The organism is Vibrio echinoideorum (assembly GCF_024347455.1).
GTDB classification, from domain to species: domain Bacteria; phylum Pseudomonadota; class Gammaproteobacteria; order Enterobacterales; family Vibrionaceae; genus Vibrio; species Vibrio echinoideorum.
This window is the reverse complement of sequence record NZ_AP025483.1, coordinates 2592926-2823611: the sequence shown is the minus strand read 5'-3', so window position 1 is coordinate 2823611 and position 230686 is coordinate 2592926. Positions and strand designations below refer to the sequence as shown.

The following is a 230686-nucleotide window of genomic DNA, read 5'->3' as shown; positions in this document are numbered from 1 at the left end:
GACTCGTATCATGAAGATGGCGACTGATGATCACCAACCACCTATGGTTCGTGGCCGTCGTGTGAAATTGAAATACGCGCACGCTGGTGGCTACAACCCACCGATTATCGTTATCCACGGTAACCAAGTTCGCAACTTGCCAGATTCATACAAACGATTCTTGATGAACTACTATCGTCGTTCACTAGAGATTATGGGTACACCTATTCGCATTCAATTCCAGAACAGCGAGAACCCATTTGAAGCGAAGACAACCAAGCTGACAATTTCTCAAGAACGTAAACGTAAGCGTATGATGACCATGGTTAAAGGTCGTAAGTAAACCTTTCCAATTGATTTGATACCCGAGCCTGTCTCGGGTATTTTTTTAAGTAAAATTTGAGTTGATCCATAAAAATTGGCTCTATATCTATTATGGGTTAACGAATAAAACTCGATTCCAAAAGAAGAACGATATGACCACTAGCGATTCAATGACACCAGCGACATCCATGAAACCAACAATAGTCATCACACCAACCATCACTCAATTTTGCCATCAAACTTGGCAACTCAACGCTAAGGTGATGTATGTCGAAAATGACACGACTAAAACTTACCTGATCACTGATACGACCCCTTTCCATCCTGTGAGCCATATGTGGCCAGATCACCCTGCGGATAAAGGTTTTGTGAGTGTGGGGGATGCGCAATATCCCGTTGAAGACTGCCTTGTTGGTTCAATAGAACAATCCACTGGAAAACTTTGTATCGCAGCAGATATTCCTGTTAAGCGTGATACGGAAGGGTGGGTGTTTGTGGTTGTTCACCAACTGCCTGCATCAGCTTCTATGATTAACATTAACGATAAAGTCGAGTTGTCGGTTGATAAAGAATACCAAGCAAGCCTGAGTCGTGGGCATAGTGCAGGACACATCGCTTTCTTAGCTTTAAATAAAGTATTGGCTGAGAGTTATTGGCGCAAAGATGCGGATAGAAAAGATCCGCTCGGCAGTTATGACTTCAATAGCTACGCACAAGTGACTAGCTTTGTGACTCCAGATCTGTGTACCGATAAGTATCGTTTAGGCAAAACCCTGAAGAAGCGCGGCTTGAACGTAGCAGATATGCTAACCAATCTTGATGGTATTGAAGCCGACATCAACCAGATGATTACAGGTTGGTTCGCAGATTCGACGCCAGTAGCAATGAGACTGGAAGGTGAGGCATTAACAGACTCTCGCTATTGGGAGTGGCAGTTGGATAGCGACACTTTAGTGTCTATTCCTTGTGGTGGTACTCACATCGAGAATACGTCAGAGCTTAAGGTATTATCGGTTAAGTTAACCCAGTTAGATGACCAGCATATTGAAATGCTGACGCATGTAATTCGATAATTTAGGTTACAGATCGAAATTACTTATTCTGTTTATTCTGGTTAATCATGTCACTTTCAATATAAATGACCATTTAAAATTGAAATGCAGCACATGTAACTTATGCTTTCGGTGTGTGGTGATATAAATATTCTTTTTGGGGTAGATCGCTGATCAAAATAGATAAAGCAAAAGATCAACCTATGATCTTCGATTGTGTGTTGTGGTTATTTAGTGTGTTATTATTAACCAATAGTAAGCTTGCATAAGAACAAGCTGCACTCAAATACACAATTGAAAGCTTTAGTGAATGGAACAAAATTTTTTATTAGAAGGTCATCGAGCAGTCAACAGTTTGCTTCGAAAGCTAGCTCTTGGAATGGATCGTAAAGATTTAAACCAGAAGATTATTCAGCTTACAGAGCAGCTTTTTGGGCAGCGTATGGCATCAATATTACTGCTCAACTCAGAGTCGAATACGTTGCACCTCGAATGTGCGCCTAACTTGCCAGATTTTTATAATCAGCAGATAGAAGGCGTTGAGATTGGTGTGGGTATTGGTTCTTGTGGAGAGGCAGCAGCGCTTAAGAAAGCTGTGATGATCTCTGATGTTAATACACATCCAAATTGGGCTCCTTTCTTAGCCTTGACTAATCAAGCCAACTTACATGCTTGTTGGTCGGTGCCAATTATTTCTTCGCATGGTCATGTGTTGGGTACATTCGCTATTTATAGTCGATGTATTTCTGAACCTCATGAATTTGAATTAGAGATCTTAGAGTTACTTGCTTCTTTGTATTCGGTAGCACTCGAGAAATACGAGCTAGAGAATCAACTCAACTTTTTTGCTAGTCATGACTCTCTGACACATTGTTTGAATCGTCGAGCATTATTAAGTGAAGCTAAGAATATTTTAGTTAAACGATGTTTTGCGGACAAAGTGATGGCATGTCTGTTTGTCGACGTCGATAAGTTCAAGTCGATCAATGATACGTTCGGCCACAGTTTTGGTGATGATATTTTGTTGACCGTTGCAAGAGTTCTCGACGAGGCAACCACGGCATGTGCCAAGATTGGCCGCTACGGTGGCGATGAGTTTGTGGTGTTTTCTTGCTTTGATACAGAAGAAAAAGTGTCAGACTTTTATCACAACTTAGAACAATCGTTGGATCAAGCTCTCTACATCAATGGCGTTCAGTTTTCAGTCAGTGTTGGGCTTGCTTGTGAAAGAGAGCCTCAAGGACTTGGTCCGTTGATTGCTTCAGCTGATAAAAGCATGTATCAAATCAAGCAAGCCAAGGCGCAGAAATAGTAGATTGATTGTCAGAACTGAAAAGTAACAGTTAGGATTTCCTATGAGTGAAAATATCTGCCCTAAATGCCAGTCAGAGCTTAGCTGGGATGGTAAATACCATTGTGAAAGTTGCCAAGCTCATTTTGAAAAAATTGGTTTTTGTCCTGAATGCAGTAGCCAATTAGAGAAGCTTCAAGCTTGTGGTGCAGCGAACTATTTTTGTAATGCTGATTGTAATGAACTTAAATCTAAGTCGAGAGTAAAGTTCGAATTTCAACAAGCCTATTAATCTGTAGCGGTATGGCTGGACGACAATTTGTGATGTTTATTAGAGGCTCAATATGAAGATATTGGGTCTTTTTTGGATCTGACGAATACGTTTGTGTCATCTTGGTTCATTCTTATCATTGCTGCACCAGCATGAAACATCGTGACCTTGTTGCTATGCACTGCATTGGTGTTAACTTGATTAAAGTATTAATAAATACAATTACTTAAAACTTTGTTAATAATATTTTAAGTTTGGCACTCTTCTTGTAACTCTGTAATTGAATAACAAAAATACAATTATGGAGTAACAATCATGAACAAGGTGTTCAATTTATCGCTAGCTGCACTGTGTACAACACTTTCATTTTCTTCTGCAACAGTGCTTGCGGCTGACGATACTATTAAGGTCGGCGTTCTACATTCATTGTCAGGCACCATGGCGATCAGTGAAACAACCCTAAAAGATACCGTTCTTATGCTCATCGACGAGCAGAACAAAAAAGGCGGCTTGCTTGGTAAGAAGTTGGAACCTGTGGTTGTTGACCCTGCTTCCAACTGGCCTTTGTTTGCAGAAAAAGCGCGTGAGCTTATCGAGAAAGAAAAAGTGGATGTGGTGTTCGGAGGTTGGACATCGGTCTCACGTAAATCCATGTTGCCTGTTTTTGAAGAGCTAAACAGCATCCTTTTCTATCCAGTACAGTATGAAGGTGAAGAGTCTTCTAAAAACGTTTTCTACACTGGCGCTGCGCCAAACCAGCAAGCGATTCCTGCCGTTGATTACTTAATGGATGAACTGGAAGTGGAACGCTGGGTTCTCGCGGGTACAGATTACGTTTATCCACGTACGACGAATAAGATCTTAGAGTCATACCTGAAAGGTAAAGGTGTCGCAGAAGAAGACATCATGATCAACTACACGCCGTTTGGTCACTCTGATTGGCAATCTATTGTTTCAGACATCAAGAAGTTTGGTGAAGCAGGCAAGAAAACCGCCGTTGTCTCTACTGTAAATGGCGATGCAAACGTTCCTTTCTATAAAGAGCTTGGTGCTCAAGGTGTTTCATCTGAAGACATTCCAGTGATTGCATTCTCGGTTGGCGAAGAAGAACTATCGGGTATGGATACTGAACCTCTTGTGGGTCACTTAGCGGCATGGAACTATTTCATGAGCGTTGATACTGAAGTCAATGAAGAGTTCGTTGAAACATGGCAGTCATTCATTAAGAGTGACAAACGCGTAACGAATGACCCGATGGAAGCACACTATATTGGTTTCAACATGTGGGTTCAAGCCGTAACAAATGCGGGTACAACCGACGCTGAAGCGGTGCAAGATGCTTTGATTGGTGTGTCTGTTCCTAACCTATCTGGTGGCTACTCAACCATGCTACCAAACCACCACATAACTAAACCGGTACTGATTGGTGAGATTCAAGATGATGGTCAGTTTGACATCGTGTGGGAAACCACAGGCCTAGTTGCGGGTGATGCTTGGTCTAACTACTTACCGGAATCAGCAAAACTATTCTCTAGTTGGTCTAAGCCATTCTCATGTGGTGCGTTCAACGTTGAAACTAAAAAGTGTTCTGGTGGTAACTAGAGTTATTCGCTCTTAGCTGGTTATTAGTTACTAGTTATCAGCTACTGGGTATTAGTTATTACCAGTCACTACTAACTATGAACATTGAGCCTTCTCTTTAGGAAAGAGCGCTTCTGCTTAGGGGTGTAACGAAAGAGAAGGCTCAAGTTAGTTTCAAGTCACAACAACTATCCACACATCCACCAAGTAAAAAATAACAATATCTAACTTGTTGGTTAAGGAAGCAGGGATGAAGAACGTATTAAACGTATTTAAGGCGCTGTTGCTCATGGCGGTCAGTGCTCAGTTGGCTTTTGCTGGAATAACAGATGAAGCTAGCTTTACCAAGGCGCTAGTTGGTAAAAAAACATCGGATAAAGAGCTAGCCATTGATTGGATCATTGAGACACAAACGGAAGACGTGTCGAAGGCTATTTTAGATGGATGGTTAAACGGAAGTCTCTATTACTTCAATGATAAAAAAACCGAACATTATAAACAGCTCTACCTCATTCAAAACACCAAAACAGCCATTTCAGCTCAGTCTGTATGGGATGATTCAACGCTTAATATCGACAATGCCAAGCTGTTTAAAAAGGTTCGCGTAAACAACAAACTTCGCGGGATCTTACGTGGCGAAATTGCCTCAATTGGATTAAATAGCAGTAACTCAGATGTGCGTTATCAAGCGGTTTTGGACCTACTGGGGACTAAAGACGCTGCAATTATCGGTCGCTTAGCTGAACTTAGAAAAAGTGAGACTGATGACAAGGTGACTGAGTTAATCGACTTATCGTTAGCTGTTTTTACGTCGCTTGATAACCGTGCAACAACTGAAGCTCGAGTAACGTCGATTGAACGAGTGGGTGACTTCAAACATTCAGTGGTTCTGAAAACACTCAATCAACTGCTTAACACTGAACAAGAGCCAAGCATCACCGCAGCAGCAGAACGTGCCATGGACGATTATCAACAAAGCCAAGCTCTGTACTCAGGTGTTGAAACCGTATTCTTTGGCTTGAGTTTAGGTTCGGTATTGGTACTAGCGGGTATTGGCTTAGCGATCACCTTCGGTGTGATGGGCGTTATCAACATGGCTCATGGTGAGCTGATCATGATTGGCGCTTACACCACCTATGTATTGCAACTTCTGATGCCGAATCACATTGGTTTAGCGCTGATACTTTCTATTCCTGCAGCATTCATCGTTTCTGGCTTAGTGGGTATTGCGATTGAGCGAAGCGTGATTCGTCACCTTTATGGGCGTCCATTAGAAACCTTGCTCGCCACCTTTGGTATCAGCTTGATCTTGCAGCAAGCCGTTCGCTCGATTTTCTCTCCATTGAACCGCTCAGTAAGCACGCCTGAATGGATGTCTGGCGCACTTCAATTAAACCCAATGCTATCTCTGACTTATAACCGACTTTATATCATCCTGTTCTGTGGTTTGGTGTTTATGGGGTTATTGATGGTTCTGAAAAAGACACCGTTAGGCCTTCAGGTTCGTGCCGTTTCTCAAAACCGTGGTATGGCTCGTGCGATGGGGATTCGATCGGAACGTGTTGATGCGATGACCTTCGGTTTAGGCTCTGGCGTCGCAGGTGTTGCGGGTGTAGCGCTTTCTCAACTGACTAACGTTGGCCCAAATATGGGGCAGGCGTACATCATTGATTCTTTCATGGTGGTGGTGTTTGGCGGGGTTGGCAACTTATGGGGCACACTAGTCGCAGGGCTCAGCCTTGGCTTATTTAATAAGATTTTAGAACCATGGGCTGGTGCGGTTCTCGCCAAGATCCTAGTACTGGTTTTCATCATTCTGTTTATTCAAAAACGTCCACGCGGACTGTTCCCGCAACGTGGCCGTGCGGCTGAAGGTTAAGGACAACATCATGCAGTCTAAATCATTTGTACTTTCGGCGATGCGCGGTGACAAAGGTGGCCAACTGACCATCCTTGCCATTCTTGCGGCCGTGATTCTTATTCCACTGGCTAACACCATGTTGCCAAGTGGACACCCGCTTCATGTTGAGACTTTTACAATCTCATTAATGGGCAAATACCTGAGTTATGCAATGTTGGCGTTGGCACTCGATCTTGTGTGGGGTTACCTCGGGATCTTGAGCTTAGGCCATGGTGCTTTCTTTGCGCTTGGTGGCTATGCCATGGGTATGTATCTGATGCGTCAGATTGGTGACCGTGGGGTATATGGTGATCCAGTCCTACCAGATTTCATGGTGTTTCTCGATTGGTCGGTGTTGCCATGGTTCTGGCAGGGCTTCGATCAGTTCTGGTTTGCTTGTCTGATGGTGGTGTTGGTGCCGGGCGCGTTGGCTTACCTGTTTGGTTATCTTGCTTTCCGCTCTCGTGTGTCCGGTGTTTATCTTTCTATCATGACTCAAGCGTTAACGTACGCATTGATGTTGGCATTCTTTCGTAACGAGATGGGCTTTGGTGGCAACAACGGACTGACGGACTTCAAAGACATCATTGGCCTGAGCTTGCAGAGTGATGCCGTCAAGATTGGCCTGTTTGTCGCGACTGGCATCTCGCTCATTCTAAGTTACATCGCGTGTCGCATGGTGGTGACAAGCCGCTTAGGTCGTGTGGCACTGGCGATTCGTGATACCGAGTCTCGCACTCGGTTTATGGGCTACGACGTTGATGGCATCAAGTTATGGGTATTTGTTTTGTCTGCGATTATCGCGGGTATTGCCGGAGCGTTATATGTTCCTCAAGTCGGCATCATTAACCCTGGTGAGTTTGCACCGCTTAACTCGATTGAGATAGTGGTTTGGGTTGCTTTGGGCGGTCGTGCCACTCTGTTTGGCGCTATCGTTGGGGCGCTGATCATCAACTACGCCAAGAGTTGGTTTACGGTTGAATTCCCTGAGGTGTGGCTTTTCGCCCTAGGTGGTCTATTCGTTCTCTCGACCATGTACTTCCCACAAGGTGTGATTGGCTTTGTTAGCGAGAAATGGCAACAACTGCGTAAGGCGTTAGGTTCACGAGGCAAGGGACAAGGAAAATCAGATAAGGATGATCAGTCAGAAAACAAGGAGGTGATCGCATGACCACATTTAATAACGTTAAGGAATCGGTTCAAGCCTTCACTCGCCGAGACGAAGTCTTTAATTACCTCAAGCCTGATGTTCATCCCGCCATCGATACCCGTCATAACGTGTTGTTGTACGTGGAAGGCGTTAACAAAAGCTTCGATGGTTTCCAAGCGATAAACGACCTCAATCTTTATATCAAAGAAGGCGAACTGCGCTGCATCATCGGTCCCAATGGCGCGGGTAAAACCACCATGATGGACATCATCACGGGTAAAACAAAGCCAGATACTGGTGATGTGTGGTTAGGCTCGAACATTAACTTATTGAAGATGAATGAAGCGGAAATTGCCAATGCTGGAGTTGGACGTAAGTTTCAAAAGCCGACTGTGATTGAATGTTTAACCGTGTGGCAAAACCTTGAATTAGCCATGGCGGACGATCGCTCGGTTTGGTCTACTTTTACTGCTGTGATGTCTGGTGAGCAGAAGGACAAGCTCACCTCGGTACTTGAACTGATTCACCTAAAAGACGAAGCCGCCAACTTGGCTGGAAATCTCTCTCACGGACAAAAGCAGTGGTTAGAGATCGGCATGTTATTGATGCAAAACCCCAAGCTGTTACTGGTGGATGAGCCCGTTGCAGGTATGACTCACCAAGAGATGGATCGTACATCGGAGTTACTTAACTCACTGGCAGGCAAACACTCTGTAGTCGTTGTTGAACACGATATGGATTTCGTTCGTTCAATCGCTAGCCATGTCACCGTACTTCATCAAGGTCACGTGTTGGCCGAAGGCACCATGGATCAAGTGCAAGCTCACCCTGAAGTTAAACAAGTTTATCTCGGAGAATAGGATGCTAGAGGTTAAATCAGTTAATCAATATTACGGTGAGAGCCATACATTGTGGGATTTAGACATGCAGATCCCAGAAGGCAAATGCACGGTATTGATGGGACGCAATGGCGTTGGTAAAACGACTCTTCTGCAATGCATCATGGGGCTAGTTAAAGTCAAAAGTGGTGACATTTCGTTATCGGGTGAATCGCTTTTGAAAACCGATGCCGAAGATCGTGCTCGCCAAGGAATCGGTTATGTGCCGCAAGGCCGTCAGATCTTTCCGATGCTTACTGTGCAAGAAAATCTAGAAGTAGGTTTGCCGATTCGCGACAAGGGTGACCGTAAGATCCCAGAGTTCATATTCGATATCTTTCCAGTGTTAAAAGAGATGCTGCATCGACGTGGTGGCGACTTATCTGGTGGTCAGCAACAACAGCTCGCGATTGGTCGTGCGTTGGTGGTTAACCCTAAGCTATTGATCTTGGATGAACCGACAGAAGGTATTCAACCTAATATAGTGCAAGAGATTGGCGACATCATTCGCATGCTCAATGAGAAGATGGGACTTACGGTTCTGTTGGTTGAACAGAAGCTGCCGTTTGCTCGCAAGGTTGGTGATCGCTTCTGCATTCTTGACCGCGGACGTCAGGTCGCGGAAGGAGAAATGAAAGGGCTCAATGAATCCTTGATCAAGGAGTACCTGACCGTATGAGTGCTTTATTTTCTTTGAGCGAAGAAAGGGACGCTTCTTTAGCCGAGGCTTTGTCTCTGAATGAAACCATTGAACAAGATATTCGAGACGGTTGGCAGGCGAGCTTAAACCTCACCTTTGTCGACCGTGGTGATAAAATCGTTTTAAAGAATCGTCAGCAGTCTGGTCCGCTTGCGGTGCAACGCCCCTTGTATCCTGATGGGGAAACGTGTCACACCTATTTACTCCATCCCCCCGGCGGAGTAGTAGGTGGTGACACTCTCAACATTGAAGCGACCATAGAAAGTGGCGCTCATACGCTGATTACGACACCCGGTGCCACTAAGTTTTATCGTTCTAATAATAAGTACGCCAAGCAGAAGCAGACACTGCGAGTGAAGAAAGATGCACGCTTAGAATGGATGCCGCAAGAGAACATTTTTTTCCCTAATGCACACGTACGTTTAGACACTGAAATTCGGCTAGAAAAGGGTGCACAGTTTTGGGGTTGGGAGATGCACTGTTTTGGGCGACCTGCACAGAATGAGGGATTTGAGCATGGTCACCTTGTTGGGAAAACGGAAATCTATCTTGATAATCAAAGGCTTCTCACCGAAGGTTTTAATTTTCATGGTGGCGATAAGCTCATGATAAATATGGGCTTACTCGATTTTTCAATGATGGGTACCTTTTATATTACGTCAAATGAGAAGCAAGATTTAGAGTTGGTACAGAGCTTGCTCTTATCTATTACACAGCAAGCTTCACAGCAATCAGTTACATCGAAAATGCCGAATGAGCCCACATTAATAATGGGTGCGACGCAAATAGAGGGATTGATTGTGGTGCGAGCCTTGGGGTATTGGAGTGAAGACATCCTCCAAGCCTTTGGTCAGGTATGGCAAGCAACTCGCTCTCATTTGTGTGGTACGACTCCTGATTTACCAAGGATTTGGGCGACTTAGCGATTAGCCCTTTTTGTACCGAGGGCGACTTCCGGCCCTCGGTACATTTTTTAAAGCTTGCTGTGTTTGAATCCCACTTACTGCTCATGCGTTTTTGAGCACTAAGAAAACAACACTAACAGCGGGCGGCTAAATGGAATTAACACCAAGAGAAAAAGATAAGCTACTTATCTTCTGCGCAGGAATGCTGGCACAGCAGCGCAAACAAAAAGGCTTAAAACTCAACTACCCAGAATCTATTGCGCTGATCAGCAGTGCCATTCTTGAAGGTGCCCGCGAGGGTAAAACCGTTTCGGAATTGATGGATTTTGGACGCACATTGCTTACCGTCGATGACGTTATGGAGGGGATCCCTTCCATGATCCCTGATGTACAAGTCGAAGCCACTTTTCCTGATGGCACCAAGCTGGTGACCGTTCATGAACCTATCGTGTAGGGAGAAGTAATATGGCTGGTTCCACAAAACAATACTCAGGATTCGTTCCCGGAAAAGTAGAAACCGCTCCCGGTGACATCATTCTCAATGAAGGCCGTGAGACGACGTCCGTTAAGGTGCAAAACATTGGCGATCGTCCTGTTCAAATTGGCTCTCATTACCACTTCTATGAAGCAAACCCTTCGCTGATCTTTGACCGAGAAGCCACTAAAGGCTTTCGACTCAATATCCCTGCGGGCACTGCAACCCGCTTTGAGCCGGGTCAGTCGCGCAGCGTCGAGTTAGTGCGTTACGCCGGTAAGTTAGAGATCTATGGCTTCCAAGGAAAGGTGATGGGCAAGCTCTAAACGCTCCCACGGAATAATGAAAACAACAAAGGATTGATCATGGCGACGATATCCAGACAGGCTTACGCCGAAATGTTCGGGCCAACAGTTGGAGACCGAGTGCGTCTTGCTGACACCGATTTATGGCTAGAAGTTGAAAAGGATTACACCGTATACGGCGACGAAGTGAAGTTCGGCGGCGGTAAAGTTATCCGTGATGGACAAGGGCAAAGCCAACGTCCAAGTGCCGAAACTCCAGATTTGGTGATCACTAATGCGATTGTGTTGGATTACTGGGGCATCGTAAAAGCCGATGTCGCAATCAAAGATGGCCGAGTTCTGGCATTAGGCAAAGCGGGCAACCCAGATGTTCAACCGGGTGTTGATATTGTGATTGGCCCGGGCACCGAAATTTTAGCGGGTGAAGGTTCAATCTTGACGGCTGGTGGTATTGATTCACACATTCATTTTATCTGCCCACAACAAATTGAAGAGGCGTTGGTATCCGGCGTTACTACCATGATCGGCGGTGGTACAGGGCCAAACACAGGGACCAACGCAACCACATGTACGCCGGGCCCTTGGAACATGCATCGCATGCTGGAATCGCTCGATCAGTTCCCAATGAATTTTGGTTTGTTAGGTAAAGGCAATGCAAGTCAGCCTGAAGCACTGCGCGAGCAAGTTGCAGCGGGCGCAGTCGGTTTGAAGTTGCACGAAGACTGGGGAACCACACCTGCGTCAATCGATACCTGCTTGAGCGTTGCTGACGAGATGGACGTACAAGTTGCGATTCATACCGATACCTTGAATGAATCTGGCTTTGTTGAATCGACACTTGGCGCAATCGGCGACCGCGTGATTCATACCTATCACACCGAAGGTGCGGGCGGTGGTCATGCTCCTGATATTATTCGTGCTGCAGGTGAGCCGAACGTTCTACCTTCTTCAACTAACCCAACACGACCTTACACCATAAACACCGTCGATGAGCATTTGGACATGTTGATGGTATGTCACCATCTTTCCCCGTCTATTGCTGAAGATGTGGCGTTCGCCGAGTCGCGTATTCGTCGTGAAACCATTGCCGCTGAAGACATTCTTCATGATTTAGGCGCGTTCTCTATGATCGCTTCGGATTCTCAAGCGATGGGGCGAGTGGGTGAAGTAATAACTCGAACTTGGCAAACCGCGCACAAGATGAAAGTACAGCGTGGCAGCCTAAAAGAAGATTCAGACTACAGCGATAACTTCCGTCTAAGACGTTATGTCGCTAAGTACACCATCAATCCAGCGATCACTCATGGCATGTCGCATGAAATCGGTTCTATCGAAGCCGGGAAATTAGCAGACTTAGTGTTGTGGAAGCCCGCTTTCTTTGGTGTGAAACCCAGTGTGATTTTGAAAGGCGGCATGATCGCCATGGCGCCGATGGGTGACCCAAACGCTTCAATCCCAACCCCTCAACCAGTTCACTACCGCTCTATGTTTGGTAGCTACGGAAAGGCATGTCAAAACACATCAATGCTGTTTGTCTCTAAGGAAGCCAAAGCGCAGAATATTGATAAACAGTTGGGTCTGCAGAGCTTGATTGGCGTAGTAAGTAACTGCCGAAACATCAGCAAAGCCGACATGAAACTCAATGATTGGATGCCGAAGATTGAGGTGGATTCTCAGACGTATCAAGTGCGCGCCGATGGGGAGCTGCTGACATGTGAGCCTGCTGAAGAACTGCCAATGGCTCAGCGGTACTTTTTGTTTTAATAGATCGGCTGAAGGCTCTTGTTTTAAGGCTTAGCTGAGGGCTCTCATTTTAACTCTGAGCTGAAGACTCCTGTTTTAGCTCTGAGCTAAGGGATCTTTGACTGAACACTCTTATTTTGGGGACCCTATTTTGAACGTTATAAATCTCACAAGGAGATTGAGGTAATAGCATGATTGAACTTACTCAAATTCAAGCCGAGTTGAACACGGCTCCAGATGGCTTTCTAAGCCTACCGATCGATAGCCGCATCAAAAGCCGTCTTAAGGTGATGCTAGATGACGGGCGCAATGCAGGGCTGTTTCTACCACGAGGTCATATCTTGCGTGGCGGTGAACAACTCTCAAGTGAATGTGGCTTGGTCGTGGAAGTGAAAGCGGCACCTGAAACCGTTTCGACTGTTTACTGTGAAGACCTGCTCCTGTTAACACGAGTGGCTTACCACCTTGGTAACCGTCATGTTCCGCTGCAAGTGGAAGCGGGTTGGGTTCGTTATCAACACGACCATGTTTTGGATGAAATGGTTGAAGGCTTAGGCGCTAAAGTGACTACCGAGAAACAACCGTTTGAACCAGAAGGCGGCGCTTATGGCGGTCGCTCAGGTGGTCATCATCACCATCATTAATCGAGTCATTGATGACTCACTAAACGATTTATATAACAACAAATATTAATAACTATAAACGCAAGGAACTCGCGATGAACTTTAAAACAGCTGCAGGCTTATGCACTTTCACAATAACTTCTCTAACAACATCAACGATGGCTTTGGCTCACCCAGGACATGGAGCAAATTCGGTTCATGAGTCCCACTCGTTTATGTCTGGCTTAACTCACCCGGTGACAGGCATGGATCATCTGATCATGCTGATCGCTTTCGGTCTATTAATTGGCGCACTTTCGTTTTCAATCAAGATAAAAGCCGCTCTGATTGGCGGTGGATTGGCGTCGTTGGTAGTAGGGCTTATCGCTGGCCAAGCCTTAGGTTTCTCTGTGATTGTTGAGCCTGCCATTATCGCTTCTCTGTTCGTCGTCAGCCTATGTTTATGGCACGTGTTCTCACCATCAACCAAGCGTGTAAACAGCGTATTAGTCGCTTCAATTGCTATGTTGTTTTTCCATGGTTACGCACACGGCGTTGAAGCTGCGAGCAACCTGACTCAGTTCGCAACCGGTATGAGCATCAGTGCTTTGGCATTAATGGTTATCGGTACGTTTGTTGGCCGCGCGGTTTACTCTAAATGGATGTCGGTTGGTGTGGCTTCAGTAAGCACACTATTGCTGTTAGGCGCGTAAGCTCTCGAGTTTTTCGATTCTAGAAGACAGAGAGCAGAGTATGAACACAACAGAAAATGTCGCTATTTATCGTCTGTTTCAGTTGATCAGTCCATCGTTGCCGATTGGTGGTTTCACTTATTCGCAAGGTCTCGAGTTAGCGGTTGAAGCGGGGTGGGTGACCAATCGCGATAGTATGGAACAGTGGCTTAATACCATCGTCAGCTCCAGTGTGGCGACCTTGGAATTACCCATCTTAGAGCGCCTTTATCACTCTCTAGAAAAGGGTGAACTTGATGAGGTTGAGCACTGGTGTAACTACTTGTACTCAAGCCGTGAAACCAGTGAATTACGAGCGGAAGAAAAGCAGCGTGGGCATGCATTGAACACCTTATTGAAGCGCTTAGATATCGATATTTCGCTGGTGGATTCTGTTGATAGTCACCCAAATCAATTGTTGGGTATGTGTATGGCTGCGCAACATTGGGATATTGATTTAGAAAGCCTCAAGCAAGGTTACTTATGGAGCTGGCTTGAAAATATCGTTACTGCAGGCGTGAAACTGGTGCCTTTAGGGCAAACCGATGGGCAGTTGGCATTGATGAATATCACTAACACCTTTCCTGAGGTGATCGAAAAGGCACGCTCGATAGAAGATTGGATGATAGGCAGCTTTTCGCCATCAATGGCATTAGCAAGTTCACTGCACGAAACACAATACACACGACTATTTCGTTCGTAGCGGTTAGCACTAGCGATGTAGCAAAAAGAATATAAGGAAGTAGACAATGGAAAGTTATAAGCAACCCCTTCGAATTGGTATTGGTGGCCCGGTAGGGTCTGGTAAAACAGCATTGTTAGAGGTGCTATGTAAGGCGATTCGCGACAAGCTAAACATTGCTGTGGTAACCAACGATATCTACACCCAAGAAGATGCCAAGATACTCACACGAGCAGAAGCACTCGAACCTGACCGCATCATTGGTGTAGAAACCGGTGGCTGTCCGCACACGGCGATCCGTGAAGATGCGTCGATGAACTTAGCTGCCGTAGAGGAGCTTGCTAAGTTACACAAGAACCTTGATGTGGTGTTCGTTGAAAGTGGTGGCGATAACCTGAGTGCCACGTTCAGTCCTGAATTAGCCGACCTTACTATCTATGTAATCGATGTGGCGGAAGGGGAGAAGATCCCACGTAAAGGTGGGCCGGGTATTACACGTTCTGATCTGTTAGTTATCAACAAGATCGATTTAGCGCCGTATGTTGGTGCGTCACTTGAGGTGATGGAGCAAGACACGCAGCGCATGCGTCCAACCAAGCCTTACGTGTTCACCAACCTAAAAGAGAGTCAAGGTTTGGACTTCATCATCAACTTTATTGTGACGGAAGGAATGCTGACTATGAAGGAGCCTTCTACGACTGAGTCGTGAATTATGAATAGGGAGTAGAGTTTAAATCCGTTCGTTTTCTTTCTAATCTATTAGACACAAAAAAGCCCTGTCGATTATTCGATAGGGCTTTCTGGTTTTAAATGATTTCTAACGCTCTAGTCGAAGCTAAAGCTCGCTCTTAGCGACTCTTGTTGTCACTTGCGATTCAATCACACCATCTTCAACTTGGGTGGTGATCACTTCGCCCACCTCAACATCGTTGATTGATGACACAGTCTTGCTCGATGCGGAATGAGTAATGCTGTAGCCACGCTTTAGAGTTGCCAGCGGGCTCACTGTTTCTAACTTCTCGGCGGCCATGGCTAGCTGGTGGCGAGTGGTTAGCAGTGTTTTATCCATCGCATCTAATAGCTTTTGCTCTGAACGTTGTAGATGCAGTTTTTGTTCACCAAGACGCTTCACTGGTGAGTTCAACTGAAGCTGGTGCTGTTTACGTTCAACACGCTGTGCATGCTGCTTTAAGTATTGAGTCATACCACGACGCAAACGCATGTCTAGGTCATCAAGCTGCTGACTCTGCTTTTGCAGTTGGTAGCTCGGGTGTTGTTTCTCTAAGCGGTATTTCAACGTTTGAGTTGATTGCGCTTGTTTGATTAACACATGACGAATCGCACTCACTAAGCGAGCGCGTTTAGACGTGAAAGCTTGTTCTTTATGGCTGTTATCACGGCTAACCAGTTCAGCTGCCGCTGATGGCGTTGGCGCGCGCATGTCTGCCACGAAATCGGCGATAGTGACATCCACTTCGTGGCCAACAGCACTGATAATCGGGATTTGACTTGCTGCAATCGTGCGAGCAACGATCTCGTTATTGAAGCACCATAGATCTTCTAACGAACCTCCACCACGACCAACGATCAATACGTCACATTCATTGCGTTCGTTGGCACGTCCAATTGCTTGAGCGATCTGAATCGCCGCTTCTTCGCCTTGAACCATAGTTGGGTAAACGACGACAGGCAGTGAAGGATCTCGTCTTTTCAGTACATCGAGAATATCGAAGAGGGCAGCGCCTGTTTTAGAGGTGATGACACCAACGCATTTAGGATGTTCTGGCAGAACTTGCTTACTGGACTGAGCAAACAGTCCTTCTGCGGCGAGGTACATCTTCAGCTTTTCGAACTCTTGCTGAAGCTTACCGTCACCTTCTGGCTGCATGCTTTCAATGATTAATTGATAGTCACCACGAGGCTCGTAAAGAGACAGTCGCGCTTTGACTAAAACTTGATTGCCGTTCTGAGGTTTAAAAGTGACGCGACGATTATTGCCTCGAAACATTGCGCATTTAACTTGAGCGCGCGAGTCTTTAAGCGTGAGGTACCAGTGACCTGAGACAGGAGCCGAGAAGTTTGAGATTTCACCAACAAGCCAGACTATCCCCATTTCATTTTCTAATAGGAGACGAACCTCTGAGTTGAGGCGAGAAACAGTAAAGATGTTTGGATTGGTCATAAAAGCGCTATCTTTCCTTGAAGGAAGGTCTTTCTTGGAATCTCACAGGGCGTGAGTATGGAAGATAGCGGCAATATAATACATAGCAAGGGGGTAAATGCAAATTAAAAATACAAAAATGTGTAGCCAAGCGATTTCGTTGGCCGTATAATCCGTCCGCAATATCTAATCCAAATGCAGTTTAATTTTCCTTAATTGGCTGCCCTCATTAGGCGAAACGATGAGATTGGATTGTTTCTTTTTACTCCTATTATTGTGAGATATTGCAAATGCTAAGAATTGCCAAAGAAGCGCTGACATTCGACGACGTACTGCTAGTGCCAGCACACTCCACCGTTCTCCCTAATACAGCTGATCTTCGCACTCAGTTGACGAAGAATATTTCCCTAAACATCCCAATGATCTCTGCATCGATGGATACTGTGACAGAAGCTCGCCTAGCGATTGCACTGGCACAAGAAGGCGGAATAGGCTTCATTCATAAGAACATGTCTATTGAACAGCAAGCTGAAATGGTTCGCCAGGTTAAAATTTACGAAGCAGGTGTGGTTTCTCACCCAGTGACGGTAAACCCTGACGCGACAATCGCTGATGTTGTAGCCCTTACTGAAAAACACGGCTTTGCCGGTTTCCCTGTTATTACTGAAACAAACGAACTTGTTGGTATTATTACTGGCCGTGACGTTCGCTTTGTTACTGACCTTTCTAAGAAAGTTGATGTAGTAATGACGCCTAAATCTCGCCTTGCTTCTGTTAAAGAAGGTGCAACTCGTGAAGAAGTTCAAGAGAAAATGCACGAAGCGCGTGTTGAAAAAGTTCTTGTTGTAAATGATGACTTCCAACTAACTGGAATGATCACTGCAAAAGATTTCCACAAAGCAGAACGTAAACCAAATGCTTGTAAAGATGAGCGCGGCAGCCTACGTGTAGGTGCAGCTGTTGGTGCTGGTGCTGGTAACGAAGAGCGCGTTGCTGCGCTTGTTGAAGCTGGCGTAGACGTTCTACTTATCGACTCTTCACACGGTCACTCAGAAGGCGTACTTAACCGTATCCGTGATACGCGCGCTGCATACCCTGATCTACAAATTATCGGTGGTAACGTAGCAACTGGCGCTGGCGCTCGTGCTCTTATCGAAGCAGGTGTTAGTGCGGTTAAAGTAGGTATCGGCCCGGGTTCAATCTGTACTACTCGTATCGTTACTGGTGTTGGTGTTCCTCAAGTAACAGCAATCGCAGACGCAGCTGAAGTGGCTAACGAATACGGTATTCCAGTAATCGCAGATGGCGGCATTCGCTTCTCTGGCGATATCTGTAAAGCTATCGTTGCTGGCGCATCTTGTGTGATGGTTGGTTCAATGTTCGCTGGTACTGAAGAAGCACCGGGTGAAGTTATCCTTTACAACGGCCGTTCTTACAAGTCTTACCGTGGTATGGGTTCTCTTGGCGCTATGTCTCAAGGTTCTTCTGACCGTTACTTCCAATCTGACAACGCTGCAGACAAGCTTGTTCCAGAAGGTATTGAAGGTCGTATCGCATACAAAGGTCGTCTAAAAGAGATCGTTCACCAACAGATGGGCGGTCTACGCTCAAGCATGGGCCTAACGGGTTCTGCAACTGTTGAAGATATGCGTACTAAAGCTGAGTTTGTTCGTATCTCTGGTGCGGGCATGAAAGAATCTCACGTACACGATGTTCAAATCACTAAAGAAGCACCTAACTACCGTTTAGGTTAATAATACGTCCAAACGTTTGAATAATGTGCTGATTTAGTCGGCACATTCTTATACCAATCGTAGTAAATAACTGGTCATCCTAGCTTGTTAAAAACCTCGATAACTTCGTTAGAATTTTTGATTGTAGAATAACTACTTATCAGAAAATTCTGCCTTGTTCTCAAGCTTTTTTCCTGCGCTATTCCTGAACACTTACTTACTGTGATTGGTATTATATCTACCGCCTGTTTTGTTTAGATAGTAATTCTCACAAAACATCGCCTTACAGATAACCTACGAAAACGTTTGCTTTATTTCTTGAAGAGTTAATCAGAGGTGAGTAAACTCGCCTCCGTTTTATCACATAGCCAATAAGACTGCTTACAATGACTAAAAATATTCATGACCAACGTATTCTAATTCTGGACTTCGGTTCTCAATACACACAGCTAGTAGCTCGTCGTATTCGTGAGATCGGTGTTTACTGTGAACTTTGGAGCTGGGACGTAGAAGAAGCGGATATTCGTGAATTCAATCCAGACGGTATCATCCTATCTGGTGGCCCTGAAAGTGTTACGGAAGAGAATTCTCCACGTGCACCTCAGTACGTATTTGATTCAGGTGTTCCTGTCTTCGGTATCTGCTACGGCATGCAAACGATGGCTGAGCAACTTGGCGGTAAAGTAGCAACGTCTACTGAGCGCGAGTTCGGCTATGCTGCTGTACAAGTGACTGGCGAATCTGCACTTTTCGCTGACCTTGAGACAACTCAAGATGTTTGGATGAGCCACGGCGACAAAGTGGTTGAAATCCCCGCTGATTTCACAAAAATCGCAGAGACAGACACTTGCCCATACGCAGCAATGGCAAACGAAGATAAGAAATACTACGGTGTTCAATTCCACCCAGAAGTAACACACACAAAGAACGGCCTGAAAATGCTTGAGAACTTCGTTCTGAACGCATGTGGCTGTGAAGGTCTGTGGACTTCAGCTTCAATCATTGAAGATGCTGTTGCACGTATTAAAGAACAAGTAGGTGACGATGAAGTTATCCTTGGCCTTTCTGGTGGTGTTGACTCATCAGTAGTTGCAATGCTTGCTCACCGCGCTATCGGCGACAAACTAACATGTGTATTTGTTGATAACGGTCTTCTTCGTTTAAATGAAGGCGAGCAGGTTATGGATATGTTTGGTGACCAATTCGGGCTTAAGATCATTAAGGTCGATGCTGAAGAACGTTTCCTTAACGCTCTGGAAGGCGAAGCTGAACCAGAAGCTAAGCGTAAGATCATTGGTCACGTATTCGTAGATATCTTCGATGAAGAATCTAAGAAACTGAAAAATGCAAAATGGCTTGCTCAGGGTACTATCTACCCAGACGTAATCGAGTCTGCTGCATCTAAGACTGGCAAAGCACACGTAATCAAATCTCACCACAACGTTGGTGGCCTTCCTGATGATATGGAAATGGGCCTTGTTGAGCCTCTACGTGAGCTGTTTAAAGATGAAGTACGTAAGATCGGCCTAGAGCTTGGTCTTCCATACAACATGCTTTACCGTCACCCATTCCCGGGTCCTGGTCTAGGTGTTCGTGTACTTGGCGAAGTTAAGAAAGAGTACTGTGATTTACTTCGTCGTGCTGATGCTATCTTCATTGAAGAGCTTCATGCTGCTGACCTTTACCACAAAGTATCTCAAGCATTCACGGTATTCCTGCCAGTACGTTCAGTTGGCGTAATGGGCGATGGCCGTAAGTACGATTGGGTTGTATCTCTACGTGCTGTAGAAACTATCGACTTCATGACTGCTCACTGGGCACACCTACCATACGACTTCCTAGGTAAGGTTTCTAACCGTATTATCAACGAAGTTAACGGCATTTCGCGTGTTGTTTACGATATTTCTGGTAAGCCACCAGCAACTATCGAGTGGGAATAATCTCTTAGAGATTTAACCAGCGTTGATTTAGCTATTATTCGACTTAGCTATTATTTGACTTAATTATTAAAAGCCTCGAACTCAGTTCGGGGCTTTTTTCTTTCTGATTCAGGGTATTAAAGAGCCATATCTAACCTCTAGAAACCAAATGAGTTGGAAATTAGATATCAGCTCAAGAAAGTATGAGACGCATTGTTACGTTTAACTATACATAAAACTATCACTCGCACTTTTTATAAATTCACACCGCTACAGCTAGGCCATTTTACATGTGAAGCATACTCTTTGATGGACTTATTAAGGACAGATAAGAGAATCCATCATGCTAAAAATCAAATATTTGGCGACAGTGCTCGGCTGCACATTGGCAGCGCAAAGTCATGCGTCTTTGAACATCCAACCTGATCCGCAAAACCCGAATGGCTACCTTGTTGAAAAGTCGGCATTACAAGCTGCTGAACAAGCGAAAACATCCGATCCTATGTATGCTATCTGGTCACAAGCATTACAGACTCGTCCCAATAGTATTGTAGAAGCGATAGAACCGGGTTTAGCCTCGAATCCTGAAAACGTGAAACGAGTCGAGCGTGTATTCCCTCAATCTGAATGGGACTTCCTCACTCAAATGGCTACGCCAGAATACACATACACCCGTTTCTTACGTGCGATTGGTAAATTCCCAGCCTTTTGTGGAGAGTACACCGATGGCCGCGACTCAGACGCTATCTGTAAGAAATCCATTGTCACGGCATTTGCTCACTTCTCACAAGAGACGGGCGGGCACATAGCGATAGATAACACCTCTGATAACCCATTAGCTCTAAAAGAATGGCAGCAAGCACTGGTACATGTTCGTGAAATGGGTTGGTCTGAAGGTCAAGAAGGTTACACCACGGGTTGTGGTCAGAACGATTGGCAGAATGCCCGTTGGCCATGTGCTGCGGGGCAGGGTTACTTCGGACGTGGTGCTAAACAGCTTTCTTACCATTTTAACTACGGTGCGTTCTCAGAAGTGATGTTCGATGGTGATGCAACGGTGCTATTGAATAATCCAGGCTTGGTTGCTGATTCATGGTTGAACTTGGCTTCTGCTATCTGGTTCTTCCTTACGCCTCAAGCACCTAAACCAGCAATGCTGCACGTGATCGACCGTACTTGGACACCCTCTCAGCGCGAATTGGATGCGGGAATTGGCTATGGATTTGGTACCACGATCAACGTGATTAATGGCGGTATCGAGTGTGGTGAGCAAAATAAAGACAAAGGCCAACCTGTTAACCGTATTCGTTATTGGGAAGGGTTAGCGGCGCACTATGAAATTCCTGTAGAAGCGGATGAAGCCAATACTTGTTGGCAGCAAACGCCTTACGGAAGCTTGAATCTCAACGGCGCGACCGATGTGTTGTACACCAACTGGGATGGGAACTGGAAATACTACGCAGACCGCCCAGAAGGCTACTCATTTGAATGTGAGTTGGTTGGATTCCAAACGGCATATTCAGCGCTGGTGGCTGGCGATTACGAGAAGTGTGTGACCAACTTTTATGGTTCTCATGCGAGCTGGCCTGAAGTGAAAGTGGTCGACAAGCTTGATCCGGTAGACCCTGGTACTGATCCCGGTGGTAACGGTTGGAGTGCGACGAAGGTTTATAACGCGGGTGACCAAGTGACTCACAACGGTGCAACCTACGAAGCGAAATGGTGGACACAAGGGGATGACCCTGCCAATGGCGGCCCTTGGAAATTAGTAGCGGGTGAGCCAACACCACCAGTAGTGACAGATCCGCCGCCAGTTGACCCTGTGCCTGTCGATCCTGCTCCGGTAGACCCAACACCTGTTGACCCACCAATCACAGAACCGCCTGTCATCGTTGACCCATCGGTGTTTATCACATGGCAAGCGGGCGTTAGCCAAGTGAGTAACGGTGATAAAGTGACGCATAACGGCAAGTGTTTCGTGGCTAAAAACGGCCCAGGTGTATGGGAAAGCCCTGTTCAGTCGAATTGGTTCTGGGATGAAATTAGCTGTAATTGATCGTCTGAATACTGAAAAGCGATCTAACCGACGAGTTCAGTAGTACGATCATAATGATATAAATAATCAAAAGCCGAAAGTTTCTACTTTCGGCTTTTTTTCGTTTCGAACTTGGCTATCTAAGGAGGGCTATTGGTCTATTTGGCTATGTTGAAGCGTATTTAAAGACTAATTATCCAGTTAGAGGATAAAGTTCTGTACAAATGAGTGGTGTGAATTTATATTCAATTTTAATTTATATTTATTCTTTTAATTTTAGGGTTAAGGTGTACCTATGGAACAGACAGATATCACGTCACTCATCCCCATTGTGATTACTTTGGTGTTGTCGTTGGCGACAAGGAATGTGGTGATTGGCCTTTTTGCTGGCGTATTGAGTGGTGTAGCAATGCTCACTGGTATGTTTAGCGAACTTAATCCTCTTGATACGTTTGGTACCATGGTGAAAGGTTACTTAGTCCCTCAACTTACCGACAGCTATAACGCAGGTGTGATCATGCTGTTGGTGTTCATCGGTGGCTTTGTTGCTCTGATGGAGAAGTCGGGTGGTGGTGTTGCGTTTGCAAAACGTGTTACTCAATGGGTAAGCAACAAATGCCAAGCTCAAATCTCAGCATGGTTGGGTGGAATCGTTATATTTTTCTCAGACTTAGGTACTCCGTTAATTGTTGGCCCTGTTTTTCGTCCCCTTTTCGATAAACTGAAACTCTCAAGACAGAAGCTAGCATTCATCATCGACTCAACCTCGTCGCCCGTTGCTATTCTTATCCCTTTCATTGGATGGGGCGTTTACATCATGAGTCTGATTCAAAAAGAATTCACGGCGTTGAATGTCAACATGTCTGATTGGGATGCCTTCATCGGTGCGATTCCTTTTCAGTTCTACGCATTCCTAGCGATTTTCATCGTCCCGTTAGTGTCCGTTAAAGGTTTAGACTTTGGGCCAATGGCAAAAGCCGAGCGTGATTGCCAAGCGGGAATCGATACTGGCGTGAATAGCGACTCACTGAATCCGTTCTCGCATAAAAATGCAAAGGCCTCTTTTGTTTGGGCTCCATTGTTAGTGATGCTGGTGGTGTTGTGTGCCATGTTAGTTCCACAAGGCTTCCCGTTTCAAAAGGTTGCAGGTTCATCATTCAGAGCGGCTTTATCATCGGCTTATTTCTTTGCGGCGATTACCTTGATCTCGCTAATGGCTTACTACGGTGTAAGAAAGCTGTCTGATGGTGTTTCAGTGTATTTAAAAGGTATGGGAAACATGATGCCCGTAGCGATCATCTTAGTATTGGCGTGGGCGTTAAGCACAGTCGGTAAAGAGCTAGGTGCAGCGGCCTATATCGCCGAGCAAGCACAGAGCGGCTTTCCATACTGGTTAGTACCAGCGGTCGCTTTTTTGTTGTCGGCGATTATTTCATTCGCAACGGGATCGTCGTGGGGAACCTTCGCGATTATGATGCCATTGGTCATTCCAACTGCGATTGCGATCGATGCGCCTTTATTAGTCGCGATCGGTGCTGTGTTATCGGGAGGGTTATTTGGTGATCACTGCTCGCCGATCTCTGAAACAACCATTCTTTCCTCAACAGGTGCAGGGTGTGATCAATTTGAACACTTTAAGACTCAGCTTCCTTATGCGTTAATGAATGGCTCTATCGCGTTGGTGAGCTTTGTTGTGGCTGGCTTTACGGGAAGTGCATGGGTTGTGCTAGGGGCTCTTGTTGCTCAGCTTGTCCTTGTGACTTTGTTAGCCAAGCGCGATGCGAGTAAAAACGCTTCTTCAGAAGTTCAACCTCAAGTGTCTGAATCTAAAACACAACAAGCGTAATTTAAGATTACAGAAGAGGGCGAGAATTAATGAATAGATACGGGATGCGAGTAAACGAGTAAAGAAAAGCTCGCCCTATTATTACTCGTGTTTGCTATTTAGTTTCTCGCTTACTCAATCTGAATGCGCTCTTCTCATCTCGTTTACTCGTATCTACGTAAACCACCGTCATTCCCTACAGAGAGGAACGAACGCGATAGGGAATCTCTAGCGTTTATCGTCGGTACTTATGTCTAAGGGCGAGATTCCAGATATCTCGTCCCTCGATTCTGGAATGACGATTCAATGAGTTGATATGGATGAGAGTAAGCGAGTAACGAAAAGCTCGCTCTCTATTGTTTTTCATTTTATACCTCTCATCTCACTTACTTCAATCTAAACACGCTCTTCGCATCTCGTTAGCCGCATCTTTCTCACAGTGAGCAACGAGCGTGATAGGGAATCTGTTTATTGATAGTCTCGGTGAATTAAACAGGCTGGTTATGAAACTAATTTTCCATAAGATCATTTGTACAATCTTAGTTTGCGATAACTGGATTACCTAGTTGTACGGTTTATATATTAAAATTTTCTGATAATTTTTATCGTTTTTTTTTAATTAACCACTTTAATAAGGTAAATTCGCAATGTCCACCAAACTAGCTAACCCAGCGCCACTAGGCTTAATGGGTTTCGGTATGACCACTATTCTTCTTAATATCCACAACGCAGGTTTCTTCCCAATCGATTCTATGATTCTTGCAATGGGTATTTTTTACGGTGGTTTGAGCCAAGTTATCGTGGGCACTATGTGTTTCAAACGTGGTGACACGTTCGGTACGACAGCATTTACTTCATACGGCCTATTTTGGTTATCTCTAGTTGGTTTGATCGTGATGCCTTACATGGGCCTTCCGGCAAGCCCTGCAGCATTTATGGGTTGGTACCTACTATTGTGGGGCATCTTCACAGGCTTCATGTTCATCGGTTCTCTATGTTACCCAGTTGCGAAGCAAGTAGTATTCGGTTCACTAACGATCCTGTTCTTCCTACTCGCCGCTCGTGATTTCACTGGCAGTGAACTTATCGGTACTATCGCTGGTTTTGAAGGTATCTTCTGTGGCGCATCGGCTATGTACTTTGCAATGGCACAAGTAATCAACAACGAATACGGTCGCACAGTACTACCAATCGGTGAGAAGAAAGCGCCTCAAATGGCGACTCAAGAGATCGCAGCATAACGCTCTAGCTTGGGAACAGTTAGTTCGTTACATGTTATAAATAAAAAGAAAGGGGTTAGCCGAAATGGCTAACCCCTTTTTTATGCGTTATATATCGCGTTAGTTAAAGCAATTTACTTGTTAAAATAATCTTGCTTGCTAAAGCAATCTTAAGATGATGGTTGCTCTACAGGTTTACCGTCCGCAGCTTCTGCTTCTGGAGATTTACCTGTCTTACGTTTGTACTTCTCTTCCCAGTAAGTAGCACCTTTAATGCCAAGTTTTATAGGGTTAAATGTGTACTCAGTTACGCCTTGTTTCTGTTGTTCTTCGTAGTCGGCTAGAGCTTTAAGCGCAGGCTTAGACATGAAGAAGATAATCAGAATACCAACAATGTTTAACCATGCCATCAAGCCAACACCAACATCACCCATTGCCCATGCAAGGTTTGCGGTTTTGACTGTGCCATAGAAAACAGCAGTAATAAGAACAAGCTTAAGTACGAACATCATGCCAGGGATCTTGATGGTACGACGTAGGTAAGCAATATTCGTTTCTGCGATGTAGTAGTAAGCAAGAATCGTTGTAAATGCGAAGAAGAACAGAGCAAATGCGATGAATGGCTTACCAATGCCTGGTAGTGCACTTTCAATAGCAAGCTGTGTAAATACAGGACCATTCGCACCAATGTTTGCTGCTAGGTTCTGAACAAGGAACACACCTTCTGCGCCGCCGTGAACGTTGTAAGCACCAGTGATGATGATCATGAACGCTGTAGCAGAACATACTAGAAGAGTATCGATGTAGATAGAGAACGCTTGTACCAAACCTTGCTGAGCTGGGTGATCGACATTTGCCGCTGCTGCCGCGTGAGGACCAGTACCTTGACCCGCTTCGTTTGAGTAAACACCACGCTTAACACCCCAACCAATTGCAGCACCAAAGCCCGCCATAGGTGTGAATGCATCGCCAAGAATCATTCCGAAAACAGCTGGCACTTGGCCGATGTTTAGCAAGATGATAACGAACGCGATAATGATGTAAGCCAATGCCATGAATGGAACAACAATTTGTGTGAAGTTCGCAATACGTTTAACACCACCAAAGATGATGAAAGCAAGGATGATAGCAACAACAGTACCAGTGAAAATTTTAGCGAAACTGAATGTACCGATAGCTGTTTCAATCATGTCGCCTGAACCAAATGCAGCTTCTACAGCATTACCAATACTGTTTGACTGAACACCTGGAAGCAAAATACCACATGCAAAAATAGTTGAGATAGCGAAGATCCATGCGTACCACTTCTGGCCCATCGCTTTTTCAATGTAGTAAGCAGGACCACCACGGAACTGGCCTTCGTCTTCTTCTTTGTAGATTTGCGCTAGCGTAGATTCTGCGTAAGCAGTCGCGGCGCCAAAGAAGGCTACAACCCACATCCAGAATACTGCACCTGGGCCACCGAAACCGATAGCGGCAGCAACACCGGCAATGTTACCTGTACCTACTCGCCCAGACAGCGAAACGGCTAGAGCCTGGAAAGACGAGATGCCTTTTTCTGAGCTTTTACCCGATAGTAACAAGCGCCACATTTCAAAGAAGTGACGGATTTGAACAAATCGAGTCATGATGGAGTAGAACAGACCTGCACCTAAACATAGGTAGATAAGTACTGGGCTCCAGATTATTCCATTCAAAAAATCAACGAATGACTGCATGAGTATTTTCCCTGTTAGTTTTACTTATGATTGTTTTTCGAACAACACAATACTTCACTTGTAACCCAAGTGTTAAATTATTTAACTGCGCATTAGGATTACTGTGACATAAAGCAAGTTACAGAGGGGGTTTGTTAACGCTTAGTTCTAATTCGGTAATTGTCTCATTTGGATTTATATGCAACTAGTACTATTTGGTTGTACTTCATCAAGTGAATAAATAGTGATTAAGACAAAGGTTCGAAACTTGCAATGTGCGACAGAAGGGAGAATAGAATAAAAATGAGCGGAAACGCCGTTCAGCACTAACGACTGATAAGCCATGAGAGCGCTGAGTAAGCAAGGATATATCACCAATATAGTGAAAGCAGGCAGGTTTAAGGTGTTATATTGTGTGAAATGTCAGTAGTGGTTTTAAAGATTTTTGCAAGGATTTCCGTAATCATAAGCTACGAATTAATCATCTGTTTTAAACGACCGTAAATCCTTTTTCAACCAATTCTTGAGCAAAGTAAGACTGAGTATTGGGCTCGCCGTGGATTAAATGCACCTCTTTTGGCGGAACGGCTATTCCTTCTATAAATCGATTGAGGTCCTCTTTATCTGCATGAGCAGAATAGCCAGACATGCCATGAATTTGAGCATTGACCTCAACGTCTTTGTTATCAATAGAAACCTGCATTTCGCCTTGTTGCAGCTCTCGTCCGAGCGTTCCGTGTGCTTGATAGCCCGCTAAAATCACATCGGTGCGTTTATCTGGAAGCAAGGCGGATAAGTAGTTCATTATCCTGCCACCCTGACACATACCAGATGCTGCGACCACAATTGCGGGTTCACCTGTCGACTTAAGGCGATTAACGATTTTCTTGTGCATTCTATGTCCATCAACGGTAATGCATTGCTCAAAAGCGAGTGGGTGGCGTTTCAGCTCTAGGCGCTGCTTGGCTTCTTGCCCCCATAAGTCTTTAAAGCGTCGGTAGGATCGCGTCACCTTTTCTGCCATAGGTGAATCGAGGATGATAGGAATATCGCTGCTGAGTTGATGCTCAAAGATCAGGTGTTCGATATCAAACAACAGCTCCTGCGTTCTACCGATACTAAAAGCCGGAATTAAAATAACGCCACCATCAAGCAGCGAACGATCAATGATCTCTTTGAGGCGCTCAGATCGAGTAGCAATATCGTCGTGCGTGCTAGTGCCGTAAGTCGATTCGATAAATAGGTAATCGGCTTGTTGTGGTGGCTTTGGATCGGGCAGCAGTGGCGTGTTACTTGGGCCCAAGTCGCCAGAAAAGATCACCATCTCTTGGTTGGGTAACTTAATCTCTATATAGGCCGAACCTAAGATATGCCCAGCAGGTTGAAAGCGAGCATACAGAGTATTTGGCCTATGATGAACCTTTTCGTTGTTTTGCTGTTTAGAGGCAATTGGAAACCACTCTCCATAAGGCTTGGGAGCAATCAACGAATGAATTTTTTTAAGGATGAGTTTGGATTGTTTATGGCTGAGCCCTTGCAGTTTTAAGCCGTCTTCAATCATTAAAGGAGCGAGTTCAGCCGTCGCCTGAGTGCAATAAATCGGTTGGTTAAAGCCACTGGCGAGTAACCAAGGTAATCGACCAATATGATCAATGTGAGTATGGGTCAGCAGCAGAGCGTTAAGGTGGGAAGTTTCAAATTCAATATTAAGAGGACGTGCGTCCGAACCTTGAAAAAGGCCACAATCGATGAGCACCGCTTGGCCTGAATCTCTTAGCTCGTGACAAGATCCGGTGACAGTATGTTTACCGCCATGGTGAATCACTTCCATCGTTTACTCCCATTGCTCTATAAAGCCATTAACGCCGGTTTTTATTTTGCGGATAAGCGCCGGCATGTAAAACAAGAACAATGAGAGTTGCGATCGTTGAGTGTCTTTTTAAGTAACTGAGCGATGACTCAGTGGGTTCGCTGCGAGTTAGTTCGTAGAAGAACCGTCTGAATCCAGCTCTGGATTTTGTTGAGCCTCTATACGAGCCACTTCGTTATCAAGCTCTGCTATTTTTTCTGCCATGATTGCGTGACAGCGATTGGCCAGCTCTCTCGCATCGCTGATCTTGTATCCAGACACATCGATAGGTTCAAGCATCTCAGTGATCACAATGCCATTATTAACTCGGTTGAGGTCAATCTTATTGTGCGTGGTGCTGGTACACATTGGGGTAATAGGTACGCCGGCTTCAATCGCCATCCGGAAAGCCCCTGTTTTGAATGGCAATAGTCCACGCCCTTTACTGCGTGTTCCTTCAGGGTAAACCCAAACAGACAGAGCTCGCTGATGAATGGCTTCCGCCACTTGCTTGATGGTATCGCGCGCTTTGGACTTGTCTTCGCGGTTAATCATGATGTTACCGGTGATCCAATACAGCAGACCAAAGAAAGGCACATACAACAAATCGCGCTTGCCCAATGAAACAGTGCGAGGTCTTAGCATTCCTGGGTCGGTCACAAAGTCTAATATGCTTTGGTGGTTAGAGATGTAGACGCTTTTTTCTGACGTTGGCGCATTGTCTAGGCCGCGCTGCACCAGTTTTACACCGACGATCTTTTGTAGCTGGTTGAACCAACGGCAGAAAACGTACACATGCTTGGGGTTCTTGGGGCTAAACAAGCAGTAAACAAAAGCACATAGAGTGGTGAAAATAATAAACACCGTAGCCAAAATTATACGAAGAACAGCAAGCACAATTCACTCCTTACTCACCGCAAGATTGCAGTGATTAAATAGTTTTAGATGCTTGAAGTTTTCACTCTATTTAACCGAATTGCAACAATTAACTGTTATAGGGGGCTGTTTTTAGATCTTTATATAAAACAAGGACTAACAATGGGTGTTTGAGACGATCATCGAGCTTACACGTGTTCACCAGTAGCGAGGCATGTTCACCAATACTGTTTATTTGGGTCCGATTTTTCTACCCATTCAGGATCTTGACGCGATTCTAAATAGAGTTGTAGGCCGTTATAAGACATGAAAGCTGCAGGGCCACCAAGATGTTCGAAATAATCAAAATAATCATCTTCGAGTGAACAAAGGTGAGCTAAATCTTTAACGTTATTCATCATTGCCCATTGAATGGCAAATACAGGCGCTATTGAACCTGAAATGCTGACCTCTTCGACATTTGGGTTGAACAGTGAGTTGGCTTGCTCCAGCTGTATCTCTTCTTGTTCAGACTCTTGCTGTAACACCTCTTCGATGATCTCTGAGCGTTTGGTATTAGAGACATTCTTGTTCAGCTTGGCGATTCGAAGCGCGTAGCTAAAACGGTCTGTTGAAACGATGTCGACAAGTTGCGATAGCAGCTCTTTGTCTACGCCCGCAGCCTTGGTGAAATAATCGATACACGAATTGATTGAAGCATAACGAGTACCGTCAAATTCAAAGCCACTGGTTTCGTCGTAGGCCTCGATTACAATGTCATCAACCGACAAAGGCCAACCTTTGTAGTCGATTCGCTGTTTGGCGATTTGATACATATTCCAAGCACTGCGCCCAAACCCGCCAAGCGTCGAGCCAGAGAAATCTGAATCAATAAGCTCTTGTTCCGTCCAATTTTCACCAATCCCTAAGTGCTTTGCGTACTTATCGATGAGTGCGTGTTTTATCTGATCGCGCACAGCCCAAATCGAAGTCAGATCTTTTGCATACCTAACACTCGCGCACTCTTTACAAGCTGGCAGTGCAATCGGTGAATAGTCTATCTTGGCAATAGCTTGTGCAGTCTTAGGGAATTCAACAACATCATTGGAAGGTTCACCACAAAACCAACAGGTGTGGCGCAGGTTGAATGGGATGTCTATGTGTGAGTATGTGGTCATTAGTCTTTTATCGGCTGGGTGCTTGGGTTTGTTTGGTTATCAAAACAATTATCCCTGTTCAGGCTTGTCCTTGCACGCTGTTATTGGGTCTTCTGACTATATTTAACGAATGACAATAATAGAATCAACGCAATTCGGAGGCTGTATATGCTGTTTATTCTCGCTTTGCTCTGCATTTTTCTGGTGGGATATCTTGCCCAAGCTACCGGCCTTTGTATGGTTCGGGGCGTTAAAGAGGCGGCAAGCGGATCACCAATGTTGATTGTCGCGATTGTGTTTAGTGGCTCATTGGCTTGGGTGTTTATGGCATTAGGATCGGCAGTGGAAGGGCGAGCGTTATCTTCTGCGTTTTGGCCGAGTCTGTTTTCCCTGTTTGGTGGTTTTCTATTTGGTATTGGAGCGGCAATTAATAGTGGTTGTGGCGTCTCTACGGTGAGCCGCTTAGCTCGTGGTGAAGTCGTGATGCTGGCGACGATAATCGGGTGGTTCATCGCATGGTTGTTGTTTGCTCCAGTGTTGCCTACGGAGTTAAAAGGGTCTCGGTTGGTATTATCTGATTTTTCCCGATATGCATTCCTTGGGATCATTTCGTTCATTATTGTGGTGAGTTGCTACTTCATGAATGCGATAAATCGCAAGTTATGGTTCTCAATGTTAGGGATTGGGTTAATGGCGGGCTTTGTTTTCTTGTATGAACCGCATTGGACGCCAAGTGGGTTGTTGAAATCTATGGGGACTTCTCTTTGGCACGGCAAAGCCGAAGATTGGCCAAGCAGTGAGCGCTTTATATTGATGATCTCTCTGTTAGTTGGAATGGTTAGCGCCGCGTTATTTACTGGGTCGTTTTCATTGAGGTTGAGCTCTATACGTCGATTGGGCAAACATTTGGTTGCTGGTGTACTTATGGGATTTGGAGCAGTAATGGCTGGTGGCGGGAACGATACTCAGCTGTTAGTGGCGATGCCTGTACTGTCGTTGGCGGGTGTTTTTTCTGTGTTGAGTATCATTGTGGGCATATACACCGGAGTTAAGTTGATTCAAAGCCGATAGTTAGAGACAGTACGTAAATAACATGAGCACGTAATTTGAGAACACAATGAAATACATCGGAATTGATGGCTGCAAGGCGGGTTGGATCGCTTGGATTGTCTCTGATAACGCGGTGCCAGCGTATAAAGTGGTAAACACGCTCGATGAGTTGGTTGATGATCTTACGGAAGCAACGACGTTAATTGATATGCCTATCGGCTTTAGTGATTCACAGACTCCGGATAGGTTATGCGATAAAGCGGCAAGGCGTTTTCTAACCAGCAAGCGTGGGTCTTCAGTGTTTCCGGTGCCGTGTCGTGAGGCGGTTTACCAAACTGATTATATTGCAGCGTGTAATGTGAATGTGGAACAGCTTAGCAAGAAGTTCTCGAAACAGACTTGGGGGATTGTTCCTAAAATCCGAGAGTTGGATAAACTTATCGATGATCACCCCAACTTATTGATCAGAGAGTCTCACCCTGAAGTGGTGTTCGCAGCTTTGAAAGGTGAACCGCTGACGTTTTCCAAACGAACACTAGAAGGCAAAGAGGAACGGCTTTCTATTATTCAGCAACTCGCCCCTCAATGGTGTGACGGCTTGTCGTTGGCCATTTCAAATACCAAGCGTAAAGACGTCGCGATAGACGATATTTACGATGCGTTCGTACTTATGTTGGTTGCCTATTACGCTCCGCAATTATCGACCTTACCTGAGCCTTCTGATGTTGGTGGAGAAGCGGATGTCGACCAGAACGGACGAGTTCGAGAGATTGTTTATTGGAACAAAACGCGCTAACAAAGCGTGCGCTCAACTTGGCTTAATATGTTACTTTCCAACTTCTGCTACTTTTCACTCTTACTATTTTTGAGTCTTTGATATGAAACGTTTTATTGTCGGCTGTCTGGCCACTTTGCTCAGTGCAGTGAGTTATGCTCAAGTTGCCCCTATATCTCAATGGCAATGCGACATGATGAAAAAGAACAATGTTTTGAGTAATGGTGCGCCTGTTGGTTGTGAGCGACTATCCAAAGTGGATTTCGATTTCATTAATTTCAAAGGGGAAATGCAACAGGGCAATATGATCGTGCTTGATGTTATTGCGCCTGCTGTTGAACAAATCTTTTCAGAGCTTAAACAGCGCAGTTTCCCTCTTCATTCTGCTCGCTTAATGCGTGAATTCAGAGGTGACGATAACGCCTCAATGGACGCGAACAACAGCAGTGCGTTTAACGCTCGTCCTATTACTGGCGGAGGGGGGGTGGTCGAAACATGCCTATGGTGTGGCGATAGACATCAACCCAGTTCAAAATCCTTTCTTAGAGTTCGATAGCCACGGACAAATCACGGTAAAGCCATCACAATCTGCAACCCGCTATGTGAACCGTACTCGCTTTCGTGCTCGTGACGAAATTGAACGCCGAGGCATGGCAGAAGATGTGGTTGAGCTTTTCGCCCATCACGGGTTTATGATCTGGGGAGGGGATTGGAACAGCCCAATCGATACTCAGCATTTTGAGGTTGGCTCAAAAAAATTCGTTAACCAACTGCTTTCTAAACCGCAATCTGAAGCTAAAGTGCTATTTGAGCGTTACATCGAATCTTATCGCCAATGTTTTAATAAGAATAAAAGTTATTCAAAAAATAAAGGTGAGAACGCAGAAAAAGCTCGAGCTATCTGTGCAAAGAAAACAGTCGGGACTTTTTAGTGCTATGTTTATCTAGAACCGTTTGTGTTTTAGCAAGTTAAGCCTGCTTAAGGTGTGTTTCGAATAGCTAAGGTCAACGTATGTCGTTGGCCTTTTTTATATTCATTTCTCCAATGTAACATCAAGCATTGAAAAGGTTATTGGGTATCCATTAGTCAATAATCGACAAGGTAATGCTTTGCAAAGTCATCGGTTTGTTATTGAAAAACTCATAGCGTTAACGTTATGTGAGAACCTGTACTGGTAGGGGAACTCTTCGCCGAAACGCCAGTATTATTAGTGAACTGATCACAACGGACCAACTAATGAAAAAGATACCTTTGGCTCTAACTCTTCTAAGTACGCTACTTTTTTTACAATATGCTTTGGCTACTGATACTTCACCTACCACGCAAAATCCTACTTACGAACTCGATGGTAAGGCGGTATTAGGCCGTACTGAGAACGTGTACCTATCTAGCGTTCAAGGGTTAAAAGACGTTCCTTTCATTGGTAAAATCGATACTGGTGCAGAAACCACTTCTATGCATGCTGAAGATATTCATGTGAAGAGCACGAATGCTGATTACAAGAATCTTAAAGACAAAGAGTTGATGGCGGCGTTAACCGAAGACCTGTTGAATAATTCCGATGTTGATTACGATGATTGGAATGGCAGTACCTTTGCGAAATATGAAGCTGTGGTGTCTTTTAAAGTTCAAAACCCGCGCACGGGAGATATGGTATTAATCGAAGCGCCTTTAGAGCGTGTCAGCATGATACGTAGCCGCACCAGCAGCACGCCTTTACTTCGTCCTACCGTAAAAATGTCACTCACCATTGCGGATCAAGAATTAAAAACAGACGTTAACCTTACCGACAGAAGCCATTTTTCAGCACCAGTGCTGATTGGCAAAACTTTTCTTGCTGATAACGCTTTAGTGTTTGCGGGCTATGACTACTTGCAAGAGCAGGAAAACGCGACAGTAGTAGGTCGAAAAGAGGTAGTGTCTATCTCGGGAATGGCGATGAATGCGACCTTCTCTTTAAAGAATCGTTACAGCATTTTGCATTCAAAAAATATCGATGTAGACAAGAAAAACAGCGAAGTCACGTTTGATATGGTCGACAACGACGGCAAGCAAAAAGAAATGACGCTGCCATTAGTTCGTATGTTGAGTGTGGGCGGTAAGAAGAGACCTTTAGTGTATGTGCCCGTCCAACTCGATGAAAACACAACACGAGATGTTCTAGTTTACTTACGTGACCGTTCTAGCAGTGAGTCACAGTTGAGATTTGGAACGAGCACCGCTAGCGAACTTTTCATGATTGATACCAACGCTGAAAATATTCTCTCTAAAGGTTCTGAGAGTTTCAGCGAGGTTGCAAAAAAGAGTGAGCCGTTGATTATCTCACCGGAGGAAGGTATCACCTTAGATGGTTTCCCTATGAAGGCTGTTGCTTCATTCACCGTAAATACGCCTTTGCTAAAGGTTGATAGTTTTGAAATGACAGGTAAGGGCAAAGATACGTCCGTTGAATTTTTCCTTATTGATGCGAATGGTGAACAACAGAAAGTCATTAAGAAAGTAATTAAAAAGCTTCGAGTCGGTGATGATGTTCGCCCAGTTGTTAGTGGTGAGTTTTTAGGCGCTGGTAAAGTTCGCCAACAAGAGTTTGCTATCGACGTGTTGAACACTAATGAAAAAGAGGCTTACTTCGTCTTAGGTAAGAAGATGGCGAAAGATGGGGTATATGTGAATACTCGTTCTGACTATCTTTTGAAATCGGAGCCTTTGTTTAAAGTTGGGCACATTGAAGTGGTTGAAGTGAGTGGCATGACATTCCCTGCGAAATTGGATACAGGTGCAGATGTGAGCTCAATGAATGCAGTCAATATCAAGCGATTTAAGAAAGATGGCCAAGACATGGTGAGTTTTACCTACCAAAACAACCAAGGCGATAAGCAAGAGTTCACCAAGCCAGTGATTGATGTCATGCGCATTAAAGCCAAGAAAGGCGAGAAGGTGAACATTCGCCCTGTCGTCGAAATGAAGGTTAAGTTAGGTGACTTAGAGAAAGAGGTAAGGGTAAACCTTCAAGATCGCTCTCGCTTTGAATACAGCATGATCCTAGGTAAGAACTTCTTAAAGCACGGCGCAGTAGTGAGCAGCGATGAAGATTACTTGTTGGGTGATATGGATTAACCTCTAAATCGATCTCGTTTAGGTTTGCAATAGAACTATTTTAAATGACCACATACTTCTACGTTGGAGTGTGTGGTTTTTTATTAATTCTATATTTGTTTTAATATAAATGGATTGGGTCGATTTATGATTTTAAGTACCTAATGTTTAGGCAAAAAAAAGGGCCAACTCTTTCGAGTTGGCCCTTTCCAAACGTTTGGTGGAGCTGGCGGGAGTTGAACCCGCGTCCAAAAATCATTCATCATTGGTACTACATGCTTAGTCGATCTTTAATTTCACCAGCAACCTGCGAACCGACACGCTAGTTAAAGGCTAACCTGAATTGTTATTCGCGCTTTTCCTCTCAGGTGGGAGAATCCGCGCTAGCTAGTTTGGGTTTGATCTCTTATTGGTCCCCGTCTTACGAGCGGAAGCTAGGGTAAGAGAGCTCTGAGCAGGTTATTAAGCTGCTAGTGCGTAGTTTTCGTCGTTTGCGACTATTTTTTTGCGGCTTTTAACGTGGCCAACCGCCCCACGGCATGCACCTCAGACTTCAAAATTCCTGTCGAATCCTAAATCAGCCCCAAGTGTTATTTGCATAGTACCAGAAAAGCTTAGCCTGTCTAGCACTGTGCGTTTAAGTGCTTAAAATTAACGCAAATTACTCTTCATAATTCGTGCTTTATCTCTCGCCCAATCTTTTTCTTTCATATCAGTACGTTTATCGTGCAGCTTTTTACCTTTCGCTACGCCTACTTTTACTTTCGCCCAAGAGCGAGACCAGTAAAGCGCGGTTGCGACAAGTGTCATGCCTTCACGGTTAATACGACCGATAAGGTTATCGAGCTCTTTTCTCGACATTAATAGTTTACGGATACGTGTTGGGTTCGCCACGATATGAGTACTCGCTTGAGTTAGCGGAGTAATCGTCATACCACTGATGAATGCTTCGCCATCTCTGATGTATACGTAGCTTTCTGCGATATTGGTTTTGCCTTCACGTAGGGATTTTACTTCCCAGCCTTGTAGCTCAAGCCCCGCTTCTATCTCATCATCGATGAAATATTCGTGGCGAGCTTTCTTATTAAGCGCAATGGTATTACTACCGGCTTTTGATTTTGATTTATTCTTTGCCATAATGGCCTCATTATACGGAATGCGCCCTAGATGGGGAATCCTTTTTATTTGCGCTCTGGCCCAATACAATTAAAATTGCAGTTTGTGTTAATGTAACGCTGTCTTTAACAGGAGTCTATATGCCAAAGGTTACTCGTTCAGCATTAGTGTCTTTTAGTGCCGACCAGATGTTCAGCTTGGTCAATGATGTTGCTCGTTATCCTGAGTTTTTGCCAGGATGTTCTGGTTCTCGTGTGATCGAATCTTCAGATTCTGCGATGGTGGCTTCGGTTGATGTCTCTAAAGCTGGTATCAGCAAAACATTTACTACGTCAAATCGAATGGCAGATGGTGCTGAGATCTTAATGGAGCTGGTGGACGGCCCGTTCAAAAAGCTGCAGGGCGGTTGGTATTTCACTCCACTAGACGACCAAGCTTGTAAGGTCGAGCTTAAGTTAGAGTTTGAATTTTCTAGTCGAATGATAGAAATGGCATTTGGTAAGATTTTCAATGAGCTGACGAGCAATATGGTCAGTGCTTTTACTCAACGAGCTAAACAGGTTTACTAAGCCATGACTATTGAATCCGATATGATCCACGTAGAAGTTGTGTTTGCGCTTCCACATGAGCAGCGTGTATTTACCTTGGTGGTGAATAAGAACGCGACCGTTGAAGAGATTATTGCACAGTCTGGTGTTTTAGAATTGTATCCAGAGATCGACTTAGCGAAAAATAAAGTGGGTGTATTCAGCCGCAACGTTAAGTTGGATGCAACCGTTCGAGATAAAGATCGTATCGAAATCTATCGAGCGCTGCTGGCCGATCCAAAAGAGATTCGACGTAAGCGTGCAGAGCAAGCAAAAGCGGCGGCTGCTAAATCGTAATACCAAACAAATTTGAATGATAAAGAAGCTCGCATTGGCGAGCTTTTTTGTACCTGCAGGTTAGTTCGATGAAAATTAATTTGTTAACGGATATGAAAAAGCCTGCTCATGTGAGCCGGCTTTTGCGATTCTTGTTTTGTCGACTGATAGTTTCGTCGACTGATAACTTTATCGGCTGATAGCTTTGTTGGTTGAAAGCTAGCGAAGGCTTTCGAAGAACTCATCACTGGCTTCAAAGTCACCATTGATCGTTACTAAGGTGCCAGTCGCATCAAAGTTAACAACAAGATTTTTTTGAATCGAGTCTTCATGGCCTTTTGTGTGGAGGTAAATGTAGTACCACGTATCTGGGTAGCCATTTTCGATAAGCATAGGTGAGCCCATAACGTAACGAACTTGTGTTTTTGTCATGCCAAACTTCAGCTGGTCGACAGCTTCTTGTTCAACATAGTTACCCTGATTGATGTCAATTCGATAAACCAACTTCTCTAGTAGAGAGCAACCGGTCAACATTGTTAGTGCAAGTGGAACTGCAACTAACCACTTTTTAATTCGCATAGTCTGAGATCTTTCTTCGCTAAAATACTGCCTGATAATAAACAAGCTCCAGCAAGAAGTAAAAAGCTCCTTGCGCTTTGAGCTTGTTATGACTGGCAATTTTGAATTAAGTTGCAAAATTGCCAAGAATTTTCGGTAATTTATCAGAAATTTGCTGAATGTTTAACTTAAGCTGCGATTAATAATTCTTTTGCGTTGGCTAATGTCGACTCTGTAATCTGGCTACCACCGAGTAGGCGAGCAAGCTCTGAAACGCGTTGTTGTTCATCAAGCGTGTGCATTTGCGTTTCTGTTTTACCTGATTTCGTGTTCTTCGCAACAAACAGCTGTTGGTGACCGCAACCGGCAACTTGAGGTAAGTGAGTCACACACATCACTTGGGTAGATTCTCCCAGCGTACGCAGCATTTTTCCGACCACGGCAGCGGTTGGCCCACTGATACCTACATCGACTTCATCGAAAATTAGGCTTGGTGTATCTACTTTTTGCGCAGTGATCACCTGAATCGCTAATGAAATACGTGAAAGTTCACCACCGGAGGCTACTTTAGCAATTGGCTGCATCGGTTGGCCCGGGTTAGTTGAAACAATGAAGGTCACGTTATCCATACCCAATGGCGATGGGTGCGTGTTGGTGTTGTTTACTTCAATGGCAAACTGCGCTTTTTCCATACTGAGTTCGTGCATGCTCTGAGTAATCAGCTTATTGAGCTCTTTCGCGTAACGAGTTCGTGACTTATGAAGTTTATCTGACTTAGTCACGAACGACTGATATTGATTCTCGACGTCGTTTTCTAACTCATCCAATTTTTCATCGGAGCAATCAAGCGCTTCGACTTGCTGTAATAAATCTTGGTGGTGTTTATACAGATCTTCTGGCAACACGTGATGTTTACGAGACATCGACATCACTTTTGAGAAGCGTTCTTCAACGTAAACCATGCGGCCTGGATCGACATCAATGCTGTCTAGATAGGTTCTTAGTTCATTGTTGGTCTCTTCAATCTGAATGATGGCTTCAGAGAGTAGGTTCGGCAGATCAACTAACCGTTCATCAAGCTCTGCTAATTGAATTAGGGAGTGATTGGCCGATTGCAGAATACTAAGCGCATTAACTTCTTCGCCTTCAAAAATAAGCTCGATAGCCTGCTGGCAGGTTGAGGCCAATTCTCCGCTATTGGAGAGGCGCTTATGCTCTTGTTCGAGGTCTTCATATTCTTCCTCTCCAATAGACAGCTCATTTAACTCTTTGATTTGATATTCAAGGAGTTGTTTTTGAGCCTGGTTTTGCTGGCTATTTTCACGTAACTCTTTTAAGTGATTATCTGCTTGTCGCCATGCTTGGTAAGCATTACGTGTTGATTTCAAAAGGTTCAAATGACCAGCGTATTGATCAAGCATCACCATTTGATAGTCGCTTTTCATTAACTGATGGTGCGCGTGTTGACCATGAATGTTGATCAACAACTGACCTAGCGATTTCAATTGTGAAAGAGGAACGGGGCTACCGTTGATGAATGCACGAGAGCGACCTTCTTTAGAGATAGTTCTACGTAGGATGCATTCACCGCCATCAAGCAGTTCATTGTCTTCTAACCAGCGGGTTGCATGCAGATTGTTCTCAAGTAAAAAAGCCGCACTGACTTCGGTTTTATCTTCACCTTGTCTTACCATTCCTGCATCGGATCTTCCTCCAAGACATAAGCCTAAAGCATCGATAGCGATAGATTTACCTGCACCAGTTTCACCGGTGATTGTTGTCATGCCTTTAGAGAGTTCTAGCTGTAAAGACTTAACAATAGCGAAATTATTAACACTTAAATGAGCCAGCATTTCATTTACCTGTATAACTGAACAACACTGTATATAAGTTCAGTATATACTGTTTCTTTATACAGTAAAGTCGACAGGTGAAAATTTTTTGTGACAGCTCTCAGAATTGATGCTGTTCGTAGGGCTCTGAAACTACTATAGATTCCCAACTCAGTCGCTCCTCCCTCTTGAGAGTGACGGTACGGAGTGTATCCGGAATATAAGGGCCGACGAGGTTTCTACGGGCAATAAAAAAGGCTGACGAACGTCGTCAACCTTTCAAAATGGTTTGTTGTTGGCTTTGAACAGACTATTTTCTTAGAACTGTTTATTCGTTAGAACAGCTTACTCGACCAGCCTAACTTGTTACGTAAGACATGATAGTAGTTGTAGTCTTTAGGGTGGATAAGCTTGAGCACATTCGGGCTTTGATAAATATGGATCTCATCGCCAGGGGAAACGGGCAATGAGATTTGGCCATCACAGCTCACTTCCTGAGTTCCGCGATTATCCGGTGATACGATCAGCTTGATGCGACGCTTTCCATCAACCACTAGTGGGCGGCTTGAAAGGGTATGCGGAAACATTGGCACTAATGATATTGCATTGAGGCTTGATGACAAAATAGGGCCACCACCAGAAAGTGAATAGGCGGTTGAACCTGTCGGGGTTGAAACGATCAAACCATCAGAACGTTGTGAGAAGGCAAAGCTGTCATCGATATACACTTCAAACTCGATCATGCGTGCGACTTGGCCGGGGTGAAGTACGGCTTCGTTAAGTGCCGCATTGTGGCTTTTTATTTGGCCATGACGGTGAATTTCAGTTTCAAGTAAGAATCGCTCTTCTTCCATGAACTCTCCCTTTAGCACATCAGTAAGCGCGCTCTGGAAGTTTTCAGGGTTGAGATCGGTAAGAAAGCCAAGGTTACCTCGGTTAACACCAATGACTGAAATATCGAAACGTGACAAGATTCTAGCGGCACCGAGCATATTTCCGTCACCACCCACTACAATCGCGAGATCGGCACGTTTACCCAATTCAATCAGGCTAGAAAAATGTTCTTGTGGGATATCGTCTAAAATAGTGGCGAGTCTGTCATCAACAAACACTTGATAACCCTCAGTACTTAACCACTGATAGATCTCTCTATGAGTCTGAATTGCTTGCTGATCTCGAGGTTTACCAATAATGGCGATGACTTCAAATGGCTTTTTCATACGGTTTCCAAACGAATTAGGCTTGAATCAAAATTCTTCATCCCCATAATAAAGGCAAGTTGAACGTCTATGCGAGTGTTTTATATCAATTTGAGGCGCAAATACGCCAGTCACTTGCATTGAAAACGAATTCTGGAGATATCATGAGCAACGAAGAAAACAAAGTAACCGAAGAAGAGCTAGATCAGATCATTGCTGAAGCTGAGAAAGTTGAAGAAGCTGAACTGAATGAAGACGCGGCTGATGAGCAGGAATCAAAAATTGCTCAACTAGAAGCTGCACTGCTTTCTAGCGAGTCTAAAGTGAAAGAGCAGCAAGATTCTGTTCTTCGCGCAAAGGCTGAAGTTGAGAATATGCGTCGTCGTACTGAACAAGAAGTGGATAAAGCACGTAAATACGCGCTAAACAAATTCGCTGAAGGCCTACTACCTGTTATCGATAACCTAGAGCGTGCAGTACAAGCTGCGGATGCTGAGAACGAAGCGGTTAAGCCGATTCTTGAAGGTGTTGAGCTAACTCACAAAACTTTCGTAGACACAGTGGCTAAATTTGGTCTTACAGAGATCAACCCTGAAGGTGAAGTATTCAATCCTGAATACCACCAAGCCATGTCTATCCAAGAAAGCCCAGACCACGAGTCAAACACGGTGATGTTTGTTATGCAGAAAGGCTACGAGCTTAACGGCCGTGTTATTCGCCCTGCAATGGTAATGGTTGCTAAGTAATTGAGTTGCCGTTTGCTGAGCAGTTGATTATTGCAATTGTGAAGTAAGAAAATAGCGGCGGCAAAATAATTCACTGGTTAACGTGAAATGAAAAGAGAGGCATATGCCTCTCTTTTTTTATGCCTGTAACTTGAGAGTCCACGTAAATAGTCATCAAAATCGCATTAAGAATGTCGTTCTTTTTATTTTATCCAGATCAACGATTTAGAGTTTTATATTATGAAACTGGTTGTTAATTAAGAAATGTTTTGATGTCACACTTGTAATGTTTTTGTAAATAAATGCTTTTAATTGTTATCTTTGTATGTAAAATCCACTGCGATATGGCGATTTTAGTCGCATATATAACTATAAAAGTACAATTTTTAAACACAACAAACTGGAGAAGAACGATGGATAAATCGCTCTCAAGTAAGATTTTTGTAGGCTTGTTTGCCGGCCTTATTATTGGTACTGCTATTCAGTACCTATTCAGTGGCATTGCTATTTTTGATACGTATCTACTCGGCGCTGCTGAAGGTGCTGGTGGTATGTTCGTATCACTTATCAAGTTGCTTGTAGTACCTCTTGTATACGTATCTATTGTTTGCGGTATCGTTGAGCTAAAAGATATTCGTTCATTTGGTCGTCTTGGTGGTAAAACCTTTGGTCTTTACATTATTAACACCATCATCGCGATTTCTGCTGCTCTAACGATTGGTCTTATTTTCCAACCGGGTGCTGGTGCGAATCTAGCGGGTACAGTTTCTGAGACAATTGCGCTTACAACAACTGAAACGCCAGATATCTTCTCTCTTGTTGTTAACATCGTTCCTAGCAACCCTGTAGAAGCATTTGCAAGTGGCGACATGCTACAAATCATCTTCATGGCTATTCTGACTGGTCTTGCTATCCAAGCTCTTGATTCTCGTGGTGGCCCGGCTATCAAGACATTCAAGATGGCTAACGAAATCATGATGAAGCTTATCGGCCTAGTAATGAGCCTTGCGCCATACGGTGTATTTGCTCTGATGATTCAACTAGGTGCAACACTTGATGCAAACACGCTAATGTCAGTTGCTGGCTATGTAGCGCTTGTTGTGGCAATGCTTGTGTTCTGGATTTTCTTCTTCTACCCAATGATGGTTGGTTCATTCACTGGTATTTCTCCAAAGCAGTTCCTACGTGCAACTCGTGAGCAAATCCTTTTCTCACTATCGACTGCAAGTTCGAACGCTACAATTCCAGTAACAATGCGTACTTTAACTGACAAACTGAACGTATCTAAGTCAGTGGCAGGTTTCGGTGTACCACTAGGTGCAACAATGAACATGTCTGGTGTATCTATCTACATCGCACTAGCAACTATGTTCGTCGCAAACGCATTTGGTCAGCCAATCAATACTGCTGACATCTTTACTCTAGGTCTAACTATCTTGCTACTGTCTATCGGTGCTGGTGGTGTTCCTGGTGGCGGTGTTGTTATGGTCGGTGTTCTATTACACCAACTAGGTTTGCCACCAGAAGGTCTAGCGATTGTTGCTGCTGTTGACCGTATCTGTGACATGTTCTGTACTTCTTCTAACGTTGTTGGTGATACTGCGGTTAACACTATCGTAGCGAAATCTGAAAACGAAATCGGCGTTGAAGCTAGCGAAGAAGCTGAACTAAAGAAAGCAGAAGCATAGTTCTTAATTAAGATTCGATAATTAGAAGCCTCGCTCAATTAGAGCGGGGCTTTTTTGTGTCTGTTGGTCTGTACTTTGGTGTTATTGGGTGAGTTGTTCAAAAGAGGAGGGAGTTGGTGTTAAGTCTCATTGTTTATCTTTATTTGAACCGGAACGACCATCAGTTTTCAATATTTAACTTCGATCACAAATAATAATACAATATTATTTTATTCTTTTTGGGAACCTACATTCTGACAATATAAAGGAAACCAAATAATGAAGTTGTCTTACCTTAGCTTACTGACGGCTGCTCTTTTCGCTACTCCAACTCTCGCTTCAAATCTCGATATCGGCCAACAGTTTAATCTTGACCCGGCAAAAGCCCCTGCGCAAAACTTCGACTTATCTAAGTGGAAAATTAACTTGCCTGAGTTGACTACTGAAGGGTCTAGAAAAGGTAAAACGCTAGAGATAGGTAAGAAGGAATTGTCGAATGTAGACACCCCTTACGTTCACCCTGAATGGTTCTATACAGATAAAGAATCTGGAGCGATGGTCTTCGTGGCTCCTAATACAGCACCAACAACGCCGAACAGCAAAAACACGCGTAGTGAGCTAAGAGCGATGCTATCTGACAGCTACTCTGCACCGAGTAATAACTTTGCTATTTCAAGCCATAAAAATGCTGAAGAGTTTGGTTCTATCGGCGGGCAAATGACAGCAACGCTTTCTGTTGATCAGGTGAGCACCAGTGGTAACTATAAAAAGACAGGCGCATTCTCAGTCGTTATTGGTCAAATCCATGGCTCAGACAATGAACCTCTGAAAATTGTTTACCGTAAATTACCAGAGCACGAACATGGATCGTTAACGTGGAACTATGAACTTAATCCGCCTAAAGAACTGAAAAATGCGAAAGACGAAAACGGTAAGAAACTTCGTAAAGACATCCGCCATGACGTATTTGGTCAATACAATTTGAAAAAGGGCAGTTCTGATCCTAGTGATGGCATTAAATTGGGTGAAGTGTTTTCATATGATGTAAATATTAAAGATAACATCATGCACTTAACGTTTACTAAGAATCCAAACTCAGCGGATCCCGTTGTGAAGACCTATGATGTTGATTTGGCGAAAGGTAAATATCAGGGGCACGACGTTGATCTTGGCTATGGTCAAGATTGGATGTACTTCAAAGCGGGTGCATACAACCAATGCAACACTAAGAAGTCGAGCTCGGCATGTGAATGGCGTGGTATGGAAGCGGGTGACTACACACAAGTAAGCTTCTATCAGTTAATTCTCAATCAATAATATTGCGAACCAATAATAGTACTGAATCATTAGCTTTTTACTAATCTCTATTTGAAAAAGACCTTCCATGCGAAGGTCTTTTTTTCGTTAAATGGAATATGGCAGAGATTTCATTTGTGAAGTTGAGCTCGTGAATGTGCCAACTTTCGACCTTAAATGATAAGGGGTAAGCCACTTTTTATCATTAAGTAGAAAGATAGAAGGAAAATTAGATTTATTTTACCTATTTCCCTTGAAAACCAGTTTGCAGCCCTTATCTATGGTGCATACGAAAGCAAAATACATTTGCACTTTAATTTTGTGTATTAGGGTTGAATCCCTGATTACCACCCCCCACATAGTGGGTATAGCAAAAAACTAAATAGAATTTATTCGGAGAAAGCCTGATGGGTCGAATCATTGGTATTGATTTAGGTACTACTAACTCTTGTGTTGCTGTTCTTGACGGTGACAAACCACGCGTACTAGAAAATGCTGAAGGCGAACGCACAACAGCATCGGTAATCGCATACACTGAAGGCGAGACGCTAGTTGGACAACCTGCGAAACGTCAAGCGGTGACTAACCCTCAAAACACGCTGTACGCAATTAAGCGTTTAATCGGTCGTCGTTTTGAAGATGAAGAAGTTCAGCGCGATATCGAAATCATGCCTTTTAACATTGTTAAAGCTGATAACGGTGATGCATGGGTTGAAGCGCAAGGCCAAAAAATGGCTGCTCCTCAAGTATCTGCTGAAGTTCTTAAGAAAATGAAGAAAACAGCTGAAGACTTCCTAGGCGAAGAAGTAACTGGCGCAGTTGTTACTGTTCCTGCTTACTTCAACGATGCTCAACGTCAAGCAACGAAAGATGCTGGCCGTATCGCTGGTCTAGATGTTAAACGTATCATCAACGAACCAACTGCTGCTGCTCTGGCTTACGGCCTAGACAAGCAAGGTGGTGATCGCACTATCGCTGTATACGACCTTGGTGGTGGTACATTCGATATCTCTATCATCGAGATCGATGAAGTAGAAGGCGAGAAGACTTTCGAAGTTCTTTCAACTAACGGTGACACTCACCTTGGTGGTGAAGATTTCGATAACCGCATGATCAACTACCTAGTAGATGAGTTCAAGAAAGAGCAAGGTATCAACCTTAAATCTGATCCACTAGCAATGCAGCGTGTTAAAGAAGCAGCAGAAAAAGCGAAAATCGAGCTTTCTTCTACTACTCAAACTGACGTAAACCTACCTTACGTTACTGCTGATGCGACTGGTCCTAAGCACATGAACATCAAAGTGACTCGTGCGAAGCTTGAGTCTCTAGTTGAAGACCTAGTTCAACGTTCTCTTGAGCCACTAAAAGTTGCTCTAGCAGATGCTGACCTATCTGTAGGCGAAATCACTGACGTTATCCTAGTTGGTGGTCAAACTCGTATGCCTATGGTTCAAGCTAAAGTAACTGAATTCTTCGGTAAAGAGCCACGTAAAGACGTGAACCCTGACGAAGCTGTTGCAATGGGTGCTGCTGTTCAAGGTGGTGTACTAGCTGGTGAAGTTAAAGACGTTCTTCTTCTAGACGTTACTCCTCTATCTTTCGGTATCGAAACGATGGGCGGCGTAATGACTAAGCTTATCGAGAAAAACACAACTATTCCTACTAAAGCGGATCAAGTGTTCTCTACAGCTGAAGACAACCAAAGCGCAGTAACTATCCACGTTCTTCAAGGTGAACGTAAGCAAGCGACTTACAACAAGTCTCTTGGTCAGTTCAACCTAGAAGGTATCCAACCAGCACCACGTGGCATGCCACAAGTTGAAGTAACATTCGACCTAGATGCTGATGGTATCCTGAACGTATCTGCTAAAGATAAAGCAACGGGTAAAGAGCAGAAGATCACAATCCAAGCATCAGGCGGTTTGTCTGAGGATGAGATCGAAGCAATGGTACAAGAAGCAGAAGCTAACAAAGAAGCGGACAAAAAGTTCGAAGAGCTAGTAACTGCACGTAACCAAGCTGACCAAATGATTCACGGCACTAAGAAGCAAGTAGAAGAAGCTGGTGAAGCTCTACCTGCAGAAGATAAAGCGAAAATCGAAGCAGCTATCGAAGCTCTAGAATCAGTTAAGTCTGGTGACGACAAAGAAGCTATCGACGCTAAAGTTCAAGAACTTATGCAAGCAGCTCAAAAGCTAATGGAAATTGCTCAACAGAAAGCTCAAGCTGAACAAGCTGGTGCTGACGCTGGTGAACAACCTAAGCAAGACGACGATGTTGTTGATGCTGAGTTTGAAGAAGTTAAAGAAGACAAAAAATAATTTCGTTGCAGAGTAGCCTGATTTCGTTGTCGGAAGCGCTCACCTACTAACGTAGGCTCCGCGCTTCCTCCTAGAACTCAAGCTATTTGCTTAGGAATTTGTCTCAAAGACTTATTATTGCGGGCGTCAGAGGTAACTCTCACGCCCGTAAATTTGTATTTAGACTTGTCGATCTAGATAATAGCTTTATTCGGCGTTTCAGCCGGCAGAACTTTTATCTAGATTGATACACAGACTGCTGAAGTGATCATTCGGTAGTAGCAATTATTTTGGTGACCTAGAACATGTCAAAACGTGATTTTTACGAAGTATTAGGCGTAAGCCGCGATGCATCAGAGCGCGATATTAAAAAAGCGTACAAACGCTTAGCGATGAAATTCCACCCGGACCGTAATCAGGGTGACGACACCGCAGCAGATAAGTTTAAAGAAGTAAAAGTAGCGTATGAGATCCTGACCGATTCTCAAAAGAAAGCAGCTTACGACCAATACGGCCACGCAGCTTTTGAACAAGGCGGAATGGGTGGCGGCGGCGGTTTCGGCGGCGGTGGTCAAGGTGATTTCGGCGATATCTTCGGCGATGTATTTGGCGACATTTTCGGCGGTGGTCGTCGTGGTGGCGGTCAAGCGCGTGCACAGCGTGGTTCTGATTTACGTTACAACATGGAGCTTTCTTTAGAAGAAGCCGTTCGTGGTGTTTCTAAAGAGATCGAAGTACCAACACTTGTTGAATGTGATACGTGTGACGGCAGCGGTGCTAAAGCGGGTTCTTCTGCACAAACATGTGGCACTTGTCATGGCCACGGCCAAGTTCAAATGCGTCAAGGCTTCTTTGCGGTTCAACAGACTTGTCCTACTTGTAATGGTAAAGGCAAGATCATCAAAGACCCATGTAACTCATGTCATGGTCAAGGTCGCAAACAGAAAACTAAAACACTTAACGTTAAGATCCCTGCTGGTGTTGATACTGGCGATCGTATTCGTCTATCTGGCGAAGGCGAAGCGGGAGAGCATGGCGCACCAGCTGGCGACTTGTACGTACAAGTTCATGTAAAAGAGCACAACATCTTTGAGCGTGACGGCAACAACCTTTACTGTGAAGTGCCAGTAAGCTTCACAATGGCTGCATTAGGCGGTGAAGTTGAAGTTCCTACATTGGATGGCCGTGTAAACCTTAAAGTGCCAGAAGAGACACAAACGGGCCGTATGTTCCGTATGCGTGGCAAAGGCGTGAAAGGCGTTCGTGGCGGCGGTGTTGGTGATTTAATCGTCAAGCTAGTGGTTGAAACACCTGTTAAGCTAAGCTCCCGTCAAAAACAACTTCTTCGTGATTTCGAAGAAACATGTTGTGGCGAAGCGGCGAGCAAACATAAGCCAAAATCTGAAGGTTTCTTCAGCGGCGTTAAAAACTTCTTCGATGACCTAACTAAGTAATTAGATAGTGATTTGAAAATTTTAAAGCCTGCCAGAGTGCAGGCTTTTTTGTACCTGTAGATCAGAGAAAAGAAGCTCAGATAAGAAAGAATCGATATTTCTCAGATAAATTCTAGAGCCCTTTGGTGGTTGTTCTTGTTACTTCCAACATGTTTCTGGCTCCGAAACACCTGAGTGGTGCAATTCCAACTTATCGGTAGTTGAATCTAAGCACTCATCATTCACTTGTTGAGAAAGCGGTTCAGCTTGAATTGAATAGGTGGTGCTACTGGCTGAAATCGCTAACGTGTATCGGTTGGTGTCGGTATCGCAAAATAAACATGTCCCTGCTGAAATAATAGTCTCCGCTGCCGACACGTAACTTCCCGTGTATAGTGTTTCCATCTCCAGTTGAATCTTGGTCATGTCGGCCATCGCTGTGACTCGATGCGCTTTAATTAAATGGCTTGTATAACTTGGGTAGGCAATTGCGCCGAGTATTCCCACAATGGCAACTGCGAGCAATAATTCGATCAATGTCATCCCTTTCATACTTAAGTTGTTGCTGTTGCATATATTTCTTCGAATCATCGCGAGTAGTTTCCTTTCATATCTCTGCCTATTTTTCTCCGGTGGTAGCATCGGCGCAAGATTAAATACGGTTACGCATCAGATTACATAGGAATTTGGGAAATGACTCGAGGGTTTACTTTATTAGAGCTGTTAATCACGGTATCGGTGTTGTCGATACTGATAGCGACGGCTGCTCCGAGTTTTAGTTCTGTCAGTCAAACCGTCAAGATGCAACGGTTGGCAGGGGAGTTGAACGGTTTTCTAATTCAGGCTAAGTCAGAGTCAGTAAAAAGGAATCAAGATCTTTGGGTTCATTTCTCGATGGAAAAGAATGCAGTGCAATCAACAGGAGATTGGACTGTTTGGTTAAAACCTACCGAAGACTTGTCAGGAGAAACCTTACTGCAGTTGTCGGGCGAACCCTTTCGCGACCTTTCTTTTTCTCATAACTACACCGGAGACAGAATCACTTTTGAGAGCGTTCGTGGAAGGCCTTCTCGCGGGACTCTCTATCTGGCTCCTAATGTGGATTCAACCGATCGGGTTCTGATCAAATTATCCAGCCCGCCGGGGCGAATTAAGGTGTGTGGTGAGTTGAGTGCACAGTATGGCTATGATGCCTGTTAAACCAAGATTGACAGCTCTTTGGAAGCAACAAGGCACATCACTGATTGAATTAATGGTGGCCTCTGTGATTGGCGTGTTCGCTATTTCGATTATCGGCAGCGTCTTCATTACGGGGCAGAGAATTGCTAAAGATAAAGGCATTGAGTTATTACTGCTGCAAAATCTAACCAGTACGATGCAGGTCATGAAAGAAGATATCCAACGAGCGGGCTACGATGGCTCTAATGGTTACTCAATCAAGTTATCTGGAGCGAGCAATACCATCCAAGTGAGTGGCGGTGTTGCCGTTGGGTTTGTCTACTTCAGAGAGGGCTCAAACGGAAACAAAGATATTCGAAATATCGTTTATCAGAAAGATGGAACCAAGCTGAAAATATGTGAGAAGGGCACCACTATATCTGAGGCGATTCCTACTTTTAATCAGGTTACTGGATGTTACTCACTTTTCGATGACAGCCTGATCGAGGTAGATGCATTCAGTGTTGATGCTCAGTTATTAGAGCAGAACTCGATTAAAACCACGCTTACCGATATCAGCATTACGGCTTCAATTCCAACCGCAGGTGTTACCAAATCGGTTTCGGTTTCCGTTAAACAAAGGAACTGGCAATGATGGTGTCTAGAAAGCAACGCGGTGTGGTGACCTTGTTGGTCACATCGGTGCTTTTAGTTGGTGCTTTAGTGGTGACGTTAGGCACGTATCGCAGTGTGTTTCATCAAATTAAAGTCGCGCAAAATGAAGTGCAAGGAAGGCAAAATCATTGGCGTTCGGAAGGTGGCTTAGAATGTACTTACTCGTATCTGCTTGAGTTAGATAAAACTATTGCGGATATAAAGGATACGAGTACTCGACCTGCAGATTTTTCTGATTGGTGTTCTCCTTACGCAACTCAACCACAAATCGATATATCCAATAGTGCGGTTTCTAGTGCCTATATTGTGGCGTCATCAGTGAATTCACAGTCACTCTATAAGACAATAAAAGAAAGCTCTCTGCTAGGCCGTGGAGCGATTCAATCTACCGGCCCCATTGAAATCATTGGTACGCTGAGCCTAAAACCGACAGTAAAAGAAGACCCTATTAGTGATAACGAGTATGAGTGTGTCAGTGTGTCTTTTGCTGATCTGTTCACTTATCAATATGACGCTACACATGGTGACTCAGGGCAAGCTTTAGGCTTAGAGGTACTCGACCCTAGTGCTAGTGGTCCATTTTCTGGTTTCGATGGTGTTTGCCATAGTGATTATAAAACGCAGATCCCTAAAGCCAGTTCGGGAAGTAGTTATTCAATCTATGCTCCCGATTATTATCAAGGAACGAATCCGCTTCCTTTCAAAAAAGATTTTAATCCTGATCCTAATATGAACCCGTTCTACACCTTTTTTGGTATCGCTAAAACGGACCAGAGTATTGTCGAGCTATCACAAGACGCAGAGATGTTTAAGCATATACAACTGTTGGATGCGACAGAGTGTGGCTCTGAAATAATGAGCCACTTTACGTCAGGGCAGACAAAAGGATTGTGGATTGAAGGTAATTGTCATATCAATGCTGCTGTTGCTGCCGCAAACAATCAATCACAGCTTCTGGTAGTGCAAGATGGTGTGCTTGCTTTGAATGGCGCCATGACTTACAACGGGGTGATTTATCATTTAGTCGACTATCAAAAGAGCTATGTTAAAGATCGCGTCGATGATTTTTGGAAAGATCTTGCTACACCGAATGTTTTTGCTCCGTTTATAAAAGATATCAACAACATCAGTGTTGAAAAGAAGAGTGTGGGGATTCAATTTGCTTCTGGTTTACCTTCAGGTGGGCTTATCTTCGATTCACCTCTCGGTGTAACGACCATTGTTGGTGATATGGATTTAGATTTTCGTGCAGAATCTAATCCGAATGACCTGCCTTCGTTCTATCAATGGAAGCGAGGATCATGGAATGACTTCTAAACAACAAGGTTTCAGTTTGATCGAGGTTCTTATCTCTTTCTTACTCATCGGTGTTGCTTCGTTAGGGTTGGTTAAGCTGCAGGTCTACGCGGAACAAAAATCGGACTTTGCTCTTCATAGTGTTGAGGCTCTGCATTTTGCTGAGAGGCAGATGGAATATTATCGGACTCGTGTCTCGGAGGTGAGTGGGGCGGTTGGATTAATCCCTTTTGCAGATCTCAATCAAGCGAGTTACTGTCTCAATGCTGCAAGTTCGGATCCACTGTCCGGTTTACCAAGCTCTGCCTATACGATGAAATGTGAAGTGACAAATGCTGATGGTGCTTTGTCTAGTGCGTTAAAAAGCATTACTGTTTCCGTTGCATGGCAAGATCGTATGAACCGTTCGCAAAGCATTTACCTCGAGACTATGCTCTCCAAATACAGTGAATTTGATTGATCTATCAAGCAAACGTTTGTTACATGCCAAGGCCTACGTCACTCCTTTTACTGACATTTTTCACTTCTCGGACATTGTTTACGTGCTAGTTAAAATCCTGTATATGGAATGGTGTGTTTTGTGTTTTTATATTGTTGCTGTTGTATGGTATTTTTGCAAAATATGTCTCCATTTTTGGAAAAGACGGTGGAATCTTGTGCTTTTTGATAGGGACTTTAATAGAATATGTGCTGTACCAATAGGCCATGGTCAAAACTTATATTAGGCTTAAACAAACAACATCACATATGGAGTTACCATGAGTAACCAAGCCGTAAAAAAAGCACCGTCGACTGAGAAAATCAGTGGAATGGATCGCTTTCTAAACTTCATTGAACGCGCCGGCAACAAAATTCCAGATCCAGCAATTCTGTTCTTCTGGGCTCTAGTTATTGTATGGGTAGCATCTGCACTTTTGTCGAATCTTTCATTCGACCTAATCAACCCTCAAACGGGTGCTGCTCTAGAAGTTAACAACCTACTAACTGGTGAAGCACTTGCTAGCTTCCTAGCGAATATGGTTACCACATTCACAGGCTTCGCACCTCTAGGCATCGTACTTGTTGCTATGCTAGGTGTTGGCGTTGCAGATTCTTCAGGCTTCATTACGACTGGCCTTAAGAAGATGCTTAACTTCACGCCAGCTAAGCTATTAACGCCAATGCTGATCCTTGTTGCTATCGTGTCTCACACAGCGGCAGATGCAGGTTACGTTCTAGTAATCCCTCTTGGCGGTATCATCTTCCACGCAGCGGGTCGTCACCCTCTAGCGGGTATTGCAGCAGCGTTTGCTGGTGTATCAGGTGGTTTCTCAGCGAACTTCATTCCTTCAGGTATTGACCCGCTACTAGCAGGCTTCACTCAAACAGCGGCAAACGTTCTTGACCCTGCATACGTGGTTAACCCTCTAGCAAACATTTTCTTTACTGGCTTGTCTTCAGTTCTCATTGTTGGTATCGGTTGGTACGTGACAGAGAAGATCATTGAACCTCGTCTTGCAAAAACACCAGTAGATGAAGATGCTGAACAAGCACCGGATCTAGGTACGTTCACAGCGATTGAATCTAAAGCATTCAAATTCGCGGGTTGGGCAATGGTGGCAGGTATTGGTTTGCTTATCGCAGCTTTGGTTCCTGAAAACTCAGCACTTCGTTCGCCTGAAGGTGAGCTAACGGCGTTCTCAGCACCAGTAATGAAGTCTATCGTTCCTCTGATCTTCATTCTGTTCATTATTCCAGGCATCGTCTACGGCCGTGTAGCGGGTACTTTTAAGAACAGCAATGATGTTATCAAAGCAATGTCAGAGACGATGGCAACGATGGGCGCATACATTGTAATGTCGTTCTTCTGTGCTCAATTCCTATCTGCATTCGCTCAATCGAATATTGGCACAATGCTAGCGCTTTACGGTGCTGAAGGCCTGAAAGCAATGGATCTTCCGGGTGAAGCTACCGTTGTAGGTATGATTCTACTAACGGCATCAGTTAACCTTCTTGTCGGCTCAGCTTCTGCAAAATGGGCACTGATTGGCCCTATCCTAGTTCCAATGTTAATGGTTGTAGGTATCTCTCCTGAGCTATCTCAAGCGGCTTACCGTGTAGGCGATTCTGTGTCTAACATCATCTCTCCATTAATGGTGTTCTTCCCACTGGTTGTTGTTTACTGTCAACGCTACGTTAAGTCGACAGGTATCGGTACTCTAGCTTCTCTAATGATGCCATTCTCGATTGCTATGCTAATCGGTTGGTCTATCTTCTTGCTAGCTTACTGGGCTCTTGGTATCCCACTAGGTATCCAAGCTCCTTACACTTACACAATGTAAGATAAGTAAAGCTAAGTAAGAAAAGCAAAAGTCAGTAAGACAAAATCATCGAAGCCCGCACCGAAATGTGCGGGCTTTTTTTCGCTATCTTTTTCCTACTTTTTATATCCAAGACTTTTTATATTCAAAACTTTCTATATCCAAAACTTTTTATATTCAAAATAAAGGCACTCAGCTTATACTCCGGATCACGGCTAATTGTTGGCCGGTAAAATTAGGAAATCCAAACCACATGAAGATTCTGCTTTTAGTAGGGTTAATTGTTTTAAATGGTCTGTTTGCCATGTCAGAGATTGCATTGGTAGCAGCAAAAAATAGTCGGCTGAAACGCTTAGCCGAAAAGCATCGCTCCGCTCAGATTGCTCTTGAGCTCAAAGAAAATCCAACCCGCTTCCTTTCAACCATTCAAATCGGTATCACAGTAATCGGCCTACTCAGCGGTATTGTCGGTGAGGCTACGTTATCAGCTCCACTCGCGGTTCAACTTGAACTGTGGGGATTCGATCCAACACAAGCGAATATCCTGTCTACCGCCGTTGTGGTTGTGGGTATTACTTACTTCGCCATTGTTGTAGGCGAGTTGGTGCCAAAACGTTTCGCTCAGTCTCAAGCGGAGAACATTGCTGTGTTGGTGGCCCTGCCTATTTTTTGGTTATCTAGAATTGCGACGCCGTTTGTATTTGCGTTGTCTGCGTCAACTGAAGGCATCTTAAAGTTGATGGGGCGCAGTGGCGAAGAGGATAGTGTTACTGAAGACGATATCCATGCACTTGTAAAAGAGGGCTCAGAGTCTGGAGTGATTGAGCGCGGCGAGCAAGAGATGATTCGTAATATCTTGCAGCTTGATGATCGCCTGGTGAGTTCTTTGATGACCCCTCGCCGAGATGTCGATTTTCTCGATATCGACCAACCGGTTGAGCAGCTGCTAAAGAAATTGCGTTCATCAAAGCACAGTGTGTTTCCATTGTGCCAAGATCACCTCAATAAAGTGGTCGGTACGGTGTCGTCCAAAGCCTTGCTGAATCAGGCGGGCAATTTAAGTATTCAAGTCATCATGGGGCTGTCTAAGTCGCCGATCTATGTTCCTGAATCGATGAAGGCATTGCGCTTACTGAGCTACTTTAAAGAGTCAGGTACGGAGATGGCATTCATTGTTGATGAATATGGGGATGTGCAAGGTCTTGTAACGCACTATGACATTCTGGAAGCGATTGCAGGGGAGCTATCCAATAACCCTCAAGATTTGTGGACAGAGGAAGTTGAAGATGGCTTGCTAGTGGATGGGTTAATCCCTATCAGCGAACTGAAGAATCGTTTAGAGCTATCAGATTTAGGAGGTGAGAAGGAAGGTTTCCAAACTTTGACCGGTTTAGTTACATGGTTGATTGGTCGCTTACCTGATATTGGCGAAGTCGTTCAATATCAACAATGGCAGTTCGAAATTATCTCTGTAGAAAATAATCGAATTGTGAGTGTTAAAGCGACAAAAATAGTCAATGAGCTAGGCGATGCTGTTAGTTAGATAAGCCGCTAGATATTTAACGAACAAGCCCGCGCTTGTTGTTCGTTATCTCTTTATTGTTCATAATCACCAAGATTAGGTATGCTTCGTCGCATACCTATTTTTTGTTTTTACCTTTTACTTTTTTCGGAGTCCTCCTTTGTCAGACCATCAATTTAGCCCTCAAGATGAAATCTTCATGCGACGCGCCATCGAGGTTGCTAAGCAAGCAGAGAAAGAGGGAGAGGTTCCCGTTGGTGCCGTGTTGGTGAAAGAGGGGGAGATTATTTCTGAAGGTTGGAACCGTTCAATTGGCAGCCACGATGCCACAGCGCATGCGGAAATAGAAACCTTGCGTAAAGCTGGCCAAGCTTTGGAAAATTATCGTTTACTGGATACGACGTTGTACGTCACTTTAGAACCATGCCCTATGTGTGCTGGTGCGTTGTTGCACAGCCGAGTAAAGCGCATTGTGTTTGGAGCACCTGACTTAAAAGCGGGCGCAGCGGGTACTGTACTTAACTTATTTGAAAGCCAAGCCTCTTACCATTATGCCGACGTTGAACGTGGCTTATTGGAGCAGGAATGTCGCGAACAGTTACAGGCATTTTTTAAACGTCGTAGAAAAGAGATAAAAGAAAAGCGAAAGCTTGAACGTTTGCAACAAGAACAGCTTTTAGAAGAAGAGCAACAGGCTGGAAAGCGGAAGTAAACCTAAACTTAAATGAGACAAGAAGCTTTCGGCACCCTCAATAACAAGAGTACCGCGGAAAAACTTACTTGGTCATTATATTTACTCAGTAAGCATTTGCATGAAAGCACGGTTGCGCCAAATGATCTTTTTCTTATTGTTTGAAAGCATGCGCTTACGACGGTTTGCAGCAACGGTCTTATCAAGGCGCTTCGATTTCAGTTTTTTATTCATCATTTCAACGATTTCCTATTTGTCGTCTGGCTATGTAATTATGACTTCAGTTTTAATTATAGTGGTTATTTGTTTATGAGCTTTGTCGCGAACCTGGCGTTCCGTTTGCTGTCATATTGTTTTTCGCAGTCATCATGATAATAGCCAACATCGTAAGTAAGAAACGCCGCCCCAAGACCAGTAGTTGAATACAACAAAGCATAATGTATCTGTGGTGTGTCGTTATAAAGTTCGATTGTTACTGCAATATGACACTTGAAGTTTAACGGTCACGTTATCAACTTAATTGCTGAATCTAGCCACGAACCTCTTAGCAAAAAAAAAGAGCAATGCTATGTGGCATTGCTCTTTTTCATTTATTTGGAGGACTCAGAGTCATTCACAGCGGATTCGGCCGCACTGATTGTTGATTCTGCGCCTGAGATCTCTAAAGGTGGGATAACCACTAAACCTTCAAGGTTGGCTTCTTCCTCTTTATCACGCTTATTAACATGACCAATAATACTCTGGTAATAGCGGCGAATGTTCTCAACGTAATTCCTTGCTTCATCACCACGCGCATACCCGTAACGAGTTTTACTGTAGTATTTCTTCTGCTTTAGGAGAGGAAGTCGATCTTTCACATCACCCCAAGCGTCAGGATCACCACCTTGTGCTTTAGTTAAGCGACGTGCGTCCATCATGTGGCCATAACCTACGTTATATGAAGCGAGAGCAAACCAGATCTTTTCATGTTGGGTAATTGAGTCAGGAACTCGATTCACGATACGACGTAAATATTCCACGCCACCTTGTACCGACTGTTTCGGGTCGAGACGATTGGTCACACCAACACTCTTTGCGGTTGGCAGCGTCAACATCATCATGCCTCGAACACCGGTTGGTGAGCGAGCAACGGGGTTCCAGTGGGATTCTTGGTAAGCCAAAGCAGCGATTAAGCGCCAATCAAACTCTTGCGAGTATTGTTGAAATAGCGGGGACCATTTTGGTAGTTTGCTATCTAGTGCACGGATGAATGCACGAGTATCGACATAATCAAAAGTGCCAATGTGGCCGATGTATTTCTCTTCTAACGATGCTAGCTCACCAGACTGTTTCAGGTTACCGAAAAATTCGATCAGTAACGCATAAAGGCTTTCATCCTCTGATCTCTCTAAGTACCAAGAGATAGGTTGGTCTTCTGTTAGTTCGAAAGCAAGTGCGACATCAGGGTATAAACGTTGTGCCAAAGAAAGCTCAATTGAGTCTGCAACGGTAAACAGCCGTTCTCCCGTGGATACTTCTTTTAGCAGATCATTGATGTCGGCATTACCTACCGCATCGTAGATAAAGTCATTGTGAGTGCTCTGTAGTTGTTTGAGTGTTGGCTCAAAATGTGAGTCCTTCACTACAACCAAAGACGGCGTCAACGTTTCACTTGATGGAGACTCTTTTGATTCAGTTTGAGCTTTCACAAACTCTTCCTGACGTTCATTCTCAAACGCGATCAGCTGTTCTAGATTTCTTGGACGCCATTGTCCCTTTTTATACACCACTTGCTGGCTTACATAGTAATAAGCAGGCGCCGCGCGATAAGCTCGTGTTAGGTTGCTGTTTTGCGTTAATCCAGTCGCGATCAGATCGATCTCGCCTTTCTTTAACGCAGGGAATAGGCCGGATAAGCGGTAAGCTGGTTTGATCTCAAGCTTTACACCAAGCTCTTCTGCAAACTCACGAGCTAACTCGTAATCCAAACCAGCAGGGCCATCAGGACCAATATAATAAGAGAGTTGGTTATTCAAGGTACCGACACGAAGAACGCCGCGATCTCGTATCTGCTCAAGAACACTTTTAGGTTCAGATTCAATCTGGCACCCAGTTAGCCCAAACAGAGCGATAGCGAGCAGAAGAAATTTAGACGAAAAGATGAGCGTAAATTTAGGCATCAAAATGAAATCTCAAAAAGTGGAAGCCCCTTTATACCAAACCCCGCATGGCTGGCAAAGCAGGTTTAATTAAACAGTTGTAAAAGTGGTGATTAATGCAGCAAAACTAACATTTACACAGAAAGATAAAAAAAATAACGCAAACGGTTGCTTTTGGTGTTACGTCACAAAAAGAAATGCTTTATAATGCGCTCGCATTGAAGAGGTGGAATCGGCATAGGTTTGGCAACCTTCGGGAATAGCTTCGAAGAAAACAGTTAGGTTGTTCCTATAACCCACTGAATTTATTCCAATACTACCTTAATCAACTGCATAAGAGACCTAAGCACATGAGAATTTTGCGTGGCTCCCCAGCTCTATCTGAGTTTCGTGTTAACAAGCTTTTAGAGCTTTGTCGTGAATTAAGCTTACCTGTAACAGGTATTTACGCTGAGTTTGCCCACTTTGCTGATTTAACGGCAGAGCTAGATGAGTCTGAAGTTGAGAAGCTAGAAAAGCTACTGACTTACGGTCCAACGATTGAAGAGCATGAGCCTGAAGGTTTATTGCTGCTTGCAACGCCACGCCCAGGCACTATCTCGCCTTGGTCTTCAAAATCAACTGATATCGCACACAACTGTGGACTGGCTAAAGTGTCACGTCTAGAGCGCGGTACTGCTTTCTACATTGAAACCTCTTCTGAACTTTCTGAGCTTCAACTTGTTGAGCTGAAAGCGATTCTGCACGACCGTATGATGGAAGTTGTTTTCACTGACTTTGAATCAGCGGCGGCATTATTCACAGTTGCTGAGCCTATTCCTTATGCGGAAGTTGACCTTCTTACTGGCGGGCGTAAAGCGCTTGAAGAAGCAAACGTTATCCTAGGTCTTGCGCTTGCAGAAGATGAGATTGATTACCTTCTTGAAAGTTTCACTGAGAAGCTTGGCCGCAATCCGACTGACATCGAGCTAATGATGTTTGCACAAGCAAACTCAGAGCACTGCCGTCACAAGATCTTTAACGCTGATTGGACTATCGATGGCGTTAAGCAAGAAAAATCATTGTTCAAGATGATTAAGAACACCTTTGAAACGACACCAGAACACGTTCTGTCTGCTTATAAAGATAACGCAGCGGTAATGACAGGTTCTGAAGTCGGTCGTTTCTTCCCAGATCCAGAAACTCGCCAATACAACTACCACCAAGAGAAAACACACATCTTGATGAAAGTTGAAACGCATAACCACCCAACGGCAATCTCTCCGTGGCCGGGCGCATCAACAGGTTCAGGCGGCGAAATCCGTGATGAAGGCGCAACTGGTATTGGTGGTAAGCCAAAAGCTGGTTTGGTTGCTTTCTCTGTATCTAACTTAAAAATTCCTAACTTCGTACAACCTTGGGAAACTGATTTTGGTAAGCCAAGCCGTATCGTAACTGCGTTGGATATCATGTTAGAAGGCCCATTAGGTGGCGCAGCATTCAACAACGAATTTGGTCGTCCAAACCTATTAGGTTACTTCCGTACTTACGAAGAAAAAGTTAACTCTCATAACGGTGAAGAAGTACGTGGTTACCACAAGCCAATCATGCTGGCCGGTGGCCTTGGTAACATCCGTGATGATCATGTTCAGAAGAAAGAGATCCCAGTAGGTGCGAGCCTAATCGTATTGGGTGGCCCTGCAATGAACATCGGCCTTGGTGGCGGTGCGGCATCTTCAATGGATTCTGGTTCTTCTTCTGAAGACTTAGATTTTGCTTCTGTACAACGTGAAAACCCAGAGATGGAACGTCGTTGTCAGGAAGTTATCGACCGTTGTTGGCAGCTTGGTGATGCGAACCCAATCGCATTTATCCACGATGTGGGCGCGGGCGGCATCTCGAATGCACTTCCTGAGCTAGTCGATGACGGCGAACGTGGCGGTATCTTCAACCTACGTGATGTACCAAACGATGAACCAGGCATGAGCCCGCTTGAAATCTGGTGTAACGAATCTCAAGAACGTTATGTAATGGCGGTTGCAGATAAAGACTTAGCAACGTTCGAAGCGATTTGTAAGCGTGAACGCGCTCCATTCGCGATTGTTGGTAAAGCAACAGAAGAACGTGACCTTAAATTAGAAGATTCACACTTCGACAATACGCCGATCGACATGCCAATGGACATCTTATTAGGCAAAACACCTAAGATGCACCGTGACGCGAAAACGTTAAAAGCAAACAATCCTGCGATTGACCGTTCTGGTATCGAACTAAACGAAGCGGTTGATCGTGTTCTACGCCTACCAACGGTTGCAGAGAAAACATTCCTTATTACTATCGGTGACCGCTCGGTAACAGGCCTTGTGGCTCGTGACCAAATGGTCGGCCCTTGGCAAGTACCAGTAGCGAACTGCGCGGTAACTGCAGCAAGCTACGACACTTACCACGGGGAAGCGATGTCTCTTGGTGAGCGCACTCCGGTTGCACTTCTAGACTTCGGAGCATCTGCTCGTCTAGCGGTTGGTGAAGCCATTACTAACATTGCAGCGACTAACATCGGTGATATCAAACATATTAAACTGTCGGCTAACTGGATGTCTCCAGCGGGTCACCCTGGTGAAGACGCAGGTCTTTACGAAGCGGTTAAAGCGGTGGGTGAAGAGCTATGTCCGGCACTGGGTCTAACTATCCCAGTGGGTAAAGACTCAATGTCGATGAAGACTAAGTGGGAAGAGAACGGCGAGCAGAAAGAAGTCACGTCTCCGCTATCTCTTGTTATCACTGCGTTTGCACGTGTTGAAGATGTTCGTAAGACGATTACTCCTCAATTACGCACCCCTGATAACCTTGAAGGACTAGGCAACACGTCACTGGTTCTTATCGACTTAGGTAACGGCAAAAACCGCATGGGTGCAACAGCACTTGCACAGGTTTACAAGCAGCTTGGTGATAAGCCAGCAGATGTAGACAACGCAGCGCAACTAAAAGGCTTCTACGAAGGCGTTCAAACGCTTGTAGCAAACGACCAAGTTGTCGCTTACCACGATAAAGGTGACGGTGGTCTATTCGTAACGCTAGCTGAAATGGCGTTCGCAGGTCACTGTGGTGTTAACGCTGATATTGCAGCGCTTTTATCTGCATCAGAGAATAGTGAAGACACACTAGCAGCACTCTTCAACGAAGAGCTAGGTGCAGTAATCCAAGTACGCAACGACGACTTAGATGCAGTACTTTCTACTCTTGCAGCGAACGGCCTAGAAGCGTGTTCACATGTGATTGGCTCTGTTGTTGGTGAAGGGGAAGCATCAGATGAAGTAGTGATTAAGTCAGGCGCAGACGTTGTAATCCAGCGTAACCGTACTGAACTACGTACTATCTGGGCTGAAACTACGCATAAGATGCAAGGTCTACGTGATAACCCAATCTGTGCAGACCAAGAGCACGAAGCGAAGAAAGATAACTCAGACCCAGGTCTGAACGTTAGCCTAAGCTTTGATGTAAACGAAGACATTGCAGCGCCTTATATCAATGCTCCTATGATAAACACAGGCGCTAAGCCTAAGATGGCGATTCTACGTGAGCAAGGTGTTAACTCTCACGTTGAAATGGCGGCAGCATTCGACCGTGCAGGCTTTGAAGCAACTGATATTCACATGAGCGACATCCTAACGGGTCAAGCGGTACTAGAAGAGTACAACGGCCTTGTGGCTTGTGGTGGCTTCTCTTACGGTGATGTACTTGGCGCTGGTGAAGGTTGGGCTAAATCGGTTCTGTTTAACGACTCTACTCGTGACCAATTTGAAAACTTCTTCAAGCGTGAAGATACTTTCTCTCTAGGTGTGTGTAACGGTTGTCAGATGTTGTCTAACCTGCGTGAGCTCATCCCGGGTGCAGAGTACTGGCCACGTTTCGTTCGTAACGAATCAGAGCGTTTTGAAGCTCGTTTCAGCCTAGTTGAAGTTCAGAAGTCTGACTCTGTGTTCTTCAATGGTATGGAAGGTTCTCGTATGCCAATCGCTGTTTCTCACGGAGAAGGCCGCGTAGAAGTACGTGACAATGACCACCTAAACGCGATTGAAAACTCAGGAACGGTTGCACTACGTTACGTTGATAACAACGGTAACCAAACGCAGCAATACCCGAACAACCCGAATGGTTCGCCAAACGCTATCACAGGTCTAACGACCACGGATGGCCGCGTGACTATCATGATGCCTCACCCAGAGCGTGTATTCCGCACGGTTGCAAACTCTTGGTCTCCAGAAGGTTGGGGCGAGAATGGTGCTTGGATGCGTATGTTCCAAAACGCTCGTAAGAATGTGGGTTAATCACTTTCTTACAGGCCGCATTAATCTAGGCTAGGTTAAGCAAAAACGAAAAGCGCAGATCGAAAGGTCTGCGCTTTTTTATTGGCAACTCTTCAGGAACCAGAGCGAAACAAATTAGGTTTGCAGTTTGCTGTTCTAAAAATCTCCACTACGCTAAATGTTATGGAATCAATTTGTTAGGCCATCATTTCTTGTATTCATACAAGAACAATTCAATTTGGCCGTTCAAAAACTGAATCAATCATCGTGGCATAAGAGGGATCTATGAAAACAACAATTACAAAAGCAGTTGCAGTGGCAGCGATTGTCATGTCGTTAGCTGGGTGTGTCGGTAGTAACGCCGTTACTGGGAAATTAATGAAGTTCAACGTCGAGGTTGTAGATAACCGTTACGCTCGTGCAGGGGTCAACTTCTTGCTTGCTCCAGTTTACGCTTTAACATTCGCAGCCGATTACATCGTATTTAACTCGATCGAATTCTGGGCAGGGAAAAACCCACTGACTGGCGCGCCTCATATCTTCGATAGTAAAGTCGATACTATGATTGATGTGAACGATAGCCTTGACGATTCACTGAAAGATGCACCACTTGGGTTCAATAATCGCCATATTGAATGGGGTGAGATGCAACAGATCGATGAGAACACCATTCAAATGGACATCACCTATAACGATGGCGAGAAGGCTGTTCTGACGGGGGTTCGTGATGGTGACAAGGTCAGTTACTACATGGATGGAACATTGGTTTCAGAGACTTCGATTCAAGCTCTTGAGCAGTTAGCAGCCGAGAAAGCGTAACGCTTTCAGTTTGATATAGATAAAAGAAAAGCCGCTGGATTTAACCCCAGCGGCTTCGTATTTTCTAGCATCTAGCATCTAGCATCTAGCATCTAGCATCTAGAGCATAGATTAGTTGTTGCTGTGTAGCTCACTGTTCAGTTCAACAGCAGACTTGTTCGCAAGACATTCAATTTGGCCAGTAATCGAGTTACGACGGAATAGAAGGTCAGAAACGCCAGCAAGGTCACGGGCTTTAATGATTTCTACTTCGTTGCCTTCTTTATCTAGCATGCGAACTTTAGTACCCGCAGTCACGTAAAGACCAGACTCAACCGTGCAACGGTCGCCCATTGGGAAGCCAAGACCCGCGTTTGCGCCTAGTAGGCAGTTTTCGCCGATAGAGATAACCATAGTACCGCCACCAGACAGAGTGCCCATGATAGAAGCGCCGCCGCCGATATCAGAACCGTTACCCACAACAACACCCGCAGAGATTCGACCTTCAACCATGCTTACGCCAGTAGTACCTGCATTGAAGTTGATGAAACCTTCGTGCATTACTGTTGTGCCTTCACCTACGTGTGCGCCAAGACGAACACGAGAAGTATCAGCAATACGAATACCTGTTGGTACCACGTAATCTACCATTTTAGGGAATTTGTCTACGCAATCTACAGACAGAGCGCGACCCGCAAGGCGAGCTTCGATTTGACGCTCAGCTAGTTCAGGAAGGTCGATAGGACCTTCGTTTGTCCATGCGATGTTGTGCAGCAGACCGAAGATACCGTCTAGTACTGTACCGTGTGGTTGTACTAGGCGGTTAGAGATAAGTTGTAACTTTAGGAAGCCTTCAGCAACAGATGCTGGCTTCTCGTCAGTAGCAAGAACAACAAGAACAAGTGGCTGTTCAGACGCTGCTGCTTTTTCTGCGAAAGATGCGTTTGCTGCATCATCGTTTGCTGCGAATGCTTTCGCTAGTTCTGCGCTTTGTGCAGCAGAGATTTCGATAGCTTGGTTGCCTTCAGAGTAACCTGACACTTTAGCCACAGCCGCTACAAGAGCGTCGCTTGGGTTTAGACGTGGGTTAGGGAAGAACGCTTCAATGATTTTATTGTCGCGGTTTTTGGTTGCCGTACCGAAGGCTAGTGAAAAGTAAGCCATGTTGAATCTCCATGTGTTGAGTCTTGATTTTGCCATTCATAGCAGTGACTCGAATAATGAGTGCTGCCGTTAGCAAAGTTAATTTAATTGCGTTCATCATAAAGAGAGCGCCCTCGATATGAAAGGGCGTATCGGGATAAAGTCTGTAAAATGATATTGCTTGTCTTTTTAGCGATAGTTTTTATTTTCCGGATATTACTCCGTGGGCATCATGTCACTGTGCTTACATTAGCCACTTAGTACAACTTCGTTTTCATTTTCGACACTCTTTAGAGCTATCTATTTTGTTCGCAGTATCAATAGAGCTAGTCACATTTTCTTTATAAATTCATGTTTATTATAAGAATTAATCGAATTATGTTGATTAATCGCTTGTGCTTAAAGTTAGGGTAAATACTCAAATTATCAGCAGTGTAATTAAGAGAAGGATCACTAAAAACCTTCAATATATAAGTATATTTCCAGCCATAACGACATTAAAACGATTAATAAAGGATCTTCTATGAATTTTACTAAGTCTTTACTGGTGCTCTCTATCGGTGTAGCAATGGTTGGCTGTGGTTCGGACAATGACGACATCACGGTGACGTGTGACACCGCGGACTCTTGTACCAAATTTACTGTTTTGCATACTAACGATAACCATGGCCGCTTCTGGGAGAACAGTAAGGGTGAGTATGGGATGGCGGCTCGTAAGACGCTGATTGATAGTATTCGTGCAGAAGTGACTCAAAATGGTGGTGAGACGATACTACTGTCCGGTGGCGACATTAATACTGGTGTGCCAGAGTCTGATATGCAGGACGCGGTACCAGATTTTGTAGGTATGAATCTTCTTGGTTACGACGCGATGGCATTAGGTAATCACGAGTTCGACAATAGCTTGGATGTGTTAGATATGCAGGCGGAATTGGCCGACTTCCCGATGCTAGCGGCTAATATTTATATCAAAGATGGAGACACAGTTACTGATGAACGCCTTTTCTCTCCATATAAAGTATTCACCATCAATGGCTTAAAGGTTGCGGTTATTGGCCTGACAACTAAAGATACGGCGAAATTAGTTAACCCTGACAACGTCGCGACGATTCACTTTGCCGACCCGCAAGTCGAAATCAAAAAAGCCATAAAAGAAATTGAGGCCAATGAAACGGTTGATTTGATTTTTGCTACGACTCATATGGGGCACTACGCAGATGGTCAGCATGGTAGTGAAGCGCCTGGCGATGTGTTGCTTGCTCGCTCTCTAGAAGAAGGTCAGTTAGATGCCATTATTGGCGGGCACTCTCAAAATCCTGTTTGTATGGAAGGCAATGAATATGCTGATTTCAATCCGGGAGATGACTGCAAGCCGGATCAGCAAAATGGTACCTACATCATGCAAGCTCACGAATGGGGTAAATATGTAGGTAGAGCTGATTTTGAGTTTTACGATGGAAAGCTGCATTTAGCGAAGTACGACCTGATACCTGTGAACTTAAAAGAGAAGGATGAAAATGGTGATTACCAATTTATCCAATCTGAAATTGAACCTAATTCAACAGTAATTGCTACTCTTTCCGCGTATCAGCAGCAGGGACAAGAGTTGTTAGATGTCATTATCTCTAAAACCGATGCGAAGCTTGAAGGTGACCGTAATGTGGTTCGATCTGAGCAAACTAACCTTGGTCATTTGTTAGGGGAAGCTTATCGCACTTATAAATTAGTTAATGCTGATTTTGGTGTGATGAACTCTGGTGGTGTTCGTGACTCAATTGCGGCGGGTGATATCGCTTATCGTGATGTACTTACAGTTCAACCTTTCGGAAACTTCGTGACTAAAGCAACGATGACAGGGGCTGAGGTTAAAGCATATTTAGACGTTGTTGCGACGATGACTGCAGGATCTGGCGCTTATGCCCAACTCGACAATATTAGCTTAACCGTCGACTGTGATTTGAGTGATGTGACCATTAGAGATATCAATGGCAAAGGCTTTGACTTAGCGGACACTTACACGTTCTCCGTGATCAGCTTTAGTGCCGCTGGCGGTGATGACTACCCAGTAATTGATGTTGAGTCGACGCAGTTGACGGATGCCGCTGTGCTGCGCGAGTTCTTTGTTAATAACCCTGATGTCACTGCCGCGCAGTACGCACCAGCAGATGGTGATCTAATCTATATGAGTAATGGTTTAGAAGTGAAAGGCTGCCCAGCGAACTAATTCACAAACAAGCCTTAAAAAAATAGCCAGCAAATAGCTGGCTATTTTTGTATTGGAATTTCGAGGTATTAACTAGATAAACAGCGCCTTATAAGCCTGTTCAATCCCTTCAATCAACATCTGCATACCGATCACTGCGAGTATCAAACCCATCATTCGGGTTATCACGTTCAATGCACTTGGTCCGACAGCTTTAACGAAGCGTTCACCGAATACAAACAGTATGTAGGTTAGGGTGCAGAGGAGGCCAAATGCCACAATGGTAATAATGGTCTCGTAGATTCCCTCTGTGCTGGCAAAGTTCATCGCAGTTGCAATGGTGCCGGGGCCCGCCAGTATAGGCATGGCTAAAGGTGATACCGCGATACTCAATGCTGCATCTTGCTGCGCGTCTGAATTGACCTTCTCTTTTGCTTTGGCGTGTGTCGAGTCACCTTGCAGCATGTGAAAACCAATAAGAAATACAAGAATACCGCCGGTTATGCGCAGTGCGTAAAGTGTGATGCCAAACAGATCAAAGATGAGCTTGCCGGAAATAGCAAAGGTACTCACGATGATAAAGGCGATGAGCACTGAGCGAAAAGCGATCGACTTCACCATCTCTCTATTGCTATCAGCCGTTAAACCTAAAAAGATCGGCGTATTGGCGATGGGATTCATTATGGCAAAAAAGCCCATGAACACGGTGATGGTATGAATGATCAACTCTTTCATATTATTCCTTTAAAAATATAGGGTTAAATACTTAGCGACTGGTGTATTTAATCTTATAGATAAATAACTATTAGGAATAGATAGTAGAGCAAATATGGATGAAAAACAGCCAGGTTAATACTGGCTGTTTAGTTTTAGTAGTAGGTGTAAAGATTTATTCGTACGTTATTGTCGGTTTCTTAATTAACGGATTTCTTTTGGTTCCTCAAGTTCGACTCACGCCGCTCTGCTGTTAGGCGTTTTGAGATTCGCTAACGGCAACCGCTAGTGCCACAGTCGCACCGACCATTGGGTTGTTACCCATACCTATAAAGCCCATCATTGCGACGTGTGCTGGAACGGAAGAGCTACCTGCGAACTGAGCGTCAGCGTGCATTCTGCCCATGGTATCAGTCATGCCGTAAGACGCAGGGCCTGCTGCCACGTTATCTGGATGCAATGTTCGGCCAGTACCGCCGCCTGAAGCCACTGAGAAGTAAGGTAGACTTTGACGAGTACGTTCCGCTTTGTAGATACCCGCAACTGGGTGCTGAAAACGAGTAGGGTTAGTCGAGTTACCTGTAATACTTACGTCTACTTCTTCTCTGTGCATGATGGCTACGCCTTCGCGTACGTCGTCAGCACCGTAGCATAAGATCTCTCCGCGAGGGCCTTGTGAGAAGCGGCGACGTTCTGTTTCAACAAGCTCACCCGTTTGGTAATCGTATTGAGTGCGTACATAGGTAAAACCATTGATACGAGAGATTAAGTAAGCCGCATCTTTACCCAAGCCATTTAAGATTACTTTCAGTGGTGTTTGACGCGATTTGTTGACGTTAAGTGCAATTTTAATCGCACCTTCTGCAGCGGCGAAAGATTCATGACCAGCAAGAAAAGCAAAGCAGTGGCTCCCTTCATTTAGAAGGCGAGCTGCGAGCGCGCCATGGCCAATGCCCACTTTACGTTGTTCGGCAACACTGCCGGGTTTGGTGAATGCTTGAAGGCCTTCGCCAATGATATTCGCGGCTTGTTCAGCGTTGCTCGCTTTACGAAACAGAGCTAGTGCAGCACCAAGGGTGTACGCATCAGCAGCGCTTTCAAACGCGATAGGCTGGGTATCCATTACTAACGCTTTCGGGTCTACATTGTGTGATAGACAGTATTGGTTCGCTTGCTCTAAAGAGTCGAAGTTCATTTCTGCCAATACGCGACTTACAGATTCATTAAATTGAGTGTTCATCATATCTTTCCTCTAAATTGGCAAAAATTACTGTTGGCGTGGGTTAATAGTGGTAACGGCTTCGTCGAAGCGACCATAGGTACCCATAGCAAGATCGGCTGCTTCATTGGCAGTGACACCTTGATTAATCGCTGTCATCATTTTGCCGAGGTTGAGGTACTCGTAGCCAATAACCTCACGGTTATCATCAAGAGCAAGTTTGGTCACGTAGCCTTCAGCAAGCTCTAGGTAACGAACGCCTTTCGCTGAGGTTGAGTAGCTAGTACCCACTTGGCTGCGTTGTGTTTGACCGAGGTCTTCTAATGCCGCGCCGATTTCTAGGCCACCTTCAGAGAAAGCTGATTGAGTACGGCCGTAAACAAACTGCAGAAAGATTTCGCGCATCGCTACGTTAATCGCGTCACATACTAAGTCAGTATTCAGGGCTTCAAGAATGGTTCTTCCGGTGAGGATTTCGGCTGCCATCGCGGCTGATTGAGTCATGCCTGAACAGCCAATCGTTTCGATTAGCGCTTCTTCGATGATGCCGTTTTTTACGTTAAGCGTTAATTTTGCTGCACCTTGTTGTGGTGCACAAGTGCCTACGCCATGGCTTAAGCCAGAAATAGCGATGACATCTTTTGGGCTAACCATTGCGCCTTCAACGGGAATTGGCGCTGAAGTGTGAAGATCACCCCTTTGAATAGGGCACATTGATTGAATTTCTGAAGAGTAGTGCATAATGTTTTCTCACTATTAGAGTCATTTAAGACCTAGGGCGTTGAGAAAACAGGACGTGTTGGAAGAGGTGTGGCTAATTCACTACAGATCTTGAGTATCGATAATCCAAAGGTGTCATGAACCTTGGTCTTAGTAGACTAAGTCCATTTCAAAATGGAGGAATAGCGATACGTCCAACAGTATTACCTGTTTTCGATTCTGTAGGAGTCATTAGCACTGTTCGAAAAGAACGGGCGGTTGAAGCAAAAGCTTAGGTGGAACCCCATCACCTGATGTCTATATATTAGATCTTTATCACACTTTCGTGCAAGCTAATGTTTAGAGCGATTTCGACTATAAACCGGCTTCATTATATTTCGATAAGTATAAAAAAACGCCAATAATAGGCTCTGGTTAGAGGTGTTATTGACGTTTTTTAGAAAGGTGTCAGCTAGTTACGCTGCATCTTCTTCTGTGTTTTCAACAGCTTCAAGTTTCTTTTCTTTTTTCGGAGCTGGTTTACGCTTAGCGCCTAATGCGTAAAGAACTTCTTCTTTATTCTTCGCTAGGTACATTGCAAGTTCTTCTTGCTTGCCTTCATCTTCAACTAAATCGCTTTTGCTTAACAGTTCAAAAAGCTCATCAGCCATATCCAGCATTTTGTCGTATGCGTCAGCTTCGGCTTTAGAGGTAAAAGTCATTTTCTCTTCTCCGTTGCGTTCCACCACGTACTTGACGATAACAGCCATGGTTAATCCTCTAAGTTTGATAAATTTTACTGGCTTTTTATACAGTTTCTGATGCGAAAAGTCCAGTTGAGGGCGGAACTATGCGGCCTCAATCTTGATGTGTAGCCCAGTCTTCACAATAACTCATGAAAGATTTTAACAGCGGGCTTTGATATTTGTCTTTGTGCACCAACATCCAGAATCGTCGTTTCATGTCGAGCGGTACATCGAGTGCTTTCACTCGGCCTGAATCAATCGCGCGTTGTGCTGCTAATCGGGATAAACACGCGAAACCAAGATTGGCGGAAACCGAATTGATGATCGCCTCGGTGGTATTGAGCTCAAATGACTCATACCAGTGTTCGATACGAGGAGCGACGGCACGCAGGAAGAACTCGCGAGTGCCTGAACCTGATTCTCTCAGTATCCAATGGCTGCCTTCTAGATCTCTTAAATTTACTTTGTCTTTTGCCACTAAAGGGTGTTGATTGCTAACGATAATACACATTTCATCGCTACTGAACTGGCTAGAGATCAACTCCGGATGGAGTGTTTTTCCTTCAATTAACGCGATATCCAGTTCATAATCCACCAACTTTTGGCAGATCAGCGCACTGTTTGAAATAAACAAGCTCTGATCTTGATGCTGAGTACGCTCTCTAAAGCCTGACAAAATAAAAGGTGCCACCTGATTACCAATCGTGTCACTCGCGCCGACCTTTAAATTACCACTTAATGGTTGGTCATCGCGGAATAGAACATCTATACCAGCAGCCCGATGAAGAATCTCGTCGGCTAAGGGAAGAAGCTTTTGTCCTTCTTGATTGAGAATTAATCGGTTGTTGACCCGGTCAAATAGAGAGTGACCCAACTGTTTCTCCATTTCACCCAGTGCCATACTGACGGCTGCCTTTGATAAAAACAGAGCTTCCGATGCGGCGGTAAGTGTCGAATGTTGGGTAATGGTGACAAACACTTTGAGTTGTTTAATTGAAATATTAGCCATCAGATTCCTAGTTTTGCACTGCTGGTGGAATGAATATCGTTCAGAATTAATGAACACTTGTTATATATAATTGGATATTGTTTAACGAAGCGCAAGCGTATTATGGCTTCAACAAGCTGATGAGTTCACAAGTTTAGTGAATTAAGTTTAAGAGAGGCTGACATGATTCAACGTATTAAATATAGATTAACAGGAGCTCCAACACCCATGGCAGGGTTAGCACTCGCAATTGCAAGCTTAGGCTGGTGTTGGGATGGTGTTTTAGTCGCACAAGGTACTTTACACACTCCGGGTTTGGTGCAGTGGATCAGTGCGGGTATTGCGGCGGTATTACTTCTTGTTTTAGCTGTGAAATTTTTGATTCACGGTCACTTATTACGTGAAGACCTTGCTCACCCTGTTGTCGGCAGTGTTGTACCCACATTCGCGATGGGTTGTATGGTGGTGTCTGCTTCGTTGGCGCCAATCTCTCCGTTTCTTCAAGAAGCAATGTGGTTGGCTTCGGTAGCGTTACATGTCGTGTTCTTGGTGAGCTTCTTATACCACAGAGCTAAAAACTTTGAGATTCACCACATGGTGCCAAGTTGGTTTGTACCACCAATCGGTATTATCGTGGCAGACGTTTCTTTTTCAGGTAATCCGATCTTAGAACCCGTTGCTCATGCGACTTTAGTCTTTGGCTTATTGGTTTATGCCGTAATGCTACCTCTCATGATCTACCGTTTGATCTTCTCTCATGAAGTACCTGACGCAGCAAAACCAACGATTGCGATTATGGCGGCACCAGCCAGTTTATCTTTAGCAGGCTACCTAACGGTGACGGCAAATCCTTCGCCAGTGATCATTGGGTTACTCTTTGGCATTGCAGTGTTAATGACGTTTATTATCTACATTGCGTTTTTCAAACTACTTCGTCTGCCATTTAGCCCAGGTTATGCGGCGTTTACCTTCCCAATCGTGATTGGTGCAACGGCGTTATTCAAATTGGCGGCTTGGATGCAAACTGTTGGTGTGGAAACTCACTATGTGGATCAAGTCTTCAACCTAGCGTATCTAGAATTGATTGTGGCAACGTTTGTAGTGGGTTATGTTGCGGTTCGTTATTACATGAATTACAAACCTCATCGTGTACTAAGCGCGGTAGGCAGTAGATTGTAAGAAGCAATAGTTCAAAAGATAAACGGACCTTAAGTTTTCAGTATTTCATAAGCTTATATTCCTAATCCAAACTCGGCACTTATGCTAATCTGGCTTTATATTGTGGCAAGATTAGCGTGAGTGCACTTTGTTTACTGTTTACCATTCCAATAAAGTCGATACTTTAAAAATCCTTCTCGTTCACTTAATCAAAAGTGATCCTTTAGCCAATCCTTTCGAAAAAGAGCAGATCTTGGTTCAGAGCCCAGGTATGTCTCAATGGCTTAAGATGGAACTCGCCAAAGAGTTTGGTGTAGCAGCAAATATAGACTTTCCCCTTCCTGCAACCTTCATTTGGGATATGTTTACCCAAGTGCTTCCTGATGTACCTAAACGCAGTGCTTTTAACAAAGAAGCGATGACGTGGAAGTTGATGAGTTTGCTACCTGCTAAGCTTGACCACCCTGATTTCTTACCCCTGCAACGCTATCTTGAAAACGACGAAGATGATTCGAAGCTGTATCAATTGGCAGAGAAAATTGCCGATATCTTCGATGGATACTTGGTGTATCGACCTGAATGGATGGCGATGTGGGAAGCAGGAGAACCCGTTGCTGAATTGGTCGATGATGAAGGACAACAAGATCACCCTTGGCAGCCAATTTTGTGGCAAGCACTCTATGATCAAACCCTGTCTCAAGGTCAATCGAAATATCACCGTGGTAACTTGTACCATGACTTCATTGAAGCGCTAGCCAACCAACAAGGTCAACTGCAGCATCTGCCGAAACGCTTATTTGTATTTGGTATTTCGTCGCTGCCACCTCGTTACATGGATGCGTTGAAAGCACTCGGTGAGCAGATAGATGTGCACTTAATGTTTACCAACCCTTGTCAGCATTACTGGGGTGATATTCGTGACCGTAAATATTTGGCGAGAGTCGAGGCCCAGCGCCGTAAGCAGTTTGCTCTGGTCGATGGCTTACCTCAATTAGAGGGCGAAGCTTCACCATTGAAAGATGGCATTGAAGCCAATGTTGAAGATGAACTGCATATCAGCCAAGCCGTAGGTAACAGCCTGCTTGCGTCTATGGGAAAATTAGGCCGAGATAACCTGCTCTTACTGTCTCAGTCAGATAGCGAAGAGCACGAGTTCTTTATTGATGTTGAGAGGGATAACCTGCTGCATCAACTGCAAGCCGATATTCTCCAGTTAGAAGAGCATCAAGACGACCACATCTTAGATTCCAGTAACCATAAACAGGTGGTTGAACTGGGCGACCGATCTCTGACCGTACATGCGTGTCACAGCCCAATGCGTGAGGTTGAAGTCCTTCATGATCAGCTGTTGGCGATGTTTGATGCCAATCCGACATTAAAACCACGCGATATCATCGTGATGGTGTCTGACATTAATGCTTATAGCCCAGCGATTCAGGCGGTATTTGGTAATGCTCCGGGTGAGCGTTATATCCCTTACTCGATCTCTGATAGAACGGCTGACCAAGAAAGCCCAATTCTGACCGCCTTCATGCAGTTGGTCGCGCTACCGAATACGCGTTGCTTGGCCTCTGAGTTACTAGAGCTATTAGAAATTCCTGCGATGATGGCACGCTTTGGTATTGACGAGTTTCAATTTGAGCAAGCCAAGCAATGGGTTGAAGAGGCGGGTATCCGTTGGGGCGTGGACTCTTCTACCGCAACCGAATTTGACTTGCCTGCGACCGAGCAAAATACTTGGCTATTTGGTATTCAACGTATGCTTTTAGGCTATGCGATGTCAGATTCTGCGGGTTTATTTGAAACTGAACACTCTCCGATTGCCGCTTATAACGAAGTTCAAGGTATTAACGCCGAACTTGCTGGTAAGTTAGCGCACTTTATTGATCGTATTGCCCATTACCGCCAACGTTTAACTGAAACACAATCTATCGATATGTGGCGTGAAACCTTGCTGCAAATGATTGATGATTTCTTTGCGGTTGAACTGGAAGGCGAGGTGGTGCTCAAATCGATTCGCGATGCACTTTCGCAACTGAATGAACAGCTTGATGATGCCTTGTATGAACAAGAGTTGTCGCCAAGCATTATCTACCAGTACCTCAATAATAAGTTATCTGGCGCGCGTATTAGCCAGCGATTCTTAGCTGGCCAAGTTAACTTTTGTACCTTGATGCCGATGCGTTCTATTCCGTTCAAAACCGTCTGTTTGTTAGGTATGAATGATGGTGTTTACCCTCGCTCAATGCCGCCAGAAGGTTTTGACTTGATGAACGGGCGCACTCGTCCGGGTGACCGTTCTCGTCGTGATGATGACCGCTACCTATTCTTAGAGGCAATGTTGTCGGCGCAAGAGTGTTTATACATCAGTTATGTCGGCCGTTCGATTCAAGATAATACTGAGCGAGTGCCGTCGGTATTGGTTTCAGAGTTGATTGAATACTGCCAACAGAACTACTGTTTGAGTGACGACCAAGCCTTACCAAGTGATGATTCAGGCATCAACCTGACTCAAGCGATCAGCTTTGAACACACCATGACACCGTTCAGCCCTGCTGCGTTTACTCAAGGTGATGCGAGCCATGTGCTGAGTTACGCCAAAGAATGGCTTCCTGCGGCTAACCGTTCAGGTGAACGCAGTGGTGAATTTAATCGCGCCTTAGATGACTATTTGTTGGGTGCGACGTACCCGTTAGAACTCGATTTGGTTGAGTTACAGCGTTTTTGGCGTTTGCCAGTGCAGTACTTCTTTAATCGCCGTCTAAAAGTGGTGTTTGAGCCGCCACTTCCTGTGATGGAAGACGATGAGCCATTTGTACTTAATGGTTTAGAGAGTTTCCAACTTAAGGATGCTTTGCTGCAAGTGTTACTGGACCACCCTGAAGGCGCAGACGAAGCGGTTCGATTGTTTGTCTCTGAGCAAAAAGCACAGGGCCGATTACCGGTCGGCGCCTTTGGTGATATCGAATTTGAAACCAATCGTGTTCAAGCGGAAGACTTAGCTAAAGAGATTCGATTTGTGAGCGGATCACCGCAGCAAGATCTCGAAGTGAATATCGAATTTGATGTGTTAGGCGAAGGCAAACCTGTTCGTTTGATGGGTTGGTTAACTCAAAACTATCAATCGGGTCTAGTTCGTTTCCGTAGCGGTAAAATACGCTCTCAAGATTATTTGGCAGCGTGGATTGATCATCTATCTTGTGCAGTGATGGGGCACGGAAAAACGACACATATTATTGGCTACGACAGAAAAGAAGGCGTGGTTCACCAAACGCTACAACCTATCGGCGATGCGCTTCAGGCGAAGAGTTTGCTGGCTGAGTTAGTACGACTGTTTTATCAAGGCATGACAGCACCACTGCCTTACTTCCCGAAAACCGCATTGGCTGGCGTTGAGGCTGGCTTTAGCCGTGGTAAGTGGGTCGATGACGAAGAAAAGTCCCTTAAGAAAATGGCCGATACTTTTAATGACAGCTTCGCCTTTACGGGCGAGGGCAGAGATACTTACATCTCTCGAATCTGGCCTAAATGGGACGATGAATTGGCTGCTCAGTCGAGAATGTATTCGACACTTGTGCTGCAGGCGGCAAGGTTGGCTTCTGCCGATCTGGAAGATCAGGAGTAAGTGGCTGTGATCAGCAAGATCGATAACGGGTGCGCTGAATTAATGAAAGACGAAAGAGAGTCGCTGCTAAGCATTTGGGATGCTTACTTTCCTGGTGAAAGAAATCAAGGTGAAGGGAATCAAGATGAAGAGAAGCAAGGTACAGGGAATAAAGTGGCCGCCAGTAAATCATTATTAGTGTAGGGCGTTCGCTGTACGGCCACAGGTCAGAGGGACCATTATTCTGTGGTTCAAAGTAACGCATGAGTATAAAACTCGTAGGCGCTCCTGAACTCGTGGGCGCATAGTAGCGAGGCGATCTGAATTGATCCGTGAGAGAGATCGCACTAACTATTAACAAATTGGCGTAGGACGTAAATTGAATGACGTTTTCTACGCTAGGTCACATTTGTAACAACACATTTATCAGAAGGCAGTAAGGCATGACGACCACAAGCAGTGCTCAGGTAATCGTTCCACAAACACTTGATACCATGACGTTTCCACTTCATGGCGCGCGTTTAATTGAAGCATCAGCGGGTACGGGTAAAACATTTACCATCGCTGGCTTGTATTTGCGCCTACTGCTTGGGCACGGTACCGCTGCGCCGCAAGGTGATCTGACTGAAGTTACTCGACACCATGAGCCACTAACCGTGGACCAAATCTTGGTGGTGACCTTTACTGAAGCCGCAACGGCAGAGCTACGCGATCGTATCCGTGCTCGAATCCATGATGCACGTATTGCGTTTGCTCGCGGGCAAAGTGACGACCCAGTGATTGCTCCTCTGTTACAAGCCATCGATGATCATGCTGGCGCTGCGAAAACTCTGCTCAATGCTGAAAGGCAAATGGATGAAGCCGCTGTATATACCATTCATGGCTTCTGTCAGCGTATGCTGACCCAAAATGCCTTTGAGTCTGGAAGCCGTTTTGATAATGAATTTGTGACCGATGAAAGCCACCTAAAAGCACAAGTGGTCGCCGACTATTGGCGTAAACAGTTCTACCCACTGCCAATTCAACTCGCGGGGGAAGTGCGAAATATTTGGGGCTCTCCCGCTTCATTATTAGCTGACGTAAATCGCTACCTGACAGGGTCTCCGCTGAAGTTGACGGTAGATGCGATGTCGGGTGACCTGCAAACTCTGCACAATCAAAACCTAGACAAAGTGAAGCAACTTAAAGCGCTGTGGTGTGAATCTGAAGTGGACTTTTTGGCTTTGATTTCAGGTTCAGATGTGAACAAGCGCAGCTACACCAAGAAGTCTTTGCCGACTTGGTTAGAAGTGGTGACAGCATGGGCGCAGAGCGACACCCAAGATTACCAGTTCCCAGATAAATTAGAGAAGTTCTCTCAAGCTACTCTGATTGAAAAAACACCGAAAGGCACTGCACCTCAGCACGCGGTGTTTGAAGCGATTGAGAACTTCTTAAACTCTCCAGCAGATCTAAAAGCTCCATTGCTGGCACATGCGATTACTCACTGTCGAACTATGCTAGCTAAGGCTAAACAGCAAAAGCAGTGGTTATCGTTTGATGATTTGCTGACTCAGTTATCCGCGTCCATTGATGTGGATGAGCAGTCATTGTTGGTGGAGCGAATTCGAACCTTATACCCAGTGGCGATGATCGATGAATTCCAAGATACCGATCCGCTGCAGTACAGTATTTTCAGCCGAATTTATCTCGATAACCCGCAGTGTGGTCTGTTTATGATCGGTGACCCGAAGCAGGCAATTTACGGCTTCCGTGGCGCAGATATCTTTACCTATATCAAGGCGAGAAACCAAGTTAGTGCTCACTATACATTGGGGACTAACTGGCGTTCGAGTGCTGATATGGTCAGTGCGGTAAACCAAGTGTTTATGAATTCGGATAGCCCGTTTATCTACGACCAAGATATTCCATTTTTGCCCGTCGCAGCCAGCCCATCGGCTGATAAACGCCAATGGGTAATGAACGGAGAAACTCAGCACGCACTTACCTTTTGGCTGCAAGATGCTGAAGATAAGCCCTTACCAAAAGGCGAATATCACAAAGCCATGGCCGAGGCGACGGCGAGTCAAGTTCAAACCATTCTGACGGCTTCTCAAAACGAACAAGCCTATTTTGATAACGGCAAAAAACAACATGCCGTGAATGCGGGTGATATTGCTGTCTTGGTTCGAACCGGTAGTGAAGGTCGCCTGATTAAGAACGCGCTGTCTGAGCAAGGCATTGCAAGCGTGTATTTGTCTAACCGAGATAGCGTTTTCACCAGCTTGGTCGCACAAGATATTCAACGCTTACTGCAAGCGGTGCTGACGCCAGAAAATGACCGTGCATTGCGCGCGAGTTTAGCGTCGGAGTTGTTTGCTTTGGATGCCGCCTCATTGGATGAACTCAACAACGATGAAGTGGTGTGGGAAAACGTCGTTAACGAATTTCGAGAATACCGTAAGTTATGGCTACAGCGCGGCGTGCTACCAATGCTTCGCAGCGTGATCAGTAAACGACATCTCGCGGAACGTTTACTGGAAGAAGAAAATGGTGAGCGCTCACTCACTGATTTGATGCACATTGGCGAATTGTTGCAACAAGCAAGACAAGAGCTCGACAGTGACTATGGCTTGTTGCGTTGGTTGGCAGAAGCGATATCAGATGCACAAAATGGTTTAGGCGGCAGCGATGACGACATTCAACGCCTTGAATCAGAAAGAAACTTGGTTCAAATCGTTACCATTCATAAGTCGAAAGGCTTGGAATATGACCTCGTATTTTTGCCGTTTGTCGCGAGTTACCGTGAAGCGAGTGAAGGCAAGTTCTACGATCACGAGTCAGATACCACAGTGCTTGATATTACCGGTAGCGATAGTGCCTTAGCACAAGCTGATAAAGAACGATTGGCGGAAGACTTACGTTTAATTTACGTGGCGCTTACTCGTGCTGTTTATGGATGTTTCATTGGCATGGCACCGCTACGTAAAGGGCGTTCAACCAAAGAGCCAACAGGCGTTCACTTGAGTGCTATGGGCTACTTGGTTCAAAACGGACAAGAGCAAGGCATCGCCGAGTTACATCAAGCTCTGTCAGCGATTGAGGGTAAGAATTCAAGCGTATTGCTGTCTGAAACACCAACCGCTCACGAGCAAGTGTTTGTTCAGGCAGAACAAGTGAGTGACGACCTACAGGCTAGCGAACTGAAGGCTTCAATTGACCGAGCTTGGCGTATCACCAGTTACTCGGGGCTTGTAAAACAAGGCAGTCACGGAGCAAGCCATGACGCTACGATTGAGGTGTCTGGCTTCGATATTGATTCAGCCGATGAGCAAGATGAGTCGGAACTGATTGAACCGGAACGTTCTATATTCACGTTCCCTCGCGGTGCTCGCCCTGGTACCTTCTTACATACCTTGTTTGAGGATGTTGAATTTACCGAGCCAGCAACCAGTGACCATAACACGCAAGTAATCACTCACTTGTTAGAGTCAGAGCAATACGAAATCGAATGGTTACCGGTGCTTCAACAGCTTGTTGATACGGTGCTAAACACGGCTTTAGATGGAAAGAACTTAAAGCTGAGTGAGAAAGACTCAACTCAACGACTGGTTGAGATGGAATTCTTGTTGCCGATCGAAGTATTAGCATCCTCTGAACTTAATCAAACCATCCAGTATCACGATCCATTGTCGGCAAAAGCGGGTGATTTAGGCTTTCAAACGGTGCGAGGCATGTTGAAAGGTTTCATCGATTTAGTATTTGAACATAAAGGCAAATACTATGTACTCGACTGGAAATCGAACCACTTAGGTGATGATGTTTCTGTCTACCATGGTGAGGCATTGAAATCGGCGATGGCCGACCACCGTTATGATCTGCAATATCAAATTTATGCTTTGGCGTTGCACCGTTTCTTACGTAGCCGCGTTGCGGATTACAGCTATGAACAACATTTCGGTGGGGTTTATTACTTGTTCCTAAGAGGGATGGATGGTCAATCTCAACAAGGTATTTTCTCGGCTAAACCAACACTGGCTTTGCTCGATGAAATGGATCAATTGATTGACGGTAAAGTAATAGACAGACGTTCAGCACAATTGAATGACAATGAAACTGGACAGATGGGGCTTCTATAATGACAACAACGACCACGATTGATACGACAAACCCTGTAAAGCCAGTTTCACTTATCCCTGATCAGCTCATGGATGTATTGAAGTTCCTTGCGGATAAGGGCTCGATTCGTCAACTGGATTATCAGTTTGCTCGTTTTATTGCGCAGCAAGCAACGAGTTATTCTCAAGAGATCGGCTTTCTTGCTGGGGTTGTAAGCCATGAGTTGGGCAAGGGGCATATCTGTACTCAGCTTATACAGCAGTATACGGTAGGCCCTGAACAAACGGCGGATCTTGCTCAGTTACTTGGGTTGTACGGTGAAACTGCCCTGCAATTGAATCAAAAGTTATTAGGTATGGATTGGGTGGCGGTACTTCAATCGTCAAACCTAGTAGGTACAACCAATGATTGCGTTAAGCCGCTGATGTTTGATGGGCAGCGTGTCTACTTGCAACGTTATTGGAACTACGAAGTTGTGTTGGCTGAGACCTTAAACCGTTTAAGTAAGCCAGTAGAGTTCAATATTGAGCAGAAAAAAGCGCTGACTGAAACGCTCAATCAACTATTCGCACGCAGTTACCATTTTCTGTTCAATGCCTTAGCAAAGGCTGAAGCAAACCAACAAACCTCTCAAGTGTTGCGCCAGCAGTTAGTGTGTGACCATCTAGATATCGTCGATGAACAGGCTTTGGATTGGGGTTCTATCGATCAAGCGATTGTTCAAGCCAAACAAGTGACCGATTTAGATGTACTGGATAGTCTAGTGCCGTTATCTGTCTGTTTGAACTGGCAAAAGGTCGCGGCAGCAGTGGCGTTAAGTCGTCGTTTCGCGGTGATTTCTGGTGGGCCGGGCACGGGTAAAACCACTACGGTAACCAAATTACTATCGGCGATGGTTGAGCAATCGTTAAGCCAAGGTAAAACACCGACGATCAAGCTCGTGGCACCGACAGGTAAAGCGGCGGCACGTTTAACTGAGTCGATTGGTAAAGCGATTGAGCAGCTGCCATTAGCACCTGAAGTGAAGGCCAACATACCGACGGAATCGAGTACCTTGCACAGACTGCTTGGTGCGATTCCGAATCGCGCTGAATTTAGACACAACCGACGCAATCCACTTCACCTTGATATATTGGTGGTGGATGAGGCTTCGATGGTCGACTTATCCATGATGTATAAGCTGGTGGATGCACTCCCTGAACACGCAAGGTTGATTCTGCTTGGGGATAAAGATCAGCTCGCTTCAGTAGAGGCTGGTGCCGTGTTAGGTGATATATGTTCATTCAACTCTGTCGGATATAGTTCAGCTCAAGGCAACTTGATTGCAGAGATGACAGGTTTTGACGCGATAGCCAAACCAAGACAAATCAAAGCTGGAGCGGTTACTCCTCCTGCGATTGCGGATAGCTTGTGTATGCTGCAGAAGAGTTACCGCTTCGATGCGCGTTCAGGTATCGGGCAATTGGCAAAAGCGATCAATAACGGGTCTGCCAGTCAAGTTGACCAAGTTTTTGCTAAAGGATTTGGAGACATTGAAAATCACCCGCTGTCGAGTGATAGCTATAACTTGATGCTGCGAACTTTGGTCAATGAATATGGTGGGTATCTCAATAGAATGAATGTACCGCTAGAAGAGCTAGAAACTCAAGAATCACGCGCAAAATCGGTTCTCGATCTGTTTAGCCAGTGTCGATTACTGTGCTCTATTCGTGAAGGGGATTTTGGTGTTAAAGGCCTCAACCACAGAATCGAAAGGGCACTTGCCGCAAGACGTTTGGTGAATCCACATAACGATGAATTGTGGTATCACGGGCGACCTGTGATGGTAACGCGTAATGATCATGGTTTGGGTTTGTATAATGGTGATATTGGTATCTGTATGCTTGAGGCTGATGCAACGACTTTAGAGTCAAATAGTGCGAATTCCACACCTAGATTGAAGGTGTATTTTGAATTGCCAGATGGCAGTGTGAAAGCAGTGCTTCCAAGCCGAGTACCCGATCATGAGACCGCTTATGCGATGACGATACACAAATCTCAAGGCAGTGAGTTTGATCTGACCTTGATGATCTTACCGCCAGACTTCAGCCCTATTTTAACGCGCGAGCTTATCTATACAGGGATTACGCGTGCTAAGAAACGACTGATGATGTTCAGCGATACAAATGTATTGAAGCGTGGGATTAAGGTGAAAACAGAGCGAGTGAGTGGTTTAGGCAGTCGCTTAACGAATTAGTCGTTAATAGCAGCTAGAAAAGGGCTTGAACTTAGAGCTAGATAAACACAAAGCAACCATCCCTGGTTGCTTTGAACGTCATTAAGACTCTTTGCCTAAAAACGCTCGAGTAAATGATATATGGTTTATCTTGTATTTTGCTTGGCAATTCAAGATAAACTCTTTTAGATTTTCGCTCACAGGGAACACGCAGTGTACGTCTAGCCCTTCTAAGAATTGGTTATCAGCCATATCCCAAAAACTTTGCAGCGAGTTACAAACAATGGTTCTCATATCAATGTTGCTCTTTTTGCTGTTTATATCAACGGTCAGAACGGCTTCTAGCGTGTTGACCGTTAACGGGTATAGCAATCCGTGCAGTGACCACCTCAATGTTATAGGTTAAACATTGGGGGGTATTCCAATAAAAACGTTTGTTGATATTCATAAAACGTGCAAATTCTATACAATTATTGGTGTAAGTTAAAGTGCATAGTTAATAAAACTCATATAGTAAACGATTACATTTGCAATTAATTTGAAATCAAAGTGAGATTTTGATCCAAAACTTTGTTTATACGTTTAGCGCTAAGATTTTTGAGTTTCTCTGATAGTTGTATAACCCCTGTTTTTCCATCGGTAATTCATCAACACCTATCTCGTAAAAACCCTGTTCTCGGAACCAGTGAAGGCTATGTGTGGTAAGAACAAAGATCTGGTCGATATCACGCGACTTGGATTGATGACGCATATAATCCAGCAGTAATTGCCCACGGTTTCCATCGCGGTAGTCAGGGTGGATAGCGACACACGCCATTTCTGCCATGTGATCTTCTGGATAAGCATATAGTGCAGCGCAGCCAATAATCAGACCGTCTTTTTCAATGATGGTAAAACGATGGACTTCTTGTTCTAACTGCTCTCTTGAACGACGAACGAGAATACCTTGTTCTTCAAGCGGGCGAATAAGGTCAAAGATACCACCAATGTCATCAATCTGAGCTTGTCTGACTTGCTCGGCACTCGCCATGACCACTTGGGTTCCAATACCGTCGAAAGAGAACAGCTCTTGGATTAATGCGCCATCCACTTTGTAGCTGATTAAGTGACAACGAGGCACTCCTGCACGACAAGCAGAGATTGCGCCTTTCAAGAATCGCAGTGTTCCTGTACTCATATCTTCAGCTGGGTCTTGAGATTGAGTTAAGCGTTCAAGAATTTGTTTGGCGTCTTTAGGGAATAGTTCGGCGAGTACATCACCGTTTATGTCTGTTACGCCTTGCTCTGAACAAAACCCGATGAGTTTGTCGGCCTTTAAACGAATGGCAACTTGAGTCGCGACCTCTTCAGAGAGCAGGTTAAAGCTCTCGCCAGTCACGGAACTGGCAATAGGCCCAAGCAGCACAATAGAGCCTTGGTCGAGTGTGCGATTAATCCCTTCTATATCTATTCGACGAATGCGCCCGCTGTGGCAATAATCAGTACCATCATCCACACCCAGAGGTTGAGCCGTGATGAAGTTACCACTCATGACATTAAGTTGAGTGCCAGCCATTGGCGTGTTGTTTAGGCTCATTGAAAGGCGAGCCGTAATAGCCAGCTGTAATTGACCCGCAGCTTGCATTGCCACACCTAAAGAATATTCGTCGGTGACTCTAATGTTCTTGTGATAAGGCGTATGGCAATCTTGCTTTGCTAACAGTTGGTTGATCTGTGGTCTGGCTCCATGCACGAGAACAATCTTGACTCCCAGGCTGTGGAGGAGGGCTATATCACTAATAATGTTCCCGAAATTCTTATCGGCAACGGCTTCGCCTCCCAGCATAATGACCATGGTTTTGCCACGGTGAGCATTCACGTAAGGTGTTGATTGTCTGAAGCCTTTTACTAGCGCTGTACTTCTTAATTTCACAGAACAAATCCATTTTGTTTATTTATTCGTTAATTTAGCATTTAAATTCAAATCTAAACAACATGTTTTTGGAATAAAGCGCAAACTATTCTCATCGAGACTTCATTATACAAACTGTCTCAGTGTAGAATGTATACAGCATCTTTATGAGTAGTAACCGAATGCAACAAGCGCCAGCACGAAAGAACAAGATCGATGAAATAACGAAAAACCTTTACAGTGAAGCAGAACAACGCAATCAATCTAAATTGAAGCGTAAGATCATCGAACGTTGCTTGATGGTATTAGCCTTGGTGGGCTCATTTGCTGTGGTTTCTTTATTTAGCGATGTGCTTTCTCGAGTACAAGATGCAGCAACACCTGACCACTTGCTATACGGTACTTGGGTAGAGCAGGATGTTGCCCATTATGCGACAGATGAGTTTGTGCTCAATGCGAATGGTGTGTCAGTTCGTGGCTCAGTTGTGTCGACTAACTTTGACTTTGACGGTAGCTACTTTGAATATGAAACAGGTGATAAAAAATACCGCTTTCGTATGACTAATGCTGACAATACAGAAATGGTGCTCGATTCAGGTGCTCACTACAATCCTATCTTCCGTCTTAAGGGATATATCGATAATTCAGTTCGATAGGTTATCTTACTGTAAACTCTTACAATCTAAGATTGTGTTATCTGACCGTTTTTGTCATCCTCGATGCATAGAATTTTTAGGATGACTCTTGTGATTAAAAAATGGCTTCCCCTTGTTGCCGCCTCTTTCTTATTTGGCTGTGCTCAACCTACCGATCGTGCTCAACAACACCTTGATGATGAATTTCCCCGTACCTTAAATAAGGTCGATCAGGTTGAATCCAACAAACCAAGAGACTACACCGCGTTTTCAGAACAAGCTGAGATGGTGGTTTCTAAGTCCCCTTCAATGGCTAAGATCTATGAACCGCTGTATCAACAACTCAACGAGTGGGCGATGCTGAGCGGTGATCCTAGCGAATTAGCTAACTTTGGCGTTCAAACCGCTCAATTGGGTGGTGGAGATAAGCAAGGTAATGTTTTGTTTACCGGCTATTTTTCTCCTGTCATAGAATTGCGTCATGAAGCGAGTGAAGAATATCGTTTCCCTGTTTATGGACTTCCTGATTGTGATAAAGAGTGTCCGACTCGCGAAGAAATTTATAATGGTGCATTAGAAGGGCAAGGCCTTGAACTTGGCTATGCAGCAAACCGTATCGATCCGTTTATGATGGAAGTGCAAGGCAGTGGTTTTGTGCATTTTGGTGACGACGATACGCTCAAGTACTTTGCTTATGCAGGTAAGAACAACAAAGCTTACGTGAGTATTGGTCGTGTATTGATCGACCGAGGCTTAGTTCCTCGCGAAAAAATGTCACTGAAGGCAATCAAAGAGTGGGTATTGGCGAACGAGCCTGAAGTGGTAAAAGAGTTGCTTGAGCAAAACCCTTCTTTTGTCTTCTTTAGTTCTAGAGAAGATTTGTCGGTAATGGGAAGTGCTGGTATTCCATTGTTACCAATGGCTGCGGTCGCAGGTGATCGCTCTATTCTCCCTATGGGAACACCAATACTTGCGGAGGTTCCATTGCTGAATGCCGATGGTACTTGGAGTGGCGCGCACCAACTAAGATTGTTACTGGTTTTGGATACCGGTGGCGCAGTTAAGCAGAACCATTTAGATCTCTACCACGGTATGGGCCCAAGAGCGGGTACTGAAGCGGGTCACTACAAGCATTTTGGTCGTGTATGGAAGCTTGGCTTAGATGGCAGTGCAACCGAAGCGCCTTGGGCTTTGCCTCCTGAAAAGGTCGAGTAAACAACAATAAAATAGGGCATTGAAAGCGAATCGCTAATCCCCTAGACTTTTAATTCAAGAGTGCGTATAAAACGCACTCTTTTCTTTTTCTCAGAAATAAATTGGCGGCAATAATGCGTGAATTGACCACACCAGCTTCAGAAAACTATGACCAACGATTTGGTGGTACTCGCCGCCTATATGGCAATAGTGAAGTCGACATACTTAGAGCAGCGCACGTGTGCGTGATCGGTATTGGTGGCGTAGGTTCATGGGCTGTTGAAGCGCTTGCTCGTACCGGTTTGGGTGAGCTGACTTTGATCGATATGGACGATGTGTGTGTGACTAACATCAATCGCCAGATCCATGCAATGTCGGGCACCGTTGGCAAAAGCAAAATCGAAGTGATGGCTGAGCGCGTTAAGCTGATTAACCCTGAGTGTAAAGTTAACTTGATTGATGATTTCATTGGCCCTGACAATCAGGCTGAGTACTTGTCGAAAGAGTTCGATTTTGTGTTAGATGCGATTGATAGCATGAAAGCCAAGGCTTCGTTGTTGGCGTATTGTCGTAGTAACAAAATCAAAGTGATCACCACGGGTGGCGCGGGTGGGCAAGTCGACCCAACTCAAATTAAAGTCGCCGATCTGACTAAGACAATTCAAGATCCGCTAGCGAAGAAGCTTAAAGATACTTTACGTCGTCACCACAATTTTCCTAAGAACCCAGATCGTAAATTTGGTATTGATTGTGTGTTCTCTACTGAGCAACTTAAATACCCTCAAGCTGACGGTAGCGTATGTGCTGCGAAAGCGACTGCAGAAGGGCCAAAACGCATGGACTGTGCGACGGGTTTCGGTGCAGCAACGGTTGTAACCGCGACTTTTGGCTTTGTGGCTGTTTCTCGTATCGTAGAAAAGATCATTCAAAAGCACTCTAAGTAGTTCTCTATTATTTGCTTAAGAACACTAAACCATTGTCACCTGTACATTTAGTCATAATCTATTGGATATTAAAATGATGTCATTCCCAAGCTCTCCATTTGGTACTGAAATTACCAGTGATGATATTGTCGCAAAAATGCAGACATTCAGCGGTTGGGAAGACCGTTATCGCCAAGTGATTCAATGGGGAAAGAAACTGCCCAACATGCCTGATGAGCTGAAGAGTGAGCAGGTTGTAGTTTCTGGTTGTGAAAGCCAAGTGTGGCTGGTCTCTCAGAATGTCGATGGGGTTTGGTCTTTTTGTGCAGATTCTGATGCTCGTATCGTGCGCGGTCTGATTGCATTAGTGATGGCTGCGTATGACGGCAAAACATCAGAGCAGATTCAAGCGTTCGATATTGACGGCTACTTTGAAAAAATCGGTCTAATCACACACTTGAGCCCATCTCGCGGTAATGGTTTAAAAGCGATTGTTGCTCAAATTCAAGAGCTAAGTGCTTAATATCTCTTAGATACACAGAAACAAAAAGGGTTGACGCTAAACGCCAACCCTAAATAATTTCGTTACTCGTTACTCGTTACTCGTTACAGCATATCTACTGCTTTCTCTACTGCAGCAATCAGTTTTTCAACATCATCCATGTTGTTGTAAATCCCAAATGAAATTCGTACCGTTCCTTTCACATTAAGCGCATCCATTAATGGATGAGCACAATGATGTCCTGCGCGTACCGCGATACCTTGTTGATCTAACAGTGTCGCAATGTCTTGATGGTGAACACCATCCATCACAAAAGTAATCACGCTTGCGTTGGGCTGATACCCCAAAACCTGAATATCATCCAGTTTACTGAGTGCACGGTAGGTTTCGTGCTGAAGCTGGTGGATATGATTTTCGACATATTGCTGTGCAAAACCACTCAACCATTCTATTGCAGTGCTTAATGCTATCGCGCCGGCTACATTTGGTGTTCCGGCTTCGAACTTACCAGGCAGTTCAGAAAAAGTAGTGCCAGAAAAAGAGACGCGCTCAACCATTTTGCCACCGCCGTGCCAAGGTGGCATCGCTTCGAGCAATTCAAGTTTGCCATAAAGTACACCGATACCCGCAGGGGCATAGAGCTTGTGTCCTGAAAATACGTAGAAATCCGCACCTAAAGCAGCTACATCAACGGGCTCGTGTACGATGCCTTGTGCGCCATCAATAACCACAATCGCATTCATCTTGTGTGCTTTTTCTATGACAGCTTCAATTGGCTGACGAGAACCCGTCACGTTGGTTATCTGAGCTAATGCAACAATCTTGGTTCGTTCATTTAAAAGCGTATCAAACGCGACTAGGTCAAATTCGCAATCCGATCTCATCGGCACTTTAACGACTTTAGCCCCGGTTTGCTCTGCCATAATTTGCCAAGGCACAATGTTGGCGTGATGTTCCATTTCGCTAACCAAGATCTCATCGCCTGGCTGAAGGGTACTTCTTGCGTAGGTTTGAGCTATCAGGTTGAGTGCTTCGGTGGCTCCGCGAGTCCAAATGATCTCTTTTGAAGATCTTGCACCAATAAACTGAGCGACCTTATCTCTTGCCGCTTCAAACTGACTGGTCGCGTTCGCTGTTAAGCTATGACTACCACGGTGAACATTGGCATTTTGTTTGGAGTAATATTGGCTAATGGCATCAATAACCACCTGAGGTTTTTGTGTCGTTGCCGCGCTGTCTAAGTAAACCAACGGTTGTTGATTGACGGTTTGTGATAACGCAGGGAACTGCTCTCGGATGTGATTGATATCAAGCATCTATTCTTACCTAAAATCTTGGAAATTGGTGCTAGCGTTATGCTTAGCGGTATCGTTATTTTATCGCGACTTGTTAACCGTTGCTGACTAATCTTGATGATTCCAGCTATTTTCTCGTTCTTTGACTTGAGCAAACAGCTTTTGGTTAACGGGAACCTCTATCTGATGCTTAAGTGCTGTCTTTATAAGGTGTCCGGTAATGAAGTTTATCTCTGTCTTTCGTTGGTAAAACATATCTTGCTTCATTGAGGAATTGTTCTTTGCCGTGGCTTGGATAACCTGTTTGACGCTTGTCTCTAATTCGTCGAATGAACAAGTAATGCTTTCAGCTTGCATCACTTGCGTGAGTTCTTTAATTATAGAACTCAAAACTTCGCTAAATCTTTGGTCAGCAAGCTCTCCGTTTTTGATTTGTTCCAGCCCAGTCAGTGGGTTGATGGCACAATTGATGGCGAGCTTAGTCCATAGCGCTGTTTTTATCTCAGGATTCCAACTCACGGCAGGCAAGGCATGTTCCAACACATCAACTAAAAAAGTGCACTGCTGACCCTTGAGGTTAAAAGCCCCCAATTGTGTTTGACCGATTCCTGTGTGGGATACATTGTTGTGACTGGGTTTGAATGCCGCTTGGGTGGTGGTCGCCAATACTATTGGATGAGCATCAATTTGAGTGGCGATGTTGTCGACCGCGCCCATTCCGTTATGCATGAACATAAGAATGGTGTCAGAGTCGAGATATTGAAGTAGTGGAGTAGTGGCTTGTTCTACTTGCCAAGCTTTGACCGTGAAAATAACCAAGTCACTCGCTGATAGCTTTTCGATATTGTTGTTACTGAAGGAAAGTGAAGCTTGTCCATCAAGTGATAAGTCTATTGAGTTATCAGTGGAACGACTCCACAAAGACACATTATGACCAGCTTGAAGTAGTTTTATCGCCCACAAAGAGCCGATAGCCCCAGGTCCAACAATCGTGATGTTCACAGCAATACCGAGATAAGAAAGTGATGCTGAAAGGATAGCGAGACATTAAATGAAAGCAATAAAAAATGGCACCCGAGGGTGCCATTTAGGAAGTTTTCTTAACTCGTTCTATTAGAACTTGTAAGTTACTGCAACGTAGTGACCTACGCCAGAAGAATCAGCTTGTGAAGTTGCATCCCACGGAAGGTCAGCACCGTCTTCAAAACCGTATACATCACTGTATAGTTTCAAGCCGTAACCAACTGCAAAGCGATCTGAGTGCCAGTAAATGCCGTTGAACATTGCGCCGCCGTTGCTTACTTGAGCGTATTCATCTTTCATACCAAACTGGTAATCGATGTAACCTTGGTAAGAGATGAATGAACCGTTCTCGAAGAAGAAGAATGGTTTGAACCAGTTAGTCGAGATTTGGAAACCGTTCCAATCTTTTTGGTTCGAGTCGTATGTACCGTAAAGGTTTAGACCCATTTTACCGAACCATGGAACCATTACGTCAGAACCAAGACCAACTTTCTGAGTGTTAACACCACCGTTGTTACCATCCCACTCGAAAAGAGTTGAAAGGTAGAGTTCTTCAACTGGACCGAAAGATAGGTCTTTGCCAGTTAGGCCGTCAAGAGACATACGAGGAGCAAACTTCATAAAGATTTTGCCATCTTTGTCTGCTTTATCGCTGCTTGAGTCTGATGTTAGGTTAAATACATCAACATAACCGTAAAGGTCGAAGATTCCTGAGCGACCGCCAAATTCCATCTCTAGGTAATCATGAGTAGATTCGTAAGGACCTTTCTCGTTGATTGCACCCATAATGTTGAACTGCATCCATTTGTAGTCGTTTTTATGGATGTCGCCGTCAGAATAATCAGCCGCCATTACTGGAGCAGATGTTGCTGCAATTAGGCCAAGAGCTAGAAGTGATTTACGCATAATGGAACTCTCTATGTTTAAAATAAGTAACCCGCTAATCCGTGCGTGTTTGTATGTCCGAATGCCGAGCATAATAGCGATTTTGTTCTCAAATAAAAGTGAGACAGAGTGAAAACTATAATTATTATAGTGAGGTTGATCACACTAACGATCTAAATGATGGAACTTTAAGATGGCAATGCATCTTGATGCACCTCTGTTTCTATTGATTTTGTGAAACTTGATTATTTTGTAGATAAATTGGTGAATTACCGTCCTAAGCAAACGATTCTACTGAATCGAGTGACATGCATATCAAAATCAACAGTATTCCTTTCGAAGCGTTTTCTCGCGAAAAATGACTCATTCAACCAACCTCCTGATCTAGTCTTTGATCTATTTTTGACCAACGTCGTAATGATGTTGGAATCAATTGATGAACAACTCATGTGATGATTGGCCAAGTCTCTGAACCTAGTTGCTTTTTGAATCACGGAGAACCTTGAGACGGTTCACTGCACTAGATTTTGAGATGATGTTTAAAGATTTGTTAAAGAGCTTATCTTTTGTGTGACGAACTGGTCGAACTTTTTTGGAGAGAAGACCGATGAAATATTCACCAATACTCGTTGTAGCGATGTCAGGCTTGTTAATTGTTGGGTGTGATGACGACGATGAACCGACGACTCAACTTCAAGCCGTCCATGCATCACCCGATTGCAGCTTCAGTTGATATTTACTTGACCGAAAACGTGGGTATATCTGGTAGCACTCCGGCACTCAGTGATGTGAAGTTCAAAGATTATGCGAATGGTATTTATGTGGCAGCGGGCAGTTACTACGTGACGATTACTGTAGCAGGTGACCCATCTACAATAGCGATTGATTCTGCGCCGGCAACTTTAGCTGACGGTGTTGTCTATCAAGTCGTGGCGATTGATGATTCGATGGGAACCGGTTTTAACTTAGTCGTAAGTGATACAACAGATTAGCGTTTAAGTCTCTGCTGGCAGAAAGTAAAAGAGGGTAGCCCAGTGCTACCCTCTCCTTTTGTTTTCTTTTACTCTTATTCGTGGTTGTTTTTCGCTTTTTCTAACAAATCAGTGAAAAAGTGGCGTAACGAATAGAGCATGATCAAGCTTGGAATTACCATTAATGATGTCAGTATAAAGAAGGTTGACCAATCATTGAGGAAGTCGACCAACTCGCCACTGAAGGAGGCCAACGTCGTTCGACCGAAATTCCCCAAGGATGCGAGCAAGGCATATTGTGTTGCTGAGAAGGCTTGCCCAGTTAATAGCGTTAAGAAAGAGACAAATGCGACGGTCGAAAAGGCAGTCGTGAAATTATCGACAATAATCGTTGCCAAGAATAAGTTTTCATTTGGCCCTACTTGAGCAATCCATGCAAACATTAGGTTGCTGGCCGCCATTGCTACGCCACCAATCATTAGCCCACGTACAATACCGAATTTCACGTTAAAAATACTGCCTAACAGCGTGAAAAAGATCGTAGCGCCCCAACCAATCAATTTGGAATAGTGACCAATTTGTTCGTTGCTAAAGCCGATTTCTTTATAGAAAGGAATCGACATTCTGCCTAAGAAGGCTTCACCTATCTTAAACAGGAATACGAACAGTAGAAGCGTAATAGCAACTTGAACACCATTTCGTCTAAAGAAATCGTAGAACGGTTCCAGCACTGTAACGCTTAGCCAGGCCACAACTTTAGAACCCACCACTTTATTATGGCGCTGTTGTGCTTCTTTTTGTAATGCTTCACGTTGTGTTGTTGGCTCACCGACAAATAAGGTGAATAGCATCAGAATGATGACGACGCCAGCCATGCCATAATACACGCCGTTCCAACCGATGGTATCGGCATTGATAAATGCGAGATAACCAGGAAGAGAGTATCCAGTCCACCATCCCATCACGGCCATTGCGGATGCTTGTGGTAATTTGGAAGATTCCGATTTAGGGAATGAATCAATACGGAAGGCATCAATCGCTATATCTTGGGTCGCAGACGCAATTGCGATCCCGAGAGCAAGCATAGAGGTGAACATCAGATCATTGGCTGGATTTACTCCAGCGATGAAGAGCGTGCACACTAATACAAAGCTTTGACACAAAAATATCCAACTGCGTCGTTGGCCAAGAATGGCGTGCAGGATTGGCAATTTTACTCTGTCTACCAACGGTGCCCATAGAAAGTTAATGGCATAGACAGCGAATACACTGCCGAAATAACCAATAGCAGCACGGGTTAAGCCTGCATCTTTTAACCAACCAGACATGTTGGAGCCGATAAGAACCCAAGGGAAGCCACTCGAACAACCCAACATAAACACCCAGAGTAGACGTTTATCTAGATAGCTGCGGAAGGTCTGCATCCAAGAAAGAGAGGGAGAGCCTGATGACATAGGGCGTCCTTGTATAGAAAAACGCCCTTAAGAGGTTAAGGGCGTTGTATGAGATTACTTAAGAAGGGTTACTTTGGTGATGACGATAGGGTCTGTTGGGATATCAGACATACGACCAACTCGCTTGGTCGGAATGGTTGCCATCTTTTGAACGACATCAAAGCCCTCAGTCACTGTACCAAATACAGCGTAACCAGGGTTACCACCTTTAGCATTTAAGAAATCGTTGTCAGCAAAGTTAATGAAGAACTGACGAGTTGCAGAATCTGGCGCATTAGTGCGAGCCATTGCTATCGTTGCTGTATCATTCTTGAGACCGTTACTGCCTTCATTTTTGATAGGAGCATAAGTCGCTTGTTGATTCATATCTTGATCAAAGCCACCACCTTGAGCCATGAAGCCAGGAATTACTCGGTGGAAGATAGTGCCTTCGTAGCTGCCGTCTGCGACGTATTTAAGGAAGTTATCAACACTAACCGGTGCTTGCTCTTGGTTAAGCTCGATAGTGAAGTCGCCTAATGTTGTCTCTACGTTCACTTTAGGGCCAGCCCAAACGCTTACGCTAACCAGCATTAATGCGATAGAAGTTAGAATGCGGCTCATTAGAAACGTTCCTTCATGTAGTTTTGTAGTTCAGGGTCGTTCGCGATTTCAGTAAGAACCAAGTTGATCACATCGTTTAGAACCATTGAAATGTCGTCGTTTGAAGCGCTTAATGCACCGGTACGAGTTGCAGTGCCGTTGAATGTTTTTACAAGCTTACCTTCAGGTGTCTCAGCGGTAACTTCAAGTGTGACTTTACCGTCCATTTGGTTTTCCATAATGGTGTGTTCTACGGTAACAAGTGCTTCTTGAATCTCTAAAACAATTGAGTTTTCACTATTTACGCTTGCGCGGAAACCTTGGGATTCCAGTTGTTTTGCTAATGCGTCCTCTAGAGAAATACGCATGTTCTGTTTAGCGTGAATCGGCTGGATATTTGAACGGCCACTATCAACCAATGCTACGTACTGAGCTGCACGAACATCTTTACTGGTTAGTGTGTATGTTTTGCCTTGTACAAGGTTGCTTGAGCTTAGCGAAGCTTCTGGCATTACATTGATCTGTTCTTGCTGAGGGGCTGAACATGCTGTTAAAGCCATAATAGAGGCAGCCAAAATCAGTTTTTTCATTCCTTTATCCTTTCTAAATTCACACCAGAAGCTCGGTATTTTAAATTCTTATGAAGCAGTCTACTGCCTATTTATTAAAATTAGCAGGTTCTCTTGTTGCCTGTAATATCTCAAATTTTTGGTTCAACTCAAGCGTTTCGACGTTCGCTTCACCAAATAATCTTGCTAGTTTGACATCGTATCCGAGGTGGCGGTTGCCAATAACAATTAATTTGCCTCCATTGCTTAGAACATGCTTTGCATCACAGAACATTTGCCACGCAATGTGATCTGTAATCGCTTGCTGTTGGTGGAACGGAGGGTTACACATGACTAAGTAAGTGCTGTTTTTCTTAAAGCCATCTAAACAGTTGTTTGCGATGAACTGGAAGTTACCTTCTTCGCCAAGATTGTCTTTTACATTTTGGCGCGCAGATTCCACAGCCATGAAGCTTTCGTCTACACAGGTAATACGAGCTTGTGGGTTTAACTGACCTGCTTTCACACTCAGTACACCATTACCACAACCTAAATCAATTATGTGACGCAATTCTGGATCTTGTGGGATGTGTTCCAACATATAACGAGCGCCTTGATCGAGTGCCTCGCCTGAGTAAACATTTGGTAAATTTTTCAAGCGAATATCTTCACCATCAACATCCCATTCAACATTAGGCTCTACTGTTTGAATCGGTTGGCAGTTTGGAGAAGAGAACACAAGGCGATGCTTTTTCTTAGCCAGAGAGGTTTTGGTTTCACCCAGATATTTTTCAAACAGGTTAAGTGTTGAAGTGTGGATCTCTTTTACTTTATTCACACCAATCACTTGGCTGCCTTCAGGCAGTGCTTGGCGCAACTGGCTCAACTGCCATACTAGGTGGCGGTTGGTTTTTGGCAATTGCATGATCACAAGGTCGATACCGTGTGGAATATCATCCATAGTGTTTAAAAAGTTCACACGGTTGCTTTGATTACGTTGCAAGTTTTTTAGCGTTCCGCGATGAGAGATAAAAGAGTCACTCATCATAGTCACGTCATGATCTTTAGAGAACCAAGCGGATAGGGCACCAAAACTGTCGTTCATGATCAGGATGTGTTTACCAGGTTCAAGATTCATCTCTTCAACATGGCTAATCAGGTATTCGTCGCCGGCATCCCAAGCTTGAAGGGTTTCATTTGAACGATTGGGGAAACGATTTAGGGTTAAAGTTCTATCGTGAAGGGTAAGTTCAGTTTTCATTGCTTGAGATACTTATGTAAGAAATAACAAAGATATTGTCTCAAATGCAGCCTGAACAAGATATAAAAAACTCGACTAAACCCCTCGAGTCAGCGATGAAATACTCAGACAGTCGGTTAGTTAGGGTTTATACTGGAGCGACAGGTAATGCCAATACGCTATTTAAGGAATCACAATGATCCAAGAAGTTATCGAAACAAAATTGCACAATGAGTTTTCACCAAGTCATTTAAACGTGGTGAATGAGAGCTATATGCACAATGTTCCGGCTGGTTCTGAGAGTCATTTTAAAGTGATTGTTGTCAGCGATACGTTTGAAGGGTTGCGTCTTATTGCTCGTCATCGAGCGGTAAATAAAGCACTTTCAGAAGAGCTAGCGAATAATATCCACGCGTTGTCTATTCACACTTATACAAAAGATGAATGGATGAAGCAGCTAGATAACGTGCCAGATAGCCCAATGTGTATGGGCGGTGGCAAGTAAAAGGGTTTATACAGATAGAGGAAGCGTAATAGTGCTTTTTTGGTCGTCAAACTTATGTGTTTTTCGTTCTTATATCACCCAAATTGATGTCAAATTGAACGGTTTAAAATACCTACAATGAGTAATGTTTTTATTAACAGTGTTTCAACATAACTCGTAAAATATTAGTTTGTGACAGAGTATTAATCTCTTGTTTAAAACACGATTCAAAAGCCATTTTATCTGTGCGGCTCGTCAAATTTATACATATTTGAGAGTCCATATGCTTCAAATCTCACCAAATTAAGGCCGTATTCAAGCTATTGGTCATGGCATCAAGTTGTCAAAAAATGCTAGTATACGGCACCTGATAAATCTCACATGATTTGTGTGATGAGTTTATTAAGATAATGTTGCGATTTTGGTATCTCAAATTTACCAAAACCGGACACTGTAATGTCGTGTCTAAGGGCGATTTAAAAACGTCCTGAATTTACGCAATTAAAAGAATCTTTTTCCCGATAAAGTAGTGCAAGTGCGTATGATTACAATAAAGAAGGGTTTGGATCTTCCTATCGCAGGAACTCCATCCCAGGTGATTAATGATGGTAAGTCCATCACTAAAGTCGCCTTGCTTGGCGAAGAGTACGTTGGTATGCGTCCTACGATGCATACTCGCGTTGGTGATGAAGTGAAGAAAGGCCAAGTTCTTTTTGCAGATAAAAAGAACCCAGGTGTTGTATTTACTTCTCCAGCAAGCGGTAAAGTTATTGAAGTGAACCGTGGTGCTAAGCGTGTTCTTCAGTCAGTAGTGATTGAAGTAGCAGGCAATGAGCAAATCACGTTCAATAGCTATGAAGCTAACCAATTAACAGGCCTTGACCGTGAAACGGTTAAAGCTCAGTTAGTTGAGTCTGGCGCATGGACCGCTTTGCGAACTCGTCCGTTCAGCAAGGTTCCAGCAGTTGATTCTGAAACTCAGGCTATTTTCGTTACTGCTATGGATACTAATCCGCTAGCAGCTGAGCCAGAATTAATTATTAACGAGCAGTCTGATGCTTTCGTTGCTGGTTTAGATCTTCTTTCAACTCTGACTAACGGTAAAGTGTACGTTTGTAAAAAAGGTACTAGCTTACCTCGTTCAGCTCAGTCTAACGTTGAAGAACATGTTTTTGATGGCCCACACCCTGCAGGTCTTGCAGGCACGCATATGCATTACCTATATCCGGTAAATGCACAAAATGTAGCGTGGAGCATTAACTACCAAGACGTTATCGCATTCGGTAAGCTTTTCCTTACTGGTGAAATTTACTCTGAGCGTGTTGTTTCTCTGGCTGGTCCAGTGGTGAACAACCCACGTCTAGTTCGTACTCAAATTGGTGCTAGCCTTGAAGAGTTAACGGACAGCGAGTTGATGCCAGGTGAAGTTCGCCTGATTTCAGGTTCAGTGTTATCTGGTGTTCACGCTTCAGGTCCAAATGCTTACCTTGGCCGTTACCATCAACAGGTTTCGGTTCTTCGTGAAGGTCGTGATAAAGAGCTATTCGGCTGGGCTATGCCTGGTAAGAACAAGTTCTCTGTTACTCGTTCATTCCTTGGTCACGTGTTTAAAGGTCAGTTGTTCAACATGACAACGACGACAAACGGTAGTGATCGCTCTATGGTTCCAATTGGTAACTACGAGAAAGTAATGCCATTAGATATGGAGCCTACTTTGCTGCTTCGCGATCTATGCGCTGGCGACGTTGATAGTGCACAAGCACTTGGTGCGCTAGAGCTAGATGAAGAAGATTTAGCACTGTGTACCTTTGTATGTCCTGGTAAGTACGAGTACGGTCAGTTACTTCGTGAATGCCTAGATACAATTGTGAAGGAAGGGTAATTTTCATGGGCCTTAAAAAGTTTATTGAAGACATCGAGCATCATTTTGAACCAGGTGGTAAACACGAAACGTGGTTTGCGCTTTACGAAGCAGCAGCAACACTTTTCTACACACCAGGTACAGTTACAAAGAAAAGCTCGCATGTCCGTGATAGCGTTGATTTAAAACGTATCATGATCATGGTTTGGCTTGCGGTATTCCCAGCAATGTTCTGGGGTATGTACAACGCAGGTGGTCAAGCTATCGCAGCACTTAACCATATGTACGCAGGCGCTGAATTAGTTTCTGTTATCGATGGTAACTGGCACTACTGGCTAACCGAAATGCTTGGAGCCTCCTTAGGGTCCGATGCAGGTGTTGGCAGTAAGATGCTACTCGGTGCGACATACTTCCTGCCTATCTACGCGACGGTGTTTATCGTCGGTGGCTTCTGGGAAGTTCTGTTCTGTATGGTGCGTAAGCACGAAGTCAACGAAGGTTTCTTTGTTACTTCTATCTTATTCGCGCTTATCGTTCCGCCAACACTTCCTCTATGGCAAGCAGCACTAGGTATTACCTTCGGTGTTGTTGTAGCTAAAGAGATCTTTGGTGGTACAGGTCGTAACTTCCTGAACCCTGCGCTTGCTGGCCGTGCGTTCCTATTCTTTGCATACCCTGCACAGATCTCGGGCGACGTAGTTTGGACTGCAGCTGACGGTTTCTCTGGCGCAACTGCTCTTAGCCAATGGGCTCAAGGCGGCGGCAGTGCTCTAATGAACGTAACATCGGGTGAAGCAATCACTTGGATGGATGCATTCATTGGTAACATTCCAGGTTCTATCGGTGAAGTTTCAACGCTGGCACTTATGATCGGTGCTGCAATGATTGTTTACATGGGCATTGCTTCATGGCGCATCATTGCGGGTGTAATGATCGGTATGATTGCGGTATCAACACTATTTAACGTGATTGGTTCTGACACTAATGCAATGTTCAGCATGCCTTGGCATTGGCACCTAGTACTAGGTGGCTTCGCATTTGGTATGTTCTTCATGGCGACCGACCCAGTATCAGCTTCATTTACCAATAAAGGTAAATGGTGGTACGGCATCCTAATCGGCGCAATGTGTGTAATGATTCGTGTAGTTAACCCTGCATATCCAGAAGGCATGATGCTTGCGATTCTATTCGCAAACTTATTTGCTCCTCTGTTTGACCACGTTGTAATCGAGAAGAACATTAAGCGGAGACTAGCGCGCTATGGCAAGTAATAACGATAGCATTAAAAAGACGCTGTTTGTTGTTATCGCATTGAGCTTAGTGTGCTCAATCATCGTTTCAACAGCTGCAGTTGTTCTTAAACCGAAGCAACAAGCTAACGCAGTTCTGGATCAGCAAACTAAGATCCTTGAAGTTGCAGGCATTGAACTTACTGGTGATGTTCCAGCGTTGTACGCAGAGAACATCGAACCTCGTCTAGTTGATTTCGCTACTGGCGATTTCGTTGACGGCGATGCTGCTGCATTCGACCAACGTAAAGCGGCAAAAGATCCTGCTCAGTCAATTAAGCTTTCAGCTGAAGATGACATCGCTAAGATCATTCGTCGTGCTAATACGGGTACTGTATACCTAGTGAAAGATGGCGCTGATACTTCTAAAGTTATCATCCCTGTTCACGGTAACGGCCTATGGTCAATGATGTACGCATTCGTTGCGGTAGAAACTGATGGCAACACGGTTTCTGGTATCACTTACTACGAGCAAGGTGAAACTCCTGGACTTGGTGGTGAAGTTGAGAACCCGTCTTGGCGTGCTCAATTCGTTGGTAAGAAATTATTCGACGAAAACCACAAACCAGCGATTCAGGTTGTTAAAGGTGGCGCTCCTCAAGGTTCTGAGCACGGTGTTGATGGCCTTTCTGGTGCAACACTGACCAGCGTTGGCGTTCAACATACATTTGACTTCTGGTTAGGTGATATGGGCTTTGGTCCGTTCCTAGCAAAAGTTCGTGACGGAGGTCTGAACTAATGTCTAGTGCAAAAGAAATTAAAAAGAGCATCTTAGCGCCAGTGTTGGATAACAACCCTATCGCGCTACAGGTTCTTGGTGTGTGTTCTGCTCTTGCGGTAACCACTAAACTAGAAACAGCATTTGTTATGACTATCGCGGTAATGTTTGTTACTGCTCTGTCGAACTTCTTTGTTTCTTTGATCCGTAACCACATTCCTAATAGTGTGCGTATCATCGTTCAGATGGCAATTATCGCATCATTAGTAATCGTGGTAGACCAAGTGCTTAAAGCATACCTATACGATATCTCTAAGCAGTTATCTGTATTCGTTGGCCTAATCATTACTAACTGTATTGTAATGGGTCGTGCTGAAGCGTTCGCAATGAAGTCTGCGCCAATCCCATCTTTCATCGATGGTCTTGGTAACGGTCTTGGTTACGGTTTCGTTCTTATCACTGTTGGTTTCTTCCGTGAGCTTCTAGGCTCAGGCAAACTATTTGGTATGGAAGTTCTACCTCTAGTGAGCAACGGTGGTTGGTATCAGCCAAACGGCTTGATGCTTCTAGCACCTTCAGCATTCTTCTTAATTGGTTTCTTGATTTGGGCAATTCGTGTGTTCAAACCAGAGCAAATAGAAGCGAAGGGGTAAGGTAGTCATGGAACATTATATTAGTCTGCTAGTTAAATCGATTTTCATCGAAAACATGGCGCTTTCTTTCTTCCTAGGTATGTGTACATTCCTAGCGGTATCTAAGAAAGTTAAAACTTCTTTTGGTCTTGGTGTTGCGGTAGTTGTAGTACTTACAATCGCTGTTCCTGTAAACAACCTTGTTTACACACACATTCTAAAAGAAAATGCACTTGTTGCAGGTGTCGATTTAAGTTTCCTTAACTTCATCGCATTCATTGGTGTTATCGCAGCACTTGTACAAATCCTAGAGATGGTTCTAGACCGTTTCTTCCCACCTTTGTACAACGCACTAGGTATCTTCCTTCCTCTGATCACAGTTAACTGTGCAATCTTTGGTGGTGTATCTTTCATGGTAACTCGTGACTACAACTTTGCTGAATCCGTTGTTTACGGCTTTGGTTCTGGTGTGGGTTGGATGTTAGCTATCGTTGCTCTTGCGGGTATCCGTGAGAAGATGAAGTACTCTGACGTACCCCCAGGTCTACGTGGCCTTGGTATCACGTTCATTACTGTTGGTCTGATGGCGTTAGGCTTTATGTCTTTCTCTGGTGTTCAACTGTAGGGTAAGCACCCAGTAATAAGGAATAACAAATGCAAAGCATTATTCTTGGCGTAGCGATGTTTACCATTATTGTATTAGCTCTAGTACTAGTGATTCTTTTCGCTAAGTCTAAGCTAGTACCATCAGGTGACATCACTATTTCAGTAAACGGCGACCCTGAAAAGGCGATCGTTACTCAACCTGGTAGCAAGCTACTTGGTGCCCTTGCTGGCGCTGGTATCTTTGTATCTTCTGCTTGTGGTGGCGGTGGCTCTTGTGGTCAATGTCGCGTGAAAGTTAAGTCTGGTGGTGGCGACATCTTACCAACTGAACTTGATCACATCACAAAAGGCGAAGCTCGCGAGGGCGAACGTCTTGCATGTCAAGTTGCTATGAAAACTGACATGGAGATTGAACTAGACGAAGATATCTTTGGCGTTAAAAAGTGGGAATGTTCTGTTATCTCTAACGATAACGAAGCTACTTTCATCAAAGAATTGGCTCTAGCAATCCCTGAAGGTGAAGAAGTTCCGTTCCGCGCGGGTGGTTACATTCAAATTGAAGCTGAACCACATCACGTGAAATACGCAGATTACGATATTCCTGATGAATATCGTGGTGACTGGGATAAGTTCAACTTGTTCCGTTACGAGTCTATCGTTAAAGAGCATTCGATTCGTGCTTACTCTATGGCTTCATACCCAGAAGAGAAAGGCATCATCAAGCTTAACGTGCGTATCGCAACTCCGCCGCCAAACAACCCTGATGTAGCTCCTGGTGTGATGTCTTCATACATCTGGTCTCTTAAAGAAGGCGACAAATGTACTATTTCTGGTCCATTTGGTGAATTCTTTGCTAAAGACACAGACAATGAAATGGTATTCATCGGTGGTGGTGCAGGTATGGCGCCAATGCGTTCACATATCTTCGACCAACTTAAGCGTCTTAACTCTACTCGTAAGATGTCTTACTGGTACGGTGCGCGTTCTAAGCGTGAGATGTTCTACATTGAAGATTTCGACGGCCTAGCGGCTGCAAACGAGAACTTCGTGTGGCACTGTGCACTGTCTGATCCTCAACCTGAGGACAACTGGGACGGTTACACTGGTTTCATCCATAACGTATTGTACGAAAACTACCTGAAGGATCACGAAGCTCCTGAAGACTGTGAATACTACATGTGTGGTCCACCAATGATGAACGCTGCTGTTATCGGTATGCTGAAAGATCTTGGTGTAGAAGATGAAAACATCCTACTAGATGACTTCGGTGGTTAATCCATTTAAGTGATTGATATTATGGCTGACTCCTACGAGTCAGCCATTTGTTTTTATAAGACTGTTTTTTGACAATACAACGGCTTATATAAGAAAGAGTAAGGTATTAAATACCTAATTTTTCTCTTATTTTTCCTTATATAAATCCTCAACATTAGATAGGAGTAAGCAAGTGAGAATTTGGCTTGTTGCATTAACTTCTTTGATTTTTCTTGCTGGCTGTGAACAGTCAAGAGAACAAGTACATTTAAGTGGCCCAACAATGGGCACCAGTTACAATATTAAATACATCAACGGTGATGAATTTCCTGAGTCTAATAAAGTTCATACCGAGATTGATCGTTTGCTTGAAGAAGTGAACGATCAGATGTCGACTTACCGTGAGGACTCTGAACTAAGCCGTTTTAACCAACATCGTGGCGCTGACGCATTTGAAGTGTCTGAACAAACGGCTCTTGTAGTGAAAGAAGCCATTCGTTTGAACGGTCTTACTGAAGGTGCATTGGATGTTACGGTTGGCCCGCTAGTTAACCTGTGGGGTTTTGGTCCTGAAGCACGCCCTGAAGTGGTGCCTACAAATGAAGAGATCGCTGCTCGTAAAGCAAAGGTTGGTATTCATCATTTGAGCATTGAGGGTAATAAACTGACGAAAGATTTACCAAACTTGTATGTTGATCTTTCAACTATCGCAAAAGGTTGGGGAGTCGATGTTGTAGCTGATTATCTTGACTCAATTGGTATACACAATTACATGGTAGAAGTAGGTGGTGAGATCCGCTTAAAAGGCCTAAACCGTGAAAGTGTGGGTTGGCGTATCGCGATAGAGAAGCCAAGCGTTGAAGAGCGTAACATTCAAGAGATCATCGAGCCGGGTGATATGGCGATTGCAACGTCTGGCGACTACCGTAACTATTTTGAGCGTGATGGTGTGCGTTACTCACACATCATTAACCCGGAAACAGGAAAGCCTCTTCACCATAAAGTGGTTTCTGTGACTGTTTTAAATCCGTCTTCAATGACTGCAGATGGCTTATCTACAGGCCTAATGGTCTTAGGTGAAGTGAAAGGAATGGAAGTCGCAAACCAACATGGTATCCCTGCATTCATGGTGGTAAAAACAGCAGATGGCTTTAAAGAGATTGCTTCTGAAGCATTTAAGCCATACTTAGGTAAATAAGGTAAGCGAGAGAATTATGAATACATTTCTGATTACATTTGGTGTTTTTCTTGCAGTAATCGCAGCAATGTCGATTGGCTATATTGTTCAAAAGAAAGTTGTGAAAGGTAGCTGTGGTGGCTTAGGTGCTGTTGGTATTGATAAAGTGTGTAACTGCCCTGAACCTTGTGATGCACGTAAAAAACGTGAAGCACGCGAAGCATATCGTGAAGAAAAACTTGCTGAGCGCCAACAAAAAGAAGCGTCTTGGAGTAAAGACCGTATTGCTTAATTTGCGATATTGATTCTGGAACCAGTGAAATCGAGTTCCTTAAAGTGCAAAGAGCTCAAGGCCTATCGTCTTGAGCTCTTTTTAATTTAGGTAACCATTACAATCTACAAATTTTTGGGAATTAAGAACTTTGTTTGGTTATGACTTATTAATCTTGCTGGGTGTTGCGAGCGAACACAAGCTGGTTTCTACCTTGCTCTTTAGCGGTATAAAGTAACTCATCTGCCGCTTTTATTTGTTCATCGAGCTTTGCGTCTAAATCAGTGACTCCGATGCTGATGCTAACTTTAATACGATTATCGCCATGCATTACTTCATGGTTTTCTATCGCGACCCTCATTGATTCTAAGTCATCAACAAAGCTTTCAAATGGCCTACATGCTTGAATGCAAAATTCTTCACCACCAAAGCGAACAGCCACATCATCTTTGAAATGGTCTTTGATGATCTTTCCTACCGCGACAAGTACTGCATCACCGCCATCGTGACCATAGGTGTCATTTACTTTCTTGAAGAAATCGATATCCATCATCGCGATATTACGTTGTGGGCATCCCTTACATATCTGATTAAACAGGTAACGGCGATTCCATAGGCCTGTTAAGGCATCTTCATTTGCATGGCGGAATAGCTCATTGGTCGCTTCTTTCATATCGAGTAGTTGATGAATACGGCAGAAAAACTCTTCTTGGTTAAATGGCTTATAAAGGAAATCATTAGCGCCAGCTTTAAGGAAGCGAGCCGTCATTGTGCGGTCATCACTGCCTGACAAGCCAAGAATAGCAAGTTGATTGCGGTCATGATGGACTCGAATATCACGGGTCATAGAAATACCATCTTTTTTCGGCATATCGTGATCAGTGACGACAAAAGTGATATCGGAATCGTTTCGGAGGAGCTCTAGCGCTTGCTCTCCGTTTTCAGCTTGGATGGTTTGAATATATTGATGTTCTAGGAGTTGGACTACATATCGACGAACCACAGCTGAGTCATCTACTACCAGCGCTTTATGATATCGATTATTTGAAATTCGTTTAACTAGAGGAAGTAAGTAACTTACCGATGACATGCTGTCTTTTAGGATGTAATCAAGCACACCTTTTGCAAGAACCTGCTCTCGAAGTGTGTTGTTAAACATGCCAGTTAGAACAATGATTTTTTGCTGATAGCCGAGTACTAAGTCAATAATTTCGCCATCTTGACCGTCAGGTAAGCAGTAATCTAGAACCGCACACAAGAAATCCGTCTGTTGCTCTAAGATAGCTTTAGCTTCTTCGACAGACTCTGTCAGTACAACTTCATAGCCATCGTTCTTAAATTGTTGGTAAAGATAGTTTCTGAATGCACGACTATCTTCCACAACTAGTATTTTTTCACTCAAAAGCGATCCCTACTTAATAGACTAAATACTCCTTAACAATACTATCAGAATAGTAGGTAGCTATTGAAGTGAAACCTATTGAGCTGGACTCGAGATCATTCTAAATTTGATAATAATCGGCTATACTGTTTATAGATACAGTTGTAAGGTTGAGTTAATCCTAGATGTGTAATGCGGACCAAGAGAAAGTAAGGAAAATAATCCATGTTGATATGGACTGTTTTTACGCAGCTGTAGAAATGCGAGACAACCCGTCTTACCGAAATCGTCCGCTTGCGGTCGGCGGGCATGAAAAGCAACGTGGTGTGTTGAGTACGTGTAATTATGAAGCTCGCAAGTTTGGTATTCGTTCTGCCATGCCGACGGGGAAAGCGCTCCAGCTCTGCCCCAACTTGTTGGTTGTGCCTGGACGAATGTCGGTCTATGTCGAGATATCTAAAAAGATCCGCGAAATTTTTTCTCGATACACATCAGTCATTGAACCTCTCTCTTTAGATGAAGCTTTTCTTGATGTTACAGATTCTAAGTTGTGTCACGGCTCGGCCACACTTATTGCAGAATCGATTCGTCGTGATATTTGGAATGAACTCAATTTGACGGCTTCGGCTGGCGTTGCTCCGATTAAATTCTTGGCTAAAGTGGCCTCCGATATGAATAAGCCTAACGGACAATTTGTTATCCCTCCGCAAGACGTACAAGGAGTCATTGATGAATTGCCTCTCGAAAAGATTCCCGGCGTGGGTAAAGTGAGTATTGAAAAATTGCATCAGGCGGGCTTTTTTACTTGTCAGGATATTAAAGCATCTGACTATCGCGACTTGTTGCTCAGATTTGGCCGTCAAGGTGCGTCGTTATGGAAGCGCAGCCATGGCATTGATGATCGAGAAGTGATCATTGAACGCGAGCGAAAATCGGTAGGGGTAGAGCGAACGTTTACTCAAAATATTTCTACTTACGCGGAGTGCTGGCAGGTGATAGAGGAGAAGCTGCTTCCTGAGCTTGAAACTCGTTTAGAAAAAGCCAGCCCAAGTAAAGCGATCATCAAGCAAGGCATTAAACTCAAATTCGCTGATTTTCAACAAACAACGATCGAGCACATACACGTCTCTCTCGATCGTGAATATTTTAAAGAGCTTTTGAGTGAGATATTAAAAAGGCAGCAGGGGAGAGAAATTCGACTACTTGGTTTGAGCGTGATGCTGCAACCTAAAGGGGAAGTGAAGCAGCTAAATTTAGCGCTTTAGGCCTATGTGGCAAGTGATATGAGCCAAAGAACCATATCACTTGGAAAGGTAGATTGAGAGCGCCCTTTGCTCGAGCGCCATCAGAAATTTTTGGTGGTTATAGGTGCAATGTGACTCTGGTGGTCAGTTAAATTGTCTAGATATCTATAGCTTGTTGATTTGACTAATGTTGAAAAAAGCCAAGACTTCTTTTAAGTCAGCAGTTCTCTGTGATATGACGATATTAGCGTCTTGTGTGTGTTGTGCGCTAGTCACGCTATTTTTTACAGTGGTATTGATTCCATCAATACGCTCGGTAATATCCTGGGTGACAATTCTTTGTTCTTCTGATGCTGAAGATACCATCGTGTTCATTTCTGATATCTCCATAACCTGTTGTCTAATATCAGTAAATGCTTGTGATAGTTCAAGCATCATCTCTTGTGAACGCTGAACTAACATTGTATTGGAAGACATGTATTCATCAGCCTTTCTTGACTGGGATTGAAGCTGAGTAATGATGTTTTTGATATCAACAGTCGAAACTTGAGTTCTTTTTGCCAAAGATCTGACTTCATCAGCAACGACAGAAAAACCTCGGCCATGCTCTCCCGCACGAGCAGCTTCAATTGCTGCATTTAAAGCTAGTAAATTGGTTTGTTCTGATATCGAATTTATAACTTCCACTACCGTGTTGATATGCTCGGAATGTTCTCTTAATTCATTGACGATTGTTGCTGATTCCGCCATAGCAGAACTCACATCACTATTTATATTGTTGGCTTCGTTGATGACTTGTGTGCTGTTCTCAACAACTTGCATTGTTGCTTTTGCCATCCTATCTGCATGTGCAGCATTATCAGATACGCTAGAAGCTGCGGCTGAAAGTTCTGTGGCAGCGGTTGCGACTTGTTCTACATTGTTGAAACCAGAGTTAGCATTTTGGTTTGTGTCATCGATTAGTTGTTCAATTCTAGTTTGCTGTACCGCTAAGTCGGACATCTTTACGTTAGACTGGTTAACAATGTTAGAGATACTTTCTTGTAGACTTTGTAATGATGCTTGTACTTGGTCTAGTTCGTTATTGCTGTTGTTAGCTTTGAGCGGAGTAAATTCACCAATAGACATTTTTTTAAGTGTAGATACCATTACTGGCAGGTTACGCAGTTGTCTTCGAATCGTTACGTAAACGGTGATCATTAATAGAATGCCGATACAGACAAATAACCCTATGATTCCGGTCATAAGACTCTTGTTCATCGAGTCTTCGTGGCTTTGGTTTGTCCATGCAAATAGGTCGTAGCTTTCAGTGAGAATTTGTCTTGATACGGTGTAAGGTTCGTTAGTGTCATCTGCGGTGTATAGGTGTGGAACTTCAGTTAGTGTTTTGAAGTTCGGTCGTAATTCATAGATGTTTTTGTTTATCCAACCTGTTTCCCTGGTAGCGGCATCGGCCATCACTATTTCACCATTCTTTGTCGTAATGGCAAACTCAACACCAAATTCGGGCATTAACTCGGATAGCGTGATATCGACTCCAAATACACCAACTAGCACCCCATTTCTTTTGATCGGTGCCGATACAGAAATGACTCGTTCACCTGTATTGCTTATATATGGCGCAGAGACGTAGCTTTGGTAACCCTTTGTCGATATAGCGAGGAACCACTCTCTCTGTTTCTCGATGACATTAAAATCTTCAACCCAACCTTTGGATAGTGCGCTAAATGGTGTGCCGTTGATTTCTGCGAAGTAGACGTCGATAAAGGCGGGGTTCGCAGAATGAACCCTATTTAATACTCGAAGCATGCGAGATTCGTCAAAGGGAGCGTTGGTTCCATAGTAGGGTAACAAGAAAGCAAATTGCTGGATCATCGATTTGGCATCTTCTAGGTTCGACTCAAAAGTTTGAGAGACAACACTAACCACCTCATCGTTATTTACCTGAATGTTTTCCCATTTCCAGTTATTGAGATAGTAGTTTGCTGACGCTAAAGCGAGTAAAAACAAACTGAGCATAACTGTAAGAAAAGAAAGGGATATCTTCTTGACCATTCTATGGTTCCTTTAAGACTAGGGGGAATATCTATCAAATTTTCAAAGTTGGCCGATTGTTAATTAAATCTAAAAGATGTCTAGTTTTTAAGGGTTATTGATTGTTTTTGAGGTGTTTAATTGCATGAATAATGGAATTAGAAGTAATTCGTAGAAATAGTTGATACAGTGAGTGAGTAGATATCACCAACTAGGTTTACTCTGCCTAGTTGGTTTCGATTCAATTGAGGTCGGCGGGTTATCTATGGAGTTGCTTTACTCGTGTTAGGGTTTCACTGAATGGTTGTTGCTCTAACTTGCCGTAACCGACCATTTTACTTGCTTTGAGTTTGGTTGAAAGCGGGGTTGCGATTCCGCATAGAAAGCGAGTAATGGCTTCGTCGGTAATCAGTTGTTGGCTTTTAGATACAAATTCATGAATCCATGTCATCACGGTTTCGTCATCAATTAGTTCAACATCGACGGTTGGCAAGATTGCAACCTTCCCTCGACATACCGAGCAATGTCCACAGTTTTTCGGGGCCTTGTCGTCGGCAAAGTAGCTTGCAAGGCGTGAGCTTAGGCAAGTCTCAGCTTCGAAGAAGCTTAGCATTTGGTTAAGGCGGTTTATTTCATTGTTCTCTTTTTCTTTAAACAACTGAGTTAGACGCTCTGATAATTGCATCATATCTTCAGAGGTATTGTGGATTGCGTAGACATCTGTGATTTGTTTACTTTCTAGCTCAATCCAACCTTGTTCATTGAAGTAATCGATCGCTGTGATAACACGCTGACGATCAGCCTGGAAGTGTGTCCAAAGTGCGTCGAAATCGACTTGACACCATACTCTTGCTTGAGGAGAGCATTGAAAAATCGCTTCAACAAAACCACGACGCTCTCCTTGGAACTGTTCAGTGATCTGTTGTTTCGGTCGGATAAACTTAAATTTATAATCAGCAAAGTAGCTGTATTTGGGTTCAATAATCCCTTCGATTTCTAGATAAACCAGAAGCGTCTTTAGCGGAAGCTGACGAATGTTGGATTCACGCGATAGTTGATTAAGCATGATTTCCCACTGGTTCGATCCAGAAGCGCCAAGGTTATGATTCTCGTAGATCTCTTTCAATACTGCTTGAATCGATATGCTGTCTGGCGTATCGCCAAAGACGAAGTTCTCTAGAGTACTTAGACCATGCTTGTTAGCGAGTAAGATGCATTCTGATGGTTGCCCATCTCGGCCTGCTCGTCCTATCTCTTGTGAGTAATTCTCTATTGATTTTGGCAAGTCGAAGTGAATCACTCGGCGAATGTTTGATTTGTCGACACCCATACCAAAGGCAATCGTTGCCACAATACAATTTACTTCGTCATTCATGAATTGATGTTGGATAACATCTCTGTTTTCTGGCTTAAGACCCGCATGGTAAGCCATGGCGTCAACCCCAGCATTACGTAACTGTTGAGCGACCATTTCTGCTGTCTGTTGAAGGGTCACATAGACAATAGTGGGAGCTTGAGAGGCTTTATTTACCAATGTACATAAAGTTTCTAACTTGACGGCTTGCGTACAAGGTTGAATAGAGAGGTCAAGGTTTTCACGGTAGAAACCGGTAACGACAACTCGATCTTCATCGATTGAAAATTTAGACTTCATATCTTGAATAACCGATGTTGTCGCGGTTGCCGTTAGCAGTAATACTTGAGGAATATTAAGCTGTTTTTGGTATTGGGGAAGTTTCAGGTAATCAGGTCTAAAATTGTGTCCCCATTCTGAAATACAGTGCGCTTCATCGACGACAAGCATAGAGATTGGTACTTGGGAGATAAACTGGCGAAAGCGTTCGTTCTTAAGACGCTCAACCGAGATCATCAGGATCTTGGTGTCTCCGTTACGTACAGATTGCATCACCTGCTGCGTCGTTTGCCTGTCTTGACTTGATTCTATTGCTGCTGCGCTGATCCCTTTGCTGTGTAGAAAGCTGAGCTGGTCTTTCATTAAAGCTAACAGTGGCGATATGACTAAAGTTAAATGTGGTAATTCTAGTGCTGGTAATTGATAACAAAGTGACTTACCTGAGCCTGTAGGGAATATGGCTGCAGTAGAGTGACCAGATAAAACATTGTCGATGACTTGCTTTTGGCCATGACGCAGTGAATCGAATCCGAATACTTGTTTTAGCTTCTGCTCAATCATTTATGTTCTACCTGAGTTATTAAGTGTCGTATTGATGCTAAATCGGGCGCCTTTTGATGATAGCGCTGCTTGATGAATCAAATGTCTTGCACCTGATTGTACCTAATTCTATTCTGTAGCTCCTATAGAAAAGCACCCCAAAAGTATGAATAAGCCTGAGCTTCGACAAATAATCATAGAGCAACTCGAATCCCGATTAGGTATCGCACAATCTGCGACTCAGCGTGCCATAGATGCTGCGACTGATGAAGAGACAGTACCAGAACATAAGTACGATACATTGGCATTAGAAGCCTCGTACCTTGCACATGGTCAAGCTGTAAGAGTGCAAGAGTGTGAAGACGACATTCAGTGTTATCGCAACTTAGTGTTACGCGATAGTGAGCGAATTACGGTGAGCAGTTACGTTGTGGTTGTTGACGAGCATGATAAATATAAACACTTTTTTATGGGGCCGAGAGTCGGCGGACTTTCTGTCACGTGGAATGATAATGAAGTCGCTATCGTGACGGCGAATGCACCTTTTGGCCAGGCTCTAATGGGTAAAGAAGTCGGTGATGAAGTTGAGTTTAAGGTCGCAGATAAACAGTTTTGCTACGAAGTAATATCTATCGACTAACTGAGTAACGGATATATATAAAACGTTTCTCTGACAAAGAAGCATATACCAAGGGTATAGTAATCGGTCAGATTGATGAGAGGATGTTATGAAAAACAATGTATTTATGAAAAACAAAATATTTATTAAAAACAATGTATTAATCGCATCGTTAACAGCGGTAATCTCTTTTGTGAGCCTGCCAACTTTTGCTGCTCAGTGTCGAGTTGATTTGAAAAATGAATTGCGAATCGATGACCAAAAAGTCGAAATCCATCAAGTGAATGGTGATACTGCCGTTTTCGATGGCAACAACGACTTATATATTCATGGTGAGAAGGTTGAGCTTGATGCCGACCAACAAGCGGCGATTGAAAAATACCGCGAAAGCATGAGTGAGTACTTACCACGAGCGAAACAAATGGCGAACGATAGCCTAGCGTTAGCTAATGACGTGATTGATGATATTGCGGCTAGCCTCGATTCACCTGAGTCATTTGATAATGTAAAAGAATCAATGAAAACTTACTTTGCTGAACTGGAAGCTCGTTACTACAAAGATGGCGAGTTAGTGTTACCAGCAGACAGTTTTGATTCGATGGCCAATGGTTGGTCTGAAGATTTTGATAAGGCGAAAGAAATCTTTAATCAAGAATTTATCTCCAGCGCTTTTAATGCGATGTCAGAAAAAATGAAACAAGACGGTGGTCTAAACCTGACTGAATTGGCTGATAGCATGGCTGAATTAAAGCTTAAAGTTGAAGAGCGAATGAAAGAACACTCTCAACAAGTGCAAGAGGAAGCGAATGAGTTCTGTGATTCGCTTGATGAGATGGCAGAACAAGAGCAAGAGCTGCATGAAATCATTCCGAACCTAAAAGACTATCAAGTATTCACGATCTAATCTGAATCTAATTATGAAGAACAAGAGCACCGATTGGTGCTCTTTTCGTATGTATGTGCTTATGGATGTAGGTGTTTATGGATCTATAGGTTCAGCCGCACGAGTATTTAATCCGATACATACTCTTTATTTTTTAGGTCTATATCTTGATTGGTCGTTATTTGGCAAACGATAAGATCAGTTAGTTGTTAATTATGTGGTTCTAAATAGCGTATCGATTGTAAAAATAAGAGAATTATTCATTTATTGGTTGTGCCTATCATTGCTTTTTATTACTGTACTTCCCAACTAGTTCACTGATTTTTGATGCGGGCAATATGAACCAACAATCTTCCTCTTCAAGAGAGCACTTTAGCTCTCGTTTAGGTTTTATTTTAGCAGCGGTGGGTGCAGCGGTTGGCTTGGGTAATATTTGGGGCTTCCCAACTCAAGTTGCCAGTAACGGTGGTGGCGCTTTTCTCTTAGTCTATTTGATCATGATCTTCGTGGTCGCTTTCCCAATGCTGGTGGTTGAGATGGCTATTGGTCGTCACGGTCAAGCAAACCCTGTCGATAGCATGCGTTCTTTGACTACGAACCCTTTGGGTAAGAAAGTCGGTGAGTTTGTCGGTTGGGTCGGATTGAGTGTGCCAAGCGCCGTGTTGGCATTTTATAGTATTGTTGGTGGCTGGTTGATCTGCTTCCTCATTGGTGCTGTCGCTGATCTGATTGGTCTAGAGACGATTGCTGATTGGTTTAAAGGCTTCAGTGTTGAACGAAACGTATTTGGTACTGTTGTGTTTTATGTACTGACTATCTTGATTGTGCAGGGCGGTGTTAAGCAAGGTATCGAGAAATGGTCGACTCGTTTGATGCCTGCGCTGTTTGTTTTGTTTGGCTTACTGTTTGTTTACATCATGACCCAAGCTGGCGCGATGGAAGGCCTGAAACATTACCTAGTTCCAGACTTTGAGAAAGTTTGGGATAGAAAACTGATTCTAGCGGCAATGGGGCAAGGTTTCTTCTCGCTGACTATTGGCGGTTGCTCGATGTTGGTTTATGGCTCTTACTTAAGTAAGAAAGAGAACCTGCCAAAAATGGCAATGAACGTTACCTTAGTCGATACCGCTGTTGCGTTTATTGCGGGTTTAGTCGTCATGCCTGCAATGTTTGTTGCGATGCAAAAAGGTGTTCAAATCTACGCTGAAGATGGCTCATTATTAAGCTCTGACACGCTAGTATTTACGGTTCTGCCATTGATGTTTGATAGCTTAGGCGTGCTTGGCCAGATCTTCGCGATTGTCTTCTTTTTGTTGCTAACGATTGCCGCGCTAACTTCATCGATTTCGATGCTGGAAGGGCCTGTAGCGCTAGTGAGCGAGCGTTTCAATACCAGACGAACACCAACGAGTTGGGTAATTGGTAGTGTTATCGCGTTGTTTAGTGTGGTGATTGTCTACAACTTTGCCGCGATGTTTGGATTGGTTGCGATGATAGCGACTCAGTACCTTCAACCGGTTGCTGCACTGATGTTCTGCCTATTTGGTGGCTGGGTATGGAGCCGAGCTTCAAAAGTGAAAGAGCTTGAGCAAGGTTGCCCTGATTTCCAATTGGGTTGGTTTGGTAAAGTGTGGCCAATGTATGTGAAGTTCGTGTGCCCAATCTTAGTGGCGACGGTTCTCTGGGCTTCATTTGGTTAACGCAGAGCCCATCTGGACTCTCTGAACCTAAACACTCAGAACTTGAAATGTTAAGCACAAAGCCACTCATAAGGAGTGGCTTTGTTGTTTCGATGTGAAGGTATAGCTGAACTTGCAAGAGAGAAAAAAGGCGCTGAACATAATAGTCAGCGCCTTTGTATTTTTAGTTAAGTAATCGTGACTACTTAATTTCCATACCTTGCGCTTGTAGATCTGCATGGTAAGAAGAACGTACAAACGGGCCACAAGCTGCGTGAGTGAAGCCTAGTTCTAGAGCAATCTCTTTCAGCTCATCAAACTCTGAAGGCGGCACGTAGCGTTCTACTGGTAAATGGTGGCGGCTTGGCGCTAGGTATTGGCCAAGTGTCAGCATAGTTACACCATGCTCACGAAGGTCTTTCAGTACTTGAACGATCTCTTCTTTCGTCTCACCAAGACCCATCATCACACCTGATTTAGTTGGGATGTCTGGGTGCTGCTCTTTGAATTTTCTCAACAGATCAAGAGACCACTTGTAGTTTGCGCCTGGACGCGCTTTACGGTATAGGCGTGGCGCTGTCTCTAGGTTGTGGTTGAAAACATCTGGCGGGTTATTTTTCATTAGATCAAGTGCCACATCCATACGACCGCGGAAGTCAGGAACCAGTGTTTCGATACGAATATTTGGATTTTGCTCGCGAATTTCACGGTTACAGTCAGCAAAGTGCTGGGCACCGCCATCACGCAGGTCATCACGGTCTACTGAAGTGATTACAACGTACTTCAGTTTCATGTCTTTAATCGTCTTAGCCAGTTTCTTCGGCTCTTCTGATTCAGGAGCAACAGGGCGACCATGGGCAACATCACAGAACGGGCAGCGACGAGTACAGATAGCGCCAAGAATCATAAACGTTGCCGTACCGTGGTTAAAACACTCGGCTAGGTTAGGGCAAGACGCTTCTTCACAAACTGAGTGCAGGTTGTTTTTACGCATTGCTGATTTGATTTCTTGAATACGATGGCTGTCTGAAGGAAGTTTAATCTTCATCCATGCAGGTTTACGTAGAACTTCTTTCTGTTCAGCAGGCATATTCTTTACGGGAATTAATGCCATTTTGTCAGCGTCACGATATTTAACGCCTTTTTCCATTTGGATTGGTTTGCTCATGATTTTATGCTTCTGCTGTAATGTTACTGGTGGCTTGAATGTCTACTTGGTCATAGCCGAGTAGTTCTACTAGCTCTTGTATTAACTGTTGCTCAACGTTTTCTAGTTCACTTGGTCCGCCGAGTTGGCTTACCTGCGCCATTTCCATGCCTTGGTAACCGCATGGGTTAATGCGTAGGAATGGAGATAGGTCCATATCGACGTTGAGTGCTAGCCCGTGGAATGAGCAGCCACGTCGAATTCGTAATCCGAGTGAACAGATTTTCTTGCCATCGACATAAACACCAGGAGCGTCAGGTCGGGCAGCTGAATCTATATTGTAAGCTTTCAGAGTATTGATTACGAGGTTCTCGATATGAGTAACCAAATCACGCACTCCAAATTTTTTGCGGCGTATGTTAATCAGAAAGTAAGCAACTAACTGGCCTGGGCCATGATAAGTCACTTGGCCACCGCGGTCGCTTTGAATGACAGGGATGTCACCAGCATTTAATACATGCTCAGCTTTGCCTGCTTGTCCTTGAGTGAAGACTGGATTGTGTTCAACTAACCAAACTTGGTCTACGTCTTCTTCCGTGCGTTCGTCTGTGAACTTATGCATGGCTTTCCATACAGGTTCGTAATCCTGACGGCCTAATTTTTTTACGATTAGCTTATTTTGCAAAGCAGCACTCCCTCAAGGATTAATAAAGTGAACGCATTATAAACGCGAAATAGGTTTCTAACTACAGACGGACTGCAAGGTTTTTCAACTTTCTTTGTATTTATTGAAAATTAAGTTGAATGCTTTTGTCAGTAATCCGGTGTTTCAAACAAAAACAGCGGCAATAAGCCGCTGTTTTCATGTTCAATTGTAGATTACAGAACCATACGAACGATTTCGATGTCGCCTAGTTCTTTGTATAAAGTTTCTACTTGCTCAATTGAAGTCGCTGTAATGTTGATAGAAACAGAGTGGTAGTTTCCTTTCGCACTCGGTTTTAGTGTTGGGCTGTAGTCACCAGGAGCATGACGCTGGATCACTTCTAGCACTAGCTCAGTAAGTTCTGGCTTCGCGTAGCCCATTACTTTGTAAGTGAATGAACAAGGGAACTCTAAGAGATCTTTTAGTTTTGCATCAGAATTGATGTTCATGGTTAGCTCCAAAAGGCTAGACTCTCGCTAATTGGCGAAATGTCGATAAAAGCGTGTTCGGTCAACAGACACGAATAATAAGGCGGAATATTACGTGTAAATATCACCGAACTCAAGATCAACAAAAGCCGCACATAGCGGCTTTTGTTTAACTGAAGAGTAAATAGTTAACTTACTCATCAGGTTAGCTTTGCAAGAAGCGAATGTATTGCTTAGAACAAACCTTAGACTTGTTTAAAATAAACCTTTGAACAGCAGTACTAAATAGTCCCACAGGCGGCTAAATAGGCTGCCTTGGTCTACATTTTCAAGTGCAAGTAGTGGGTATTCAGCAACGTCTTCACCATCAACTTGGTAGAATAGTTTACCGACAACATCGCCTTTGCTGATTGGTGCTTCCAGTTCTTTCTCAAGAACAAAGCTTGCCTTTAGATTCTTAGCTTGGCCACGAGGCAGAGTAACAAACGTATCTTCGTCGACACCTAGTGCAACCGTATCTTGGCTACCCATCCAGATTTTTTCTTCTACGAAGGTTTCACCCGCTGTGTGTGGTGCCACTGTTTCGAAGAAACGGAAACCGTAACTTAATAGCTTTTTGCTTTCTGTTTTACGAGCATTAGCATTTTTAGTTCCCATCACAACCGCAACTAGGCGCATTTTGCCTTCTGTCGCTGAACTTACTAGGCTGTAGCCAGCATTGCTCGTGTGACCCGTTTTGATGCCGTCAACGTTCATGCTCTTATCCCATAACAGACCATTACGGTTGTACTGGGTGATGCCGTTGTAAGTGAATTTTTTCTGTGAGTAGATACGGTATTCATCAGGAACGTCGCGAATCAATGCCTGACCAAGTAGAGCCATATCGTAAGGAGTAGAGTATAGATTCGGGTTATCTAGACCGTGCACATTAGCAAAGTGCGTGTCTTTCATGCCGATAGAGCTTGCCCATGCGTTCATTAGGTCAACAAATGCGTCTTCAGAACCCGCAATGTGCTCAGCCATTGCAACACAAGCATCGTTACCTGATTGAATGATGATGCCACGGTTTAGTTCTTCAACTTTAACCGTTGTACCAACTTCAATAAACATCTTAGATGAGTCAGGGAAGTTTTTAGCCCAAGCATTTTCACTGATAACAACGTCATCAGTTAGATTGATGTTGCCACGATCTAGCTCTTGGCCGATCACGTAGCTCGTCATCATCTTAGTTAAACTTGCTGGAGAAAGCTGAGTGTTCATCTCTTTCTCAGCTAGTATTTTGCCTGAATGGTAATCCATCAGAACAAAACCTTTAGCGGCGATTTGTGGTGCATCAGGAACAACAATTGGAGCGGCGAATGACGATGTAGCTATCGTTGCAGAAAGAGCAACAGAAGTAGCAAAAATCGATTTAACAAGTTTATTAGATTTAATCATTTTGAATGCAATTATTTGGTGAACTATTCATATATTAACAGAATCACTCTGTCACACCAGAGCGCTGATTACCAGAAGTAACTGTTAGATTAATTAGCGAGTTAACGTGTGTTTCTTTATATAAGCTGACGGGTAACCCATTAGCCTAACCTGTTCTAATTTCTCTTGAGTCAGAGCATAGTCATGAAATGGCCCAAGCATTAATCGGTAGTTGTCATCATTTGGCTGCAAGAACGTTGCTACAGCTAGCTTTTCACCTAGATCTTGGGCTAACTTCTCAGTTCTATCTTCATGTGGAGATGTAGCTACCTGAATAATAAATTGCGGTAGAGCAGCCTTTTTATTCGCGTCGGTTGGCATAGCCACAGTGATAACTTCTATCTCAACATTTGCTGTGCCTGTTCTCAATACATCGAGCTTGTAAGCCGCCGCATAACTAAGGTCAATGATTCGCCCTTCATGGAATGGACCTCGGTCATTGATACGAACGATCGTCGTCTTGTCGTTGTCGGTGTTAGTTACTTTTACATAGCTTGGAATAGGTAATGTTTTGTGAGCTGCAGACATAGAATACATGTCGTAGATCTCACCGTTTGACGTTAAATGGCCATGAAACTTTTTACCGTACCAAGATGCTTTGCCTTTCTCGGTAAATCCTTCCGTTTTTTTGACGATTTTGTAGTCTTCACCACGCAAAGTGTAATTACTGTTACCGCCTAAGCTATACGGTTCATACTGCGGGTGAGCGTCTTCTAGGTGCTCGACTGATATTGGCGTATCTGGCGCAATATCAGAATCAATGTCGTAGCGACCTTTTTGTTCTTGGGAAGAACAGCCATTAATCAAAACCGCCAATCCGACGATAGACAGCATTTTTTTGATTGGCAGTTCATTGACCAAAGATGTTTTTAGGGGGAATTCTTTAATAGACATCAATTAGGTCGCCTTTGAGAATGCTTTTCTGTGTGTATGGATCGACATTAAAATACCAAAACCAGCCATTAGGGTAACCATGGATGTACCGCCATAACTGACCAAAGGCAGGGGTACCCCAACCACTGGCAGAATGCCACTTACCATGCCAATGTTTACGAATATATAGACGAAGAAGCTCAGTACAATACTGCCGCCCATCATTCGACCAAATGCGGTTTGTGCTTGGCTCGCAAGAACTAAACCACGCCCAATGATAAATAGGTAGATAGCGAGTAAAAACAGAATGCCGATCATGCCCCATTCTTCGGCAATTACCGCAAAAATAAAGTCTGTGTGCCGCTCTGGAATGAACTCCAATTGAGATTGAGTACCTTGCAACCAGCCTTTTCCTGATATACCACCAGAACCTATCGCAATTTTACTTTGAATTATGTGGTAGCCCGCACCTAATGGATCTGATTCAGGATCAAAAAGGGTTCTTACACGTACTTTTTGATACTCACGCATCAAGAAGAACCACAAGATTGGAATAAAACCACCCAGCGCAATCGCTGCACTGGCAATGATTTTCCAACTGATCCCAGCCAGAAATATAACAAAGATGCCTGACGCTGCGATGAGTATTGACGTACCTAAATCGGGTTGTTTAGCAATAAGGATTGTAGGGACAAACACCATCACTAGTGAAATGGTTAAGGTTTGGAAAGTCGGCGGGAGAGAGCGCTTACCAATGAATCGAGCCAACATCAAAGGCACTGCTAGTTTTAATAGCTCGGAGGGTTGGAATCGTACAAAACCAAAGTTTAACCAACGCTGTGCACCTTTCGAGGCTTCACCAAAGAACAGTACGCCTAATAGCAAGATGACACCGCCAATAAATAGTAGCGGAGCTAAAGTCTCATAGGTACGAGGTGAAATTTGAGCTAAGAAGATCATGACGCCTAACGATAGAACCATACGCATAGCTTGACGATCCATCATCGCAAGGCTTTGTCCACTGGCGCTGTACATGATCAATAAAGCGAAGCCCATTAAAACCAGAATGCCGAGTAACAGCGGTAGGTCTATATGTAGCCTTTCAAATAAGGCTCTATTTCGCCCAGTCGAGGGATCAAGTTTCATTATTTTATTGCCTTACTTTCATCATCTTCTGCAAGAATAATATGGTCGAAAATCTTTCTTACTACTGGACCACCATTTGATGAACCGCCACCTGCATTCTCTAATACAATGGTGACGACCGCTTCAGGATTTTCAAAAGGAGCGTAGCCGGTGAACAGCGCGTGGTCGCGCAGATGCTCAGCAATTTCGTCGGCGTTGTATTCTTCATCTTCCTTCAAACCAAAGACTTGCGCAGTGCCTGATTTACCAGCAGAGGTGTAAGACATCTTCTGGAATGAGCGTCTTGCTGTTCCTTTTTTACCGTGGTTTACGAGTTTCATTCCTTCCTGGGCGATATCCCAGTATCTCTGTTTTACGCCTGTTATGGGTGGATATGTCTCGATTTCCGAAATAATTTGTTCATCGAATGGTCGCCCGTTTTCAATCGTTGAGCGTAATAGGTGAGGGGCTGTCACTTCACCTTCATTGACTAATACTGAGGTCGCTTTGGCTATCTGCATAGGTGTTGCTGTCCAGTAGCCTTGGCCAATGCCGACAGGGATGGTATCACCTTGATACCAAGGCACGCGGTGTCTTGCCATCTTCCATTCACGGGTTGGCATATTAGCTTTACTTTCTTCATAAATATCAATGCCAGTGTAGTCGCCAAAGCCGAATAGCATCATCCACTTAGATAAGCGGTCAATACCCAAATCAAAGGATATTTGGTAGAAGAAAGTATCGACGGACTCTTCAATGGCCTTCACGATATCAACTTTACCGTGACCCCAACGTAACCAGTCACGGAAAGGCTTAGTTTTGGAGTTCGGTATTTTCCAGTAACCAGGGTCGTTACGTGTTGTATTTGGCGTTATCACACCTTCTTGTAATGCAGCAACGGCAATGAAGGGCTTGATCGTAGACGCTGGTGGGTAAATACCTAGGGTTGCCCGGTTTACCAAAGGTCGGTCTTTGTTTTGAAGTAGAGCGTTATAACCTTTAGATGAAATACCATGCACAAACGCATTAGGGTCATAGCTTGGGCTAGATACCATTGCTAACACACCATTGTCTTTCGGATCCAGAACCACAGCCGATCCACGGCGCCCGTCGAGCAGTTTATGTACGTATAGTTGTAGGTTGATCTCTAAGTTGAGTACGATATCTTTGCCCGGAATAGAAGGGACAAATTTGAGAGTGCGAATAACTCGTCCACGACTGTTTACTTCGACTTCTTGATAACCAGCCGTGCCGTGCAACATGTCTTCGTAGTAGCGTTCAATACCAAGCTTACCAATATCGCGAGTGGCTTGATAATTAGCGTCTTTTTCTTCTCGAACTAAACGTTTCATGTCACGGTCGTTGATGCGAGATACATAACCGATTACGTGAGTAAGCACATCACCATAAGGGTAGAAGCGTTTCAAAGTCCCGGTAACTTCAACGCCTGGGAATTTATGTTGGTTTACAGAAAAGACGGCAACTTGCTCTTCAGTGAGCTGATTTAGGATAGGTACTGATTTAAAGCGTCGAGAATTGCGACGATCACGATTAAAGCGCTCGATACGTTCTGGTGGAATCTCGATTAATGCTTGAAGACGGACGAGCGTATCATCCATATCTTTGATTTTTTCAGGTATGATCTCTAGGTTGAAAACGGGGCGGTTTTCGGCCAGAAGTACACCGTTGCGATCGTAAATCAAACCGCGATTGGGTGCGATTGGAACGACCTTGATACGGTTGTCGTTTGAGCGAGTTTTATAGTCCTGATATTGATTGACCTGAATGTTATACAGGTTAACAACCAACATCGACATCATCACTATGATCCCCATAAACGCAACAAAAGCACGGCTAGTAAATAGTCGTGCTTCTGCTTTGTAATCACGGATTTGGCTACGTTTACGTAACATTAACGCTTATTCTCGATGATAAGGGTGGTTAGCTGTGATGCTCCAAGCTCGATACAAGCTTTCAGCCATGATAACGCGAACTAATGGGTGAGGGAGAGTAAGTGCAGACAGAGACCAACTTTGGTCTGCCGCTGCTTTACATGCAGGCGCTAATCCCTCAGGCCCACCAATAAGGATAGAAACGTCACGTCCATCTAATTTCCAACTTTCTAATTGCTCAGCAAGTTGTGGTGTATCCCATTTTTTACCTGGGATATCGAGCGTGACAATTCGATTGCCTTTTGGAACCGCAGCCAACATTGCTTCGCCTTCTTTCTGAAGAATTCGTGCAATATCAGCATTTTTACCACGTTTTCCCGCAGTGATCTCAATAAGTTCTAATGGCATATCATGAGGGAAGCGACGTTTATATTCTTTAAACCCTTCTTCAACCCATTTTGGCATTTTTGTACCAACTGCGATTAACTGGATCTTCAAAGCTTAGCCCCAAAGTTTTTCTAGTTGGTACAGCTCACGATGCTCTTCTTGCATAACGTGAAGCATACTTGTACCCATATCTAGAACAACCCATTCACCTTCTTGTTGACCGTCCATACCTAATGGCTGCATACCAACTTTGCGCACTTCATCTGCGACATGCTGTGCAATAGACGCAACATGGCGTTTCGATGTACCAGTACAAACAATCATGTAATCAGTGACACTTGATTTGCCTTCTACATCAATAGTAACAATTGATTCGGCTTTCATATCGTCGGCTTTGTCTGCAAGAAAATCTTTTAGTTCTTCACGTAACACGGGGTGTTCCTTTAATCTGAAATTAGCTTTGTTTAGGATCTATTGACCCTAGAATATAACACGCTTTTATGCGTGAAATGGTATTGAAGCTGTAGGGAGACAAAACTCTACACCTAACTGATGAATTAGTGGCCAAGGCGACTGTTCATATTGAGTTTTTGTCATCAATTCGGCTTGAGTGAGCAACGCAAAAAGAGAGTGTAATTGAGAAATCGAAACTCTTGTTAGCGCGGCGTTATAAAGAGGCTTCTTAGATTGCCAGATACGGTGTTTTTCGAATACCTGACCGATCGGCATCTGTTTCAACTGTTGCTGCATTTGTAACAGTAAGGCAAGTTCACGTTGCACACTGCGTAATAAAATAACCGGCTCTACACCTTCCGCTTCTAATTGTCTTAGAACTCGCTGTGCTCGATTACCTTTGCCTGCGAGCAATGCATCAATCCAATGGAACGGAGTAAAATGGTTGTGGCGACTCAAAGACTCTTCTAGTCGTACTAACGTGAGCTTTCCATCTGGGTACTGAAGCGTCAGCTTTTCTAAGCTTTGAGTGAGTGCAAATAGGTTACCTTCATGCCATTGTGCCAGCATTTGAATGGCTTCGGGGTCTGGCGATAAACCGATTTGACGACAACGCGTTTGCACAAACTGAGGTAATCGGCTGACATCTGGCGTTAGGCAGCTGACCCAATGCCCTTTATTAGACAGTGCCTTAAACCACTTAGCACTCTCTTGAGCTTTGGTTAGCTTAGTGCCAACCAGTACCAGCAAGATATCGCTGTGGATATGCTCAGAGGTTGCGAGTAATTCTTTCGCTATCGCCGCGTTAACACCAGATTCCGGTAGCTCTAACTCAATTATTTGACGGCTAGAGAACAGACTTAGAGCTTGAGTACAGTCGTAGACTTGATTCCAGTCCAGATTATTATCTATAGCAAAGCGGTGACGTTCTTCGAAACCTTGTTGTTTTGCAGCCTTTTGAATCGCTTCTCGACTTTCTTGCAGTAGCAGGGGTTCGTTACCAAAAATGAGATAAACATTACCCAGCTGTTTAGCAAGTTGTTCTGACAAGCGGTCGGCAAAAATACGCATCAAATAAACCTATTATTCAACAGATTCAGTTATCTGTGATTGTTCTGTTGAGCTCGGAGTGAGACTAACGTCGTCGATTTCGATGTTTTTGATGTTGTATTGCTTCTCAAGCTCTTTAACTTGAACGTGCTCTAGAGCGTCTAGATCCATGCTATCTGCGGCAATGTTCGCTTTTAATCGAGCCATCTGGCGAAGGATCTGGCTTGTTGCAAGCTTACGCATTTCATCTTCAATCATATCTCGTTCAACTGATTTTGCTAATGCAGTTAACGGGTTATCTAAATAGCTGCGCGTAACACTTGTTGAGAATGTTTTGTCACCTAGCTCCGGAATGGTGACTCGATAAGAGGCATTAAATGTTAGTTCAATTTCAGCTGCACGAGTATTTTGATAAAGAGATAGAGTACGTTCACCAACGCTTTCGCTAATAATATGCAAGTTCGGTGTGTTTTCCGCTGGTGGCACAATTTCTACATCATTCATGCGCAGCTGGCCTTTCATCATACGAGTAAACGTACTGTATTGGTCGTAACTGGTCACAGAGATTTTGTTGAGCTCTTCAGGTACAGAGTAATCGCCACGTAGGTGGAAACCACAGGCACTCAATAGACTAACGGTTAAAATAACAATAGTAACTTTCAAGGAAGATAGTGAAATCAGGCGCATTATTTGATGGCTCTCATGAAGGTAGAATACTTATTTAAAGGCTTTAGCCCGTTCGAATTGCTAATGAATCCAAAGCGCTTAAATAAGTAGACAGGGTGTTTTATTCACCCTGTCTAAAGACTGCTTTTAAGGAATTAAGTTCGTTAATTCTGTAGCAATTTAATTGTGTTAACTAAGCTTTTAGCCTGTAACTGTTAGTTAGCAACGATGTTTAGAAGCTTACCAGGAACAAAGATAACTTTACGAATCGTTAAACCATCTAGGAATTTCTTAGTGTTCTCATCGTTTAGGCCAAGCTCACGAACTTGATCTTCCGTTGCGTCAGCTGCAACGGTTAGTTTCGCACGTAGCTTACCGTTGATCATAACAACGATAGTCTTCTCGTCCTCAACTAGCGCTTTCTCGTCAAATGTAGGCCATGTTGCTGAATCTACGTTTGACTCACCAAGAGCAATCCACATTTCGTAAGAAATGTGAGGAGTCATTGGGTAAAGCATGCGAACCACTGCTTTTAGTGCTTCATCAAGAATTGCACGATCTTGTACAGATTCTTGAGGCGCTTTCGCAAGTTTGTTCATCAATTCCATGATGGCAGCGATTGCTGTGTTGAACGTTTGGCGACGGCCGATATCGTCAGTTACTTTTGCGATAGTCTTGTGGATATCACGACGAAGTGCCTTTTGGTTGCCAGATAGAGCTGAAGTCTCAACAGACTCAGCAGCACCTTTAGCAGAGTGTGCGTGAACCAGCTTCCAAACACGTTTAAGGAAACGGTTTGCGCCTTCAACGCCAGACTCTTGCCACTCAAGCGTCATGTCTGCAGGTGATGCAAACATCATGAATAGACGCACTGTATCAGCACCGTACTTGTCTACCATCTCTTGTGGGTCGATACCGTTGTTCTTAGACTTAGACATTTTGATCATGCCTGAGTGTTCAACATTGCGGCCTTCTTGATCTACAGCCGTTTCGATACGACCTTTACCATCACGCTCGATAGTCACGTCAGTTGGAGCAATCCATTCTTTCGTGCCTTTCTCGTTCGTGTGGTAGAACGCGTCAGCGAGAACCATGCCTTGGCATAGAAGCTGCTTGAACGGTTCGTCAGACGTTACGTAACCTGCGTCGCGTAGCAACTTGTGGAAGAAGCGAGAGTAAAGTAAGTGCATACAAGCGTGCTCAATACCACCAACGTATTGGTCAACTGGCAACCAGTAGTTTGCTTTCTCTGGATCTAGAATGTCATCAGCTTGCGGTGAACAGTAACGTGCGTAGTACCAAGACGATTCCATGAACGTATCGAACGTGTCAGTTTCACGCAGAGCCGGTTCGCCATTGAATGTTGTTTCAGCCCAAGACTTATCCGCTTTGATAGGGCTAGTTACGCCATCCATTACCACGTCTTCTGGAAGAATAACGGGCAGTTGGTCTGCTGGTACTGGGTGAACTTCACCGTCTTCAGTGGTTACCATTGGGATTGGAGCGCCCCAGTAACGCTGACGAGATACACCCCAGTCACGTAGACGGAAGTTTACTGTCTTCTTACCTTTGCCTTCAGCTTCAAGCTTCGCAGCGATTGCATCGAATGCTTCTTGGAACGCAAGGCCATCGAATTCACCAGAATCGAACAGTACACCTTTCTCTGTGTAAGCTGCTTCAGATACATCTAATTCAGAGCCGTCTTCTGGCTTGATTACTGGAATGATATCGATGCCGTACTTAGTTGCGAATTCGTAGTCACGTTGATCGTGAGCAGGAACCGCCATTACCGCACCTGTGCCGTAATCCATAAGAACGAAGTTTGCTACGTATACAGGAACAACACGACCGTTAAGAGGGTGGATAGCCGTTAGGCCAGTATCCATACCTTTCTTTTCCATCGTTGCAAGTTCAGCTTCAGCCACTTTAGTGTTACGACACTCTTCAACGAATGCAGCAAGCTCAGGGTTGTTCTTAGATGCTTTCTCCGCAAGAGGGTGACCTGCTGCGATACCAACGTAAGAAACACCCATTAGTGTGTCTGGACGAGTTGTGTACACTTCTAGTGGCGCTTCTTCACCGTTAACAGCGAAAGACAGCTCAACACCTTCAGAGCGGCCGATCCAGTTACGCTGCATGGTTTTCACCATTTCAGGCCAACCTTCAAGGTTGTCTAGGTCGTCTAGTAGCTCTTGAGCGTACTCAGTGATCTTAATGAACCACTGTGGAATCTTCTTTTGTTCTACTGGAGTATCACAACGCCAGCAGCAACCGTCTTCTACTTGCTCGTTAGCCAGTACAGTTTGGTCGTTTGGACACCAGTTAACAGAAGATGTCTTCTTGTAAACTAGGCCTTTTTCGTAAAGCTTAGTGAAGAACTCTTGTTCCCAACGGTAGTACTCTGGAGTACACGTCGCGAATTCACGTTTCCAGTCGTAACCAAAACCTAAAAGTTTAAGCTGGTTTTTCATGTATTCGATGTTTTCGTAAGTCCACGGTGCAGGCGCGGTGTTGTTTTTAACCGCTGCATTTTCTGCTGGTAGGCCGAATGCATCCCAACCGATTGGCTGCATTACGTTTTTGCCTTGTAGACGTTGGAAACGAGATACCACATCACCGATGGTGTAGTTACGCACGTGACCCATGTGCAGTCGGCCACTTGGGTAAGGGAACATAGAAAGACAGTAGAATTTTTCTTTGTTTGGGTCTTCACTTACAACGAAAGTTTCGCTGTCATCCCAGTGTTGTTGAACCTTTTGTTCAATCTCTTGCGGGTTATATTGTTCTTGCATCGATGGTATCCGGTTATCTTGGAATTTGTGAGTTCGGTTAGAACAGAATCTTACAGATCGTCATAGAATACCTAAAGGAGCTTAGTTCAACAATAGCTATACCCTTCATACTTGCAGTTGCAGCATGGTTGATTGCGTAAATTCAAGTTAATTACTCAGGACAGCTATACTTAAGGGTATGAATTGCATTTGTTTGTCAGGAACTGGTCGTTTAACAGCAGGCCCGTTCACTAAGATAAAGCTTGGTCATCTTAAGGAGGTCGTTATGCCGAAGAAAAAAGCACTCTATGAAGAAGTCGTAGAAGAGGTTATTGAAACGCTGAAGCATAGTCCTGAAGAGCTCAACAACAAAATTGAAACGTCAGGTAAGTATGCGAAAGCAGCCAATGACATGACTAAAGACGAACTGTCATTGATTTCAGCTTACGTGAAGTCGGACTTGAAAGAGTTTTCCGAAAGCTATGAAGAGAGTAAAGGCGGTCCATTTTATTTGATGATCACAGATTCTATTTGGCAAGGTCTGTTGGATATCACAGATCGTACGAAAGTCGAATGGGTTGAACTGTTCCAAGATTTAGAACATCAAGGTCTGTACCAAGCTGACGAAGTTATCGGATTAGGGACACTTGTCTGTGATAAATGTGGGCATCAAACCGAGTACAACCATCCAACGACGATTATTCCATGTATTAAATGTGGCTCGACAGGGTTTAGCCGCAAGGCATTAAAACCTTAACCGTTCTCTTCTAAATAGTTTAAGCACCATAAAACAAAAGGTTGACGCTCTCACGTCAACCTAGAATTTTTTACGCATTACGCATTACGCATTACGCATTACGCATTACGCATTACGCATCAGTTTTTGGTCTTCTCACAATCCAGCCTGCAATTAAACTCAGCAATGCCCAGATATACAGTGGCCAAGTGCCAACTACTCTATAAGGGGTTTGACCATCCGTTGAAATGAGCTCAGCTTTTAAAATAGCAGTTTCAAACTGAGGTATTTGCTTGATGATCTTACCCTTGTGATCTGTCACCGCTGTGACACCATTGTTCGTTGAGCGAATAAGCGGCTTACCAAGTTCCAGAGCACGCATTTGTGCGATCTCCATATGCTGCAATGGCCCGATCGAACGTCCAAACCACGCATCGTTAGAGAGCGTTAAAATGAAGTCGGTCTCATCCGTCACATTTTGTCTAACTTGATCATTAAAGATGATTTCGTAACACAACGCAGGAGCTAAATGGCGACCATTTGCCACTATATTGGGTTGAACAAAATCACCACGGCTGAATGATGACATTGGCAAATTAAAAAATGGAGCTAAAGGACGCAAGATAGCTTCAAATGGTACAAACTCACCAAATGGCAATAAGTGATGTTTATGGTAGCGCTCATTTGGATCGTAGTTGTACTCACCATATGGATTAACACCTAAAGATAGAACACTGTTGTAGTACTTCTTATCTTCAGATTGATTCAACACACCCGTGATAATCGCACTGTTGTTCATCTTCGCTGCGCTGTCTAGGTTGCGTAGGAAAGATGGAATCTCAACCTCGAAAGCGGGAATAGCAGCTTCAGGCCAGATGATAATATCAGCATCCCAGTTTTCTCTGCTTAGGTCGGTGTATTTCATCATGGTCGGCCAGCGATGGCTTGGTAGCCATTTGCTATCTTGGTCAACGTTGCCTTGAATCAATACCACTGATGTTGTTTTTTCTGGGTTAGGAGTCACCCAATCAATGTTTCGAATACCAAAACCTGTACTAAATACGATGACAGGGATGATGCCGATACTCCACGCCTTATTAATGGTCATATAAGCGAGCGCAGATGCTGAGATAATAATCGTTAGAGTGACGAGCTCGACACCACCAATAGGTGCGAATGACCCTAGCGGGGAGTCGATCTGACTGTAGCCTAGCCACAACCAAGGGAAGCCTGTCATTACCCAACCGCGTAACCAATCGCTGATCAGCCATAATGCTGGCGCAGCAAGGAAAAAGCGACCGAGGTTATTGGCCGGGAAGAACTTATTTAAGCCCCAGGTAAATAGACCTGAATATACGGCTAGGTAGCCAACAAGCAATGCCATTAAAAATAGATTGGCTGCCAGTGGCATTCCACCAAAGCCATCAATGCTGACATATACCCAGCTGATACCCGTCGTAAATTGGCCTAAGCCCCATGCGTAGCCAATCCAAAGTGCACTTTTAGGAGAGCGATTATGGATCAGTAGCAGCAATATAGCGGGGCTGAGAATAGCAAGAGGCCATATTGAGTACGGAGCGAATGAAAGGGTTGTTATAGCGCCCACAAAAACGGCCGCAAGCGGCCGTAATAGGCGATGATTAAATAGTTTAGTCATCTAATTTCTGTCATCTCTTTAGAGAGAAGTTGTTATTCTTCGATAGTCGGAAGAGGTTGCTCGTCAGGAATGGTTACCTGTAGCTGAATCACACGACGATTATCCGCTGAAGTTATTTTGAAATGGTAGTTTTCGATTTCTACAATTTCTCCACGAACTGGCAGGTGACCGAGCGCTGTCATGACCATACCACCTACAGTATCAACTTCATCATCACTAAAGTCGGTCCCAAACGTATCGTTGAACTCTTCAATAGTAGTTAAAGCTTTAACAGAGAAGGTATGCTTACTCAGCTTACGAATATCTAACTCTTCCTCATCGTCGAACTCGTCTTCAATTTCACCAACGATTTCTTCGAGGATATCTTCAATGGTTACTAGGCCAGATACACCGCCAAACTCATCGACAACGATAGACATGTGGTAACGCTCTTCACGGAATTCTTTAAGCAGGCGATCAACTCGCTTACTTTCAGGAACAACGACTGCAGGGCGAATCACTTGTTCGATATCAAATGGGGCACTGTCTGAACCTAGGTACTTAAGTAGGTCCTTCGCTAATAGAATGCCTTCAACATGGTCTTTATCTTCACTGATCACTGGGTAGCGAGAGTGTTGAGCGTCAGTAAGAAGCGCAATCAATGTATCTAAATCATCGGTGCGTTCAACTGTAACCATTTGAGAGCGAGGCAACATTATATCGCGTACTCGCATCTCTGAAATTTCCATAACACCTTCGAGCATGTCGCGTGTGTCGTGGTCAATTAGGTCATTAATCTCAGAACCGCGGATCACATCCACAAGCTCTTGGCGATCTTTAACTTCGCCTTGAAATATTTGGCCTAGACGTTCAAAGAAGGACTTTCTACTCGGACCTTCAGATTTTTTACTTCCCTCAGAAGTGGGGGGGTTACCTTCGTTCATGATTTCTCAAAAAATAACGCTATCAGAAGTGTGATAGCACACATTAAAACTCAGATTCCTGTGAAAATAACAGGTTCGATGAGTTGTTGTTTCTCTACAACCTACTTTACTAGAATCAATTTACTTTTCTAGAATATAAGGGTCTTCAAAGCCCATAGTTTGCATGATTTCTGTTTCGAGTGACTCCATCTCTTCAGCTTCATCATCTTCGATATGATCATAACCTAGCAGATGGAGACTGCCATGTACAACCATATGAGCCCAGTGTGCTAGCAGAGGCTTATTTTGCTCTTCTGCTTCTTTTTCGACAACTTGGCGGCAGATAATAAGGTCACCCAGTAGATCTAATTCCATTCCTGGTGGTGCTTCAAATGGAAAAGATAACACGTTAGTTGGCTTATCTTTTCCACGATAATCATGATTGAGCTGGTGGCTCTCTTTTGTATCAACAATACGAACGGTGAGCTCTGCATTCTCTTGGAACGGAGGAATTGTCTTATCTAACCAAAGCTGAATATCTTGCTCGGTTGGAAGACCTTGCTCATTTTCGACCGCTAGTTGCAGGTCTAGTTCAATAGACATCTATTTATCACCTTGTTCTGCAATTACAGAGCTATTTTGTGTTGCTAATTGTGTCGCAACGGCTTGCTGAGTCTCAAGAAATTTAGCTTCTCTTTCTTCTCGTTTACGTTGTTCAAACTCTTTGCGCTCTTTCTGGTCTTTTGCTTCCCACTTCTCGTACGCGTTCACGATACGAGCAACTACTGGGTGACGAACCACGTCTTCAGACATGAAGAAGTTAAAGCTAATGTCATCAACTTCACTAAGTACTTCAGTCGCATGGCGTAGGCCAGATTTTGCTCCACGAGGTAAATCGATCTGAGTGATATCACCCGTGATCACAGCGCGTGAGTTAAAACCGATGCGTGTTAAGAACATTTTCATCTGTTCTACCGTAGTGTTTTGGCTCTCATCAAGAATGATAAACGCATCATTTAATGTACGGCCACGCATATAAGCCAGTGGCGCAACTTCAATCACGTTACGTTCAATCAACTTCTCAACACGCTCAAAGCCAAGCATCTCAAAGAGTGCATCGTAAAGCGGACGTAAATAGGGATCTACTTTTTGGCTTAAATCGCCGGGTAGGAAACCAAGCTTCTCTCCAGCTTCAACAGCAGGGCGAGTCAGTAAGATTCGGCGAACCTCTTGTCGCTCCAAAGCATCAACAGCAGCGGCCACGGCAAGGTAAGTTTTGCCTGTACCAGCAGGACCAATACCAAAGGTGATGTCATGGGTTACCATGTTCATTAGGTATTGAGCTTGGTTTGGCGTACGCGGTTTGATGACGCCTTTTTTAGTCTTAATAGTCACTTCTTTGCCGTAGTCAATTTCAGACTCGGCATGTTGCTCCAAAATACCAGATTCAGTGACAGCAAGATGCACTTGCTCTGGTTCAATATCAGATACATTACCTTTAACAGGAGTCGTTTCCACATAGAGGTGCTTGATGATATCTAAAGCGGCTGCCGTGGTGTGGGGCTTGCCTACGATGGTGAAAAAATTACTACGGTAGTTAATTTCAACGCCAAGGCGACGTTCAAGGTGCTTTATATTGTCGTCGAATGGACCACATAAGCTTGCCAAACGCTGGTTGTCAGCAGGTTCTAGATTGATCTCTAAAGTAACGATTCTATTGCTCAAATTAGCCTCTCATTTTGTGCCACTCGCTCTTAAATAAAAAAAAGAGCAAGAAGCCCGATTTAGACCGGGCTTCTGATGGTGATATCCCTATTTCTAAGATGGTCACTTAGTTAGGTAATTTCAAGCTTTGTGTTTGCGCTTTGTGCTCAAACAGTTGTATTGGCTATGGCGTAAATGTTGCTACACCTAGCTCGTCTTCACGTTTTGTTTTTTCCATCATTTCTGCTGGAGTCATTACAACGCGTAGACCCATGTCTTTTTCTGTGCGAACTAGCTCACCACGTAGTGAGTTGGTGTACACCTCAGTGATCTTAACATCTACGAATTGACCGATAAGATCCGCAGAACCTTCGAAGTTCACAACACGGCTGTTTTCAGTGCGACCACGCAGTTCCATTAAGTTCTTTCTTGATGGACCTTCAACAAGGATACGTTGCTCTGTGCCTAACATTAGACGAGAGAAACGCATAGCTTGTGTGTTTACTGTCTGTTGCAGTTCCCACAGGCGATCTTTCTTCTCTTGTGCTGGTACATCACACGGGTAATCTGCGGCAGGTGTACCTGGACGAGGAGAGAAAACAAAGCTGAAGCTCATATCGAAATCAACTTCTTTAATTAGCTTCATAGTATCTTGGAAGTCTTGCTTAGATTCACCAGGGAAACCAACAATAAAGTCAGAGCTGATTTGAATATCAGGACGAGCTTTACGCAGTTTACGGATAATAGACTTGTACTCAATCGCGGTATGTGGACGCTTCATCATCGTAAGAATACGGTCACTACCACTTTGTACAGGCAAGTGTAAGAAGCTCACTAGCTCTGGCGTATCTTTGTAAACTTCAATGATGTCATCACCAAACTCAAGCGGGTGGCTTGTCGTGAAACGAATACGGTCGATACCATCGATAGACGCCACTAAACGAAGTAGCTCTGCGAATGTACAGATGTCACCTTCGTGAGTTGGGCCGCGGAATGCGTTTACGTTTTGACCCAATAGGTTTACTTCACGCACACCTTGCTCAGCCAGCTGTGCTACCTCGTAGAGTACATCATCCATTGGACGACTAACTTCTTCGCCACGAGTGTATGGCACAACGCAGTAAGTACAGTACTTAGAACAACCTTCCATGATAGAAACATAGGCCGTTGCGCCATCTGCTTTAGGTTCCGGCAGGTTATCGAACTTTTCGATCTCAGGGAATGAGATATCCATTACTGGCTTTTCGTTAGACAGTGATGACTTAATCATTTCTGGCAGACGGTGTAATGTTTGTGGGCCAAAGATAACGTCTACGTACGGTGCACGTTGACGAATGTGATCACCTTCCTGAGTTGCTACACAGCCACCCACACCGATCACCACACCTTCTTTTTTATCTTTAAGCGTTTTCCAACGACCAAGCTGGTGGAATACTTTTTCTTGCGCTTTTTCGCGGATAGAACAAGTATTCAATAGTAGTACGTCTGCTTCCTCAGGTACTTCAGTTAGCTCATAGCCATTTGCAGCGTTAAGCAGGTCAGCCATTTTTGATGAATCGTATTCATTCATCTGACAGCCCCAAGTTTTAATTAGCAGTTTCTTACTCATTATATGTTCGCTCGATCGTTAGTTTAATTTAAGGGAGCAAATCGCCCATTATTCATCCGCCAGTATTGTTTGTCATAATTCGGTATTCAATTTTATGACTGGCTCTAGCGGCAAGCGGCGTATTGTACTGGTTTCAAAACCGACTGACTAGTAGTCTGAACAAATCTCTTATGTAGTGGTTTTTATTATTGTTAACGCCATATACCATAAGGGATAACCCTTTTTTCGAATAAGGTTTTTGGTTACAAGTTAGTTATGAAAAAGTACAATCAAAAACAGTCAAAGAATCAAACTGATAAGTACAAAATATGAACAGTTACGACGTTGTAGTAGTGGGTGGTGGCATGGTTGGCGCAGCAACAGCGGTCGGTTTTGCAAAGCAAGGGCTGAGTGTTACGGTGATCGAAGGTTTTGCCCCACAAGCTTTTGATGAGGCACAAGCGATGGATATCCGTGTATCGGCAATTTCTCAAGCTTCGGTAGATTTACTTGAAGAGCTGGGTGCGTGGCAAAGCATTGCTGCAATGCGGGTCTGTTCTTATAAACGTTTAGAAACGTGGGAGCACCCAGAGTGTCGTACTCGATTTGATGCTGCATCACTGGATCTGCCTCGTCTAGGCTATATCGTTGAGAATAGGCTCATTCAACTAGGATTATGGTCTCAGTTTGAAGCATACGACAATTTAACGCTCCTATGCCCAGAGAAATTGGACACTATTGAGTTTGGCGAAACCAACATAGTGAAGCTCCAATCTGGTTCTCAATTATCAGCAAAGTGGGTCATTGGCGCTGATGGAGCCAACTCAGCCGTTCGACAGCAAGCTGGTATCGGCATTACGGCTTGGGATTATCGACAGCACTGCATGCTTATCAATGTGGAAACGGATCAACCTCAACAAGATATTACTTGGCAACAATTTTTACCAAGTGGTCCTCGCTCGTTTTTGCCTCTATGTTCTCTAAGCTCTGACGGTCAAGAAGTCGGGCAGGGATCGTTGGTTTGGTATGACTCCCCATCTCGCATTAAGCAATTATCATCGATGACCCCTGAAAAGTTGCGTAATGAAGTATTTGCTAACTTCCCCACGGAATTAGGAGACATCAAAGTCCTCAACTCTGGTTCGTTCCCTCTTACTCGACGTCATGCGCAATCTTACTTCAAGAACAATTGTATTTTGGTTGGAGATTCTGCACACACGATCAACCCATTAGCAGGGCAGGGTGTCAATTTAGGCTTTAAAGATGTTGCCGCTCTATTAGATATTTCCAAAGAAAAAGGTGAATTGACTCAATCTGTAGCAAAACGCTATGAAGTGATGAGAAGAGGCGATAACCTTATGATGCAAAGTGGCATGGATTTCTTTTACAAAACTTTCAGTAATGATATTGGCCCTCTAAAATTTGTACGCAATGCAGCGTTAAAGTTAGCGGAAAACTCAGGGCCGATTAAATCTCAAGTATTGAAATACGCCTTGGGCCTTTAATACGGTTAACTCTGGTTATTTATATAGAGAAGGAGAGCAGAAGCTCTCCTTTTTTGTTTTTGTTGTAATGCTTATTGTTGCTGAGTGACACAAACTGGTGAATCAAGGTCTAACGAGTACCCGGTATAGGTCAGAGAACCATCTTCAGTATTACGCTTGAATGAGGTGATGTTGTTTGAGTGTTGATTTGCTGCGATGAGCCACTGTCCATCTTCAGTTACATGAAAATCTCTTGGGAATTTACCTTCAGTATCGTAGCTGTTAACGAAAGTCAGCTTTTCAGTCTCAGAGTCGATTTTGAAACTACTGATTCTTGATTGGTGTCTGCAAGAGACATAAAGAAACTGCTCATCAGGCGACAATTTAATTGCCGCTGCTGCTTCTCCTTTTTCCATATTGGGTAGCGCATCAACCTCATCTTTAATACTCCAACGCCCGAGTGTTTTTTCTAAAATCAAAATGGTTTCAGATAGCTCACAGATCACATAGGCTCTATCTTCGGCTTTGTTGAAGATTAGATGTCGAGGGCCATTCCCTGCTGGTACTTTAATAGACTGCATTGGCTCATCAAGAAACTCTTCCTGCTCTTCGTCAAAGCAATAGAAATTGATTCGATCGGCTCCGAGATCGACGGTGACAAACTGTGGAGAGTTTTGTAGGAAAAGACTTTGATGGGCATGCGGGCTAGTTTGTCTCTCGTTGTTCGGCCCTGAACCAAACATCTTGAGTGTTTTGAGTCGCTTATCGATGCTGCCATTGATATTTAAACTAAATATATCGAATGTGCCTGATGAGTATTGAGAAGTGATAGCAAATTTATTGTGTGGATCTATCGCAATGTGGCAGGGGTGATCTCCCGAGATTAGGCCTGTATTGGACGAGATCGGTGAATCAACATTAGGTATATGAATTAGTTGCGGTTGTTTCTTTTGCTCAACCTCAGATACCGTATAGATTCCAGACTTTGTCGCAGTGACAAAAGAGGGGTTATTACATTCGGCAATAAGCTCTAGAGGTAATAGTTTTCCTGTTTCTAGATCTAATTGAGTTTGATAGACACCTTGGCTTTTACTTGGCGTATCCGTGTAGCAACCGAACGTTAATGGGAGGGTTTTCATAGGTAGTCATACTCAATTAGAAAGTGGAGCAGACATTGTCTTATAAAATCGTATTAAAAGTGAGGTTATAAAGAAGAATACTTGGTGACTTGGCTAGCAGAATTACATATTCCAGATAAAACAAAACCCAGCTAAAAAGCTGGGTTCTATTCAATGATGGTGCGGTCGGAGAGACTTGAACTCTCACACCTTACGGCGCCAGAACCTAAATCTGGTGCGTCTACCAATTCCGCCACGACCGCAGCAAAGCTTTTACTCTAGCAAAGAGTATAGTTAAAAAGACTTATGGTTTGTCTAAGTAACGTTGTAATGGCTGGGCTACCTGGATTCGAACCAGGGAATGCTGGCATCAAAAGCCAGTGCCTTACCGCTTGGCGATAGCCCAACAGTGATATCATTTAAGATATCTAAATAATGGTGCGGTCGGAGAGACTTGAACTCTCACACCTTACGGCGCCAGAACCTAAATCTGGTGCGTCTACCAATTCCGCCACGACCGCAGCAAAGCTTTTACTCTAGCGAAGAGTATAGTTATATCGACATTGGTGATTCAATATAACGTTGTATAAATGGTGGCTACTGCGGGATTCGAACCTGCGACCCCATCATTATGAGTGATGTGCTCTAACCAACTGAGCTAAGTAGCCAATAATGAATTTTATACATTCACTATTTTATCTCTAATTAAAGAGAAATAATGGTGCGGTCGGAGAGACTTGAACTCTCACACCTTACGGCGCCAGAACCTAAATCTGGTGCGTCTACCAATTCCGCCACGACCGCAGCAAATCTTTATAGTTATATCGACATTGGTGATTCGATATAACGTTGTGCTCTTGGTTGTTTACTTTGCAGTAAGAAACAAAGAGTTTAAATAGTGGCTGGGCTACCTGGATTCGAACCAGGGAATGCTGGCATCAAAAGCCAGTGCCTTACCGCTTGGCGATAGCCCAACAGTGATATCAATTAAGATATCTAAATAATGGTGCGGTCGGAGAGACTTGAACTCTCACACCTTACGGCGCCAGAACCTAAATCTGGTGCGTCTACCAATTCCGCCACGACCGCAGCAAAGCTTTTACTCTAGCGAAGAGTATAGTTAAGAAGACTTATGGTTTGTCTAAGTAACGTTGTAATGGCTGGGCTACCTGGATTCGAACCAGGGAATGCTGGCATCAAAAGCCAGTGCCTTACCGCTTGGCGATAGCCCAACAGTGATATCATTTAAGATATCTAAATAATGGTGCGGTCGGAGAGACTTGAACTCTCACACCTTACGGCGCCAGAACCTAAATCTGGTGCGTCTACCAATTCCGCCACGACCGCAGCAAAGCTTTTACTCTAGCGAAGAGTATAGTTAAGAAGACTTATGGTTTGTCTAAGTAACGTTGTAATGGCTGGGCTACCTGGATTCGAACCAGGGAATGCTGGCATCAAAAGCCAGTGCCTTACCGCTTGGCGATAGCCCAACAGTGATATCATTTAAGATATCTAAATAATGGTGCGGTCGGAGAGACTTGAACTCTCACACCTTACGGCGCCAGAACCTAAATCTGGTGCGTCTACCAATTCCGCCACGACCGCAGCAAAGCTTTTACTCTAGCGAAGAGTATAGTTATATCGACATTGGTGATTCAATATAACGTTGTATAAATGGTGGCTACTGCGGGATTCGAACCTGCGACCCCATCATTATGAGTGATGTGCTCTAACCAACTGAGCTAAGTAGCCAATAATGAATTTTATACATTCACTATTTTATCTCTAATTAAAGAGAAATAATGGTGCGGTCGGAGAGACTTGAACTCTCACACCTTACGGCGCCAGAACCTAAATCTGGTGCGTCTACCAATTCCGCCACGACCGCAGCAAAGCTTTCCTCTCAACTAAGCAAAGAGCCTAGCGAAGAGTATATAGTTAAGAAGACTTATGGTTTGTCTAAGTAACGTTGTAATGGCTGGGCTACCTGGATTCGAACCAGGGAATGCTGGCATCAAAAGCCAGTGCCTTACCGCTTGGCGATAGCCCAACAGTGATATCATTTAAGATATCTAAATAATGGTGCGGTCGGAGAGACTTGAACTCTCACACCTTACGGCGCCAGAACCTAAATCTGGTGCGTCTACCAATTCCGCCACGACCGCAGCAAAGCTTTCCTCTCAACTAAGCAAAGAGCCTAGCGAAGAGTATATAGTTAAGAAGACTTATGGTTTGTCTAAGTAACGTTGTCTGTACTTTCACAAGGAAAGTGGTGGCTACTGCGGGATTCGAACCTGCGACCCCATCATTATGAGTGATGTGCTCTAACCAACTGAGCTAAGTAGCCATCTGAGAGCGGAGTAATATAATATAATCTCGCTTTCAATGCCATTATCTTTTCAAAGATAATTACACTTTAAATAGTGGCTGGGCTACCTGGATTCGAACCAGGGAATGCTGGCATCAAAAGCCAGTGCCTTACCGCTTGGCGATAGCCCAACAATGATATCATTTAAGATATCTCAATATGGTGCGGACGGAGAGACTTGAACTCTCACACCTTACGGCGCCAGAACCTAAATCTGGTGCGTCTACCAATTCCGCCACGTCCGCTTTATTTCCTAAAAACTCTTTATCTATGTTGTTAAAAAATAGATATTTAACAGCAGACAGAGTGCTTAGGAAATGGTGGCTACTGCGGGATTCGAACCTGCGACCCCATCATTATGAGTGATGTGCTCTAACCAACTGAGCTAAGTAGCCATTTCCAAATTGTCATTCAATTTCAAGCGTTGCCGCTTTGCTGTGAACGGGGCGCATTATGCGGAGTTGAGGGAAACCCGTCAACTTTTTTTTTGAATAAATCGCGAATAAACATCTGTTCGGTTTCTTTTTAGGCAAAGAGGCGTATTTGTCATCAAAAAACAGGTCTAAAAGGCGATATATATAGGAAGTTAAGTTTCTGATACAGGACTATTTCGAAAGGGTAAAAACAAAAAAACCAGTGAATTCACTGGCCTTTTTTTTAGATGTTTAATCAGAATTATACGTTGAAGCGGAAGTGAACTACGTCACCATCTTTAACGATGTATTCTTTGCCTTCAAGACGCCATTTACCTGCGTCTTTAGCACCGCTCTCACCGTTAAATTCGATGAAATGATCAAAACCAACAACTTCAGCTCGGATGAAGCCTTTTTCGAAATCAGTGTGGATCTTACCTGCAGCTTGTGGCGCTGTTGCACCAACAGGGATCGTCCACGCGCGAACTTCTTTAACACCTGCAGTGAAGTAAGTTTGAAGAGTTAGCAGTTCGTAACCTGAGCGGATCACTCGGTTAAGACCTGGTTCTTCGATACCCATATCTGCTAGGAACTCTTCGCGATCTTCGTCATCAAGCTCAGAAAGTTCAGATTCAATCGCCGCACAAACAGCAACAACAACGTTGTTTTCTTTTTCTGCATATTCGCGAACTGCATCTAGGTAAGGGTTGTTCTCAAAACCATCTTCCGCAACGTTTGCTATGTACATTGTTGGCTTAAGTGTCAGGAAGTTTAGGTAGTCGATTGCCGCTACTTCTTCTTTGCCAAGTTCAACAGTACGAGCCATACCACCTTCAGTAAGAATAGGAAGAAGCTTTTCAAGAACCGTGGTTTCAAACTTAGCGTCTTTGTCTCCGCCTTTTGCTTTTTTAGCATTACGGAAGATCGCACGTTCACAGCTATCTAGATCGGCAAGAGCAAGCTCAAGGTTGATCACTTCGATATCTTCGATAGGAGATACTTTACCAGAAACGTGAATGATATTTTCGTTTTCAAAGCAGCGTACAACGTGACCGATAGCGTCAGTTTCACGGATGTTAGCTAGGAATTTGTTACCAAGACCTTCACCTTTAGATGCGCCAGCAACTAGGCCTGCGATATCTACGAATTCCATTGTTGTCGGAAGGATCTTCTGTGGATTAACAATTTTTGCTAATGCATCTAAGCGTAGATCTGGAACCGGAACGATACCTGTGTTTGGTTCGATCGTACAAAATGGAAAGTTTGCTGCTTCGATGCCTGCTTTAGTCAGTGCGTTAAACAGAGTTGACTTACCAACGTTTGGTAGACCAACGATGCCACATTTAAAACCCATGATATAAACCTTATTCTGCTTTGAACGTATGTAAGCGATTTTGTGCTTTTGGTAGGCCATCTTTCAATAAGATGTCTAGGCTGCGAACCGATTCGTCAACGACAGCCTCGATACACTCTTGCTCTTTCGCAGGAGCTTTGCCTAATACATAACCTGCAACTTTATCTTTGTGTCCTGGATGGCCAATGCCTAATCTAAGACGATAGAATTCTTTATTGTTACCCTGCTTGCTGATGATGTCTTTCAGACCATTATGTCCGCCGTGACCACCGCCTTTTTTAAATTTACCAATGCCAGGAGGGAGGTCTAACTCATCGTGAGCTACCATGATCTCTTCTGGTTTAATTTGGTAAAACTTAGCCAGAGCTGCAACGGCTTTCCCTGATAAGTTCATAAAAGTCGTAGGGATCAGCAAACGAAGATCTTCACCATGAACCATGATACGACCCGTTAGGCCAAAGAACTTTGCTTCGTTCTTTAGTGTCACGTTATGTACACGTGCTAATTCTTCAACTACCCAAGCGCCCGCATTGTGGCGAGTTTTGGCGTATTCTGGACCGGGATTTGCCAGTCCAACGAGAAGTTTTATTTGTTGGCTCAAGGTATGGATCTCTCTTGGGATTTCAAAAAGCGCCGTATGATATCACAGTTTATGAAAAAGGTGCGAGCTAGCTGATGGCAACTCGATTATTCACTCATAGTGACAAACCACAGACCTTAACTAGATTCGGCATAAAAAAAGCACTTCATTGAATGAAGTGCTTAATGTCTTTCTCTACATGTTTCTAAAACAAAGCGTTAGGCTTTAATTAGTTGAACATTGCTGAGATTGATTCTTCGTTGCTGATTCGACGAATCGCTTCAGCAAGCATACGAGAAAGGCTTAGTTCAGTCACTTTACCTGTCGCGGCCATTTCTGGAGAAAGCTTGATTGAATCAGTAACAATAACTTGGTCTAGAACTGAATTGCGGATGTTTTCTGCTGCAGTACCAGAGAATACAGCGTGAGTAGCGTAAGCGAATACACGCTTAGCACCGCGCTCTTTAAGCGCTTCAGCTGCTTTACATAGTGTGCCACCAGTGTCGATCATGTCATCAACGATAACACAGTCGCGGCCTTCAACATCACCTATTAGGTTCATCACTTCTGAAACGTTAGCACGTGGACGACGCTTATCAACGATAGCGATATCAACATCACCTAGCGCTTTAGCAGTAGCACGAGCACGTACAACACCACCAAGGTCTGGAGAAACCACAACTGGGTTTTCTAGGCCACGGTTCGCCATGTCTTCTAGAAGAACTGGAGTACCGAAGATGTTATCAACAGGTACATCGAAGAAGCCTTGGATTTGCTCTGCGTGTAGGTCGATAGTAAGAACGCGGTCAACACCAACGTTAGAAAGGAAATCTGCAACAACTTTTGCAGTGATAGGCACACGAGCAGAACGTACACGACGATCTTGACGGGCATAACCGAAGTAAGGGATTACAGCAGTAATACGGCCAGCAGAAGCACGGCGCATTGCGTCAATCATTACCACCAATTCCATAAGGTTGTCATTGGTTGGTGCACAAGTTGATTGAATCAGGAATACATCGCTACCACGAACGTTTTCATTGATTTGTACAGCGACTTCGCCATCAGAAAAACGGTCTACAGTAGCATCGCCAAGAGAGATGTATAGACGATCAGCAATACGTTGGGCTAGTTCAGGTGTTGCGTTACCAGCAAATAGCTTCATATCAGGCACGGTGGAAACCTCGGGTTGCGTCCAGTTTTAAATAGATTGTGTGTGGGCTGATTGGTATTCAGCCAAAGTTTCTTTTAAAGGCGAAATGTTTCGTCCTTTCGCGACGAACGCGGAAACTGTGTCAGGCAGTTGTTCTAGTACAGACTCGGCTTTATTTTTGCTGCTAAATTCAGCAAAAACGCACGACCCCGTACCAGTCAATCTCGACGGCGCGTATTGTAGCAGCCATGAAAGTTGCTTATCAACCTCTGGGTACAGCATTCGTACAATTTTTTCGCAATCGTTTACGTATTCTTGCTCTAGAAGCGTTGATAGCGCTCGCTTTGGCGTATTTCGAGTTAATTCTGAATGTGTGAATATGTCTACAGTTGCTATGCTCACTTGAGGTTTAACAACGAGATACCATTTTTCATCCGGATTAGCGGGTAACAGTTGTTCGCCAACCCCTTCAGCAAAGGCGGCGTGGCCACGTACAAACACAGGAACGTCAGCACCAAGCTTTAAACCGATCTCTGCCAACTGGTCATCCGATAGTTTTAATTGCCATAAGTGATTGAGAGCGACTAACACGGTTGCAGCATTTGAAGAACCTCCGCCAATACCACCTCCCATAGGTAGCACTTTCTTTAGCTCAATATCAGCACCGAAGTACGTCGAGGTGTATTGTTGAAGTGCCGTCGCGGCTTTCCAAATGAGGTTATCTTCTGTAGCAACCCCCGGAATTTCAGGCGTTATCGTAACCGAGTTAGATACATTATTGGCCGTAACCGTAAGTTCATCGCCAAAATCTACAAATTGAAATAGCGTCTGAAGTTCGTGGTAACCATTATCACGTCGACCAGTGATGTAAAGAAATAAGTTCAACTTAGCTGGAGAGGGCCAATGTGTTGGCGTTGTAATCATTTTTTCAGTGTCCACTTAGAAACTACAATGTTGATTTTATTGGCGTCTTGTTTGAATGACAATCTTGTAGGGAGAGGGATTGTCTCAGCAATGGCACTATCAAGTTGCAAGTTAACTGGCATCTCTGTGTTTCGATAGTTATCAAAATTCAGAGCCCATAACTGGTTGCTAACTTGCTTAGATAGAGATTCAAGCGTGTTGGTACTGTTTAGTTGATAAGCATCGGCTTTATCTGGGATGCCAAGAAACCATTGCGGCAAGTGATCTATTGGGATCTGTAAGCCCGTGAGTTGTTCTACGAGAGTGGAAGCGCTGGCATCTGTAAACACTTGATCATCATAGGTCACGACTTTAGCGCCTGATGAGTCTATCGTTAGGTTCAATGCAGTTTGACCAAGGAAAGTCGTTAGCCTTAATTGGCTTTGATTTTTTGAGTGCTTCCAGATGAAGTTAAGACTTTGGCGTTGCTCTGGAGAAATGTAGGCGAGCTTGCCTGAGGCTTGATAGTTTTCTATCTGTAAAAGTCGGTTTTGGTGAGTTTGCCACTCAACGCTAGTCGGTTGTTCTGGGATAGACGAGCAACCCACCATTATTATGGTTATAAAAATAAGAGACGTGATTTTACGAAGCTTGCTCATATTTACTCACAACTTGTTCAAATTTATCTAAAAAACGCTTCAACTATAGCATTGAATTCACGAAGTCAGAAAAACAAATCCCGCTTGCTCTTTAAATAGAGCCATGCATCAAGTAAAATTCGCCCCTTGTTTCCATTCCCTGATCGAGAACTTCTGATACATGTCTTTGCTTGCCGTAGGTATCAATCACAATACAGCGTCGGTTGAATTGCGAGAAAAAGTCGCTTTTGGTCCAGATAAATTATCTGAGGCACTCAAGCAACTTAACGCAAATGCACACGTAAATGGAAGTGTCATACTTTCTACCTGTAATCGAACTGAAGTGTATTGTGACGTCAAAGGCGTGGCAAAAAACAAGTTGATCGATTGGTTGTCTGTATTTCATCAAGTTAGTCCTGAAGAATTAAAACCGAGTATCTATATTCATGAAGAGCAAGCCGCGATTAAGCACTTAATGCGTGTTGCCTGTGGTTTGGATTCTTTGGTATTAGGTGAGCCTCAAATTTTAGGCCAAGTGAAGCAAGCTTATACGGACTCGCGAGAGAACAAATCTGTTGATGCTTCAATGGAAAAACTGTTCCAGAAATCATTTTCTGTCGCCAAGCGTGTTCGAACTGAAACTGAAATTGGCGGAAGCGCGGTGTCTGTTGCTTACGCAGCCTGTACGTTAGCTAAACACATTTTTGAGTCGATTGCCGATTCAACCGTGTTATTGGTTGGTGCGGGTGAGACGATTGAATTGGTGGCTAAACACCTTTCTGCGAATGGCTGCACCAAGATGATTGTGGCTAACCGAACTCGTGAGCGTGCTTTAGGGCTTGCAGAAGAGTTTGGGGCTGAAGTGATCAGCTTGAATGAGATTCCAGATCATCTATACAGAGCGGATATCGTGATCAGCTCAACTGCGAGCCCGTTGCCTATTATTGGTAAAGGGATGGTAGAGACAGCACTCAAGAGAAGAAAGCATCAACCTATGTTGTTTGTTGATATTGCTGTTCCTCGCGATGTTGAGTCTCAGGTCGGTGAGTTGAATGACGCCTATCTATATTCCGTTGATGATCTGCAGTCGATTGTTGATGGCAATATTGAGCAACGTAAAGTTGAAGCGATTCAAGCTGAAGCAATTGTCAGTGAAGAAAGCGCTGCATTCATGAGTTGGATGCGCTCACTGCAAGCGGTAGACAGTATTCGTGACTACCGTAAATCGGCCAATGAAATCCGAGAAGAATTATTAAGTAAGAGTTTACAATCACTTGCCGCTGGCGGTGATCCTGAGAAAGTCTTACTTGAGCTAAGTAATAAGCTCACAAACAAATTGATCCATGCTCCAACGCGTGCACTTCAAAGTGCAGCTGAGCAAGGAGAACCTGCAAAATTAATGGTCATTAGACAGAGTTTGGGCTTAGAAAACCCTCAATAATATTCGACCTCCAACAGAATAAGACATTATGAAAGCCTCGATTCTAGTAAAGCTTGAAACACTTGTTGAACGCTATGAAGAAGTTCAACATCTACTTGGTGATCCCGGTGTACTTGGGAATCAAGACAAATTCCGTGCCTTGTCAAAAGAGTATTCTCAATTAGAAGAGGTGACGGGGTGCTTCAAATCATACCAGCAAGCTCAAGAAGATTTAGAAGCTGCTGAAGAGATGGCAAATGAAGACGACGCAGAAATGCGCGAAATGGCTCAAGAAGAGATCAAAGATGCGAAAGCGAACATTGAACGTCTGACTGATGAGCTGCAAATTCTTCTGATTCCAAAAGATCCAAACGATGAACGTAACTGTTTCCTAGAAATCCGTGCAGGCGCTGGCGGTGATGAAGCAGGTATCTTCGCTGGTAACCTTTTCCGTATGTACTCTAGATTTGCGGAGAAGAAAGGCTGGCGCGTTGAAATCATGAGTAGCAATGCTTCTGAACAAGGCGGCTACAAAGAGATGATCGCTAAAGTTAGCGGCGACGCTGTTTACGGCACAATGAAGTTTGAGTCGGGCGGTCACCGTGTACAACGTGTGCCTGAAACTGAATCTCAAGGCCGTGTTCATACTTCTGCTTGTACGGTTGCGGTTATGCCGGAAATCCCAGAAGCTGATCTTCCAGAAATTAAAGCGGGCGATCTTAAAATTGATACTTTCCGTGCATCAGGCGCGGGTGGTCAGCACGTTAACACCACGGATTCAGCAATCCGTATTACTCACTTACCAACCGGTACAGTAGTAGAGTGTCAAGACGAGCGTTCTCAGCATAAAAACAAAGCGAAAGCGATGGCTGTTCTTGCTGCTCGTATCGTTCAAGCAGAAGAAGAGCGCCGTGCGGCAGCGGTTTCTGATACACGTCGTAACCTACTAGGTTCTGGTGACCGTAGTGACCGTATTCGTACGTACAACTACCCACAAGGTCGTGTATCTGATCACCGTATCAACTTGACGATCTACCGTCTTAACGAAGTACTTGAAGGTGATATGCAAAGCTTGCTTGACCCTGTACTTCAAGAGCACCAAGCCGATCAGCTTGCTGCACTTGCAGAGCATAACTAACCTTTATGCAGTCGGCATATACGGTTGAAAGTGCTTTAAAAGCAGCAATCGTACAGCTTCAAGAGGGTGATAATACATCACCCTCGATTGATGCTTCGGTACTGCTTTGTCACATCTTAGATAAACCAAGATCTTACTTGCTTACTTGGCCTGAGAAGCACCTCACCTCTGAGCAAGAGTTTGAATTCAATGCCCTTCTAAAACGTCGCTTAACCGGTGAGCCAGTGGCTTATATTGTCGGTGAACGTGAGTTTTGGTCGCTGCCGCTAAAAGTTTCTCCTTCTACATTAATCCCGCGCCCAGATACCGAGCGTTTGGTTGAAGTCGCTTTGGATAAAACTTACGGCAAGCAAGGTGCGATTCTAGATTTAGGCACGGGTACCGGTGCAATTGCGTTGGCGTTGGCGTCTGAGATGCCGAATCGACCAGTAATGGGTATCGATCTTCGCCCGGAAGCGCAACAACTTGCGACAGAAAATGCACAACGCTTAAATATCACTAACACCACATTTTTACATGGTAGTTGGTTTGAACCTTTAAGTGACAGCCTTTTTGCCAATGACGCGGGCGCTGTTAAGTTCTCTTTGATTGTCTCTAATCCGCCTTATATTGAGAAAAACGATCCTCATTTATCCCAAGGTGATGTGCGTTTTGAACCGATAACAGCGTTAGTTGCTGAAGAGAAAGGTTTAGCTGATATTCGATACATCTCTGAAAACGCACGATTTTTTTTAGAAGATGAAGGCTGGTTGGCGTTTGAACACGGTTATGATCAAGGCTTGGCTGTACGTGAGATAATGCAGGCACTGGGCTATCTCGATGTCGTTACAGAGAAAGATTACGGTGGTAATGATCGAGTGACACTGGGTCGTTACTGCTCATAGTTCGTTATTGCAAATAGGCAGACCTTAATCGGTTTATAAGTAATAGGCTTATGAGTAATTGATAGCGAACTTATTAAATTGATACATTTAACTCGATAATACAATGCATTAACGGGTATTGTGTGGCTCGTGTTACCGAAAGCACATATAAAAATATAAAGGAATACCATGTACGAAGGTTTAAAACATTTTCATCTACTAACGATTGCTATAAGCGTGCTACTTCTTTCAGTGCGTTTCGCTCTGATGATGGCTAACTCACCGAAGCTTAAGCACCCTTTCTTGCAGCGTTTTCCTCATATCAATGATTCATTGCTGTTGTTATCGGGTATTGGTTTGATTTTTATTACTGGCTTTATTCCATTTACACCAGCTGCACCATGGCTAACAGAAAAGTTAACCTGTGTAATGGCTTACATCGCTCTGGGCTTTTTTGCGCTTAAGTTAGGTAAGAACAAACTATTGAGAGTGTTCTCGTTTTTTGGTGCACTTGGCTGGTTGGCGATGGCTGCTAAAATCGCAATAACGAAGACACCAACATTTTTCGGTTAATTATCTCCTTATTTCGGTTAACTATCTATGTACGAATTTTTTGACGAAGACTTTGACCAGCTAGAATTAGCTGAAGGTGCATTGATCTTAAATAAAGCGATTAACCCAGAAACCCAAGATAGTTGGGCTGAGCAAGAACTGGCAAGATTGTTAAAAGAAGCTGAGTTTGCTTTGGTTCATGAAACTGATGAGCAACAGAAGTTTGATTCCTTTGTTCGACTGTTTTTTTACGAATGGGGCTTTGCCGGTGACAAAGATGCGTATTTCTCTTCGGAAAATGCGTTCATTGATAAAGTACTAGAGAGAAAGAAAGGCATCCCAGTAAGTCTTGGAGCTATCTTTCTTTTTCTAGGTCGCAAGCTAGGCTTTCCTATTGAGGGCGTTTCTTTTCCAACTCAATTTTTACTTAAAGTGAGTTGGTTTGGCGAAACTTCCGTCTATATTAATCCTTATAACGGCGAGTATGTAGGTAAACAAACGTTACGAGCATGGTTGATTGGACATGATGGCCCACTTGCTAGGGTCAAAGCAGAACATTTAGAAGTAGCTGATCATCCAACGATTATTGGTAAGTGGTTGGCGTTACTCAAGAGTGCATTGTTGCGCGAAGAGCGTTATACACTTGCACTAAAGTGTACTGATCTTGCTTTGACGTTTGTACCTGATGACCCGTATGAAATCCGTGATCGCGGTTTCATTTATCAGCAGCTAGACTGCCATCAAGTTGCGGCTACTGATTATCAATACTTTATCGACCAATGCCCAGATGACCCTGCGTCTGAGTTACTTAAATCTCAAGTGAATGTCATGAACGAAAAGACAGTGGTTGTTCACTAATTAATAACTATTTAGAGAGAATATGATGGAACAGAAAACAGTTCACATTGGCGACATGCCAATTGCTAACGATAAGCCATTTACGCTATTTGCAGGCATGAACGTTCTTGAATCTCGCGATCTAGCGATGCAGATCTGTGAGCACTACGTAAAAGTAACAGAGAAGCTGGGCATCCCTTATGTATTTAAGGCGTCTTTCGATAAAGCAAACCGCAGCTCTGTTCACTCATACCGTGGTCCTGGCATGGAAGAAGGTCTTAAGATTTTCCAAGAGCTAAAAGATACCTTTGGCGTGAAGATCATCACTGATATTCACACTGAAGCTCAGGCTCAGCCTGTTGCAGATGTAGTTGATGTTATTCAATTACCCGCTTTTCTTGCTCGCCAAACTGACCTTGTTGAAGCAATGGCGAAGACTGGTGCGGTTATCAACGTGAAGAAGCCTCAGTTTATGAGCCCGGATCAAGTGGGTAACATCGTTGATAAGTTTGCAGAGTGTGGCAACGAAAACATCATTCTTTGTGAACGTGGTTCTTGTATGGGTTACGACAACCTAGTTGTTGATATGCTGGGTATTGGCGTAATGAAAAAATCATCAAACGGCAGCCCAATCATCTTTGATGTGACTCACTCACTACAGATGCGTGATCCTTCAGGTGCTGCATCAGGTGGTCGTCGTGAACAAACGGTTGAACTTGCTAAAGCAGGTCTTGCTACTGGTATTGCTGGTTTGTTTATTGAAGCACACCCGAACCCAGATCAAGCACGTTGTGATGGCCCATCAGCTTTACCTCTAGACAAACTAGAGCCGTTCTTGAAGCAGATGAAAGCACTTGATGACCTTATTAAAGGCTTCGAGCACATTGATATTAAGTAGTTGATTAAGATGTTAGGTAGTTCGTTGATATTTTGAGTTCTTGAGACGGTTATTTAACACCCATCGAAACAATAAACGCCCACTTCTAAGAAGTGGGCGTTTTTTATCTCGAAACTACTGCTGAGATAGTGGTTTAGTTTAAAAGGTTGTTAACTAAGCGTTCAACATCCCTTGAATTGAGTATGCGAGTGTGAGGTCTGTCCTGTTTGTAGTAAATTACAGACTCCCATCACACTTTATAAGTAAACGATTGCCTGTGATGCAGGGGAAGTTTGAGTGTAATCTCATAAATTTGTTACACTTAACTGTTGATCTATGCGTGACCAATTCGACATAAATATGAAATCGTCGTGTTACATCTAGAATGTTAATTTAAGATAAGTCATGTTGAAGTCTTATTGTTCGAACTCCAGGTAAGGGGTCGCAATAGAACATAAAAAGCAGTGGATTCCCCTAAAAGTTCAAAGGTATGACAATGAAGCAACGCCTTATTCTAAAGACAGCACTAAGTGCTGCAATCCTAGCAACTCTAGCTGGGTGTGCGTCTCAATCTACTCAAGATTGGAACCAAGACGAAACTTACAAGCTAACGATTCTTCACACAAACGACAACCATGGTCGTTTCTGGCAGAACAAATACGGTGAATACGGCATGTCTGCGCGTAAAACGCTTGTTGATCAACTTCGCGCTGAAGTTGAAGCAGAAGGCGGTAGCGTGTTGCTTCTATCTGGCGGTGACATCAACACTGGTGTGCCAGAGTCAGATCTTCAAGATGCAGAACCTGATTTCAAAGGTATGAATAAAATTGGTTACGATGCAATGGCATTGGGTAACCACGAGTTTGATAACTCACTAGACGTACTACAAAAACAGATCGATTGGGCAAACTTCCCAATGCTATCTGCAAACATCTACGATAAAGCAACAGGCGAACGCAAGTTCCAAGCTTACGAGATGTTTGAAAAGCAAGGTATCAAGATTGCGGTTATCGGTCTAACCACTGAAGATACGGCAAAAATCGGTAACCCTGAGTTTATCGCGAGCATTGACTTCCGTGACCCGAAAGAAGAAGCGAAGAAGCTGATCGCTGAACTTAAAGAAACAGAGAAGCCAGACTTAATCTTCGCTGTGACTCACATGGGTCACTACGAAAACGGCCAACGTGGTGTTAACGCACCGGGTGATGTAGCACTTGCTCGTTACCTAAACGAAGGCGACCTAGACATGATCGTTGGTGGTCACTCTCAAGAGCCTGTATGTATGGAAGGCCCTAACGTTGCTAAGAAAAACTTCAAGCCGGGTGATGAGTGTAAACCAGACGTACAGAACGGTACTTATATCGTTCAAGCTCACGAGTGGGGCAAGTACGTAGGCCGTGCTGATTACGAATTCCGTAACGGTGAGCTAGAGATGGTGAGCTACGATCTGGTTCCAGTTAACCTTAAGAAGAAAGTTAAGATTGACGGTAAGAAGCAACGTGTTCTTATTCAAGATGAAATCGCACAAGATCCAGAGCTACTTGAATTCCTACGTCCTTTCCAAGAGCAAGGCCAAGCACAGCTAGAAGTTCAAATCGCTGAGACAAATGGCAAGCTTGAAGGCGATCGTAACGTGGTTCGTTTCCAACAAACTAACCTAGGTCGTTTGATTGCGACTTCTCACATGGAGCGTGCACAAGCAGACTTCGCTGTGATGAACTCTGGTGGCGTTCGTGACTCAATTGAAGCGGGCAATGTCACTTACAAAGATGTACTGAAGGTACAACCTTTTGCAAACATCCTGACTTACACTGACATGACGGGTAAAGAAGTACTAGATTACCTAAACGTTGTGGCGACGAAACCAATCGATTCTGGTGCTTACGCTCAGTTCGCAGGCATTTCAATGACAGTAGCAAATGGTGAAGTATCGAATGTCTTCATCGGTGGCAAACAGCTACGTTTAGATGAAACATACCGTTTCACAGTGCCAAGCTTCAACGCGGCTGGTGGTGACGGTTACCCTAAACTTTCTGACCATCCAGGTTACGTAAACACTGGTTTTGTTGATGCTGAAGTACTGAAAGAGTACTTAGAAGCGAATAGCCCGGTTGACGTGAACAAGTACGCACCGTCTGGTCAAATGGTTTACAAGTAATTGAACCCAGTTAATTGAATCATTAGGTGCTAAATTAGATTGACTCTAGCACCATGATAAATTTAACTAAAGCGACGCCTCGGCGTCGCTTTTTGTTTATCTATCGTTTGGATTTGTTATGACCCCTGCAATCAATCTTGCCAAGAAAAAGAAAATCGCTCATACCGTGCATCAGTATCATCACGATGCAAACAACACCAACTATGGGTTAGAGGCGGTCGAAGCTCTGGGTCAGGATCCCAAACGTGTGTTCAAAACGCTTCTGTTCTGTTTGAACGGTGTTGCTAAAGATTTAGCTGTTGCCGTTATTCCCGTTGATCAGAAGCTAAACCTGAAGCTCGCTGCAAAAGCGGCGAAAGGTAAGAAAGCAGAGATGGCTAATCCGGATATTGCGCAGAAAACCACAGGTTATGTCGTTGGGGGAATTAGTCCTCTTGGTCAGAAGAAAGCATTACCTACCTTTGTTCATTCCAGCGCTACCGATTTTGAAACAATATGTGTGAGTGCTGGGAAGAGAGGCTTGGAAATTGAGCTGACACCTAAGGACTTAGCTTTGCTCACTCGAGCTCAGTTTGCTGATTTATGTTTGTAGATTGTCGTCGTCATGACGATGAAACTACCGGATGACAAACAAAAGCGCCCGCTAGATTAACCTAGCGGGCGCTTTTATATTGAGTGCCTATCCTGAAATGTGTTTGCACATTGAGGACGAATTATGATTACTTCTTCAGGCCTAATGTGCCACCAACGCGTTTTGGTGCAGGCTTACCGCTTCGACGATCGTCATTGTTACGATCTGTGCGATTGCGATCCGAACTGTTTCTATCTGAATTAGAACGTTCTGAACGAGAGTTCGATTTCCAGTTCTCGCTATTGCCCCCGGTTTCACCATTCGATGAGTTGCGACCACGCTTTGAATTTGGCGCATGACGGAATTCATCCGCATTGTTACCACGATAGGTGCGAGTACGGTTCTCGTTTTGATTACGGCGCGCTGTTGAAGTTTGGTTCTCTTCACGGCTATCAAATAGTTTTGCATCTGTCGCTTTGCGAATACGTTGACCTTTCGCGTTCATTTTTGACGCATCTTCAGTACTGACTGAGCCTTCGCACATCGCTAATATCTCAGAGATTTCTTCTTCGCTCAGGTAGCGCCACTTTCCGTTAGGAATGCCATCAAGTGAAATGTTCATAATACGAACGCGACGTAGTTTGAATACTTCATAGCCTAACGCTTCACACATACGACGGATTTGGCGGTTAAGGCCTTGAGTTAACGTAATTCGAAATGAGAACTTCGTCTCTTTCTCGACATTACATGGCAAGGTAACGGTATCCAAAATCGGGACACCAGAAGCCATTTTCTTTAAAAATTCAGTCGTAATCGGCTTATCAACGCGAACTACATATTCTTTTTCGTGGTTGTTACCCGCACGAAGAATCTTATTTACGATGTCGCCATCGTTAGTCAGGAAGATGAGGCCATCAGAGGGTTTATCAAGGCGACCAATTGGGAAAATACGTTTGTGGTGGCCGATAAAGTCGACGATGTTGCCAGGAATATCACGTTCAGTCGTACAGGTGATGCCTGTTGGCTTATTTAGAGCAATGTAGATAGGCTTTTCTTTTGAACGTACTGGTTTGTTGTCGATCTCAACATCATCACCGGGCAATACTTTCGTTCCCATCTCAGGGATCTTGCCATTAATAGTAACTCGGCCTGCATCTATCAGTTTGTCGGCTTCGCGGCGTGAGCAAAAACCAGTTTCACTGATGTATTTATTAAGGCGTTTAGCTTGGGATTCTTGTGACATGATATTCTCTTAGCGTTTCACAACGGAAATATAGATAAACAAAAAGCAACCTTATGATAGTTGCTTTGAGTTGGGATTCGTTAACTGAGGGCAATTTTAGCACTTGGTGTGAGTCTAGGCACGAAATATCGATCTTGATGCTAAATTGCTACCTACCTACCTATCTACAATAAACCAATTAACTGGTGCGTTTTTGATGGCGCTCCCTATTCTCTAGCTTTTTCTCATTACTCTTTCTGAGCATGACATAGACCGCGCCGGTACCACCATGAAATTGCTGAGCAGAGTGAACACATTGCACATCATTAATTTGCGAGAGCCAATTCGCCACGTAGCTTTTCATCATGGCTGGTGGATTCGAGCGCTCACCTTTACCGTGAACAATGATAACGGTGCGAACATCCGTTCTTAAACACTGGCGTAAAAATGAAAGTACTTCGTTACGAGCGTCTTTCAGTGTTTTCCTATGAAGATCGAGCTTGGCTTGAATAGGGTATTTTCCTAAGCGCAGCTTTTTGTATACGCCTTCTTGTACACCATCTTTCTTGTATGCAATGACGTCGTCTGGCTTGATCATTGGTGAGTAGTCTAATGATAAGTAGTCTTTCTCGTCGTCAGACAGCCACATAGCGGCTTCACGCTTAGCAAGGTGAGATTCTGTGACTCGGTGCACTTTCTGGTGTTCGGCGGTGTCATGGTCGATACGTTTAACATCGCCCATCATTTCTTGGAATAGATCTAAGTCGTCATCATGAGACATAGTGTGTATCTCAAGTTGGAGAAGGATAGGGTAAGTATACCTAAGTTGAGGCCGGGTTTAAAAATGAAAAAACCGGAGAAAACAATAAGTCTGCTCCGGTGCAAAGCGTTTTTACATCCACCCAAAGAAAATGATACTTAAAAGTAGATGACTTAGGCTGAGCGATTCTAGTGAGGAGATTTTTCAGTCATAACTTTGTAGATGAAGAAGCCTCCATAGAACATCATGAGACCCAGAGCCCCGAATATTACTATCATTGAAGATAGCCCCACTGCATTACCAAATAGGAGTTCTAGCCAAAAGTCCATGTGTATACCTCAAAGTTATATGACATGGCTCAGTGTATTAAGTAGCGTTATCAATTCACTGATCTGGATCAATCCTGTTTCATAAGTTAAATACTTGTTGTTGAGTGTGTGTTTTTCGTCACATTAGCCGTTAGGTTGTACGTCTTTTGTTCGAACGATTCGATATTGTAAAAAAGAGTGAAAAAAGCCCTTGCGCATAAATTCAGAATCCGTATTATACGCTTCATCGACAGGCAATCAGCCAGTTAGATATCTCGGTGAATAGCGCAGCTTGGTAGCGCATCTGGTTTGGGACCAGAGGGTCGGGGGTTCGAATCCCTCTTCACCGACCACATTTAGAAAGCCTGCTCATTGAGCCGGCTTTCGTCGTTTCAGGGTATGGGAAATAGGGTTTGAACCTAAGTGGGGTTCGCCTGATGTTCAAAATAAGCTCTTCACCGCCACATTAAAGAAAGCCTTAACAGAAATGTTACGGCTTTTTTGTATTTAACCCTTTTGTTTCGATTTGACTTGGGATCTGAGGGGGGGCTGGTGCGCCAGTCCGATGGAAGCCCAGCCGCGTCGAATCCCTCTTCACCGACCACATTTAGAAAGCCTGCTCATTGAGCAGGTTTTTGTCGTTTCAGGGTATGGGAAATAGGGTTTGAACCTAGGTGGGGTTAGCCTGATGTTCAGAATAATCTCTTTATCGCCCACATAAAAGAAAGTCGTAGCACTCTCTGTAATAGAAGGTGCTACGGCTTTTTTGTATTCTAGGTCTTAAGGTGTGGAGTTGATAATGTGGGATCTTGGATGCCAGCCTAATCGTATCTATGCTTTGGTGAAAGAGAACACATCAAGGGATTGATAAGATCGGTTCAAATTGTCGAGTGATAAGTCAAAAGGTGATATTAAAAAATACGGGTTATTGAACGAACTCGCTAGTTGCAATATTGTTTTTGACCCAAAGCAAAGCCTGTAAACGGTTCTTCACTTTTATTTTTTTAAACGTATTGTGGAGGTGTGCTTTAACCGTATTCTCACTAACGTAGAGTGTGTCCGCAATTTGAGTATTTGAAGCTCCGTCTCCCAATAATTTTATGATTTGCTGTTCACGTTTAGTCAGTTTCAAGTAATGAGGGCTTGTCTTCGCACATTGTCTTTCTCTATAAAAGCTAATGTATTGGTAGATTAACTTCCTACTCATCCACATCTCACCTTGTAAAATACAGTTAAATCCAGTCACCAGTTTTTCAAGGGTGTCAGACGCATAAAAAATACCAACCAAATATTGCCATTTCAGCATTTCAGAATGAGGGAAATCATGTGGGGTGTTGAGCAACACTTCATGGACGTCACTTTCTACGCCATCTCTAAGCTCTTGGTATCTTTCTATACATTGTTTACTCATTATAGGGAAATCAATAATAATCAACTCTAAATCTTGGTTTTGTAGTGAGTTAACACTAAGCCTTTCTGGTGATATGAGTTTAATGTTTAGATTAACTTTTTGCTCTATAGACTCTTTAAGCAGGATTGATTGTAAATTGTTCTCCGCAAGTAAAATGGCGTTATGAACCTCCGGCTTAACCATGTGTGACTCCTTTTAGTAACTCATTACTTTTTGTTAGATTACATAGTTTATAGCACACATTGATTTTTCGCGAATTATCGCGGTGAATTATTCATGAAATATATAGTTTATTTAATGGTATCGGTGGGGGTAAATGTTACTTGGCTAAAATAGGTGGCGATTAATTCATTCTTTTTGTCTTAATGGTTTTATCGTACAGGTAGAGGTAATTACCCAAGCTTTGTTAGCGGGGCTAAGATTTATCACTGCAGGGAATTGATTTATATTAAGAATTAACTTAGTTGTGCCACTGTTTGTATTTTGACTAAATTTAGAGTCAGTTTTTGTACTCAATTGAAATGATGACATCATATCGTTATCAAAGGTCAGTATAATGTTTTGGTTTTCTATCAGGCACTGTACCGACTTTAAACCTGAAGCGAAGCTATTTAAAGAAGTTATAATAAATAAAACGGCGACTAGCGCCGTTTTATAATAAGGGTAATGTTTCATATTAGTTTTGATTTATTAGGCCAACATTGCCGTATGCACCGTTACCTGAAACATAGGCTGCGTCATATGAAGTCTGATGAATCAAAAATTCATTAGCACTACTGCTTTGTAGGTTAACCATAGCACTAGATTCTCGTCCAATTTGTTCGGTGAAAACTCTGTTACCATCACCAGAAATTTCGATATCGACCAAATTGTCTCTAGCAGGGCCTATATTACGAGTATCAACAATACTTTGAACGTAGTTGCTATCGCCAGTAATATCAATATCAACATCATTATTATCAGCATCTCGGTCGCTGAATTCAGTATATGTGACATTTAAACTACCATTAACTCGCACATCTGCTTCATTGAAGTCAGCACCACCAAGCGCTTTTACCACAGAGATGTTATCGACGCCCATTTGGGTGACACGCAGATCATTATTTTGTCCCCAACGCTCAACTTTCACTTTAGCTTGGTTACGTAATCCATCTTGTTCGATCCAAGCATTGTTATGTTTGTATCGTAGTTCAACCTCTGCTTCATTAAGGTTACCGCTCTGTTGAACTACTACATCTGAATTATAACTGGCATGTGTGTCGACAAGCGCAACATGACCATCAGTAACACCAGACGTGTTTTGCATAATGGTTACATTAGCCATATCGCCGCTCCCCATTTGCCACACAGCGGTATTGTCCATCGCTAAAGGCTGAATAGCAGAAACTTTACTCTTAATGCCAAGATCTGTTGTCCCTTCAATTTCTCCCAATGCAGGCTCCGATGCAGGGAATGGTGCAGGTAAATTATCTGCGTGAGCTACATTTAAACCAATAATGGCACCGACTATAATTCCAATTTGTGTAAGTTTCATAAGTTGTATCCTTATACATTTCCATGTCGACTATGTACCACTTCAAGAGAAGTGATTTTGAATCAAGCTTCCATACTGCGCGCTAATTTGCTTGATTGATGTAGATTCTCATTGAGCTAGACGCTTTCACTAAAGCAAAGTCATTGCCGTCTTGAGAAATCCCTAAATTACTTCTCCCAGAACCAGCCAAATACGCTGTATTGCCATTGCCTTTTTGATCAATGCTTAGCTGGCTGCTCTGTCGAGAGAAATTTGCTTGCCCAATAACAGCCAAATTGTTATTTCCATCTTGGGAAATAAGTGCTTCAGAATTTACTCCAAGCTGTCCAATAGCTGCTGTGTTGTTTGACCCGTCCTGATTTACAAATGCGATATTATTGCTTCCAGTTTGTTTAATATAAGCCGAGTTAGAATTACCACTCTGTTTTATCTTTGCTTTATTATTTGCGGATACTCCCGCACTATTCTGTCTAATAATCGCAATTGAATCAGAAGCGTTGGATATATCTATTTCTGAGTAGTTATCCAAATCCCATGATGAAATTAAATCTAAATCATTAAATTCATCAACGACATCCTGATTTACATTGTGTAAAAAGCTTCCCTCCAAGTCAGAAGCGATAGCACTGTTAAAACTACCTATTGATAAATATAAACAAGTTAAGCCGATAAGTGATGCTTTCCCAATGACCATTATCTTTGCCTTAAAGTGTTTGTGATTATGATCTCTACGATAATAAGAAACGTAGAGAAGTGAGTAACCCTTTGCCCTATCGAAATCCTAGGCTCTCGATTCAGTGGCGGCTATAAACTTAAAGTTGAAAATATTCGATTGCATATACAAAATTGAATTAGTATTTAACTGACGCCTGCCAACCTTAGTTTGTTTAATATCCCCTCTAATTAATTCGAAAGTTTATATATGCCACTGTAAGCATCAATTACGCTTTATCTAGATTCAGCGAATCGCATTCTCATTTTGTAAATGGACTTCGAATGGGAGCCAATATGAAAATCAAGCTGCTTACAATTGCTTTGTTCACCTTTGCTATTCATGCGGGCGAAAAGAGTCATGGTCTTGAAAATAGCGCTCCTTTGGAAAACGGAACCAAACTTGAGGATTCAACGAACAACCTTAAGGAAAAATTTAATGACTTCAGTGAAGTCGATGGAATCATAGTGGATAGAACGATTACGCGTTTGGGGGAAGATTTTTATTTCTTTTTTTCGCAGTCGCTCAATGAAAGCTACCCAAACCTTAAGGAAAATTTGACGGTAAAAGAAAGGCCAACGGCGTTATCTGGGAGCATCATAGAGGTTCAACACTCTAGAAAACCGATATTCCGCACGGCGTTGTCCCCAGGTCGTAGACAAGCGAAAGAGCGTGCTGCTGATGCAACAAGAGTGGTCGGTAATTACATCATCAGATGGCAAGCAGAGAGACTTTTTCAGGACACCTATGACCTAGACCATGATGAATTTTAAGGAGCCAAGGATGTCGAAATCATTTGTAAGGACAACATTAATAGCGCTACTTGTTGTACCTACGGCTAATGCCAGCGAGTTAGTTTATACACCCGTAAACCCAAGCTTTGGTGGAAATGCACTAAACAGTTCTCACCTTTTTAATCATGCTAATGCCATTAACGATTTTGAAGACCCTAGTGCTAGGGATATCTTTGACGAACAAGAATCGGCATTAGATAGGTTAGCATCGAGCCTTGAATCTCGTTTAATCAGCCAATTGTTGGCGGACGTGGGTAACGGCAATACCGGGCAGTTAGAGACGGATGATTTTTACCTCAATATTGTTGATGATTCGGGAACGTTATTGGTTCAAATTGTCGATAAAGCGACAGGAGAATCGACAGAAATCAGCGTTTCGGGATTGAACCCGGACCTCTAATCACAAGGATTGTGTTATGAAAGCGATTATTATCGTCTTCCTGACCTTTGTGTTAGGAGGGTGCACCTACTCGATGCAAATACCAGAGACGTCTGAAACTCCTAAGTTGATGCCGAGAGGCTCTACTTATACGGATCTCGTTTCTTTGCCTCTACCTCGCGGGAAAATACTGGTATCAGTGTATGATTTCAGAGATCAAACCGGGCAGTACAAACCCCAGCCAAACAGTAACTTCTCAACCGCTGTACCACAGGGGGGCACGTCGTTATTGACGACATCGTTGATCGATTCGCAATGGTTTGTGCCTTTAGAGCGAGAAGGCCTACAAAACTTGTTGACGGAACGTAAGATCATTCGTGCCGCTCAAAAGAAAGATAAAGTTGTTAATAATCATGGTGCCGATTTGTCGTCCTTAAGTTCCGCAAACATTGTCATAGAAGGTGGCATCGTGGCTTACGATTCTAATATTGTAACTGGTGGGGCAGGCGCTAAGTATTTGGGTATTGGTGGCTCAGGGCAATATCGAACGGATCAGGTGACGGTGAACTTAAGAGCCGTGGATGTACGAACAGGGCAAGTTTTATTGAGTGTTACTACATCCAAAACCATTTCCTCACATGAAATTGGCTTCGGTGCTTTTCGCTTTGTTGATTACAAAGAGTTGCTCGAAGTTGAGATGGGTTATAGCCAAAATGAGCCGGTAAATATCGCGGTAATGTCAGCCATAGATGCGGCAGTGATTCATTTAATCGTTAAGGGAATGAAACGTGGGATGTGGTCGCCAGGTGACCCTGATGCAATTAGACATCCAATTATCGCCCGCTACTTAGCAGCGGACACTGACATCCTTTAGTCAACCGAGTAAGCAGCAAAATAGGGCTATGCGGAAAATGGATTTTTCCCTTAGCCCTGTTTTTTTCAACTACTCAACTATTCTATTTTACATCACAAGTGATGTTCTTGATTGGCGTCTCTGAAGTAACAAAGCAAACATACGCTTCAACAGGGTTATTTGGACCAATTCGAATGTAACCTGCCTGTACTTCATCTTCGTTAAAAGTCACCGAGTGAGAGTTACCCGTTTGGCCATCGTAAAAGCTTGCTTCAAAGTTACCATTCATTTGGCTTGCGATACGGTTTCGTGTCGTAGACGTCGTGAATGTAACGGTGCTGCATCGCATTGGTGGCTTTTCAGTAATCAAAAACTGTCCGCTTTCTTTATCTAGCACGCCGCCTTTTGTATCTGGCTGAATGTCGATGGCTTGAAACTGTTCGATGGTACAAGTTTCTTTGGCAGACGCTGCCGTGGGCATCAGGATCGCGAGGACTATAGGTAAAGTGAAGAGTACTGGTTTCATGAGAACAACACCGAATATAAAAAGAGCGAAAGATAATAGCACCGTTATGGTGCTATTAAATGTAATGATTCTGTTATTAAGGACATGCTTTTATAAGGAAAAGGTCATGCCCTTAATAACTAACTGCCTTCGTTAACCTCGAACTGACACTGAGCCTGTTGGCTCTGTGATTGTTGAATGACAGTGAATCCTTTCTCTTCTAATAACTGCAAAAGATTACCTTCGCCAATTAGGTGTAAAGTGCCGACGACCAGCAAGTAGTTCCCTTTCGAATCCAGTTTCCAATCATTGGCGGAGAGCTTGTTTGCCCAATCGATATTGCGATCAGTTAAAAACGTTTTTTCTAGTTCAGATGGCATTTCAGATAATTTCGCAAACTCTTCAAGTTTAGTTAAATCACCTGCTTTCCAGCTTTCTATCAAGCAACGAGTGTCGCCATCAATATGATCGAACTGTTCGAGGCTAGTCGTTAACCATTCCTTACCGGAATCTTTTTGTCCTGAAATCAGGTCTATTTGAAATTGTAGAGGCTCTAAACTGATAACAGGCACATCTTGAATCGTCGCTTTGTAAGTCAAAGTAGCATCAACACCGCCGGCCGATGCGTAGCCAAGATTCTTCAATTGTTGCATTTGTATCGATATCGCTGTTGCCCAAGGTGGTGAGCTGAGTAACTGTTGAGTCGGCATATCTAGTGACTTTGATATGCTCGTTAATAATTGAGCTTGTTCTTCATTTAGTACATCACCCGTGGTCACTGTGGTCGTGGGATACGCCACGCTTTTTGTCTTTCTTATGTCGGTCTCGACAATCAATCCGTTGCTCTCTTTTAACGTGTCAGTGATCTGTGTGGGAAGCGGGTACATGCTCTCATCTCCAACGTGCACAGAGCCTAAGATAGTGAGGGTCAAATCCTCTTTTTTTGCTTGCCAATAAAGGGGTTCGGCGACCGCTTGCTTTGCTGAAAAGGCGAGAGTGAGTAACGTTAGGTACCAAAATGTGCGCAAAGAAAGCTCCTTTATAAAGAATTAAACTCGTTAAAAAAGATTTTGACGGAGTTTTTTAACGGTTTTTTTTGAGAACGATGTCACGTTGTTTGTACGAAAAGTATAACAACAAGAACAAACTTCTAAACCTTTCTCTCTATAAACGACACGATTTTATGAAATCCGTTAAAAAGATTGTGATTTAATTCTCAATTATTACGTCAAAATAAAAGTGACGGAAGTGACGATGTTGTTAAGGTTATGATTTTATTAAATTTAAATTTATCAGTATTTTTTAGATTTGAAGCTGATCACTGAATTAGCTTGATTTAATTCACGGCACAAAATAAGCCCATATAGTTGATCTAACTTTCGAAGCGCTCCACTTTGCTTCTAACTCGATTTTTAAATTTATGGGTGAATACGATGTTGAAAAGAAACTTACTATCTGTCGCGGTATTAGCTGGTTTATCGGGTTGTGCCGTAACGCAAGCACCTGAGCAACAGGTTGTTAATGCACTGGCTGATAACCTTGATGTGCAATATGAAATTCTAACCAATCACGGTGCGAATGAAGGTATGGCTTGTCAGGAGTTAGGTGCTGAATGGGCGTCATGTAACAAAGTGAACATGACCCTGACCAATGACGGTGAAGCGATTGACTCGAAAGATTGGACTATCTACTTCCACAGTATTCGCCTTATTTTAGATGTTGATAACGAACAATTTAAAATCACTCGTGTAACGGGTGACCTACACAAACTAGAGCCTACAGATAAGTTCGATGGTTTTGCCGCTGGTGAAGAAGTGATTCTTCCGTTGACGAGTGAATATTGGCAACTGTTTGAAACCGACTTTATGCCGGGTGCATTCGTAACCGCGCCAAACGCAGAACCTAAGATGATTGCTTCATTGAATACTGAAGATGTCGCGTCGTTTGTGACCGGTTTGGAAGGAAACAACCTTAAGCGCACTCCTGATGACAACAATGTAATGGCAACCGCGGTTACTCGCTTTGAAAAGAATGCTGATCTAGCAACACAAGATGTATCAACAACTCTACTACCAACACCGATGTCGGTAGAAGCGGGCGAAGGTTCAGTGAGCATTGCTGGTGGTATTGCACTACCGAAAGAGGCATTTGATGCTGAGCAGTTCGCTGCAATTGAAGAACGTGCAGATGTGGTAAACGTAGATGTGAGTGGCGACCTACCTGTTAGTGTTGCTGTTGTTCCTACTCAGTTTACGGGTGATTTGGCGAAATCTGGCGCTTATGAACTAAGCATCTCGGAAGAGGGGATTGCGATTAAAGCGTTTGATAAAACAGGTGCTTTCTACGCCGTTCAGTCTATTTTTGGCCTAATAGACAGTCAGAACGCTGAATCATTACTACAACTGTCGATCAAAGATGCGCCACGTTTCGATTACCGTGGTGTGATGGTTGATGTTGCTCGAAACTTCCACTCAAAAGATGCCATCCTAGCAACGCTAGATCAAATGGCGGCCTACAAGATGAATAAACTTCACCTTCACTTAACAGATGATGAAGGCTGGCGTTTAGAAATCCCAGGTTTACCAGAGCTAACGGATGTAGGGTCTAATCGTTGTTTTGATTTGGAAGAGCAAAGCTGTTTACTGCCTCAGCTAGGTTCAGGTCCAACAACAGACAACTTTGGCTCTGGTTTCTTTAGTAAAGCGGATTACGTCGAGATCTTAAGCTACGCAAAAGCGCGCAGCATCGAAGTAATCCCAGAAATTGATATGCCAGCACACGCTCGTTCTGCTGTGGTATCAATGGAAGCGCGTTACACTCGCCTAATGGCGGAAGGTAAAGAAGCGGAAGCGAACGAATACCGCTTGATGGATCCACAAGATACATCGAACGTAACCACGGTTCAGTTCTACGATAAGCAAAGTTTCATTAACCCATGTATGGAATCTTCAACTCATTTTGTCGATAAAGTGATCTCTGAAGTGGCGGCAATGCACCAAGAAGCGGGCGTTCCACTAACGACTTGGCACTTTGGCGGCGATGAAGCGAAAAACATCAAGTTAGGTGCTGGCTTACAAGATGTTAATGCAGAAGATAAAGTGGCATGGAAAGGTAACATTGACTTGGCTAAGCAAGACAAGCCATTCCAACAATCTCCACAGTGTCAGTCTTTGATCGCTGATGGTACTGTGAGCGATTTTGGTCACCTGCCAAGTCACTTTGCAGAGCAGGTATCTAAGATTGTTGCTGATAAAGGTATTCCACACTTCCAAGCATGGCAAGATGGCCTGAAATACAGCGAAGGCGAGGAAGCATTTGCAACAGAAAGTACGCGCGTTAACTTCTGGGACGTTCTTTACTGGGGCGGCACTTCATCTGTATACGACTGGTCAGCAAAAGGTTATGACGTGATTGTTTCTAACCCAGACTATGTGTACATGGATATGCCATACGAAGTCGATGCTGCAGAGCGTGGTTACTACTGGGCAACTCGTGCAACCGATACTCGTAAGATGTTTGGTTTCGCACCAGAAAACATGCCACAAAATGCAGAAACATCACTAGACCGTGACGGCAATGGCTTCAGTGGTAAAGGTGAAATTGAAGCGAAACATTTCTATGGTTTGTCGGCGCAACTTTGGTCTGAAACAGTACGTACTGATGAGCAATATGAATACATGGTATTCCCTCGCGTTCTTGCTGCAGCAGAAAGAGCATGGCACAGAGCGGATTGGGAAAACGACTATAAAGTGGGCGTTGAATATTCTCAAGAATCAAACCTAGTGAATAAGCAGGATTTAAACAGCGACTTTAATCGCTTCGCGAATATTGTTGGTCAACGTGAACTGGCGAAACTTGAGAAAGCAGGTATTGATTACCGACTACCAGTACCGGGCGCTCAGGTTGTTGATGGCAAGCTAGCGATGAACGTACAATTCCCAGGTGTAGAGCTGCAATACTCTGCTGATGGTGAAAACTGGCTGACTTATGATGAGCAGCAACGTCCTTCGGTTTCAAGCGAAACGTACATCCGATCTATCTCTGAAAGTGGCGAGAGAGTAAGCCGAGTTACTTCGGTTAAATAATCGATAAGCAACATTAACAAAAGGGCTCTCTAGCTATTATCTTACTTAGATAAAAAGCGGGAGCTCTTTTTGTTTAAGGCGAGTTAAGTCTTTCTCTTAAACTGAAACATATAGAAACCGTCTTTGTTTATATCGTCAACAATGCACATAAGGTGAGTTTCGTCGCAAAAGTGACGGGCTTCTCATTATTCTCTTCAAAAAATAAGTCCCCTATAAAAAACTCTAAATCAGATGTGATTGAACTAACCGAATCTAATTTTGCGTCGTAAAATAATGTGATCTTGATCTGTACGTTTTTGCGTCTTGAGTTTTTTATCAATTTTTATGTTTTTAAGTGACTGATTTTAATGTGTTAAATAACTTGTTCTTTTTTGATAGTGAGAGAGATCACTCTGTCCACTCTTTTATTTTGAAACGCAAATTAATTCGAGCAACATAGATTTCATGCCAGGGAGGCTACCAACTACTCAAGCGGTGAAGGTGAATGATGTACCGAAGATGTGCCGCTGAAAAATCAAACTAAGGCAGTTTACTATGAAAAAAATTATCGCTCTAAGTGCTCTTTCTCTTGCTTTCGCTTCTAGTGCTTTCGCTGGTTCTTCTTACGTAACAGGTAACATTCAAATTCACGATGACGGCCGTATCCACGGTTCTGATATGACTTCTACGCTAGAAGCTGGTCACACGTTTGACAACTCTCTAGGCGGCTTCACGGTTTACTCTGAGTTTGATGGCATCCAATTGGGTGAGCTTGAAGGCCTGACTTCAGCTGAAACTGGTGGTGCACCAACAACAGGTAACAATACTCCTGGCATCACTGTCGGTGGTGAGCAATCTTTCAATATTACTGATAAATTATGGGTAGCTGCTGGTTACCAACATCTATTCTCTGCGGGTGAGAGCATTCAGTTCCGTCCATTAGTTAAGATCGGCTACAACTTCGATAACGGTATCTCTATTAGCAACCGTACTCGTGCACACATCGATGATACTTCTGCTAATGCTGACACAGACTACCGCATGGATAACCGCATTGCTTACACAGTGAATGCAGACCTAGCGCTTAGCTACAACAACGTATACATGATTGATGCAGAAGCGATGGACCACGAGTTACGTGCAACATGGACTCGTCAAGGTGTTCAACCTTACTTTGAGTTCCGTAGCCAAGCTAACGGTGTAGATTTCGCAAACGGTGCTTCTAAGCAGAACAACGCATTCGTATTTGGCGCTTCTTACGGCTTCTAAGCCGATTCACTTGGCTATTTAGTCGATTCGATTATTAGCCAAGTGAGCTTATTCGTTCATTAGTTTTTTGTTGACTAGCGACGAAAACATAGCAGCACTAACAGCCCGGTTGGTACCGCTACAAGATTTGCTTTACTGTCCAAAAGCAAAGAGCCTAGCAAGTAAACCACAGTCTTGGGTTTACCTAATGCTAGGCTCTATTTTCATGGCTTTTTAAATATTGCTTTGTGCCCGTCTCTTTACGTTCTAATTACCATTGTAATGACGGTATTCAAACACCTGACCTTTCTCGTTAAACGCGTACACAGAATACTCGTCTTTCTTATCGCCATGCTCCATGCCCGGAGAGCCCATTGGCATGCCAGGAACAGCCAAGCCAATCGCATTACGTGGTGGGTTTTCTAAAAAGGCTTTCACGTCTTCTGCTGGAATGTGCCCTTCAAATACGTAACCGTCGATCTCTGCCGTGTGGCAAGAAGCAAGCTCTGGCGTTACACCTAGCTTTTGTTTGATTGGATTCATGTCATCGTGGAGCTTCTCTGTGACATCGAACCCGGCATCTTGCATATGTTCAGTCCATGCTGTGCAGCAGCCGCAGTATGGTGATTTGTGGTTTAGAACATCAGTAGCTAACGCTTGTCCTGAAATAGCGGCGAGTGCAGTAAGAGTCATAACTTTACGAATCATGGTGAACCTCATGAATATGATTTTTGTTGATATTAGAATGAGTGGGCTTGAACAGTCTCAGCCTGTTGGCATTGCTTACTACCGTAATTGACGACATTGCCATCGCAGCGCCTGCAACGACAGGGCTTAGCAAAAATCCAAAGAATGGGTAGAGCACACCAGCCGCTATCGGAATACCAAGCGAGTTATAGATAAAGGCACCAAATAGGTTTTGCTTCATGTTTCTAACTGTAGCTTGGGATAGCTCGATCGCGTTGCTAACTGATAATGGCGATGAGTTGAGTAGTGTCATTTGCGCACTCTCGATTGCGACATCGCTGCCACTGCCCATTGCTATACCTATATCCGCCTGAGCCAGTGCTGGCGCGTCGTTAATACCATCTCCAACCATGGCAACGCTCTTATATTGTTGTTGAAGCTGAACAATATGTTGAGCTTTCTGCTCTGGAAGTACTTCCGAGATAACCTCGTCGATACCGACGCTTTTACCTATCGCTTGAGCAACAGAATCGTTGTCGCCTGTTAATAGCACGGTGTGAATTCCGGCGGATTTTAGTTGAGCAATGGCTTGCTTGCTATCTATTTTTAATGCGTCTGAAATACCAAATATGCCTTCCAGTTTTTGATCGATTACAACGAAGATTGGTGTCCATGCCTGTGAGCGGCAAAGCTCAATAAAGTCCGCGCCAATTTCAGTCTCAATGCCAAGTTGAGTGAGGTACTTAAGTGAGCCGGCTTGAACGTTCTTGCCGTTAATTATTGCTTGTACTCCTAACCCTCGTTGGTTTTCGAATTCGCTATGGGGTAGTGCCGAAACTTGTAAGCTTTCTGCATATTGGCAGACGGCTTTCGCTAGGGGGTGTTCTGACCCTACCTCTACCGAATAGGCGTAAGCCAGCAGTTCTTGCTCTGGTAAATCGCCATAAAAGGCTTGCTGAACGGTTGGCTTACCTTGGGTCAGGGTGCCTGTTTTATCAAACACGACGGCATCGATTTTACTGGCAGATTGCAACACATCAGCATCTTTGATCAAGACGCCAAACTCTGCTGCTTTGCCAACGCCGACAGTAATTGAGAGCGGCGTTGCTAGGCCCAAGGCACATGGACAGGCGATGATCAGTACAGTGGTTGATACCACGAGCATGTAACTTGCACTAGGTTGCGGGCCAACAAGAAACCAAACTAAGGCGGCAATGGCGGCGATTGCGACCACAACAGGTACGAACACGGCCGAGATAGAATCGGCAAGCTTAGCAATCGCAGGTTTGCTGCTTTGTGCTTGGCGAACCATCTGAATGATTCGAGCCAGCATGGTGCTTGAGCCAATTCCAGTCGCTTCAATCACTAAGCTGCCATCACCATTAATGGTACCTGCTGAAACGCCATCATTAATCAATTTAACGTTGGGAAGCGGTTCGCCGGTCAGCATTGATTCATCGATGTAGGATTCACCCGAAACCACAACGCCATCGACAGGGACTTTTTCTCCCGGTTTTACACGCACTTGCATACCGACTTGAATGGCTTCGACGGCGATGGTCTGTTCTTTACCATCGACGATAACCACGGCTTTTTGAGGCTGTAAGTTAATCAGTGCCTGTAAAGATTTGGTGGTGCGTGCTTTGGCTTTGGCTTCAATGTAGTGTCCTAAAGAGATAAGGCCGATAATCATTGCACTTGCTTCAAAATAGACATGACGCGATGGTTCTGGGAACCATGATGGAATCAGTACAACCAGCATTGAATAGAACCATGCTGCACCCGTGCCTAAAGCGACCAAGGTATCCATGGTCGCACGCTTATGCATGAGAGACTGCCAAGCATTCGTGAAGAAGCTGCGTCCCGAGGTCGCAAGCAGTATCAAACAGACCACACCAACCAATCCCCAAGCCAATTGGTCGTTAAATGTAGCAATAGTCATGTTGCCACCAAACAGACCCCACGCCATCAGTGGAGCACCGATAAGCAGCGCGCTTACTGAATTCTTTAGGAAAGCTTTTTGGGTACGAAGTTGTTGTTCTTGCTGTTTTTGTTGTTGAGTCGCCGCGTCATCAACGAACTCCGCACCATAACCTGCGGTTTTTACCGATTCTATGAGAGCGTTCTCGATGACGTCACGTGTTTTAGACGTGAAGACCAAGGCTGTCTGTTCAGCGAGGTTGATCTGAGCTTGGTCGACGAACTCATTCTTTTTCAACGCTTTCTCTACCGAAGAAACGCAACTCGCACATGTCATTCCTTCAAGAACAAGGTGATAGGTATATTGGCTAGCAGCAGGTTTAGCTTGTGTCGGTTCTACGGGCGCTGGTTTTTTATCTTCTTTTGAATCTGAACTCGATAAAAGGTCATTAACTTCAGAGTAGGGAGTCGCGTGATAACCCACGCTTTCGATCAGCGCAATAAGCTCTGATTCTGCAAGCAAAGTAACCAACGACAATTCATATTTGCTGATTTCTAGGTCTGATATTTGCTCGGTCTGCTCAAGCGCTTGAGTCAGTTTGCTCACGCACTTACCACAGCTGAGTCCTGATAATGATAGATGCATCGAATTACCCATGGAATAACTAAGGGTCGCTAACTGTTCGTTGAGTTCAACGTGGCTAAAAGGAGTCGAAATATCGATGTACGTCGGCGATATGTCGTTGATCGTCGTGTTATCGAAATCATCAAACAGGGTGCGGACTTTCTTCGCGCAACCCATGCAATTTAGGCCGTTGAGTGCGGTAGTGTAATGGTTCATATCGATACTCCAATTCTCATCTACACCCAACATAAACCTTACCGTAAGGGTAAGGTCAAACATAAATTTAAAAAATTGATCTTGGTGGCATATGAATGGGTGGGGTACGTTGATGAAATAAGCGTGAGTTAAAGAAAAGCGTGGCTATAATTTATTGGCTCAGGCTATAGATTTGCTATATCGAAGCTGAATTTAGCCTTTCTACACTCGCTTTCGTACAACAACAGCGCATTAATCATTCACTATTGATTGTAGATTTAAGCGGTGGTGATAAAATAGCGCCCAAAATTTAGTGATATTTGGCTATTACAGACTTTGTAATAGACCCCACTAAAAGAATCACCTACATAATCAAGGTATTTAAATGACGGTTAAAACTCGTTTTGCTCCTAGCCCAACTGGCTATCTTCACGTTGGTGGTGCACGTACTGCACTTTACTCTTGGCTATTCGCTAAGAACCAAGGTGGTGAATTCGTTCTTCGTATCGAAGACACGGACCTTGAGCGTAACTCTCAAGAAGCGGTTGATGCAATTCTAGAAGGCATGCAATGGATGGGTATGGAATGGGATGAAGGTCCTTACTACCAATCTAAGCGTTTTGACCGTTACAACGAAATGGTTGATAAGCTACTTGCTGAAGACAAAGCATTCAAATGCTACGCGTCTAAAGAACTGCTTGATGAGATTCGTGCAGTACAAGAAGAAAACAAAGAAATGGCTCGTTACGATGCTAACCACCCTAAAATTGTTGCAGCAAACGAAGCAGCAAAAGAAGGTGATGCATGCGTTATCCGTTTCCGTAACCCTAAAGAAGGCAGTGTAGTATTTGATGACCAAATCCGTGGTCGCATTGAAATCTCTAACAGCCAACTTGATGACCTAATCATTCGTCGTACAGACGGCGCACCAACATACAACTTCGTGGTTGTAGTGGATGACTGGGATATGGGTATTACACACGTTGTTCGTGGTGAAGACCACATCAACAACACACCTCGTCAAATCAACATCTATGAAGCACTAGGCGCGCCAGTCCCAACTTTCGCTCACTGTGCAATGATTCTTGGTGATGACGGTGCGAAACTTTCTAAGCGTCACGGTGCTGTTTCTGTAATGCAATACCGCGACGAAGGTTACCTACCAAATGCGCTGAACAACTACCTAGTTCGTTTAGGTTGGTCTCACGGTGACCAAGAGATCTTCTCTCAAGAAGAGATGATTGAGTTCTTCAGCCTTAAAGCAATCAGCAAGTCTGCATCTGCATTCAACACTGAAAAGCTACTTTGGTTGAACAACCATTACATCAAGACTTCTGAGCCTGAGTATGTTGCAAAATACCTGCAATGGCACCTAGACGCACAGAAGATCGATACAACAAACGGCCCAGCGATCACTGAAGTGATCAAGCTAGTTGGCGAGCGTTGTAATACGCTTATCGAACTTGCTGAGCAGTCTCGTTACTTCTACGAAGATTTCTCTGAGTTTGAAGCTGGCGCAGCGAAGAAGCACCTACGTGGTGTTGCTAAAGGCCCACTAGAGCTTGCTCTTGCTAAGGTTGAAGCACTTGAAGATTTCACTACTGCAAACATCAAAGATGGTGTGATTGCAGCAGTATGTGAAGAGCTAGAGATCGGCATGGGTAAAATCGGTATGCCACTTCGCGTAGCAGTAACAGGTGGCGGTCAGTCTCCTTCTGTTGATGCAGTAATGGAGCTTGTTGGTAAAGAGCGCGTAATCGCTCGTATCAAGATGGCTCTTGAGTTCATCGCTGAGCGTGAAGCTAACGCTTAATTGAGCGATTGCTAGATTCACAAAAAAGGGTCAGTAACTTGGTTACTGACCCTTTTTATTTGTCTTGAGCTTCGTCGCTTAGAGCTTTGCCGATTAGAACTTTTTCGATTAGAGCTTTGTCGATCCGAACTCTGCTGATCAGAACTGGATTCGTTATAGCTTGTCGTCAGCAATCAGTTGGGTCGCTTGAGCCGCTGTTTTCTTATCGAACAAGATATCCATCATCGCTTTAATGCGTTCCATATCGTCGCCAAACTTTGATAAATTGCCGCTATTAGGTGCTTTAAATTCTACGTTGCCTACGCGCTGTTGATCTTGATAAGCTGAGATCTTAGCGTCTGCCACAAAGGTTCTGAAATCCCAACTCCAACGAGAGACGTAATCAAGCGTAATATCCTCTGGGTTATGTTCTGAACCGTCTGCAACGACTTTACATTTCACCTGATTGTTCAGGCACCAGTCGAGCATGGAATCGAGGAAAATGCTGCGCGTTTTTACATCTTCCACGATCGTGATATTTTCGATGTTGTTTGCTTCAGGAAGTGCATTGCCCGAATACTTCGGAGCACTGCAACCTGCGAGTAAAAAGACAACAGCAACAACTAACCAGTTTTTCATTATCTATCCTAGATTTTTTTGAAGATGATGGAAGTGTTGATCCCGCCAAAGGCAAAGTTGTTGCTCATTAGGTATTCAACATCCAGTTCGCGGCCTGAGCCCGTTATGTAATCAAGTTTACCGCAGCGTTCGTCAATGTTTTCAAGGTTCAATGTTGGACTGAACCAGCCTGAATGCATCATCTCTAGGCTTAACCAAGCTTCAATTGCACCACACGCACCAAGCGTATGACCAAAGTAGCTTTTCAATGAACTGATTGGCACTTCGCCGAAAATGTTCGCTGTAGCATTACTTTCTGCAATATCGCCTTTTTCAGTTGCAGTACCGTGAGCAGAAACATAACCGATCTTTTCAGCCGGAAGTTGCGCGTCTTTGAGTGCTTTCTCCATACAAACTTGCATGGTTTCCATTTGAGGTTGGGTCACATGAGCCGCATCGCAGTTGCTGGCAAAGCCGACAATCTCAGCGTAGATCTTTGCGCCGCGAGCGACGGCATGTTCATACTCTTCGAGCACAAGCGTACCAGCGCCTTCACCGATGACTAGACCATCGCGCTCACTGTCGTAAGGGCTAGGGGATTTTTCTGGTGTGTCGTTTTTTAAACTGGTAGCAAAAAGGGTATCGAAAACGGCAGACTCAGTTGGGCATAGTTCTTCACCACCACCAGCAACCATCACGGTTTGGTAGCCGTGTTTGATCGCTTCATAAGCGTAACCAATCGCTTGGCTTCCTGAAGTGCAGGCACTGCTGGTGGGAATCACGCGTCCGCGCAAGCCAAAGAACAGTCCAACGTTGACCGCGGCAGTGTGTGGCATCATTTGAACATAGGTAGTTGCTGTGATTGCTCGTGTCGATTTCTCGTTAAGCATCACACCAAACGCACCTACGGCATCAGTACTGCCGGTTGAAGACCCGTAGGCAATGCCCGTTTCTCCGTTAGTTAGAACATCATGTTCAATCACCCCGGCTTGTGTTAAAGCATCTTCAGTCGCGACAGTGGCTAAGCGAGAAACCCGACCCATGCCTCGTACCTGTTTACGTTTGTAGTGTTTTGGTAATTGGAAGCCATCAATAGGCGCAGCTAGTTTAGTGTTGAGGCCATCGTATTGCTCAAAACTTGGCATATATTGAGTGGCATTTTCACACGCTTTCAGTTTTGGCTCGATGTGCTGCCAATCATTACCAAAGGCAGTAACACCAGACATGCCAGTTACAACAACGCGGTGGGTCATACTAAGCCTCCATTGACTGAAATTACTTGGCGAGTGACGTAGCCTGCAATATCAGACATTAGGTAGCTGACTAGGCCAGCCACTTCTTCTGGCTCGCCCATGCGGCGCAGTGGAACTTGAGGTAGAGCGTGATCTTTCACGAGCTCATCAACCATACCGGTATCGATTAAGCCTGGAGCAACACAGTTTACCGTGATCTTGCGTTTTGGGAGCTCAAGAGCAAGAGACTTAGTTGCGCCAATTACGCCCGCTTTTGCTGCGGCATAGTTAGTTTGGCCACGGTTGCCCATGATGCCTGATACTGACGCCAAAGTGACGATTCGACCGCCTTTACGCTTTTGAACCATAGGCATTACGCACGGGTGAAGTACGTTGTAGAAGCTGTCGAGATTGGTATGGATCACGCCATCCCACTCTTCTTCCGTCATGGCAGGGAAGGCCGTATCACGAGTAATGCCCGCGTTATTTACTACACCATAGTAAGCGCCATGTTCAGCTATATCTGATTCAAGCGTTTCACGGCATTCACTGCGATTGCTGATATCGAATTGGATCAGACGTCCTGCGCCACCCAATTCAGTGATCGACTTTAAGGTATCTTCGGCACCTTGCTTGTCACCCATGTAATGAACGGCGATTTCAAATCCGTCTTTTGCGAGTTGAATAGCGATCGCTTTACCAATGCCTTTACTGGCACCAGTGACTAAAACCTGACGGGTCATGATGGGCTCCTAGTTTTCATTTCTTGTAATTTTTGTTCAGTTGGCACATAGACATTAAGTTGGCATTGAGCCACCAATTCGCCTTGGTCTTCGACTCTGGCGGTAAACACGGCCATGCCACTGTCTTGCATCAGTTGCTCGGCGTAGATATCAAGGGTTTGTCCTTGATAAAATTGGTCACAAAGTGATTTGTAACGACGAGAACCCAGTAAGAACCCGATGGGTGGAGTGGTGCCGTTTTTTATCGCGTGGTATCCAGACCAAGCGGCAACCGACTGCGCCATAAACTCGATACCAACATAAGCGGGTACGGTTTGAGTGTCTGCGTTAAAGAACAGGTTATGTGCTCCAATATCCACTTGGCAGTGAATCGATAACGCCTCTACGCTGATAGCACGATCGATTAATATCATCGGGTCATCATGTGGGAGGAGTTGGTCTACAGAAGGGATATCAGTCATTTACTACACCAAAAATCAGGCTAATGTTGTTGCCACCAAAAGCAAAAGAGTTGCTTAAGATGTTCTTTACTTTAAGTTTCTGGGCACAGTTTACCAAATCAATCTCAATATCCTCAGCTTTATCCTGACATTTTTGTAAGGGAAGCGGTAAGTCATATTTTAAAATATGCCATGCTATTGCTGCTTCTATCGCACTCGCGGCTCCAAGAGTATGCCCGGTGAGTGGCTTGGTGGAACTGACGGGAACCTTGTTTGCAAAAATACGATGAATGGCTTTGCTTTCCATTGAGTCATTGAGAGGCGTAGCGGTGCCATGGGCATTGATATAGCCGATGTCCTCTGCTGTTAGCTGTGCAGCGTTCAGTGCCTTTCTCATGGCGTGTTCTGCGCCATTTCCTTCAGGGTGAGGGGCTGATATATGGTGCGCATCAGAACTATCACCACAACCTAACAGAGCAATATTGGGTAAGTTGTTCGATGGTTTTATTTTGCTAAGCAGCATAAATGCGGCGGCTTCTCCGATATTAATACCATCTCTAGAAGTACTAAAAGGCTGACAATGTGTCGTTGAAAGCGCTTCAAGGCCATGGAAGCCATTGAGCGTAAGTTTACATAAGGTATCGACACCTCCAACCAAAACAGCATCGGCCATGCCGGAGTCTAACAGTCGCTCGGCGGTGAGAAATACACGGCCACTTGATGAGCAAGCCGTCGAGATTGCATAACTTGGCCCCGTTATCGCGCAGTACTGGCTGACGAACTCAGAAGTATTGCCAAGCTCTTGTTTCGAGTAATGGTAATGCTCAGGAAACTCATCGTGTGTCAATTTATGTTTGAAAGCCGCTTCGCCATCAGAAATACCTGAGGTGCTAGTGCCTATAACAACAGCAACTTTATCCGAGCCAAATTGTAATTTTGCTTGCTCGATAGAATCTTTGATTTGGTTTAGGGCCGATAACGCGAGCTGGTTATTACGAGTAGCGTATTCGGCAAGGTGCTGAGGAATTTCAGGCAGATCGCCCGCTACCTTACCAACGACAGTCGACTTGCCGTCATTCAGCATATCGTCCACTTCAACCATGTTCGAGCGGTGCTCATTTGTAAGGCAGTCGTGAATTTCAGCAACGCTTGAGCCTAGCGCCGAGTGGAAACCACAGTATTGGATGTAAATAGGCATAGTGTTCAGCTCTTACTTGGGTTGTCGACAATCGTTGAGTTCAACGTTTGTATAGTGATGGTATAGCCTTGGGTCAAATGCGTGAAAACAATATCGCCGCGAGTTTTGTCAGATCCGGAATCCGCTTGGTAATCAATTCGAATGATTGCCTGTTGGTTATCGTCAAACACTGTGCGGCTGTTTTCTGTGTCGACCAAGTGCCAGCCGATACTTTCTAAAGGTTGAGTCCACGCTTCAACTGGCCATAGGGTCAGCATTAAATTAAATAGCACCTGTTCGGGTTGCGGCAGGGTCGCCCCAAGGCCAGATAAAACCTGTGTATCAATCACTTGGTTTTGGTACTGCAGTGACAAAATTCGAGTACCCCAAGATGAAAAACCAGCTAACACCACTTTATCTGGTGTCACTTCAACTTGGACAGGAAGTTGTTGAGTCTCGTTTTGCCAGGTCGCGTTAATCAACTGGCTCGCCGTAAATGAGTATCCAAGCTCAGAAGGCAAAGGTAAGGCTAATTCGGTGTCATTATCGATAGACACACTTGCGCCAGTCGGCTGCTGAGAAACCATTGAACAGGCACTGAGTAGTAAACCCAATACAACGCCCAGCGTTATCTGTATTGTATTTTTCATCTAAAAGCCTCATGAGGTTTTGGTTTTCTTGCGGCTTTCTCTGTATTGATTGCGAGTGGAGAAAGCAACCACGCCACAAAAATACCCGTTAAGACGGTAACACCGAAGCTATGAATGGCATGAGTCTGACTTAGTGACAGTAAACCAAATGAAAGCAGCGTCGTGAGGCCAGACAAGGTAATGGCTAACAAGGTGCTCAGTGATTTCTTCTGCTCAGCAAAGAAAAGGGTGTAGTCGATGCCAATCCCTAGAATCAGAATCAGACCCAATAAGTTAAATAGGTTTAAGGTCGAACCTAAAACGCCGGTGATCGCTAGCCCTGCGATTCCCGCAATTAAAGACGGTAACAGCATCAACAGGCTTTGTTTTACGCCATAGCGCCAACCTAAAACCATTCCAATGGCTGCCAATGCTATTAATAATAGTTCGGTGATCTTGACTCTGTATTCAGCAAAAAGCGACGATATTTCATCGGCCTTATTGAGGAACTTAACATCTTGTTGCTGAGCAAAATCTGAACCAAGCCATTGAGAGAACAGCTCTGAGTCAGTGACATCTTTGATTAAAATAACAGACGCAGCTTGTCCATCTATCGGCCTCAACCAAAGAGGACGAATGGGTTCTGATACTGGTGATGCTAAAAAACCATCAACTGTTATTGGTTCATAGTTAGGAAGCTCAGGGAAACTCGACCAACCTAATGTGGTTTGTAATGTTGAGCTCTGATTAGCGTAGAGCTGTTTCACTAGCAGATAGTTTTCATTTTGCTCATGTTCACTTGGCAGGTGTTGATTGACGCTGCGATATCCTGAGATGCTTCGCTTCTCGATCAATGAATCTAATTCAGAGGTGATCAATGCCAATTTTTTCAGTAATGCTTGATTACTTTTCGCAGTCACCAACAGCATATTTTGACCACTGCCTAATCCTGAAATCTCAGTGATGGCTTGCTCTTGCTGTTTGAGTTGCTCTGGCATTGCCTGAAGTTGGCGTATATCGTCGTCGTAACGAATTTGACTGAGTGACATTAGGCTAACGACAGTCACCGTTAACGGTAAGCCTATTCTGAATTTTGGCTTGCTCCATACACTCAACCAACTATGCCAAAGCTTCGCTAGGGGGAGTGGACGTTCCTGACTTGGTTTCGCCGCTAAAGCGGGGTACCAACACACTACACTGGCGTAAGCTGCAATGAGTCCAATTGACGAGAACAAAGCAAGTTGTTGTAAGCCTGGGAAAGGTGCAACAAGTAAGCCTAGATAGCCAATCAAGCTAGTAATAAGCCCTAAACTGATCGCAATAAGGATATGCTGCAACCCTTTTTTACTTTGCCATTTACTTCCTGCCGCTAAGCGATCGGTAAGGAAGTGAAAAGAGTAATCGATTGATACGCCGATCAAACTGGCGCCGAACACTAAGCTGAACAAGTGAATTTTGCCGAAGATAGCGACGGTGCTCGCGAGTGCAACCAGTAATCCAGTACTGATTGAAAGTAGTGATAAAGCAAGTGGTAGGGCGCTACGAAATGTCAGCCACACCAACAGAATAACGCCAGCTAACGATCCTAAACCAATGGTGCTGATCTCAGATTTTGCACTTTGAGTGCCGTAATTAGCGTAGAAAACCACGCCAGTATGCTGAACTTTGACGTCAAATTGCTTCTCTATGTCTCGCTCTAAAGCGTCAAGTGCCGGAAGTTGCTCTTGAATAGCCAAGCTATAGGGAGAGCCAGCCAAGGTTGCGGTAACCAAAATGTGTGACTGAGCTTGCGATTGCGCCGTTAGGTAGCCCTCTTTAAGGCTAAAGTTACTCGAACGAGTACCAACGGCGCTGATGTAGTCTCGAAATAACAAAAAAGGATCGAGTGTCAGTTCGGCTGCAGTGACGCCTGAAAATGGATTGTATAACGACTGAATTACATGTTGAGCGCGAGATTCGGGCGAGTGTACCAGTGTTTCTTTTTGTTGAACGGTCAACAGTTGAGCCCGATGACGAAAATAGAAATCGCTCCATTGGCTTTGAGTGCTGGCGTTGATTTTGCCTTGCACGTGCTTAAAAAGAGTTGGCTGACTGGAGAACGCTCTTTGGTTGAGGGCTTTTTCAAAAGCATTAGTGGCAGCGGTGGCATGTTCGATATCAGAGCCACTTATTATGAAGACGACTTGCTCACTCATCGAGTTGGAAATCTGTTGAAAGGCTTGTTCTACCATAGGATCTTGCTGGTTTTCTGGCAGCAATTTCATAATGTTGCTTTCAATCGGTACTGAAGAAGAAAAAGCGAACTGTTTGATTAACAGTCCGCTAAATAGCACCACGACAACAAGCCAAATAAGGGCAAGGCTAGAGTTGGAATTGTTGCGCTTCAGCATCTGATAATACTTCCGGTTGATGGCTTAGCTGGCTAAATTCGATCACTGTGCTGTCTCCACGAATCTCTTTCAGCTCAATGCGTTCAATATCGTTGTTACCTTGTAGTGTGATGGCTTCAAATACCGCATTCATTGGCGCACTTTTGGGCTTTAGAGTGAGCGTCCATGACGTACCCTCTGTGCTTTCATTTGCACTTTCATCTGAGCTTTGCTCAGTCGCAGGTTCAAATGACAGTGAGAACTGCTCTTGGAGTTTTTGAGTATCACCGTGGAACACCGCTAGGAATATATGGCTGAAATAAAACGCCATTGGGTTTTCTTGGTCGGTGATGATCTTAGCTGGTTGATCAGCAAACCTTTGGCTCAGTTTGTTGTCGGTTAGCACCAAGCTCACAGGGAAGGGTGTCGCTTGTGTCCAAAGTAAACCATTCGATTTGTCTAACAGGAAAGCACCTTGTGATGTTAAAGGCTGAGCGAACATTTCCATATTGCGTGTTTGAGTAAACTCTCCACGCACGATGTTGTTTGCACTTAATACTGTTTGAAGATCTGAAACAGAGCCAACCGTAGCTGTACTTTCATTAGCAATAACAAAGCTACTCGCCATCACAGAGGCAAGCCCTAGTAGTGCGATGCTGATTTGCTTACGTCCGTGTTTAAACAGACTCATGTTTCACCTGCTGCTGTGTGTTAGTTGCTTGAGATTGATCGGATAGCGGATTATTTGATTGAGTGGTGTTTGATTGTGGCAAACAGCCAAATTGGTGCCAATGATCGATTTTATCGGTAAATATTTTCGGCGAAGCAAAACACATTTCTTGTTCTTCAATGGTCACCGCAACCTGCATGGTATGAGCTCGCGTCATACGAGCTCCAGTGTTGGCATCGTGAATCTCGTAGTCAACACGCAAGCGATTTTCCCACTCGGTCAGCTTAGCTGATACCTTGATCTGATGATTAAAAGGGATCGCTTTAATGTACTTTACACGCGTGTCGATGATCGGCCACATGTAGCCGGAATCCTTCATCTCATGATAGTTGTACTCAATCTTATCCATCATGATGCGCCTTACTTCTTCAAAAAACCGGAAGTAGTTGCCGTGATAGATCACGCCCATCGGGTCGGCATCTTGGAATGAGGTAATTAGAGTTACCTCAGATTGTAATGGATGAAGGATTTCAGACATAAATCGCTCTCAACAATATTGCGTAAAGGGGTAGCTACTTTATGAGGTTAACTACTTTATGAAGTTAGCTACTCTATGAGTAAAGTGACCAGTGCTGACTTTGAATACGAGCAATGAAGTGGCGTAGATCGCCTTCAAGCGGTCGATCTTCAACAATAAACTCAAACTCTTTGAGTACTTCGTCGCGAATGTGCTTTAGGTTTTCACTCATGTGGTGCTCATCAAGCTCATTGTGACGTTTACGAAGTTCAAGTGCTTGTGTACCCGCCAGAAGTGATGCTGCTGCCACTTGTTCCGTTAGCTCTAAAACGCGTAAACAATCACGAGCAGCAATGGTACCCATGCTGACTTTATCTTGGTTGTGACATTCAGTAGAACGAGAGAACACGCTTGCTGGCATGGTGTGTTTTAGTGCTTCTGCCGTCCAAGCCGAAACACCGATCTGTACTGCCTTGAAGCCGTGGTTGATTGGCTTACGCTCGCCTTCTGCGCCTGTTAGGTTAAATGGCAGTCCGTTGTTGAACTTGTAATCCATCAACTGTGCCATTTGGCGATCAAGCAGATCCGCAAGGTTGGCTACTGCTGTTTTTAACGTATCCATCGCCATGGCAATATGGCCGCCGTAGAAGTGTCCACCATGCAGTACGCGTTCATTATCACCATCGATAATTGGGTTATCGTTGGCGCTGTTGAGCTCATTCTCAATCATTTGGCGAAGCCAAGGCAGAGAGTCTTGAACGACACCGATAACATGTGGAGCACAACGCAATGAGTAACGATCTTGCAGTCGGTCACTGTTGCGAGGTGGGCGTTCTGCTTGAAGGTCGTCGCGTAACCACGCTGCAATTTGTTGTTGACCAGGGTGAGGCTTCACTGCAAACAGCGCTTCATCGAAGTGGAAGTCATTACCTTGCATACCCACAGACACCATTGCCGTGATCTTAGTCGACAGTTGAGTTAGGTATTCAGCGCGTTTGTAGGCGATACAGGCTAAGGCTGTCATCACTGACGTGCCATTCATCAACGCTAGGCCTTCTTTGGGCTTAAGCTTGATAGGGTTAATGCCTAGTTCTTTGTAGACATCACTGGTTGGGCGAACTTCGCCTTTATAGATAACATCGCGCTCGCCAATTAGCGTTGCTGCCAAATAAGACAAAGGCGTTAGATCGCCACTGGCGCCGACAGAGCCTTCTTGAGGAATACGCGGTGAGATATCTTGGTTGATCAGGGTAACGATTTGGTTGAGCAGATCGTGAGTCACACCAGACACACCTTGTGACAACGAACAAAGACGCGTTGCTAACACTGCGCGCGCTTGCTCGTGAGACAAAATTTCGCCTAAACCACAGCCGTGAAAACGCGTTAGATGCAGTGGTAATTCATCGACAAGGTTCGGCGGGATCGCAACGGTACATGAGTCACCGTAACCCGTTGTTACGCCATAGATTACGCCTTCTTCTTTTAGAAGGCGTTCTAAGAAAGCAACACCGCGGTCGATTTTTGATGTGAACTCGTCACTTGAGTTCATCGAGGCTTTTGCGCCTTGTGAGATAGCGACAACGTCCTCGATAGTGAGGCGTTCGGCACCAAAAGTGATGCTATTTGGATTCTTTTTCGTCATGGTGCTGGTTGCTCAATGTCCAAAAGTTAAAAAAGTTGTACCACTGAAGCGGTGCTTTCAGTGTGTAGTGCTGAAGTCGGTTTGCGTATTTTTGCACGACTTGCTGTAAAGATTGTTCGCGAGTCTTTCTTGGTAGCTCGATCTTGTCGCTAAAATGCTCGAAATAAACATTAAAGTGCGGTTTTAATTGAGTGTCATCACGTAGACCAAACAATAGAAACACGGGCGCTTTAAGTATAGAGGCTAACATAAATGGCCCTTGAGGAAAGGGGGCTTCTTTACCCAAGAACTCAGCCCATACCGAGCGACTTTCTTTGCTGGTGGAGGTTCTATCGCCCACAATCACAATCCACTCGCCTTGTTCCAGTTTCTGCTGCAACAAGATAGCGGTATCTGGCCCCATTGAGGTCACTTGGATTAGGTTTAAATCAGACTGCGGGTTGACCGCTTTCATTACCGAATTAAAACGCTCAGCGTGTTCGGTGAAAACCAGCGCATTGATTTTGATGTTCGAGTGTCTGCGACCCAAAGCTCGGCACAGTTCGATATTGCCAAGGTGAGAACCCAGAATTAGCACACCTTGTTGGTTGGCGACCATGCTCTCAAATTGCTCTTGACCATGTATGGTGAGGTTATCGGCTGAGAAATCACCTTTCCACGCGGCTAACTTGTCTAGCATTGTATGGCCAAATGAGAGCAGGTGGTTATAGCTGGTTAATTCAGTCGGCAACTCAATGTTTTGTTGCTCAGCGTATGCCTGAAGCTGAAATAGGTACTGTTCTGAGGCGTTTCGTGCACGTTTGCCCGTTAGATGGTAGTAACGCATCACACCGCGCAAAATCAGATTAAATACGCCTCGGCCTAACAAGGTATAAACGGCCAATAACAGTTTGATGCCAAGTACTGTTCCGCGTTCTTGAGTGCGTGACCAGTGTGGTTGCTCTGAACCTTTCTGTTTTGAATTTATCTGTTTTGAATGTACCTGTTTTGAATTTGCCGAGGAACCTTGGCTATTTTCAGCTGGCAAACTCTTAGCTGCAGATAAACTCTCGGCAGCAGATAAGCTATCGGCGGAATCTGATTTGAAATGACGAGCAATCAATTTTGGTGCTCTCGGCAGCATGCCGAAGAACAGTCTTGTGTGCATCCAACTGATTTTTACGTTATCCCACAGCGCGTCGAAATGAGAAACACCATTTTCAGGATAAATAACTCGCGTCTCAATAAAGTCGATGTCGCAGCCTTCCCAATACAGGCGAACCAGTATCTCGATATCGAAGTCCATTCTTGAGCCGACATCATACTTGTTGAGCACTGTTTGAGTTTGGTTTATTGGATACGCTCTAAAGCCGCACATGCTGTCTTTAATCGACAGAGATAGGGTCTCTATCCATACCCAGATGTGTGTCGCGTAGCGTCCGTACAGCCTGGCTTTAGGCACGCTATCGTCATAGACCGGTTGACCAGAGATAAGTCGCTGGGGCTTAGTTTGTGAAGCTTGGATTAATGCGGGCAGGGCATCTAAGTCGTGTTGGCCGTCTGCATCAATTTGGATGGTGTGGCTAAAGCCGAGCTCTTGCGCTCGCTTGATGCCAGCCTTTACTGCACCACCTTTACCTTGGTTCTGCTCAAGTGTCACCAGAGTTACGCTTGGGTTATCAGCAAGGGGAGTCAAAAACTGTTTGGTTGCGAGTTCACTTCCATCATCAACAATAATAATCGGCAGTTCGAACTTAAGAAGTGATGAGACCACAGCTGGCATGGTGGCACCGTGGTTAAAGCACGGGATTAGGAAGCAAGCGTTGTAGCTGCTTTCTTTTAGCGTTTGTTGAAAAGCCGCCTCGGCAGGAGCGCTATTCACTTTTCTCTCCCAGCTTCATTTTTCCTGATGAGTGGGTTTGTTCGCCGTTGTTCGATGTGTAACTGAAGATTAATTTATCTTTATCGGCTTCCCATTTAAGTGACAGTACAATGGTGGAGTCAGGTAGGATCGGCTCTTGGAACTTGATGACTTCCATGCCTTTAAAGTAACCAGGGACACCTAGCTCTTGAACTGCGTAGTGAAGTGCCCAATCAATCTGTGTAACGCCAGGAAGAATAGGAAAGCTCTTGAAGTGCCCCTTAAAATCGGTGATGTCTCCAGTAATTTGGAGTGTCAGGGTCGATTCTTTCTCTGCAGTGTCAACATCAATGACGTTTGGTTTTCTCTTATCCATAGCGCGTGCTTAGAATCCTTGGGCTGAAAATGGGTGTTCTGACAAAAATATAAAAAGACAGTCTCAGTGTAAAATACGATCAGCGGTTTCTATGATTTTATTAGCTGTTCGATGTGAGACGTTAATCGCTTACCTTGGCTGTTGAGTGGAATCTCGTCAACAATACGATACTTTCTTGGGATAGCGATCGGTTCTAACCACTTTCTAAGTTCTGAACGCAGCATCAACCAGAATTTACCTTTACTCATGGTGGCGAGAGTTGCTTGGCCTTCCTCTGATAATACTAAAACAGAAGCTAAGATTAAGCGCTCAGGTTCTTCAAACGGAATGACGACACATTCGGTTATCCAGGGTAGTTGTTCTAATCGTTTTTCCACTTCTACCAGTGATACTCGTTTCTCTTCTATCTTGATCACTCGGTCGGTTCGGCCTTTCAATATAAATTGATTATCCGAAACCATTTCGCACTCATCGGCGGTTTGATACCAGTTGTTTTTGTCGATGTACGGCGACAATAACTTAATGCAATTCTCACTGTTGAGACTAGCCTCAAGACAGTCAAAAAGTTGCCAAGGCGTTTGAGCGCTCTCTTGCTGACGAAATGCGATGCCACCGGTTTCTGTGCTGCCAAACACCTCGATAGGTAGATGACCAAGCAGGCTTCGTGACTGGTGAGCCGATTCGGTGGGTAAAGGGCCACCGGAAGAGAACACAGCAGCTAGCTGTGCAGACTTTGTCTCGTGTTTTAATCGTTTGAGTAGCGCAGGGCTGCTGATCAGCACACTCTGTTTGTTAGCGTGAGACAGGATCTGCTCAGGGTACTCAAGGTTGTTTCGAGCAAATGGAACACCAGAACAGAGTGGCCATAAGATTCTAAACAGCAAACCATAGAGATGTTGATGTGAAACCGTACTGTGAACTCGATTACCCTTGAGTAATTTGTCCCAGTTCTTATCTAGCTGAGCAGTTTCTATATCTAGATGTTCTAGTGTTTTATTGATTGCCTTCGGCGTACCACTTGAACCTGAAGTAAACAGGGTCAAGTGGATTTCAGCCAAATCAATGGTCGTAAGGTTACCGATTAGAGGTTGTTTTGGCTCCGTGTTTGAGTCCAATAAATTTTGGATATTGCGAACATCACTAACCTCAACTTCACCAATAGAGTCATCAACTAACAGGCAGTCAAAGTGTTCACTCAACTCGGCAAGTGCACAAGGTTGATAGTTACCTGGTAAGATGATGTGTTTGTTGGTTACCGTACATGCCAAAAAGGCCACAGAAAATAGGTAGCTGTCTTGGGTACAAATCGCGACTCGTTGAAAAGGGGATGAAGATAAAAGGTCTACGAGTCGAGATAAGTCGTCGTTAAATGTTTGCCACGTAATCTCGCTATTGTCGTCAAAGCAGACAATAGAATCTGGCGATCTGTTCTGGCTGAGAAGCGCAGACAAGGAAGTGTAAGAGACGGTTTGGGTCATAACAATTTAACTCTGACGAATGCGTTGTCTAACTACCCACTCACCCGCAAAGAGTAACCCGGCAAACAAATAGCTGAGTAGGCCATTGTATAAGGTCCAGATTTCAAGTGGTTGGAAGCAAGTGTAAAGCGCGATTGAGCCATTGATAACGAAGAACAGACACCAAACCTTGGTGACTTTTCGCGTGTAATCAACGCCACTTTGCGGAAGTTCAGGTTCTTGGAGACGAGCAAGGCGCTCGATAATCGTTTGAGGTTGCCATAGGCTTGAAGTAAATACAGCCAACATACAAACATTAACGATGACGGGGTAATAGGTTAACCAACCATGTTGCTTGAAGGTTAATCCTAGTGCTAGCAGAACAATTCCGGCACTTCCGCTGATCCAAGCTAAGTGTTTTAGCTCTTTTATTTTAGCCTGCCCGCCAGAGAAAATGCGGACAGCAAAGATAACGGCCAAGACGATACCAACGGTTTGTAGACCAAACTTGTTGATTCCAAAGTAAACCGCTATTGGATAAGTGAAAAGTATGATTGCCGACAGTAAAGTCAGCAGAGGACGCATTATGCGTCCTTCAAAAGTTCAACCACAGACTCTACAACGTCATTAACGGTGCGTACTGCTTTGAACTCTTCAGGTTTGATCTTCTTACCTGTTACGTTCTGTAGATGAACGACCAAATCGACAGCATCAATGCTGTCTAGGTCTAGATCGAGATAAAGGTGTGCTTCAGGAGTGATATCTTCAGCATCAAGCTCAAACAGCTCAATCAGCGCATCTTTAACCTGGTTGTATACTTCTTGTTGGTTAGCTTGTGTCATAAAGATCTGTCTAGTTGTTCGTTTGAGATGAGATGTAATTCGCTAGGTTTTCAACCGAGGCAAAGTGCTGGCGAGTGTTTGAATCGTCGGCATCGATGATAATGTTGTACTTTTTCTTGATAGCAAGACCAAGCTCAAGTGCATCGATAGAATCTAGTCCAAGTCCATCACCAAATAGTGGAGCTTCTGTTTCAATTTCATCAATGCTCATATCTTCAAGGTTTAACGCGTCGATGATTAGTTGTTTCAGTTCGTTGTGTAATGTTTCCACTTTGGCCTACTTAATGCTTTATCTAAATGCTGCTTCAATGGGGCGATTCTACATTATGCGATGTATTTTCGAAATGCCGATATCGCCTGCTGTTTATTGATTATCTAAATGTTTTCTTCGGAAGGGAAAATAGTATATGCAAGATGATGATTAAGGCGTCTTGCTGCCGAAGTTAAGTTGTTCGAATTCTCAATAAATGGTGCGACTTCTATTTTACCTTTCACCGCAATATGAAAAAAGGGTTTCGTCGCAGGAACTTGATACCATTTTTTCTCTTTCGTTAAGAATGTCGGAGAAACCGTAATATGAATCACGCGTAAATCGGTTTGTGTTCGAGTAGCAATTTGCGCCGCACCACGTTGTAATGATGGTTCAATTCCTGGTGTTGTGCGAGTCCCTTCGGGAAAAACCAGTAGTACATTGCCACGAGAGAAACGTTCTTCACAGCGTTCTAAAAGATCGTCAGGTGCTTGGTTTGGTATATAACCTGCCGCTTTAACGATCCTCTTCATAAAAGGGTTTTCCCATATTGCCGCTTTAACGAGGCAGTCACACTGAGGCAATTGAGATGCGATCAAAACATAGTCAATCAAGCTCGGGTGGTTGGCTACGATGATGCAGTTGCGATCTTCGCGCAGCAATTCGGCGCCATCAATTCTGTAATCAATTGCGCCTGTAAACTTCATGATTTGGCAAAAGGCATTGAATGAAAAACGAATCAGTCGTTGAGCCTTAAGCTCTTTTTTAATGGTGTTAGATGTGGTGAGTGCGATCGACGGCAAGATCAAGAAGCTGAGAACTAAGCCTCCTAGACCAAAGATGGAGAAGCAAAGCCCTGTCGCGAATACTCGCCAATATTGATCGACCTTACTCATTCTTGAGTTCCTGTTTTGGCGTTATTTGTCCAAGACCAAGTTTGATTTTTACCTGTAATTATCCAACGCTGTGTATCCAAAAGGATATGTTGCAGCGTTTGTAGGCCTTGCGGTAACTCTGAAAATGATTGGTTGGCTTCTATCGTTCTCGAAATAGAGTAGTCATCGCCGGCTGTGAGAATTAAGCCTAACGCGTAATCTGCGTAGTTTTGTGTCTCGTACTCTTGGTAGAGATCTGGCAGAGGTTGGTCGAAATCAATGACTAAAACACGGTGTGATGGATGCTGGTGGAGATAAAGGTACGCCTCAATCAATGCATTATGGAAGGTGTCTTGTCCGGCCGCTATTGAGGTCAGTGGAATCGGTGCTTTTGCGGCAATTGTTGTTAGGCCTGCTGCGGTATTGTGCACTGATTGGGAAAACGCCATTGGCGAGGCGTCATCACCTTCTAATATCGATTGAATTAATGTAGCCGTTCGGTGCAGTTCACCATGTCGACTGGCAAACACTAGGTAATCAATTGAGGTGTCTTTTAATAGCGTTAATGCGGTTTGGACCGCAAGCTTGCTTTGCACGCTCATTCGACGACGCATCATTGGAGGGATGGCTTTAAATTCAGTTGTACCATTATCTGGCCAAGCTAAATTAGTGCTCCATGTTTGCCATTCGGCATCAGAATTAAGACCGGCCGCATTTGCAGACCATTTCTCAATATTAAACGACATTAATTTGGATTGATTTGACATAGAGTATTGATTTGCTTTGGGTCTAACTAAATACTATGCGCGCTTATAAATAAACACAGGTAAGGAATTTAAATGAAATTACTAAAAATAGTCGTTTCAATATTGTTCATGTTGGTTCTTGCAGGCTGCGGACGTGTACAGCCAGTAATGAATGTTGAGGATACTCCAGTTGCACTGAATCTTCAAAGTAAACAGGTGAAATCAGCTATTTATGAATCAGCTAAGAACCGAGGTTGGTTGGTTTCAGAAATAAAGCCTGGCTTGATTCGTGCTGAGTTGTATGTGCGCTCACATCATGCTGTGGTTGAAATTCCTTATAGTGACAAGTTTTACTCTATTCTTTACGTTGAATCAGAGAATTTGAAGTACGACGATGGTGAAATACACCGTAATTACAACCGTTGGGTGAATAACTTAAACGTTGATATTAAACGTAAGCTTGCACAAATGTCAGCTGAGTAACCCTCCATTATTTAAAGTTAGGTTTTTCGTGTCGGAATATAAATTAGATCCATTCAACGCATTAGAAGCGAAAACAGAAGCGCAAAAATTGTCTTTCGCTCCCATTGTTTTTCATACCGCTCGCACACTTCGAGACCTAGGTATTTTAAAAGCCCTAGATGACGCGGGTAATGATGGCGTACCAGCAGAGACTATCTCTGAGGTAACCGGTGTGTCCGAGTATGGTGTAAAAGTTCTGCTTGATATGGCGTTAAGCGCTCATATTGTTACTTGGGAAAAGCCTAACTATAAAATGGCTAACCTCGGTTTCTACCTTTTGCACGATGGCATGACCAGCGCAAACATGGATTTCACAGCCGATGTTTGTTACGCCGCGATGATGCATCTAACCGAAGCGATTGAAGAAGGCACACCTGCCGGCCTGAAAGAACTGGGAGATTGGGAAACCATTTACCAAGGTTTATCTCAATTGCCAGAAAAAGCAAAAGAGAGTTGGTTTAAGTTTGATCACTTCTATTCAGACCGTTCGTTCCCTGTTTTGCTTGAGAAAGTCTTCAGCAAGAAACCTAAATCGCTGGTGGATATTGGCGGTAACACGGGTAAGTGGGCAATGCAGTGCTGCAACCACGACTCAGATGTTGAGATAACAATTGTCGACTTGCCACAGCAACTAGAAATGGCAATGGCAAACGCGACACAACATGGCCATCAAGACCGAGTGACGCCATTCCCAGCTAACATGCTCGACAAACAACAAGCGTTGCCTACAGGCGCGGATGTGTGGTGGATGAGCCAGTTCCTTGATTGCTTCTCGCCAATGGAAATTCTGAGCATATTAAAGCGTGTTCGCTCTCATATGTCAGAAGAGGCGACGGTCTATATCCTTGAACTGTTTTGGGATGCACAGAAATACGATGCGGCTTCTTATAGCTTAAACGCGACTTCTCTTTACTTCACTTGCTTGGCCAACGGCAACAGCCGTTTTTATCGCAGTGAAGATTTCTTAGAGATCGTTGAAGAAGCTGGCTTTGAAGTGGTGACCCGTACCGACGATATCGGCCTTGGTCATACGCTTCTTGAACTGAAAGCTGGCGCGCAATAAAAAATAACAAACATGGCTTAAATTAATGAAAAAACTGTCAACTCAAGTAGTGATCATCGGAGCTGGGCCATCAGGGTCTATTGCCGCGTCTTTGCTTCATAAAAAAGGCATCGATGTTCGAGTGATTGAAAAGAGCCTTTTCCCGCGCTTTTCGATTGGTGAAAGCCTACTACCTGCTTGCATGGAAGTGATTGAACAAGCTGGGATGAGCGAAGCGGTGGCTGACGCTAACTTCCAATTTAAAGATGGTGCAGCCTTTCGTAAAAATGGTGTGTACACCGCGTTTAATTTTGAAGATAAGTTCTCTGCTGGGCCGGGAACCACGTTTCAGGTTCAAAGAGGTACCTTTGATAAGGTGTTAGCCGATAGTGCTGAAGCGCAAGGCGTCAACATTGATTACCAACATGAGTTGATGGACATTAATTTCGCCGAAGATCGCTCTATCTTAGACGTACAAGTGCAGGATGGAGAGCGCTATCAAATAGAAGCGCAATACGTGCTAGATGGTAGTGGCTTTGGTCGAGTGCTTCCTAAAATGCTTAACTTGGAAGAGCCGTCATCACTTCCACCACGTAAAGCTATTTTCACACACATTCACGATCATATTTCAGAGGTCGAGACCGACCTGGAGTATGACCGTAACAAAATCCTGATCTCCGTGCATCCAACCAACCCTGATGTTTGGTATTGGTTGATCCCGTTTAGTAACGGTGTGTCTTCGTTTGGTATTGTCGGGGAGCCTAAGTTCTTTGAATCATACCCAGAAGACAAGATTGCCGCGATTAAGCAACTGGTAACCGAAGAGCCGGGTTTGGCTGAGATACTGGCAAATGCAGAGTACCCGAACCCTGCGGGTGAAATCGGTGGTTATTCTGCCAATGTGAAGCACTTGGCGACCGATAAATATGCCTTGCTAGGGAACGCCGGTGAGTTTCTTGATCCTGTGTTTTCATCAGGCGTGACGATTGCGATGAAGTCGGCTCAGTTTGCGGTCGAGTGCGTGGAAAAGCAGCTCAATGGTGAGAAGGTTGATTGGGACCGTGATTATGCGGATCCGCTTATGGTTGGCGTAAACACCTTTAGAACGTATGTTGAAGGCTGGTACTCAGGTACTTTGCAGGATGTGATTTTCTATCAAGCTCCAAACCCGAAGATTAAACAAATGGTGTGCTCAATTTTGGCTGGCTACGCATGGGATCAAACCAATCCTTATGTGAAAGAATCGCGGCGCCGACTGGCGACTCTTGCTGAGATATGCCGAAGCTAGGTTGTCTATTTAATCTGTGAGAACATTCTAAATCGCTATTAGGGTTAGCTTACAAACAAAAACAGCCGCAATAGCGGCTGTTTTTATATCTGGTCAATTTTGAGTAGATAGCTTTAATCATTAACGAATTAACGAATTAACGAATGAACCAAATCGAGCGAATCTCGCATCACTTCAAGTCGATACTGTTGAGTCGTCCCATAAACATAAGCAAATCAATCACATCTTTATGTGCATCAAGCAGTGCTCTCTTAGTTTGACTATAAGCGGCAAGTCGCCCGTGCTTTCTGATTGAGCACACTTTGGTTTTGTATTTGTAGTCGCCGTTGTCTGAGAATACACGCCACTTAGCGATGTAGCACTCGTCACGGTGTTCAGGATCGCTTTGGGTTGGATTAGGCTTGAATACAATCTTAGGTTCCAAACTATGCGGTAAGCGCGTCATAAGGTAAGGCTCTTTGAGGACTTTAGGCCAAAACTTACCCCAAAGCTGTCTGCCCAGTTCGTCTCTTAATTTGATGGTTTTCTTTAGTGCTTTATCCTCACCCATACGAACAAAGCCGACAGAACGATGCAGTACCGTATCGTCGGGAGTATGAATGTGGATTTTAAAAGCGGTTTTACCTTTCGAGATAAAGCGGTAACCGGTAGCACCAATTAGATTATTCAGGCTCATAGTTTGCTAAGTGATGATTATATTATTAATAAGGTTACGACAAATACGCCAAAACCGAAACTAATCATCGTGAAAAAAATAAAGCCTTAACAAAAGTGCTAAGGCTATATTAGAAAGTATGAAACGTGAGTGTCGTTAACTACATGATTTTCTGCATTACATCACCAATTTGAATACTTCCAGCAAGGCTTGGTTGATCAATCGTCAGTTCAGCTTCGTTTTCGTAAACGCGAGAAACAGTGAGTGTGATATCACTTTGAGAGACTTTATTACGCGGTAAACCTTGTTGATCGATAAAAGAGCCGGTGTGCCACAGCTGCAGTTTGTCGCCTTGTTGGACGCCATGCATTCGACCTAAATCAATGGTCACAGTATTGCCAAACACAGCGGCAACTTCTGGAAGGGTGATCTTACATGACACTTCAGATTCTAAGTCCAACATAATATTGCGGCTGACGCGAAGCATCATGCTGCCGTAGGTAGATGCCCAGAAACGCGCACTACGTGTATCGACTTCACTGGTCTTAGCGAATGGCCATTTTGCCACCTCACGATAGCTACGGTTATAAACCTGATGACCTGTTTTGCCATCGAAGACTTGCATTTCTAAGGCAAACTGGCGGTTTATAATGTCGTCTTTTAGAAGCTTGGATTCAATGGTCGCAGTTAAATCGGTGATATCACCGCCGATAATGTACTGTGCTCCCGTGTCTTGTGCGATCATTTTGATGACTTCAGGTCGACGCCTGTCGATGTCGTAATTTGTCGTGCCAACAGAAACAAAGCTGCGAGATTCTTGAGCTAACTGTCGATCTACGACATGACTGAAATCATCACCGATGTTGTAGATTCTGCCCATCACCGCTTGTTGAGGGGAGGTCACGTCAATGTTGCCGACCAAAAATGTCTTCTTATATTGGCTTTCATGGCAAGCATTTGCCGAAGGGTAGATATCAACCCTTGCAGTAATCATTATATTGCCACCGCGTGTCTTCTCTTTATCTACCAAGATGTAGCGCACTTCGTGATTGGTAAACTGGAACTCTTTTTTGTTCGCATCCAGATAAGGCGTGAGGTTAGAGATGCTACCAATATCAGCCCCTGAGAACTGTACTGCTTTATATACCGCGTCTTCCAGGGCGTGGATCCTTGCGGCTTCCTCTGACGATACGATCGCTGCTGTACCGGTAACTTCATACCAAGAGGCATGAGCACTGAAGCTTATTGTTATCAGTGAACTTATTGAAAATAAGTAAGAAATTATTTTTTTCATCTATTCGTTACCAGTTGGGTATAAATATTGCTTAACAAATAACTATAAGCTTGAAGCTGACTTAAGTGCGTTTTTCTTAATCTGAACCATTAATGAAAAGCAAGGACTGTTCCAACATTGTAATCCATTGAAAAGAATAATGGTGAGAACATATTGGTACAGGCAGCACTAAATATATCTGGAGATAAGAGAATGAAAAAATGGCTCGTAGTAATGAGTGTCATGTTACTGACATCATGCGCTTATTCGCCAATCTATAACGGCAAATCTGAGTATTCAGGTAGTCAGTTTATGTTGATGGACAGCCCTCGTCATACCATGGATTTTTTCGTGGAAAGCATGACCGAAGATTTGATCGTCTCGAATACAAGTATTTCAGCAAGAACACCGATTGCGATTACCTCGTTTGTTGACCTGCAGCATATGGATACAACAAACTGGTTAGGAAATTCGGTATCAGAAGGCTTCATTCATCAGTTTCAGCGTCGCGGTTTCAAGGTTATTGATTTCAAAACGACAGGCTCTATCCAAGTGACTCACCAGGGTGACTTTGCATTAAGTCGCGACTGGAAAGACTTAGCTCAAGAGCAAGATGTCCAATACGTGTTGACGGGAACAATGCTTCGCCAAGAAGGTGGTGTTCTAGTGAATGCTCGTGTTGTTGGTATGCAAACTCGCATCGTGGTTGCTTCCGCACAAGGTTTCTTGCCCGCGGATCGCATTGGTCGTGACTTAGATACTTTGAACAGCATTCGAACTCAAGATGGTGTCATTATTCGCTCTGACCCAACCATGACTCAGCCTTACACTGTTATTCTTCGCCCTTAGGAGTTCGTGATGAAGAAGTTAATATTTGTTGTTGCCGCTTTATTGCTTATCGGCTGCCAACCTTTACAAAACATGAGGCCGGACGACTACTTAGTTGCCGTTGGTTACGCGAGTATCAGTGAGCAGAAAGGTCGTAACGACGAAGAGAGGCGTATTCGAGCGATGAGAGCCTCCAAAATTGATGCGTATCGTGAGCTTGCTGAGCAAGTTTATGGCATGAGAGTAAGTGGTCGAGCAGAGCTTGAGGACCAACGCCTTGGTACCGAACGAACTTCTGGTGCGGTTGATGGTGTAATCCGTGGTGCAGAAGTTGTGCGCAGTTACCCTGTTGGTGATAGCTATGTGACTGAGCTTCAGTTAGATATCCGTAAGATGGAACAACTGCGCAGTTATGGTGAAGTTCAAGCGGTGCCAGAGAAGAGACAACAAACGCTATTCTAGTTTTTATGACCATTTAAGTTATATGACCGACGAGTTGTATAAGTTGCCCTCGCTTTCCAGATGGCAGGGCGGCAATGAATAGCGCCTGTGAATGTAAAAGCGGCAAGTATGAAAATACTTGCCGCTTTTTTGTATTTACAGGTTTGCTGTGGAATCTAGGTTTTGTGTGAAATATAAGTTGAGTAGGGAAGTAGGGAAGTAGGGAAGCAGGGATTGGTGTTGCGAAAGGTACGGGGTGGATTACTGTACTGGCTAGAGAATAGAGAATAGAGAATAGAGAATAGAGAATAGAGAAAGGGAATAGAGAAAGGGAAGTGGCTGGTGGCTTGATTAGGCTTTCACGTTGGTGCCAAGCGTAGAAATCGTATGCGTTTGACCACCGGCATTGTAGGTCATGCCGATTTTTCCGTGGCTTTGCTGCATCATATTGCTGAGTTTTTTAAAGCTGAGGTGTGCTCGATTCAAGGCTTCACCATTTACCAGGTTCGCTTGATGGCAATCGTACACAATAGATTTGATGGTTTTAACTAACTGAGCTAGATCAGGATTCTCGGTCAGTTCAGAGATATTACTATGCGCTTCGATTCGTTGATCGGTTGTTCTTAGTTGTTCGACTAAGACAACTTTCTCTTTGGCAATTCGCTCAATATCATTTGATTGTCGGCTCGTAATAGCGGTTTTCTCTGAATTCAATAATTCAGATAAGGCTTTGGCATTTTGAAGTTGAAAATTAACTAAATCTGCTAGTGCCGCCATAATGTAAACCTATTAATAACCTCATGTACTTTAAGACAATAACTTCAATGAAAAGTTAGTATTTACTTAAAGGCCTTTTAATTCATCTTCGAACTTGATCATGTTGTCAGCCAGTTTTTCTGGATCAACAGTATATGAACCGTTCGCAATCGCTTCTTTGATCGCCGCAACTTTTACAGAGTCAAAACTTGGTTGTGCCGCCATATCTTGATGAAGTTGACCAATTGCTTTGCCTTGTTGGCTCAGTGAAACCGCGTCTTTGCTTGCTGGTGATTTAGTTGACACATCAGAGCGTGATGCCTCAGAGCTAGAATCAGAGCGTACCGATGATCGGTTAGTGGTCGTTAGGGTTTGCCCTGAACGAATATTATCAATGCCTGCCATAGTTAAGCCTTTTTTTTCAAAAATGGGAACCTGTACAGTCAATATCGACCAAGGATTCGATTACTTTAGCAATTTTTAGCTCAATAGTCGAAAAGGAACAAAACGACGCTGCGGTAATATTTTGCTCTAGAGTTGAGAAAAAATAATTAGCAGTACCGTCAATCTAAAGTGAAGCGTTAAAAGTACACCGTGACTTCAGACATGCTGGTAACTATCCCTTCAATTATACGCTGTGATTTATCATTTTTCACTCTTACTTGATCGCCCATAGATCCATCGGTGAGAGCAGTACCTTTGGTGGTAATGGTCATGCCACCTTTAACTGCTTGTATGATAACCTTCTCGTTTCGGCACACGACACAGATATCGCCTCTTTCGACGACATCACCCGGCCTGAGGTTTTTCTTTACCTTGGCGCCAATGACTTGTTGTGGGTTGGTGAAACCTTGACGACGAAATTTGTTAAGAGAAATCATGTCGGTGGTGACATCGTATTGGCCGACGATTTCGCCTCTTGCGATGGAGCGTGTGGTGGTAACGAGTGGCACTGACATTGATAAGCGTACAGGCACATAAACTCGCCATTCATCATCAATGCATTGCACTAAAACCGTAATGCTACTGCGGGTATTGGTGGTTGTAGAGGCGCTTGTCTCAAGAGAGACGGGGCAGTCTGTCGCTTTGATTCTTGAGTCAATATTTGCTGAATTTACAATGAGTTCGCCACCTTGTGGTTGTTCAACCGTATCAAGGATGTGTTGCTCCGCGGCAGACTTAATCATTTCAATTTGTTCTGGAGTCGCAGCTTGTATAAAAAAACTAAACAATATTGATAAAATGCCGATAAACTTAGCGACAGTTTTAAAAGTAGCTCTACACATTGCTATGGAAAAAGGAGGCAGATTCTCTTTATGATGCGTCATTCTGTTTCTCTAGTAGTTCGTAGCCTGCAGTAGACTAACACTTTTTATCCAAAAAAGTTTGATATGGAGATGAGCTCATGACGGGTATTCTTGATTCAGTGAATCAGCGTACGCAACTCGTCGGTCAAAACCGATTAGAATTACTAACCTTTCGCCTAATGGGGCGTCAGCGTTACGGCATTAATGTCTTTAAAGTAAAAGAAGTGCTTCAATGCCCTAAGCTGACAAAGATGCCAAACTTGAACCCACTAGTTAAAGGTGTAGCACACATTCGTGGCCAAACGATCTCTGTGATCGATTTGAGTTTAGCGATTGGTGGCCGTCCTACAACGGATGTTGAAAAGTGTTTTGTGGTTATCTCTGAGTTTAACCGAACCATTCAAGGTTTCTTGGTAAGTTCAGTTGAGCGCATTATTAATATGCACTGGGAATCGATTCTTCCGCCGCCGGATGGTGCAGGTAGAGCGAACTACTTGACTGCGGTAACCAACATCGATAACGAATTAGTTGAAATTCTGGATGTTGAAAAAATTCTGGCTGAGATTTCGCCTGTTGATGAAACAATGGACAGCAGAATCGCTGAAGAAATCGCAGAAGTCGAACAAGAGAAAGAACTGGTTCGTCGTATCTTGATTGCTGATGACTCAACCGTTGCTCGTAAGCAAGTTCAACGTGCTATTGAATCTATCGGTTTTGAGGTTATTTCTGTGAAAGATGGTAAAGAAGCCTACGAGAAACTGGTGCAGATGGCATCAGAGGGCAGTATTTACGATCAAATTTCATTAGTGATCTCTGATATCGAAATGCCAGAAATGGACGGATACACGCTGACTGCTGAGATTCGTCGTCACGCAGAACTTAAAGATTTATACGTAATTTTACACTCATCATTGAGTGGTGTATTTAACCAAGCCATGGTTGAGCGCGTGGGGGCTAACTCCTTCATCGCTAAATTCAACCCTGATGAACTTGGTGCAGCGGTTAAAACTGCGTTAACTAACTAAAAGAGACATTAATGACTGCTATAACAATAAGTGATCAAGAGTATCGCGATTTCAGCCGTTTCTTAGAATCTCAATGTGGCATTGTATTAGGTGACAGCAAACAGTATTTAGTGCGCAGCCGTCTAAGCCCATTAGTAACGAAGTTTAAGTTAGCTTCGTTATCTGATTTGTTGAGAGATGTAGTAACAGGTCGAAATCGTGAGTTGAGAGTGGCAGCAGTGGATGCTATGACGACGAACGAGACACTTTGGTTCCGAGATACTTACCCGTTTGCAGTGCTTGCGGATAAGCTTCTACCGGAAGTAGCGGCAAATAAACGTCCTATTAAGATTTGGTCTGCGGCAAGCTCTTCAGGCCAAGAAGCGTATTCAATGGCAATGACGATTCTTGAAACTCAAGCTCGTAAGCCGGGTATGCTGCCAAATGTATCGATTACTGCAACTGACATCTCAGCAAGCATGCTAGACATGTGCCGCACTGGGGCATATGACAACCTTGCGTTGGGACGTGGACTTTCTCCTGAGCGCCGTCGTACTTTCTTTGAAGATGCGGGCGATGGTCGCATGAAAGTAAAAGACAACGTAAAGCGCATGGTGAACTTCCGTCCACAAAACCTGATGGATAGCTATGCATTGTTAGGTAAGTTCGACATCATTTTTTGTCGTAACGTGCTGATTTACTTCTCGCCTGACATGAAATCAAAAGTACTTAACCAGATGGCAAATAGCCTCAATCCTGGTGGTTACCTTTTGTTGGGTGCATCTGAATCGTTAACCGGCTTAACGGATCGTTTTGAGATGGTTCGCTGCAACCCTGGCATTATCTACAAATTAAAGTAATTGCTAACACCAATATAAGGTGCAACGCTATTGTCTAATTTTAAAACCCAGCCAAGTGCTGGGTTTTCTTTTTCCTGCTTAACCTATATCTTTAAGTCAGAGTGACATTCCAATTTACTCTATTTTTTGGCTTGTATATTGCAAGTTTACCCATGAGTAACCTGTAAAAGTATTTGTGCTCCGCTTGTTTTTTAAAGTTGGTATACATATTGCTTTGGTTACTTCATAACAGTCAGTTCTTGAGTTGAGGTTTACATGGCTATTTCTTTTGACAATGCTTTAGGCATTCACCAACACACAGTTGGTGTACGTGAGCGTAACGCTGAGGTGCTTTCCACCAATATCGCGCAAGCAAACACGCCTGGGTATAAAGCAAAAGGACTAGACTTTAAGAAATCACTGCAAGCGGCAAGTTCTGGGGCAAGCATTGGTCTTAGCCGTACAGATGGTCGGCACATTTCTGCCTCAACAACGGTGAACGGGGAAACGAAGTATCGAATTCCTACCCAACCTGATACAGGAGATGGCAACACGGTTGATTTGGATTTGGAAAGAAACCTTTTCATGCAAAACCAAATTAGGCATCAAGCCTCTCTCGACTTCTTAGGAAGTAAGTTCAAGAATTTAACTAAAGCGATTAAAGGGGAATAATTAGATGAGTTTATTCAATGTATTCAATGTGACTGGTTCTGCGATGAGTGCTGAATCTGTTCGTCTAAATACGACCTCGAGCAACCTTGCGAACGCGGACAGTGTAAGTAGTTCTGCTGAAGAAACTTACAAGGCTCGTCACGCAGTGTTCGGCGCTGAGTTAAATAAAGCACGCAACAGTGGTCACACTGTGCCTGTGAAAGTATTAGGTATTGTGGAAAGCGATAAGCCGCTGAGCGCGGAGTACAACCCGGATCACCCATTAGCGAACAACGAAGGCTATATCTACAAGCCTAACGTGAACGTTATGGAAGAAATGGCAAACATGATTTCGGCATCACGTGCGTACCAAACAAACGTACAGGTTGCTGACTCGAGTAAACAAATGCTGCTGCGTACGCTGCAGATGGGTCAATAAGGATAAGGAGGTAGCACATGGCTGGAATCAACAACAATGTTGGTCAAAGCGGCTTGTCCTATGTTGACCAGCTGAAGAGTCTTCAAGATGGTACTAAGAAGCCCGACGAAACAACAGGTAAGCAGGATCTTAAACAAGAAGACTTCTTATCTTTGTTGACTAAGCAATTAGCCCAACAAGACCCTTTCAAGCCGGTTAGCAATGACCAGATGATTGCGCAAATGGCTTCATTTGCGACCGTAGATGGCATTGGCAAAATGAATACACAGTTTGAAAGCTTGAATTCATCAATGACTTCTAACCAAGCATTACAAGCCTCTTCTTTGGTTGGCCGTGATGTATTGGTACCTGGTGCGGCAGGTGTAAAACCCGGTGATGGCGGTATGGCGTCAATGGTTAAACTTCCTCAAGCCATGGAAAATGTAATGGTCCGTGTTGAGAACGAAGTTGGACAATTGGTTCGCACTTTTGATATCGGCTCTAAACCATCAGGTGATACACGTGTTGAATGGGACGGAAAAGACGAAGACGGTAACCCATTGCCGGCCGGTAAATACAACGTGAAAGCGTCAGGTTTATTGGATGGTGAGAACACAGAGTTCCAAGTTTCAAGTTATGCGAACGTGAACAGTGTGCTTCTTGGTAAGGGTGATGGCAACGTACTACTCAATCTGGCTGGTTTCACATCGCCAGTACGACTTGCTGAAGTACTAGAAGTTGGTAAGGCGTAGCGCTTTATAGAGTGATTATGCTAGCTAGATAGATTAGGAGAATATTGGAATGTCATATGTAGCTTTAAGCGGTCTATCCGCTGCACAATTAGACCTGAATACAACCAGTAACAACATTGCGAACGCAAACACATTTGGCTTTAAAGAGTCGCGTGCAGAGTTCGGTGATGTTTACTCAAGCTCGTTGTTCACTAACGCAAAAACGACTGCTGGTGGTGGTGCACAAGCTGCCCAAGTCGCGCAACAGTTCCATGAAGGTTCAAGTATTTACACGAACAACCCAATGGACTTACGTGTCAGTGGTACAGGTTTCTTTGCAGTATCGAAAGATCGTATGGTGCCAGAGATCAACGAACTAACGCGTAACGGTGCATTTCACCTAAACAAAGACAACTACATGGTTACGGCTAATGATGAGTTTCTGTTAGGTTATGATGTTGATCCTAACTCGGGTGAAGTTCTTTCTTACGCACCAAAGCCTCTCGACATTCCTGCTGAATTTGGTAAGCCAAAACAGACAGAAAACATTGAAGTAGGGGTTAACCTTCCTGCAAACGGTGATCTTAAAGACCCGGCTGCATTTAACTTCGAAGATTCTGATACCTATAACCGTGCAACGTCTTCGACGGTATACGATTCTATGGGTCAGTCTTACAAGTTAACGACTTACTACCTCAAAGATCAGACGCAACCAAACACTTGGCAGACGTATTACACCATGTCAGATGAGAACGGCGAAAAGCCGGTAAACATTACTGGTGGTGATGCGACGAATGCACAAGGTCATGTTGGCCACACAATGAAGTTCAATAATGACGGTACGTTGGCGAGCCTTAACAATGGTCAGCCAATTAACTCTGAAGCATTAGGTGCAGGCCCTAACCCAATCGATTTGAACGGTGCTGATCCAACGCAAGTGCTGAAGTTTGGTCTAGATTCATCAACTCAGTTTGCCGCTCCATTTGAACTGACTAAGTTTGATGAAGATGGCGCGACAACAGGTTTCTTAACCAAAATCGATTTCGATGAGTACGGCAGTGTTTTAGGTACTTACTCAAATGGTGAAAACGTGATGCTTGGCCGTGTAGGCTTGGTTCGTGTACCCAATGAGCAAGGCCTAGATAAGAAAGGCGGCACTCAGTGGGATTCTACTAATGACTCAGGTTCTAAGATCTGGGGTGAATCGAACAAAGGTTCATTTGGTAGTATCAACAACGGCTCGTTAGAGCAGTCGAACATCGATATGACTCAAGAACTGGTTGATTTGATTTCTGCTCAACGTAACTTCCAAGCGAACTCGCGTTCTCTAGAAGTACACAACCAACTACAACAGAATATTCTTCAGATTCGTTAATCGTTTCGAGCGTTTGAATCATCTGCGAATACCCAATTCAATGTTATTGAATTGGGTATTGTTGGTGAATTTGATATGGCTGTTTGCTTTTCTATTTGCCGCCCCTATTGCCGCACGGTAATGCCACTGGCAACAATTCTTCCTCAATGATCCTTTGATGATCACCTTTCCTGTTTGTTTTCTATTTAAATTATTGATAAATAACAGTTAAAAATATTGGCACAGTGTTTGCTTTATTAGCCCCAGAAGATGATTTTTGGAGCAAAATTATGGATCGCGCACTGTTTCTTGCCATGAGTGGCGCTAAGCAAAATATGCAAGCTTTGCAGCTACGTGCTAACAACCTTGCCAACGTAAGTACAACGGGTTTCCGTGCTGATTTAGCACAAGCACGTTCAATGCAAGCGTACGGTGAAGGCATGCCTACTCGTGTTTTCAGCATGACAGAACGTCCGGGTCATAATTTCGCACAAGGTAGTGTGGTCACCACTGGTCGAGATCTCGATGTTACCGTTCAAGGTGATGGTTGGATTTCGGTAATGGACAATACTGGCCGTGAAGGACTAACGCGTAACGGTAACCTAAAGGTTGACCAAAACGGTTTGCTAACAAACGCAAGCGGTCATTTGGTGTTAGGCGAGAACGACGCCCCCATCACACTCCCTATTCCTATCAGTAAAGTCGAAATCGGCACAGACGGTACAATTTCGGTGATTCCTCAAGGCGCTCCAGCTGAAGAATTAGCGATTGTCGACCGTATCAAGCTTGTGCGTCCAGATAACCAAAGCTTATTTAAAGACACGAATGGTTTATTCCGTTCGAAAAACCCAGATCAGGCATACGAAGCAGATGCAGCGGTAACGTTGCTAAAAGGTGCCATCGAAGGCAGCAACGTAAATGCTGTTGGTGAAATGACCAGCCTAATTGACTTACAACGTCAGTTTGAAATGCAGGTCAAGATGATGAGCACGGCAGAGGAAATGGACAAGTCGTCTGATTCACTGCTTCGTATGAGCTAATAGAATTTAAAGGAATTTGCTATGCATCCAGCATTATGGGTAAGTAAAACAGGCTTAGATGCCCAACAAACCAATATCTCAACAATTTCAAACAACCTTGCCAACGCCTCAACCATTGGTTTCAAAAAGAGTCGTGCGGTATTTGAAGATTTGTTCTATCAGAACATTAACCAACCGGGTGGCCAATCTTCTCAGAATACTGAGTTACCGAGCGGTTTGATGCTGGGTGCCGGTTCAAAAGTCGTCGCCACTCAAAAAGTGCATACTCATGGTAATGCTCAAACCACTACAAACAGCTTAGATATGATGATCGAAGGCGATGGTTTCTTCCAAGTTGAAATGCCAGATGGTGAAACAGGTTACAGCCGAAATGGTCAGTTTACGCTGAACGGTGACGGCGCAATCGTAACCTCAGGCCAAGGTTATGCGCTGCAACCAGAAATCGTTATCCCTGAGGATGCTATCTCTGTGACGGTAGGTAACGACGGTGAAGTATCGGTTCGTCTACGTGGTGAACAAAACAACGTGGTAGTCGGCCAAATTACAATTACAGACTTTGTAAACCCAGGTGGCTTAGAGCCAGTCGGTCAAAACCTTTACTTGCCAACAGGCGCAAGTGGTGATCCACAAGAGGGTGTGCCGGGCTTTGATGGCTTAGGTAATATCCGTCAGTCGATGCTAGAAACATCAAACGTAAACGTAACCGAAGAGCTGGTTAACATGATTGAAGCTCAGCGTGTATACGAAATGAACTCGAAAGTTATCTCGTCGGTAGACAAGATGATGAGCTTTGTTAACCAACAGCTGTAATTGGTTTATTAGCCGTTTAGTTATTTATAATTAATAGATCTGTTTCTAATTAATCTATTTACCATTGCCTACTGAGAGTATATCGCCATGAAACGTATTTTTTGCCTAGCTTTGTTAGCCTCAATGACGGGTTGTACTGTACTGGATCCGATTGAAACTCCGGCACAAGAAAACGCGACCACAGTGGTTGATGCGGTGGAAGGTGATAAGTCGGCTCAAGAGAGCTCAGGCATTATCGATACGCTTCGTGGTAGAACAGACCCAATTGCTGGTGATCCTGCATGGGCGCCAATCAATCCAAAGCAAAAACCAGAACACTACGCAGCGGCAACAGGCTCTTTGTTCAATGTGAGCCATATTGGCAGCATGTATGACGATTCAAAGCCTCGTGGCATTGGTGACATCATTACTGTGGCGTTAGACGAGAATACTCGAGCGACCAAAAAAGCCAACGCAGACATGTCTAAGTCGAATGATGCTTCTATGGAGCCATTGGCAGTCGGTGGTCAAGAGCTCACTATCGACAAGTACAACTTCTCTTATGATCTGAGTAACACCAACACCTTTGCCGGTGATGCGTCAGCCAACCAAAGTAACAGCATCAGCGGTTATATTACCGTTGAAGTCATCGAAGTATTAGCCAATGGCAACTTAGTGGTTCGTGGTGAGAAATGGATGACATTGAATACCGGTGATGAGTACATCCGCCTAAGTGGCACGATTCGCCCGGACGACATTGACTTCGAAAACACCATTGCTTCGAACCGAGTTTCTAACGCGCGAATTCAGTACTCAGGTACTGGCGTTCAGAAAGATATGCAAGAGCCTGGATTCTTGGCACGATTCTTTAATGTATCTTTGTAGAGCTTGAGACAGTGTCGACAAACTGACACTCCTAGAATTATCTAATTTCAAGCTAACTCATTATAAATTAAAGCAATACAGACAGGTTACTCAATGAAAAAACTGACACTCGTACTATTCGGCATGCTATTTCTTGCTACCAGTGCCCATGCTGCGCGTATTAAAGACGTGGCAAAAGTGGCGGGTGTTCGTAGTAACCAACTTGTCGGTTATGGTTTGGTTACGGGTTTGCCGGGCACCGGTGAGACAACTCCCTTTACCGATCAAACGTTTAACGCAATGCTGCAAAATTTTGGCATTCAATTGCCACCCGGCACTAAGCCAAAAACTAAAAACGTCGCAGCGGTAATTGTTACCGCTGAACTGCCGGCCTTCTCAAAGCAAGGTCAGGAAGTTGACGTAACGGTTTCTTCTATCGGCGCAGCAAAAAGCCTGCGTGGTGGTACCTTGCTGCAGACTTTCCTAAAAGGTCTAGATGGTCAAGTGTATGCTGTGGCACAAGGTAACTTGGTTGTGAGTGGCTTTAGTGCTCAAGGGAATGACGGATCTAAGATTGTCGGTAATAACCCTAACGTTGGCATCATCTCTAGTGGTGCGACAGTTGAGCAAGAAATCCCAACCCCCTTTGGTCGTGGCGACTACATCACTTTCAACCTAATCCAATCTGATTTCACCACAGCGCAACGTTTGGCTGATGCGGTTAATAATTTCCTTGGTCCACAAATGGCTTCTGCGGTCGATGCAACGTCAGTAAAAGTACGCGCACCACGAGAAATCAGCCAGCGTGTGGCTTTCTTGTCTGCCATCGAAAACATTGAATTTGACCCAGCAGAAGGTTCTGCAAAGATTATTGTTAACTCTCGTACAGGCACTATTGTTGTTGGTAAACATGTTCGCCTAAAAGCGGCTGCGGTTACGCACGGTGGCATGACGGTAGCAATCAAAGAAAACCTAAACGTGAGCCAACCGAATGCATTCTCTGGTGGTCAAACGGTGGTGGTTCCCGATTCTGATATCGAAATAACAGAAGCCGATGGCAAGATGTTCAAGTTTGAACCTGGTTTAACGCTCGATGATTTGGTTCGCGCAGTCAATGAAGTGGGCGCTGCACCTTCTGATTTAATGGCAATCCTTCAAGCACTGAAACAAGCGGGTGCGATTGAAGGCCAGTTGATCATTATTTAAGGCATAAAGCATGATTAAGAATAACAATGACATCGGCTTTATTCACGACATCGGTAGCCTAGACCGTCTTCGTCAACAAGCCGTAAATGGTGAAGAAGGCAGTGAGAAAGAAGCATTAACTGCTGCTGCAAAACAGTTTGAATCTATTTTTACGTCGATGTTGTTTAAGTCGATGCGAAGTGCGAACTCGAGCTTTAAGTCGGATATGTTGAATAGTCAGAACGAGCAGTTCTATCGCCAAATGCAAGATGACCAAATGGCGAGTGAGTTGAGCGCTTCTGGTTCATTAGGGCTTGCGGATATGATTGTCGCTCAATTGAGTGCAGGCCAAGCCAGTGATGAGTCTGAAGAGAAAGTTCGTAGTGAAGGGTTTGATACTTCATTGCAAAGGCCTCAGTTCTCAGGTCGTTCAGAAGGTAAAGCTTCTGAAGTACAATCTGCGTCAGCCATGTCAGCATCAGCTCTGTCAACAACAGGCGTGTCAGTAGCAAAACAACCCGCTTCATTTGATTCACCTGAATCGTTCGTTACGTCGATGAAGCCTTATGCCGAAAAAGCGGCAAGTGCACTCGGTGTGGATTCATCGCTGTTGTTGGCACAAGCAGCACTTGAAACAGGCTGGGGTTCTAAAATGGTTAAAAACTCTTTGGGCAACAGCAATAACCTGTTCAATATTAAAGCAGACAGAAGCTGGAAGGGCGATAAGGTTGTAACTCAGACTTTAGAGTTCCATGGTAAAACAGCCGTTAAAGAGTCGGCTTCATTCCGTTCTTACTCCAGTTTCGAAGATAGCTTCAACGACTATGTTAAGTTCTTGAACGAAAACCCAAGGTACGATACCGCTCTGCAGCATCAAGGTAATTCAGAGAATTTCATCAAAGGCATTCATCAGGCTGGTTACGCCACTGACCCTAATTATGCAGACAAGGTTTTACGAGTTAAAGCCAAGATTGATGAGATGAACTAGCTTCATTAATCTACATAGAGAGCTTGCTACTGGCAGGCTCTTTTCTTATCCAGTCTTTGACGTTTTCTTGTTGTCCCCTAGCTTCCTCTTGTCATTTCCTACTAAATATTTTCTTTCAACTCACTGCCTTACCTGTTGGCACATATATTGCTAAATATCTTGGTAATATGCTGTAGTAGTTAATCAGTTCATTCTGATTTTGTTAAGTTTTTTGGGGGCATTATGGCGTCGGATCTTCTGAATGTAGGGGCACAAAGTGTTCTTACGGCTCAGAGACAGCTAAACACCACAGGTCATAACATTTCTAACGCCAACACAGAGGGCTATAGCCGTCAGTCTGTGATTCAAGGTGTGAATGACCCACGTCAGTACGGTGGTCAATCCTATGGTATGGGTGTGCATGTGGAAAATGTTCGCCGCTCTTGGGATCAGTTTGCCGTCAAAGAACTTAACTTATCGACAACCAATGCCGCTAATAAAGGCGATACAGAAGCCAACCTCGATATGTTGTCGAGCATGTTGTCATCGGTCGCTTCAAAGAAGATTCCAGAAAACCTCAATGAATGGTTTGATTCAGTTAAGACACTTGCCGATACACCGAACGATGTGGGTGCTCGTAAAGTCGTGCTAGAAAAAGCAGGGCTCTTGACTAAAACCCTAAATGAATTTCATGAAACGGTACGTCAACAGTCTGATTCTACGAATAAAAAATTAGAAGTCGGCATTGAACGTGTCAACCAACTTGCGGTTGAGATTCGTGACGTCCAGCGCTTGATGATGAGAACGCCAGGGCCTCACAATGATTTGCGAGATCAGCACGAAAAACTGATTAATGAACTATCCGGTTATACCAAAGTGACGGTGACACCACGCTCTAACGCGGAAGGTTTTAACGTCCATATTGGTAATGGCCATACCTTAGTTTCTGGTAGTGAAGCGAGTCAATTGAAGTTAGTTGATGGTTTACCTGATACACATCAGCGTCGACTTGCAATTGTTGAAGGCAAGTCTCTGAAGGCGATCACCAGTAATGATATCGATGGGAAGATCGGTGCCATGCTTGATATGCGAGACGAACACATTCCTGACATCATGGATGAGCTTGGACGTTTGGCGACGGCTTTCTCGGAGAAAGTGAATTCACTCCAATCACAAGGGTTAGATCTCAATGGTAACGTTGGTCAAAACCTCTTTACTGATGTGAACTCTGAGCTAGTTGCTAAATCTCGTGTTACAGCTGGCAGTCAATCAAAGGCTGATGTTGCCGTTTATATTGATGATATGTCTGCCTTAAAAGGCGGAGAATATGGTCTTAAGTATGACGGAAGTGACTATGTCGTGACTAAGCCCGATGGTGAAACCGTAAAGGTCAGCACCAATTCAAGTGGCAATGCCTTTTATTTAGATGGCATGCGAGTTGAAGTTCGAAATCCCCCAGAATTGGGTGAGAAGCTTTTGTTGCGCCCAACGCGTAATTTCGCTGCTCAAATGCAGATGGAAACCAAAGATCCCAAAGATATTGCGGCGCAAAGTTATGAGGCATCAACCACGTTTGCTAAAGGCAGCGCTGGATTTAAGATCTTAGCCGCCGGTCAACTGCGTGAATTTGAAGTGATTGTGTCACCAAAAGGTGAACAGTTTGCCGTGACTGACCCGAAAGGCAATATTTTAATGCAGCCTCAGCCGTACCCACCTGAAGGGTCGGTTACGATTAATGGCACGACTTTCGAGTTGACCTCTGGCGCTGTGGCAAACGATAAATTTACGGCAAACCTTGTCCCTTCAGAAGGCGACAATGGAAACTTACGTAAATTACAAAACCTCCAGACAGGAAAGGTATTGAATGATGGTGAGTCTACGATCTTGGATCTCTATCATAACTTGAATACTAACACGGGCCTGAAAACGTCGACGGCAATTCGCTTAAGCGACATTGCCACCTTAGAAAAGGAATCCGCTCAGGAACGTATTGCTTCAGTGTCGGGGGTTAACCTCGATGAAGAAGCGGCAAATATGATGAAATTTCAGCAAGCGTACATGGCTTCTTCACGCATCATGCAAGCGGCTAATGATACGTTTAATACTATTTTGGCTCTGAGGTAGGAAGTATAAATGTTGAATCGTATTTCGAGCTTCCATAATTACCAATCTGTTCAGAATGACTTACGCCGTCAAGAGAACAAGATACATCACAACCAAGCGCAATTGGCCTCGGGCAAGAAATTGCAGTCGCCAAGTGATGACCCATTAGCGACGCACTATTTGCAGAACATTGGTCAGCAGTCAGAGCAGCTCAAACAGTACGTAGATGCGATTACGTTAGTTCGAAACCGTTTAGAGCATCATGAAGTTATGATCGCTAACTCGGAAGGATTCGCTGATGAAGCGAAGCGAACTGTGATGGAAATGATCAACGGTGCACTTTCTCCAGAAGATCGCTTGGCTAAACAGCGTGAAATTCAAGAACTCTCGAATAACTTTTTGCATCTGTCGAATTCACAAGATGAATCAGGCAATTACACCTTTGCTGGTACGAAGCCGAAGAATCAACCCTTCTTTAGAGATAATGAAGGTAACGTCAGCTACCAAGGTGATGACTATCAACGCAAGATGCGTGTCGCGAGTAGCTTCGAGATGGCGATGAATGATCCGGGCAGTAAGTTATTTATGGAAATAGATAACCCGTTCGGTGATTACGAACCTCAGTATGAGCTTGAACCCGCTTCTGAACTACTTTTGGAACGAGCGACGAACTCGGCTGAAGATTCATCGAAGTATAAAGTGACGTTTGTTGATATGCAGACAGGAACGTTTGCTTATCAGCTAGAAAAAGACGGTGCCGTAGTCGCCGCTGAAGATTTTGATCCTTCGACAGGCATACAATTTGAAGGGCTCAATATCCAAATTAAAGGTCAAATAACCAGGGGAGATTCAATTACTTTGGAACCTCGAGAAACCTTCTCGATTTTTGACACCTTTAAAGAAGCGGCTGAGCAGGCTGAAAACCCGGTGTCGGACGCATCAGCAACAGCGAAATTGCACCAAGTAACTGAAGAGTTCCATGCCGCGTTTATCCATTTGACCAAAGCGAGAACCGATGTTGGTGCGCGTTTAAGTACACTGGATATTCAAGAGCAACAACATGAAGATTTTAAGTTGTCTTTAGCGAAAGCAAAAAGCAACTTTGAAGATTTGGATTATTCGAAGGCCATCATTGAATTCAATGAAAACTCTCGAGCATTGCAAGCTTCTCAACAAGCGTTTGGTAAAACTAAAGACCTAACCTTGTTCAACTATATTTAATGATCAATCGGTATTTAGTGGTGAATTAACACTCACCATTGAAGTAGATTCTTTGCCTTATGTGCTATGCCATACGTGCGAATCACTTTAAAGTTTGCCGGATTATTATACAGAACACAGTGTGTTTGATATGAGCGGCAAAAAGCGGCAACTCATGAATGAGCTTAGTTCATGATTCCGTAGTAGTAATACAATATCGCGCTATGATTAATTATAACTTATTGATTTTTATGTCTTATAAAAATAATTAATGGATAATTAAACTTGGCATATAACTTGTATCTGTGTTTGTCATAAATGATTTATACAGTTCTTAAACCTTGAATGAGGTTTAACGAGTAATACACGGTCAGTGCTTATCCATATGAGAGTAAAGCTGGCCGCTTCGCAGAAACTTTGCGAACTCATAAGGAGAGCAAAATGGCTATCAATGTAAGCACTAACGTATCTGCTATGACAGCACAGCGTTACCTGAATAAAGCATCTAATGACTTAGCGACCTCTATGGAGCGTTTGTCATCAGGTCATAAAATCAATAGCGCAAAAGACGACGCAGCTGGTCTGCAAATCTCGAACCGCTTAACGGCGCAATCTCGTGGTCTTGATGTCGCAATGCGTAATGCCAATGATGGTATTTCTATTGCTCAAACCGCTGAAGGCGCGATGAACGAATCAACAAACGTACTACAACGTATGCGTGATCTAGCTATTCAGTCATCAAACGGTACTAACTCGGCAGCGGAGCGTACAGCGCTTGATGAAGAGTCTTCGGCACTTCAAGATGAGCTAAACCGTATCGCGGAAACAACCTCGTTTGGTGGCCGTCGTCTGTTGAATGGTTCATTTGGTGAAGCATCTTTCCAGATAGGTTCTAGCTCTGGTGAAGCGATGATTATGGGACTCACTAGTGTTCGTGCTGATGATTTCCGTATGGGCGGTACTACGTTCGATTCTGAAAACGGTAAAGATAAAAGCTGGGAAGTGCCGCCAACCGCGAGCGACCTTAAGTTTGAATTCAAAACCAAAGCAGGTGAAGACATCGTTTTAGATATCAATACCAAAGCCGGTGATGATATCGAAGAGCTTGCTACTTACATTAATGGTCAATCTGATCTTGTTAACGCATCGGTTACCGATGATGGTCGCATCCAACTATTCGTTGCTGAACCTGACCTTGAGGGTGCAATGTCGATCTCTGGTGGCCTAGCATCTGAGCTAGGTATTAAGAGTGAAGGCCGTGCAACATCGGTTCAAGATATTAGCCTAACCAGCGTTGCAGGTTCACAAAACGCAATCAGCGTGATTGATTCTGCAATGAAGTATGTAGATTCACAGCGTGCTGATTTGGGTGCTAAACAGAACCGTCTAAGCCACAGTATTAATAACTTGGCAAACGTTCAAGAGAACGTAGACGCTTCAAACAGCCGAATCAAAGATACGGACTTTGCGAAAGAGACGACGCAAATGACCAAATCACAAATTCTGCAACAAGCAGGTACTTCGATACTTGCTCAAGCAAAACAGTTGCCTAACTCTGCAATGACACTATTGCAATAGTTATTGGTTGAACTTGCTGCTCGTGTTCAGACGTGAGCCATGCAGTAAGGGAAACTGGCAAGCATACTTACTATTGAGTGTTTAGCTCTCTCATCTCTCACCTGCTATCCATTTTTACAGTAAGAATGCAACGGCAAGTCGGAAATGTGTTCATTTCTCGATGATCTCCACACAGGCTCTGACGCGCCAACTAGCCCCGGTTCTCTCAAAGGAAAAGGGGCTTTTTCCTTTCTGTTATCTACCTTTTTATTATTCTGTCTTTCTGTTCCCCCATCTAGCCTCTAGCTTTGTCTTTGTTAATGCCTAAAGCTTCTATTTAACGAGTCTGCTTCGCTATAAATAACCCGTCTTAGAACATCAAATCTTCGCTAATACGAAATGTTTCGTGATTGATCATTTCTATACGTTCGCTAACTAATAAGTCATTTAGAGTGTTTTTTAAACAGATTGAGGTCTTTTCTCCGTTGGAAATGGTCACGGTTTCAGAAAAAGACGAAAATTAAGTGTCTGATAAATAGATAATTAATATTTTTTTTGTGGTTTTTTAAAAGTTTTTCTAAAGCTTCGGGATTTTGAGCCGTTATTAAATGTAACTTTGAGAGAACTACTTGGTTTTCCGAGACGTCGGAAACCGCTATACCGGAAAATCAATTGGAGAAATCACCATGGCAGTGAATGTAAATACAAACGTTTCAGCGATGACAGCGCAACGTTACTTAAACAACGCAAACAGCGCACAACAAACATCAATGGAGCGTCTAGCTTCAGGCTCTAAAATCAACAGCGCGAAAGATGACGCTGCGGGCCTACAAATCTCTAACCGTTTGAACGTTCAAAGCCGCGGCCTTGATGTTGCTGTACGTAACGCGAACGACGGTATCTCTATTGCACAAACTGCTGAAGGTGCAATGAACGAGACTACTAACATCCTGCAACGTATGCGTGATTTGTCTCTACAATCTTCAAACGGCTCAAACTCAAAATCTGAGCGTGTAGCGATTCAAGAAGAAGTAACAGCACTGAACGACGAACTGAACCGTATTGCGGAAACCACGTCTTTTGGTGGCAACAAGCTGCTTAACGGTACTCACGGTACTAAATCATTCCAAATCGGTGCGGATAACGGTGAAGCGGTAATGCTTCAACTGAAAGATATGCGCTCTGATAATGCTCAGATGGGTGGTAAGAGTTACCAAACTGAGAACGCGAAAGACAAAGACTGGAACGTTCAAACTGGCTCTAACGACCTAAAAATGTCGTTCACTGATAACTTCGGTCAAGCACAAGAAATCGATGTGTCTGCGAAAGCGGGCGATGACATCGAAGAGCTAGCAACGTACATCAACGGTCAACAAGACTCTGTTAAAGCGTCTGTAACTGAAGACGGTAAGCTACAGATGTTTACTGGCAACAACAAAGTTGAAGGCGAAGTGGCATTCTCTGGCAGCCTTGCTGGCGAATTAGGCATGCAACCTAGCAAAGATGTAACGGTTGATACTATCGACGTGACATCAGTTGGTGGCGCACAAGAATCTGTAGCAGTCATCGATGCGGCACTTAAGTATGTAGACAGCCACCGTGCTGAACTGGGTGCTTTCCAAAACCGTTTCGACCACGCTATCAGCAACTTAGACAACATTAACGAGAACGTTAACGCATCTAAGAGCCGTATTAAAGATACCGATTTCGCGAAAGAAACGACTCAGATGACTAAGTCTCAGATCCTTTCTCAAGCTTCAAGCTCTATTCTTGCTCAAGCGAAGCAAGCACCGAACTCGGCACTTAGCCTACTAGGTTAATCGATTGAAAGGCCACGTTGGTTATAAGCGCTGTTTATCATAAGCGCAGTTGATCATAAACGTTAGGCTTCCACAAATTAGCTCGTGGTGAGAGATGAGCGCTAAACAGACCCAGCTTCGGCTGGGTTTTTTATTGCCTGTTATTTAGCAAAGGATGTCTTCGGGGAAATAACCGTGTCGGTGATTCGGGATGAAAACGGGATTCCCCATCACGCTTATCCCTCGCGGTAGGGAATGACAAATATTTCTAGATGATGAATTTTTTGTTCGCACGCTTCGGCGTTTTGGCCGACATAAGTAGTGATTCGAATACGAAGAATTACCTTTCGATCCTCATCTTAGAATTGAGTAGAACGAGGTATCAGAGGCCGGTTTCCTATCTCATTTTCATGAGGGGGAGCGATACCCGTAATGATAAATTTGGCTTTAGCGGACATGAGCCTATTAATTGAAGAACGATCACACTTTCCTTTGTTATTGAAAATAATGCGAAAAAAAAACGATTTTTTATTAAAGCTTCTAATTAAGGGGCCGTTAAAGGGATTGAGAGAAATGATATGTACCAATGTAAGGTGAGAGAGACACTGGTATGTAAAACAAATTGATGTGGATTTGTGTGAGGTGAGAGTCACATAGGTGCACTAAAAAATGCCTAAAGGAGATCAACTATGGCGATTAATGTAAGCACTAATGTGTCTGCAATGACGGCTCAGCGCTACCTAAATAGCGCGGCTGAAGGTACTCAAAAATCAATGGAGCGTTTGTCTTCTGGCTATAAAATCAATAGCGCAAAAGATGATGCTGCTGGCCTACAAATTTCTAACCGCTTAACGTCGCAAAGTCGTGGCCTAGATATGGCTGTGAAAAATGCGAATGACGGTATCTCAATTGCACAGACTGCTGAAGGTGCAATGAATGAGTCAACCAACATTCTGCAACGTATGCGTGACCTTTCTCTTCAATCTTCAAATGGTTCAAACAGCAAATCTGAACGTGTTGCGATCCAAGAAGAAGTATCGGCTCTAAACACTGAACTTAACCGTATCGCTGAAACGACCTCTTTTGGTGGTAACAAGCTTCTTAACGGTACTTACGGTAGCCAATCTTTCCAAATCGGTGCTGATTCTGGTGAAGCAGTAATGCTAACGATGAACAACATGCGTACTGACACTCAAGACATGGGTGGTAAGAGCTACGGTGTTACAGAAGGCAAAGATGCTTCTTGGCGCGTAGGTGCTGGTTCTGATTTAACGATCAAATACAACGATAAGTTTGGCGAAGCACAAGAGTTGGCTATTTCTGCGAAGGAAGGCAACGATATGGAAGAGCTAGCAACTTACATCAATGGTCAGAGCCAAGACGTTAAAGCGTCGGTAGGTGAAGGCGGTAAACTGCAACTTTTCGCTTCAAGCCAAAAAGTTGAAGGTGATGTTGAGTTCGGTGGCAGCCTTGCTGGTGAGCTAGGTATCGGTGCAGCTAAAGACGTTACCGTTAACGATATCGATGTAACCTCGGTTGCTGGTGCAAACGAAGCCGTGTCTGTTATTGATGGCGCACTAAAATCAGTGGACAGTAACCGTGCTTCTCTTGGTGCTTTCCAAAACCGTTTTGATCACGCTATCAGCAACTTAGATAACATCAACGAAAACGTTAATGCTTCTAAGAGCCGTATCAAAGATACCGATTACGCGAAAGAAACAACGGCAATGACGAAGTCTCAAATCCTACAACAGGCGAGTACTTCTATCTTAGCTCAAGCAAAACAATCACCATCAGCAGCTCTAAGCTTATTGGGCTAAACTTACTCCGGTAAGTAGCGGTAAACTCTACTGAGCGTAGAGTTTTACTGTTTGGCTCATAAAGGAGGGAGGGAGAGTGTTATGGAAATTCCATCCAACGCATCGAACATCCAGCCTTACGGCTCACCTAATGGCATTAAAATTGCAAGCGATGAAGGTAGTAGTGCGTCGAGCATTTCACGACTGAAAGAAGTAACATCTTATGGCAAGGTAGAGAAATCGAAAGAAGAGGCTACCGAAGCGGCGATTCAATTAGCTCAAGTTAGACAAGAGTTAAATGATGAAGAGCGAGTCAAGATGGTAGAGAAGGTAAACGAGTTTATCTCTTCTCTCAATAAGGGTGTTGCTTTTAAAGTTGATGAAGAATCGGGTAGAGATGTGGTCACCATTTATGAGACTACAACAGGTGATATTATTCGCCAGATACCTGATGAAGAAATGCTTGAAATTCTAAGGCGCCTAGCAGCCCAAAACTCGAATAGTAGAATATTTGAGGTGAAGGTTTAAGTCGTATTATTGAGGTGGTTTAATGAGTTTTGGCCCAATGGGGATTTCGTCTGGCATGGATATCAATTCCATGGTCAGCAAAATTGTAGATTCGGAGCGTGTACCTAAACAGCAACGAATCGACAATGAACGAACGCGAATCGACACCAGCATTAGTGCCTATGGAAGACTCAGAGAATCCCTTGATTCGATGAAAAGCCTGATGACAAATTTTCGTCAGGAAAAAGCTTTCGCTGTGCGAACAGTAGAGAGTACAGATGAAGCTCTTGTCTCTGCAACAGCGACTACCGAAGCGATCGCTGGCAAATATGCCATCGATGTGTTGCAGCTTGCCCAGAGCCATAAAGTGGCTTCTGATGTATTATCAGAGGACATGAAATTTGGCCCAGGTAAGCTGCAGGTTTCGCTTGGTGATGATAGTTTTGACATACAAGTTGGCGACAGATCGAAACTTATCGATGTTGTTCGCGGTATTAATGGTGCAGATAACAACCCAGGCGTTCGTGCATCTATTATCAATGATGTCGAAGGCCCACGACTTATTGTCGCCTCGAACCAGTCTGGTTCAGATCAACAGATCAGCATTAATGTAGAATCTGATGCTGCTAACCCTCTAAAAAAACTCGAATACAAAACGCTTGAAGAACGCGTTAAGGCGCTAGAGAAAGCACGCCTTGCTGCTCAAGATGTTCTTGCTCTAACCCCTGCAGGAAAAGCCGTTGAACTCATCGATGAAGCGATCGCTAACGATGACCCAAATGCGAGTGAAACACTCGATGAAGACGGCAATGTTATCCCAAAAAACCAAACCGATGCTGCTTCATCCGCTGACGGAGACTCTCAAAGTCTTAGCTATGGCGAGCAAGCTGCAGCCGATGGTCAAGCTGCCCTAGACGCAGCTCAAGCCGCTAAATCAGTGATGCCTGAAGACAATATCCCGGGTTGGACTGAAACAGCGTCAGGAACTCTTTTAGATTCTTACTACACACCAGAACTTGAGCTTGATGAAAAAGCGATAGAGAAGGCTCCTGATGTTCCGGGGTGGTCAAATGCTGCCTCGGGTACTCTGACCGATTCTTACGTGACGCCGAAAGAGGCTCAACAAAAGCTTGAAGCTGAACAAGCACGTATCGAAGACAAAATTTCACAAGAAAAAGCCGATCTGGCTGAGAAAGTTCAAAAAGGCGAATTGACCGCTGAACAAGCCAAAAAAATTGAGCGTGCGAAATTAGAACCCGAAGAGCGTGAGCTTTTAGAGCAAGTCGATAAAGCGCAAGCTGACCTCGAATTGGCACAACAGTCTTTTGACACCTATAGCGGTATGGCTGAAGTTCAGGCTGGGCAAGATTCAATGGTCGTCTTGGACGGCGTTGCTCAGCTTTCGAGTAATAACAATGTGATTGAAGATGCCGTTGAAGGTATCGATATTACGGTGAAAGGAAAAACACCAAAAGATAAGCCGCCGGCAGAAATTGGTGTTGAGTACGACCGTAAAAGTGTTCGCCAAGACATTGAGACCTTTGTTAATTCCTACAATCAATTTTACCAAGTCTCTAAAAACTTGGCGGGCGTTGATCCAACGACTGGCCAAAAAGGGCCGCTTTCTGGCGACAGTACGGTACGTAACGCCGACTCGAGACTGAAAGGTGTCTTCTCGTCGAGCATTGAAGGTGCGCCAGATAACCTCAAGTCATTGACTGAATTTGGTATCACGACAACGAGACAAGGTTCGCTAGAAATTAACTACGACATGCTTGACCGTCAACTTAACAATAACTTTGATAAGTTGGGTGAGTTCTTTGGTGGCAACAATGGTTTCGCCAAAAAAGTGGAAGATGCGATTCAAGGCATCACGGGCATTACCGGCTCAATTCGTACACGAGAAAAGAGCTTAGTCGAACAGAATTATCGCTTGGCTGATGATCAAGGTGCATTGGACCGCCGAATGGACAGCCTAGAGAGCCGCACGCACTCTAAGTTTACTGCTATGCAAGATGCGACCAGTAAGATGCAATCTCAATTGGGCAGCATGATGAATGCGTTAGGTTAATAGATGGACAACCAGCTTGAAGAGCTTTGTGAACTGGATCAACTAATTATCTCTAAGCTTGAATTTAGCGAAATTAATGCTGAAGAAATAACGCAGCTTGTCGATAACAGAGAACAGTTATTGCAAAACGTGCTTCAATTCATCGACTCACATCCCGACGTTAAGCAAAGTTCTGAATGGTTTGAAGCCATTACCAGAACCAGAAAATTAGTCGAATTGATGCAGTCTGAGACGAGTCGAGTAGGTAAGACCCTACACAAATATCGTCACGGTGCTAAATCAGTTCAACAATACAAAAAGTTTTTATAGAAGAGGTTTACTATGCGCGGTTCTTTACAGGCATATAAAAAGGTATCAGTGGATAGTCAGCTAACAGCTGCCTCACCCCATAAGATTGTACAAATGTTGATGGCAGGCGCTATTGAACGCTTGATTCAAGGTAAAGCGGCAATGCAAGCGGGCAACATTCCGGTAAAAGGTGAGCGCCTTGGTAAGGCTCTAGATATCATTATTAGCCTACGCAGTTGCCTTTCTATGGCCGATGGTGGTGATATTGCGAAAAACCTAGATCAACTTTATGAGTTCATGATCACGCAAATTTCTGCGGCAAATCACAAAAATGACCCACAGCCAATTGATGATGTTATCGATATTATCCGCGAAATTAAGAGCGCTTGGGACCAAATTCCGAACGAATATCACAACTTGACGTCTGATGAAGTAGGTATTTAAAGAAAAATTGCAGTTTTAACCAATCTCATATCCCTCAATTGGTTGGTTGCCTTATTTTTTTAATCAAATAAAATAGAAGCCATTAGATAGCCTAATGGCTTTTTTCGTTGCTGATTTCCTAAATTTGTCCACGTAAACATAATCATTGATGTTTTTTCTCTGTTTTATCGACTACGTCGCTCACCGTTTTTCCGCATCGCACCAAAATAAAGGCAATAATTCCTACTTATGCAAGGTTTGGCAAAACTGCTTGTCGTCGACGATAACGCTCAAGATCGTGACAATTTAAGCACAATATTAGAGTTTGTAGGAGAGAGCTGCGAAGTTATCAGCTCTGAACAAGCGCGCAAAGTAGACTGGTCACTTCAGTGGGCAGGCTGCATTATCGGCTCAATTAAAGGTAAAGGCTTCAACGCATTACTCAATGAAAAGCTTGTTCACGCCAATCACATTCCATTGCTTGTGATCGGTAAAAACAATCACCCAGTTGATGAACTCACCAACTTTGTTGGCGAACTCGAACTTCCTCTTAACTACCCTCAACTCAGTGATGCATTAAGACACTGTAAAGACTTCTTAGGCCGTAAAGGCATTCAAGTTGTATCTTCTACACGTAAGAACACACTGTTTCGCAGCCTGGTAGGGCAAAATGCTGGTATTCAAGAAGTACGTCATTTAATTGAACAGGTTTCTACTACGGAAGCTAACGTGCTGATTCTTGGGGAATCAGGTACAGGTAAAGAAGTTGTAGCTCGCAATATTCACTATCATTCTAAGCGTCGTACTGGGCCATTTGTACCAGTGAATTGTGGCGCTATTCCTGCAGAGTTGCTCGAAAGTGAATTGTTTGGTCACGAGAAAGGTGCATTTACTGGTGCGATTACCGCACGTAAAGGACGCTTTGAACTGGCTGAAGGTGGCACACTATTTCTTGATGAAATTGGCGATATGCCAATGGCGATGCAAGTTAAACTGCTGCGTGTTTTACAAGAACGATGCTTTGAGCGTGTAGGTGGTAACAACACCATTAAAGCGGATGTTCGAGTAGTTGCGGCAACGCACCGTAATCTTGAAGATATGATCGACGATGACTCGTTCCGTGAAGACCTTTACTATCGCTTGAACGTATTCCCAATTGAAATGCCTGCACTTCAGGATCGCAAAGAAGATATTCCTCTGTTGCTTCAAGAACTGATGACCCGAATGGAAGCGGAGGGCAGCATGCCAATCTGTTTTACGCCTCGTGCTATCAACTCTTTGATGGAGCATTATTGGCCTGGCAACGTTCGTGAATTAGCTAACTTAGTTGAACGAATGGTTATCCTTTATCCAAACAGCTTGGTTGACGTGAACCACCTTCCCACTAAATATCGATACAGTGATCTTCCTGAATTCCAACCAGAGTTTAATAACTTTGCGTCTGAGGAAGATCAGGAACGTGATGCATTGGCTGACATATTTTCAGAAGATTTTAGCTTTGATCAACAAGACGATCTTGCCGATAACGCGAATGCGCCTCAAGAGTTACCGCCAGAAGGGGTTAACCTCAAAGAGCTACTCGCTGATATGGAAGTGAATATGATTAACCAAGCTTTGGAGGCGCAGGGTGGCATCGTTGCTCGTGCTGCTGATATGCTTGGAATGCGCAGAACGACTTTGGTTGAAAAAATGCGTAAGTATAATCTGCAGCGTTAGAGATCAGATTACGTTCAGCAATATAAAATTAGGACTCATTTTTAATTAGAGTGTGCTCTGATTGAGAGAATAGGGATGGCATAGTCGAGTTGTTGCTTACTTAACTATGTGATAAATATAGCAAATAGCCTGACTCGTGTTGTACGTGTCAGGCTGTTTTAGTATTTGAGGCAAATTTTTGACATGCAACTATCTAACGAACCCGAAAATCAATCACACCTAGATTCAGTTGAGCAGCAGGTTGAGCGCTATAAGCAAGTACTTGATGTGATGCCAGCTGGTGTCATCTTGTTAGATACTCATGGGGAAGTAAGGGAAGCGAACCCTGAAGCGCACCGAATTTTAGGTGTGGAACTGGTGGGTGAAAAGTGGTTTTCGGTTATTCAAAGTGCCTTTGACCCAAAAGACGATGATGGACATGAGATCTCACTAAAGAACGGACGTAAGGTTCGTTTGGCGATTTCAGCTTCTACCACCGGTCAACTGATACTGATTACCGACCTGACAGAAACACGTCTTCTACAGTCTCGTGTTAGTGATCTTCAGCGTTTATCGTCGTTAGGTAGAATGGTCGCCTCATTGGCGCATCAGGTGCGTACGCCACTTTCTAGCGCGATGTTGTATGCATCAAATCTTGCCGCGCCAAACTTACCGCCGGCAACAAAAACGCGTTTTCAATCTAAGCTTATGGATAGATTGCATGACTTAGAGAAGCAAGTGAATGACATGCTGTTGTTTGCCAAAGGTGGCGACAATAAAGTGGTTAAGCCATTTACTGTGGCTGAACTGATCACTGAGTTTCACCCAATGGTGGAAGCGGCACTAAAGACCAACCAGATTGATTATTGCCAGGAAGTTGAGGGCGAAGAAACTCAAATGTTTGGTAACGCCAATGCTATTGCGTCTGCTCTTAGCAACCTGGTTTTGAACGCGGTTCAAATTGCAGGCAAAGAGTCGCAGATTGATGTCTTTTTTAGGCCCGTCAACGGCGAACTTAAGATATCAGTACAAGACAGTGGACCCGGCGTTGCGAAAGAGCTTCAAGGTAAAATTATGGAACCCTTCTTTACCACTCGCTCACAAGGTACAGGTTTAGGTTTGGCGGTTGTACAAATGGTATGTCGTGCACATGAAGGCCGACTGGAATTGATCTCAGAAGAAGGTGATGGCGCATGCTTTACTATGTGCTTGCCGCTCGAAAGAAGCGCTTCAACTGAAGACTAATACGTTTTAACTGAATTTACACTGGAGAATCCTATGGCTCAAAGCAAAGTGTTAATCGTCGAAGATGATGAAGGTCTACGCGAAGCCCTTGTCGACACACTCGCGCTTGCTGGCTATGAATGGCTAGAAGCGGATTGTGCGGAAGATGCTCTGGTAAAATTGAAATCGAACTCCGTTGATATCGTTGTCTCTGATGTGCAGATGGCAGGTATGGGCGGCTTAGCATTGCTAAGAAACATCAAGCAGCATTGGCCTAATTTGCCTGTATTGTTGATGACAGCGTATGCCAACATTGAAGATGCCGTAGCAGCAATGAAAGAGGGTGCTATCGACTACATGGCAAAGCCCTTTGCGCCAGAAGTACTGCTAAACATGGTGAGCCGTTACGCTCCGGTTAAGTCGGATGACAATGGTGATGCCATCGTTGCCGACGAAAAAAGTATCAAGCTAATGATGCTGGCTGATAAAGTCGCAAAAACAGATGCTAACGTAATGATCTTAGGGCCGAGCGGTTCCGGTAAAGAAGTTATGTCTCGCTACATTCATAACGCCTCAAGCCGTAAAGATGGTCCATTTGTCGCGATTAACTGCGCTGCGATCCCAGATAATATGTTGGAAGCGACACTCTTTGGGTATGAAAAAGGTGCCTTTACTGGCGCTATTCAGGCTTGTCCGGGTAAGTTTGAACAAGCACAAGGCGGCACTATTTTACTGGATGAGATCAGTGAGATGGAGCTTAGCCTTCAAGCTAAGTTACTGCGTGTGTTGCAAGAGCGTGAGGTTGAGCGTTTGGGGAGCCGTAAGAGTATCAAGCTAGACGTTCGTGTGTTGGCGACCAGTAACCGTGACTTAAAACAGTATGTATCTGAAGGGAACTTCCGTGAAGATTTATACTATCGACTGAATGTTTTCCCAATATCTTGGCCGCCACTTTGTGAGCGTAAAGGCGATATTGAGCCTCTAGCTAAGCATTTGGTTGAGCGTAACTGCACCAAACTTGGTATGCCCGTACCCGTGATGTCAGCGCAAGCCATCAGCAAACTCGTCAATTATCCGTGGCCGGGTAATGTTCGTGAGTTAGATAATGTCATTCAACGAGCGTTGATCTTGAGCGAACAAGATCATATTTCTGGTGAGCATATCCTTCTTGAAGGTGTTGATTGGCAAGATGCAAGTGGGCTACAACAAATTGTCGAAGGCAATGACGTTGCATCGCCAGAAATTAAGCCTATTGCTGAATCTAATCCGATCAACAAAGTCGTTGCCAGCAGTGAAGGGCTTGGTAATGAACTTAGAGATCAAGAGTATGCAATTATTCTTGAAACATTGATTGCTTGCAGTGGCCGACGTAAAGATATGGCTGAAAAACTGGGCATTAGTCCACGCACATTACGTTATAAGTTAGCAAAAATGCGCGATGCTGGAATAGATATCCCAAACTGAGGATAGATTAGTAGTGCCAGGTTTCTGACTGTTGTAGTACGATGTCTAGTCAAAATAATGTGTGGCACGCTAATTGCTCAGTCAATAATACAGCGAAATAGATAGTCATAATTTTGACTCCTGAGGTAGTAGATGAGAATAGATGGTTTACAAGGCGAAATGCAGGCAATGATGGTTGAAGCTGCTAGCGCGCGTCCTACTGGAACAGGGCAAGCGGTTGGTGCAGACTTTGGCAACATGCTTACGCAAGCCATCAATAATGTGAACTCATTACAAAAGACCTCAGGCAGTCTTCAAGCTCGTTTTGATAGCGGTGACCAAAGCGTGTCACTGTCTGATGTGATGATTGCTCGTAATAAATCTAGTGTGGCTTTTGAAGCGACGATCCAAATTAGAAATAAATTGGTCGAATCGTACAAAGAGCTGATGAATATGCCGGTATAAGTTAGGTAATTGAATAGTGGCAGATAATAGTCAAACAACAGATTTAACCGTAAGCGATAGCAACGACCACGCTCTCATGGCGGGTTCTGATCTTGACGGAACAGGGCAAAATCCCGATCTAGGTGAACGCAGTTCATCGAAGTTCGATATGGCTGTGGGCGATCTCGATTTACTTCGTCAGGTCGTCTTGGTCCTTTCCATCTCTATTTGCGTAGCGCTAATTGTGATGCTTTTTTTCTGGGTAAAAGAACCAGAAATGCGTCCATTAGGTGCTTACGAAACAGAAGAGTTGATCCCCGTTCTTGATTACTTAGATCTGCAAAAAATTGAGTATTCTCTTGAAGGCAACACTATCTCGGTACCTGCGAGTGAGTACAACTCTCTGAAGCTTAATATGGTACGAGCGGGGTTGAATCAAGAGCGAAATGCTGGCGATGACATACTCATGCAAGACATGGGCTTTGGTGTATCACAACGTTTAGAGCAGGAGCGCCTTAAATTAAGTCGCGAGAGACAGCTTGCGAAAGCCATCGAGCAGATGAAACAGGTGCGTAAAGCTCAGGTTTTATTAGCATTGCCAAAGCAAAGTGTGTTCGTACGTCACAATCAGGAAGCGTCCGCTTCTGTATTCCTAACGGTGAAAACCGGAGCTAACCTAAAGCAGCAAGAAGTGGATTCTGTTGTGGATATGGTGGCGAGTGCGGTTCCGGGAATGAAAACCTCACGTATCACGGTGACCGATCAGCATGGTCGACTTTTGAACTCAGGCTCTCAAGACCCGATGTCAACAGCGCGCCGCAAAGAACATGAATTAGAGCGTAACCAAGAACAAGCGCTACGTGAGAAAATTGATTCTATCTTAATTCCTATCCTTGGATTTGGTAACTACACCGCTCAAGTTGATATTCAGCTCGACTTTAGTGCGGTAGAGCAAACCAGAAAACGTTTCGACCCGAACACGCCTGCGACCCGAAGTGAATACACTTTAGAAGATTACAACAACGGCAATACTGTGGCCGGCATTCCTGGTGCTTTGAGTAATCAGCCTCCTGCAGATGCTTCTATCCCTCAAGATGTTGCCCAGATGAAAGATGGCGCAATGACGGGACAAGGTTCGGTTCACAAAGAAGCGACTCGAAACTTTGAGCTAGATACAACCATTAGCCACGAACGTAAACAAAGCGGCACAGTTAACCGTCAGACGGTATCGGTAGCGATTAAAGATCGTCAATCATTGAACCCAGACACGGGCGAAGTGGTTCACACGCCAATCCCAGTTAGCGAAATCAATGCCATTCGTCAGGTTTTGATTGGCACCGTGGGTTTTGACGAAAATCGTGGTGATTTGTTAAACGTATTGAGCATGCAGTTTGCGCCTCAGGTGACTGATATCGTAGCTGATGTACCTATTTGGGAACATCCAAACTTTAATGATTGGATTCGTTGGTTTGCGAGTGCGTTGGTTATTATTGTGGTGGTATTGGTACTTGTACGCCCTGCAATGAAGAAACTGCTTAACCCTGCAGCCGACAACGATGATCAAATGTACGGCCCTGATGGAATGCCGATTGGTGCCGACGGTGAAACGAGCCTAATTGGTGGCGATATTGAAGGTGGTGAGCTGTTTGAATTTGGTTCGAGCATTGACTTACCAAACCTTCATAAAGACGAGGACGTGCTGAAAGCAGTACGTGCACTTGTAGCGAATGAACCAGAGCTCGCAGCTCAAGTAGTTAAGAATTGGATGGTAGATGGCTAACGAAATAGTTCCACAACAAACTGAAGGCGGTGAAGTGCTTGATGTCTCTAGCGTCGATATCGGTTCTATCTCCGGAGATGAGCGCGCTGCAATCTTATTGCTAAGTTTAAACGAAGAAGATGCGGCAGGTATTATTCGTCACCTAGAGCCAAAGCAGGTTCAACGTGTCGGTAGTGCGATGGCACGTGCAACCGACTTGTCCCAGGAAAAAGTCGGTGCGGTTCACCGTGCTTTCTTAGATGATATTCAGAAGTACACCAACATTGGTATGGGCAGCGAAGACTTTATGCGTAATGCGCTGGTAGCTGCTCTTGGTGCCGATAAGGCGAATAACCTTGTTGACCAGATCCTTCTAGGGACCGGTTCTAAAGGCTTGGATTCACTTAAGTGGATGGATCCTCGTCAGGTGGCAAGTATCATCATTAACGAGCACCCTCAGATACAAACCATTGTGTTGTCGTATCTCGATGCTGATCAATCGGCTGAAATTCTGTCTCAGTTCCCAGAACGTGTTCGTCTGGATCTGATGATGCGTATTGCTAACCTTGAAGAAGTTCAACCTTCGGCGCTTGCTGAACTGAACGAAATCATGGAGAAACAGTTTGCGGGTCAAGCTGGTGCTCAAGCGGCCAAAATTGGTGGCCTGAAAGCCGCGGCTGAGATCATGAACTACATGGATAACAACGTGGAAGGCGTCTTGATAGATCAAATTCGAGACCAAGACGAAGACATGGCAACACAGATTCAAGATCTTATGTTTGTCTTTGAAAACCTTATCGAAGTTGATGACCAAGGTGTTCAGAGATTGCTGCGTGATGTACCGCAAGACATTCTACAGAAAGCGCTTAAAGGTGCTGATGAAGGTCTGCGTGAGAAGATCTTCAAGAACATGTCTAAACGTGCTGCCGATATGATGAGAGACGATATTGAGGCGATGCCGCCTGTGAAAGTCTCCGAGGTGGAAGCGGCTCAGAAAGAGATTCTGGGTATCGCGAGGAAAATGGCTGACAGCGGCGAGATTATGCTGTCTGGTGGCGCCGACGAGTTCCTTTAATACAGAAATCTCAAAAGCCCCACAATGTTGGGGCTTTTCTTTATCCAATCTCGAACTACAGATTAATTAAGTTTAACTGCTTGAATTTACAACGCAGTTTGACTCATTCATAGATAGGTACTGATATGTCAGGTGATAGAAAACGCGGCTTCCTTCGTCCAGAAGAAGATAATTCGGTAGCCCAACCTCAGAAATGGGGGCTGCCTGACTACACCTCTGACGTGAACAAACAAGCCAAAGAAACTGCCTTCAATTATGACCCTGGTTGGATGCCGACTGTAGAAGAAGCTATCGAAGATGAAGAGCTTGTTCTGACTGAAGAACAAATTGAATTGATCAAGCAAGGCGCTTACCAAGAAGGGCTTCATCAAGGACAAGAAGCTGGTTTTAAGCAAGGTTACGAAAAAGGCAAAGAAGAAGGCTTTGCTGCAGGCCACGAAGAAGGCAACCAAGCCGGTAAGCTTGAAGGTGTAACGGCTGGTCAGGAATACATTCAACAACAAGTTGCCATCTTTATGGGGCTAGCGAACCAATTTGCACAACCGTTGGAGCTAATGAATGCTCAGGTTGAGAAGCAACTGGTGGACATGGTGCTTACCATGGTCAAAGAAGTGGTTCATGTTGAAGTACACACCAATCCACAAATCATATTAGATACCGTGAAAGAATCGGTAGAATCACTGCCAATCTCTGGTCACGCGATCACATTGAAGCTTAATCCTGAAGATGTTGCCATTATTCGCTCTGCATATGGTGAAACGGAATTGGATTGCCGCAACTGGACTCTAGTGGCGGAGCCTGCACTCAACCGTGGTGATGTACAAATCGAAGCGGGTGAGTCGAGTGTTAACTACCGCATGGAAGAGCGTGTGAAGAACGTGATTCAAAGCTTCTGTGGTGTAAACCGCCATCAAGGGCATGAGTAATGCTTGAGTTAGCGAACCGTCTGAGTCAATACAAAGTCGAAGGTCTGAAATCGCGACCGATTGCATCCGGAAAATTGGTACGTGTTGTTGGCCTAACGCTTGAAGCGACCGGCTGTAAAGCGCCGATCGGCAGCTTGTGTTTAGTCGAAACCATGTCTGGTCAGATGGAAGCTGAAGTGGTTGGTTTCTCAGGTGACAACCTATTTTTGATGCCGAGTGAGCAAATTACGGGAATCTTACCAGGTGCCCGTGTTACACCGGTGACCTCAGAGAGCGGCATCCCTGTCGGAATGGAATTGCTTGGCCGAGTGATCGACGGTGTGGGTAACCCACTTGATGGGCTAGGTCCAATCTATACCGAACAACGCGCTTCATTTAATGCAGAACCCATCAACCCTTTAGCTCGTAAACCTATTTCTGAGCCACTTGATGTCGGTTTGAAGGCCATCAATGGTTTGCTTACAGTGGGTAAAGGTCAACGTATTGGCCTGTTTGCGGGTTCCGGTGTTGGTAAATCGGTCACGCTTGGCATGATGACTCGAGGCACAACGGCGCAAGTGGTTGTAGTGGGTTTGATTGGTGAACGTGGACGTGAAGTAAAAGAATTTATTGAAGAGATTCTTGGCGAAGATGGACGTAAACGATCTGTGGTGGTCGCTGCTCCTGCGGATTCATCGCCGCTGATGCGATTGAAAGGTTGCCAAACTGCACTGGCTGTCGCTGAGTACTTCCGCGACCAAGGCTTAGATGTTCTTTTATTAATGGATTCATTGACCCGTTTTGCTCAGGCTCAGCGTGAAATTGCTCTGTCTGTCGGTGAGCCGCCAGCGACCAAAGGTTATCCGCCATCAGTATTCGCCAAGCTTCCCGCGCTCGTGGAACGTGCGGGTAACGGCAACGATGAACAAGGTTCCATCACGGCTTTCTTTACCGTTTTAACTGAAGGTGATGACTTACAAGACCCGATTGCTGATGCGTCGCGAGCGATTCTTGATGGTCACATTGTTTTATCGCGTGAGATGGCCGATGCCGGACATTATCCTGCGATTGATGTTGAGAAATCCGTCAGTCGTGTTATGCCGCAAATCACCACCGAAGAACATGTATTGATGTCGAAAGCGGTGCGCCAAGTATTGTCTATTTGTCGTAAAAACCAAGATTTGGTTTCGATAGGCGCCTACAAACCGGGGACAGATCCTGCCATTGATAGTGCTTTCACCTTGAAACCGAGGTTGGATGAGTATTTACAGCAGAAAATGAAAGAAACAGTTCCCTATGACATGTGTGTCAACATGTTGAAACATGTATTGGGTGGCTAACGAGTGAATAAGGTTAGTCATGGATAACGCATTAGAATTTTTGCTCGATCAATCTAAGGATCAAGAGAACCAAGCCGTACTCGCGCTCAACAAAGCGAATTCGGAACTTCAAGGTTACTATGAGCAGGTCGCTCAAATTGAAAAGTATCGACTTGATTACTGTCAGCAGCTTATCGACCGCGGAAAGGCTGGGCTAACGGCGAGCCAGTATGGTCACTTGAACCGTTTCCTAACTCAACTAGACGAAACATTATCTAAACAGAGAGAAGCGGAGCACCATTTTAAAAACCAAGTCGACAACTGCCAAAACTACTGGATGGAGCTACGTAAAAAGCGTAAATCTTATGAGTGGTTGATGGAGAAAAAACAGAAAGAAAAGGCAAAACTGCAAGACCAAAGAGAACAGAAGCAAATGGATGAGTTCTCGACGCTGATGTATGGCCGAAAGAAGATGTGATCCTAAGCCCTAAATGACGCAGGTGTTGCCGTTCAGATTGTGAGAACGGAACTAATAGGCATGTTTCTTGCTCTGTTTTATATAAAATTGCGCGTTATGCCCAGTAAAGGCATGAAAAGCATCCGACTTTCTTTTTGTTGTCCGATTTATGACAGCAAAGCTAGTAGATAGAGCTTGTATATATGAATGTTAGTCTTTCCTCAAATTCAGCGACCAACAAAACGTCATCCTTGTTGGATACTGGCTCTGCCTCTTCAAAGGTAGAAGATACCGGCGATTCAAAAGGTTTTTTTGAGTCGTTTAAAGAAGCGCTAGGCTTTGAAGAAAGTGACAGCAAAGCAACAGTTAAAGATGCTGAAAACGGCTCAAAATCTGATGACAAAAAAATCTCGGCGTCGAGTGATGAAAGCGAATCAGCTAAGTCGAGCTCTGCTGAGGGAAAAGCTTCTCCGGAACTGAGTAAAGGCGATGCTAGTGAATCTGAGAGCGCAGACGCAACGAGTGAAGGTCAAACCAAGCAAGCTTCTACAAAAGTTGATGCTGAAAAGGCAACCACCGAAAAAATAGGTGCTGAACAAACGTCTGAATTAGCTTCAACGTCGAAAGAGAAAGCCTCGTCGACTTCGACCAGTGACAATACTTTGGTAGAGAAGGCACTCCCTAAAGGGGAGCAATCTCAACAAGTTTCGACTGATAACGACTCAAGCACTCAGATTACAGAGTCGAAGGCTCAGGCATCGCAAGCCAGCGTCGCGATGAATGAAGGCAATAAATTGCTTGGTCAGTTGGATGAGGCAAACAAAACACTGAATCAGCCTGCGAACGGCAAAGGCTTGCCTCAACAAGCCACTCAACAAACTAGTCCACAAGTGAATGCAGGTGAAGCCCAAGGCAATATCGCTGGCGCCTCAGTTGCAGGAGCAATGGGTCTGACGACAGAACAAGCCAATTTAACCAACGCAAAAAGTGGACTTGAAGTCGATTCTGAGATCGCAGTGCTTACCGGTGGTAAAGGTGTTTCTCAGTTGACTGATGATGAAATTCGACAACTCATGGACAAAGGTGTTACCCCTGAGCAGATCGAAGCAAGCATGAGCCGAGAGCTTAGCCAAAAAAATGCGGCAGCTGCTAGCGATCAAAGTGAAGCGCTTTCATCCGCTGACATCGAGCTTGCAAAACAAGTTGATGCCCATACCAAAGTGCTAAATCAATTGAATTCAGAAATCGAATCAGAACAGTCTGTTGTCGATGGTTTGCTTCAAAAGCAACAAAGTGGCGCTAAGTTGACGGTTGACGAGCAAGCTGCCTTAGCTAAATCCACAGGTAACTTAGAAGTGTTGAATCAACAGCTGACTAATGTTCAACAACAAGCATCGGCGTTATTGAGCCAAAATTCGAATGCTGAATCAGCAGCTATAGATTGGGATAACTCTGACTCAAGTGAAGCCAAAGCTCTAGGTGCGGTAGCATCGACAGCGGCACTTGCTACTGCAGCCCAACAAGCATCTGCTCAGGCTTCATCTCAAGCTGCAACCAATGCAGTTACAGATAAAGCGGCAATGTTGCACGCTAATAATGCACATGCTTCTCAACAGGCGGCAGCTCAACAGTTAGCTGCTCAGCAGGGCAATGCCGCTTCTGCACAACAAGCAGCCTTGGACCCGAGTTTAACGGCGCAAAACCTGGCAGTGAATGCACCTGTAGCCGCGACTAAGGCGGGTTCAACGGATATGTTGCTCAAAGCTGGCGCTGGCGCGGCGGCACTCTCTGGCCTGAGTAAGACTGGTGCTAAAGACGATTCCAAAGACTCGACGTTTGCTCAGCAAATTGCTTCTGCAGCGGGTGTTCAGGGAACAGCGACCGTAGGTTCGGCTCCAACACGAGCTGAAATTCAAGCGGCCCAACAGGCACCTCTTCAGCTAACTAAAGAGTTGGCAAACGAACAGGTGGCAGAAAAAATACAAATGATGATGTCTAAGAACCTTAAGAACTTGGACATCCGCCTTGATCCGCCAGAGTTGGGTCAAATGAAAATTCGAATGACCATGAATAATGACGTGGCGAATGTTCATTTCACGGTGAGCAGCCAACAGGCGAGAGATGTGATTGAGCAAACCTTACCTCGTTTGAGAGAGATGCTTGCTCAACAAGGGATGCAGCTTGCTGATTCGTCCGTTCAACAACAGAATACGGGTCAAGGGCAAGATAGATACAACAATGGTGAGCAACAATCAGGCTCTAACCGCGCAAATGATGGTCAAGGTGATGAAAACCTTGATAGCGGCAGCAATCTTGAATTGAATGTCGCATCAAAGCGTGATGGAATTAGTTATTATGCCTAATATCAGGCCATAACAGCTCGTTAGTGGAAATAACAGGAAGTTAGAGAACAGTATGTCTGCAGAACAAGATCCAACTAAAAAGAAAAGTAAGCTTCTTATTATCATTATTGCCGTAGTCGTTTTACTGCTTGGAGTGGGTGCCGCACTGTTCTTTTTTCTAGGTTCAGATGACGGAGCTTCTGAGTCTCAATCTCAACCCGTTACTGCGATGGTCGCTGTAGAACCTGTCATGTATGTTAATATTCCTCAGCCTTTTTTGTTCAATGTGACGGGTGATAAAAAAGACCGTCTAGTTCAGATAAAAGCACAATTAATGGTACGCGGCAGCAAGAATGAAGATCTTGCTCGTTACCACTCTCCATTAGTAGAAAGCACGCTATTGGCAACATTCGCATCTGCAACGGTTGATCAATTGCGCTCACCAACAGGGCGAGTGGAACTACGCAATAAGGCGACTGAAGATATTAAAGCAAGCCTGGCTCAAGCAGTTGGCCAGCCTGTGATTGAAAAAGTGTTATTCACTGACTTCGTAATTCAATAGGTAATTTGTGACCGATTTATTAAGCCAAGACGAAATTGATGCGCTCTTACACGGCGTAGACGATGTTGAAGACGTTGAAGATGTCTTAGAGACCGAAAATGACAATGCGATCAATTTCGATTTCTCATCTCAAGATCGAATCGTCCGTGGTCGAATGCCGACCCTTGAACTTATTAACGAACGTTTTGCGCGTCATATGCGTATCAGTTTGTTTAATATGTTGCGTAAAACGGCTGAAGTGTCGATCAACGGCGTACAAATGATGAAGTTTGGTGAGTACCAGAACACATTGTATGTACCCACCAGTTTA

Annotated in this window: 203 protein-coding genes, 20 tRNA genes, 1 other RNA gene, 2 pseudogenes and 1 riboswitch (2 of these 227 cut by a window edge); of the genes and pseudogenes, 120 read left to right on the top strand and 106 right to left on the bottom strand. The window is 44.1% G+C overall.

Annotated features, from left to right (window positions below; translation table 11 throughout):
- The 17 genes from der to ureG form a co-directional block, all read left to right on the top strand.
- Nucleotides 1-322: the 3' portion of a ribosome biogenesis GTPase Der gene (der, locus tag OCV36_RS12785; RefSeq protein ID WP_102550960.1), read on the top strand. It extends 1160 nt beyond the left edge of the window; only the last 322 of its 1482 coding nucleotides appear in the window; its start codon lies beyond the left edge, outside the window; its stop codon occupies nucleotides 320-322.
- Nucleotides 323-455: 133 nt separating this feature from the next.
- Nucleotides 456-1376 (top strand): alanyl-tRNA editing protein, encoded by a 921-nt coding sequence (locus OCV36_RS12780; protein ID WP_135455550.1) that lies wholly within the window; start codon nucleotides 456-458, stop codon nucleotides 1374-1376.
- 289 nt (nucleotides 1377-1665) lie between these two features.
- On the top strand, nucleotides 1666-2667 hold the full coding sequence (locus tag OCV36_RS12775) for a sensor domain-containing diguanylate cyclase (RefSeq protein ID WP_135455548.1): 1002 nt from the start codon (nucleotides 1666-1668) through the stop codon (nucleotides 2665-2667).
- Between the two features lie 43 nt (nucleotides 2668-2710).
- Nucleotides 2711-2938 (top strand): zinc ribbon domain-containing protein, encoded by a 228-nt coding sequence (locus tag OCV36_RS12770; protein ID WP_135455546.1) that lies wholly within the window; start codon nucleotides 2711-2713, stop codon nucleotides 2936-2938.
- A gap of 294 nt (nucleotides 2939-3232) precedes the next feature.
- Nucleotides 3233-4519 (top strand): urea ABC transporter substrate-binding protein, encoded by a 1287-nt coding sequence (gene urtA, locus OCV36_RS12765; protein WP_135455543.1) that lies wholly within the window; start codon nucleotides 3233-3235, stop codon nucleotides 4517-4519.
- 229 nt (nucleotides 4520-4748) lie between these two features.
- Nucleotides 4749-6377: an urea ABC transporter permease subunit UrtB gene (gene urtB, locus OCV36_RS12760; protein WP_135455541.1), complete on the top strand. Its 1629-nt coding sequence runs from the start codon at nucleotides 4749-4751 to the stop codon at nucleotides 6375-6377.
- A 10-nt stretch (nucleotides 6378-6387) separates the two neighbouring features.
- Complete coding sequence (gene urtC, locus OCV36_RS12755) at nucleotides 6388-7569, top strand: urea ABC transporter permease subunit UrtC (RefSeq protein WP_135455539.1); 1182 nt, start codon at nucleotides 6388-6390, stop codon at nucleotides 7567-7569.
- On the top strand, nucleotides 7566-8408 hold the full coding sequence (gene urtD / locus OCV36_RS12750) for an urea ABC transporter ATP-binding protein UrtD (protein ID WP_135455537.1): 843 nt from the start codon (nucleotides 7566-7568) through the stop codon (nucleotides 8406-8408). The genes urtC and urtD overlap by 4 nt, the downstream gene beginning before the upstream one ends.
- A gap of 1 nt (nucleotide 8409) precedes the next feature.
- Nucleotides 8410-9105, top strand: a complete 696-nt coding sequence (gene urtE, locus OCV36_RS12745; protein ID WP_010440573.1) for an urea ABC transporter ATP-binding subunit UrtE — start codon at nucleotides 8410-8412, stop codon at nucleotides 9103-9105.
- Nucleotides 9102-10049, top strand: coding sequence for an urease accessory protein UreD (locus tag OCV36_RS12740; protein WP_135455535.1), 948 nt, complete (start codon nucleotides 9102-9104; stop codon nucleotides 10047-10049). Before urtE ends, OCV36_RS12740 begins: the two co-directional genes overlap by 4 nt.
- A 133-nt stretch (nucleotides 10050-10182) precedes the next feature.
- Entirely contained in the window at nucleotides 10183-10485 is a 303-nt protein-coding gene (ureA, locus tag OCV36_RS12735; RefSeq protein ID WP_004735119.1) for an urease subunit gamma, read from the top strand.
- 11 nt (nucleotides 10486-10496) lie between these two features.
- Nucleotides 10497-10832, top strand: coding sequence for an urease subunit beta (locus OCV36_RS12730; protein ID WP_135455534.1), 336 nt, complete (start codon nucleotides 10497-10499; stop codon nucleotides 10830-10832).
- Between the two features lie 39 nt (nucleotides 10833-10871).
- Entirely contained in the window at nucleotides 10872-12575 is a 1704-nt protein-coding gene (gene ureC / locus OCV36_RS12725; RefSeq protein ID WP_135455532.1) for an urease subunit alpha, read from the top strand.
- A 170-nt stretch (nucleotides 12576-12745) separates the two neighbouring features.
- Nucleotides 12746-13198, top strand: a complete 453-nt coding sequence (gene ureE, locus OCV36_RS12720; protein ID WP_114633024.1) for an urease accessory protein UreE — start codon at nucleotides 12746-12748, stop codon at nucleotides 13196-13198.
- A gap of 74 nt (nucleotides 13199-13272) precedes the next feature.
- A complete protein-coding gene (locus tag OCV36_RS12715; protein ID WP_135455530.1) occupies nucleotides 13273-13869 on the top strand; it encodes a HupE/UreJ family protein in 597 nt (198 codons plus the stop codon).
- A gap of 40 nt (nucleotides 13870-13909) precedes the next feature.
- Nucleotides 13910-14590: an urease accessory protein UreF gene (locus OCV36_RS12710; protein WP_135455528.1), complete on the top strand. Its 681-nt coding sequence runs from the start codon at nucleotides 13910-13912 to the stop codon at nucleotides 14588-14590.
- A 46-nt stretch (nucleotides 14591-14636) separates the two neighbouring features.
- Nucleotides 14637-15278, top strand: a complete 642-nt coding sequence (ureG, locus tag OCV36_RS12705; protein ID WP_004735125.1) for an urease accessory protein UreG — start codon at nucleotides 14637-14639, stop codon at nucleotides 15276-15278.
- 126 nt (nucleotides 15279-15404) lie between these two features.
- On the opposite strand, the gene xseA is transcribed toward ureG, so the two are convergent.
- Nucleotides 15405-16751: an exodeoxyribonuclease VII large subunit gene (gene xseA, locus OCV36_RS12700; protein WP_135455526.1), complete on the bottom strand. Its 1347-nt coding sequence runs from the start codon at nucleotides 16749-16751 to the stop codon at nucleotides 15405-15407.
- Between the two features lie 269 nt (nucleotides 16752-17020).
- Here xseA and guaB point away from each other — a divergent pair, with 269 nt between their 5' ends.
- The 5 genes from guaB to OCV36_RS12675 all read left to right on the top strand — a co-directional run bounded on the left by guaB (nucleotide 17021) and on the right by OCV36_RS12675 (nucleotide 25483).
- Nucleotides 17021-18484, top strand: a complete 1464-nt coding sequence (gene guaB / locus OCV36_RS12695) for an IMP dehydrogenase (RefSeq protein ID WP_017074138.1) — start codon at nucleotides 17021-17023, stop codon at nucleotides 18482-18484.
- A 365-nt stretch (nucleotides 18485-18849) separates the two neighbouring features.
- Entirely contained in the window at nucleotides 18850-20403 is a 1554-nt protein-coding gene (gene guaA, locus OCV36_RS12690; protein ID WP_017074139.1) for a glutamine-hydrolyzing GMP synthase, read from the top strand.
- A gap of 322 nt (nucleotides 20404-20725) precedes the next feature.
- Nucleotides 20726-22438, top strand: coding sequence for a chitinase (locus OCV36_RS12685; RefSeq protein ID WP_135455524.1), 1713 nt, complete (start codon nucleotides 20726-20728; stop codon nucleotides 22436-22438).
- A 274-nt stretch (nucleotides 22439-22712) separates the two neighbouring features.
- Nucleotides 22713-24263 (top strand): Na+/H+ antiporter NhaC family protein, encoded by a 1551-nt coding sequence (locus OCV36_RS12680; protein WP_135455522.1) that lies wholly within the window; start codon nucleotides 22713-22715, stop codon nucleotides 24261-24263.
- A gap of 626 nt (nucleotides 24264-24889) precedes the next feature.
- A complete protein-coding gene (locus OCV36_RS12675) occupies nucleotides 24890-25483 on the top strand; it encodes an acetate uptake transporter (RefSeq protein WP_135455520.1) in 594 nt (197 codons plus the stop codon).
- 149 nt (nucleotides 25484-25632) lie between these two features.
- On the opposite strand, the gene OCV36_RS12670 is transcribed toward OCV36_RS12675, so the two are convergent.
- The 4 genes from OCV36_RS12670 to OCV36_RS12655 form a co-directional block, all read right to left on the bottom strand.
- The gene (locus OCV36_RS12670; protein WP_135455518.1) at nucleotides 25633-27180 is read right to left on the bottom strand and encodes an alanine/glycine:cation symporter family protein; all 1548 of its coding nucleotides are present in this window, start codon (nucleotides 27178-27180) and stop codon (nucleotides 25633-25635) included.
- A gap of 469 nt (nucleotides 27181-27649) precedes the next feature.
- On the bottom strand, nucleotides 27650-28990 hold the full coding sequence (locus OCV36_RS12665) for an MBL fold metallo-hydrolase (RefSeq protein WP_135455516.1): 1341 nt from the start codon (nucleotides 28988-28990) through the stop codon (nucleotides 27650-27652).
- A gap of 147 nt (nucleotides 28991-29137) precedes the next feature.
- Nucleotides 29138-29905, bottom strand: coding sequence for a 1-acylglycerol-3-phosphate O-acyltransferase (locus OCV36_RS12660; protein WP_135455514.1), 768 nt, complete (start codon nucleotides 29903-29905; stop codon nucleotides 29138-29140).
- A 197-nt stretch (nucleotides 29906-30102) separates the two neighbouring features.
- Nucleotides 30103-31041 carry a hypothetical protein gene (locus OCV36_RS12655; protein ID WP_135455512.1) on the bottom strand — a complete coding sequence of 313 codons (939 nt, stop codon included), beginning with the start codon at nucleotides 31039-31041 and terminating at the stop codon, nucleotides 30103-30105.
- A 255-nt stretch (nucleotides 31042-31296) separates the two neighbouring features.
- Between OCV36_RS12655 and OCV36_RS12650 the strand changes: the two genes are divergently transcribed.
- The 4 genes and pseudogenes from OCV36_RS12650 (at nucleotide 31297) to OCV36_RS12635 (ending at nucleotide 35963) form a co-directional block, all read left to right on the top strand.
- Nucleotides 31297-32091, top strand: a complete 795-nt coding sequence (locus OCV36_RS12650; protein ID WP_135455585.1) for a YeeE/YedE thiosulfate transporter family protein — start codon at nucleotides 31297-31299, stop codon at nucleotides 32089-32091.
- 46 nt (nucleotides 32092-32137) lie between these two features.
- Nucleotides 32138-32866: a DUF429 domain-containing protein gene (locus OCV36_RS12645; protein WP_135455510.1), complete on the top strand. Its 729-nt coding sequence runs from the start codon at nucleotides 32138-32140 to the stop codon at nucleotides 32864-32866.
- 82 nt (nucleotides 32867-32948) lie between these two features.
- Nucleotides 32949-33777 (top strand): annotated as a pseudogene (locus OCV36_RS12640) (M15 family metallopeptidase).
- A 305-nt stretch (nucleotides 33778-34082) separates the two neighbouring features.
- The gene (locus OCV36_RS12635; RefSeq protein WP_135455508.1) at nucleotides 34083-35963 is read left to right on the top strand and encodes an ATP-dependent zinc protease family protein; all 1881 of its coding nucleotides are present in this window, start codon (nucleotides 34083-34085) and stop codon (nucleotides 35961-35963) included.
- 197 nt (nucleotides 35964-36160) lie between these two features.
- Here OCV36_RS12635 and ssrA read toward each other — a convergent pair.
- Nucleotides 36161-36527: a transfer-messenger RNA gene (gene ssrA, locus OCV36_RS12630) on the bottom strand.
- 66 nt (nucleotides 36528-36593) lie between these two features.
- A complete protein-coding gene (gene smpB, locus OCV36_RS12625) occupies nucleotides 36594-37079 on the bottom strand; it encodes an SsrA-binding protein SmpB (RefSeq protein ID WP_029224934.1) in 486 nt (161 codons plus the stop codon).
- 119 nt (nucleotides 37080-37198) lie between these two features.
- On the opposite strand from smpB, the gene OCV36_RS12620 reads away from it, so the two are divergent.
- Both OCV36_RS12620 and OCV36_RS12615 read left to right on the top strand, forming a co-directional pair.
- The gene (locus OCV36_RS12620; RefSeq protein ID WP_017074163.1) at nucleotides 37199-37627 is read left to right on the top strand and encodes an SRPBCC family protein; all 429 of its coding nucleotides are present in this window, start codon (nucleotides 37199-37201) and stop codon (nucleotides 37625-37627) included.
- A 3-nt stretch (nucleotides 37628-37630) separates the two neighbouring features.
- Entirely contained in the window at nucleotides 37631-37942 is a 312-nt protein-coding gene (locus OCV36_RS12615; RefSeq protein ID WP_004735158.1) for an RnfH family protein, read from the top strand.
- Nucleotides 37943-38140: 198 nt separating this feature from the next.
- On the opposite strand, the gene bamE is transcribed toward OCV36_RS12615, so the two are convergent.
- The 3 genes from bamE to nadK all read right to left on the bottom strand — a co-directional run bounded on the left by bamE (nucleotide 38141) and on the right by nadK (nucleotide 41531).
- A complete protein-coding gene (gene bamE, locus OCV36_RS12610; protein WP_029224935.1) occupies nucleotides 38141-38500 on the bottom strand; it encodes an outer membrane protein assembly factor BamE in 360 nt (119 codons plus the stop codon).
- Nucleotides 38501-38667: 167 nt separating this feature from the next.
- The gene (recN, locus tag OCV36_RS12605; RefSeq protein WP_135455506.1) at nucleotides 38668-40332 is read right to left on the bottom strand and encodes a DNA repair protein RecN; all 1665 of its coding nucleotides are present in this window, start codon (nucleotides 40330-40332) and stop codon (nucleotides 38668-38670) included.
- A 314-nt stretch (nucleotides 40333-40646) separates the two neighbouring features.
- On the bottom strand, nucleotides 40647-41531 hold the full coding sequence (nadK, locus tag OCV36_RS12600; RefSeq protein ID WP_017074166.1) for an NAD(+) kinase: 885 nt from the start codon (nucleotides 41529-41531) through the stop codon (nucleotides 40647-40649).
- 143 nt (nucleotides 41532-41674) lie between these two features.
- On the opposite strand from nadK, the gene grpE reads away from it, so the two are divergent.
- The 5 genes from grpE (at nucleotide 41675) to dnaJ (ending at nucleotide 48952) form a co-directional block, all read left to right on the top strand.
- On the top strand, nucleotides 41675-42256 hold the full coding sequence (gene grpE, locus OCV36_RS12595; protein WP_102552163.1) for a nucleotide exchange factor GrpE: 582 nt from the start codon (nucleotides 41675-41677) through the stop codon (nucleotides 42254-42256).
- Nucleotides 42257-42648: 392 nt separating this feature from the next.
- Nucleotides 42649-43923, top strand: coding sequence for a dicarboxylate/amino acid:cation symporter (locus OCV36_RS12590; RefSeq protein ID WP_017074168.1), 1275 nt, complete (start codon nucleotides 42649-42651; stop codon nucleotides 43921-43923).
- A gap of 258 nt (nucleotides 43924-44181) precedes the next feature.
- The gene (locus OCV36_RS12585) at nucleotides 44182-45219 is read left to right on the top strand and encodes a polysaccharide lyase family 7 protein (protein ID WP_135455504.1); all 1038 of its coding nucleotides are present in this window, start codon (nucleotides 44182-44184) and stop codon (nucleotides 45217-45219) included.
- A gap of 386 nt (nucleotides 45220-45605) precedes the next feature.
- On the top strand, nucleotides 45606-47519 hold the full coding sequence (gene dnaK, locus OCV36_RS12580) for a molecular chaperone DnaK (protein ID WP_017074170.1): 1914 nt from the start codon (nucleotides 45606-45608) through the stop codon (nucleotides 47517-47519).
- Between the two features lie 284 nt (nucleotides 47520-47803).
- The gene (dnaJ, locus tag OCV36_RS12575) at nucleotides 47804-48952 is read left to right on the top strand and encodes a molecular chaperone DnaJ (protein ID WP_017074171.1); all 1149 of its coding nucleotides are present in this window, start codon (nucleotides 47804-47806) and stop codon (nucleotides 48950-48952) included.
- Nucleotides 48953-49090: 138 nt separating this feature from the next.
- Here the strand turns inward: dnaJ and OCV36_RS12570 are convergent, their stop codons facing one another.
- Nucleotides 49091-49522, bottom strand: coding sequence for a type IV pilin protein (locus OCV36_RS12570; protein ID WP_135455502.1), 432 nt, complete (start codon nucleotides 49520-49522; stop codon nucleotides 49091-49093).
- Nucleotides 49523-49624: 102 nt separating this feature from the next.
- Here OCV36_RS12570 and OCV36_RS12565 point away from each other — a divergent pair, with 102 nt between their 5' ends.
- The 7 genes from OCV36_RS12565 to tadA all read left to right on the top strand — a co-directional run bounded on the left by OCV36_RS12565 (nucleotide 49625) and on the right by tadA (nucleotide 56594).
- The gene (locus OCV36_RS12565; protein WP_135455500.1) at nucleotides 49625-50131 is read left to right on the top strand and encodes a GspH/FimT family pseudopilin; all 507 of its coding nucleotides are present in this window, start codon (nucleotides 49625-49627) and stop codon (nucleotides 50129-50131) included.
- On the top strand, nucleotides 50112-50744 hold the full coding sequence (locus tag OCV36_RS12560) for a PilW family protein (RefSeq protein WP_135455499.1): 633 nt from the start codon (nucleotides 50112-50114) through the stop codon (nucleotides 50742-50744). The genes OCV36_RS12565 and OCV36_RS12560 overlap by 20 nt, the downstream gene beginning before the upstream one ends.
- Entirely contained in the window at nucleotides 50741-52081 is a 1341-nt protein-coding gene (locus OCV36_RS12555; RefSeq protein WP_135455497.1) for a hypothetical protein, read from the top strand. The genes OCV36_RS12560 and OCV36_RS12555 overlap by 4 nt, the downstream gene beginning before the upstream one ends.
- Nucleotides 52071-52520: a prepilin-type N-terminal cleavage/methylation domain-containing protein gene (locus tag OCV36_RS12550; protein WP_135455495.1), complete on the top strand. Its 450-nt coding sequence runs from the start codon at nucleotides 52071-52073 to the stop codon at nucleotides 52518-52520. The genes OCV36_RS12555 and OCV36_RS12550 overlap by 11 nt, the downstream gene beginning before the upstream one ends.
- 298 nt (nucleotides 52521-52818) lie before the next feature.
- Nucleotides 52819-54381, top strand: a complete 1563-nt coding sequence (locus tag OCV36_RS12545) for an AbgT family transporter (protein WP_017074177.1) — start codon at nucleotides 52819-52821, stop codon at nucleotides 54379-54381.
- A gap of 232 nt (nucleotides 54382-54613) precedes the next feature.
- Entirely contained in the window at nucleotides 54614-55903 is a 1290-nt protein-coding gene (locus OCV36_RS12540; RefSeq protein ID WP_135455493.1) for a hemolysin family protein, read from the top strand.
- 139 nt (nucleotides 55904-56042) lie between these two features.
- The gene (tadA, locus tag OCV36_RS12535) at nucleotides 56043-56594 is read left to right on the top strand and encodes a tRNA adenosine(34) deaminase TadA (protein WP_102554256.1); all 552 of its coding nucleotides are present in this window, start codon (nucleotides 56043-56045) and stop codon (nucleotides 56592-56594) included.
- Between the two features lie 81 nt (nucleotides 56595-56675).
- On the opposite strand, the gene OCV36_RS12530 is transcribed toward tadA, so the two are convergent.
- Together OCV36_RS12530 and mltF are read right to left on the bottom strand one after the other, a co-directional pair.
- Nucleotides 56676-56810, bottom strand: coding sequence for a hypothetical protein (locus tag OCV36_RS12530; RefSeq protein ID WP_261377644.1), 135 nt, complete (start codon nucleotides 56808-56810; stop codon nucleotides 56676-56678).
- A gap of 353 nt (nucleotides 56811-57163) precedes the next feature.
- Nucleotides 57164-58732: a membrane-bound lytic murein transglycosylase MltF gene (gene mltF / locus OCV36_RS12525; RefSeq protein ID WP_135455491.1), complete on the bottom strand. Its 1569-nt coding sequence runs from the start codon at nucleotides 58730-58732 to the stop codon at nucleotides 57164-57166.
- Nucleotides 58733-59061: 329 nt separating this feature from the next.
- On the opposite strand from mltF, the gene purL reads away from it, so the two are divergent.
- Both purL and OCV36_RS12515 read left to right on the top strand, forming a co-directional pair.
- A complete protein-coding gene (purL, locus tag OCV36_RS12520; protein ID WP_135455489.1) occupies nucleotides 59062-63018 on the top strand; it encodes a phosphoribosylformylglycinamidine synthase in 3957 nt (1318 codons plus the stop codon).
- A gap of 264 nt (nucleotides 63019-63282) precedes the next feature.
- Nucleotides 63283-63816 (top strand): DUF3332 domain-containing protein, encoded by a 534-nt coding sequence (locus OCV36_RS12515; RefSeq protein ID WP_102482338.1) that lies wholly within the window; start codon nucleotides 63283-63285, stop codon nucleotides 63814-63816.
- A 111-nt stretch (nucleotides 63817-63927) separates the two neighbouring features.
- On the opposite strand, the gene dapD is transcribed toward OCV36_RS12515, so the two are convergent.
- Complete coding sequence (gene dapD, locus OCV36_RS12510) at nucleotides 63928-64959, bottom strand: 2,3,4,5-tetrahydropyridine-2,6-dicarboxylate N-succinyltransferase (protein WP_017074184.1); 1032 nt, start codon at nucleotides 64957-64959, stop codon at nucleotides 63928-63930.
- 502 nt (nucleotides 64960-65461) lie between these two features.
- Here dapD and ushA (OCV36_RS12505) point away from each other — a divergent pair.
- Entirely contained in the window at nucleotides 65462-67162 is a 1701-nt protein-coding gene (gene ushA / locus OCV36_RS12505) for a bifunctional UDP-sugar hydrolase/5'-nucleotidase UshA (RefSeq protein WP_135455487.1), read from the top strand.
- 72 nt (nucleotides 67163-67234) lie between these two features.
- Here the strand turns inward: ushA (OCV36_RS12505) and OCV36_RS12500 are convergent, their stop codons facing one another.
- The 5 genes from OCV36_RS12500 to OCV36_RS12480 all read right to left on the bottom strand — a co-directional run bounded on the left by OCV36_RS12500 (nucleotide 67235) and on the right by OCV36_RS12480 (nucleotide 71528).
- On the bottom strand, nucleotides 67235-67876 hold the full coding sequence (locus OCV36_RS12500) for a MarC family protein (RefSeq protein ID WP_017074186.1): 642 nt from the start codon (nucleotides 67874-67876) through the stop codon (nucleotides 67235-67237).
- Nucleotides 67877-68108: 232 nt separating this feature from the next.
- On the bottom strand, nucleotides 68109-69098 hold the full coding sequence (locus OCV36_RS12495) for a GGGtGRT protein (protein ID WP_017074187.1): 990 nt from the start codon (nucleotides 69096-69098) through the stop codon (nucleotides 68109-68111).
- Between the two features lie 24 nt (nucleotides 69099-69122).
- Nucleotides 69123-69815, bottom strand: coding sequence for an iron-sulfur cluster assembly scaffold protein (locus tag OCV36_RS12490; protein ID WP_135455485.1), 693 nt, complete (start codon nucleotides 69813-69815; stop codon nucleotides 69123-69125).
- A 194-nt stretch (nucleotides 69816-70009) separates the two neighbouring features.
- Nucleotides 70010-70094, bottom strand: a riboswitch (Fluoride riboswitch).
- A gap of 155 nt (nucleotides 70095-70249) precedes the next feature.
- The gene (locus tag OCV36_RS12485; protein ID WP_135455484.1) at nucleotides 70250-70543 is read right to left on the bottom strand and encodes a YebG family protein; all 294 of its coding nucleotides are present in this window, start codon (nucleotides 70541-70543) and stop codon (nucleotides 70250-70252) included.
- A gap of 88 nt (nucleotides 70544-70631) precedes the next feature.
- Complete coding sequence (locus OCV36_RS12480; RefSeq protein WP_017074189.1) at nucleotides 70632-71528, bottom strand: LysR family transcriptional regulator; 897 nt, start codon at nucleotides 71526-71528, stop codon at nucleotides 70632-70634.
- Between the two features lie 162 nt (nucleotides 71529-71690).
- On the opposite strand from OCV36_RS12480, the gene OCV36_RS12475 reads away from it, so the two are divergent.
- The 5 genes from OCV36_RS12475 (at nucleotide 71691) to recD (ending at nucleotide 82603) form a co-directional block, all read left to right on the top strand.
- Nucleotides 71691-72686, top strand: a complete 996-nt coding sequence (locus OCV36_RS12475; RefSeq protein WP_167853016.1) for a TDT family transporter — start codon at nucleotides 71691-71693, stop codon at nucleotides 72684-72686.
- A 127-nt stretch (nucleotides 72687-72813) separates the two neighbouring features.
- A complete protein-coding gene (gene recC / locus OCV36_RS12470; protein WP_135455482.1) occupies nucleotides 72814-76290 on the top strand; it encodes an exodeoxyribonuclease V subunit gamma in 3477 nt (1158 codons plus the stop codon).
- Nucleotides 76291-76473, top strand: a complete 183-nt coding sequence (locus OCV36_RS12465) for a hypothetical protein (RefSeq protein ID WP_135455480.1) — start codon at nucleotides 76291-76293, stop codon at nucleotides 76471-76473.
- A 239-nt stretch (nucleotides 76474-76712) separates the two neighbouring features.
- Complete coding sequence (gene recB, locus OCV36_RS12460) at nucleotides 76713-80387, top strand: exodeoxyribonuclease V subunit beta (RefSeq protein WP_135455478.1); 3675 nt, start codon at nucleotides 76713-76715, stop codon at nucleotides 80385-80387.
- Complete coding sequence (gene recD, locus OCV36_RS12455; protein ID WP_135455476.1) at nucleotides 80387-82603, top strand: exodeoxyribonuclease V subunit alpha; 2217 nt, start codon at nucleotides 80387-80389, stop codon at nucleotides 82601-82603. Before recB ends, recD begins: the two co-directional genes overlap by 1 nt.
- Before the next feature lie 81 nt (nucleotides 82604-82684).
- Here the strand turns inward: recD and OCV36_RS12450 are convergent, their stop codons facing one another.
- Together OCV36_RS12450 and argA are read right to left on the bottom strand one after the other, a co-directional pair.
- Nucleotides 82685-82876 (bottom strand): hypothetical protein, encoded by a 192-nt coding sequence (locus OCV36_RS12450; RefSeq protein WP_029224107.1) that lies wholly within the window; start codon nucleotides 82874-82876, stop codon nucleotides 82685-82687.
- 280 nt (nucleotides 82877-83156) lie between these two features.
- Entirely contained in the window at nucleotides 83157-84494 is a 1338-nt protein-coding gene (gene argA / locus OCV36_RS12445) for an amino-acid N-acetyltransferase (protein WP_017074195.1), read from the bottom strand.
- 161 nt (nucleotides 84495-84655) lie between these two features.
- On the opposite strand from argA, the gene OCV36_RS12440 reads away from it, so the two are divergent.
- The 4 genes from OCV36_RS12440 (at nucleotide 84656) to csdE (ending at nucleotide 87748) form a co-directional block, all read left to right on the top strand.
- Entirely contained in the window at nucleotides 84656-85129 is a 474-nt protein-coding gene (locus tag OCV36_RS12440) for a DUF2850 domain-containing protein (RefSeq protein ID WP_029224941.1), read from the top strand.
- Nucleotides 85130-85210: 81 nt separating this feature from the next.
- Nucleotides 85211-86323 carry a murein transglycosylase A gene (gene mltA, locus OCV36_RS12435; protein WP_135455474.1) on the top strand — a complete coding sequence of 371 codons (1113 nt, stop codon included), beginning with the start codon at nucleotides 85211-85213 and terminating at the stop codon, nucleotides 86321-86323.
- Nucleotides 86324-86436: 113 nt separating this feature from the next.
- The gene (tcdA, locus tag OCV36_RS12430; RefSeq protein ID WP_017074198.1) at nucleotides 86437-87246 is read left to right on the top strand and encodes a tRNA cyclic N6-threonylcarbamoyladenosine(37) synthase TcdA; all 810 of its coding nucleotides are present in this window, start codon (nucleotides 86437-86439) and stop codon (nucleotides 87244-87246) included.
- Nucleotides 87247-87319: 73 nt separating this feature from the next.
- Nucleotides 87320-87748 carry a cysteine desulfurase sulfur acceptor subunit CsdE gene (csdE, locus tag OCV36_RS12425; RefSeq protein ID WP_135455472.1) on the top strand — a complete coding sequence of 143 codons (429 nt, stop codon included), beginning with the start codon at nucleotides 87320-87322 and terminating at the stop codon, nucleotides 87746-87748.
- 83 nt (nucleotides 87749-87831) lie between these two features.
- Here csdE and csdA read toward each other — a convergent pair whose 3' ends face one another.
- The 3 genes from csdA to OCV36_RS12410 form a co-directional block, all read right to left on the bottom strand.
- Nucleotides 87832-89043, bottom strand: coding sequence for a cysteine desulfurase CsdA (gene csdA, locus OCV36_RS12420; protein WP_135455470.1), 1212 nt, complete (start codon nucleotides 89041-89043; stop codon nucleotides 87832-87834).
- Nucleotides 89044-89130: 87 nt separating this feature from the next.
- Entirely contained in the window at nucleotides 89131-90024 is an 894-nt protein-coding gene (panE, locus tag OCV36_RS12415) for a 2-dehydropantoate 2-reductase (RefSeq protein WP_135455468.1), read from the bottom strand.
- A gap of 111 nt (nucleotides 90025-90135) precedes the next feature.
- Nucleotides 90136-90951, bottom strand: coding sequence for a nucleoside-specific channel-forming Tsx family protein (locus tag OCV36_RS12410; RefSeq protein WP_135455466.1), 816 nt, complete (start codon nucleotides 90949-90951; stop codon nucleotides 90136-90138).
- Nucleotides 90952-91643: 692 nt separating this feature from the next.
- Here OCV36_RS12410 and OCV36_RS25545 point away from each other — a divergent pair.
- Nucleotides 91644-91922: pseudogene (locus OCV36_RS25545) on the top strand (DUF4397 domain-containing protein); the annotation flags it as partial.
- 74 nt (nucleotides 91923-91996) lie between these two features.
- Here the strand turns inward: OCV36_RS25545 and OCV36_RS12400 are convergent.
- The 4 genes from OCV36_RS12400 to OCV36_RS12385 all read right to left on the bottom strand — a co-directional run bounded on the left by OCV36_RS12400 (nucleotide 91997) and on the right by OCV36_RS12385 (nucleotide 95746).
- Nucleotides 91997-93355: an AmpG family muropeptide MFS transporter gene (locus OCV36_RS12400; RefSeq protein WP_017074204.1), complete on the bottom strand. Its 1359-nt coding sequence runs from the start codon at nucleotides 93353-93355 to the stop codon at nucleotides 91997-91999.
- 54 nt (nucleotides 93356-93409) lie between these two features.
- Nucleotides 93410-93958, bottom strand: a complete 549-nt coding sequence (locus OCV36_RS12395) for a peptidylprolyl isomerase (RefSeq protein ID WP_017074205.1) — start codon at nucleotides 93956-93958, stop codon at nucleotides 93410-93412.
- Nucleotides 93958-94527: a YajG family lipoprotein gene (locus OCV36_RS12390; RefSeq protein ID WP_017074206.1), complete on the bottom strand. Its 570-nt coding sequence runs from the start codon at nucleotides 94525-94527 to the stop codon at nucleotides 93958-93960. The genes OCV36_RS12395 and OCV36_RS12390 overlap by 1 nt, the downstream gene beginning before the upstream one ends.
- Before the next feature lie 67 nt (nucleotides 94528-94594).
- Nucleotides 94595-95746, bottom strand: a complete 1152-nt coding sequence (locus OCV36_RS12385) for a methyltransferase (protein WP_017074207.1) — start codon at nucleotides 95744-95746, stop codon at nucleotides 94595-94597.
- 175 nt (nucleotides 95747-95921) lie between these two features.
- Here OCV36_RS12385 and bolA point away from each other — a divergent pair, with 175 nt between their 5' ends.
- The 9 genes from bolA (at nucleotide 95922) to nqrM (ending at nucleotide 104038) form a co-directional block, all read left to right on the top strand.
- Nucleotides 95922-96230, top strand: coding sequence for a transcriptional regulator BolA (bolA, locus tag OCV36_RS12380; protein WP_017074209.1), 309 nt, complete (start codon nucleotides 95922-95924; stop codon nucleotides 96228-96230).
- A 520-nt stretch (nucleotides 96231-96750) separates the two neighbouring features.
- A complete protein-coding gene (locus tag OCV36_RS12375; RefSeq protein ID WP_017074210.1) occupies nucleotides 96751-98091 on the top strand; it encodes a Na(+)-translocating NADH-quinone reductase subunit A in 1341 nt (446 codons plus the stop codon).
- Between the two features lie 5 nt (nucleotides 98092-98096).
- A complete protein-coding gene (locus OCV36_RS12370; protein ID WP_135455464.1) occupies nucleotides 98097-99341 on the top strand; it encodes an NADH:ubiquinone reductase (Na(+)-transporting) subunit B in 1245 nt (414 codons plus the stop codon).
- On the top strand, nucleotides 99331-100098 hold the full coding sequence (locus tag OCV36_RS12365; RefSeq protein WP_017074212.1) for a Na(+)-translocating NADH-quinone reductase subunit C: 768 nt from the start codon (nucleotides 99331-99333) through the stop codon (nucleotides 100096-100098). Before OCV36_RS12370 ends, OCV36_RS12365 begins: the two co-directional genes overlap by 11 nt.
- The gene (locus OCV36_RS12360) at nucleotides 100098-100730 is read left to right on the top strand and encodes an NADH:ubiquinone reductase (Na(+)-transporting) subunit D (protein ID WP_017074213.1); all 633 of its coding nucleotides are present in this window, start codon (nucleotides 100098-100100) and stop codon (nucleotides 100728-100730) included. Before OCV36_RS12365 ends, OCV36_RS12360 begins: the two co-directional genes overlap by 1 nt.
- Before the next feature lie 7 nt (nucleotides 100731-100737).
- The gene (gene nqrE / locus OCV36_RS12355; RefSeq protein WP_004735211.1) at nucleotides 100738-101334 is read left to right on the top strand and encodes an NADH:ubiquinone reductase (Na(+)-transporting) subunit E; all 597 of its coding nucleotides are present in this window, start codon (nucleotides 100738-100740) and stop codon (nucleotides 101332-101334) included.
- A 29-nt stretch (nucleotides 101335-101363) separates the two neighbouring features.
- Nucleotides 101364-102590 (top strand): NADH:ubiquinone reductase (Na(+)-transporting) subunit F, encoded by a 1227-nt coding sequence (nqrF, locus tag OCV36_RS12350; RefSeq protein WP_017074214.1) that lies wholly within the window; start codon nucleotides 101364-101366, stop codon nucleotides 102588-102590.
- 172 nt (nucleotides 102591-102762) lie between these two features.
- Nucleotides 102763-103767 carry an FAD:protein FMN transferase gene (locus OCV36_RS12345; RefSeq protein WP_135455462.1) on the top strand — a complete coding sequence of 335 codons (1005 nt, stop codon included), beginning with the start codon at nucleotides 102763-102765 and terminating at the stop codon, nucleotides 103765-103767.
- A 16-nt stretch (nucleotides 103768-103783) separates the two neighbouring features.
- Nucleotides 103784-104038 (top strand): (Na+)-NQR maturation NqrM, encoded by a 255-nt coding sequence (gene nqrM / locus OCV36_RS12340; protein WP_017074216.1) that lies wholly within the window; start codon nucleotides 103784-103786, stop codon nucleotides 104036-104038.
- 148 nt (nucleotides 104039-104186) lie between these two features.
- Here the strand turns inward: nqrM and OCV36_RS12335 are convergent, their stop codons facing one another.
- Nucleotides 104187-105419: a GGDEF domain-containing response regulator gene (locus tag OCV36_RS12335; RefSeq protein ID WP_135455460.1), complete on the bottom strand. Its 1233-nt coding sequence runs from the start codon at nucleotides 105417-105419 to the stop codon at nucleotides 104187-104189.
- 164 nt (nucleotides 105420-105583) lie between these two features.
- On the opposite strand from OCV36_RS12335, the gene dinB reads away from it, so the two are divergent.
- Nucleotides 105584-106663 (top strand): DNA polymerase IV, encoded by a 1080-nt coding sequence (gene dinB, locus OCV36_RS12330; protein WP_135455458.1) that lies wholly within the window; start codon nucleotides 105584-105586, stop codon nucleotides 106661-106663.
- A 144-nt stretch (nucleotides 106664-106807) separates the two neighbouring features.
- On the opposite strand, the gene OCV36_RS12325 is transcribed toward dinB, so the two are convergent.
- Nucleotides 106808-108697 carry a methyl-accepting chemotaxis protein gene (locus OCV36_RS12325; protein ID WP_135455456.1) on the bottom strand — a complete coding sequence of 630 codons (1890 nt, stop codon included), beginning with the start codon at nucleotides 108695-108697 and terminating at the stop codon, nucleotides 106808-106810.
- 238 nt (nucleotides 108698-108935) lie between these two features.
- On the bottom strand, nucleotides 108936-110870 hold the full coding sequence (locus OCV36_RS12320; RefSeq protein WP_135455454.1) for a RecQ family ATP-dependent DNA helicase: 1935 nt from the start codon (nucleotides 110868-110870) through the stop codon (nucleotides 108936-108938).
- Between the two features lie 145 nt (nucleotides 110871-111015).
- Here OCV36_RS12320 and OCV36_RS12315 point away from each other — a divergent pair, with 145 nt between their 5' ends.
- From OCV36_RS12315 to OCV36_RS12305, 3 genes are all read left to right on the top strand, one after another.
- Complete coding sequence (locus tag OCV36_RS12315; protein WP_135455452.1) at nucleotides 111016-111489, top strand: GreA/GreB family elongation factor; 474 nt, start codon at nucleotides 111016-111018, stop codon at nucleotides 111487-111489.
- An 88-nt stretch (nucleotides 111490-111577) separates the two neighbouring features.
- Nucleotides 111578-112372, top strand: a complete 795-nt coding sequence (locus tag OCV36_RS12310; RefSeq protein ID WP_017074221.1) for a YggN family protein — start codon at nucleotides 111578-111580, stop codon at nucleotides 112370-112372.
- 317 nt (nucleotides 112373-112689) lie between these two features.
- Nucleotides 112690-114051 (top strand): sodium-dependent transporter, encoded by a 1362-nt coding sequence (locus OCV36_RS12305; protein WP_135455450.1) that lies wholly within the window; start codon nucleotides 112690-112692, stop codon nucleotides 114049-114051.
- Between the two features lie 181 nt (nucleotides 114052-114232).
- On the opposite strand, the gene lipA is transcribed toward OCV36_RS12305, so the two are convergent.
- The 12 genes from lipA to leuS all read right to left on the bottom strand — a co-directional run bounded on the left by lipA (nucleotide 114233) and on the right by leuS (nucleotide 127025).
- Nucleotides 114233-115198, bottom strand: a complete 966-nt coding sequence (gene lipA, locus OCV36_RS12300) for a lipoyl synthase (protein ID WP_017074223.1) — start codon at nucleotides 115196-115198, stop codon at nucleotides 114233-114235.
- Between the two features lie 4 nt (nucleotides 115199-115202).
- Nucleotides 115203-115862, bottom strand: coding sequence for a lipoyl(octanoyl) transferase LipB (gene lipB / locus OCV36_RS12295; RefSeq protein WP_004737632.1), 660 nt, complete (start codon nucleotides 115860-115862; stop codon nucleotides 115203-115205).
- Nucleotides 115863-116056: 194 nt separating this feature from the next.
- Nucleotides 116057-116332, bottom strand: a complete 276-nt coding sequence (gene ybeD, locus OCV36_RS12290) for a DUF493 family protein YbeD (RefSeq protein ID WP_017074224.1) — start codon at nucleotides 116330-116332, stop codon at nucleotides 116057-116059.
- Nucleotides 116333-116566: 234 nt separating this feature from the next.
- Nucleotides 116567-117748, bottom strand: coding sequence for a serine hydrolase (locus OCV36_RS12285; protein WP_017074225.1), 1182 nt, complete (start codon nucleotides 117746-117748; stop codon nucleotides 116567-116569).
- Nucleotides 117749-117841: 93 nt separating this feature from the next.
- A complete protein-coding gene (locus OCV36_RS12280; RefSeq protein ID WP_029224943.1) occupies nucleotides 117842-118681 on the bottom strand; it encodes a septal ring lytic transglycosylase RlpA family protein in 840 nt (279 codons plus the stop codon).
- 3 nt (nucleotides 118682-118684) lie between these two features.
- Nucleotides 118685-119806, bottom strand: a complete 1122-nt coding sequence (rodA, locus tag OCV36_RS12275) for a rod shape-determining protein RodA (RefSeq protein ID WP_135455448.1) — start codon at nucleotides 119804-119806, stop codon at nucleotides 118685-118687.
- Nucleotides 119806-121698, bottom strand: a complete 1893-nt coding sequence (gene mrdA / locus OCV36_RS12270) for a penicillin-binding protein 2 (protein ID WP_017074228.1) — start codon at nucleotides 121696-121698, stop codon at nucleotides 119806-119808. Before mrdA ends, rodA begins: the two co-directional genes overlap by 1 nt.
- 6 nt (nucleotides 121699-121704) lie before the next feature.
- Nucleotides 121705-122175, bottom strand: a complete 471-nt coding sequence (gene rlmH, locus OCV36_RS12265; RefSeq protein ID WP_004735246.1) for a 23S rRNA (pseudouridine(1915)-N(3))-methyltransferase RlmH — start codon at nucleotides 122173-122175, stop codon at nucleotides 121705-121707.
- Nucleotides 122176-122178: 3 nt separating this feature from the next.
- On the bottom strand, nucleotides 122179-122496 hold the full coding sequence (rsfS, locus tag OCV36_RS12260) for a ribosome silencing factor (protein ID WP_017080327.1): 318 nt from the start codon (nucleotides 122494-122496) through the stop codon (nucleotides 122179-122181).
- 66 nt (nucleotides 122497-122562) lie between these two features.
- Entirely contained in the window at nucleotides 122563-123588 is a 1026-nt protein-coding gene (gene holA / locus OCV36_RS12255) for a DNA polymerase III subunit delta (RefSeq protein ID WP_135455446.1), read from the bottom strand.
- Between the two features lie 12 nt (nucleotides 123589-123600).
- Complete coding sequence (locus OCV36_RS12250; protein WP_135455443.1) at nucleotides 123601-124254, bottom strand: LPS-assembly lipoprotein LptE; 654 nt, start codon at nucleotides 124252-124254, stop codon at nucleotides 123601-123603.
- A gap of 194 nt (nucleotides 124255-124448) precedes the next feature.
- Nucleotides 124449-127025, bottom strand: coding sequence for a leucine--tRNA ligase (gene leuS / locus OCV36_RS12245; RefSeq protein WP_135455441.1), 2577 nt, complete (start codon nucleotides 127023-127025; stop codon nucleotides 124449-124451).
- A gap of 265 nt (nucleotides 127026-127290) precedes the next feature.
- Here leuS and OCV36_RS12240 point away from each other — a divergent pair, with 265 nt between their 5' ends.
- Entirely contained in the window at nucleotides 127291-127761 is a 471-nt protein-coding gene (locus OCV36_RS12240) for a zinc ribbon-containing protein (protein ID WP_102551498.1), read from the top strand.
- A gap of 112 nt (nucleotides 127762-127873) precedes the next feature.
- Here the strand turns inward: OCV36_RS12240 and lnt are convergent, their stop codons facing one another.
- The 5 genes from lnt to miaB all read right to left on the bottom strand — a co-directional run bounded on the left by lnt (nucleotide 127874) and on the right by miaB (nucleotide 133612).
- Nucleotides 127874-129397, bottom strand: coding sequence for an apolipoprotein N-acyltransferase (lnt, locus tag OCV36_RS12235; protein ID WP_135455439.1), 1524 nt, complete (start codon nucleotides 129395-129397; stop codon nucleotides 127874-127876).
- 32 nt (nucleotides 129398-129429) lie between these two features.
- Nucleotides 129430-130320 carry a CNNM family magnesium/cobalt transport protein CorC gene (corC, locus tag OCV36_RS12230; protein ID WP_017074236.1) on the bottom strand — a complete coding sequence of 297 codons (891 nt, stop codon included), beginning with the start codon at nucleotides 130318-130320 and terminating at the stop codon, nucleotides 129430-129432.
- A gap of 120 nt (nucleotides 130321-130440) precedes the next feature.
- Nucleotides 130441-130902 carry an rRNA maturation RNase YbeY gene (gene ybeY, locus OCV36_RS12225; protein WP_017074237.1) on the bottom strand — a complete coding sequence of 154 codons (462 nt, stop codon included), beginning with the start codon at nucleotides 130900-130902 and terminating at the stop codon, nucleotides 130441-130443.
- The gene (locus tag OCV36_RS12220; protein ID WP_135455437.1) at nucleotides 130903-132024 is read right to left on the bottom strand and encodes a PhoH family protein; all 1122 of its coding nucleotides are present in this window, start codon (nucleotides 132022-132024) and stop codon (nucleotides 130903-130905) included.
- A gap of 163 nt (nucleotides 132025-132187) precedes the next feature.
- Nucleotides 132188-133612 carry a tRNA (N6-isopentenyl adenosine(37)-C2)-methylthiotransferase MiaB gene (gene miaB / locus OCV36_RS12215; RefSeq protein WP_017074239.1) on the bottom strand — a complete coding sequence of 475 codons (1425 nt, stop codon included), beginning with the start codon at nucleotides 133610-133612 and terminating at the stop codon, nucleotides 132188-132190.
- Between the two features lie 308 nt (nucleotides 133613-133920).
- Between miaB and OCV36_RS12210 the strand changes: the two genes are divergently transcribed.
- Complete coding sequence (locus OCV36_RS12210; protein ID WP_135455435.1) at nucleotides 133921-135096, top strand: 2-octaprenyl-3-methyl-6-methoxy-1,4-benzoquinol hydroxylase; 1176 nt, start codon at nucleotides 133921-133923, stop codon at nucleotides 135094-135096.
- Between the two features lie 71 nt (nucleotides 135097-135167).
- Here OCV36_RS12210 and OCV36_RS12205 read toward each other — a convergent pair whose 3' ends face one another.
- From OCV36_RS12205 to lolB, 25 genes are all read right to left on the bottom strand, one after another.
- A complete protein-coding gene (locus OCV36_RS12205) occupies nucleotides 135168-136214 on the bottom strand; it encodes a lactonase family protein (RefSeq protein ID WP_135455434.1) in 1047 nt (348 codons plus the stop codon).
- Between the two features lie 157 nt (nucleotides 136215-136371).
- Nucleotides 136372-136456: transfer RNA gene (locus OCV36_RS12200), tRNA-Leu, on the bottom strand.
- Between the two features lie 68 nt (nucleotides 136457-136524).
- A tRNA-Gln gene (locus OCV36_RS12195) sits at nucleotides 136525-136599 on the bottom strand.
- 30 nt (nucleotides 136600-136629) lie between these two features.
- A tRNA-Leu gene (locus OCV36_RS12190) sits at nucleotides 136630-136714 on the bottom strand.
- Between the two features lie 70 nt (nucleotides 136715-136784).
- Nucleotides 136785-136861 (bottom strand) — tRNA-Met (locus tag OCV36_RS12185).
- 51 nt (nucleotides 136862-136912) lie between these two features.
- Nucleotides 136913-136997 (bottom strand) — tRNA-Leu (locus OCV36_RS12180).
- A gap of 95 nt (nucleotides 136998-137092) precedes the next feature.
- A tRNA-Gln gene (locus OCV36_RS12175) sits at nucleotides 137093-137167 on the bottom strand.
- A 30-nt stretch (nucleotides 137168-137197) separates the two neighbouring features.
- Nucleotides 137198-137282, bottom strand: a tRNA-Leu gene (locus OCV36_RS12170).
- A gap of 68 nt (nucleotides 137283-137350) precedes the next feature.
- Nucleotides 137351-137425 (bottom strand) — tRNA-Gln (locus tag OCV36_RS12165).
- A gap of 30 nt (nucleotides 137426-137455) precedes the next feature.
- A tRNA-Leu gene (locus OCV36_RS12160) sits at nucleotides 137456-137540 on the bottom strand.
- A 68-nt stretch (nucleotides 137541-137608) separates the two neighbouring features.
- Nucleotides 137609-137683, bottom strand: a tRNA-Gln gene (locus OCV36_RS12155).
- Between the two features lie 30 nt (nucleotides 137684-137713).
- Nucleotides 137714-137798: transfer RNA gene (locus OCV36_RS12150), tRNA-Leu, on the bottom strand.
- 70 nt (nucleotides 137799-137868) lie between these two features.
- A tRNA-Met gene (locus OCV36_RS12145) sits at nucleotides 137869-137945 on the bottom strand.
- A 51-nt stretch (nucleotides 137946-137996) separates the two neighbouring features.
- Nucleotides 137997-138081, bottom strand: a tRNA-Leu gene (locus OCV36_RS12140).
- 87 nt (nucleotides 138082-138168) lie between these two features.
- A tRNA-Gln gene (locus OCV36_RS12135) sits at nucleotides 138169-138243 on the bottom strand.
- 30 nt (nucleotides 138244-138273) lie between these two features.
- A tRNA-Leu gene (locus tag OCV36_RS12130) sits at nucleotides 138274-138358 on the bottom strand.
- Nucleotides 138359-138463: 105 nt separating this feature from the next.
- Nucleotides 138464-138540, bottom strand: a tRNA-Met gene (locus OCV36_RS12125).
- Between the two features lie 77 nt (nucleotides 138541-138617).
- Nucleotides 138618-138692: transfer RNA gene (locus OCV36_RS12120), tRNA-Gln, on the bottom strand.
- Between the two features lie 29 nt (nucleotides 138693-138721).
- A tRNA-Leu gene (locus OCV36_RS12115) sits at nucleotides 138722-138806 on the bottom strand.
- A gap of 73 nt (nucleotides 138807-138879) precedes the next feature.
- Nucleotides 138880-138956: transfer RNA gene (locus OCV36_RS12110), tRNA-Met, on the bottom strand.
- A 280-nt stretch (nucleotides 138957-139236) separates the two neighbouring features.
- A complete protein-coding gene (gene ychF / locus OCV36_RS12105) occupies nucleotides 139237-140328 on the bottom strand; it encodes a redox-regulated ATPase YchF (RefSeq protein WP_029225199.1) in 1092 nt (363 codons plus the stop codon).
- 10 nt (nucleotides 140329-140338) lie between these two features.
- Nucleotides 140339-140929, bottom strand: coding sequence for an aminoacyl-tRNA hydrolase (pth, locus tag OCV36_RS12100; protein WP_017076123.1), 591 nt, complete (start codon nucleotides 140927-140929; stop codon nucleotides 140339-140341).
- A gap of 208 nt (nucleotides 140930-141137) precedes the next feature.
- Nucleotides 141138-142082: a ribose-phosphate pyrophosphokinase gene (locus OCV36_RS12095; RefSeq protein ID WP_012603389.1), complete on the bottom strand. Its 945-nt coding sequence runs from the start codon at nucleotides 142080-142082 to the stop codon at nucleotides 141138-141140.
- Nucleotides 142083-142109: 27 nt separating this feature from the next.
- Complete coding sequence (gene ispE, locus OCV36_RS12090) at nucleotides 142110-142985, bottom strand: 4-(cytidine 5'-diphospho)-2-C-methyl-D-erythritol kinase (protein ID WP_032497927.1); 876 nt, start codon at nucleotides 142983-142985, stop codon at nucleotides 142110-142112.
- Nucleotides 142982-143623: a lipoprotein insertase outer membrane protein LolB gene (gene lolB, locus OCV36_RS12085; protein ID WP_135455431.1), complete on the bottom strand. Its 642-nt coding sequence runs from the start codon at nucleotides 143621-143623 to the stop codon at nucleotides 142982-142984. Before lolB ends, ispE begins: the two co-directional genes overlap by 4 nt.
- Nucleotides 143624-143783: 160 nt before the next feature.
- Between lolB and hemA the strand changes: the two genes are divergently transcribed.
- The 8 genes from hemA (at nucleotide 143784) to ybaK (ending at nucleotide 152039) form a co-directional block, all read left to right on the top strand.
- Complete coding sequence (gene hemA / locus OCV36_RS12080; RefSeq protein ID WP_017076126.1) at nucleotides 143784-145043, top strand: glutamyl-tRNA reductase; 1260 nt, start codon at nucleotides 143784-143786, stop codon at nucleotides 145041-145043.
- 28 nt (nucleotides 145044-145071) lie between these two features.
- Nucleotides 145072-146160 (top strand): peptide chain release factor 1, encoded by a 1089-nt coding sequence (prfA, locus tag OCV36_RS12075; protein WP_102550808.1) that lies wholly within the window; start codon nucleotides 145072-145074, stop codon nucleotides 146158-146160.
- A gap of 5 nt (nucleotides 146161-146165) precedes the next feature.
- Nucleotides 146166-147044: a peptide chain release factor N(5)-glutamine methyltransferase gene (prmC, locus tag OCV36_RS12070; protein WP_135455429.1), complete on the top strand. Its 879-nt coding sequence runs from the start codon at nucleotides 146166-146168 to the stop codon at nucleotides 147042-147044.
- Between the two features lie 168 nt (nucleotides 147045-147212).
- The gene (locus OCV36_RS12065) at nucleotides 147213-147596 is read left to right on the top strand and encodes a SirB2 family protein (RefSeq protein ID WP_135455427.1); all 384 of its coding nucleotides are present in this window, start codon (nucleotides 147213-147215) and stop codon (nucleotides 147594-147596) included.
- 27 nt (nucleotides 147597-147623) lie between these two features.
- Nucleotides 147624-148433, top strand: coding sequence for a SirB1 family protein (locus OCV36_RS12060; protein ID WP_017076130.1), 810 nt, complete (start codon nucleotides 147624-147626; stop codon nucleotides 148431-148433).
- A gap of 22 nt (nucleotides 148434-148455) precedes the next feature.
- Nucleotides 148456-149310 carry a 3-deoxy-8-phosphooctulonate synthase gene (gene kdsA, locus OCV36_RS12055; protein WP_017076131.1) on the top strand — a complete coding sequence of 285 codons (855 nt, stop codon included), beginning with the start codon at nucleotides 148456-148458 and terminating at the stop codon, nucleotides 149308-149310.
- 475 nt (nucleotides 149311-149785) lie between these two features.
- On the top strand, nucleotides 149786-151447 hold the full coding sequence (ushA, locus tag OCV36_RS12050; RefSeq protein ID WP_029225201.1) for a bifunctional UDP-sugar hydrolase/5'-nucleotidase UshA: 1662 nt from the start codon (nucleotides 149786-149788) through the stop codon (nucleotides 151445-151447).
- Nucleotides 151448-151565: 118 nt separating this feature from the next.
- Nucleotides 151566-152039 (top strand): Cys-tRNA(Pro) deacylase, encoded by a 474-nt coding sequence (gene ybaK, locus OCV36_RS12045; protein WP_017076133.1) that lies wholly within the window; start codon nucleotides 151566-151568, stop codon nucleotides 152037-152039.
- Between the two features lie 127 nt (nucleotides 152040-152166).
- Here ybaK and rluF read toward each other — a convergent pair whose 3' ends face one another.
- The 3 genes from rluF to OCV36_RS12030 all read right to left on the bottom strand — a co-directional run bounded on the left by rluF (nucleotide 152167) and on the right by OCV36_RS12030 (nucleotide 154329).
- Nucleotides 152167-153261 (bottom strand): 23S rRNA pseudouridine(2604) synthase RluF, encoded by a 1095-nt coding sequence (gene rluF / locus OCV36_RS12040; RefSeq protein ID WP_102483212.1) that lies wholly within the window; start codon nucleotides 153259-153261, stop codon nucleotides 152167-152169.
- Between the two features lie 178 nt (nucleotides 153262-153439).
- Complete coding sequence (gene smrA, locus OCV36_RS12035; RefSeq protein ID WP_135455425.1) at nucleotides 153440-154021, bottom strand: DNA endonuclease SmrA; 582 nt, start codon at nucleotides 154019-154021, stop codon at nucleotides 153440-153442.
- 167 nt (nucleotides 154022-154188) lie between these two features.
- Nucleotides 154189-154329, bottom strand: a complete 141-nt coding sequence (locus OCV36_RS12030; protein WP_004736246.1) for a DUF3149 domain-containing protein — start codon at nucleotides 154327-154329, stop codon at nucleotides 154189-154191.
- Between the two features lie 255 nt (nucleotides 154330-154584).
- Between OCV36_RS12030 and OCV36_RS12025 the strand changes: the two genes are divergently transcribed.
- Nucleotides 154585-154661, top strand: a tRNA-Pro gene (locus OCV36_RS12025).
- 572 nt (nucleotides 154662-155233) lie between these two features.
- Here OCV36_RS12025 and OCV36_RS12020 read toward each other — a convergent pair.
- The 3 genes from OCV36_RS12020 to OCV36_RS12010 form a co-directional block, all read right to left on the bottom strand.
- Entirely contained in the window at nucleotides 155234-155902 is a 669-nt protein-coding gene (locus OCV36_RS12020) for a LuxR C-terminal-related transcriptional regulator (protein ID WP_102500279.1), read from the bottom strand.
- A gap of 493 nt (nucleotides 155903-156395) precedes the next feature.
- Nucleotides 156396-157253, bottom strand: coding sequence for a curlin (locus tag OCV36_RS12015; RefSeq protein WP_102456953.1), 858 nt, complete (start codon nucleotides 157251-157253; stop codon nucleotides 156396-156398).
- Between the two features lie 82 nt (nucleotides 157254-157335).
- Nucleotides 157336-157947 carry a hypothetical protein gene (locus OCV36_RS12010; RefSeq protein ID WP_017076647.1) on the bottom strand — a complete coding sequence of 204 codons (612 nt, stop codon included), beginning with the start codon at nucleotides 157945-157947 and terminating at the stop codon, nucleotides 157336-157338.
- Nucleotides 157948-158261: 314 nt separating this feature from the next.
- On the opposite strand from OCV36_RS12010, the gene OCV36_RS12005 reads away from it, so the two are divergent.
- The 3 genes from OCV36_RS12005 to OCV36_RS11995 are packed head-to-tail and all read left to right on the top strand — an operon-like array spanning nucleotide 158262 to nucleotide 160012.
- On the top strand, nucleotides 158262-158738 hold the full coding sequence (locus OCV36_RS12005) for a curli production assembly/transport protein CsgE (protein WP_032497985.1): 477 nt from the start codon (nucleotides 158262-158264) through the stop codon (nucleotides 158736-158738).
- Nucleotides 158739-158748: 10 nt separating this feature from the next.
- Nucleotides 158749-159159 (top strand): curli assembly protein CsgF, encoded by a 411-nt coding sequence (locus OCV36_RS12000; RefSeq protein ID WP_017076645.1) that lies wholly within the window; start codon nucleotides 158749-158751, stop codon nucleotides 159157-159159.
- A gap of 16 nt (nucleotides 159160-159175) precedes the next feature.
- Nucleotides 159176-160012: a CsgG/HfaB family protein gene (locus OCV36_RS11995; RefSeq protein WP_017076644.1), complete on the top strand. Its 837-nt coding sequence runs from the start codon at nucleotides 159176-159178 to the stop codon at nucleotides 160010-160012.
- Nucleotides 160013-160094: 82 nt separating this feature from the next.
- Here the strand turns inward: OCV36_RS11995 and OCV36_RS11990 are convergent, their stop codons facing one another.
- Nucleotides 160095-160517 carry a hypothetical protein gene (locus tag OCV36_RS11990; RefSeq protein ID WP_102500277.1) on the bottom strand — a complete coding sequence of 141 codons (423 nt, stop codon included), beginning with the start codon at nucleotides 160515-160517 and terminating at the stop codon, nucleotides 160095-160097.
- Nucleotides 160518-160636: 119 nt separating this feature from the next.
- Entirely contained in the window at nucleotides 160637-161524 is an 888-nt protein-coding gene (locus tag OCV36_RS11985; protein ID WP_135455423.1) for a TraB/GumN family protein, read from the bottom strand.
- Nucleotides 161525-161929: 405 nt separating this feature from the next.
- Between OCV36_RS11985 and OCV36_RS11980 the strand changes: the two genes are divergently transcribed.
- Nucleotides 161930-164581, top strand: a complete 2652-nt coding sequence (locus OCV36_RS11980; protein WP_135455421.1) for a beta-N-acetylhexosaminidase — start codon at nucleotides 161930-161932, stop codon at nucleotides 164579-164581.
- 534 nt (nucleotides 164582-165115) lie between these two features.
- Complete coding sequence (locus OCV36_RS11975; protein ID WP_048615708.1) at nucleotides 165116-165829, top strand: oligogalacturonate-specific porin KdgM family protein; 714 nt, start codon at nucleotides 165116-165118, stop codon at nucleotides 165827-165829.
- A 246-nt stretch (nucleotides 165830-166075) separates the two neighbouring features.
- Here OCV36_RS11975 and OCV36_RS11970 read toward each other — a convergent pair whose 3' ends face one another.
- A complete protein-coding gene (locus OCV36_RS11970; RefSeq protein WP_102447590.1) occupies nucleotides 166076-166516 on the bottom strand; it encodes a DUF411 domain-containing protein in 441 nt (146 codons plus the stop codon).
- Nucleotides 166506-169289, bottom strand: a complete 2784-nt coding sequence (locus tag OCV36_RS11965) for a copper-translocating P-type ATPase (protein WP_135455419.1) — start codon at nucleotides 169287-169289, stop codon at nucleotides 166506-166508. Before OCV36_RS11965 ends, OCV36_RS11970 begins: the two co-directional genes overlap by 11 nt.
- 331 nt (nucleotides 169290-169620) lie before the next feature.
- Between OCV36_RS11965 and gltX the strand changes: the two genes are divergently transcribed.
- The gene (gltX, locus tag OCV36_RS11960; RefSeq protein WP_054548128.1) at nucleotides 169621-171048 is read left to right on the top strand and encodes a glutamate--tRNA ligase; all 1428 of its coding nucleotides are present in this window, start codon (nucleotides 169621-169623) and stop codon (nucleotides 171046-171048) included.
- 153 nt (nucleotides 171049-171201) lie between these two features.
- Here gltX and OCV36_RS11955 read toward each other — a convergent pair whose 3' ends face one another.
- The 18 genes from OCV36_RS11955 to OCV36_RS11870 form a co-directional block, all read right to left on the bottom strand.
- A complete protein-coding gene (locus tag OCV36_RS11955; RefSeq protein ID WP_135455417.1) occupies nucleotides 171202-171666 on the bottom strand; it encodes an Sbal_3080 family lipoprotein in 465 nt (154 codons plus the stop codon).
- Between the two features lie 8 nt (nucleotides 171667-171674).
- Entirely contained in the window at nucleotides 171675-172898 is a 1224-nt protein-coding gene (locus OCV36_RS11950) for a beta-ketoacyl-ACP synthase (RefSeq protein WP_135455416.1), read from the bottom strand.
- The gene (locus OCV36_RS11945) at nucleotides 172895-173620 is read right to left on the bottom strand and encodes a 3-ketoacyl-ACP reductase FabG2 (protein ID WP_135455414.1); all 726 of its coding nucleotides are present in this window, start codon (nucleotides 173618-173620) and stop codon (nucleotides 172895-172897) included. The genes OCV36_RS11950 and OCV36_RS11945 overlap by 4 nt, the downstream gene beginning before the upstream one ends.
- On the bottom strand, nucleotides 173617-174081 hold the full coding sequence (locus OCV36_RS11940) for a hotdog family protein (RefSeq protein WP_135455412.1): 465 nt from the start codon (nucleotides 174079-174081) through the stop codon (nucleotides 173617-173619). The genes OCV36_RS11945 and OCV36_RS11940 overlap by 4 nt, the downstream gene beginning before the upstream one ends.
- The gene (locus tag OCV36_RS11935; protein ID WP_135455410.1) at nucleotides 174074-175258 is read right to left on the bottom strand and encodes a beta-ketoacyl-[acyl-carrier-protein] synthase family protein; all 1185 of its coding nucleotides are present in this window, start codon (nucleotides 175256-175258) and stop codon (nucleotides 174074-174076) included. Before OCV36_RS11935 ends, OCV36_RS11940 begins: the two co-directional genes overlap by 8 nt.
- A gap of 5 nt (nucleotides 175259-175263) precedes the next feature.
- Nucleotides 175264-175887 carry a DUF3261 domain-containing protein gene (locus OCV36_RS11930; RefSeq protein WP_135455408.1) on the bottom strand — a complete coding sequence of 208 codons (624 nt, stop codon included), beginning with the start codon at nucleotides 175885-175887 and terminating at the stop codon, nucleotides 175264-175266.
- Entirely contained in the window at nucleotides 175884-178256 is a 2373-nt protein-coding gene (locus OCV36_RS11925) for an MMPL family transporter (RefSeq protein WP_135455406.1), read from the bottom strand. The genes OCV36_RS11930 and OCV36_RS11925 overlap by 4 nt, the downstream gene beginning before the upstream one ends.
- Nucleotides 178228-178926, bottom strand: coding sequence for a LolA family protein (locus OCV36_RS11920; RefSeq protein ID WP_135455404.1), 699 nt, complete (start codon nucleotides 178924-178926; stop codon nucleotides 178228-178230). The genes OCV36_RS11925 and OCV36_RS11920 overlap by 29 nt, the downstream gene beginning before the upstream one ends.
- The gene (locus tag OCV36_RS11915; protein WP_017076628.1) at nucleotides 178913-179443 is read right to left on the bottom strand and encodes an acyl-CoA thioesterase; all 531 of its coding nucleotides are present in this window, start codon (nucleotides 179441-179443) and stop codon (nucleotides 178913-178915) included. The genes OCV36_RS11920 and OCV36_RS11915 overlap by 14 nt, the downstream gene beginning before the upstream one ends.
- Nucleotides 179444-179516: 73 nt before the next feature.
- Entirely contained in the window at nucleotides 179517-181064 is a 1548-nt protein-coding gene (locus tag OCV36_RS11910) for an HAL/PAL/TAL family ammonia-lyase (RefSeq protein ID WP_135455401.1), read from the bottom strand.
- Nucleotides 181042-182925, bottom strand: coding sequence for a glycosyltransferase family 2 protein (locus OCV36_RS11905; RefSeq protein WP_135455399.1), 1884 nt, complete (start codon nucleotides 182923-182925; stop codon nucleotides 181042-181044). Before OCV36_RS11905 ends, OCV36_RS11910 begins: the two co-directional genes overlap by 23 nt.
- Nucleotides 182918-183280, bottom strand: a complete 363-nt coding sequence (locus OCV36_RS11900; protein WP_017076625.1) for an ApeI family dehydratase — start codon at nucleotides 183278-183280, stop codon at nucleotides 182918-182920. The genes OCV36_RS11905 and OCV36_RS11900 overlap by 8 nt, the downstream gene beginning before the upstream one ends.
- Before the next feature lie 89 nt (nucleotides 183281-183369).
- Nucleotides 183370-184758: an AMP-binding protein gene (locus OCV36_RS11895; protein WP_135455397.1), complete on the bottom strand. Its 1389-nt coding sequence runs from the start codon at nucleotides 184756-184758 to the stop codon at nucleotides 183370-183372.
- Nucleotides 184759-184764: 6 nt separating this feature from the next.
- Complete coding sequence (locus tag OCV36_RS11890) at nucleotides 184765-185322, bottom strand: COG4648 family protein (RefSeq protein ID WP_135455395.1); 558 nt, start codon at nucleotides 185320-185322, stop codon at nucleotides 184765-184767.
- Nucleotides 185322-185579, bottom strand: coding sequence for an acyl carrier protein (locus tag OCV36_RS11885; RefSeq protein ID WP_004739745.1), 258 nt, complete (start codon nucleotides 185577-185579; stop codon nucleotides 185322-185324). The genes OCV36_RS11890 and OCV36_RS11885 overlap by 1 nt, the downstream gene beginning before the upstream one ends.
- A 10-nt stretch (nucleotides 185580-185589) precedes the next feature.
- Nucleotides 185590-185850 (bottom strand): phosphopantetheine-binding protein, encoded by a 261-nt coding sequence (locus OCV36_RS11880; protein WP_102445120.1) that lies wholly within the window; start codon nucleotides 185848-185850, stop codon nucleotides 185590-185592.
- A 104-nt stretch (nucleotides 185851-185954) separates the two neighbouring features.
- Nucleotides 185955-186725, bottom strand: a complete 771-nt coding sequence (locus OCV36_RS11875) for a lysophospholipid acyltransferase family protein (protein WP_135455393.1) — start codon at nucleotides 186723-186725, stop codon at nucleotides 185955-185957.
- Nucleotides 186722-187450: a beta-ketoacyl synthase chain length factor gene (locus tag OCV36_RS11870; RefSeq protein ID WP_135455577.1), complete on the bottom strand. Its 729-nt coding sequence runs from the start codon at nucleotides 187448-187450 to the stop codon at nucleotides 186722-186724. Before OCV36_RS11870 ends, OCV36_RS11875 begins: the two co-directional genes overlap by 4 nt.
- A 93-nt stretch (nucleotides 187451-187543) precedes the next feature.
- On the opposite strand from OCV36_RS11870, the gene OCV36_RS11865 reads away from it, so the two are divergent.
- The 3 genes from OCV36_RS11865 to OCV36_RS11855 are packed head-to-tail and all read left to right on the top strand — an operon-like array spanning nucleotide 187544 to nucleotide 190302.
- Nucleotides 187544-187933, top strand: a complete 390-nt coding sequence (locus OCV36_RS11865) for a hypothetical protein (RefSeq protein ID WP_017076619.1) — start codon at nucleotides 187544-187546, stop codon at nucleotides 187931-187933.
- Between the two features lie 28 nt (nucleotides 187934-187961).
- A complete protein-coding gene (locus tag OCV36_RS11860) occupies nucleotides 187962-189035 on the top strand; it encodes a methyltransferase (protein WP_135455391.1) in 1074 nt (357 codons plus the stop codon).
- Between the two features lie 25 nt (nucleotides 189036-189060).
- Entirely contained in the window at nucleotides 189061-190302 is a 1242-nt protein-coding gene (locus OCV36_RS11855) for an NAD(P)/FAD-dependent oxidoreductase (RefSeq protein ID WP_135455390.1), read from the top strand.
- 169 nt (nucleotides 190303-190471) lie between these two features.
- Here OCV36_RS11855 and OCV36_RS11850 read toward each other — a convergent pair whose 3' ends face one another.
- Together OCV36_RS11850 and OCV36_RS11845 are read right to left on the bottom strand one after the other, a co-directional pair.
- Entirely contained in the window at nucleotides 190472-190978 is a 507-nt protein-coding gene (locus tag OCV36_RS11850; protein WP_017075189.1) for a hypothetical protein, read from the bottom strand.
- A gap of 139 nt (nucleotides 190979-191117) precedes the next feature.
- The gene (locus tag OCV36_RS11845; protein WP_017075190.1) at nucleotides 191118-192251 is read right to left on the bottom strand and encodes a flagellar assembly protein FlgT; all 1134 of its coding nucleotides are present in this window, start codon (nucleotides 192249-192251) and stop codon (nucleotides 191118-191120) included.
- A gap of 192 nt (nucleotides 192252-192443) precedes the next feature.
- On the opposite strand from OCV36_RS11845, the gene OCV36_RS11840 reads away from it, so the two are divergent.
- Entirely contained in the window at nucleotides 192444-193079 is a 636-nt protein-coding gene (locus OCV36_RS11840; RefSeq protein WP_017075191.1) for a FlgO family outer membrane protein, read from the top strand.
- 9 nt (nucleotides 193080-193088) lie between these two features.
- Entirely contained in the window at nucleotides 193089-193520 is a 432-nt protein-coding gene (gene flgP, locus OCV36_RS11835; protein ID WP_135455388.1) for a flagellar assembly lipoprotein FlgP, read from the top strand.
- 330 nt (nucleotides 193521-193850) lie between these two features.
- On the opposite strand, the gene OCV36_RS11830 is transcribed toward flgP, so the two are convergent.
- From OCV36_RS11830 to flgA, 3 genes are all read right to left on the bottom strand, one after another.
- A complete protein-coding gene (locus tag OCV36_RS11830) occupies nucleotides 193851-194276 on the bottom strand; it encodes a flagella synthesis protein FlgN (protein WP_017073275.1) in 426 nt (141 codons plus the stop codon).
- Between the two features lie 66 nt (nucleotides 194277-194342).
- Nucleotides 194343-194660, bottom strand: a complete 318-nt coding sequence (gene flgM / locus OCV36_RS11825) for a flagellar biosynthesis anti-sigma factor FlgM (RefSeq protein ID WP_032497647.1) — start codon at nucleotides 194658-194660, stop codon at nucleotides 194343-194345.
- 176 nt (nucleotides 194661-194836) lie between these two features.
- Complete coding sequence (gene flgA, locus OCV36_RS11820) at nucleotides 194837-195583, bottom strand: flagellar basal body P-ring formation chaperone FlgA (protein WP_135455386.1); 747 nt, start codon at nucleotides 195581-195583, stop codon at nucleotides 194837-194839.
- A gap of 77 nt (nucleotides 195584-195660) precedes the next feature.
- Here flgA and OCV36_RS11815 point away from each other — a divergent pair, with 77 nt between their 5' ends.
- The 32 genes from OCV36_RS11815 to fliM all read left to right on the top strand — a co-directional run.
- Entirely contained in the window at nucleotides 195661-196587 is a 927-nt protein-coding gene (locus OCV36_RS11815) for a chemotaxis protein CheV (RefSeq protein ID WP_017073277.1), read from the top strand.
- Nucleotides 196588-196598: 11 nt separating this feature from the next.
- Nucleotides 196599-197426 (top strand): protein-glutamate O-methyltransferase, encoded by an 828-nt coding sequence (locus OCV36_RS11810; protein ID WP_017073278.1) that lies wholly within the window; start codon nucleotides 196599-196601, stop codon nucleotides 197424-197426.
- Between the two features lie 255 nt (nucleotides 197427-197681).
- The gene (gene flgB / locus OCV36_RS11805; RefSeq protein ID WP_004736175.1) at nucleotides 197682-198077 is read left to right on the top strand and encodes a flagellar basal body rod protein FlgB; all 396 of its coding nucleotides are present in this window, start codon (nucleotides 197682-197684) and stop codon (nucleotides 198075-198077) included.
- Nucleotides 198078-198081: 4 nt separating this feature from the next.
- Entirely contained in the window at nucleotides 198082-198495 is a 414-nt protein-coding gene (gene flgC, locus OCV36_RS11800; RefSeq protein ID WP_004736176.1) for a flagellar basal body rod protein FlgC, read from the top strand.
- Nucleotides 198496-198512: 17 nt separating this feature from the next.
- Nucleotides 198513-199226 carry a flagellar hook assembly protein FlgD gene (gene flgD, locus OCV36_RS11795; RefSeq protein WP_017073279.1) on the top strand — a complete coding sequence of 238 codons (714 nt, stop codon included), beginning with the start codon at nucleotides 198513-198515 and terminating at the stop codon, nucleotides 199224-199226.
- Nucleotides 199227-199275: 49 nt separating this feature from the next.
- Nucleotides 199276-200580 carry a flagellar hook protein FlgE gene (flgE, locus tag OCV36_RS11790; RefSeq protein ID WP_102550776.1) on the top strand — a complete coding sequence of 435 codons (1305 nt, stop codon included), beginning with the start codon at nucleotides 199276-199278 and terminating at the stop codon, nucleotides 200578-200580.
- A 269-nt stretch (nucleotides 200581-200849) separates the two neighbouring features.
- Nucleotides 200850-201599, top strand: a complete 750-nt coding sequence (locus OCV36_RS11785) for a flagellar basal body rod protein FlgF (RefSeq protein WP_017073281.1) — start codon at nucleotides 200850-200852, stop codon at nucleotides 201597-201599.
- Between the two features lie 21 nt (nucleotides 201600-201620).
- Nucleotides 201621-202409, top strand: a complete 789-nt coding sequence (gene flgG / locus OCV36_RS11780; protein WP_017073282.1) for a flagellar basal-body rod protein FlgG — start codon at nucleotides 201621-201623, stop codon at nucleotides 202407-202409.
- Between the two features lie 87 nt (nucleotides 202410-202496).
- Nucleotides 202497-203273, top strand: a complete 777-nt coding sequence (gene flgH / locus OCV36_RS11775; RefSeq protein ID WP_017073283.1) for a flagellar basal body L-ring protein FlgH — start codon at nucleotides 202497-202499, stop codon at nucleotides 203271-203273.
- Nucleotides 203274-203366: 93 nt separating this feature from the next.
- Nucleotides 203367-204458, top strand: coding sequence for a flagellar basal body P-ring protein FlgI (locus tag OCV36_RS11770; RefSeq protein WP_017073284.1), 1092 nt, complete (start codon nucleotides 203367-203369; stop codon nucleotides 204456-204458).
- Nucleotides 204459-204468: 10 nt separating this feature from the next.
- The gene (gene flgJ, locus OCV36_RS11765) at nucleotides 204469-205425 is read left to right on the top strand and encodes a flagellar assembly peptidoglycan hydrolase FlgJ (protein WP_135455384.1); all 957 of its coding nucleotides are present in this window, start codon (nucleotides 204469-204471) and stop codon (nucleotides 205423-205425) included.
- A gap of 222 nt (nucleotides 205426-205647) precedes the next feature.
- Nucleotides 205648-207528 carry a flagellar hook-associated protein FlgK gene (gene flgK, locus OCV36_RS11760; RefSeq protein ID WP_135455382.1) on the top strand — a complete coding sequence of 627 codons (1881 nt, stop codon included), beginning with the start codon at nucleotides 205648-205650 and terminating at the stop codon, nucleotides 207526-207528.
- A 9-nt stretch (nucleotides 207529-207537) separates the two neighbouring features.
- Nucleotides 207538-208728 carry a flagellar hook-associated protein FlgL gene (flgL, locus tag OCV36_RS11755; protein ID WP_017073287.1) on the top strand — a complete coding sequence of 397 codons (1191 nt, stop codon included), beginning with the start codon at nucleotides 207538-207540 and terminating at the stop codon, nucleotides 208726-208728.
- A 420-nt stretch (nucleotides 208729-209148) separates the two neighbouring features.
- The gene (locus tag OCV36_RS11750; RefSeq protein WP_017073288.1) at nucleotides 209149-210285 is read left to right on the top strand and encodes a flagellin; all 1137 of its coding nucleotides are present in this window, start codon (nucleotides 209149-209151) and stop codon (nucleotides 210283-210285) included.
- A gap of 665 nt (nucleotides 210286-210950) precedes the next feature.
- Nucleotides 210951-212084 (top strand): flagellin, encoded by a 1134-nt coding sequence (locus OCV36_RS11745; protein ID WP_261887524.1) that lies wholly within the window; start codon nucleotides 210951-210953, stop codon nucleotides 212082-212084.
- 668 nt (nucleotides 212085-212752) lie between these two features.
- The gene (locus OCV36_RS11740) at nucleotides 212753-213883 is read left to right on the top strand and encodes a flagellin (protein WP_135457925.1); all 1131 of its coding nucleotides are present in this window, start codon (nucleotides 212753-212755) and stop codon (nucleotides 213881-213883) included.
- A gap of 81 nt (nucleotides 213884-213964) precedes the next feature.
- A complete protein-coding gene (gene flaG, locus OCV36_RS11735; protein ID WP_017073213.1) occupies nucleotides 213965-214390 on the top strand; it encodes a flagellar protein FlaG in 426 nt (141 codons plus the stop codon).
- 22 nt (nucleotides 214391-214412) lie between these two features.
- Complete coding sequence (gene fliD / locus OCV36_RS11730) at nucleotides 214413-216440, top strand: flagellar filament capping protein FliD (protein ID WP_017073212.1); 2028 nt, start codon at nucleotides 214413-214415, stop codon at nucleotides 216438-216440.
- Between the two features lie 3 nt (nucleotides 216441-216443).
- The gene (locus tag OCV36_RS11725; protein ID WP_135457927.1) at nucleotides 216444-216749 is read left to right on the top strand and encodes a flagellar protein FliT; all 306 of its coding nucleotides are present in this window, start codon (nucleotides 216444-216446) and stop codon (nucleotides 216747-216749) included.
- A 12-nt stretch (nucleotides 216750-216761) separates the two neighbouring features.
- A complete protein-coding gene (fliS, locus tag OCV36_RS11720; RefSeq protein ID WP_017073210.1) occupies nucleotides 216762-217172 on the top strand; it encodes a flagellar export chaperone FliS in 411 nt (136 codons plus the stop codon).
- A 228-nt stretch (nucleotides 217173-217400) separates the two neighbouring features.
- The gene (locus OCV36_RS11715) at nucleotides 217401-218867 is read left to right on the top strand and encodes a sigma-54 dependent transcriptional regulator (protein WP_135457929.1); all 1467 of its coding nucleotides are present in this window, start codon (nucleotides 217401-217403) and stop codon (nucleotides 218865-218867) included.
- 183 nt (nucleotides 218868-219050) lie between these two features.
- Nucleotides 219051-220091, top strand: a complete 1041-nt coding sequence (locus OCV36_RS11710) for a sensor histidine kinase (protein WP_017073208.1) — start codon at nucleotides 219051-219053, stop codon at nucleotides 220089-220091.
- A 33-nt stretch (nucleotides 220092-220124) separates the two neighbouring features.
- Complete coding sequence (locus tag OCV36_RS11705) at nucleotides 220125-221534, top strand: sigma-54-dependent transcriptional regulator (protein WP_017073207.1); 1410 nt, start codon at nucleotides 220125-220127, stop codon at nucleotides 221532-221534.
- Nucleotides 221535-221666: 132 nt separating this feature from the next.
- Nucleotides 221667-221978, top strand: coding sequence for a flagellar hook-basal body complex protein FliE (fliE, locus tag OCV36_RS11700; protein WP_017073206.1), 312 nt, complete (start codon nucleotides 221667-221669; stop codon nucleotides 221976-221978).
- Between the two features lie 16 nt (nucleotides 221979-221994).
- Nucleotides 221995-223737: a flagellar basal-body MS-ring/collar protein FliF gene (gene fliF / locus OCV36_RS11695; RefSeq protein WP_017073205.1), complete on the top strand. Its 1743-nt coding sequence runs from the start codon at nucleotides 221995-221997 to the stop codon at nucleotides 223735-223737.
- Nucleotides 223730-224791 (top strand): flagellar motor switch protein FliG, encoded by a 1062-nt coding sequence (gene fliG, locus OCV36_RS11690; protein WP_135457931.1) that lies wholly within the window; start codon nucleotides 223730-223732, stop codon nucleotides 224789-224791. Before fliF ends, fliG begins: the two co-directional genes overlap by 8 nt.
- A gap of 125 nt (nucleotides 224792-224916) precedes the next feature.
- Entirely contained in the window at nucleotides 224917-225717 is an 801-nt protein-coding gene (fliH, locus tag OCV36_RS11685; protein WP_017073203.1) for a flagellar assembly protein FliH, read from the top strand.
- Nucleotides 225717-227036 carry a flagellar protein export ATPase FliI gene (gene fliI, locus OCV36_RS11680; protein ID WP_017073202.1) on the top strand — a complete coding sequence of 440 codons (1320 nt, stop codon included), beginning with the start codon at nucleotides 225717-225719 and terminating at the stop codon, nucleotides 227034-227036. Before fliH ends, fliI begins: the two co-directional genes overlap by 1 nt.
- Before the next feature lie 19 nt (nucleotides 227037-227055).
- Nucleotides 227056-227493 carry a flagellar export protein FliJ gene (gene fliJ, locus OCV36_RS11675; RefSeq protein ID WP_017073201.1) on the top strand — a complete coding sequence of 146 codons (438 nt, stop codon included), beginning with the start codon at nucleotides 227056-227058 and terminating at the stop codon, nucleotides 227491-227493.
- Between the two features lie 182 nt (nucleotides 227494-227675).
- Complete coding sequence (locus OCV36_RS11670; protein WP_135457932.1) at nucleotides 227676-229835, top strand: flagellar hook-length control protein FliK; 2160 nt, start codon at nucleotides 227676-227678, stop codon at nucleotides 229833-229835.
- Nucleotides 229836-229887: 52 nt separating this feature from the next.
- Entirely contained in the window at nucleotides 229888-230376 is a 489-nt protein-coding gene (gene fliL, locus OCV36_RS11665; RefSeq protein ID WP_135457934.1) for a flagellar basal body-associated protein FliL, read from the top strand.
- Nucleotides 230377-230383: 7 nt separating this feature from the next.
- Nucleotides 230384-230686, top strand: partial view of a flagellar motor switch protein FliM gene (gene fliM, locus OCV36_RS11660; RefSeq protein WP_010439360.1) — the 5' end (the start) only. 741 nt of this gene lie beyond the right edge of the window; only the first 303 of its 1044 coding nucleotides appear in the window; it begins with the start codon at nucleotides 230384-230386; its stop codon lies off the right edge, out of view.

What these genes read in the sequence shown, in the direction of transcription:
- flgL (WP_017073287.1), top strand. Translation starts at nt 207,538, where the DNA reads ATGTTGAATCGTATTTCGAGCTTCCATAATTACCAATCTGTTCAGAAT.
- OCV36_RS11725 (WP_135457927.1), top strand. Translation starts at nt 216,444, where the DNA reads ATGGACAACCAGCTTGAAGAGCTTTGTGAACTGGATCAACTAATTATC.
- guaA (WP_017074139.1), top strand. Translation starts at nt 18,850, where the DNA reads ATGACTAAAAATATTCATGACCAACGTATTCTAATTCTGGACTTCGGT.
- OCV36_RS12670 (WP_135455518.1), bottom strand. Translation starts at nt 27,180, where the DNA reads ATGCAGTCATTCGTTGATTTTTTGAATGGAATAATCTGGAGCCCAGTA.
- urtB (WP_135455541.1), top strand. Translation starts at nt 4,749, where the DNA reads ATGAAGAACGTATTAAACGTATTTAAGGCGCTGTTGCTCATGGCGGTC.
- flgH (WP_017073283.1), top strand. Translation starts at nt 202,497, where the DNA reads ATGAAACGTATTTTTTGCCTAGCTTTGTTAGCCTCAATGACGGGTTGT.
- OCV36_RS12305 (WP_135455450.1), top strand. Translation starts at nt 112,690, where the DNA reads ATGAACCAACAATCTTCCTCTTCAAGAGAGCACTTTAGCTCTCGTTTA.
- OCV36_RS12365 (WP_017074212.1), top strand. Translation starts at nt 99,331, where the DNA reads ATGGCAAGTAATAACGATAGCATTAAAAAGACGCTGTTTGTTGTTATC.
- OCV36_RS11950 (WP_135455416.1), bottom strand. Translation starts at nt 172,898, where the DNA reads ATGACCCACCGCGTTGTTGTAACTGGCATGTCTGGTGTTACTGCCTTT.
- OCV36_RS11865 (WP_017076619.1), top strand. Translation starts at nt 187,544, where the DNA reads ATGAAATTACTAAAAATAGTCGTTTCAATATTGTTCATGTTGGTTCTT.
- ybeY (WP_017074237.1), bottom strand. Translation starts at nt 130,902, where the DNA reads ATGTCTATTGAACTAGACCTGCAACTAGCGGTCGAAAATGAGCAAGGT.
- OCV36_RS12585 (WP_135455504.1), top strand. Translation starts at nt 44,182, where the DNA reads ATGAAGTTGTCTTACCTTAGCTTACTGACGGCTGCTCTTTTCGCTACT.
- nqrF (WP_017074214.1), top strand. Translation starts at nt 101,364, where the DNA reads ATGCAAAGCATTATTCTTGGCGTAGCGATGTTTACCATTATTGTATTA.
- OCV36_RS11855 (WP_135455390.1), top strand. Translation starts at nt 189,061, where the DNA reads ATGAAAAAACTGTCAACTCAAGTAGTGATCATCGGAGCTGGGCCATCA.
- OCV36_RS12030 (WP_004736246.1), bottom strand. Translation starts at nt 154,329, where the DNA reads ATGGACTTTTGGCTAGAACTCCTATTTGGTAATGCAGTGGGGCTATCT.
- OCV36_RS11980 (WP_135455421.1), top strand. Translation starts at nt 161,930, where the DNA reads ATGTTGAAAAGAAACTTACTATCTGTCGCGGTATTAGCTGGTTTATCG.
- flaG (WP_017073213.1), top strand. Translation starts at nt 213,965, where the DNA reads ATGGAAATTCCATCCAACGCATCGAACATCCAGCCTTACGGCTCACCT.
- ispE (WP_032497927.1), bottom strand. Translation starts at nt 142,985, where the DNA reads ATGATTACAACGCCAACACATTGGCCCTCTCCAGCTAAGTTGAACTTA.
- OCV36_RS11945 (WP_135455414.1), bottom strand. Translation starts at nt 173,620, where the DNA reads ATGACCCGTCAGGTTTTAGTCACTGGTGCCAGTAAAGGCATTGGTAAA.
- OCV36_RS12540 (WP_135455493.1), top strand. Translation starts at nt 54,614, where the DNA reads ATGAAGATTCTGCTTTTAGTAGGGTTAATTGTTTTAAATGGTCTGTTT.
- flgE (WP_102550776.1), top strand. Translation starts at nt 199,276, where the DNA reads ATGTCATATGTAGCTTTAAGCGGTCTATCCGCTGCACAATTAGACCTG.
- lnt (WP_135455439.1), bottom strand. Translation starts at nt 129,397, where the DNA reads ATGACTAAACTATTTAATCATCGCCTATTACGGCCGCTTGCGGCCGTT.
- flgK (WP_135455382.1), top strand. Translation starts at nt 205,648, where the DNA reads ATGGCGTCGGATCTTCTGAATGTAGGGGCACAAAGTGTTCTTACGGCT.
- OCV36_RS11955 (WP_135455417.1), bottom strand. Translation starts at nt 171,666, where the DNA reads ATGAAAAACTGGTTAGTTGTTGCTGTTGTCTTTTTACTCGCAGGTTGC.
- OCV36_RS11785 (WP_017073281.1), top strand. Translation starts at nt 200,850, where the DNA reads ATGGATCGCGCACTGTTTCTTGCCATGAGTGGCGCTAAGCAAAATATG.
- OCV36_RS12250 (WP_135455443.1), bottom strand. Translation starts at nt 124,254, where the DNA reads ATGCGCCTGATTTCACTATCTTCCTTGAAAGTTACTATTGTTATTTTA.
- fliJ (WP_017073201.1), top strand. Translation starts at nt 227,056, where the DNA reads ATGGATAACGCATTAGAATTTTTGCTCGATCAATCTAAGGATCAAGAG.
- prmC (WP_135455429.1), top strand. Translation starts at nt 146,166, where the DNA reads ATGCAGTCGGCATATACGGTTGAAAGTGCTTTAAAAGCAGCAATCGTA.
- OCV36_RS11845 (WP_017075190.1), bottom strand. Translation starts at nt 192,251, where the DNA reads ATGAAAAAAATAATTTCTTACTTATTTTCAATAAGTTCACTGATAACA.
- OCV36_RS12310 (WP_017074221.1), top strand. Translation starts at nt 111,578, where the DNA reads ATGAAAAACAATGTATTTATGAAAAACAAAATATTTATTAAAAACAAT.
- kdsA (WP_017076131.1), top strand. Translation starts at nt 148,456, where the DNA reads ATGATGGAACAGAAAACAGTTCACATTGGCGACATGCCAATTGCTAAC.
- ybaK (WP_017076133.1), top strand. Translation starts at nt 151,566, where the DNA reads ATGACCCCTGCAATCAATCTTGCCAAGAAAAAGAAAATCGCTCATACC.
- OCV36_RS11745 (WP_261887524.1), top strand. Translation starts at nt 210,951, where the DNA reads ATGGCAGTGAATGTAAATACAAACGTTTCAGCGATGACAGCGCAACGT.
- nqrE (WP_004735211.1), top strand. Translation starts at nt 100,738, where the DNA reads ATGGAACATTATATTAGTCTGCTAGTTAAATCGATTTTCATCGAAAAC.
- fliH (WP_017073203.1), top strand. Translation starts at nt 224,917, where the DNA reads ATGTCAGGTGATAGAAAACGCGGCTTCCTTCGTCCAGAAGAAGATAAT.
- nqrM (WP_017074216.1), top strand. Translation starts at nt 103,784, where the DNA reads ATGAATACATTTCTGATTACATTTGGTGTTTTTCTTGCAGTAATCGCA.
- fliG (WP_135457931.1), top strand. Translation starts at nt 223,730, where the DNA reads ATGGCTAACGAAATAGTTCCACAACAAACTGAAGGCGGTGAAGTGCTT.
- OCV36_RS12635 (WP_135455508.1), top strand. Translation starts at nt 34,083, where the DNA reads ATGAAAAAGATACCTTTGGCTCTAACTCTTCTAAGTACGCTACTTTTT.
- OCV36_RS11965 (WP_135455419.1), bottom strand. Translation starts at nt 169,289, where the DNA reads ATGTTGGGTGTAGATGAGAATTGGAGTATCGATATGAACCATTACACT.
- fliD (WP_017073212.1), top strand. Translation starts at nt 214,413, where the DNA reads ATGAGTTTTGGCCCAATGGGGATTTCGTCTGGCATGGATATCAATTCC.
- csdA (WP_135455470.1), bottom strand. Translation starts at nt 89,043, where the DNA reads ATGCTTGATATCAATCACATCCGAGAGCAGTTCCCTGCGTTATCACAA.
- fliI (WP_017073202.1), top strand. Translation starts at nt 225,717, where the DNA reads ATGCTTGAGTTAGCGAACCGTCTGAGTCAATACAAAGTCGAAGGTCTG.
- OCV36_RS12665 (WP_135455516.1), bottom strand. Translation starts at nt 28,990, where the DNA reads ATGGAAGTGATTCACCATGGCGGTAAACATACTGTCACCGGATCTTGT.
- OCV36_RS12780 (WP_135455550.1), top strand. Translation starts at nt 456, where the DNA reads ATGACCACTAGCGATTCAATGACACCAGCGACATCCATGAAACCAACA.
- OCV36_RS11935 (WP_135455410.1), bottom strand. Translation starts at nt 175,258, where the DNA reads ATGCCTATTTACATCCAATACTGTGGTTTCCACTCGGCGCTAGGCTCA.
- OCV36_RS11925 (WP_135455406.1), bottom strand. Translation starts at nt 178,256, where the DNA reads ATGCTGAAGCGCAACAATTCCAACTCTAGCCTTGCCCTTATTTGGCTT.
- OCV36_RS11840 (WP_017075191.1), top strand. Translation starts at nt 192,444, where the DNA reads ATGAAAAAATGGCTCGTAGTAATGAGTGTCATGTTACTGACATCATGC.
- OCV36_RS11940 (WP_135455412.1), bottom strand. Translation starts at nt 174,081, where the DNA reads ATGACTGATATCCCTTCTGTAGACCAACTCCTCCCACATGATGACCCG.
- OCV36_RS11830 (WP_017073275.1), bottom strand. Translation starts at nt 194,276, where the DNA reads ATGGCGGCACTAGCAGATTTAGTTAATTTTCAACTTCAAAATGCCAAA.
- OCV36_RS11890 (WP_135455395.1), bottom strand. Translation starts at nt 185,322, where the DNA reads ATGCGTCCTCTGCTGACTTTACTGTCGGCAATCATACTTTTCACTTAT.
- OCV36_RS12475 (WP_167853016.1), top strand. Translation starts at nt 71,691, where the DNA reads ATGATTCAACGTATTAAATATAGATTAACAGGAGCTCCAACACCCATG.
- OCV36_RS12685 (WP_135455524.1), top strand. Translation starts at nt 20,726, where the DNA reads ATGCTAAAAATCAAATATTTGGCGACAGTGCTCGGCTGCACATTGGCA.
- lipA (WP_017074223.1), bottom strand. Translation starts at nt 115,198, where the DNA reads ATGAGCAAACCAATCCAAATGGAAAAAGGCGTTAAATATCGTGACGCT.
- OCV36_RS12440 (WP_029224941.1), top strand. Translation starts at nt 84,656, where the DNA reads ATGCAACAAGCGCCAGCACGAAAGAACAAGATCGATGAAATAACGAAA.
- OCV36_RS11715 (WP_135457929.1), top strand. Translation starts at nt 217,401, where the DNA reads ATGCAAGGTTTGGCAAAACTGCTTGTCGTCGACGATAACGCTCAAGAT.
- OCV36_RS12675 (WP_135455520.1), top strand. Translation starts at nt 24,890, where the DNA reads ATGTCCACCAAACTAGCTAACCCAGCGCCACTAGGCTTAATGGGTTTC.
- OCV36_RS12565 (WP_135455500.1), top strand. Translation starts at nt 49,625, where the DNA reads ATGACTCGAGGGTTTACTTTATTAGAGCTGTTAATCACGGTATCGGTG.
- lolB (WP_135455431.1), bottom strand. Translation starts at nt 143,623, where the DNA reads ATGAGCAAGCTTCGTAAAATCACGTCTCTTATTTTTATAACCATAATA.
- OCV36_RS11750 (WP_017073288.1), top strand. Translation starts at nt 209,149, where the DNA reads ATGGCTATCAATGTAAGCACTAACGTATCTGCTATGACAGCACAGCGT.
- OCV36_RS12065 (WP_135455427.1), top strand. Translation starts at nt 147,213, where the DNA reads ATGTACGAAGGTTTAAAACATTTTCATCTACTAACGATTGCTATAAGC.
- flgJ (WP_135455384.1), top strand. Translation starts at nt 204,469, where the DNA reads ATGATTAAGAATAACAATGACATCGGCTTTATTCACGACATCGGTAGC.
- OCV36_RS12285 (WP_017074225.1), bottom strand. Translation starts at nt 117,748, where the DNA reads ATGATTAAATCTAATAAACTTGTTAAATCGATTTTTGCTACTTCTGTT.
- OCV36_RS11910 (WP_135455401.1), bottom strand. Translation starts at nt 181,064, where the DNA reads ATGACGAAAAAGAATCCAAATAGCATCACTTTTGGTGCCGAACGCCTC.
- OCV36_RS11875 (WP_135455393.1), bottom strand. Translation starts at nt 186,725, where the DNA reads ATGAGTAAGGTCGATCAATATTGGCGAGTATTCGCGACAGGGCTTTGC.
- OCV36_RS12370 (WP_135455464.1), top strand. Translation starts at nt 98,097, where the DNA reads ATGGGCCTTAAAAAGTTTATTGAAGACATCGAGCATCATTTTGAACCA.
- flgG (WP_017073282.1), top strand. Translation starts at nt 201,621, where the DNA reads ATGCATCCAGCATTATGGGTAAGTAAAACAGGCTTAGATGCCCAACAA.
- OCV36_RS12710 (WP_135455528.1), top strand. Translation starts at nt 13,910, where the DNA reads ATGAACACAACAGAAAATGTCGCTATTTATCGTCTGTTTCAGTTGATC.
- dnaJ (WP_017074171.1), top strand. Translation starts at nt 47,804, where the DNA reads ATGTCAAAACGTGATTTTTACGAAGTATTAGGCGTAAGCCGCGATGCA.
- OCV36_RS12375 (WP_017074210.1), top strand. Translation starts at nt 96,751, where the DNA reads ATGATTACAATAAAGAAGGGTTTGGATCTTCCTATCGCAGGAACTCCA.
- urtC (WP_135455539.1), top strand. Translation starts at nt 6,388, where the DNA reads ATGCAGTCTAAATCATTTGTACTTTCGGCGATGCGCGGTGACAAAGGT.
- OCV36_RS12210 (WP_135455435.1), top strand. Translation starts at nt 133,921, where the DNA reads ATGAACAGTTACGACGTTGTAGTAGTGGGTGGTGGCATGGTTGGCGCA.
- OCV36_RS11885 (WP_004739745.1), bottom strand. Translation starts at nt 185,579, where the DNA reads ATGACACAAGCTAACCAACAAGAAGTATACAACCAGGTTAAAGATGCG.
- miaB (WP_017074239.1), bottom strand. Translation starts at nt 133,612, where the DNA reads ATGAGTAAGAAACTGCTAATTAAAACTTGGGGCTGTCAGATGAATGAA.
- OCV36_RS12395 (WP_017074205.1), bottom strand. Translation starts at nt 93,958, where the DNA reads ATGAGCCGCATTCTAACTTCTATCGCATTAATGCTGGTTAGCGTAAGC.
- flgP (WP_135455388.1), top strand. Translation starts at nt 193,089, where the DNA reads ATGAAGAAGTTAATATTTGTTGTTGCCGCTTTATTGCTTATCGGCTGC.
- OCV36_RS12005 (WP_032497985.1), top strand. Translation starts at nt 158,262, where the DNA reads ATGAAAATCAAGCTGCTTACAATTGCTTTGTTCACCTTTGCTATTCAT.
- dapD (WP_017074184.1), bottom strand. Translation starts at nt 64,959, where the DNA reads ATGGCTTACTTTTCACTAGCCTTCGGTACGGCAACCAAAAACCGCGAC.
- OCV36_RS12775 (WP_135455548.1), top strand. Translation starts at nt 1,666, where the DNA reads ATGGAACAAAATTTTTTATTAGAAGGTCATCGAGCAGTCAACAGTTTG.
- flgC (WP_004736176.1), top strand. Translation starts at nt 198,082, where the DNA reads ATGAGTTTATTCAATGTATTCAATGTGACTGGTTCTGCGATGAGTGCT.
- OCV36_RS12015 (WP_102456953.1), bottom strand. Translation starts at nt 157,253, where the DNA reads ATGAAACTTACACAAATTGGAATTATAGTCGGTGCCATTATTGGTTTA.
- recN (WP_135455506.1), bottom strand. Translation starts at nt 40,332, where the DNA reads ATGCTGGCTCATTTAAGTGTTAATAATTTCGCTATTGTTAAGTCTTTA.
- rluF (WP_102483212.1), bottom strand. Translation starts at nt 153,261, where the DNA reads ATGTCACAAGAATCCCAAGCTAAACGCCTTAATAAATACATCAGTGAA.
- urtD (WP_135455537.1), top strand. Translation starts at nt 7,566, where the DNA reads ATGACCACATTTAATAACGTTAAGGAATCGGTTCAAGCCTTCACTCGC.
- OCV36_RS11900 (WP_017076625.1), bottom strand. Translation starts at nt 183,280, where the DNA reads ATGGATAAGAGAAAACCAAACGTCATTGATGTTGACACTGCAGAGAAA.
- OCV36_RS12480 (WP_017074189.1), bottom strand. Translation starts at nt 71,528, where the DNA reads ATGGCTAATATTTCAATTAAACAACTCAAAGTGTTTGTCACCATTACC.
- mltA (WP_135455474.1), top strand. Translation starts at nt 85,211, where the DNA reads ATGACTCTTGTGATTAAAAAATGGCTTCCCCTTGTTGCCGCCTCTTTC.
- ureE (WP_114633024.1), top strand. Translation starts at nt 12,746, where the DNA reads ATGATTGAACTTACTCAAATTCAAGCCGAGTTGAACACGGCTCCAGAT.
- corC (WP_017074236.1), bottom strand. Translation starts at nt 130,320, where the DNA reads ATGAACGAAGGTAACCCCCCCACTTCTGAGGGAAGTAAAAAATCTGAA.
- OCV36_RS12730 (WP_135455534.1), top strand. Translation starts at nt 10,497, where the DNA reads ATGGCTGGTTCCACAAAACAATACTCAGGATTCGTTCCCGGAAAAGTA.
- ybeD (WP_017074224.1), bottom strand. Translation starts at nt 116,332, where the DNA reads ATGAACATCAATTCTGATGCAAAACTAAAAGATCTCTTAGAGTTCCCT.
- OCV36_RS12280 (WP_029224943.1), bottom strand. Translation starts at nt 118,681, where the DNA reads ATGTCTATTAAAGAATTCCCCCTAAAAACATCTTTGGTCAATGAACTG.
- OCV36_RS12490 (WP_135455485.1), bottom strand. Translation starts at nt 69,815, where the DNA reads ATGCACTACTCTTCAGAAATTCAATCAATGTGCCCTATTCAAAGGGGT.
- OCV36_RS12410 (WP_135455466.1), bottom strand. Translation starts at nt 90,951, where the DNA reads ATGCGTAAATCACTTCTAGCTCTTGGCCTAATTGCAGCAACATCTGCT.
- OCV36_RS12315 (WP_135455452.1), top strand. Translation starts at nt 111,016, where the DNA reads ATGAATAAGCCTGAGCTTCGACAAATAATCATAGAGCAACTCGAATCC.
- gltX (WP_054548128.1), top strand. Translation starts at nt 169,621, where the DNA reads ATGACGGTTAAAACTCGTTTTGCTCCTAGCCCAACTGGCTATCTTCAC.
- OCV36_RS12655 (WP_135455512.1), bottom strand. Translation starts at nt 31,041, where the DNA reads ATGACCACATACTCACACATAGACATCCCATTCAACCTGCGCCACACC.
- OCV36_RS12000 (WP_017076645.1), top strand. Translation starts at nt 158,749, where the DNA reads ATGTCGAAATCATTTGTAAGGACAACATTAATAGCGCTACTTGTTGTA.
- dinB (WP_135455458.1), top strand. Translation starts at nt 105,584, where the DNA reads ATGTGTAATGCGGACCAAGAGAAAGTAAGGAAAATAATCCATGTTGAT.
- leuS (WP_135455441.1), bottom strand. Translation starts at nt 127,025, where the DNA reads ATGCAAGAACAATATAACCCGCAAGAGATTGAACAAAAGGTTCAACAA.
- OCV36_RS11815 (WP_017073277.1), top strand. Translation starts at nt 195,661, where the DNA reads ATGACGGGTATTCTTGATTCAGTGAATCAGCGTACGCAACTCGTCGGT.
- purL (WP_135455489.1), top strand. Translation starts at nt 59,062, where the DNA reads ATGAGAATTTTGCGTGGCTCCCCAGCTCTATCTGAGTTTCGTGTTAAC.
- OCV36_RS11975 (WP_048615708.1), top strand. Translation starts at nt 165,116, where the DNA reads ATGAAAAAAATTATCGCTCTAAGTGCTCTTTCTCTTGCTTTCGCTTCT.
- flgA (WP_135455386.1), bottom strand. Translation starts at nt 195,583, where the DNA reads ATGACGCATCATAAAGAGAATCTGCCTCCTTTTTCCATAGCAATGTGT.
- OCV36_RS11970 (WP_102447590.1), bottom strand. Translation starts at nt 166,516, where the DNA reads ATGATTCGTAAAGTTATGACTCTTACTGCACTCGCCGCTATTTCAGGA.
- OCV36_RS11810 (WP_017073278.1), top strand. Translation starts at nt 196,599, where the DNA reads ATGACTGCTATAACAATAAGTGATCAAGAGTATCGCGATTTCAGCCGT.
- OCV36_RS11740 (WP_135457925.1), top strand. Translation starts at nt 212,753, where the DNA reads ATGGCGATTAATGTAAGCACTAATGTGTCTGCAATGACGGCTCAGCGC.
- OCV36_RS11990 (WP_102500277.1), bottom strand. Translation starts at nt 160,517, where the DNA reads ATGAAACCAGTACTCTTCACTTTACCTATAGTCCTCGCGATCCTGATG.
- OCV36_RS11850 (WP_017075189.1), bottom strand. Translation starts at nt 190,978, where the DNA reads ATGAGCCTGAATAATCTAATTGGTGCTACCGGTTACCGCTTTATCTCG.
- OCV36_RS12645 (WP_135455510.1), top strand. Translation starts at nt 32,138, where the DNA reads ATGAAATACATCGGAATTGATGGCTGCAAGGCGGGTTGGATCGCTTGG.
- bolA (WP_017074209.1), top strand. Translation starts at nt 95,922, where the DNA reads ATGATCCAAGAAGTTATCGAAACAAAATTGCACAATGAGTTTTCACCA.
- OCV36_RS12570 (WP_135455502.1), bottom strand. Translation starts at nt 49,522, where the DNA reads ATGATTCGAAGAAATATATGCAACAGCAACAACTTAAGTATGAAAGGG.
- recD (WP_135455476.1), top strand. Translation starts at nt 80,387, where the DNA reads ATGACAACAACGACCACGATTGATACGACAAACCCTGTAAAGCCAGTT.
- bamE (WP_029224935.1), bottom strand. Translation starts at nt 38,500, where the DNA reads ATGCGAATTAAAAAGTGGTTAGTTGCAGTTCCACTTGCACTAACAATG.
- OCV36_RS12740 (WP_135455535.1), top strand. Translation starts at nt 9,102, where the DNA reads ATGAGTGCTTTATTTTCTTTGAGCGAAGAAAGGGACGCTTCTTTAGCC.
- OCV36_RS12545 (WP_017074177.1), top strand. Translation starts at nt 52,819, where the DNA reads ATGAGTAACCAAGCCGTAAAAAAAGCACCGTCGACTGAGAAAATCAGT.
- OCV36_RS11915 (WP_017076628.1), bottom strand. Translation starts at nt 179,443, where the DNA reads ATGTCTGAAATCCTTCATCCATTACAATCTGAGGTAACTCTAATTACC.
- OCV36_RS12770 (WP_135455546.1), top strand. Translation starts at nt 2,711, where the DNA reads ATGAGTGAAAATATCTGCCCTAAATGCCAGTCAGAGCTTAGCTGGGAT.
- OCV36_RS12240 (WP_102551498.1), top strand. Translation starts at nt 127,291, where the DNA reads ATGCCGAAGAAAAAAGCACTCTATGAAGAAGTCGTAGAAGAGGTTATT.
- grpE (WP_102552163.1), top strand. Translation starts at nt 41,675, where the DNA reads ATGAGCAACGAAGAAAACAAAGTAACCGAAGAAGAGCTAGATCAGATC.
- fliS (WP_017073210.1), top strand. Translation starts at nt 216,762, where the DNA reads ATGCGCGGTTCTTTACAGGCATATAAAAAGGTATCAGTGGATAGTCAG.
- xseA (WP_135455526.1), bottom strand. Translation starts at nt 16,751, where the DNA reads ATGACCAATCCAAACATCTTTACTGTTTCTCGCCTCAACTCAGAGGTT.
- OCV36_RS11920 (WP_135455404.1), bottom strand. Translation starts at nt 178,926, where the DNA reads ATGAGTCTGTTTAAACACGGACGTAAGCAAATCAGCATCGCACTACTA.
- OCV36_RS12620 (WP_017074163.1), top strand. Translation starts at nt 37,199, where the DNA reads ATGCCAAAGGTTACTCGTTCAGCATTAGTGTCTTTTAGTGCCGACCAG.
- OCV36_RS12205 (WP_135455434.1), bottom strand. Translation starts at nt 136,214, where the DNA reads ATGAAAACCCTCCCATTAACGTTCGGTTGCTACACGGATACGCCAAGT.
- hemA (WP_017076126.1), top strand. Translation starts at nt 143,784, where the DNA reads ATGTCTTTGCTTGCCGTAGGTATCAATCACAATACAGCGTCGGTTGAA.
- OCV36_RS11770 (WP_017073284.1), top strand. Translation starts at nt 203,367, where the DNA reads ATGAAAAAACTGACACTCGTACTATTCGGCATGCTATTTCTTGCTACC.
- OCV36_RS12650 (WP_135455585.1), top strand. Translation starts at nt 31,297, where the DNA reads ATGTTGATTGTCGCGATTGTGTTTAGTGGCTCATTGGCTTGGGTGTTT.
- OCV36_RS12500 (WP_017074186.1), bottom strand. Translation starts at nt 67,876, where the DNA reads ATGAAAGAGTTGATCATTCATACCATCACCGTGTTCATGGGCTTTTTT.
- OCV36_RS12530 (WP_261377644.1), bottom strand. Translation starts at nt 56,810, where the DNA reads ATGATGAATAAAAAACTGAAATCGAAGCGCCTTGATAAGACCGTTGCT.
- recB (WP_135455478.1), top strand. Translation starts at nt 76,713, where the DNA reads ATGACGACCACAAGCAGTGCTCAGGTAATCGTTCCACAAACACTTGAT.
- urtA (WP_135455543.1), top strand. Translation starts at nt 3,233, where the DNA reads ATGAACAAGGTGTTCAATTTATCGCTAGCTGCACTGTGTACAACACTT.
- ureC (WP_135455532.1), top strand. Translation starts at nt 10,872, where the DNA reads ATGGCGACGATATCCAGACAGGCTTACGCCGAAATGTTCGGGCCAACA.
- OCV36_RS12450 (WP_029224107.1), bottom strand. Translation starts at nt 82,876, where the DNA reads ATGAGAACCATTGTTTGTAACTCGCTGCAAAGTTTTTGGGATATGGCT.
- flgM (WP_032497647.1), bottom strand. Translation starts at nt 194,660, where the DNA reads ATGGCAGGCATTGATAATATTCGTTCAGGGCAAACCCTAACGACCACT.
- OCV36_RS12495 (WP_017074187.1), bottom strand. Translation starts at nt 69,098, where the DNA reads ATGATGAACACTCAATTTAATGAATCTGTAAGTCGCGTATTGGCAGAA.
- ushA (WP_029225201.1), top strand. Translation starts at nt 149,786, where the DNA reads ATGAAGCAACGCCTTATTCTAAAGACAGCACTAAGTGCTGCAATCCTA.
- OCV36_RS11870 (WP_135455577.1), bottom strand. Translation starts at nt 187,450, where the DNA reads ATGTCGTTTAATATTGAGAAATGGTCTGCAAATGCGGCCGGTCTTAAT.
- OCV36_RS12320 (WP_135455454.1), bottom strand. Translation starts at nt 110,870, where the DNA reads ATGATTGAGCAGAAGCTAAAACAAGTATTCGGATTCGATTCACTGCGT.
- csdE (WP_135455472.1), top strand. Translation starts at nt 87,320, where the DNA reads ATGATGTCATTCCCAAGCTCTCCATTTGGTACTGAAATTACCAGTGAT.
- OCV36_RS11710 (WP_017073208.1), top strand. Translation starts at nt 219,051, where the DNA reads ATGCAACTATCTAACGAACCCGAAAATCAATCACACCTAGATTCAGTT.
- urtE (WP_010440573.1), top strand. Translation starts at nt 8,410, where the DNA reads ATGCTAGAGGTTAAATCAGTTAATCAATATTACGGTGAGAGCCATACA.
- flgB (WP_004736175.1), top strand. Translation starts at nt 197,682, where the DNA reads ATGGCTATTTCTTTTGACAATGCTTTAGGCATTCACCAACACACAGTT.
- smpB (WP_029224934.1), bottom strand. Translation starts at nt 37,079, where the DNA reads ATGGCAAAGAATAAATCAAAATCAAAAGCCGGTAGTAATACCATTGCG.
- OCV36_RS11705 (WP_017073207.1), top strand. Translation starts at nt 220,125, where the DNA reads ATGGCTCAAAGCAAAGTGTTAATCGTCGAAGATGATGAAGGTCTACGC.
- mltF (WP_135455491.1), bottom strand. Translation starts at nt 58,732, where the DNA reads ATGCCTAAATTTACGCTCATCTTTTCGTCTAAATTTCTTCTGCTCGCT.
- OCV36_RS12590 (WP_017074168.1), top strand. Translation starts at nt 42,649, where the DNA reads ATGGATAAATCGCTCTCAAGTAAGATTTTTGTAGGCTTGTTTGCCGGC.
- OCV36_RS11670 (WP_135457932.1), top strand. Translation starts at nt 227,676, where the DNA reads ATGAATGTTAGTCTTTCCTCAAATTCAGCGACCAACAAAACGTCATCC.
- OCV36_RS12325 (WP_135455456.1), bottom strand. Translation starts at nt 108,697, where the DNA reads ATGGTCAAGAAGATATCCCTTTCTTTTCTTACAGTTATGCTCAGTTTG.
- ureA (WP_004735119.1), top strand. Translation starts at nt 10,183, where the DNA reads ATGGAATTAACACCAAGAGAAAAAGATAAGCTACTTATCTTCTGCGCA.
- OCV36_RS11995 (WP_017076644.1), top strand. Translation starts at nt 159,176, where the DNA reads ATGAAAGCGATTATTATCGTCTTCCTGACCTTTGTGTTAGGAGGGTGC.
- OCV36_RS12385 (WP_017074207.1), bottom strand. Translation starts at nt 95,746, where the DNA reads ATGAAAACTGAACTTACCCTTCACGATAGAACTTTAACCCTAAATCGT.
- OCV36_RS12060 (WP_017076130.1), top strand. Translation starts at nt 147,624, where the DNA reads ATGTACGAATTTTTTGACGAAGACTTTGACCAGCTAGAATTAGCTGAA.
- OCV36_RS12390 (WP_017074206.1), bottom strand. Translation starts at nt 94,527, where the DNA reads ATGAAAAAACTGATTTTGGCTGCCTCTATTATGGCTTTAACAGCATGT.
- OCV36_RS12555 (WP_135455497.1), top strand. Translation starts at nt 50,741, where the DNA reads ATGATGGTGTCTAGAAAGCAACGCGGTGTGGTGACCTTGTTGGTCACA.
- OCV36_RS12360 (WP_017074213.1), top strand. Translation starts at nt 100,098, where the DNA reads ATGTCTAGTGCAAAAGAAATTAAAAAGAGCATCTTAGCGCCAGTGTTG.
- holA (WP_135455446.1), bottom strand. Translation starts at nt 123,588, where the DNA reads ATGCGTATTTTTGCCGACCGCTTGTCAGAACAACTTGCTAAACAGCTG.
- OCV36_RS12615 (WP_004735158.1), top strand. Translation starts at nt 37,631, where the DNA reads ATGACTATTGAATCCGATATGATCCACGTAGAAGTTGTGTTTGCGCTT.
- flgD (WP_017073279.1), top strand. Translation starts at nt 198,513, where the DNA reads ATGGCTGGAATCAACAACAATGTTGGTCAAAGCGGCTTGTCCTATGTT.
- ychF (WP_029225199.1), bottom strand. Translation starts at nt 140,328, where the DNA reads ATGGGTTTTAAATGTGGCATCGTTGGTCTACCAAACGTTGGTAAGTCA.
- OCV36_RS12400 (WP_017074204.1), bottom strand. Translation starts at nt 93,355, where the DNA reads ATGTCATCAGGCTCTCCCTCTCTTTCTTGGATGCAGACCTTCCGCAGC.
- tcdA (WP_017074198.1), top strand. Translation starts at nt 86,437, where the DNA reads ATGCGTGAATTGACCACACCAGCTTCAGAAAACTATGACCAACGATTT.
- ureG (WP_004735125.1), top strand. Translation starts at nt 14,637, where the DNA reads ATGGAAAGTTATAAGCAACCCCTTCGAATTGGTATTGGTGGCCCGGTA.
- OCV36_RS12560 (WP_135455499.1), top strand. Translation starts at nt 50,112, where the DNA reads ATGGCTATGATGCCTGTTAAACCAAGATTGACAGCTCTTTGGAAGCAA.
- OCV36_RS12715 (WP_135455530.1), top strand. Translation starts at nt 13,273, where the DNA reads ATGAACTTTAAAACAGCTGCAGGCTTATGCACTTTCACAATAACTTCT.
- OCV36_RS12020 (WP_102500279.1), bottom strand. Translation starts at nt 155,902, where the DNA reads ATGGTTAAGCCGGAGGTTCATAACGCCATTTTACTTGCGGAGAACAAT.
- nadK (WP_017074166.1), bottom strand. Translation starts at nt 41,531, where the DNA reads ATGAAAAAGCCATTTGAAGTCATCGCCATTATTGGTAAACCTCGAGAT.
- prfA (WP_102550808.1), top strand. Translation starts at nt 145,072, where the DNA reads ATGAAAGCCTCGATTCTAGTAAAGCTTGAAACACTTGTTGAACGCTAT.
- rodA (WP_135455448.1), bottom strand. Translation starts at nt 119,806, where the DNA reads ATGAAACTTGATCCCTCGACTGGGCGAAATAGAGCCTTATTTGAAAGG.
- fliL (WP_135457934.1), top strand. Translation starts at nt 229,888, where the DNA reads ATGTCTGCAGAACAAGATCCAACTAAAAAGAAAAGTAAGCTTCTTATT.
- mrdA (WP_017074228.1), bottom strand. Translation starts at nt 121,698, where the DNA reads ATGTTACGTAAACGTAGCCAAATCCGTGATTACAAAGCAGAAGCACGA.
- OCV36_RS12515 (WP_102482338.1), top strand. Translation starts at nt 63,283, where the DNA reads ATGAAAACAACAATTACAAAAGCAGTTGCAGTGGCAGCGATTGTCATG.
- dnaK (WP_017074170.1), top strand. Translation starts at nt 45,606, where the DNA reads ATGGGTCGAATCATTGGTATTGATTTAGGTACTACTAACTCTTGTGTT.
- OCV36_RS12680 (WP_135455522.1), top strand. Translation starts at nt 22,713, where the DNA reads ATGGAACAGACAGATATCACGTCACTCATCCCCATTGTGATTACTTTG.
- guaB (WP_017074138.1), top strand. Translation starts at nt 17,021, where the DNA reads ATGCTAAGAATTGCCAAAGAAGCGCTGACATTCGACGACGTACTGCTA.
- OCV36_RS11930 (WP_135455408.1), bottom strand. Translation starts at nt 175,887, where the DNA reads ATGAAAAATACAATACAGATAACGCTGGGCGTTGTATTGGGTTTACTA.
- OCV36_RS12485 (WP_135455484.1), bottom strand. Translation starts at nt 70,543, where the DNA reads ATGGCTGTTATCGTCAAGTACGTGGTGGAACGCAACGGAGAAGAGAAA.
- smrA (WP_135455425.1), bottom strand. Translation starts at nt 154,021, where the DNA reads ATGTCTCATGATGACGACTTAGATCTATTCCAAGAAATGATGGGCGAT.
- OCV36_RS11895 (WP_135455397.1), bottom strand. Translation starts at nt 184,758, where the DNA reads ATGACCCAAACCGTCTCTTACACTTCCTTGTCTGCGCTTCTCAGCCAG.
- OCV36_RS12010 (WP_017076647.1), bottom strand. Translation starts at nt 157,947, where the DNA reads ATGGTCATTGGGAAAGCATCACTTATCGGCTTAACTTGTTTATATTTA.
- fliE (WP_017073206.1), top strand. Translation starts at nt 221,667, where the DNA reads ATGAGAATAGATGGTTTACAAGGCGAAATGCAGGCAATGATGGTTGAA.
- OCV36_RS12550 (WP_135455495.1), top strand. Translation starts at nt 52,071, where the DNA reads ATGACTTCTAAACAACAAGGTTTCAGTTTGATCGAGGTTCTTATCTCT.
- ushA (WP_135455487.1), top strand. Translation starts at nt 65,462, where the DNA reads ATGAATTTTACTAAGTCTTTACTGGTGCTCTCTATCGGTGTAGCAATG.